The organism is Streptomyces sp. G-G2 (assembly GCF_030063135.1).
Classification (GTDB): Bacteria; Actinomycetota; Actinomycetes; order Streptomycetales; family Streptomycetaceae; genus Streptomyces.
The window spans coordinates 56,481-241,136 of record NZ_JASISO010000006.1 but is presented as its reverse complement, the minus strand read 5'-3'; the positions used below and the strand labels follow the sequence as shown (position 1 = coordinate 241,136).

Here is a 184,656-nt window from a genome sequence, read left to right as displayed (position 1 = left end):
AAGGCCTCACAGGTCTTTCTCAAAGGAACCTCATCCACCGAAATGGACGGGGTATCAACTTCTGGCGTTGATTTTTGGCACGCTGTTGAGTTCTCAAGGAACGGACGCTTCCTTTGTACTCACCCTCGCGGGTTTTCCTCCGGGCTTCGTTCTTCGTTTCCGACTCTATCAGACTCTCTCGTGTCCGATTCCCGGTCGAAGCGGGTTTCGCTTTCCAGGTATTCGCTTTCGCGTTTCCCTTTCCGGCGAGTCCGACTCTATCAGAAGTTTTCCACCGGTTTTTCCGGCGTTCATTTTCTGAAAATGAGCTGGCTGTGCCCCGAATATAGAAATTGAATTCCTAGAGGGGGGCGAGCAAGACTTTAAACCATCGCTGCCGAACTTGTCCAGTTCGAGGCAACCGTTCGAATCTACCTCCCCACAGCCACCGTGTCAACGGCGTTTGCGGGACAGACGAGGAGACTAGCAGCTCAGCCGACCGGCCCGCACATCAGGCGGCCGACGGGAGGGTCGCGCTCTGGTCGGCTGACTCCACGTCGCCCACCTCGCCCGCACGGGAGGCGCGGCCGCCCAGGACATAGACGTACAGCAGGAACAGCGCCTCGACCACGACACCGATGGCGATGCGTGCCCAGGTCGGCAGGCCGGAGGGGGTGACGAAGCCTTCCAGGGTGCCCGCGACGAACAGGACCACCGCGAGGCCGATCGCCATGCCGAGGGCGGCGCGGCCCTGTTCGGCCAGGGCCTCGCGGCGGCTGCGGGGGCCCGGGTCTATGACCGTCCAGCCGAGGCGCAGGCCCGTACCCGCGGCGACGAACACCGCCGTCAGTTCGAGGAGGCCGTGCGGGAGGATCAGGCCGAGGAAGACGTCGAGGCGCCCGGCCGAGGACATCAGGCCGATGCCGACCCCGAGGTTGAGCATGTTCTGGAAGAGGATCCACAGCACCGGGATGCCGAGGAAAGCGCCGAAGACCAGGCAGATCGCGACGGCCTGGGCGTTGTTCGTCCAGACCTGGGCGGCGAACGAGGCCGCGGGGTGGCTGGAATAGTACGTCTCGTACTGGCCGCCGGGGCGGGTCAGCTCCCGCAGGTGGTCCGGCGCTCCGATCGAGGCCCGCACCTCCGGGTGGACGGCTATCCACCAGCCGATGAGCGCGGCCAGCGCGGTCGAGAGCACCGCGACCGGTATCCACCAGCGACGGCTGCGGTAGACCGCGGCCGGGAAGCCGGCGGTGAAGAAGCGGGCCACGTCGCGCCATCCGGCCCGGCGCGCGCCGGTCACCGAGGCGCGGGCGCGGGCGACCAGCTGGGTGAGGCGGCCCGTGAGCATCGGGTCGGGCGCGCTCGACTGGATCAGCGAGAGATGGGTCGAGGTGCGCTGGTAGAGCGCGACGAGTTCGTCGGCCTCGGCTCCCGTGAGGCGGCGGCCGCGCCGCAGCAGGACCTCCAGCCGGTCCCATTCCGCACGGTGCGCGGCCACGAAGACATCGAGATCCATCCGGTAACCGCTCCCCTGCCCCAGGTTCCCTGCTCCTACTGTGGTCAGCTTGGCAGACTTGATGAACGAGGGGCGGGGCAGGTCACGTGAAGGGTGTGCGTCGGTGAGTGAACTGGTGACGGGGGACGCGGTCGTCCTGGGACTGAGGCCGGCGAGGCTGCCGAGCCGGGGGCTGGCCTTCGTGCTCGACCTCGTCGTGTATTTCACCGGTTATCAATTGATCAATATCGGGCTGATCTTCGCCATCTCCTCGCTGGACGAGGCGGCCTTCGCGGCCGTCGCGGTGGGCGGGTTCCTGTTGTTCATGGTCGGCATACCGATCGCGGTGGAGACGCTGAGCCACGGGCGGTCCCTCGGGAAGCTCGCCTGCGGACTGCGGGTGGTGCGGGACGACGGCGGGCCGATCCGGTTCCGGCACGCGCTGGTGCGCGGGGCGATGGGCGCGGTGGAGCTGCTTGGCACCTCCGGGATCGTGGCGTGCGTCGCCTCGCTGGTCTCGGAGCGGGGGCGGCGGCTCGGCGACGTCTTCGCGGGGACGCTGGTGGTCCGCGAGCGGGTGCCGGGGGCCCGGGTGGTACCGGTGCCGCCGCCTCCGCCGTGGCTGGCGGGGCGGTTCACGGGGCTCGACCTGTCGGGCGTACCGGACGGGCTGTGGCTGGCGGTGCGCCAGTACCTGACGCGGATGAACCAGCTGGACCCGCGCGTGGGTGCGGCGATGGCCGCCCGGCTGGCGGACGACCTGGTGGCGCGTACGGGGACGCCCCCGCCGCCGGGGGTGCCCGCGGCGGCGTACCTGGCGGCCGTGGTGCACGAACGGCAGTCGCGGGACGCGGCGCGGGCCTTCGGCCGCGGGCAGGCTCACGGGGGCGGTCGCCCGGCGGTCTTCGGTCCCGCGGCGCCGTACGCGGCCCCGGCCCCGACCCCTTCTCCGGCCCCGCATCCGCATCCGTATCCGGCGCCCGCGGTGCCTGCGGCGCCGGTCGCTCCCGTCGCGCCCGAGCAGCCGCGCTCCGGCGGGTTCGCGCCGCCCGCCTGAGTCGGCGGGGGTCAGTCCTGGAAGACCGAGGGCGGGGTCTCCAGGTGTTCCAGCTCGATGCCGGGGGCGGAGAGGACCACGTCCCCGGCCAGGTGGACCGTGTGCACCTCGCCCGTGTCGAGGGCGCTGATCCGGTACGTGTCCACCATCAGCGGGCCGCTGTCCGTGGCGTGTTCCGCGCGCTCGGTCAGCTCCCAGGCCTGGTCGACCGTACGGGGCGCGAGCACCGGGTCGGTGAGGGCGACCAGCCGGATCCGGGTGGCGGGGGCGCCCGGCGCGAGGCGCAGCAGGCGGGCCGTGGAGACCAGGAAGGCCGGGGAGCCGCCGGTGAAGCCGGAGGCGCGGACGTTGCCCTCGCTGGCCTCGGTGCCGGTGGGGTCGGTACGGACCCAGGTGACCCCGTCGATGGCGGCGCCGCGTACCTGCCAGCTGGACGCGTTCAGCTCCATCCGGATGGGGCGGCCCAGCTCGTCGACGGTCAGGTCGACGGAGCCGCGGTGGCCGCCGTCGGGGGTGGTGAGCTGAGCGACGTACCGCCAGCCGCTGGGGCCCGGGGCGCAGTGGAAGTGCTCCTCGCCGAGCGGGGTGTGGTCGTGCGTGTCGTGGAGCGAGTAGCGGCCGCGGGGCATGGTTCACCTTTCCGGGACGGGTACGGCGTGGGTACGGGGCAGGCCCCCGGCATCGCTGCCGGGGGCCTGTCTGACGTGCGGTGGTGCCGCGGATCCGGTGAGGATCAGTAGCGGTAGTGGTCCGGCTTGTAGGGGCCGTCGACGTCGACGCCGATGTAGGAGGCCTGCTCGGGGCGCAGGGTGGTGAGCTTGACGCCGAGGGCGTCGAGGTGGAGCCGGGCGACCTTCTCGTCGAGGTGCTTGGGGAGCACGTAGACGTCGGTCGGGTACTCGGACTGCTTCGTGAACAGCTCGATCTGGGCCAGGGTCTGGTCCGCGAAGGAGTTGGACATGACGAAGGACGGGTGACCGGTGGCGTTGCCGAGGTTCAGCAGACGGCCCTCGGAGAGGACGATCAGGACCTTGCCGTCGGGGAACTTCCAGGTGTGGACCTGGGGCTTGACCTCGTCCTTGACGATGCCGTCGATCTTCGCGAGACCGGCCATGTCGATCTCGTTGTCGAAGTGACCGATGTTGCCCACGATCGCCTGGTGCTTCATCTTGGCCATGTCGGCGGCCATGATGATGTCCTTGTTGCCGGTCGTGGTGATGAAGATGTCCGCGGTCTCCACGACGTCGTCGAGGGTCGCGACCTGGAATCCGTCCATCGCCGCCTGGAGCGCGCAGATCGGGTCGATCTCGGTGATGATGACGCGCGCGCCCTGGCCGCGGAGCGACTCGGCGCAGCCCTTGCCGACATCGCCGTAGCCGAAGACGACCGCGACCTTGCCGCCGATGAGGACGTCGGTGGCGCGGTTGATGCCGTCGATCAGGGAGTGGCGGCAGCCGTACTTGTTGTCGAACTTCGACTTGGTGACGGCGTCGTTCACGTTGATCGCCGGGAACAGCAGGGTGCCCTCGGACATCATCTCGTACAGGCGGTGGACACCGGTGGTGGTCTCCTCGGTGACGCCGCGGATCTCGGACGCGAGCTGCGTCCACTTCTGCGGGGCCTCGCCGAGGGTGCGGTTCAGCAGGGTGAGGATGTGCGCGTACTCCTCGGAGTCCGCCGTCGACGGGTCCGGGGCCGCGCCGGCCTTCTCGAACTCGACGCCCTTGTGGACGAGGAGGGTGGCGTCACCGCCGTCGTCGAGGATCATGTTCGGGCCGCCGGTGGGGGTGTTCGGCCAGGTCAGGGCCTGCTCCGTGCACCACCAGTACTCCTCCAACGTCTCGCCCTTCCAGGCGAAGACGGGGACGCCGGCCGGGGCCTCGGGGGTGCCGGTCGGGCCGACCGCGATGGCGGCGGCGGCGTGGTCCTGGGTGGAGAAGATGTTGCACGAGGCCCAGCGGACGTCGGCGCCGAGGGCGACGAGGGTCTCGATCAGCACGGCGGTCTGCACGGTCATGTGCAGGGAGCCGGTGACGCGGGCGCCCGCGAGGGGCTGGGTGGCGGCGTACTCGGCGCGGATCGACATCAGGCCGGGCATCTCGTGCTCGGCGAGGGTGATCTCCTTGCGGCCGAAGGCGGCGAGGGAGAGGTCGGCGACCTTGAAGTCGGTGAATGCTGCAGTCATGCGGGCTGCTCCTCGTGGGTCGAGAGGTGGGTACGGCTGAGCCGTGCACCGCTGAACGGCGCACCGAGCACAGTCCGTCGGAGGCCCTCTCTCCCCACGGCCGGTCACGAGGACCGCCCGACCGCCATCAGCGGCGACGCCTGACACTGATGACGAATCTACACCGATCGGCGGAGCGTGCCCCAGTCGGTTGCTGATCTGCTCGTGGCGGCGCGGATCCGGATGAGGGCCTTCCGCCGGAGCTGTCAGCCCGCGCTGGTGGGCGCGGGGGTGGGCGCCGGAACGGGCGCGGGCGCGGGTGCCGGGACGGCCGTACGGGCCTCCCGGGCGGTTCCCGCGGCCGCTGCTCCCTCCACTCCTCCCTCCACCACTCCCTCCGCCGCTCCCTCCCCGGCCGCCGACGGGAGGCCCGAGGTGCTCTCCGGCTATCTGACGGAGCGGACGGTGAGGACCGAATTGGCCGCGGACGGCAAGGAGGCCGCGATCCGCGAGATGGCGGCGATGCCGGCGACCACGGGCAACGTCCGGGACACCGAGGAGCTGGTCCGGGTCGCGCTGGCCCGTGAGGCGCAGGGCACCACGGGGCTCGGCGAGTCCATCGCCATCCCGCACGCCAAGACGGACGCGGTCAGCCGCCCCACCGTCGGCTTCGCCCGGTCCACGGAGGGCATCGAGTGGGGCGCCCCGGACGGGACGACGGCCCAGCTGGTCTTCATGATCTCGGTGCCGGAGGCCGCGGCGGGCGACGAGCACCTGCGGATCCTGGCCCTGCTCTCGCGCAAGCTGATGGACTCGGGCTTCCGGGACCGGCTCCGCTCGGCCCCCGACGAGGCGGCGATCCTGGACGTGCTGCGCGAGATCCAGTAGATCCAGTAGCCCCTGCACCCGCGCGCGAAGGCCCCCCGCACCGGACGGTGCGGGGGGCCTTCGCGCGTTCAGCGCCGTCAGTGGGTGTCGCCGCCCGGGGTTGTGGCCGGGTTGGCGCCGGAGGCCGCCGCCGCCGCGTTGTAGATGTCGGGCTCCAGATAGATCACGCGGGCGATCGGGACCGCCGCGCGGATCCGCTCCTCGGCCGCGTTGATGGCGTTCGCCACCTCGGTGGCGGTGTCGTCGTGCTGTACGGCGATCTTGGCCGCGACCAGGAGTTCCTCCGGGCCGAGGTGGAGCGTACGCATGTGGATGACGCCGGTGACGGTGTCCCCGTCGACCAGCGCGGCCTTGATCTGCTCGACCTGTTCGACGCCCGCGGCCTCGCCCAGCAGCAGGGACTTGGTCTCGGCGGCCAGGATGATCGCGATGGCGATGAGCAGGACGCCGATGCACAGGGTGCCGATGCCGTCCCAGACGCCGTCGCCGGTCGCCAGGGCGATGCCGACGCCGCCGAGGGCCAGGACCAGGCCGATCAGCGCGCCGAAGTCCTCCAGGAGGACCACGGGGAGTTCGGGGGCCTTGGCGCGCTTGATGAACTGGCCCCAGGACAGCGAGCCGCGGATCTCGTTCGACTCCTTGATCGCGGTGCGGAAGGAGAAGGATTCCGCGACGATCGCGAAGACCAGCACGCCCACCGGCCAGTACCAGTGCTCGATGGCGTGCGGTTCCTTGATCTTCGCGATGCCCTCGTAGATGGCGAACATGCCACCGACGGTGAAGAGCACGATGGAGACGAGGAAGGCGTAGATGTAGCGCTCGCGCCCGTAACCGAAGGGGTGTTGCGGGGTCGCCTCGCGCTGGGCCTTCTTCCCGCCCAGGAGCAGCAGCCCCTGGTTGCCGGAGTCCGCCAGCGAGTGGACGCTTTCCGCGAGCATCGACGACGAGCCGCTGAAGACGAAGGCCACGAACTTGGCTACAGCGATGGCGAGGTTGGCGGCGAGTGCCGCCACGATCGCCTTGGTACCGCCCGACGCGCTCATGGTTTTGGGAGTTCCCTTCCTCGGTGCGGCGGCCCTGGCCGGGGCGCCGCGCTACGGCGGCACATTGTCGCAGCCTCTGCGGCTGACGGTGCGGAGGGTCCGGACGGTCCGGGTCGTGCGTCAGACCGCCAGGGTGGCGCGGAAGACCGTACCGGCGCCCGACAACACGGCCCGCTCGCCCGCCGGGACGAAGACCGATTCGCCCGGCGCCAGGGTCAGTTCGCCCGCGCGCGGGGCGCCCGCCGTGCACAGCAGGATCTGCGGGGCGGTGTCCGGGAGGGCGCGCGGGGCGCCGCCGGGGGCGAGGGCGAAGCGGGAGAGCCGGAACTCGTCGATGGGGGCCGGGTAGACCTCTTCACCGTCGTCCCCGGCCTCGGGGCGCAGTGCGCCCGGGTCGCCGGACTCGAACCTGACGACCTTCAGCAGTTCGGGTACGTCCACGTGCTTGGGGGTGAGTCCGGCGCGCAGCACGTTGTCGGAGTTGGCGAGGAGTTCCACGCCGAGGCCGTCGAGGTAGGCGTGCGGGACTCCGGCGCCGAGGAACACGGCTTCACCGGGCTGGAGTCGGAAGTGGTTGAGCAGCATGGCCGCGATCACGCCGGGGTCGCCGGGGTACGCGTGGACCAGGGAGGCGTACGGCGTGTACGGGCCTCCCAGCCGCTCGGCGGCGGCGCCCGCCTCGGTGACCGTGCGGGCCATCTCGGTGCGGTCGGCGGCCAGTACGGCGGTGAGCACCTCGCGCAGGGCCGCTTCTTCCGGCTGGGCGCGCAGCAGGTCGACGTACGGCTTGAGGCTGTCGACGTCCAGGCCTTCGAGCAGGTCGGCGGCCTCCGTCGGCGGGCGGAAACCGCAGAGCCCGTCGAAGGGGGTGAGCGCGCAGAGCATCTCGGGCTTGTGGTTGGCGTCCTTGTAGTTGCGGTGTCCGGCGTCGATGGGGACCCCTCGGCGTTCCTCGTCGGCGAAGCCTTCCCGCGCCTGGGCCAGGTCGGGGTGGACCTGGAGGGAGAGCGGGGCGCCCGCGGCGAGGAGCTTGAGGAGGAAGGGCAGCCGGGGGCCGAACCGGGCGACGGCGGCCGCGCCCAGTTCGCCTTCGGGGTCGGCCTCGATGACCGCGGACAGGGTGGTCGCGCCCGCACCCCGGTCGAGCCGGGAGGGGGCGCCGGGGTGGGCGCCCATCCACATCTCGGCCTGGGGTTCACCGGTCGGGGCGACCCCGAGGAGGGCCGGGATGGCGGTGGCCGAGCCCCAGGCGTAGGGGCGGATCGTGTTCGTGAGGCGGTCCATCGGTGTTCGTCTTCCTGGGAGAGAGGGGCGGGCACAGGTGCGTGCCCTCAGGTACGTCCCCTTGTGGCCAGCGCGAGGTACGCGGTGGCGAAGTCCGTGACCGCGAGGAGCTCGGCGAGCTGTTCGAGGTCGCCGCCCTCCTCGGGTTCGATCTCGCTGATGGCCGTGTCGTGGCTGTGGGCGAGTTCGCGTGCGGCGGGCGCGGCGGTGAGTCCGCCGGCGGGCCGGTCACGCAGCAGGACGACCCGGGCGTGCAGAGCCTGTGGCTCGTCGACCCGGTCACGGAAGAATTCGTCGGGATCGGCGCCCGCGGCGAGGGCGCCCGCGAGCAGGGTCCCGTGGGCGGGCAGCGCCTCGGGCAGTTCGGCGGCGAGGGCGGGGCGGCCCGCGAGTTCGGCGAGGGTCGCGGCGAAGCGCCGTCCGGCGGGTCCCGCGCCGGGGCCCTCGCTCCAGATCAGGGCGAGGGAGTCGGCGAGTTCGGAGGCGAGGGTCTTGGCCGGGTTGCCGTACGTCGCGATGGCGGGCCCGCAGCGTTCGGCGGTGCGGTCGAGGCGGTCGGCGACGAGCTGGAGGGTGGCGGGGGCGGCGGGGACCAGGCCGAGCTTGTCGAGGAGGACGAGCAGCGGGGTCAGCAGGGCCCAGAGGGCGCCCGGTCCGGCGGCGGCGCTCTCGTCGTACTCCTGGTACGGGGCCTTGGCCATCGGTACGAAGAGCCCGTGCGCGCCGGCGACGGCCTCGCTGAGCGGGGACCGTTCGGGGGCGACCGCGACGACGGTGCAGCCGCGCCGGTAGGCCAGTTCGGCGAGGGCTTCGAGGCCGGGCTCGGTGCCGTCGGTGGTGGTGAGGAGCAGCAGGTCCACGGGGCCGGCCCAGCCGGGGAGGGTCCAGCGCATGGCTCCGGCTGCGGGGGCCACGCCCGTGGGGTGCAGCCGGGTGACCGGGGCCGAGGCGCCCACGAGGGCGCTGATCAGGTCGGCGACTCCGGCGGCGGCGGTGCCGGGGCCCGCGATCATGACGGCGCGGGGGCGGCCGTCGGGGCGCAGGTCGTCCAGCCCGGCCTCGGCGGCGTGCCGGACAGCGGTGCGGACCCTGGCTCCGGCGTCGGCGGCGCCGCGGAGCAGGCCGCGGCGGTCTGCGCGGGCCAGCTCCTCGGGTGCGTCGAGCAGCGAGTCGTCGAGCATGGCGGCCTCCGGTCGGCTGTTGAGCGTTTCGGGCCCAACGTAGTGCCCAGGGAGAACCTGGGCCGTCTCTTTCGGATCTGGGCGGTCGAGCCCACGTCGTCCGGTGCCGTGCCCCGCGTCGTCCGGTGCCGTGCCCCGCGAGGCGCGGGAGCGCCCGAGCACGGGACGTACTCGGGCGGTGCGACCCCGCTCGGCCTCCGGGGCCCTCGAAGGGGGTCCGGGGCGGAGCGGGCGAAGCCAACACATCGCGGCGAGGTGCGGTACCGGCGGCGCGGGCCGGGCACGATCCGAGGGACGGCCTAGGCGGGGCGGCGGGCCTCGTCCACGAGGAGGACCGGGATGCCGTCGCGCACGGGGTACGCGAGACCGCAGTCCTGGCCGGTGCAGATCAGCTCGGGCGCGTCCGCGTCGGCCGACCGGTCCCGGAGGGGAGCGTGGCAGACGGGGCAGGCGAGGATCTCCAGAAGGCCGGCTTCGAGCGGCATGGGGGCGTCCCTTCGAACATGTGGATTGGGCCCGGTCAGCGTACCGCCGGGCCGCGGCTCGCGCGGCCCGGCGGTGGGGTGCTCCTGGGGAGCGTCGTCGAGGAGCGTCGCCCGGCCGCCGGGCGGGGCTGGTGGTGCCGGACGCCACCAGCCGGACGGGACGGCGGCGACAGGGCCTACGCGCGGACGAGCGCGAGGACCTCGTCGCGCACCGTGTGCAGGGTCGCGCTGTCGCGGGCCTCCACGTTCAGGCGCAGCAGCGGCTCGGTGTTGGAGGGGCGCAGGTTGAACCACCAGTCGGCGCCGGTCACGGTGAGGCCGTCCAGTGCGTCGGTGCTCACGCCGTCCTGGCCGGCGTACGCCTCCTTGACGGCGGCCATCCGGCCGCTCTGGTCGGCGACGGTGGAGTTGATCTCGCCGGAGCCCTGGTAGCGGTCGTAGGCGGCGACGAGCCCGGAGAGCGGGCCGTCCTGGCCGCCGAGGGCCGCGAGGACGTGGAGCGCGGCGAGCATGCCGGTGTCCGCGTTCCAGAAGTCCTTGAAGTAGTAGTGCGCCGAGTGCTCGCCGCCGAAGATGGCGCCGGTCTTGGCCATCTCCTCCTTGATGAAGGAGTGGCCGACGCGGGTGCGGACGGGGGTGCCGCCGTTCTCGCGGACGACCTCGGGGACGGACCAGGAGGTGATCAGGTTGTGGATGACGATGCCGGAGCCGCCGTTGCGGGCCAGTTCGCGGGCCGCGACGAGGGCGGTGATCGCGGACGGGGAGACGCCCTCGCCGCGTTCGTCGACGACGAAGCAGCGGTCGGCGTCGCCGTCGAAGGCGAGGCCGAGGTCGGCGCCCTCGGCCAGGACGCGGGCCTGGAGGTCGATGATGTTCTTCGGGTCGAGGGGGTTGGCCTCGTGGTTGGGGAAGGTCCCGTCCAGTTCGAAGTACATCGGTACGAGGTCCAGCGGGAGCCCGGCGAAGACGGTGGGGACGGTGTGGCCGCCCATGCCGTTGCCCGCGTCGACGACGACCTTCAGGGGGCGGATCGCGGTGAGGTCGACCAGGCCCTTGAGGTACTCGGCGTAGCCGGTGAGGGTGTCGCGTTCGGTGACGGTGCCCGCGGCGACGGGGGCGGTCTCGGGGGCGCCCTCCTCGGACCACTTCTCGGCCAGTGCGCGGATCTGCGCGAGGCCGGTGTCCTGGCCGACGGGGGCGGCGCCCGCCCGGCACATCTTGATGCCGTTGTACTGGGCCGGGTTGTGCGAGGCCGTGAACATGGCGCCGGGCAGGTCGAGCAGGCCGGAGGCGTAGTAGAGCTGGTCGGTGGAGCACAGGCCGATCAGGGTGACGTCGACGCCGCGGGCCGCCGCGCCGCGGGCGAAGGCGTTGGAGAGGCCGGGCGAGGAGGGGCGCATGTCGTGGCCGACGACGATCGCCGAGGCGTTCGTGACCTCGACGAAGGCCGCGCCGAACAGCTCCGCCAAGGGCTCGTCCCATTCGTCCGGGACGATGCCCCGGACGTCGTACGCCTTGACGATGTTCGAAAGATCAGCAGCCACTGCCTGCCCTCCTGAGGGTTCTGTGCGGGGCACCAAACCTACCCTGCACGGCGGGCAGCTCTTCCGACGATCAGATGAAGGGCCGGGTACGGCCGGGTCTCAGGACTCCGGCGAGCGCAGGACCCGGAGGTGGCCGCGCCGGGCGGGGCCGTTGACCTGCCCGGTGGTACCGGAAGCGCCGGGTCCGCCGTTCTGGGCGACGCCGGGGCGGTCCGCGCGCTCGTGCGGGCGGGCGGCCTCGCGGACGGCGTTGGCGAGGGCTTCGAGATCGTCCCCGGTGGGGCGCGAGGGCGCGGAACCGTCCGACAGGCGTACGACGTCCCAGCCGCGGGGCGCGGTGAGGCGCTCCGAGTGCTCGGCGCACAGGTCGTAGCAGTGGGGTTCGGCGTAGGTGGCGAGCGGGCCGAGGACTGCGGTCGAATCGGCGTAGACGTACGTCAGCGTCGCGACGGCAGGGCGGCCGCACGCGGTGCGAGAACAGCGACGTACAGGGCTCACGACGTTGGACGGTACCGCACTCTTGACCGGGCCGCGACGACTCCCCCGGGGGCGGGTGCCGTGTCGTCACCCGATCCCGGGCGGTGGGCCGTTGCGGGTCGCCCCCGTCCCGGCGGCGAGGGCTACCCTGCGAGGGTGATGGACACCCCGCTGACTCCCCCTGCCGATGGACTTCCCCAGGAACCGCGGACGCGACGGCGCGACCGGCACGGCCGGGGGATGCGCGGACCGCTCGCTCCCCCGCAGGTGCCGCTGTCCGCCAGTCGCGGGGAGCTGTTCGGGGACCTGGTGCGGGACTCCGTGGAGCGGCTGGAGCGGCGCTGGCCGCAGCTGGCGGAGGTGGAGTTCATGGTGGGCGAGGTACCGAGTCCGCCCGGGGGCCCGGAGGGCGGCTGGAACGACGAGGCGGTACCGCTGGGCGGGATGATCGCGGCGGACGGCGACCGGGCCGCGCGGATCGTGGTGTACCGGCGGCCCGTGGAGATCAGGACGAAGTCACGGGACGAGCGGGCAGTGCTGGTGCACGAGATCGTGGTGGAGCAGGTGGCGGAGCTGCTGGGGCTGTCACCCGAGACGGTGGATCCCCGGTACGGGCAGGAGTAGGCCCCCTGCCCGTGGCGGAGGGGATCAGTCCGTCAGGACCGAGAGGTCCTGGACGGCCTTGGGGACGGCCACCGTGCCGCGGTCGTCCTGGAAGGTCTGGACCGTGAACATCGGGATGCCCTCGCGCGGCAGGGACAGCGTGCGGGCCGCGTGGACCGGGCCGCCCGAGAGGGTTTCCACGGTCAGCGCGTACTGCCCCTTGCCGCCGGCCGGGGCGGGGGGCTGCGGGACCGCCAGGGTGGTGCCCGCCTTGACGGTGAACTCCTTGACGGCCGCCTCGCCGCCCTGGGTGCCCGGGGAGGCCGTGACCCGGACCTTCGCGTCCGCCGCACCGGAGGGCACGGTCAGCGCGAGGGTGGTCGCGCCGTTGTCGGTGCGGTTGTCGGCGACGGTGGCGCGGGCGCCGACCGGGGCGGAGGCCGCGATGAAGCCGAGTTCCTGCTTGGCCCCGCTGCCCCGGACCACCCGCAGCGCGGCGACCACGGGGACCGCCTTGTGGCCGCCGGACGGGGTCAGGACGAGTGAACCGGCCTCGCCGCGGGTGACGTCCTTGAGGTCCAGGACCGCCGACATGCCGCCCTTGACGTGCAGTTGTTCATTGCCCGCCGGGGTGATCGAGCCGCCGGGCCCGGTGAGGCGCAGGCCGAGGTCCGCGTCCTCGTCGCCGGGTGCGTGGGCGATCAGCCGTACGGAGGTGGCGTCGGCCGGGATCCCGGGCAGCACCAGGGTGCCCGCCGGGTCGGTGGAGGCGGGCAGCCAGTCGGAGCCGACGCCGTCCTCGCTGACCTGGACCGAGGCGCCGATCCGGCCCGAACGGGTCGTCACGTGCGCGGTGAGGTCGGCGAGCTGGGCACTGGGCGCGATGGTGGACAGCAGGACGGGGACGCTGGACCTCGGCCCGATCTTGATGTTCTCGCCGCTGCCCGGGTCGGTCTTCAGGGCGCCGTCGGGGCCGAACAGCCGGATGTCGACCACCGCGGGGGTGTCGTCGGCGTTGGTGAGGTGCACGTAGTCCTGGCGGCCCTTGGCGGTGCTGGCGCCGGGGAACCAGAAGTCGGTGCCGGGGGCGGTGCAGGCCACCCCGAGCAGCCCGCGGGCCTGGCCGACGTCGACCTTGGTGGTCTGCTGGGCGGTCCAGCCGGGGGCGAGGACCCCGTCGGCGGTGCCGGTGAGGGCGGGGGCCTCGGCGCCGGTGGAGGCGGCGCCGACGGGGGCCCCGGGGGTCTTGGACTCCAGGACGGGCTTGGCGTCCTTGATCGCGCCCGCGAGTCCGGCCGTGCCCTTGGCCTGCGGCTTCGGCGAGCCCGGGGTGATCGACGTGTAGGTGGTGTCGGCGATGTCCGAGGTGCTGGGCGCGGGGCAGACCAGGGTGGTGCGTTCGACCGGGAGCCGGGCGGCGGACCGCTGGCGGGCCTTGGCGTCGGCGGTGGCCGGGGCGGCGGGCGCGGTGAGGACGGCGAGGCCGGTGACGGCGGCGAGCGCGGCGGTGACGGCCGCGAGGGTCAGGGGGGCGCGCTTCACTGCTGGGGGCTCCCGTCGGGACGCTGGAGGGGCTGTCCGTAGGCGTCGTACTGGCCGTACTCGTCGTACGGGTACGGGGGCTGCGGGGGGTAGGGCTGCTGCGCGTACGGGTCGTACGGCTGCGGGGGCTGCGGCTGCTGTTGCTGTTGCGGGTAGCCGTACTGGCCGTCGCCGTACTGGCCGTCGCCGTAACGGGGTTCGCCGTACTGGGGGTCGCCGTACTGGGGGTCGGGTGTCTGCTCGTAGCCGGGCGGGGGGCCCTGGTCGGCGTACACCGGGTCCGGCTGCTGGGGGTAGTACTCCTGCTGGGCCGGGATCTGGGCGTACGGATCGGCCACCGGGCCCTGGGGTTCCAGGGGCTCGGCGGGGGACTCGGCCTCGGCGCGCAGGCGGCGGGCGCGGCGGCCCTCGCCCGCTTCGGCGGGGCCGGGCTGGGCGGGTACGGCGCCCTCCTCGTCCGGCAGGTCGTCGTCCAGGCTGCGGCGGCGCCCGGGCAGGGCCATGACCAGCAGCAGGACGGCGAGGGCGCCCTGGGTCCAGTGCCAGGCGGTGCGGGCGAGGGAGTCGGCGTAGACGAGGTCGAGGCGGCCGCCCCGGGCGGGGAGTTCGAAGCCCTGGGCCCAGCCGTCGACGGTCTTCGCCTTCAGCGGCTTGCCGTCGAGGGTGGCCTGCCAGCCGGGGGCGGCCCGGTCGGCGATGCGCAGCACCCGGGCGGCGCCGCCGGCTTCGGCCGGGGGGATCTTCGTATGGGCCTCGACGGGTCCGGAGGCGACCGGGACGGGGTCCTCGCCGGGCTTCCCGGAGACGATCACGGCGCGGGCGACCTGGCGGTCCACCCGCCACAGCGCGTCGCCGTCCAGCTGGCTGAGGCGGCTGAGGCCCGGGGTGGCGTCGAGGACCCGGCGGAACTGCTGCGGGGCGTCGTCGCGGACCAGGACGTAGCGGATGGCGAAGCCGCCGAGCTGGCTGCTCTGGTCGGCGCCGGAGCCCGCGACCAGGCTGGAGACCACCTTGTCGAGGCGGGTGTCGCTGCCCGCGGCGGCGGCGAGTTCGGCGTCGCCGAGGCGGCCGCCGGAGCCCCGTACGAGGGTGTAGGCGACCTCGGCGGGCGAGCCGCCGCCGAGGACGAGGGTGCGGGCCTGGTCGCGGGTGCCGCTCTCCTCGGCGACGAAGGCGGGGACCTGGACGGGGTCGCGGCGCTCCAGCGGTCCGTCGGCGCCGCCGAGCATCCAGCCCGCCGCGACGAGCAGCGGGCCCGCGGCGGCGGCGAGGGCGACGAGGGCGGCGAGCGGCTGGCGCCAGCCGAAGCTGCGGGCGGCGACGCGTTCCTTGGCTCCGTCGGCGCCGATGGCGGCGGCGGCGAGCAGGGCCAGGCCGTAGACGAGGGTGGCGGGGCCGGCCCAGACGGTGCGGTTGACCAGGGTGGCGAGGAGCAGCGCGGCCAGCGCCGCGGCCCAGGCGGTGGTGACGGCGAGGCGGCGTTCGGCGCGCAGCAGGGCGGCCAGGGCGGCGAGGACGACGCCGAGGAGCAGCAGCCCGCCCGCGGCCCGGGGGCCGCCGGGGCTGAGGCCGAGCAGGTCGAGGGCGGAGGCGGTGCCGGGGCCCTGGGGCAGGCCCGCCTCGCGCAGGAGGGCGGCGGGGTGGCCGAACAGGCTCAGCGACCAGGGGGCCAGGACCAGCAGCGGTACGGCGAGGGTGGCGGCGAGCCGGGGGGCGTACGTCGTCCACGCGGCCCGGCGCACGGCGAGCGCGGCGACGCCGAGGAGCGCGGCGAGCGGCCAGACGACGGGGGTGAAGGCGGTGGCCGCGGTCAGCAGCAGGGTGTACGTCCACACCGCGCGCCAGCCGCCCTTGCCGTCGGCGGCTCCGGCGAACCCGAAGGCCCTGACGGCGGAGCGGGCGATGAGCGGCAGCAGGACGGCGAGGACGGCGGTGCCGAGGCGGCCGGTGGCCAGCGCTCCGGTGACGGCGGGCAGGAAGGCGTAGGCGACGGCGGCCCAGGCGCGCAGCAGCCGGGAGCCGACCAGGGGCCGGGAGGCGAAGTAGGCGGTGAGTCCGGCGAGCGGGACGGAGCAGACCAGCAGCAGGGTGAGCGCGGTCTGCGTGGAGCCGAACAGCAGGGCGGCGAGGGCGCCGAGGACGGCGAGGTAGGGGGGCGCGTCGGCGGTGGAGCCGGTGCCGACGGGGTGCCAGTCGTCGGCGTACCCGTGCCAGAGGGCGAGCGCGCCGTCGGGCGCGGGGAGCAGGGCGCCGCCCATCAGGGAGCCGCCGCCGAGGAGGCCGCGGCAGGCGATGAGGGAGGCGAGGAGCAGGAGGGCGAAGAGGACGGGGGCGGGCTTGCGGGCGATCCGCTTGAGCCGGGCGAACTGCTCGATGTCCAGGAAGTCGGCGTCGTCGCCGCCGGGGCCGGATTCGACGGCTCCGCCGTGCCTGCTGGCGCCGCCGGGTTCGGTGTCCTGGGCGGCGCCGAAGTACCCGGCGAGCTGTTCGACGTTGGCGCGCAGGGTGGCGCCGGGCGGCGGGAAGAGCGGGCGCAGTTCCTTGGCGGGGACGGCGGGGCGGCCGCGGCGTCTGCGGGCGCCGAGGACGCGGCCGGGCCGCAGCAGGGTGCCGAGCAGGCCGCCGATCTCGTCGACGGCCTGGCCGGGGGCCTTGCCGACGAGGTAGCCGAGGGTGCGCAGGACGGTGCCGAGGAGGATGCGGAGCATGACATAGGGCAGGGCGCCGGCGCTGGAGTTGGCGAGCACCGTGTAGGTGGCGCCCGCCTTGTCGACGCGGTGGGGGCTGACGCTGGAGCGGCCCGCGCAGTCGACGGTGCGGCGCTCGCGGGCGGAGGCCTCGGCGTGGCGCAGGACGGCGTCGGGGGCGACGAGGACGGTGTGCCCGGCGCTTAGGGCGCGCCAGCACAGGTCGACGTCGTCGCGCATCAGGGGCAGCCGGCGGTCGAAGCCGCCGAGCTCGTCGTAGACGTCACGGCGCACCAGCATGCCCGCGGTGGAGACGGAGAGCACGGGGCGGACCTGGTCGTGCTGGCCCTGGTCCTGTTCGCGGCGGTCCAGGCCGGTCCAGCGGCGGCCGCTGCGGGCGATGGTGACACCGGCTTCGAGGAGCTGCTTGCCGTCGTACCAGCCGCGCAGCTTGGGGCCGATGACGGCGGCCTCGGGGTTCTCCTCGGCGACGCGCAGGAGTTCGGTGAGGGCGTCGGGGGCGGGCGCGCAGTCGTCGTGGAGCAGCCAGAGCCACTGGACGGGTTCGCCGTGGGGCAGGTCGGGGAGGTCGTAGTTCTCGTCCTGCCAGGTGCGGCTGACGGGGTCCCAGCCGCTGGGGCGCTTGAGGTAGGGCAGGTCCTCGGGGGTGAGGACGCCCGCCGCGGCGGCGGCCTCGTCGACGGCCGCGCCGAATCCGGTGCGCCGGGCGAGGTGCAGGACCCGGTCGTCACCGAGGGCTTCGGCGAGCAGGCGCGCGGAGTCGTCGGCGCTGCCGTTGTCGGCGGCGACGTGGCTCTGCGCGGGGCGTTCCTGACCGAGGAGCCCGGCGAGCGTCTGGGGCAGCCAGCGGGCACCGTCGTGGGCGACGACGACCGCGGTGACGACGTGCCGGGGGAACTCGGGGACGGCCGGACCCTGGTGGGAGGCCGTCGAGTGGCTGTGCAGGGACATCGCGGTACGGGCCCTCCGGCCGGGGGTCCGGGGGTGGTGTGCCCTCGGAGGCTGCTGGACAGCGCCCCACACTAACGGCTGGAAACACAGCGGTCCGCCTCCTGCGGGGAAGGTGCAGGAGGCGGACCGTTTGCTCTGTTCCGGACGTATCGGCGCAATCAGACGGCTGCCTTTTTCAGGCGGCGGCGTTCACGCTCGGACAGTCCGCCCCAGATACCGAACCGCTCGTCGTTGGCAAGGGCGTACTCAAGGCATTCGGAGCGGACTTCACAGGCGAGGCAGACCTTCTTGGCCTCGCGGGTGGAGCCGCCCTTTTCGGGAAAGAAGGATTCGGGGTCGGTCTGGGCGCAGAGTGCGCGCTCCTGCCAGCCGAGCTCCTCGTCCGCCTCCTCGACCAGCAGTTCCTGAAACAGCTCGGTCATGTGCGCCCCTCGCTCTGTCTTCGCGTCCCCGTGGTGTGGCCGTCACCGATTGCTACGGAACGACACGAGTGAAATTACAAGGCGCTGCTCCTGTGCAGTCAAGCCGAGATCTGCTATTGGGCCCCTTATTCACTCTGCGGAACCAAGGGTATGCAGAAAGTGTTCAAATCGCCAAAAACCGTGACACATGCAACACGTACGGACGGACCACGACGGATCGCGGTCCCCGTCCATGGTCGACGCGGCGTCTTCGAGCGGGGTTGCGCTCCGGCGGGAGAAGCGGCCCAGATCACATTCCGGTCACGAGCCGACGTGATCCGGACGTGGTTGCACCGCCACATGCCCGGCCTCGGAGTGCACAAACCTTTCTCCGCACCCTGTAACCGGATGAGGTGAAACTTTTCGACCAAACTGGACATTGGGTTGACAGTCGCCCCGTCGAACCGGTCTCCTTGTTGCCATGTCAGCGCCCGCAGCCGCCACCTGGACCCCCATTCGTGGGTTCCTGCGCGCTGCCCAGGTTCGCTGTTGCTGTTGCAGCTGTTGATGCCTCCGGAGCTCCGGCTCCGCCGAGCACCGGCTTCACACCCCCAGCAACCGACCGCGCGACCGCGCCACTGACATCCGTCGAGGTACTTCCGCAATGAACGCGACGAACACCCCGAACGCCCCGCAGCTCCACGCCCCCCAGGTCCAGATCCGGGGCGCCGAGAGCGACCTCCAGATCGCGGGCGACATCCTCTCCGTCCAGCACCTCCTCCAGCCCGCCCGCGAGCACCCGGCCACCGTCGCCGAGTTCGCCGGGCTCGCCCGCTCCCTCGCCGAGGACCGCTCCCAGTGGGAGCACCTCGTCGAGTACGACGCCTCCTCCCGCTGGTACCACCGGCTGCGCACCGGCCCCGGCTACGAGGTCTGGCTCCTCAGCTGGGTCCCCGGCCAGGGCAGCGGGGTCCACGACCACGGCCCGTCCTCCGGAGTCCTCACCGTCCTGGAGGGCGAGCTCACCGAGCACACCGCCCGCGGCCCCCGCGCCCTCGCCGCGGGCAGCCAGCGCGTCTTCGCCCCCGGCTACGCCCACGAGGTCGTCAACGACTCCCTCGACGGCGCGGTCAGCCTGCACGTGTACTTCCCCGGCCTGACCGAGATGCCCCTGCACGACGAACCCCGGGACGCCGGGCGGAGTAACGCCGCTCACTCCTGCTCCCCGGCCCGCCAGAGCGCCGTATCCGCCTGACACACTGCGCTGCATGCGCATTGTTGTACTGGCCGGCGGCATCGGCGGCGCCCGGTTCCTCCGGGGACTCAGGTCGGCCGAGCCCGACGCGGACATCACGGTCATCGGCAACACCGGTGACGACATTCACCTGTTCGGGCTCAAGGTGTGCCCCGACTTGGACACGGTGATGTACACCCTCGGCGGTGGCATCAACGAGGACCAGGGCTGGGGCCGCACCGACGAATCCTTCAAGGTCAAGGAAGAACTCGCGGCCTACGGGGTCGGACCGGACTGGTTCGGCCTCGGCGACCGCGACTTCGCGACCCACATCGTCCGCACCCAGATGCTCGCCGCGGGCTACCCGCTCAGCGCCGTCACCGAGGCCCTGTGCGACCGCTGGCAGCCCGGAGTGCGGCTGCTGCCGATGTCCGACGACCGGGTCGAGACCCACATCGCCGTCACCGAGGCGGGTACCGGTGAGCGGAAGGTCATCCACTTCCAGGAGTACTGGGTGCGGCTGCGCGCCTCCGTGGACGCGGAGGCCGTCGTACCGGTCGGCGCCGAACAGGCCAAGCCCGCGCCCGGCGTGCTGGAGGCCATCGCGGCCGCCGACGTGATCATCTTCCCGCCGTCCAACCCAGTCGTCTCGATCGGCACCATCCTCGCCGTGCCCGGCATCCGCGAGGCCGTGGCCGACGCCGGGGCGCCGGTGATCGGCCTCTCCCCCATCGTCGGGGGCGCGCCCGTGCGCGGCATGGCCGACAAGGTGCTGGCCGCCGTCGGCGTCGAGTCCACGGCCGCCGCCGTCGCCCTCCACTACGGCACCGGACTGCTGGACGGCTGGCTCGTCGACACCTCCGACGCGGAGGCGACCGCCGAGGTGGAGGCCGTCGGGATCACCTGCCGCGCGGTGCCGCTGATGATGACCGACCTCGCCGCGACCGCGGCCATGGCCCGGGCCGCGCTGGACCTGGCGGAGGCCTCCCGGTGAGCGGGGACGTCCCCTCGTACGGAGTACGGGCCGTGGCCGGGCTCCCGGAGGTCCGCCCGGGCGACGACCTGGCGCGGCTGATCGCGGCCGCCGCCCCGGAGCTGCGCGACGGGGACGTCCTGCTCGTCACCTCGAAGATCGTCTCCAAGGCGGAGGGCCGGATCGTCACCGCCGACTCCCGCGAGGAGGCCATCGACGCCGAGACGGTACGGGTGGTCGCGCGCCGCGGTCCGCTGCGCATCGTGGAGAACCGGCAGGGCCTGGTCATGGCCGCCGCCGGGGTCGACGCCTCCAACACCGCCGCGGGCACGGTCCTGCTGCTGCCCGAGGATCCCGACGCCTCGGCGCGGGCGATCCGCGCGGGGCTGCGGGCCGCCCTGTCCGTGGATGTCGGCGTCCTCGTGACCGACACCTTCGGGCGACCCTGGCGCACCGGGCTGACGGATGTCGCGATCGGCGCGGCCGGGGTAAGGGTCCTGGAGGACCTGCGCGGCAACGCCGACGCCCACGGCAACCCGCTGAGCGCGACCGTGGTGGCCACCGCCGACGAACTGGCCGCGGCCGGTGACCTGGTCAAGGGCAAGGCGGACGGGCTGCCGGTGGCCGTCGTACGCGGGCTGGGCCACCTGGTGGCCGAGGGCGGATCGGCCCGTGAGCTGGTCCGTTCCCCCGCCGACGACATGTTCCGGCTGGGGACCTCGGAGGCGGTACGGGAGGCCGTGACCCAGCGCCGGACGGTACGGGCGTTCACCGCCGACCCCGTGGACCCGGGCGCCGTACGCCGGGCCGTCGCGGCGGCCGTCACCGCGCCCGCGCCGCACCACACCACACCGTGGCGGTTCGTCCTGCTGGAGTCGGCGTCGGCGCGGCTGGAGCTGCTGGACGCGATGCGGGACGCGTGGATCGCGGACCTGCGCCGCGACGGCAAGTCCGAGGAGTCCATCGCCAAGCGGGTGCGGCGCGGGGACGTGCTGCGCGCGGCGCCGTACCTGGTGGTGCCCTGCCTGGTGACGGACGGGGCGCACGACTACGGGCACGCCCGGCGCGACGCGGCCGAGCGGGAGATGTTCGTGGTCGCGATGGGCGCGGGCGTACAGAACTTCCTGGTCGCGCTGGCCGGGGAACGGCTCGGGTCGGCGTGGGTGTCCTCGACGATGTTCTGCCGGGACGTGGTGCGGGAGGTGCTGGCGCTGCCGGAGGACTGGGACCCGATGGGGGCGGTGGCGGTCGGCCACGCGGCCGGGGCGCCGCGGGAGCGGGCGGAGCGGGATCCGGCGGACTTCATCGAGGTCCGCTGAGGGCGGTCCCGTCCGGTCGGTTCCGGTCGGGTCCGGTCCCGTCCGGTTACAGCCTTCCGATGTCGGTGCGGGGCATCTTCGGGACGCGGCGGGGCGGGGTGCGGCCCGCGAGCAGGATCAGCCGGGCCGCCCGGTGGCGCTGTCCGGTGCCCTGGTCGGCGTACGGGGCGAGGAGTTCGAGCATCGCCGCGTCGTCGGCGTCGCGGTCGCCGATGAGGGCGTAGCCGATGGTGCCGGGCAGGTGCAGGTCGCCGGTGGTGACGGCGTCGGCGGCGCCATTGCTGCGCTGGAGGGTCTCGGCGGAGGTCCAGGGGCCGATGCCGGAGACCGCCTCCAGGCGGGCCATGGCGGCCGGGAGGTCCATCGCGGCGGCCTCCTCCAGGCGGGGCGCGACGCGGGCCGCCCGGACGATGGTGGCCGAGCGCTTCATGTCGACGCCCGCCTTGTGCCAGTCCCAGGAGGGGATCAGGGCCCAGGTGCGGGCGTCGGGCATCACGTACAGGTCCGGGTGCGGGCCGGGGGCGCGCTCGCCGTACTGGCGTACGAGGCGGCGCCAGGCGCGGTAGGCCTCGTCGGTGGTGACCTTCTGCTCCAGGACCGTGGGGATCAGCGCCTGGAGGACCAGGCCGGTCCGGGTGAGGCGCAGGCCGGGGCGGCGGCGGTGGCTGGCGTGCACGAGACGGTGGCGGGGGACGAAGTCGGCCGGGGCGTCCTGGGCTCCGAGCAGGGCGGGGAGGCCGTCGAGCGCCCAGTCCGCGCCGGGGCCCCAGGCGGTGGCGCCGCTCTGGGTGACGTGCAGGGTGGCGGGGCCGGCGGGGGTGCGCAGGCCGAGCCAGACGCCGTCCGGGGCGGCCCGGAAGGTCGGGTCGCCGGCGCCGCGGCGGAGCGGGCCGAGGACCAGCCCGAGGTCGAGGGGGGCGGGGCCGGGCAGGGGGCGGACCTTGGGCTGGGGCCCGGGGGCGGGGAGGTCGGTGCGGCCGCCGCGGATCGTGGTGCGGGTGGGGGGATCGAAGCGGCCGGCCATGCCTTGAGCGTAGCCCGCGGCGGCGGGTGGGCGCCCCTGCCTGCGGCGGTGCCGTTTCAGCTCGCCCGGCGAGAGCCCGGGCCTCCGGCGGCGCCCCCTTCAGCCTGCCCGGCGTTTGAGGGCCCGCCGGAGGCACACCCGGAACCAGCCGGCGAACGAGGGCCGCGCGGCAACCCCGGCCTCCGGCGGCGCCTCAAACGCCGGCGAGGCTGAGATGGGCCCGCCGCCGCCGGTGGGGTGGGGTCAGCGGCCCTGGAGGTGGGCCGAGGAGGTGCGGGTGGTGGGGAGTTTGCCGTACAGCTGGCGGCCCGGGCATTCCGTCGCGAACCCGTCCCGGTGCCCGGAGATCACGTTCATCCGGACGTTGCGGCCCTTCGCGTACAGGTTCCCCCCGCCCGACCGCAGCGTCGTCTTCGACAGCGGGTTCGCCCCGAACAGGCCGAGCTTCCACGCCGTCAGCCGCGCCACCGCGTTCACGGCGGCCGCGGGCGGCTGCGCGTTCGAGAAGGTGCCGATCACCGCGATGCCCATGCTGTCCGTGTTGAAGCCCATGGTGTGCGCCCCGAGCACCGGCTTGGCGACGCCGCCCGCCCGGCCCTCGTAGACGGTTCCGCACTTGTCGACGGCGAAGTTGTAGCCGATGTCCCGCCAGCCCTCGCTGACCACGTGGTAGCGGTACAGGCTGCGCAGGACCGCCGGGGCGTCCCCGCAGGCGTAGCCGTTGCCGGAGGCGGTGTGGTGCACGAAGGCCGCCTTGACGGTGTTCGTGTAGACGAAGCCCCGTTCGCGCAGGTTCTCGTCCGCGCCCCAGCCCCGCCGGGTGACGATGCGGGGCCGCGGCCCGATGTACGGGCGGGCGGCCGGGCTGAGCGAGCCCTCGCTCGCGAGGATCGCGTCTGCGGTGGAGTCGGCCTTGTTCAGCTCCGTGATCTCACTGGCGCCGAGCGGCGCGAGCGGGACGTTCGGCGCCGAGGACTCGGCCATCTCCATGCTCAGGCCGGGCGCGCCGACCGCCGTCTCCCCCTTGTCGTCCTCGGGCGGTCCGGCCGGGGCGCCGCCCGTCTCCGCGCCGTTCTTGGCGTCCACCGGGACGGTCCGCGGCGCGGCGCCGGGGTCGACCAGTTCGATCCGCATCCCGGTGGGGAGCCGGGTGGTGGCCGGGGTGCCGGGGGCCGCGCCCGTACGGTCGCGGGCGCCCGGTTCCGCCTGGACCCGGACCTCGACGCCGTCGGACGCGCCGACCCACAGGGGCGCGGTGCTGCCCCGGACCCGGCCGCCGGTGCGTTCGGCCGCGTCGGGGTCGGCGGCGTGCTCGCCGTTGTGGGTCTCGATGTCCTGCCAGCCGGACCACGTGGCCGTGGCGGCCGAGCGGGTACGGACCTGCACCCGCCCGGAGAGCGGGGCGGCCGCGTCGTCCCAGACGACGCCGACCATGGAGAAGGTCGCCACGTCGCGCGCGGGCAGGCCCTCGGTCTCGGGGAGCCGGGGGGAGGCGCTCATGCCGGGGACGTCGGAGTCCCGGTGGTCCGCGGACGTGAGCGGGACGAGGGGCAGCGACCGGGTGGACCCGGCCGGGGCGTCCGGAACCACCGGGGCGGCCGCGGCCGCCCCGGTCGCTGGGACGGCCGTGGTCACGGTCGAGGCCGTCGCCACCACGGGGAGGGCGACGGCGAGCGGGAGGGACAGTGCGGCCGCGGTCGCGACGCCGATCGAGGAAGCAAGGAATCCACGCATGAAACGGATGCTGAACGCGTTCACCGCCGGGCGCCATCGGAGAACTGACGGATCGTCGGGTAATTGCGCTCCGGCGTTCCTCCGTACGGGGGAGCGGTACGGCCCCCGTACGAGGGAGGCCCCCGCGTAGCCTGAGCCGGGTGAACACCACTGACCGCACCCCTGCCGACCTGCTGCGATCCGCGCTCGCCGCCGATCCGGGCCGCCCCCTCGTCACCTTCTACGACGACGCGACGGGCGAGCGCATCGAATTGTCCGTCACCACCTTCGCCAATTGGGTGGCCAAAACCGCCAACCTGCTCCAGGGCGACCTCGGCGCCGAGCCCGGCGACCGGCTCGCGCTGCTGCTGCCCGCCCACTGGCAGAGCGCCGTGTGGCTGATCGCCTGCGCCTCGGTCGGCGTGACGGTCGAGGTGGGCGGGGACCCGGCCGACGCGGACCTCGTGGTCAGCGGGCCGGACACGCTGGAGGAGGCGCGGGCCTGCTCCGGCGAGCGGGTCGCGCTGGCGCTGCGGCCGCTCGGCGGGCGCTTCCCGCAGCCCCCGGCCGGGTTCGCGGACTACGCGGTGGAGGTGCCGGGGCAGGGCGACCAGTTCGCGCCCTTCGTGCCGGTGGACCCCGAGGGGGCCGCGCTGCGGGTCGGGGGCCGCGCGCTGTCGTACGTACAGCTGGTGGACCGGGCGCGGGCGGACGCGGCGGAGCGGGGGCTGAGCGGGGGCTCCCGGGTGCTGTCGGGGCTGGGCTTCGACACCTGGGAGGGACTGTCGGCCGGACTGTTCGCACCGCTCGCGGCGGGCGGGTCGGCGGTGCTCTGCCGTCACCTGGACCAGCTGTCCGAGGCCGCCCTGGCCACCCGGGCCGAGAGCGAACGCGTGACCCACACCGCGTAGCGGCAGGCCACGGCGCGTAGCGACAGACCACGGCAGCGCGTAACGGCAGGCCACACCGCGTAGTGGCCGCGTCACCCACCGGACGCGGCCACCGCGTCGCTCGCGTCGTTCCCGGTACCCGGCGCCCGCGCCGCCCCCTGCGGGAACACGCTATTTGTCACCCACACGGCGTAGTAGGGACCCCTGCCCCGGGCCGCTCCGCCGACCCCGGGGCAGGATCGGCGTAGGCCGCGTACCCACCCGTACGGGGCTGTCACCTAGCGGTGAGGGACGGACGCGGACGTGACCGACAGCGCCGGCATACCCGAGCACCCCGGTGCGGGCACGGGCGGTACGCCGCCCCCGCGCCGACGGCGCCGGCCGCTGCGCTGGATCGGCCTCGGGGTGGTGCTGCTGGTCCTGGCGGGGGCGGCGACCGGCTGGTGGGTCTACCGCAAGCTCGAGGGCAACATCAAGGAGGACACCTCCGCCGCCGCCGAACTGCGGCGCTACGACCGCGAGCGCCCGGTGCACTTCGTGGACGGCGCCCAGAACGTGCTGCTGATCGGTTCGGACTCGCGCTCCGGCAAGGAGAACGCCAAGTACGGACGGGACGTCGGCACCCAGCGCTCGGACACCGCGATCCTGCTGCACCTGCCCGCGAACCGGCTGAGCGCGACCGCGGTGTCGATACCGCGAGACCTGATGACCGACGTACCGAGCTGCCTGAAGGCGGACGGGAGCCGGACCACCGCGCAGAACGCCCAGTTCAACTGGGCCTTCGAGTGGGGCGGCGCGGCCTGCACGGTCCGTACGGTCGAGAAGCTGACCGGGATCCGCGTCGATCACCACATGGTGATCGACTTCGGCGGGTTCAAGAGGGTGGTCGACGCCGTCGGCGGGGTCGAGGTCTGCCTCAAGCAGCCGATCGACGACACCGATGCGAAGCTGAAGCTGCCCGCCGGACGGCAGACCCTCCAGGGCGAGCAGGCCCTCGGCTTCGTCCGGGTCCGGCACAGCCTGGGCAACGGCAGCGACACCGAACGGATGGAACGCCAGCAGGAGTTCATGGGCTCGCTGGTGAAGAAGGTGCAGAGCGACGGGGTGCTGCTCAATCCGGCCCGGCTCTATCCCCTGCTGGACGCGGCGACTTCCTCGGTGACCGCGGACCCGGGGCTGGCCTCGCTGCGCGGGCTGTACGAACTGGTGCGCGGCATACGGAACATCCCGACCGATCGGATCAACTTCCTGACCGTACCGCGCAAGCCGTACGCCGCCGATCCGAACCGGGACGAACTGGCGGAGCCGGAAGCGGCCCGGCTCTTCCAGCAGCTGCGGATGGACGAGCCGGTGACGGTGGTCGCGCCCGCAGCCCTTGATCCGCAAGGACAGGCCACCCCCGAACAGCGGGCCGAGGCCGAGCACACCCCGGCGGCAGGCGCGGGAACCGCCCCCGCCCCCTCGCCCGTCCCCACTTTCACGGGCACCACGGCGGGTACCGCTACCTGCCGGTAAAACAATCCAAAAAGCCGGAGTCCGAACCGGGTGGGATGAGGGGTTTGCCCAGTTATAAGGTGAGTGGAATTTGTCACCAGCATGGTTTGGCGGTGAACTGGCCGGATAAGGTGAGCGATCCGGTGCGCAGGCAGGCCGTAGGCCGTGCACCAGCAGCCCGATCGTTGACCGAGCGCCTGGGGGGAGGCGCCTCGCGAGGCACCGACGGAGGACTCGAGCAACCGTGGATGCGCACAGCCGTGGGCGAGCAGAAGAAGCCGACCCCGCAGACCAATGGGTCCTCGACCCTCGCACAGGCGACTACGAGCTGCGACCGGACCGCTCCGCTGCGCAGCGGCCCTCGGTGACCTCCCCCCGAAGAGCCCGCGGCCGGCTCCCCTCGGCCTCCCCCTCCCCCTCCGGCACCGCCGCCAGGTCGGGCCGGGCCTCGAAGTCCTCCACGGCCCCCTCCCCCACGTCCCCCGCGGCTCCCGCGACTCCCTCTCCGGGGGTGCCCGGGCCGCGGCGCGGTGACGGGCCCGGCGGCGGGCGGCGCGGCGGGCGGCGGACCGCCGGAGGGCACGGACCGGGCGGAGAAGGCGGCCGGGGGCGCCGGAAGGGGCTGGCGATCGCGGGCGGCTCGCTGGCGTTCGTACTGGTGGGCGGCTCCCTCGCCGCGTACCTGTACTACGACCACCTCAACGGCAACATCAAGACCACGGACACCCTGGGCGCGGGCCGCAACGGCTTCCAGAAGGACCAGCCGATCAACATCCTGATCATCGGCACGGACAAGCGGACCGGTGACGGCAACGCGGGCTACGGCGACCCCGACAGCCCCGGCCACGCGGACACCACTTTCCTCTTCCACGTCTCCAAGGACCGGACGAACGCGACGGCGCTGTCCATCCCCCGCGACCTGATCACCGACATCCCGACCTGCCCGACGAAGCAGCCCGACGGCTCGACGAAGAACATCCCCGCGCAGCGCGGGGTGCGCTTCAACACGAGCCTCGGGCAGGAGGGCCGGGACCCGGGCTGCACGATGCGCACGGTGCAGGAACTGACCGGCATCCCCGTGGACCACTTCCTGATGGCGGACTTCAACGCGGTCAAGACCCTGAGCAAGGCCGTCGGCGGGGTCCCGGTGTGCCTGGACAAGGCCGTCAACGACCGCGACTCGAAGCTGAACCTGACGGCGGGCGAGCACCGGCTCGACGGGGAGCAGGCGCTGGCCTTCGTACGGACGCGGCACTCCTTCGGCAACGAGAGCGACCTCGACCGGATCAAGACCCAGCAGCAGTTCCTGAGTTCCATGATCCGTGAGATGAAGTCGCAGGACACGCTGACCAGCCCGAAGAAGGTGTTCGCGCTCGCGGAGGCGGCCACGAAGGCGCTGAGCGTGGACAAGGGCATGGGTTCCATCAGCCAACTCACCTCGCTGGCAGGTGAGTTGAAGGGGATCAACCCGAAGAACATCACCTTCACCACCCTGCCGGTGCTCGACAATCCGGCGGAGCGGGTCAAGGTGACCGTGGTGCTCAATCCCTCGCAGTCCGATCCGCTGCTCCAGATGATCCGCGAGGACGTCTCGCTGACGGCGGTGGAGCAGAAGGAGAAGGCCGCGGCGGCGGAGGCCAAGAGCAAGCAGGACGCGCTGCTCCAGGGCAACCGCGCGCCGGCCGCCGACGTACGGGTGGCCGTCTCCAACGGCGGCGGGCCGCAGGGCTCCGCCTCCACCACCCTGGCGTGGCTGCAGAATTCGAAGGGCGTGGAGAAGTCGAGCAACCTGGGCAACGCGCCCGCGAAGCTCGATCACACCACGCTGGAGTACGCGCCCAACCAGGCCGACCAGGCCCGGGCGCTCGCCGACATGATGGGCCTGCCCGCGTCGGCCCTGAAGGCCGGATCGGCGGACGCGCCGCCGAAGACACCGATGAAGCTCACGCTCGGCGCGGACTTCAAGGGGGCGGGGATCTCGCTCACGGCGCCGCAGCAGGCGCCCGAGGGCGTCCAGCGGGTCGAGGCGGACAAGGCGGTCTGCGCCAAATAGCAGGACGCGTCGGATCGCGGTCCGTGCCGGACAACCGGCCCTGGCGGCGGGCCGACACAGGAACGACCGGCACAATGCCTGACGAATCAGGATCTTGAGGGGGGTACGTGTGACGCGTAGCAGCGTGCGGGGGGAGGGTGCGCCCTCGGGGAGCACCGGTGGCATATCCGGCGACGGCGGCGGTGGCGCGTCCGGCGCGGTGCCCCGCCCACGGGGGGCCTCGGGCGACGGCGCGGCGACGGGACCGGGCGGTCCGTCCGGGCAACCGCGCCGGGGACGCAGACGGGTGCTGCGGTGGGTGTCGTCCGTGCTCGCCCTGCTCATACTCGGGACGGCCGGCGCCGGTTACCTGTACTACCGCTACATGAACGGCAACATCCACACGGACGTGCTGAACCTCGGTGACAGCAAGCTCGGCGGGTCCAAGCCCAACGCCTTCGGGCAGACCCCGCTGAACATCCTGCTCATCGGCTCCGACGCGCGCGACGGCAAGGAGAACCAGGCCCTCGGCGGGGCCCATGACACCTTCGACGGGCCGCCGCTGGCGGACGTACAGATGCTGCTGCACCTGTCCGCGGACCGCAGCAACATGTCGGTCGTGTCGATGCCGCGCGACACCTTGATCAAGATGCCCAAGTGCACCGACAAGGACGGCAAGGTCTACCAGGCCAGCAAGGGGCTCGTGCAGACCAACGAGTCGCTCGGCCGGGGCGGCCCGGGCTGCACGGTCGCGGCCTGGCAGGAGCTGACCGGCATCCCCGTCGACCACTTCATGCTCATCGACTTCAAGGGCGTGGTGAAGATGGCGGACGCCATCGGCGGCGTCCCGGTCTGCGTCCAGCAGAACGTGCTCTCGCGCACCAGCGAAGGCCACGGCTCGGGCCTCAAGCTGCCCAAGGGCGAGAACGTCATCCAGGGCGAGCAGGCGCTGCAGTGGCTGCGCACCCGCTACGGCTTCGAGGACGGCACCGACATCGGCCGTACGCACGCCCAGCACATGTACATGAACTCCATGGCCCGCGAGTTCCGCAAGAACGCCAAGCTCACCAACCCGGTGAAGCTCAACAGCCTGGCGCAGGCGGCCATCGACGCCATGGTCGTGGACACCAGCCTGAACAAGATCGACAAGCTCTTCGACCTCAGCATGGAGCTGAAGAAGGTCCCGACCGGCCGGATCACCATGACCACCATGCCGTGGGTGTACAGCACCCGCGAGGAGGGCCGCGTCGAGCCGAAGCCGGTCGAGGCCGAGGAGCTCTTCCAGATGGTGCGCGACGACATCGCGCTCGACGGCAAGGGACAGCCCTCGGGGGCCACGTCCGGCGCCCCCTCCGCCCCCGCGTCGGCCGCCCCCTCGCAGCCCGCCGCCGACCCGGCCGCGCCGCCCGCCAAGATCCCGGTCATGGTCCGCAACGCGACCGGCGGCAAGGCCGGCCCGGAGAGCAAGGTCAAGGGCCGCTCGACCGAGGTCGCCGCGCTGCTGGCGGACAAGGGCTTCACCAAGGCGGTCGTCGACAACCAGGCCGCGGCCGAGGACACCACGGTGATCCGCTACGCGGGCCTGGACCAGGCCGGCGACGCCCAGGCCGTGGCCACCGCCCTGGGCCTGCCCGCAAGCTCGGTGCAGCGCTCCACGGAGGTCACGGGCATCACCCTGTTCGTGGGCAAGGACTGGCGCACGGGCGCCGCCCCCGCCCCCGCGGCCCCGCCGCTGAACAAGGCCCCGGACTCGGCCCGCCCCCTGAACGGCGACAACGACAAGGAGTGCATGGCGATCCAGGAGGGCTTCACCTGGTAGCCGCGTCGAGAGACGTACGTACGAGACCGGGGCCCGGCGGATGAGAATCCGCCGGGCCCCGGTCCGCGTGGCGTGACTACGGGGCCGCCGGGCTGTCCTCGCGCAGCGACGGGCGGCGGCTGGCGATGACGCGGTTCGCCAGGGCCCGGGGGCTGGTCAGGAAGCCGAAGCCCCAGCACATGTGCATCGTGGCCAGGGCCACCGGGATCTGGGCGCGGGCCTTGAGGGAGAGGCCCCTGCCCGCGGGGACGGAGCCCGCGGTGATCGCGGCCAGGTACGCCGCCGGGACCGCGAAGGCCCACGGGGTCACCGTCGCGCCCGCCACCACTGCGGCGGCGATCGCGCAGAGCGCGGTCGGCGGAGCCAGGTAGCGGAGGTTGATCGAGCCGGCGTGGTAGCGGGCCACCACGTGGCGCCAGCGGCCGTAGTCCTTGTACTGCTTGGCCAGCGCCCGTACGGAGGGGCGCGGCCGGTACTGGACCTTCAGCTCGGGCGAGAACCAGATCAGCCCGCCCGCCTCGCGGATGCGGAAGTTCAGCTCCCAGTCCTGGGCGCGGATGAACTCCACGTTGTAGCCGCCCGCGCGTTCCAGCGCCTCGCGGCGGAAGACGCCGAGGTAGACGGTGTCGGCGGGGCCCGCCTCGCCGCCGGTGTGGAAGGCGGCGTTGCCGACGCCGATCTTCGACGTCATCGCGGCGGCGACGGCGTCCTCCCAGGCGTTCTCGCCCTCGGCGTGCATGATGCCGCCGACGTTCTGCGCGCCCGTCTCCTCCAGGAGGCGGACGGCGGTGGCGATGTAGTTCGGGGAGAGCATGCCGTGCCCGTCGACCCGCACCACGATCGGGTGGCGCGAGGCCTTGATGGCGGCGTTGAGGGCGGCCGGGGTGCGGCCGGTGGGGTTCGGGACGGTGTGGACGCGCGGGTCTTCACGTACGAGCTCGGCGGCGATCTCGTCGGTCCGGTCCGTGGACGGGCCGAGGGCGATCACCACCTCCATCTCGCCTGCGTAGTCCTGTCCCAGGATGTGCCGGACGGAGTCGCGCAGATGGCGCTCCTCGTTGAGCACCGGCATGATCACCGAGACTGCGGGCTGCTGGGTGGGCATGTGGTCCTTCAAGGTCGGGTATCGGTGTCACGTTACCGCGTACGGGGGAACCGGGTGCGCGCCGGACGATCGGTACGGTCAGTCGCTGATCGTATGGGCCTACTGTTCTGACGAATCTGCCCTGCTTGTGACTTACGCCGCGGAGGTGCCCCCCGTGTCCCCCGTGCCACACCCGCACCGCTCCCCCCGTCCCGCACCACCGCAGCGACCCCGGCGCGCGGGCGGTGCCAGTGCGGTAAAGCGCCCGAGCAGACCCCGCTGGGGGGTACGGCTGGCGGCGACCGTGTCGGTGGCGGTGCTGGGTTCCGGGGCGATCGGCCACGCGGTGATGACCGGTCTGGACACCGGGATCGAGCGGGTGGACCCGTTCAAGGACATGAAGAACCGCCCGCAGGCGGGCCACGGCATGAACTTCCTGCTGGTCGGCACCGACGGCCGGGACAAGATCAGCCCGGACGAGAAGCGCGACTACCGGCTCGGCGGGGCCCCCTGCCACTGCACCGACACGATCATGCTGGTGCACATCTCGGCGGACCGGGAGCGGGCGAGCGTGGTGAGCCTGCCCCGCGACAGTTACGCCGAGGTGCCCGAGCACACCGACGCCTCGACCGGGAAGGCCCACCACGCGCACCCGGTGAAGCTGAACGCCGCGTACGCCGAGGGCGGCCCGAACCTGACGGTGCGGACCGTGGAGAACATGACCCGGGTGAAGATCGACCACTACCTGGAGGTCGACTTCACCAGCTTCATGAAGACGGTCGACGCGATCGGCGGGGTGGAGATCTGCACGGCCAAGGCCATGCAGGACTCGTACACGGGCCTGGACCTCCAGCCCGGCACCCACCGGCTGGGCGGCGGCCAGGCCCTGCAGTACGTACGGTCGCGCCACGTCGACGGGGCCTCGGACCTCGGCCGGATGCAGCGCCAGCAGCGGTTCGTCGCGGCGCTGATCAAGCAGTCGACCAGTGGCGGGATACTGCTGAACCCGGTGAAGTTCAAGCAGGTCAGCTCGACCCTGCTGGGGTCGGTGCGGGCCGACCGGGGCTTCGGCTCGGAGCAGATGCTGGCGCTGGGGCAGGCGATGCGGGGGTTCACCCCGTCCTCGTCGGAGTTCGCGTCCGTACCGGTGGGCGACGCGTCGTTCCCGGTCAAGGGGCTGGGCGACACGGTGAAGTGGGACGCGCCGAAGGCCGCGAAGGTCTTCGCGGCGCTGCGCGACGACCGCCCGCTGGCTCCGGCCCGGCCGGCCGCGAAGGCCGGGGCCAAGGCTCCGCAGCCCGCCGTACCGGTGGACGTGGCGCCCCAGCAGATCCGGATCCAGGTGGAGAACGGCACCCGGATCGACGGGATGGGCGGCCGCGTCGACGAGGCGCTGCGGGCCACCGGCTTCGACACCACCCGCACGCCCGGGAACGCCGCGAGCCGCGAGGTCAAGCGCACGGTGGTGACGTACGACCCGCGCTGGGACCGTTCGGCGCGGACGATCGCGACGGCGCTGCCGGGCATCGAGCTGCGGGCGGTGGCCGGGCAGGGGCGGACCCTGATCGTGACGGCGGGCGCGGACTACAAGAAGGTGGTCCCGGTCCGCGCCGAGGACCCGTACCAGGGCGAGTTCGGCGTGGTGACCGGCGACCAGGTGGTGTGCGGGGGCTGAGCCGCTCGGCCCGCCCGCCCGCACCCCGAGGCCGCCGCGTCAGCGGTTGCCGGATCACCGGCCGCCGCATCACCGGCCGCCGGGTCAGCGGTTGCGCTCGACCAGGGTGACCTGGAGGTTGCCCGCCTTGGTGCTCCGGACCACCTTGTAGTGGTCCTTGAGCGCCTTCTCCTGCTGCTCGGGGAGCTTGTGGTACGGGTTGCTCGTACCGCTCCAGGTGACGACCCACACCCGCCGCGTCCCGTCCAGGCAGACGGCCGGCTTGTCGCACTCGACGGGAAAGAGGTCGTCGCTCGCGATCGCGGAGCGCTGGGCGAAGACGTCCTTGAGCTGGATCCGCGGGGGCAGGTAGTACTCGACCGTGAAGTCGATCATGTAGACGCGGTCGGAACCCCGGACCGGCGCGAAGCCGTCGCCGGGCTTGTAGTCCTTGCCGATGATGTCCGCCACGGCCCGGCCGTCGGTGCGGTCCTTCACGTACTTCGTCCGCAGCTGACGCTGGTCGGCGGCCCCGAGCAGGATCAGGAGGGCCAGGCCGGCCATGCCGACCACCCGCGGGCGCAGCGCCGCCAGACCGGCCGCGGCGAGCACCACCCAGCCGGGCAGCGTGAAGAGCAGGTAGCGGTCCAGGAAGTACGAGGTGCTGCCCTGCGAGATCACCCAGGCGACCGCGATCGGGACGGCGGCCACCAGCCCCACCTCGACGGCGGGGCGCCGTCCGCGGCTCCAGGCCAGCGGGAGCAACGCGGCCGCGACCATGCCGAGGGCGACCATCGGGGAGGCGAAGAGGTTGGTCCACAGGTCCGCGATGCCGCGCAGGTGCGGGACCTTGAGCCAGCTGATCTGGCGGCCCACCTGGCGCTGGCCGAGCAGGGCCAGCGGGATCACCGGCAGCAGGCCGACCACGACGGCGGCGGTGAAGGTGACGGGCAGCCGCCAGGCGCGGGCGCGCCACCAGCGCAGCACCACGATCATCGCGTGGGGCAGCAGGAAGAGCAGGGAGACCACGTGGAAGAGGCCCGCCGCGGCCACCGCGAGGGAGTACGGCAGCCAGCGCGGCGCCGTCGGCCGGTCCAGCGCCCGCAGCAGCAGCCAGGTGGCCGCGGCGACCGCGAGGACGACGAAGGCGTACGAGCGCGCTTCCTGGCCGTACTTGGAGACGGCGGGCAGCAGGGCGAAGAGCAGCCCGGCGAAGACGGCGGTGCGGCGGTCGAAGAGGTGACGGGCCGCCAGTACGACGAATGCCGCCGCTCCGGCCATGGCCAGGGCAGACGGCATCCGGAGCATGGCCTCGGAGTCGCCGACGACGCAGACCCAGCCGTGCAGGATCAGGTAGTACGCACCGGAGACGGCGTCGACGTGGCCGAGCATCGCGACGAGGTCGTCGGTGTCACGGAGGGCAGCGTTCCAGCTGGCGAACTCATCGCGCCAGGGCTGGGCGTTGCCGCTGCCTATGGTGGTGACCGCGAAGGTCAGCAGCGCTGCCCACACCCAGTCGAGGCGGGACGCGCGGGAGGCGCGCTGTGCGCGGGGCGCCCCTCCGCGTCCGGGGCCCGACGACTCCCGTCCGGAGCCGGCTTCGGGCACGACGGCCGTCCTGCTGGTGGTCATCTGCTCATGCCTTCCGGATCGGTCAATGATCCAGGGTAAATGAGCGGTGGAGCCGAAGCCCAATCCCGGGGGTGGGCGACGCCGCTCAGGGGCGGGCGCGTACGGGCGGGTCGGTCTTCGGCAGCGCTCCCCGGGGGCCCCGCGCCCCGTCCAGCAGCCGCTTGAGCAGCGCGGACAGCGGACGCTCGGCGTACCGGTGGACGAGCCAGGCCAGCGTGAGGATGGCGGCCAGGCACATCGCGAGCAGCGGGCAGGGGGCGATGCCGTGGTCGCGGCCCCAGCGGATCATGGCCCAGCCCAGCTCCTGGTGGAGCAGGTACACGGGGTACGTCAGCGCGCCCGCCACCGTCAGCCACTTCCAGCGGATCCAGTTGAGGGCGCCCATCGAAACGGCGAGCATGACCAGGAAGCTCGCGCCGGATATGACGGCCATGACCGGCCAGGACAGGGTGTGGTGGACCTCGTACTCGTAGGAGCCGACCGTGATGTGCAGCCGGTTCTGCGCGAACAGCCAGGAGAAGGCGACCACTCCGAGCAGCATCGGGTTCACACCGAAGCGGTAGATCAGGTACATGGCCACACCCGCGATGAAGTACGGGGCGTCCTGCGGCATGAAGACGGTGTCCATCAGCTTGCTGCCCGTACCCGGCGTGATGACGGCCAGGATCGTCCAGATGCCGCAGAAGGCGAGCACCCGCCGGTAGGTCAGGCCCATCACGGCGACGATGGCGAACAGCAGGTAGAACCGGAGCTCGATCCAGAGGGTCCAGTAGACGCCGTCCGCCTCGGTGACGCCGAGCGGGCGCTCCAGCATCGTGAGGTTGGTCAGCACGTCGCTGAGGCTCATCGGCTTGCGGGCGGCGCGGACCGTGGCCGCGAAGTTCACCACGAGGGTGGTGATGACGATGCCCACCCAGTAGGCGGGGTAGAGGCGCACCACGCGGGAGGTGAAGTAGTCCCGGGGCGACCGGCCCCAGCAGGACATGCAGATGACGAAGCCGCTGATGAGGAAGAACAGCTGGACGCCCATCCAGCCGTAGGCGCCGAACCGGTGGACCGTCGGCATCACCGTCTGGGCCCGCTGGCCCCAGACCTCGGGGTGGATGTTGACGCCGGTCCAGTGGAAGGCGACCACGGAGAGCGCCGCGATCAGGCGCAGTCCGTCGAGCACGTAGAGACGGGGACGCCTGGGTCCCCTCGTGCCGCGGTCCGGCTGGGCGTGGACGGCCTCCCGCAGGGGCGGGGGCGGTGTGACGGTCGACATGTGAGGACAACTCCGCGGCGAGGCCGACTGTAGGCAGGAGGGCAGGAGAGCCGAGTTCCGGTCCGCCGCGCGAGCCGCGGACGTCCGCGACACTTTACGGGGATCCCCCACGGACCCACAGGCCGTGCACGGCGGGAGTGACCGGGAACACCCAGTTCCGGTTCAGGCGTCGAAGCCTTGGGCCGCTCTTTCCTCGCGCAGGGCCATGATCGCGCGGCGGCGGGCCAGGCGGTGGGTGCGGCGGATCTCGGCCTCCTGGTAGCGGCGGCGGTCCTGGTCGGTCTCCGGGAGCACCGGGGGGACCGTGCGCGGCTTGCCCTCGGCGTCCACGCCGGTGAAGACGAGGTAGGCGCTGCCGACCTGGGTGGCGGGGGTGGACTCGTTCCACCGCTCGGCCAGGACCCGTACGCCGATCTCCATGGAGGAGCGGCCGGTCCAGTTGCACTGGGCCTTCACGTGGACCAGGTCGCCCACCCGGACCGGGGCGAGGAACGCCATCTCGTCCATGGAGGCGGTGACGGCGGGGCCGCCCGAGTGGCGTCCGGCAACGGCGCCCGCCGCGTCGTCCACCAGCTTCATGATCACACCGCCGTGGACCGTGCCGAGGAGATTGGTGTCGTTGGCCGTCATGATGTGGCTGAGGGTGGTCCGCGAGGCCGAGACGGGCTTGCCCGCCGTCTCCGCCGCCCGCACGTCCGGTGTGTCTGTCATACCGCCACCTTAAAGCTGTCGCGGATGCATCAGCTCTGCAACAGCACCGGAACGAAGCTCCACCCGCCCTGTCGGGCACCCCGTCCGGCCAGGCATCCTTGTCCACATGAATGACTGGCCTGATGGGCGGCGGAACGAGAACCGCGACGACCGGTACGGACGCGGCGGCGCCCAGGCGCGTCCCGAGGACGCACAGCGGATGCCGCACGTCCAGCGCCGGCAGCCGCCCCGGCCGCCGGTACGGCCGTCCGGGCAGCCTCCCGTGCCGCCGCAGGGCCGCCCCGCGCAGGCGCCGCCGGGCTACGGCGTACCGCCCCAGCAGCAGTCGTACGACTCCGGCTACAACACGGGCCAGGTCTACGGTTCCCCCGGCGCCCCGGGCGGCCCCGCGGGTCCCGGTGGCCCCGGGGACGGCCCGGGCCGTCCGGGGCGCGCCCCGGGCCCGGCCCCGGACTGGCGCAGACGGATCAAGATCGGATCGATCGTGCTGGTCTCGGCGCTGGTCGTGACCACCGTCGGCACCTACTTCTGGGCCGACTCCAAGGTGCGCCGCGAGGTCGACCTCTCCAAGGTGATCGAGCGCCCCAAGGAGGGCGACTGCACGACGTACCTCATCGTCGGCTCCGACAGCCGCGAGGGCATGACCGACGAGGACAAGAAGAAGCTGCACACCGGTTCGGCCGAGGGCAAGCGGACCGACTCGATGATGATCCTGGCGGCCTGCTCCAGCGGGAACACGATGGTCTCGCTGCCGCGCGACTCCGACGTGGAGATCCCGTCCTTCATCGGCTCCCAGTCCGGCAAGAAGTTCCCGGGCAAGGGCAAGCGGGAGAAGCTGAACGCGGCGTACGCCGACGACGGTCCGGAACTGCTGGTGCGCACCGTGGAGTTCAACACGGGCCTGCGCATCGACCACTACGCCGAGATCGGCTTCGCGGGCTTCGCGAACATCGTGGACGCGCTCGGCGGTGTGGACATGAACATCGAGAAGGGCTTCAAGGACGAGAAGTCGGGCGCCGACTTCAAGGCGGGCGAGCAGACCCTCAACGGTCAGCAGGCCCTGGCGTTCGTACGCACCCGCTACGCCTTCGCCGAGTCGGACCTGGCGCGGACCAAGAACCAGCAGAAGTTCCTGGCGACGCTGGCGCACCAGGCGGCCACCCCGGGCACGATCATGAACCCGTTCCGGCTCTACCCGACGCTGGGCGCGGGGCTGGACACGCTGATCGTGGACAAGGACATGGGGCTGTTCGACCTGGGCGAGATGTTCTTCGCGATGAAGGGCATCAGCGGCGGGGACGGCGTCTCGATGAACATGCCGATCTCGGGCGAGCGCGGCGGCAACCTGATCTGGGACAAGACGAAGATGCAGCAGCTGGTCAAGCAGATCCAGGGCGACCAGAAGGTGACCGTGACGGCCAACTAGTGCCGTGACCGGGGCGCACCGTACGCGAAGGGCCCACCGGACGACGTCCGGTGGGCCCTTCGCGTCATCCGGCCGTCAGGTCAGCGCTTGCCGGCGCGGGCGCGCAGCTTCCACGGCATGGCGATGGACTCCAGCTGAACCGCGAGGTTCATCTTGGACTCGCCGATGGTGCGGTCCTCGAAGTGGATCGGGACCTCCATGACCTGGAAGTCGCGGCGCAGCGCCTTGAACTTCATCTCCACCTGGAAGCTGTAGCCCGCGCTGCCGACCGACGCCAGGTCGATGGCGCGCAGCGCGTCGGCGCTCCACATGTTGAAGCCGCCGGTGATGTCCCGGACGCGGGTGCCCAGGATGGTGCTCGCGTAGGCGTTGGCCCAGCGGGAGAGCAGCTTGCGGTGGGCGCCCCAGGCGTCGGAGAGGGTGCCGCCGGGAACGTAGCGGCTGCCGACGACGAGACCGGCGCCGGTGGACATGGCCACGCCCAGCATCTCGGCGATCTTGGCCGCGGGGTGCGAGCCGTCGGCGTCCATCTGGAGGACGTAGTGGGCGCCGTCCTCGACGGCCTTGGCCATGCCCGCGGCGTAGGCGCGGCCGAGGCCGTCCTTCGTGGTGCGGTGCAGGACCGTCATGCGGGGGGTGCCGTCCTCGGCGAGGTGGCCCTCGGCGAGGTCCTCGGCGATCTGGCCGGTGCCGTCGGGCGAGGAGTCGTCGACGACCAGCAGGCGCAGGCCGGGCAGGTCGAGGGCCATCAGCAGCTCGGCCATGCCCGGCAGGTTGCCCGCCTCGTTGTACGTGGGCATGACCACGGTCAACGGGGTGTGCGCCCACGCGTCGGGGAGCTTGGTGGACGCGGTGGCGTCCTGGGCCGGGGTCTCGCCGGGGGTCTTCTGCTCGCTTATCACAGGGTTATGCCTCACTGAAGTCGGTCGGTACGCGTATCCACCGGCCCCGGAGTCACCGGTCCGAGGAGAAGCGCACGGCGGCGGGGGGCAGTTCAGCCCCGCACCACACCCGCACCCCCGCGCGAAGTTCGTTGTCGGCCCCCACCAGTGCGCCGTCCCCGATGACCGCGCCGTCCAGCACCGTGCGCGCGCCCACGGCGGCGCCGGCCCCGATCAGGCTGGCGGTCACGTGCGTGTCCGGACCGATGACGGCGCCGTCCAGCACGATGGAACCCAGGACGACGGCACCCGACTCGATCCGGGCGCCGACCCCTACAACGGTACCTCCCGAAACCTTCGCGTCGTCCGCCACCTGTGCACCGGGCAGAACGAGTGCCTCGCCGCGCGGGCCGGGAACGGCCGGGGAGCTCACGATGCCGCGGACCAGATCGGCGGAGGCCTGGACGAAGGACTCGGGCTTGCCGAGGTCCAGCCAGTAGGTGTCCTCGGTCTTGCCGTGGAGCTTGGCGCCCGAGGCGAGCAGTCCGGGGAACGTCTCGCGCTCGACGGAGACCGCGCGGCCGGCCGGGATCGAATCGATCACCGAGCGGCGGAAGACGTAGCAGCCCGCGTTGATCTGGTCGGTCACGATCTCCTCGGGCGTCTGCGGCTTCTCGGTGAAGGCCAGCACCCGCCCCTCGGAGTCGGTGGGCACGAGACCGAACGCGCGCGGGTCCTCGACACGCACCAGGTGCATGGAGACGTCGGCGTCGGCGGCCACGTGGGAATCGACCAGGCCGCGGATGTCCAGGCCGGTCAGGATGTCGCCGTTGAAGACGAGGACGGGCTCGTCGGGGCCGCCGGTGAGCAGTTCGGCCGCGTTGCGGATGGCGCCGCCGGTGCCGAGGGGCTCGTCCTCGACGACGTATTCGAGGTGGACTCCGAAGGCGGAGCCGTCACCGAAGTAGGGCTCGAAGACCTCGGCCAGGTAGCAGGTGGCCATCACGATGTGCGTGACGCCCGCGTCGGCGGCCCTGGCTATCTGATGGGCGAGGAACGGCACACCGGCGGCCGCGACCATCGGCTTCGGGGTGTTCACCGTGACAGGGCGCAGTCGCGTCCCCTGCCCACCGACCAGCAGGATCGCTTGCGTCATATCTTCTCCACAGCAGAATCGGGCGCACGAAGGACCAAATTTAGCCCACCCGGGGACATGCGAAGGCCGGAGGAGGTCCGTGACCCCCTCCGGCCGTGGCGCGCGTTACGGCAGGTTACGTGCCATGACGATGCGCTGGACCTGGTTGGTTCCCTCATAGATCTGGGTGATCTTGGCGTCGCGCATCATGCGCTCGACCGGGTAGTCGCGGGTGTAGCCGTAGCCGCCGAGCAGTTGGACGGCGTCCGTGGTGACCTCCATGGCCACGTCGGAGGCGAAGCACTTGGCGGCCGCGCCGAAGAACGTGAGGTCCTCGTGGGGGCCTCCGGCGGAGACGCGCTCGGAGCGGGCGGCGGCCGCGTACGTCAGCTGGCGGGCGGCCTCCAGCTTCATGGCCATGTCCGCGAGCATGAACTGCACGCCCTGGAAGTCGCCGATCGGCTTGCCGAACTGCTTGCGCTCCTGGACGTAGCCCTTGGCGTAGTCCAGGGCGCCCTGGGCGATGCCGATCGCCTGGGCCGCGATGGTGATGCGGGTGTGGTCCAGGGTCTTCATGGCGGTCGCGAAGCCGGTGCCCTCGGCGCCGATCATGCGGTCGGCCGGGATGCGCACGTTGTCGAGGTAGACCTCGCGGGTCGGCGAGCCCTTGATGCCGAGCTTCTTCTCCGGGGCGCCGAAGGAGACGCCCTCGTCGCTCTTCTCGACGACGAAGGCGCTGATGCCCTTGGAGCGCTTCTCCGGGTCGGTGACGGCCATCACGGTGTAGTACTCGGAGACGCCCGCGTTGGTGATCCAGCGCTTGACTCCGTTGAGCACCCAGAAGTCGCCGTCGCGCACCGCGCGGGTCTTCATGCCCGCCGCGTCCGAGCCCGCGTCGGGCTCGGAGAGGGCGTACGAGAACATCGCGTCGCCCTTGGCCAGCGGGCCGAGGTACTTCGCCTTCAGCTCCTCGGAGCCGGAGAGGATCACCGGGAGCGAACCGAGCTTGTTGACCGCCGGGATCAGCGAGGAGGAGGCGCAGACGCGGGCCACTTCCTCGATCACGATCACGGTGGCGAGGGCGTCGGCGCCCGCGCCGCCGTAGCTCTCCGGAACGTGGACGGCGTGCAGGTCGCTGGCGACGAGCGCGTCGAGGGCCTCCTGCGGGAAGCGGGACTCCTCGTCGACGGCGGCCGCGAACGGCAGGATCTTGGCCTCGGCGAGCGAGCGGACCGACTCGCGGAGCATGTCGTGCTCCTCGGCCGGGCGGTACAGGTCGAAGTCGGCAGAACCCGCCAAGACTCTCACTCCCCAAGGTGATGCGTGATGCTAACTACCGTTAAGTAACCCTGAGCTTAGTGTCCCGGCCCCTCCACGCATACGTGAGTCGCACGTGAGCTGCGTGACAGCAGGGGCGGGACACGGGGGAACGTCCCCCCGTCCGGGCCCGACTATGCTCGGTGGCCGCAATCGGCCCCGCACCTTTGGAGCACGTATGGCCCCCAAGATCACCGTGATCGGCACCGGGTATCTCGGCGCCACCCACGCCGCCGCCATGGCCGAACTGGGCTTCGAGGTGCTGGGGCTGGACATCGTCCCGGAGAAGATCGAGATGCTGGCCGCGGGCCGGGTCCCGATGTACGAACCCGGACTGGAGGAACTACTCGGCGCGCACGTCGCCGGCCTGCCGGGCTCCAGCGGCCGACTGCGCTTCACCACCTCCTGGGAGGAGGTCGGCGCCTTCGGCGACGTCCACTTCGTCTGTGTGAACACCCCGCAGAAGCACGGCGAGTACGCCTGCGACATGTCCTATGTCGACTCCGCGATGGAATCGCTGGCCCCGCACCTGACCCGGCCCGCGCTGGTGGTCGGCAAGTCCACCGTGCCGGTGGGCTCGGCCGAGCGGCTGGCGGCCCGGCTGGCCGAACTGGCCCCGGCGGGCGCCGACGTGGAGCTGGCCTGGAACCCGGAGTTCCTGCGGGAGGGCTTCGCGGTCCAGGACACCCTGCACCCGGACCGGATCGTGATCGGCGTCCAGGGCGAGTCCGCGGAGAAGGTGCTGCGCGAGGTGTACGCGGTCCCGCTCGGCGAGGGTTCGCCGCTGGTGGTCACCGACTTCCCGACGGCCGAACTGGTCAAGACCGCCGCGAACTCCTTCCTCGCCACGAAGATCTCCTTCATCAACGCGATGGCCGAGGTCTGCGAGGCGGCGGGCGGCGACGTGGCCAAGCTGGCCGAGGCGATCGGGCACGACGACCGGATCGGCGCGAAGTTCCTGCGCGCCGGGATCGGCTTCGGCGGCGGCTGCCTGCCCAAGGACATCCGGGCCTTCATGGCGCGGGCGGGCGAGCTGGGCGCCGACCAGGCGCTGACCTTCCTGCGCGAGGTCGACTCCATCAACATGCGGCGCCGCGGGCACATGGTCGAGCTGGCCCGGGACGCGGTCGGCGGCTCCTTCCTCGGCAAGCGCGTCGCCGTGCTCGGGGCCACCTTCAAGCCGGACTCGGACGACGTACGGGACTCGCCCGCGCTGAACGTGGCGGGTCAGATCCACCTCCAGGGCGGCCAGGTCACCGTGTACGACCCCAAGGGCATGGACAACGCCCGTCGGGTCTTCCCGACCCTGGCCTACGCCGACTCCGCGGTGGCGGCGGTCACGGGCGCGGACGTGGTCCTGCACCTCACCGAATGGCGCGAGTTCCGCGAGCTGGACCCGGCGGCGCTGGGCCCGCTGGTGTCGGACCGGCTGATCCTGGACGGGCGCAACGCGCTGGACTCCGCACGGTGGCGGGCGGCGGGCTGGACCTACCGCGCGATGGGGCGCCCGCGCGCCTGAGCCCGACCTCTCGTCCCGCGCGCCCGAGCCGACCCCTCGTCCCGCGCGGGGCGGGGACACGCCGTGGGCGGTACGGGCCCGCCCCGTACGGGCCAGCGCCGCGGGTCCGCACCGTGCGGGCCCACCTGCCGCGCGCCTACGCGGTGCGGGCCGCGCGGTAGGTGCGCATCTTGGCGCGGGAGCCGCAGACCGCCATCACGCACCAGCGGCCCCGGCCCGCCGGGCTGCGGTCGTAGTAGGCCCACTGGCAGTCCGGCGCCTCGCAGGCCTTGAGCCGGGTCCAGGTGCCGTCGGCCGCCGCCCGGGCGATCGCGTCCGCGACCCGGGCGGTCAGGCCGGACTCCCCCGTCGGTTCCCGCGCCGGGAGCACCCTCGCGGCGCCGTCCGGGCCGATCCGGACCAGCAGCGGGACCCCGGCCAGCAGCTCGTTCAGGGTGTCGAGGCGGCCCGGGGGCACGGCGTGGCCCGCGTGGGCCCGGCAGGCGGCGCGCAGGCACTCCCGCAGCGTGACCGCCCCGGCGAGGGCCCGCCCGGACAGCCCGAACTCCGCCGCGAGGCGGTCCTCGCCCGTGTCCACGCTCAGCGTGTTGACGAGGTCCTCCACCAGCGCGAGGCCCCCCGGTGCCGGTGCTCGTACGCCACTCATGTCTGCGACGTTACCCCTTGGACCAGCCAACGGGTAACGCGTAGAGTCGGGGTTACCGGTAGACCTCCGCTACCGGTAACCCTCCCGTTGTCAGGAGAGATCATGGCCCTCGCCACGCTCGGTGCCGTCGTACTCGACTGTCCCGACCCGCTCGCCCTCGCCGGTTTCTACGCCGCCCTGCTCGGCGGCACGCCCAGCCCGGACGACGACGCGTCCTGGGTGGACCTCACCGGCCACGAGGGCACGCCCCTCGCCTTCCAGCTGGCCCCGGGCCACGTCCGGCCGCAGTGGCCCTCGCCCGAGGCCCCCCAGCAGTTCCACCTGGACCTGACCGTGACCGACCTGGACGCGGCGGAGGCCGAGATCCTGGCCCTGGGCGCGACGCCGCTGGACCAGGGCGAGCCGGGCCGGACCTGGCGGGTCTACGCCGACCCGGCGGGCCACCCGGTGTGCCTCTGCGCCTGCTGACGGCGGGCGGACGCGCCGGACGCGCCGGGCCGGACCGTGCGGCGCCGCGGTGGCGTCAGGCGGAGCCGCCGCGGCGGTGCTGGGCCGCGCGCGCGGTGAACTCCGCGTCGCGCAGCACCCGTTGGGCGTTGCCCCAGGTCAGGAGCGCCAGCTCGGATTCCGGCCATCCCCGGTCGAGGAGTTCCGCGATCAGCCGAGGGTAGCCGGACGGGTCGGTCAGGCCCACCGGGCGGGGGGTGGGCGGTTCCCCGCCGAAGGCCGCGCCGAGGCCGACGCAGTGCGGGCCCGCCACCGCCCGTACGTGGTCCAGGTGGTCCGCCACCGCGTGCAGCGAGTCCCCGGTCCGGGCGGTCGCGAAGGTGACCATGCACAGCCCGTTGGCGGCCCGCAGGGCGCGCAGCACCTCGTCCGAGACGTTGCCCGGGTGCGGGGTCAGCGCGGCCGAGGCCGTGTGGGAGATCAGAACGGGCGCCTTCGAGGCACCCGTGATCTGCACCGCCACCGCGTCCTCGCACCCTGTCAGGTCGATCAGCACCGCGAGCCGGTTCAGCTCGCGCACCACCTCGTGCCCGAAAGCCGTCAGCCCCCGGTCCGCCCATTCGGCGCCCGCCGGGGCCATGCTCCGTACGCCCAGGGCGTGGAAGGCCCTCAGGGTGCCGAGCGAGTCGGTCAGCGCCCGCCCGGGCGCGGGGCCCAGGAACGAGGCGATCCGCCCCCGGTTGCGCGCGTCGGCCATGTCGTCGGCGGCCAGGGCGAGGCTCAGGCTGTCGGGGTAGCGGCGCAGCAGGCTGTGCGCGACGTCGAGCTGCTCCAGGGTCTCCTCGATCACCCGGTCCGGCCCCGGGGTCAGCAGCGACCAGAACTGGGCCCCCACCACACCGGCCCGCAGCCGGGGGATGTCGGTGTCCACACCGCCCTCGGGGGTGTCGATGTTGTCGTGGTACGGGCTCTGGCGCAGCGTCCACAGCAGGGTGTTGCACCCGTCCGCGACGGGGTGGACGGCCAGCAGCGCGGCGGCGCGGTCCAGGGCACCGGCGAGCACCGCGGCGGGAGCGGCCTCGGATCCGGGGTCGGCTCCGAGGGAGCCGGGGGCGGCGGGGGCTGAACCCACGTGTGCGGGATCGTCCTGCAGGTCGGCCATGGCGTTCGCTCCGGTCTCGGCGGCAGCGGGGAGGGAGAAGTGTTGCCACCGTGACATGAGGGGCGCGCGGGTTCGCGGCGGATGTGGCGTTCGGGTGGCGCGGAGCCCCGGCCCCCGCGCCACCCGCCCTCCGGCCCGCCGCACCGGAGGGGCGCCGACCGCTACGGCACCGCTACAGCACCGCGTTCGACGGACCCCGGCTCGCCGAGAGGTCCGCCGCCACCGCCTCCGCGTCGCGCAGCGCCCGTACCGCGTTCGACCACGTCAGCTTCGCCAGGTCGGCCGACGACCAGCCGCGCGTCAGCAGCTCGGCGATCAGGTTCGGGTAACCGGACACGTCGTCCAGCCCGGACGGGGTGAAGGCCGTGCCGTCGAAGTCCCCGCCGATGCCGATGTGGTCCACGCCCGCGACCTCGCGCATGTGGTCCAGGTGGTCGGCCACCGTGGCGGCCGTGGCGACCGGCCGCGGGTTCGCCGCCTCGAAGGCCCGGTGCAGGGCCATCGCCTCGGCCCCGGTGTCCAGGTGGTGCAGCCCGTGCGCGCGCAGGTTCTCGTCGGCGGACGCCGTCCAGGCCACCGCCTCCGGGAGGATGAACTTCGGCACGAAGGTGGCCATGGCCACGCCCCCGTTGGCCGGGAGCAGCGCGAGCACGTCGTCCGGGATGTTGCGCGGGTGGTCGCAGACCGCCAGCGCGGACGAGTGCGAGAAGATCACCGGCGCCACCGAGACGGCGAGCGCGTCGCGCATCGTCGTGGCGGCCACGTGCGAGAGGTCCACCAGCATGCCGACGCGGTTCATCTCGCGCACGACCTCGCGGCCGAACTCGGTGAGCCCGCCGTGGCGCGGCTCGTCGGTCGCCGAGTCCGCCCAGTCGATCGTGTCGTTGTGCGTGAGCGTCATGTACCGCACGCCGAGGCGGTGCAGGGAGCGCAGGGTGGCGAGCGAGTTATTGATGGAGTGGCCGCCCTCGGCGCCCATCAGCGAGGCGATCCGGCCCTGCGCGCGCGCCGCCTCCATGTCGTCCGCCGTCAGCGCCCGCACCAGGTCGTGCGGGTAGCGCTCGATCAGCTGGCCGACCGCGTCCATCTGCTCCAGGGTGGCGCTGACCGCCTCGTCGCCCGCGAAGTCGGAGCGGACGTAGACGGACCAGAACTGCGCCCCGACCCCGCCGGCGCGCAGCCGGGGGATGTCGGTGTGCAGGTGGGCCGACTGGTCGGCGGCGATGTCCCGGCGGGCGAAGTCGTAGCGGACCTGGTTGCGCAGCGCCCACGGGAGGTCGTTGTGGCCGTCGACGACCGGGTGCTCGGCGAGCAGCTCCCGCGCCTCGGCGAGCCGGTCCCCGGCGGCCCCCGCGCTCCCCGCGCTCACGCGCCGAACCCGAAGGAGCCGGCGCCCGCGATCTTGGTCCGCAGCCGCTTGCCCTTCTCGGTGGCCTGGTCGTTCAGCTCCTGCTGGAACTCCCGCATCCGGGTCATCAGTTCCGCGTCCTGGGTGGCGAGGATCCGTACGGCCAGCAGCCCGGCGTTGCGCGCGCCGCCGACCGAGACGGTGGCGACGGGAACCCCGGCGGGCATCTGGACGATCGACAGCAGCGAGTCCATGCCGTCGAGGTACTTGAGCGGAACCGGTACGCCGATCACGGGCAGCGGGGTCACCGAAGCGAGCATCCCGGGCAGGTGCGCGGCCCCGCCCGCGCCCGCGATGACCGCCTTCAGCCCGCGCCCGGCGGCCTGCTCGCCGTACGCGATCATCTCGCGCGGCATCCGGTGCGCCGAGACCACGTCGACCTCGTACGGGACCTCGAACTCGTCCAGCGCCTTGGCCGCGGCCTCCATGACCGGCCAGTCGGAGTCCGAGCCCATGACGATGCCGACGACGGGCCCTGCGGAAGAGGTACCAGTGGTGCTCATTCGGTGATCGTTCCTCTGAGGTATCCGGCAGCGTGGCGTGCGCGCTCCAGCACGTCGTCCAGGTCGTCGCCGTAGGTGTTGACGTGGCCCACCTTGCGTCCGGGCTTCACGTCCTTGCCGTACATGTGGATCTTCAGCTGCGGATCGTGCGCCATGCAGTGCAGGTACGCCGCGTACATGTCGGGGTAGTCGCCGCCCAGGACGTTGGCCATGACCGTCCAGCGGGCGCGCGGGCGCGGGTCGCCGAGCGGGAGGTCCAGGACCGCCCGTACGTGGTTGGCGAACTGCGAGGTCATCGCGCCGTCCTGGGTCCAGTGCCCGGAGTTGTGCGGGCGCATGGCCAGTTCGTTGACCAGGATCCGGCCGTCGGTGGTCTCGAACAGCTCGACCGCCAGGTGGCCGGTCACGTCGAGTTCCTTGGCGATCCGCAGGGCGAGGGCCTGGGCCTCGCCCGCGAGGGCCTCCGAGAGGTTCGGGGCCGGGGCGATCACCGTGTCGCAGACCCCGTCGACCTGGACGGACTCGACGACCGGGTACGCCACGGCCTGGCCGTGCGGGGAGCGGACGATGTTGGCCGCCAGCTCCCGTACGTACTCCACCTTCTCCTCGGCCAGTACGGGCACGCCCGCCTTGAAGGGCGCGTGCGCGTCCTCCTCGGTGCGCACGAACCACACGCCCTTGCCGTCGTACCCGCCGCGCACGGTCTTGAGGATCACGGGGAACCCGCCGACCTCGGCCGCGAAGGCCACCGCGTCCGCCGGATCGCTCACGATCCGGTGGCGGGGGCTGGGTGCGCCGATCTCGTCGAGTTTGGCGCGCATCACCCCTTTGTCTTGTGCGTGCACCAACGCGCCGGGCCCCGGGCGGACGGGAACGCCGTCCGCTTCCAGGGCCCGCAGGTGCTCGGTGGGTACGTGCTCGTGATCGAAGGTGATCACGTCGCAGCCGCGCGCGAAGGCGCGCAGCGTCGCCAGATCGCGATAGTCGCCGATGACGACATCGCGCACGACCTGGGCCGCCGAGTCCTGTGGGGTGTCACTGAGGATCTTGAATTTGATGCCGAGGGGGATACCCGCCTCGTGGGTCATGCGGGCGAGCTGTCCGCCGCCGACCATGCCGACTACCGGGAACGTCACTCCTCCAGGGTATCGGCCTGATTCCGCCATTCGGACTCCGGCCGGTCCCCGCCGGGTGGCCCGAAGAGGTCTACGCGCGTCCGGCCCGCTGCTCCGCGCGAGTGTCGGAAGGCACACGCGTTTCATGGGGCCGACACTTAACATGGACAGGTTCGAACCGTCGACCGTCAGGGACTGAGCCGCCACATGAGTACGCCGAAACACATCACGCCGTCCGGACGCTTCCGCGCCATCGGCCGGGAAGTCCTGAAATTCGGCGCGGTCGGCGGCCTCGGCGTCCTGGTCAATTTCGGCGTCTTCAACCTGCTCCGGCACACCACCGATCTGGCGGTCGTGCGCGCGAGCGTCATAGCCATCATCGTGGCGATCATCAGCAATTACATCGGGTTCCGGTATTTCACCTACCGCGACCGCGACCGCGGCGGCCGACGCCGCGAAATGACGCTCTTCGTGGCGTTCAGCCTGATCGGCATGATCATCGAGAGTGGCGTGCTCTATGCGGCCACCTACGGCTTCGGCTGGGACAGCAACCTGCAGAGCAACCTGTTCAAGTTCCTCGGCATGGGCGTCGCGACCGTGTTCCGCTTCTGGTCCTACCGCACCTGGGTGTTCCGGGCGCTGCCGGAGGCCGCTCCCGCCCCCGCGTCGACCGTGGTCGCCGCGCAGCGCGAGGGCAACGACGACACCCTCGCCCCCGAGCCCGCCAGCCCCGCCACGCGGCACTAGTCCGGGACTGCCCGCCCCCCCGGCCCGCGCCCTTCGCGGCCCGCTAGCGGACCGTGTGTTCCAGTTCGGCCCGCTCCGGCGCCGTCCGGCTCAGGAACAGGGCGAACACCGGCGGCTGCGCCTGGAGCAGCTCCAGTCGCCCGCCGTCCGCCTCCGCCAGGTCACGGGCCACGGCGAGGCCGATGCCCGTGGAGTTCCGTCCGCTGATCGCCCGCTCGAAGATCCGGTTGCCGAGGTCCGGGGGCACGCCGGGGCCGTCGTCCGTCACCTCGATGACCGCCTGGTTCCCGGTGACCCGGGTGCGCAGGGCGACCGTACCGCCGCCGTGCATCAGGGCGTTCTCGATCAGCGTGGCCAGCACCTGGGAGACCGCGCCCGGCGTGCCCACGGCCCGCATCCCCTGCTTCCCGGAGCGCACCACGGCCCGTCCGGCGCTGCGGTAGGCCGGGCGCCACTCCTCGACCTGCTGCTTGACGACCTCGTCCAGGTCGAAGGGGACCGCCGAGCCCGTGCGCGGGTCGCGGGAGTTGGTCAGCAGCCGCTCCACCACGTCCGTGAGCCGCTCCACCTGGGTCAGGGCGATGCTCGCCTCCTCCCGTACGGTCTCCAGGTCGTCCGTGACCGTGATCTCCTCCAGCCGCATCGACAGCGCGGTCAGCGGGGTCCGCAGCTGGTGCGAGGCGTCGGCGGCGAGGCGCCGCTCGGCGGTCAGCATCCGCCCGATGCGCTCCGCGCTGGCGTCCAGGACGTCCGCGACCCGGTCCAGCTCGGGGACCCCGTACCGCTTGTGCCGGGGGCGCGGGTCCCCGGAGCCCAGGCGCTCGGCCGTCTCGGCGAGGTCGGTGAGCGGTGAGGCCAGCCGGTTGGCCTGGCGTACGGCGAGGAGTACGGCCGCCACGACGGCCAGCAGCGCGACCGCGCCGACCACCGCCAGGGTGCGGCCGACCTCCTTGGTGACCGTGGAGCGGGACTCCTCGACGACGACGCTCTCGCCCTGTTCGCCCTTGGCGGTGCCGCGCAGGGAGCTGCCGTCGATGGGCACGCCGATCTCGACCGGCATCTCGCCGGGGACCATGATGCGGGCGTGACGGCCCGCGGCGAGCTGTTCGCCGAGCGACCGGGCGTCGACCGCCTTCTTCTCCAGCACGTTCGACTCGACGATGCCGACGAGACGCAGGGCCTCGGATTCGACGCTCTCCTGGGCGCTGCTGGTGATCGTCCGGGTCTCCACGATCACCAGGGAGATCCCGAACACGGCGATCACTACGAGCACCACGGCGAGCGTGGAGTTGATCAGGCGGCGGCGCATGCCCTAGAGGATGCCCTAAGGACGCCCTGCTCCGCGGCTCAGCTCTTCTCGAAGCGGAAGCCGACGCCCCGGACCGTGGCGATGTAGCGCGGGTTCGCGGCGTCGTCGCCCAGCTTCTTGCGCAGCCAGGAGATGTGCATGTCCAGGGTCTTGGTGGAGGACCACCAGGTGGTGTCCCAGACCTCGCGCATGAGCTGGTCGCGGGTGACGACCCGGCCCGCGTCGCGGACCAGGACGCGCAGCAGGTCGAACTCCTTGGCCGTCAGCTGGAGCTCCTCCTCCCCCATCCAGGCGCGGTGCGACTCGACGTCGATCCGCACCCCGTGGGTGGCGGGGGGCTGGGCCGGTTCGGCGGCGCCGCGCCGGAGCAGGGCCCGGACCCGGGCGAGCAGTTCGGCGAGCCGGAAGGGCTTGGTCACATAGTCGTCGGCTCCGGCATCCAGTCCGACCACGGTGTCGACCTCGTCCGCCCGGGCGGTCAGCACCAGGATCGGGAAGCCGTGACCCTCGGCACGCAGCCGTCGGGCGACCTCCAGCCCGTCCATCCCGGGCAGGCCCAGGTCCAGGACGACAAGATCGACGCCGCCCTGCAGTCCCGCGTCCAGCGCGGTCGGTCCGTCCTCGCGGACCTCGACCTCGTAGCCCTCCCTGCGCAGGGCGCGGGCCAGGGGTTCCGAGATGGATGCGTCGTCCTCGGCGAGCAGTACACGCGTCATGGGGGTGATGGTAGTCCGCGGCGGGCAGGCTCAGGGCTGCACCTGGACACCCCTGTGGATCTCGTGCGTTGAGGGGTACGACACCTTCGAATATGCTCAATCGGTTCCCTGCTCACCTGTGATCCATATCTCAAGTACTTTCATATGCCGCAGTGTCGTGTCGTATGGTGTCGAGACGCCTGATGCACTACCTCAGTGACCTTTGTGCCGAAAAGCGAGCCAAAGGTCGCTATTTCTGTCCTGACCGGCGAGGCAGTCTGTACGGACTGCCCTTTCCGGGCTTGATGACAGTGAATGACCTGTGGGCCGGGCCCTGCGCGCGAAGATGCGCGACAGGGCGTGGATCCCGGTTACGGATGTCCCTTCGCCGCCGCGCAGGCTGCGAGACCCCCGGGCGTGGGGTGGGACGCACGTCGCCGGTGCCGGCCACCCCCCACCGGGCGCTGTACCGCTCACGAAGCGAAGCGTCCCGATCAAGCAAGGATCGACCATGGCTTCCAGCCTGACGAAGGAGCCGGTGGACCCGTCCACCGATAAGACCTTCTTCGGCCACCCCCGTGGCCTGGCCACTCTGTTCATGACCGAGATGTGGGAGCGTTTCTCCTACTACGGCATGCGCGCCCTTCTCGTGTACTACCTGGTCTCGGGTGGCGCCGACGCGGCAACGGGAAGCCAGGGTGGCGGCCTGGCGATGACCGCGGCCACCACCACGGCCATCTACTCCGTCTACGTCTCCATGGTCTACCTCATGGCCATGCCGGGCGGCTGGTTCGGTGACCGCGTCTGGGGTGCCCGCAAGACGGTCGCCATCGCCGGTTTCGTGATCATGGCTGGTCACCTCTCGCTGGCGGTGCCGGGCCAGGCGATGTTCTTCGTCGGTCTGGTCCTGGTCGCGGTCGGCTCGGGTCTGCTGAAGGCCAACATCTCCACGATGGTCGGCCACCTCTACGAGGGTCCCGAGGACAAGCGCCGTGACGGTGGCTTCACCCTCTTCTACATCGGCATCAACCTCGGTGCCTTCATCGCCCCGTTCGCCGTCGGCACGCTGGGCAAGGAATACAACTGGCACCTGGGCTTCGCCCTCGCCGCGGTCGGCATGGGCCTGGGTCTGACCCAGTTCCTGCTCGGCACCAAGCACCTCAGCCCGAAGAGCAGCCTGGTCCCGAACCCGCTGTCGGCCGAGGAGCGCAAGGTCGTCCTCACCAAGGTCGCCGTCGTGGTCCTGGGCATCGCCGTCTTCTACGGCGCGGTGATCGCCCTCGGTGCCTACACGCTGAACTGGGCGCTGGTCCCGCTGACGCTGGCCGGTCTGATCATCCCGATCGCGGTGCTGACGCGCATCAAGCGCGACAAGGACCTGTCGTCGGCCGAACAGTCGAAGATGTCGGCCTACATCTGGTTCTTCGTGGCCGCCGCGGTCTTCTGGATGATCTACGACCAGGGTGGCTCCACGCTCTCCCTGTTCGCCGATGACAAGACCGCCAGCAGCATGTTCGGCTTCGGCTTCTCGGCCACCTGGTACCAGTCGCTGAACCCGCTCTTCGTGATGGCGCTGGCTCCGGTCTTCGCCTGGCTGTGGCTGTGGCTGGCGCGCAAGAACCAGGAACCGAACACCATCGTGAAGTTCTCGATGGGTCTGGTCCTGATCGGTGCCTCGTTCTTCGTCTTCATCGTCCCGATGAACATGGCGGGCGACGGCACGAAGGTCTCCCCGATGTGGCTGGTCTCGATCTACATGATCCAGACCATCGGTGAGCTGTGCCTCTCCCCGGTCGGCCTCTCGGTCACCACGAAGATGGCGCCGCAGAAGTACGCCTCCCAGATGATGGGTGTCTGGTTCCTCGCCGTCACCGCCGGTGACTGCACCACCAGCCTCCTGTCCATCGCCGGGGTGGACCTGAACGGCCTGAGCATCATCGCCCTCCAGGCGGCCGCCGCCGTCCTGGCCGGCATCGCGGTCCACTCGTACCGCAAGAAGGTCCAGGCACTGATGGGCACCGTGCACTGACGCACGCCCCCCACGCGCACGGAACGGCCCGGCACACCGGAAGGTGTGCCGGGCCGTTCGCCGTTCTTGGCCTACGAGCCTCCTCGTGGCGCTCCTTCGCGCCGCTGCCCCGGGTGGCTGCCTCGGGCCGCTACCTCGTGCCGCGCAGGCGGCGCCACGGGGTGAAGGTGAAGACCGCGCCGCCGAGCAGCACCACGGTCCCGGCGACCAGCGCCAGGGCCTTGATGCCGCCGTCGTCGGAGGAGCCGGTCTGGGCCAGGCCGCCCGCGGCCGCGGCCGCGCCGCCGTTGGCCGAACCCGAGGTGCCGGAGCCACCCGGCTGGGCCGCGGTGTCCAGCTCCAGCGAGACACCGCTGCTGGTCGCCTTGCAGGGCACGTTGATGGGCGTCGCGCCGGGGGCCATCGTCACGTCGATGGTCAGCTGGTCGGGGCTGAGCGTCACCTTGCCGGTCTTGCCGGGGGTGTAGGTGCCGGTCATGTCGCTCAGGCTGACCGGGGCCTTGTCCGGGATCGGCTCGGCGTTGGCCGGGCCCGCGACCTTGACCGTCCCGCTGTCGGCGCCGCCGAGCTTGATGTTCATCGAGGGCTTGAGGGCCCCGGCGGGCAGGGCCATGGGGCTGGCCATGGCGCCCTTGGCCGTCTTGACGGTGAGGTCGTAGGCGCCGCCGTTCTTCTTGGCGCTGATGGTGACCGGGGTCTTGATGCCGCCGGGGACCACCGCGCCGCAGTCGTAGGCGACCTCGATGGGCTTGCCCGGGAAGTCGGTCTGGCCGCCGCTGCCGCCCGTGGTGGCGCCGCCGCCCGTGGTGGCGCCGCCGGTCGTGGTCGCGCCGCCGGTGGTCGTGGCGCCCCCGGTGGTCGTACCGCCCGTGGTGGTCGCGCCGCCGGTGGTCGTCGTACCGCCCGTCGTCGTACCGCCCGTGGTGCCGCCACCGCCGACCTTGATCGTCGCCCCGGTCTTCACCGTCTCCTTGGGCGAGCACTTGGTCTCGGTCGTCATGATCTGGTTGACGTTGATCGTGTACTTGTCGGGCGTGAGCGTGATGTCGCCCGCCTTCTCTATCGTGAGCTTGCCCTTCATCTCCGGCAGCACCATCGCGCCGCCCTTGGGGATGGGCGGGTTCTGGCGCGGGCCCTGCATCGCGACGGCGCCGCTCTGCGCCCCGCCCACGGTGAGGTTCCCGCTGGGCTGGACGACGTCCTTGTTCAGGTCCAGCAGGTCCGGGTTCTTCGAGGCCGCCTTCACCGTCTTCCAGGTGATGTCGACGGTGTCGCCGACCTTGGCCGTCGCGGGCGCCGTGATCTCCACGGTCGTCTCGCCCTGGATGGGCGGGAGATTGGCGATCGCGGGCGGGATGCACTCGGTCTTGAAGGTGACCTCGGCGGCCTGGGCGGGGGTCGCCGCCAGCAGGATCCCCGCTCCGCCGAGCATCAGCGCGACCCCGGCCGCGCTCATCCTCCGTTGGGTCTTCACGACTGTCCCTTCGTTGTCGGATGGTCTTCTGACGGTGCGGATGTCTGTGCGGGTGGTGCTGCCCCCGGCGCGGCCGTGCCGTCCGGGGTGAACCACGGCAGTACGGCCGTGGTGGTCTCGGGTGGTTCGGCCGCCCGCGGCCGGAGCGGGCCGCCGCCCGGGCGGCGTACGGCGGGGCGGCGTACGGCCGGGATCCGCGGCAGCCGCGCGGTGACGGCGTTCGCCGGGTCCCGGTCCGCCTCGGCTCCGGCGGTCGCGGCGCCGCGGTGGCGCCCGGCGGTACCGGGCACGCGCGGGCGGACCCGGTCGACGACGGCCATGCCGATCCGGAAGATCCCGGCGGGGATCACCACGCAGAGCAGGACCCAGAACAGCAGGACGCCGTACGGCCGGTCCACCCCCCAGGGCTGGGTGGCCAGGACCTTCTCGCCGTACTTGAGGGAGAGCGCGTAGTCGCCGTAGTCGCCCGCGCCCAGCGAGACGTCGATCGCGACCCGCGCCTTCTGGCCGGGCGCGATCGTGCCCTTCCACTGGTGCTCCTCCCAGGTCGGCGCGAACACCCCGTGGGCGGTGCCGATCTGGAAGACGGGGTCGGTGACCGGGGCCGAGCCGAGGTTGCCGACGGTGACGACGAAGGTCCGTGCGGGCGGAGCGCCGAACCAGGTCAGTACGCCGTCGTCGCCCTCCAGCCGCACCCCGGTGAGGACGGCGAGGCGGCCCGTGCCGGACTCGGCGGGCAGTTCCGCCACCGGGTGGTCGGTGATCTTGACGGGGAGGGCCACATTGGACTGGTCCCCGTTGACGGAGGCCACGTCGACCACACAGGGACAGGGCTTGGGCGGTCCCACCACCGGCAACTGGGCGGCGAAACGGCCCGACGCGTCGACGGAGACGGCGGTGCCGTCGGCGTTGGCGCAGCTGTTGGTGCCGCCGATCATGTTCTGGCCGCAGACCAGCACCATCACCAGGGTCTTGGGCCGCCAGCCGGTACCGGTGACGGTGACCTCGGTGCCCTTGGCGACCTCCTGGAGGGAGAGCGCGGCGACGGGCTTGCCGTCGTCCCGCGCCGCCGACCAGGCCGGTACGGGCGCCAGGGCCAGCAGCACGAGTACGGCTCCCAGCGCGGCGGCGGCGAGCCCGAGCAGCCCGGCGGGCAGCCGCCCGCGCCGGGCCCGGGCGGACGCGGGGTGCGGATCGTAGTGCGCGCTCACCTGGACGCTCCCGTCAACTCGTCTTCCGTCGGGGCTGGTTCGGCCGCTCCGGTGGGCTCCGCCCGGTCGGTGGGCGACGGTGCGCGGGAGGCCCGCCGGGCCCGTACGCGCGGCCGGGCCACCAGGGCGGCGGCGCCGAGGCCGAGCAGCCCGGCGCCCGCCCAGCCGGCGGGGCCCCACGGGACGAGCCGCGCGGAGGCGGTGGCCGTCGCGTGCGCGCCGCCGGGGGCGGTGACCGTGAGGGTGAGGCCGACGTCGTCGGCGTCCGGGGCGCCGGGCCAGGGTTCGTTCAGCTCGACGCGCTGACCGGGCAGCAGTTCCACCGGCAGGGGGTGCTTCGCCGGGACGGGCAGCGCACCGAACAGGCCCTCGGCGCCCACCGACAGGTCGGGCGCGAGGGCCACGTTGCCCCGGTTGACCAGGGTGTAGTGGATGACGGCGGCCCGGCCCCGGCCGCTGACCGAGGCACGCTCGACGGTGAGGGCGGCCAGCATGGGACCGCTGACCCGCAAGTGGACCCGTACGCCCGCCTCGTGACCGGATTCGGTGGCGACGACGGCGACGGGGTGGTCGCCGGGAACCGCGGCGGGCGGCACGGTGACGGTGAAGGGGACCACGGCGCGGGTGTGCGGCGGGACCTTCACCGTGGCGCCCGCGCCGAAGCTGATCCAGGACCCGGCCGCGGTGGACTCCGCGGCCGGGCGGACCGCGAGGGCGCCGCCGTCCGCGTTGTAGGCGTCGGCCCCGCGCAGGGTCACGGTGTGCTCCCGGTCGGTGGGGTTGGCCAGGGCCAGCCGGTCCTCCAGCACGGTGCCGGGGATCCCTTCCAGGTAGAAGTACGGGCGGGCGCCACCGGGGCGGACGCCCGCTCCGGTGGCGGGTTCGGCGGTCCAGCCGGGGTCCGCCGCCCGCGCCGCGGCGGCGCGGGGCGGGGCCGCGGCGAGCAGGACCGCGCCGAGGAGGGCCCCGAACAGCGCGGCCGCGCGCGGGCCGCAGGGCGGGCGGTGGCCCCGGGGCGGGCGGTGGCCCCGGGGGGTGTGGTCACGGTCACGGAGCACGGGCATCGCCGGGGCCGCTCCGTTCAGGACCGGGCCCGCTGGCCGCGCCGGGTCAGCCAGAGCACTCCGGCGGCCCCGGAGAGCAGCACGGTCGCGCCCAGGGTGCCGAGGGCGATCGCGGAGTCGGCGGGACCGGTCTGCGGCAGGGTGTCGCCGCCGGTGGAACCGCCCGTGGCGGGGGCCTTGGGGGCGCCCGCGGCGGCGGCCACGTCCATCTCCAGGGCCGGCTTGGGGCTGTTGCCGGTCTCGCAGGTGGTCGTGGTGCCCATCGCCTTGATGGTCAGGACGCCCGCGGTGAAGGTGACCTTGCCGCTCTTCTTCGGGGTGTAGGTGCCCGAGAGGTCGGAGATCTTGATCGGGGTGTTGGCGGGGGCCGCCGCGGCGTTGGGCGGCCCCGAGACGGGCACGCTGGCCGTCTCGGCCCCGGCGACCACGATGACGGCGCTGGGCACCATGGCGCCCGGGCCGAGTTCGATGGGGCTGGAGGAGACGCCCTTTTGGAAGGACATCGTGAGTTTGTAGCCGTCGCCCTCCTTGACGGCCTTGATGTCGATGGGCGAGACCGCCGATTTGGGACCGATCGGGGTCTGGCAGTCGTACTTGACGTCGACCACATCGGCCTGCGCGGCCGGGGCGGCCAGCAGGACCGCCGATCCGGCCAGCGCGGTGGCGAGCGCGAGCGCGGTGGAGCGTTTCCGGTGGGACACCTTCGTCTTCCCCTCGACCGTGGAACCACAAGTTACTGACGGCACATCAGATTGGTGGCTCAAAGTACGCCGGGGGGCGTACGGAGGGAAGAGACAAGGGCCCCCCGGTATCAGGAGGCCCGGACACCCCGCTGCCACACGGCCGAAACGAGGGGAACACCGGGCCGGTAGGCCAGGTGGACGTGGCTCGGGGCGTCCAGGACGGCCAGATCGGCGCGCGCGCCGGGCGTGAGCGTGCCGATGTCGGTGCGCCGCAGGGCGCGGGCACCGCCCGCGGTGGCGGACCACAGGGCCTCGTCGGGGGTCATGCCCATGTCCCGGACGGCGAGGGCGATGCAGAAGGGCATCGAACTCGTGTAGGAGGAACCGGGGTTGCAGTCGGTGGAGAGCGCGACCGTGGCGCCCGCGTTCAACAGCCGCCGGGCGTCGGGCCACTGGGCACGGGTGGAGAACTCGGCGCCCGGCAGCAGGGTCGCGACCGTGGTCGCGGCGGCCTGGCCGAGCGCGTCCACGTCGGCGTCCGTGAGGTGGGTGCAGTGGTCGGCGGAGGCCGCCTCCAGCTCCACGGCGAGCTGGACGCCGGGACCGTGGGAGAGCTGGTTGGCGTGGACGCGCGGGATCAGCCCGGCGGCGGCGCCCGCCGTGAGGACGGCGCGGGCCTGGTCCCCGTCGAAGGCGCCCTTCTCGCAGAAGACGTCCACCCAGCGGGCGTACGGGGCGCAGGCGGCCAGCATCTCGCCGGTGACCAGGGACACGTAGGCGGCCGGGTCATCCGCGTAGTCCGGGGAGACGATGTGCGCGCCGAGGTAGGTGACCTCCTCGGTGTGCGCGGCGGCGATGCGCAGGGCGCGGGCCTCGTCCTCGACGGTGAGGCCGTAGCCGGACTTGGTCTCGAAGGTGGTGGTGCCCTGACGGCGGGCCTCGTCGAGGTGGCGCACCAGGTTCGCCTCCAGCTCGGCGTCGGAGGCGGCGCGGGTGGCGGCGACGGTGGTGCGGATGCCTCCGGCGGAGTAGCCGCGGCCGGACATCCGGGCGTTGAACTCGGCGGTGCGGTCGCCCGCGAAGACCAGGTGCGAGTGGGAGTCGACGAAGCCGGGGATCACGGCGCGGCCGGTCGCGTCGAACGCGGTGTCGGCGGCGGGGGCGTCGGCGGCGGGGCCGACCCAGGCGACCTTGTCGTCCTCGATGACGACGGCGGCGTTCTCGATCAGGCCGAGGGGGGTGCCGTCGCCCTGTGCGGGGTCGTTGGTGACGAGGCTGCCGATGTGGGTGATGACGGTGGTGGTCACGGGTTCCTCTCGGAGAGCACGGGGCGGAGCCGCGGTGTGATTAGGCGCGCAGGGCCGCGATGGACTCGGCCAGGGCGGACGGGACGTCCCCGACCAAGGCGTGGGCACCGTCGCGGACGATGTGGCGACCGCCCACCACCGTATGGCGGACGTCGGCGGCGGAGGCCGCGAACACGGCCGTCTCGGCGCCGAGCCGCGGCAGCGTCCCCGCCGTCCGTACGGAGTCCAGCGCGACCGTGGTGAAGTCCGCGAGCGCGCCCCGCTCCAGCCGGCCCGCCTCGCTCCAGCCGAGGGCGGCGTGGCCGTCCCCGGTGGCGGCGGTCAGCAGCGCGTTCGCCGTCCAGTGGCCCCGGGTCCGGCTGCGCAGGCGCTCGTTCAGCTCCATCGCGCGGGCCTCTTCGAGCAGGTCGATGACGGCGTGGCTGTCGCTGCCCAGGGACAGCGGGCTGCCCGCGTGCTGGAGCCGGGTGGCCGGGCCGATGCCGTCGGCGAGGTCGCGTTCGGTGGTGGGGCACATGCAGGTGCCGGTGGAGGTGCCGCCGAGGAGGGCGATGTCCCCGTCGGTGAGGTGCGTGTTGTGGACCCCGGTGGTGCGCGGGCCCAGGACGCCGTGGTCGGCGAGCAGCTGGGTGGGCGTGCGCCCGTGCGCCGCCCGGCAGGCGTCGTTCTCGGCGGTCTGCTCGGAGAGGTGCACGTGCAGCGGGGCCCGGCGCTCGGCGGCCCAGGCGGCGACGGTGGCCAGCTGGTCGGCGGGAACGGCGCGCACGGAGTGCACCGCCGCTCCGATCAGGGCGTGTTCGCGGGGCTTGAGGGCGGCGGCCCGTTCGGCCCAGGCGTCGGCGGCGCCGTCGGAGAAGCGCAGCTGGTGCGGTTCGGGAGCCTTGCCGAAGCCGGAGGAGAGGTAGGCCGTGTCGAGCAGGGTGATGCGGATGCCCGCCGCGGCGGCGGCCTCGATGAGGGCCTCTCCCATGGCGTTGGGGTCCGCGTAGGGCGTGCCGCCGGGCGCGTGGTGGACGTAGTGGAACTCCCCCACGGCGGTGATCCCGGCCAGCGCCATCTCCGCGTACACGGCGCGGGCGAGGGCGAAGTAGGAGTCGGGGGTGAGGTTCTGGGCGACCTTGTACATGAAGTCGCGCCAGGTCCAGAAGGTGCCGCTGCCGACCTGGACGGTGCCGCGCAGGGCCCGGTGGAAGGCGTGGCTGTGCGCGTTGGCGAGGCCCGGCAGGGTCAGGCCGCGCAGTACTTCGGCGCCGGGGGGCGGGGCGGGCACCTCGGTGCGCAGGGCGGCGATCCGGCCGTCCCGGACGTCCAGGGCGACGCCCGGCTCGACGTGGGTGCCGAGCCAGGCGTGTTCCAGCCAGTACGTCGTCTGCTGCGCGGTCAGCACGTGCCCCTTCAACTGCATGCGAGGCCTTCCAGGACGTCGGCGAGGGCGAGGACTCCGGCGACGCAGTCGTCCTCGGCGGCGTACTCGGCCGGGGAGTGGGAGACGCCGGTGGGATTGCGTACGAACAGCATCGCGGTCGGGACCGATCCGGAGAGGATTCCGGCGTCGTGTCCCGCACCCGTACCGAGGACGGGGAGGGCCCCGCCCAGGATCCGGTTCAGCTCGTCACGCAGGGCGTGCTCGAACTCGATGACCGGGGTGAAGGACTCCCGGACCACGCTCAGGTCGATGCCCTCGATGTCGGCGCGCTCCCGGGCGGCCTTCTCGATGGCCGTGACCACGGTGTCGAGAGCGGCCTGGTCGGGGGCGCGGGAGTCGAGCCAGCCGCGGACCAGCGAGGGGATGGCGTTGACCCCGTTGGGCTCGACCGCGATCTTGCCGAAGGTGGCGACGGCCCCGGCGAGGGCGGCCTCGGTGCGGGCGGCCAGTACGGTCGCCGCGTAGGTGAGCATCGGGTCGCGCCGGTCCACCAGGCGGGTGGTGCCCGCGTGGTTGGCCTCGCCGCGGAAGTCGAAGCGCCAGCGGCCGTGCGGCCAGATCGCGGAGGCGAGGCCGACCCGGTCGCCGGACAGGTCCAGGGCGCGGCCCTGCTCGACGTGGAGTTCGACGAAGGCGCCGATCCGGGCGAGGCGTTCGGGGTCGGCCCCGATGGTCTCGGGGTCGTATCCGGCGTTCTCCATGGCGCGGGGCAGGCTGATGCCGTCCGCGTCGCGGAGTGCGTACGCCTTCTCCTTGGTCAGCTGTCCGGCGGTGAGCCGGGAGCCGACGCAGGCCAGCCCGAAGCGGGCGCCCTCCTCGTCACCGAAGTTGGTGATGGCCAGCGGCCTGGTGAACTCCGCTCCCCGGGCCCGGAGTTCGTCCAGGGCCGCGAAGGAGGACACCACCCCGAGGGGGCCGTCGAAGGCCCCGCCGTCGGGTACGGAGTCCAGGTGGGAGCCGGTGACGACGGCGTCCCCCGCGAGGGGGTCGCCGAGCCAGGCCCACTGGTTGCCGTTGCGGTCGGTCTCGTACGCCAGGCCGCGGGCCTGCGCCTGCTCCTGGAACCAGGTCCGGCAGTCGGCGTCGGCACCGGTCCAGGCGTAGCGGCGGTAGCCGCCGCTCCCCTGGTCCCGGCCGACGGGCGCCAGCTCGTTCCACAGGGTGTGGAAGGAGGCGGCGCCCGCGGCCCGGGCGGCGGGCGCCCCGGGAGCCGGTGCCCCCGGAGCCTGCGCCTCGGGAGCCTGGCTCACGCGGAGCCCTCCCGCATGGGGATGCGGACGTCGCGCTCCTCGGCGACCGTCTCGGCGATGTCGTAGCCCGCGTCGACGTGGCGGATGACGCCCATGCCGGGGTCGTTGGTGAGCACGCGGCGGATCTTCTCGCCCGCGAGCTTGGTGCCGTCGGCGACCGTGACCTGGCCCGCGTGGATGGAGCGGCCCATGCCGACGCCGCCGCCGTGGTGGATGGAGACCCAGGATGCGCCGGAGGCGACGTTGACCATGGCGTTGAGCAGCGGCCAGTCGGCGATCGCGTCGGAGCCGTCGAGCATCGCCTCGGTCTCGCGGTACGGGGAGGCCACCGAGCCGCAGTCGAGGTGGTCGCGGCCGATGACCAGCGGGGCGGCGAGGGTGCCGTCGGCGACCATCTCGTTGAAGCGCTCGCCCGCCTTGTCGCGCTCGCCGTAGCCGAGCCAGCAGATGCGCGCGGGCAGGCCCTGGAAGTGGACGCGCTCGCCCGCCATCTTGATCCAGCGGTGCAGGGACTCGTTCTCCGGGAAGAGGTCGAGCATCGCCTTGTCGGTCTTGTGGATGTCCGAGGCCTCGCCGGACAGGGCCGCCCAGCGGAAGGGGCCCTTGCCCTCGCAGAAGAGCGGGCGGATGTAGGCGGGGACGAAGCCGGGGAAGGCGAAGGCGCGGTCGTAACCGGCCAGCTGGGCCTCGCCGCGGATGGAGTTGCCGTAGTCGAAGACCTCGGAGCCCGCGTCCATGAAGCCGACCATGGCCTCGACGTGCTTGGCCATGGACTCGCGGGCGCGGGTGGTGAAGCCCGCCGGGTCCTTGGCGGCGTAGGCGGCCATGTCGTCGAAGTCGACGCCGGTCGGCAGGTAGGCGAGCGGGTCGTGCGCGGAGGTCTGGTCCGTCACGATGTCGATCGGCGCGCCTTCCGCGAGCATCTGCGGGAGGAGGTCGGCGGCGTTGCCGAGCAGGCCGATGGAGAGCGGCTTGCGGGCGTCGCGCGCCTCGACGGCGAGCGCGAGGGCGTGCTGGAGGCTGTCGGCCTTGACGTCGAGGAAGCGGTGCTCGATGCGGCGGTCGATGGCCCGCGGGTCGACGTCGATGCAGATCGCGACGCCGTCGTTCATAGTCACGGCGAGCGGCTGGGCGCCGCCCATGCCGCCGAGCCCGGCGGTCAGGGTGATCGTCCCGGCCAGGGTGCCCCCGAACTTCTTCGCGGCGACGGCGGCGAAGGTCTCGTAGGTGCCCTGGAGGATGCCCTGGGTGCCGATGTAGATCCAGGAACCGGCGGTCATCTGCCCGTACATGGTCAGGCCGAGGTTCTCCAGGCGCCGGAACTCCTCCCAGTTGGCCCAGTCGCCGACCAGGTTGGAGTTGGCGAGCAGAACGCGCGGGGCCCACTCGTGGGTCTGCATCACGCCGACCGGGCGGCCGGACTGGACCAGCATGGTCTCGTCCTGCTTGAGGGTCTGGAGCGTGCGGACCATGGCGTCGTACGAGCGCCAGTCGCGGGCCGCCTTGCCGGTGCCGCCGTAGACGACGAGCTTGTCGGGGTGTTCGGCGACCTCGGGGTCGAGGTTGTTCTGCAGCATCCGCAGCGCGGCCTCCTGCTGCCATCCCAGGGTGCTGAGTCCGGTGCCTCGCGCGGCCCGTACGGGGCGGGGTCCTGACATGGCGGTGCCTCCTCCGATGTTGGTCAATCCATTCACATACTTGCGCGCTGAATAGGTTCAGTCAACAGCTGCGGGCGAGTCGTGGTGATGGTTGGCTGACGAACATGACGGCGGACAGGACGACGGGCGGTACCGCGCGGGGCCCGGCGGGCGGTACGGCGCGGGATCCAGCGGGCGGTACGGCGCGGGGCCCGGCGGGCGGTACGGCGGCGGTGGTGGCCGCCGAGGCGGCCGCGGAAGGCGCCCGTACCCGCCGCGACCAGGCCGTACGGGCCGCGGTCGAGCAGGGGCTGGTGGGACCGGGCGAGGCGGACGAGCCCCTGGTCTGCCTGCTGGACACCGCCGGGATCCGGGCCTCCGCCGCCGCCCTGACCAGCGCCTTCGCGCACGCCCTGCCCCCGGGGACCCCGGTGCTGCACGCCTTCGCCGTCAAGGCCTGCCCACTGGTCCCGGTGCTGCGGCTGCTCGCGGACGCGGGCCTCGGCTGCGAGGTGGCCAGCCCCGGGGAACTGGCCCTGGGCCGGGCCGCCGGAGTCGGCCCCGGCCGGACCGTGCTGGACTCCCCCGCCAAGACCACCGCCGAGCTGCGCGAGGCGCTGGCCCACGGCGTCGCCCTCAACGCCGACAACCCCCAGGAGCTGGCCCGCCTCGACGCCCTGATCGCCGCGGCCCCGGGCCCGGCCCGCTCCCCGGTGGGCCTGCGGGTGAACCCGCAGACCGGCGCGGGCTCCATCGAGGCCCTCTCCACCGCCACCGCCACCTCGAAGTTCGGGTTCGCGCTGCGCGACGAGGGAGCGCGCGCGTGGCTGGTGCGCGCCTGCGTCGAGCGCCCCTGGATCACCCGCCTGCACACCCACTCCGGCTCGCAGGGCGTCCCCCTGCCGCTGATCGCGGACGGGGTGCGCGCGGTGCACGCGCTGGCCGAGGAGATCAACGCGGCGGCCGGGCGGCGGCAGATCGACACCCTCGACATCGGCGGCGGCCTGCCGGTGAACTTCGCCTCCGACGCCGAGGTCCCGACGTACGCCGAGTACGCGGCCGCCCTGCGCGCCGCCGTCCCGGCCCTCTTCGACGGCTCCTACGGCCTGGTCACCGAGTTCGGCCGGTCGCTGCTGGCCAAGCACGGGCTGGTGGTGGCCCGGGTCGAGTACACGAAGAGCGCCGGCTCCCGCCCCATCGCGCTGACCCACGCGGGGGTCCAGCTGGCCACCCGTACCGTCTACGCGCCCGCCGCCTGGCCGGTACGGATCCTCGCCTACGACGGCCGCGGCGTCCCCAAGCGCGGGGCGCCCGTGGCCCAGGACGTCGCGGGGCCCGCCTGCTTCGCGGGCGACCTGCTGGCCGTGGCGCGGCCGCTGCCGCCGCTCGGTCCCGGGGACCTGATCGCCGTACCGGACACGGGCGCGTACTTCTTCACGGCCCACTACGGCTACAACAGCCTGCCCCGCCCCGCCGTCCACGGCTTCGCGGTGCGCGGCGGCACGGTCCGCTTCGCCCTGGCCCGCCCCGCGCAGACGCTCGCGTCGATCGCCGAGGAGGCGGGCGCGGGCCACCGGGACGCCCTGCTGTGAGCCGCCGTCCGGCCGCTCGGCCCGCTCGGCCTACTCGACGAAGAGGGAACGGGCGGCCGCCTTGGCGTCGAAGGCCTCCAGACGGGCCTGCGCGTCCGGCAGCGCGTCCGCCATCGCCTCCAGCAGCACCCGCCCCAGCAGCATCGGCGCACACGCCGTGTCGAAGGCCAGCCCGGTGCCGACCGGCGCCGGGATCAGCAGGTCCGAGTGGCGGGCCACCGGCGCGAAGGCCGAGTCGGCGACGGTGACGACGGTCAGCCCCGCCGTACGGGCGTACTCCAGGGCCGCCACCACCTCGCGCGGATGCCGGGGCAGCGCGAAGCAGAGCAGCGCCGAGGCCCCGGAGGCGACGGCCGCGTCGATCCGGTCGGCCAGCATCGAACCGCCCTCGTCGAGGAGCCGCACGTCGGGGTGGAGCTTCATCGCGAAGTACGCGAAGCCGCGGGCCTGCGAGGACGCGGCCCGCAGCCCGAGCACGGGCAGCGGGGCCGAACCGGCGAGCAGCCGGCCCGCCTCCTGCACCGGCGCCGGGTCGGCGAGCATCGCCGAGAGGCGGCGCAGGTTCTCGATCTCGCCCTGGACCGCCTGCTGGTACTCGTTGTACGCGTCCTCGTGCGGGCCGCCCGACCGGTCGGCGGGTGCCACCTCGCGCAGGTGTCGGCGCAGCGCGGGATAGCCGTCGAAGCCGAGCGCCACCGCGAAGCGGGTCACCGAGGGCTGGCTGACCCCCGCCAGTTCGGCCAGCTCGACGCTGGACAGGAACGGCACCTCGGCCGCCCCGCGCACCATGCAGTGCGCGATCCGGCGCTGGGTCGGTGTCAGCCTGTGCCCCTCGAACAGCTTCTGCAGCCGTGCGGCCGGACTGTCGCTCATCCCGCCCCCCTCCGTCCCGTGGACCCCTGGATTATTCAGCCTGCAAGCACTTTGCATGCAGTTATGCAGCACAGCAAGCCTGGTCCGCCGGCCGGAACGGGATACGGGGGCTAGCCCCAGTGCCCGGGGCGGTCGGCCTTCCTAGCCTGGTGGGCATGGAACCCCACACCCACCTGCACGCCCAAGAGCTGAAGAAGGATCTCGACGCCACCTTGAGGGCCCGCGGGGAGCTGGGGCCCGAGTACGAGTCGGCGCTCGTGGATTCCTTCGTCGAGAAGGTCGACACGCAGGTCAGGCGGCGCCTGGCCGAACAACGCCTGGCGGAGGCCCGCGGGCCGGGGGCGGTGCCGGGCGCCGGTAGTTTCGGAGAACGGTTCGGCTTCGCCATCGTGACGCTGGTGCTGGCGATCCCGTTGTCGGCCGTCGCGGTGGTCAACGCGGGCCTGACAGGCCTCCTGATCTCCTGGGCCGGCATCCTCGGCGTCACCTTCGCCCACACCAGACCCCGCCCCACGACCCCCTGACCAAAACCCCCGCGGCGCCATCAGCCCCGCCGAGACACGAAGCCCCGCCGGGGCGAATCAGCCCCGCCGGCGTTTTGAGGCGCCGCCGGAGGCGACACGCGTCCGCGGGCGACGGAACCCTGAGGCCACCCGGCCGCCGCCCCGCGCTTCGCCTCCGGCGGCGCATCGAACGCCGGGCAGGCTGGTCTCGCACCGGCAGGGGAGACGCGCGCCCACGGGGCAGGGGCGACAGGCAGGCGGACAGGCGGCCAGGCGGACCGGCGGACAGCCCGACAAGCCGACAAGCCGACAGGCAGACGTCGTCACCGCACGCCCAGGTCCAGCGCCCCCCGCGAGGGGACGGATTTGGCGGGGACCGCCGCACCCCCGGTTACCCGGGGGGGCGGGACGACGGCGGCCCCCGCGAAGGACACGGCCGGGTCAGGGCCGTCCGCGTCCGTGACGCCCCGCGGTCCGGGAGCCGCTCCGGAGTCGCGCAACGCCGCTCGTGGCGCCGGTGGAACCGGTCCGGGTTCCGCTCCCGGTTCCTTCCGACGACCACCACTGTGCCGGAGCAGTGTTAAGCCGGTGCTGCCGCCACATGTCGGGCCCGTACCGGTTCCGCGAAGAGCGACCGGCCGACTACTTCGCGCCCCGCGCGAGGAACGCCAGCAGGTCCTGACGGCTCACCACACCGGTCGGCTTGCCCTCGACGAGGACGATCGCCGCGTCCGCCGTACCGAGCACCGCCATCAGCTCGGAGACCGGCTCGCCGGACCCGACCTGCGGCAGCGGCGCGCTCATGTGCTTCTCCAGCGGGTCGCTCAGCGAGGCCCGCTGCGCGAACAGCGCCGACAGCAGCTCCTTCTCCACCACCGACCCGATGACCTCTGCGGCCATCACGTCCGGGTGACCGGCGCCCGGCTTGACGATCGGCATCTGCGAGACGCCGTACTCGCGCAGCACCTCGATCGCCTCGCCGACGGTCTCCTCCGGGTGCATGTGGACGAGGGACGGAATGCCGCCCTCCTTGTCCGCGAGCACCTGGCCGATGCGGGCGGCCGTACCCGCCTCCTCAAGGAAGCCGTGCCCGGCCATCCACTCGTCACTGAAGATCTTGCTGAGGTAGCCGCGCCCGCTGTCCGGAAGCAGTACGACGACCACGTCGTCCGGCCCGAGACCCTCGGCGGCCTTGAGCGCGGCCACCACGGCCATCCCGCAGGAGCCGCCGACGAGCAGGCCCTCCTCCTTGGCGAGGCGGCGGGTCATCTGGAAGGAGTCCTTGTCGGACACCGCGATGATCTCGTCCGTCACGTTGCGGTCGTAGGCGCTCGGCCAGAAGTCCTCGCCGACGCCCTCGACGAGGTACGGGCGGCCCGAGCCGCCGGAGTACACGGAGCCCTCGGGGTCGGCGCCGATGACCTTGACGCTGCCCCCGGACACCTCCTTGAGGTACCCGCCGGTGCCGGAGATCGTGCCGCCGGTGCCGACGCCCGCGACGAAGTGGGTGATCTTCCCGTCCGTCTGCTCCCACAGCTCGGGGCCGGTGGTCTCGTAGTGCGAGCGCGGGTTGTTCGGGTTGCTGTACTGGTCGGGCTTCCAGGCGCCGGGCTCTCGCGCGAGGCGGTCGGACACGTTGTAGTACGAGTCCGGGTGGTCCGGGTCGACGGCGGTCGGGCAGACCACGACCTCGGCGCCGTACGCGCGCATCACGTTGATCTTGTCCATCGACACCTTGTCAGGACAGACGAAGACGCACTTGTAGCCCTTCTGCTGGGCCACGATGGCGAGTCCTACACCGGTGTTGCCGCTGGTCGGCTCCACGATGGTGCCACCGGGCTTGAGCGCTCCGCTCTGCTCGGCCGCCTCGATCATGCGCACGGCGATGCGGTCCTTCACGGATCCGCCCGGATTGAAGTACTCGACCTTGGCCAGGACGGTGGCCTGGATGCCCTCGGTCACGCGGTTGAGCTTCACCAGCGGGGTGTTGCCGATGAGGCTGATCATCGAGTCGTGGAATTGCACCATGTTCTCCAAGGAGGGGACTCCACGGGTTCTCCGGGAGGTGCCGCCAGACTAAGCGGAAAGAGATTGGACAAGCGGCACTACGGGGCAGGTAAGCCAGCAGAGGCAAGGAGGGTGACCTGAAGTGTCGAGGGCGAGAACAGCCCGCCGGATCGCGGCGGGCGCGGCGTACGGCGGCGGCGGGCTCGGCCTGCTCGGGGCCGCGGCGGTCGGACTGGTGGTGGCCGAGGTCCAGCTCGCGAAGCGGACGGTGGGCACCGGGCTGACCGATCCACCGCGTGCGGACGGGCTGTACGGGAGCGAGTTCGGCGGCCCGGAGATGAGCCCCGGCCCCCTGCGCCTCGCCATGCTGGGCGACTCCACGGCCGCGGGCCTCGGCGTGCGGCGGGCCCGGCAGACCCCGGCGGCGCTGCTCGCCTCGGGTCTGGCGGCGATCGCGGAGCGGCCGGTCCAGCTGCGGAACGTGGCGCTGTCCGGGGCCATGTCCGACGACCTCGACCGGCAGGTGTCCCTGCTGCTGGACCACGGCGAGAAGGCCCCCGACGTGGCCGTGGTGATGATCGGGGCCAATGACGTGACCCGCAGGATGCCGCCCACCCAGTCGGTGCGGCTGCTGACGGCGGCGGTGAAGCGGCTGCGCCTGGCGGGCACGGAGGTGGTGGTGGGGACCTGCCCCGACCTCGGCACGATCGAGCCGGTGTACCAGCCGCTGCGCTGGGTGGCCCGCCGGGTGTCCCGGCAGCTGGCCGCCGCGCAGACCATCGGGGTGGTGGCCCAGGGCGGCCGTACCGTCTCGATGGGCGACCTGCTGGGCCCGGAGTTCGCCGCGAATCCGCGCGAGATGTTCGGCCCGGACGCCTACCACCCGTCCGCCGAGGGGTACGCGACCGCCGCCATGGCCGTCCTGCCCACCTTGTGCGCGACCCTCGCGCTGTGGCCGGAATCCGACCGGCTCGACGTATCCCGCGACGAGGACATGCTCCCGGTGGCCAAGGCCGCCTCGGCCGCCGCGAACCAGGCGGGCACCGAGGTCACGGCGGCCCGCGCGCCCTGGGCCCTGCTCAAGCACCGGCGGCGTCGGCGGTTGCCGGGCGCCGACCCGGCGGACACCACCCAGCCGGGCCCCGGCACCCGGCCCGGACCGGGCACCCGGACCCTCCCGGACACGCCCGTCGGCTGACCCGGCCGCCCGGTCGCGCCCGGGTGCGGCGCTCGTCACACGGCGAGGGCGGTGACCTCGACGGTACGGGCCGGTAACTTCACATGCGGTCCCGGCACCACCGCAACCCACCCCCTTGGAGTCCCGATGCCCGAAGCCGTCATCGTTTCCACCGCCCGCTCCCCCATCGGCCGGGCCTTCAAGGGGTCCCTCAAGGACGTCCGCCCGGACGATCTGACCGCCACGATCATCCAGGCCGCCCTCGCGAAGATCCCCGGGCTGGACCCGCGCGAGATCGACGACCTGATGCTCGGCTGCGGTCTGCCGGGCGGCGAGCAGGGCCACAACCTGGGCCGGATCGTGGCCGTGCAGATGGGCATGGACCACCTGCCGGGCTGCACGATCACCCGTTACTGTTCCAGCTCGCTCCAGACCTCGCGGATGGCCCTGCACGCCATCAAGGCGGGCGAGGGCGACGTCTTCATCTCGGCGGGCGTCGAGATGGTCTCCCGCTCCGTGAAGGGCTCCTCGGACGGTCTGCCGGACACGCACAACCCGCTGTTCGCCAACGCGGAGGCCCGTACGGCCGCCGTGGCCGCCAGCGAGGGCGCCTCCTGGCACGACCCGCGCGAGGACGGCCTGATCCCCGACGCGTACATCGCGATGGGCCAGACCGCCGAGAACCTGGCCCGGATCAAGGGCGTGACCCGCGCGGACATGGACGAGTTCGGCGTCCGCTCGCAGAACCTCGCCGAGGCCGCCATCAAGAACGGCTTCTGGGAGCGGGAGATCACCCCGGTCACCACCCCCGACGGTACGGTCGTCAGCGCCGACGACGGCCCGCGCGCCGGGGTCACCCTGGAGGGCGTGCAGGGCCTCAAGCCCGTCTTCCGCCCCGACGGCCTGATCACGGCCGCCAACTGCTGCCCGCTCAACGACGGCGCCGCGGCGCTGGTCATCATGAGCGACACCAAGGCGCGCGAGCTGGGCCTGACCCCGCTGGCCCGGATCGTCTCCACCGGTGTCACCGGCCTGTCCCCCGAGATCATGGGCCTCGGCCCGGTCGAGGCGTCGAAGCAGGCCCTCAAGCGGGCGGGCCTGACCATCGGCGACATCGACCTCGTCGAGATCAACGAGGCCTTCGCGGCCCAGGTCATCCCGTCCTACCGCGACCTCGGCGTGGACCTGGACAAGCTGAACGTCAACGGCGGCGGCATCGCCGTCGGTCACCCGTTCGGGATGACCGGCGCCCGCATCACCGGCACCCTGATCAACAGCCTCCAGTTCCACGACAAGCAGTTCGGTCTCGAAACGATGTGCGTGGGCGGCGGCCAGGGCATGGCGATGGTGATCGAGCGGCTCAGCTGAGCCGTAGCGGAGGGTAGGGGTCGTCCGAGGAACGAGGACGGCACCTGCCCGCAGCGGTGGCGAAGCCGAGCGCGACATGAAGAAGGCGAGCGGCTCAGCTGAGCCGTAGCGGAGGGTAGGGGTCGTCCGAGGAACGAGGACGGCACCTGCCCGCAGCGGTGGCGAAGCCGAGCGCGACATGAAGAAGGCGAGCGGCTCAGCCGGCGGACTCCCCAGACCCCGCAAGGAAAACCGGGACATCGGTACGTCGTACTGACGCCAGGTCTAACCCCGTCGCGGCCGACCTGTGACCGAATCTCCCCCAGGATGTGACCTATGTCCTGGGGGTTTGGCATTTCCGCAGGTCAGGGGGCATCACCCGAACGGCGGCGGGCCGAAAGACCTGTCCAATTCATGACGTAATGCACTGCAAGGGATTCCCAGGGCGGGACAAGCTGATGTAGGAAGTCGGGGGATCGAATACATCAGGAGTTAGTCAGTGAGCGCCATGTCTCTTGCCCTGCTGCTGACCACGGCCGCTGCCACGGCCGTGGGCACTGCTGCGCTGCACGCCGTCCACGGCCTGCGCAAGCAGGTCACGGCCCTGCGCGGTGAGCTGGTCGTTTCGGCTCACCCCCGGGCCGCGACCGTGCCGCACGCCCGCAGCGCCGTCGAGTCCCCCGCCGCGGAGATACGCGCCGCCGTCGCCGAGGCCCTGGCCGAGGAGCGCGAGCGCGAGCTCGCCGAGGCGCGCGCCTTCTGGGCCGCGCAGGAGGCCCGTGACGCCGCCGACGCCCCTTCGCTGCTGGGCGGTCTGCCCGGGCTCGGCGAGGACGCCGTACCCGTCTTCCTGCCCCGGCAGGCCGACATGGTGGGCCTGGAGTCCGTCCTGGGCGAGGACACCGACGACTACGGGTACCCCGAGGACTCCGCCGAGCTGGCCGCGGCCCGTCGGCGCCACCCCTCGCACCCGGACTTCGTACCGGTCCAGGCGTCCGCGCCCGGCGCCGACCACGAGCGCACCGTCAACCGGCTGGAAGAGCTGGCGGAGGCCCGTACGGCCCTGGCGGACGTCCGCCCCGGGCCGCTGGGCACCCTCGACGTGTACGTCTTCACCGACGGCACCACGCTGTGCATGACCCCGGGGCACCGGGAGACCGCGGAGCGCCTCGCCGAGGCCCTGCGTTCGGGCACCGCGCCGGTCCTGCTGGGCGGCTCGGGCATCTCCGGCGCCTACGCGCTCACCTTCTCCTGCGGTGACGCGGGCGATCCCGACGACAACGTCTACATCCTCGCGGACCGCGTCATCGCATCGCTCTGACTTCCGCCCGCTCCACCAGCCGTACGGCCTCGTCCAGCACCTCGGACGGGGCCTCCGCGCCGTCCCGGGCCCCGTCCCCGGCGGCGCGCAGCGCTTCGGCCAGGTCCAGCCCGGCCACGACCAGCTGATCGCCGACGACGAAGATCCCGGCGTCCGGCATCTCGCGCGGCGGGGCTCCGCCGGACGGGCCCTCCAGGCGCTGCGCCCGTACGGACAGCTCCCGGGCCAGTTCCAGCGCCTCGGCGGCGGCGCCGCGCTGGAGGCGGCTCTGCGGAGCGGAACGGAGCCGGTCGGCGAAGCGTTCCACGACGGCGGTCAGGAGCGACGTATCAAGCACCCGGCGACCCTACGCGCCGCCCGGGCACCATTGCCAACGGGCGAACGGTCAGGCACGGTGACATGAAGAGAACAGCACGGCGATACCTCCGGAGGCGCCCATGTCAGTAGAGTTCTCCGAGCCCACCCACCGGAACATGATCTCCAGAATTCCGCAGACCACCGGTCGTGAACTCCCCGACTGGCTCCGCACCGTCGACGAGGGCCCCTCCCTCGTCCGGTTCGAGGAGCGGGTCAGCTGGCTGCTCGGCGCGCACGAGCTGTCGTACGGCCAGGCAAAGGCGATCATCCACGAGTACGACCTGCGCCGGGCCGCCAGAAAATTCGGCTGAGCCCTCCCCTCCCCCTCGTCCCCGACTTCTGCACGCCCCCGACATGCGGGAAGGCCCCGCGAGCACTGCTCGCGGGGCCTTCATGCGTCGTGCCGCGGACGTACTAGTCGCCCTTGAGGATCGACAGCAGGCGCAGCATCTCCAGGTAGATCCACACCAGGGTCATGGTGAGGCCGAAGGCCGCCAGCCAGGACTCCTCGCGGGGAGCGCCGTACTGCACGCCGTCCTCGACCTGCTTGAAGTCGAGGGCGAGGAAGCAGGCGCCGAGGATGATGCCGATGACACCGAAGAGGATGCCGAGGCCGCCGCTGCGGAAGCCGAGGCCGTCACCGCCCGAGAAGAGCGAGAACAGCAGGTTGGTGACCATGAGGAGCACGAAGCCCATCGCGGCGGCCATCACGAACCCGTAGAAGCGGCGGGTGACGCGGATCCAGCGCATCTTGTACGCGAACAGCACACCGGCGAAGACGCACATGGTGCCGAGCACGGCCTGGACGACCACCCCGTCGCCGATGTAGGTGCTGGTGGCCGAGCTGATCACGCCGAGGAAAACGCCCTCGAACGCGGCGTACGCCAGGATCACCGCGGGGACCGGCTTGCGCTTGAACGACTGCACCATCGCCAGGACGAAGGCGATGAGCGCGGCGCCGATGGCGATGCCGTACGACTTGTTGATGTTCGCGGGGTCGACCGGAAGGGCGATCCAGGCGATGACCGCCGTCACGACGACGGTGCCGAGCGTCATGGCCGTACGGCTCACGACGTCGTCGATCGTCATCGCGTTGCGGTGGGCCGCCTGATCGACGGGCATGCCGCTCTGCGGGTCGGTCGCGTACGGGTTCGTCGCGTACGGGTTCGTCGCGGTCCCGGCCTGCTGCGCGTCAAAGCCCGCGTAGCCGCCGTTGTCGCGGCTGAACCCCCGTCGCGAGAAGACCGGGTTGCTGCTCCTCATTTCACTCCTCCATGGCCACGCTGCGCGGCCTACGCGTCAAGGGTAATGCGTTCGCAAAAAAATCACCCTACTGCTGAAGGAGGATCTTAGAAGAAGGCATGACGAAGCGCATAAGAGGAAAACGACGGAGACGGGAGTGCCCGGAGCCGGACTTGAACCGGCACGGCCCTAAGGCCAGCGAGGTTTAAGCTCGCCGTGTCTGCATTCCACCATCCGGGCAGGTCGTGCCGTGCGGCCTCCCGTGGAAAGCACGTGGGCGCAGTGGCGAGCGTAACCCGGAACGACCTTGCGGCCGGATGGCCTTCTATCCGATGTTGTCTGATTTTATTGGCGCTTGAGGGGTCGTCAGACCCAAGAACACGGGGTCGCCGCCCTGCGGACAACGATCACGCACGCCGAGGGAATGACGGGATTTCGACGGCCCGCGCCACCCCCCGCGCCACCCCGGACCACCCCGCCCCGGCGCCCGCCCTCGCCCCGCCCTCGCGCCGCCCGTATCCCGCCCGGGCCTCGGCGGGGTCCTGGCGGGGCCGCCCGGCGGCCGCCCGCGGGCCCGGCCACCCCGCCCTCGGGTCAGGGGCACTGTCATACCAGAGGAGGACACGGGCGGTCCGGCGGTCAGCCTCCGGTGGCCCCAGGAACAAGCTCGGCGGCTGATCCGGAGCGGGGGTGCGCGCCGAGAGGATGGGAGAAGTCCCGCCAGTCCGTCAGATCGCCCCTCGGAGGAGCCCCCCGTGACCACCATGAACTACGCCCCGCACACCACCCAGGCCGTGGCCGCCCGCGCCACTCAGCTCTCCAAGGTGTACGGCCAGGGCGAGACGCAGGTGGTCGCCCTCGACAACGTCTCCGTGGACTTCGGCCAGGGCCAGTTCACCGCGATCATGGGCCCCTCCGGTTCCGGCAAGTCCACGCTGATGCACTGCGTCGCGGGCCTGGACACCTTCTCCGGCGGCTCCGTGCGGATCGGCGAGACCGAGCTGGGCAGCCTCAAGGACAAGCAGCTCACCCAGCTCCGCCGGGACAAGATCGGCTTCATCTTCCAGGCGTTCAACCTGCTGCCGACGCTGACGGCGCTGGAGAACATCACCCTCCCCATGGACATCGCGGGCCGCAAGCCCGACAAGCAGTGGCTCGACGCCGTCATCAGCATGGTCGGCCTCGCCGACCGCCTGAGCCACCGCCCCACCCAACTCTCCGGCGGCCAGCAGCAGCGCGTGGCCGTGGCCCGCGCCCTGGCCTGCCGCCCCGAGATCATCTTCGGTGACGAGCCGACCGGAAACCTGGACTCCCGCTCGGGCGCCGAGGTCCTCGGCTTCCTGCGCAACTCCGTCCGCGAACTCGGCCAGACCGTCGTCATGGTCACCCACGACCCGGTCGCCGCCTCCTACGCGGACCGCGTCATCTTCCTCGCCGACGGCCGGATCGTCGACGAGATGGTCAGCCCCTCCGCCGACGGCGTGCTGGACCGCATGAAGGCCTTCGACGCCAAGGGCCGTACGAGCTGACCCGGTCGCGGGCCCCCCGGCGGGCCTCCCGAAGCCACCTCCCAGACTTCCAGCACCAGGACTGACACACCCATGTTCCGTACCGCCCTGCGCAACGTCCTCGCGCACAAGGCCAGGCTGTTGATGACGGTGCTCGCCGTCACCCTCGGCGTCGCGTTCGTCTCCGGCACCCTCGTCTTCACCGACACCCTCAAGAAGTCCCTGAGCGGCCAGGCCGCGAAGAGCTACGACGGCGTCGCCGTCTCCGTCGAGTCCTACGGCCAGACGCGCAACGACGACGGCCAGAAGGAGGGCGACCCCGGCATCAGCCAGCAGACCCTCGACAAGGTCGGCGGGACCGCGGGCGTCGCCTCGGTCGCGGGCCGGGTCTCCGGCTTCGCCGGAGTCGGTGACGAGAACGGCAAGCTGCTCGGCCAGGGCTGGTCGAACAAGGGCTCCAACTTCGCCCCCGGCAAGGACGGCAAGGACCCGCGCACCACCTTCACCGACGGCGTCGGCCCGGCCGGGGCCGACCAGATCGCCCTCGACAAGGAGACCGCGGCCGCGGGCGCGTACCGGGTCGGCGACAAGGTCCGGGTGGCCACCAACGGCCCGGTGAAGGAGTACACCCTCAGCGGTGTCTTCACCACCGAGGACGGCGAGGTCAAGGCGGGCGGCAGCCTCGTACTGTTCACCACCCCCGCCGCGCAGGCGATGTACCTCAAGCCCGGCTTCTACCAGGAGCTGTCCGTCGCCGCGAAGGCGGGCACCTCGGCCGACAAGCTGCTCAGCGACATCACGCCGCTCCTCGGCAAGAACGCCCACGCCCAGACCGGCGCCGCGCTCGCCGACCAGCAGGCCAAGGACATCCAGACGCAGCTCGGCGGCATGAGCAACATGCTGCTGACCTTCGCCGGCATCTCCCTCTTCGTCGGCGTCTTCCTGATCTACAACACCTTCACCATGCTGGTCAGCCAGCGCACCAGGGAACTGGCCCTGCTGCGCGCCATCGGCGCCGCCCGCGGCCAGGTCATGCGCTCCGTGCTCGCCGAGGCCCTCGTCATCGGCGTGATCTCGGCCGTCATCGGCCTGGTCACCGGCATCGGCCTGGCGATCGGCATGCGCTCCACGATGAACGCCTTCGACGCCAAGCTGCCCGGCGGCGACCTCGTGATCGCCCCGGCCACCATCGTCGCGGCCCTGGTCATCGGCGTCGTGGTCACCGTGGTCGCCGCGGTGCTCCCCGCCTGGCGCACCGGCCGGATCGCCCCGGTCGCGGCCATGGGCAGCGCCCATCTCCCGGCCTCCTCCAAGTCCCTGATGCTGCGCAACACCTTCGGAGGCATCCTCGGCGCCCTCGGCTTCGGTCTCGTCTTCCTCGGCGTCTCCCAGGGCGGCGGCGACGGCCGCTGGAGCATCGGCGGGGGCGCGTTCTTCCTGCTCCTCGGCCTGATCGTGCTGCTCCCGCTGCTGTCCCGGCCGGTCATCGGCGCCCTGCGGCCGCCGCTGGAGAAGGTCTTCGGGGTCCCCGGCAAGCTGGCCGCGCAGAACGCCGTGCGCAACCCGCGCCGCACCGCCGTCACCGCCGCCTCCCTGGCCATCGGCCTGACCCTGGTCACCTCGCTCTCGGTCCTCGGCATCACCATGGGCAAGGCCATCGACCGGCTGAGCACGGACAAGATCAAGGCCGACTACCGGGTCTCCATGTCCGAGGGCGTGCGTGCGGGCGGCCTGGACAAGTCCGTGGCCGAGGCCCTCTCCAAGGCCCCCGGCATCAAGGACGTCACCCCGGTCGCGGACGGCTCCTTCCGGGTCGGGGACGACTTCCGCAGCGCTTCCGGCGTCAACTCGGCGACCCTCGCGAACGTGCTCCGCATCGAGACCGTCAGCGGTTCGCTGAACGGCCTCGGCACGGGTGAGATCGCGGTCGCCGAGAAGGAGGCCGAGCAGCGGAACCTCTCGGTCGGCTCCACCCTCGACGCCCGGTTCGACGACGGCCAGAAGGCCTCGCTCAAGGTCGGCGCGGTCTACAAGGACGCCGAGGGCCTGGTCTCCTCGTACCTGATCGACAACAAGGTGCTGAGCGCCCACACCGAAGCGCCGTACGTCCGCTACGTCTACGTCAACACCGACGGCGGCGCGTCCGCGGCGGGCGAGAAGAAGGTCGTCGAGGCGCTCGGCAAGAACCCGGCCATGACCGTCGCCACCCAGCAGGACATGCGCGACGAACTGGGCGGCATGATCAACATCGCCCTGAACATCATGTACGGCCTGCTCGGCATGGCGCTCATCATCTCGGTGCTCGGTGTCGTCAACACCCTCGCGATGTCCGTCTTCGAGCGGACCCAGGAGATCGGGATGCTGCGGGCGATCGGCCTGGACCGCGGCCGGGTCAAGAACATGATCCGCCTGGAGGCCGTGGTGATCTCGCTCTTCGGCGCGATCCTCGGCGTCGGCATCGGTGTCTTCCTCGCCTGGGCGGTCGGCAGCACGCTCACCGACACCATCCCCGGGTACGCGCTGGTCCTGCCCTGGGACCGGATCGGGATCTTCCTCCTGCTGGCCGCCGTGGTCGGCGTCCTGGCCGCCATGTGGCCCGCGCGCAGCGCGGCCCGGCTGAACATGCTGACCGCCATCAAGACCGAGTAGCCCGGCCGGCTCCGGCAGGGACCGAGCCGAGGGGCCCCGCGACCACCCGGTCGCGGGGCCCTTCGGCGTACGGCCCACGGGCTGGCGCCGCGTCAGGCGGCGTTCGCCCCTCGCGACGCCCCGCACGCACCCTCGCCGCACCGGACGCCGCTCCTCAACGGGCAGACATGGCCCGACGCGGCACTAGGCCAGCCACTCCCGGGTGCGCGGCGCCAGCCCCGCGCTCCCGTTCGCGGGGATCCGCACCGCCAGCACCTGGTTCACGCCGAGCCGGTTCTGCTCGAAGCCCAGGGCGGACGCCGCCATGTACAGGAGCCAGACCCGGGCCCGGCCGGGCGAGGTCAGCCGGACCGCCTCGTCCCAGTTCCCCTCCAGCCGGGTGACCCAGGCCCGCAGGGTCAGCGCGTAGTGCTCGCGCAGCGCCTCGACGTCGCGGACCTCGAAGCCGGCCCGCTCCAGCTCGGCCACGGTGGCGGCGATCGGGGACAACTCCCCGTCGGGGAAGACGTACGCGTCGATGAACGGGTCGATCCGGTACGCCGCCTCCGCCGCCGCGTCGGCTTCGGGGCGCCGCGCGATCTGGTGGTTCAGCAGCCTTCCGCCGGGGCGCAGCAGGGCGTAGAGGTCGCGGGCGTACTCCCCGTACCGCTCGGAGCCGACGTGTTCGGCCATGCCGATGGAGGAGATGGCGTCGTACGGGCCGTCGGCGACGTCCCGGTAGTCCTGGACCCGGATCTCCACCCGGTCGGCCAGGCCCTCCTCCGCGATCCGCTTGCGGGCGAAGACGGCCTGTTCGCGGGAGAGGGTGATGCCGGTGACCTGCGCCCCGTACTCACGGGCCGCGTGCAGGGCCATGGAGCCCCAGCCGCAGCCCACGTCGAGGAGCCGGTCCCCGGGGCGCAGACCGAGCTTGCGGCAGACCAGGTCGAGCTTGTCGTGCTGGGCCTGTTCCAGGGTGCCGCCGGGGCTCCAGTAGGCGCAGGAGTAGACCATGGAGGGCCCGAGCACCAGGGCGTAGAAGTCGTTGCCGACGTCGTAGTGGTGGCTGATGGCCCGCCGGTCCCGGACCTTGGTGTGGCGGCGTCCCGAGCGGTGGGGCACCTCCTCGCCGGGCGGCGCGGGCGGCGGCAGCGGACCGGCGAGCGCCGCCAGCTCCCGCAGTGCTCCGCGCCGGGCCGGATCGCGTACGAGCCCCAGCGCGGCGGCGGCCGCGGAAGGCGCCGACCCGGCTCTCGGCGGCGGCACGGCGGGGCGTTGCCAGAGCAGCCCGGAGATCCGGTCCAGCAGCTGGTACAGGTCACCCTCGACGCTGATGTCGCCGGCGACCCAGGCCCGGGCCAGGCCCACCTCCCCCGGCCGCCACAGCATCCGGCGCAGGGCGCGCCGGTGGTGGATCACCAGGGTGGGACCGGCGGGCGGGCCCGCCTCGCTGCCGTCCCAGGCACGGATCTTGACGGGCAGGGGATCTCCCAGCAGGGTCTCGGCGAGAACGGCCAGCCGCGGCGCGGCGTCGGTCATGGCGCACACCTCCAGTAGGGCTCCGACCTTTGCCTCTACCCAGTCCGTACAGCGAGTAAGCGGCCGGACACGCCGAAGGGGCCGCCCGCACCACGGATGGCGGGAGGCCCCTTCGGGGTCGTGCTGGGGTACTACCGGTCAGGCCCGGGTCAGGAGGCCTTGGCCTTCTCGGCCGGAGCGGCCACGGCGGCGGGAGCCGGGGCGGGCTTGGCCGCCTCGTAGAACTCCTCGCGCGGGGTCTCCAGCGCACCGAGGGAGACGACCTCGCGCTTGAGGAACATCGCGAGGGTCCAGTCGGCGAAGACGCGGATCTTGCGGTTCCAGGTCGGCATGGCCATGCCGTGGTAGCCGCGGTGCATGTACCAGGCCAGACGGCCCTTGAGCTTGATCTTCATCTTGCCCATGACGATCATCGCGACGCCCTTGTGGAGGCCGAGGCCCGCCACCGCACCCTTGTTGGCGTGCGAGTACTCGCCCTGCGGGAAGCCCCGCATGCCCGAGATGACGTTGTCCGCGAGGACCTTGGACTGGCGCAGCGCGTGCTGGGCGTTCGGCGGGCACCAGGCGTTCTCGACGCCGGCCTTGCGGGCCGCCATGTCCGGGACCTGGGCGTTGTCGCCCGCGGCCCAGATGTAGTCGGTGCCGGTGACCTGGAGGTTTGCGCCGGCGTCCACGTGGCCGCGCGGGCCCAGCGGCAGGCCGTAGCGGGCCAGCACCGGGTTGGGCTTGACGCCCGCGGTCCACACCAGGGTGCTGGAGTCGACCTCGAGGCCGTTCTTCAGCACGACGTGGCCGTCCACGCAGGAGTCCATGGAGGTGTTCAGGTAGATCTCGATGCCGCGCGACTCGAGGTGCTCCTTGCCCCAGGTGCCGAGCTTGGGACCGACCTCGGGAAGGATCTTGTCGGCCGCGTCCACCAGGATGAAGCGCATGTCCTCGCGCTTGATGGTGGTGTAGTACTTCGCGGCGTCGCGGGCCATGTCCTCGACCTCGCCTATGGTCTCCGCGCCGGCGAAGCCGCCGCCGACGAAGACGAAGGTGAGGGCCTTGCGGCGGACGTCCTCGTCCGTCGTGGACTCGGCCTTGTCGAGCTGCTCGAGGACGTGGTTGCGCAGGCCGATGCCTTCTTCGACGCCCTTCATACCGATGCCCTGTTCGGCCAGGCCGGGGATCGGGAAGGTGCGGGAAACGGCGCCGAGCGCGACCACCAGGTAGTCGAAGGGCAGCTCGTACGCCTCGCCGACGAGCGGCGTGACGACGGCGACCTTGCGGTCCTGGTCGATGCTGGTGACCCGGCCGGTGAGAACCTCTGCCTTGGGCAGCACGCGTCGCAGTGGTACGACGACGTGCCGAGGCGAGATGCTGCCTGCGGCCACTTCGGGGAGGAAGGGCTGGTAGGTCATGTACGAGCGCGGGTCGACGACCGTGACGGTCGCCTCGCCGTAGCGCATCTTCTTCAGAATGCGCTTGGCCGCGTACAGCCCTACGTACCCACCGCCTACAACGAGGATCCTGGGACGCTCCGTGGTGCTCATGAGAACGAGTATCCAGCACCTGAAGGGGGGGCGCTCGTGAGCCCCTTCACAAGCAGCATGCACCCCTCTGTTACACTGCGCGGCTCACGTGACCGAGGTCATGGTGCGCGGGGGGAACCACCGCATGACGGCGGACGTTGTTCACCCGCCCTGAACTGGCCCGACGGCCTATCGACCGGGTAGACCACGCCTCTCGTGGATACCTACGGTCAGGACGTGCGGATGCCTTCGAATCACACGAACATGTCCACGAAACAAGGCTGAAGTCCTCAAGAAGTCCACCAGAGGGCATCAGGTTGGCCCGTCGAGCGCCTTTTCCTTGTGAAGAACTTCACGAACCTCGTGTGGACGAGGGGTCTTTCAGCCCCCCGGCGGCCCTCCATTGGCCCTCCAGGGACCCCGGCGGGACCCGGCCGGGACCCTCCGCAGGGCCCCCGGCGGGTCCTCCGGTCAGGCCGCCGACCAGCAGATCCCGTCGAGGATGTCGTGCTCGGAGACGACGACCTCCGTGGCGCCCGTACGCTCCATCACGGCCAGCAGGACCAGCGCGCCCGCGCCGATCACGTCGACCCGGCCGGGGTGCATGACGCCGATCGCCGAGCGCTCCGCGTGCGTCTGCGTCAGCATCCGCTCGCTGATCTCACGGACCGCGGCGTACGGGATCCGGCTGTGGTGGATCGCCTGCGAGTCGTACTCCGCCAGGCCCAGCGCGATGCCCGCGACCGTGGTCACGGAGCCCGCCAGGCCCACCAGGGTGCGCGCCTCACCCAGCGGCACCGTCCCGGCCGCCAGGTCCAGGGCCGCCTCGATGTCGGCCCTCATCGCCGCGACCTGCGCCCCGGTCGGCGGGTCGGTGACGACCCCGTCCACGACCAGGTGGCGTTCGGTCATCCGGACGCAGCCCACGTCCACCGAGCGCGCGGCGCGCACCCGGTCGTCGCCGACCACGAACTCGGTCGAGCCGCCGCCGATGTCCACCACGAGGTAGGGCTTCGCCAGGTCGTCGCGGCCCTTCAGCTCCTTGGTGGCGCCGTTGAAGGAGAACTCCGCCTCCTGGTCCCCGCTGATCACCTCGGGCTCGACGCCCAGGATGTCCAGGACCCCCTGGACGAACTCGTCCCGGTTCTCCGCGTCGCGCGAGGCGGAGGTGGCCACGAAGCGGACCCGCTCGGCGCCCAGCTCCTTGATCACGACGGCGTACTCACGGCAGGCCGCGAAGGTGCGCTCCAGGGCCTCCGGGGCCAGCCTGCCGGTCCGGTCCACGCCCTGGCCGAGGCGGACGATGGCCATCCGCCGGTCCAGCTCGATCAGCTCTCCGGTCGCCGGGTCGCAATCGGCGACCAGCAGGCGGATGGAGTTCGTACCGCAGTCGATGCCCGCGACCCGGGTCACGCGACCGGCTCCTGCCGCGCCGGGGTGGCGCAGGGGGTGACGCAGGCGCCCTTGGCCCACCACTCGGGGAGCATCGCGAGCGCCTCGTCGCCGAACGGGTTCACGCCCGGTCCGGCGGCCAGCGAGTGGCCCACCAGCACGTGCAGGCACTTCACGCGGTCGGGCATGCCGCCCGCGCTCGGGAAGTTCTCCAGGACCTCGATCGCGTCGCGCCGGGTGATGTAGTCCTCGTGCGCGGCCCGGTAGGCGGCGGCGAGTTCCGGGTCCGTGGCGAGCCGGGCCTGCATCTCCCTCATCACGCCGTTGGCCTCCAGCGTGCCGATGGCACCGGCGGCCCGCGGGCAGGTCAGGTAGTACAGCGTGGGGAACGGCGTCCCGTCGGGCAGCCGCGGGGCGGTCTCGACCACGTCCGGCTGACCGCAGGGGCAGCGGTGCGCGATGGCGCGCAGTCCGCGCGGCGGGCGGCCGAGCTGCTGCTCGAACGCGGCGATGTCCGCGTCGGTCGGCTCGGTCCGTTCGGTCTGGGGCGGGGGCGTCTGCATGCCTGGAGGAAGTCTTTCAGTCAGAGGTCGGTCGGTGAACGTCAGTCGGCGGGGCGGTCGGCCTTGTCGACGCCGTCCCAGACGTTCGAGTACCAGGGCCGGTCGGTGGTCGCCGTCGCGGTGCGGCGGCGCTCCTCGGCCTCGGAGTCGACCATGGTGTAGCCGATCTCCCCCGGTCGGACGTAGTGCAGGTGCTTGCGCGCCTGCTGTTCCGCGTACGCCGGGTCCTGCCAACGGGCCTTCTCGTCGCGGAGTTCGTCCAGTCGCTTGCCCGCCCGGTCGGCGGCCCGCTGCTGGTCCGCGATCTCCGAGCGCTGGGAGACGTACTGGCGCATCGGATAGGCGAGGGCGACGACCAGGGTACAGAGGACGAGGACGAGCAGCGCGGCCCGGCCGGTCAGCCTGCTGCGGCGCACCTGGCGGCGCGACTGCGAGCGGTAGACGTGGGCGGCGGTCCGCTCACCGAGCTGCTTGAGCCTGGTCGCGGTCGAGAAGGTGGAGAACCGATCCCGGTTCCCGGCCATTGACCCGCCTCCCCTCTGTACGCGTACCGGTCCACTCACACAGCAATACGTCCCCGCACACGGTACGGGACCGAGCGCGGGGACGTACGGAGGCTGTCAGGCCCTGCGGGGATTAACCCTTGAAACGCGGGAAGGCGGAACGGCCCGCGTACACGGCGGCGTCGTCGAGGATCTCCTCGATGCGCAGCAGCTGGTTGTACTTGGCGACGCGGTCCGAGCGGGCCGGGGCGCCGGTCTTGATCTGACCGCAGTTCACGGCGACGGCGAGGTCGGCGATGGTGACGTCCTCGGTCTCACCGGAACGGTGCGACATCATGCACTTGAAGCCGTTGCGCTGGGCCATCTCGACGGCGTCCAGGGTCTCGGTCAGCGAACCGATCTGGTTCACCTTGACGAGCAGGGCGTTCGCCGAGCCCTCCTCGATGCCGCGGGCGAGGCGCTCCGGGTTGGTGACGAAGAGGTCGTCGCCGACGATCTGGACCTTGGCGCCCAGCTTGTCGGTGAGGACCTTCCAGCCCGCCCAGTCGTCCTCGTACAGCGGGTCCTCGATGGAGACCATCGGGTACGCGGAGACGAGCTCCTCGTAGTACTCGGTCATCTCGGCGGCCGAGCGGGACTGGCCCTCGAACTCGTACTTGCCGTCCTTGTAGAACTCGGACGCGGCGACGTCGAGCGCGAGCGCGATGTCCTTGCCCGGGACGTAACCGGCCTGCTTGATGGCCTCGACGATGAGGTCGAGCGCGGCGCGGTTGGACTCCAGGTTCGGCGCGAAGCCGCCCTCGTCGCCCAGACCCGTGGAGAGGCCCTTGGTGTGCAGGACCTTCTTGAGGGTGTGGTAGACCTCGGCACCCCAGCGAAGGGCTTCGGAGAAGGACTCCGCGCCGATCGGGGCGATCATGAACTCCTGGATGTCGACGTTGGAGTCGGCGTGCGACCCGCCGTTGAGGATGTTCATCATCGGAACGGGCAGCAGGTGCGCGTTCGGGCCGCCGAGGTAGCGGAAGAGCGGGAGGTCCGAGGCCTCGGACGCGGCGTGGGCCACGGCCAGGGAGACACCGAGGATCGCGTTGGCGCCGAGCGAACCCTTGTTGTCGGTGCCGTCCAGGTCGAACATCGCCTGGTCGATCAGGCGCTGCTCGGTGGCGTCGTAGCCGACGAGCTCCGGCCCGATCTGCTCGATGACGGCGAGGACGGCCTTCTCCACGCCCTTGCCCATGTAACGGTTGGGGTCACCGTCACGGAGCTCGATGGCCTCGAAGGCACCGGTGGAGGCGCCGGACGGAACAGCAGCACGGCCGGTGCTGCCGTCGTCGAGGCCAACCTCGACCTCGACCGTGGGATTGCCTCGGGAGTCCAGGATTTCCCGGGCTACGACGACGTCGATGGACGGCACGAGCATCTCCTTCTGGGATGTGACGCTGGGTGTGCGGTGGCGTCAGGCCGTGGGATGGCCTTGCCGCCTAGAGCCTAACCGGCTCCGGGCACTCGGCCAGCCGACCACCCGGTCCGTGGGACGAAAAAGGGTCTGAATACCCCCCTTCCGGGACATACGGCAAGACGGAAGGAGCCCCCTGCGGGATGCCGTTCGCCCCGCGCACACACCATCGCCCGGCGCGTCGGGGGAGACGCGCCGGGCGATGGGATCAAGCGGTGGGGGTCGAGCGGTGCGCGAACGGGTCCGTTCGCGGAAGGTTCAGCTGACCTTCAGCTTCTGACCCGGGAAGATCATGTCGGCGTCCTGGACGATGTCCTTGTTCAGCTCGAACAGGTGCTGCCAGCCGCCCTTGACGCCCTGCGCCTGGGCGATGGTGCCGAGGGTGTCGCCCGACGCGACCTCGTAGGAGCCGTTGCCCGTCTTGGGGGCCTCGGTCTTCGGAGCGGTCTTGGTCGGGGCCGGGGTCTCGGCGCGCTCGGAGCGGGTGACCGGGGCCTCGGGGCGCTTGGTCTCCGACTTCGACTCGGCCTTCTTCTCGACCTTCTTCTCCGGCTTGGACTGCGGCTTGGAGGTCTCGGTCGAACCGCCGCTGTAGGCGGAGTTCGACAGGCCCACGCCACAGCTCGGCCACGCGCCCTTGCCCTGGCCCTTGAGGACCTTCTCGGCGATGGCTATCTGCTGGGACTTGCTGGCCTGGTTCGCCTGCGCGGCGTACGCCTTGCCGCCGTAGGCGGCCCAGGTGGAGGACGAGAACTGGACGCCGCCGTAGTAGCCGTTGCCCGTGTTGATGGACCAGTTGCCGCCGGACTCGCAGGCGGCGACGGCGTCCCACTGGGAGGCGGTCGCGGCGCTCGCGGCGCCCGCGGTCATCAGCGGAGCCGCCACGGCGACACCGGCGACACCGACGAGGGTGACGACACGGGTGGCCTTGGAGGCGCGGCGGTGCTTGCCCTTGCCGGAAAGCAGCATGGTTTTCTCCTCACCGACGCCTGCGAAGTGAGCTGTCGGGTTCGGGCGGATGAGTTGCCCGGTCGCGCACCGAGGTGCGCGGCTTAACCCCAAGCCGGTTCCGTGACCATCTCTCAATGGCCGGTTCCGGCACTTACTTGGTTCCCCCGCTCCTGCCTTCGGCGCTTGCGCGACGACTTCCCTCCGTCCGCCGGCAGGATTCGGCGATGCGGTCGAAGGAGCCCGCGGTGGCGAGCGATTCAGAAGGTAGACAGGTCTTTCCCCGATGTTCAACGAGGGACATCGGGGAGAAACGGCCCCTGCTTGCCCTCCCGAGACGGGTGTTTGCGCAGGTGAGGGCGGGGTTTACGGCAGTCGCCGAACAGGACACGCCAGTTGAACCGAAGAGATGCATGTCTCACTTGCACGAATGGGACATACGAGGCGCACGCCTGCCCGAAGTGCCCCTATTTCTGGCTTAGATCGAGATTCTGACCCGGCGTGATGAGGTCGGCGTCATGCCCGATGACCTGCTCATTCGCCTCGTAAAGGGCATTCCAGCCACCCTTGACTCCCCGAGCGTGCGCGATGGCCGTCAGGTTGTCGCCCGCCTTCACCGTGTACGTCGGATCGGACGCGGCGTCAGGTGTGACGGGAGCCTCTTCGGCGGGCGTTCCACGGTGCTTTCCGGCGCTTGCGCCCGTTTCGCCACCGGGGAGGGTCAGGGCCGACGGGCCTCCGGCGGTCGGAGCGGGCGCGGGTGACGTCGGGTCGGACGTGGGCACGGGGCTGCCCGGTACGGACGGCGTGGGCGATCCCGTGGTCCCCGTCGGGCCGCCCGGGGTGCTGCCGGCGTCGGCGCCCGGGGCGGTGGTCTGCGGCGGGGCCGGAATCGGCTCGGGCATGACGGGCAGTCCGGAGGTGAGCGGGCTGCCGGGCGTCGACGGGTACGACCCGGGCGGGGTGGTGGCCCCGGGGATGCGGCCGGTCGAGGGCGACGGGGTCACGGGCGCGGGGGCCTGCGCACCGGCGGCCGGGGCCGGGGACTCCTCGGGCCGCACCGGGGTCGGCGCGATGGAACCGGATCCTCCGGGCGTCCCCGGATCCACCGAGGCGGCGGGGCCCTGCCGGGTGAGCCCGGAGGACTCCCCGCACAGCGGCCAGGCCTGCGGACCCTGCGAGGCGAGCACGCGCTCGGCGATGGTGATCTGCTGCGAGCGGCTGGCCAGGTCGGGCCGTGCGGCGAACTCCAGACCGCCCGCACTCCGCCACTGCGCCAGGGTGAACTGGAGCCCGCCGTAGGACCCGCTGCCGAAGTCGGCGCTCCAGGTGCCGCCGCTCTCGCACTCGGCCACCTTGTCCCAGGTGGTGGTCTCCGCCGCGCTCGCGCCAGTGGCGGCGAACAGCGGCAGGGCGAGTGCGGAGCCCGCGACTCCGGCGGTGACGACAAGTGCGGGGACCTGACGGGGGCGTCTGTGGCGGCCGTTCCCGGAGCGCATGAGCGTGGACCTTTCGCGTGGCGGCGGGGCGACGCGAACCTAGCCGGGTTCGAACGCTTGTCACAAGTCGATGATGCGCAGATCACGTCGAGGTCACAAATGTGACGGTGTATCAGCTGGGGCCCCCGGCAGACCCGTCGGAGAGCCTCAGCCCGCGTCCGAAACGTTTGGGGGTGTGAAGCGGACGGGAAGCGTGCGCAGGCCACGCATGATCAGTCCGCCGCGCCAGCGCAGCTCCTCGGGGGGAATGGCGAGTTCCAGATCGGGCAGACGCGTCAGCAAAGTCGCGAGCGCCGTCTGACCCTCCAGCCGGGCAAGCGGAGCGCCCAGACAGTAGTGGATGCCGTGCCCGTATCCGAGGTGCTGGTTGTCACCGCGCGAGAGGTCCAGGGTGTCGGGCTCGGCGAACCGCTCGGGGTCGCGGTCGGCCGCCGCGAGGACCACGAGCACCGGATCGCCCGCCGTGATGTCCTGGCCGCCCAGGGTCAGGTCCTCGGTGGCGAAGCGCCAGGTGGCCAGCTCGACCGGGCCGTCGTAGCGGAGCAGTTCCTCGACCCCGGTGGCGAGCAGGCCGCTCTCGCCCGCCGCGAGGGAGTCCTGGAGGCGGGCGCGCTGGTCCGGATTCATGAAGAGGGAGTGGACCCCGTTGCCGATGAGGTTCACCGTGGTCTCGAACCCGGCGAACAACAGGATGAAGGCCATGGCGGCGGCCTCGTTCTCCGTCAGGTGCTCGCCGTGGTCGCTGGCCCGGATCAGACCCGAGATCAGGTCGTCGCCGGGTTCGTCCCTTTTACGGTGGATCAGCTCGACCAGATAGTTCCGCATCTTCTTCACGGAGCGCGCGACCCCGCCGCGCGGGCCGCCGCCGTGCCGGATCATCATCCCGGCCCAGTCCCGGAAGTCGTCCTGGTCCTCGCGCGGTACGCCGAGCAGCTCGCAGATGGCGTAGATGGGGAGCGGGAACGCGAAGTCGTGGATGAGGTCCGCCTCCCCCTTCTCCGCCTCCCCCTTCTCCGCGGTCCTCGCCTTTTCGATGAACGCGTCGATGAGCTGGTCGGTCAGCTCCTGCACCCGCGGGGCGAACTCGGCGACCCGGGCCGGGGTGAAGGCCTTCGAGACCAGTCGGCGCAGCCGGGTGTGGTCCGGCGGGTCGATGTTGAGCAGGTGCGTCATCAGCTCGGCCTTGCGCTCCCCCGGGATCCCCGTCCTGCCCTTGGCGTGCGCGGACCCCGCGTGGTTCGCCGGGTTCTTGCTCAGCCGCTGGTCCGCGAGGGCCTGACGGGCATCGGCGTACCGGGTGACCAGCCAGGCCTGGACCCCGCTGGGAAGCTCGGTGCGGTGCACGGGCGCGTGCTCGCGCAGCCAGGCGTACGCCGGGTAGGGGTCGGTCGCGAACTCCCAGGTGAAGAGGGGAGGAGCGGCCCCGGCGGAGGCCGCTGCGGGCTCTTCGGCGGGGGCTGCCGCGGGGGTCTCGGCGGGGATCTGCTGGTGCACCACGTGACCGTACCCCGGCAACCGGCCGCTCATCCCATATGACTGCTATTCCGCGGCTGTCCGCAGATCGCCCTTCCCTTGACCCCGGGTTCCCCGCCGTTCCTACTGTCGGTCTTGTGGATGTGACGATCTTGAAGAGCAGCTTCGCGGTGGTGGAGAGACGGGCCGAGCACGCGGCCAAGTTCTTCTACACCCACCTCTTCTGGCACAACCCCGGCATCCGCGAACTGTTCCCGCCCGCCACCGAGGACATGGAACGCCAGCGGGACCGGCTCTTCGCCGCCCTCACCCACGTCATCGCCCGCCTCGACGACGAGGCCCTCCTCCCCTATCTCCGCGACCTCGGCCGCGACCACCGCAAGTTCCTCGCGGGACCCGAGCACTACGCCGCCGTCGGCACCAGCCTGCTCGCCGCCCTCGCCGCGGCCTCCGGACCCGCCTGGACGCCGCCCGTCGAGCGGGCCTGGGCCGAGGCCTACCGGTTCATCGCCGACGTGATGACCTCGGGCGCCGCCGCGAGCGAGGACCCGCCCTGGTGGGACGCGGAAGTAGTGCGCCACCTGCGCTACGGACAGGACATCGGCGTCCTGACCCTGCGCCCGCACATCCCGCTCCCCTATCTGCCGGGCCAGTACGTCAGCGTGAGCAGCGCCCGGGTGCCCGCCACCTGGCGCACGTACTCCCTCGGCAACGCGCCCCGCGCCGACCACACCCTCGACCTCCACGTCAGCCGGATCGAGGGCGGCAGGCTCAGCGGCGTCCTGGTCCGGGACACCGGGCCCGGCGAGAGCCTGCGGCTCGGCGCGGCGGGCGGCCGGGTCGCGCTGCGCCGCGCGGACCGGCCCGCCACCTTCATCGCGGCCGGCACCGGCTGGGCCCCGGTGCGCGCCATGCTGGAGCAGCTGCTGGCGCACCCCCCGGATCAGGGCGTACGGCTCTTCGTCGTCGCGCGCGACGCGGCGCACCTGTACGACCGGCCGCTGATCGACGCCTGCGCGGCCGCGCACCGCTGGCTCGCCGTCACCTACATCACGCCCGCGCCCGGGCGCCGCCGCGAGGAGGCCACCGACCGGCTCGCGACCGCGCTCGGCACCCGCGGGCTCTGGCCCGACCAGGACGTGTACCTGAGCGGGCCGCCGCCGTTCGTCGAGCGGACCGCGGCGCTGCTGGCGGAGCTGGGCGCCGTCCCGGACCGGGTCCACCACGACGCGGTGCCCGCGCCCCCCGGACCGGGCACACCCCGCCCGCTGGGTTTCGGCGAGTGGTTCCTGAACCGTCCCGCACCGCACTGGCACAACCCCGGCGGCCGGGCCCCCCGCCCCTGAGGCAGGGCCAGCGGGACGGCCGGAGGGAGGCGCCGGAGGGAGGCGCCGAAGAGGGGTGTCAGACGGGGCGGACGCCCTCGGCGGCGCGGATCGCGTCCCGGTAGACGCGGGCCGCCGCGCGCAGCGCGGTCTCGGGATCGGTCCCCGCCGCCTCGGCGCGCACCGCCAGGGCCAGCAGCTCGTACCCGATGCCCTCGCCGCCCGGCAGCGGCACGTCCAGCGCGCCCGTACGGACCCGGCCCGCGAGCTTCGCCGCGAGCGCCAGGCCGGGCTGGGCCAGCGGGACCCCGTCGGTCACCGATGCGCGCCGCTTCTCCTCGGCCTTGGTGCGCTGCCAGATCGCGTGGACGTCCTCGGGCGTGTCCGCGCGTTCGTCGCCGAAGACGTGCGGGTGGCGGTGGATCAGCTTCTCGACGATGCTTCCGGCCACGTCGTCGATGGAGAAGGGCTCGTCCTCTTCTCCCGCTCCGCCCTCTTCGGCGATCCGCGCGTGGAAGACGACCTGGAGGAGTACGTCGCCCAGCTCCTCCCGCAGATCGTCGCGGTCGCCGTCCTCGATCGCCTCGACGAGTTCGTACGCTTCCTCGATGCCGTACGCCGCGAGGCCCTCGTGGGTCTGGCGGGAGGTCCAGGGGCACTCGCGGCGGACCCGGTCCATGACCTGGACCAGGTCGAGCAGCCGGGCGCCGGGCAGGTCGTAGGAGCCGGGCAGCAGTTCCAGGTCGGGCATGGAGACCCGGCCGGAGCCGGCCAGCCGGGCCAGCCCGTCGGTGAGCCGCTGGTCGCCCTCGCCGCCGGGCAGGATCACCACGGTGCGGCCGCCCGCGCAGGCCTCGACCAGCTCGGGCGCGTCCGGCACGGCCCCCTCGACCTCGACGCCCGCCTCGCGCAGGTACGGCAGCTGCGGATGGCCGGGGTCGGCGCACAGCACCCGGTCGGCGGCGTGCAGGGTCTGCCACGCGGGCCAGGACAGCAGGCCGGGGGCGACCCGGTGGCTGGCGGTCAGCAGGACGATGCGGCCCGTGGGCTCGGGGGCGGCTGCGGAGGCGGGTGCGAAAGCGTGGTCGGTCACGCTTCGAACCTACCTCCGGCGGCGGCTCAGGCTCCCGCGGGGGCCTGCTCGGGGGCGGTCTTCTGGTTCACCCAGGGGGTCCGGTAGCCGCCGAGCGCGATGTTCTTGGTGTCCCACGAGCCGTAGCGCGGGTTCACCTCGATCTTCAGCTCCTCGGCGGCCTTGCCCAGGGGTTCGAGGATCTTGTCGTCGCCGAAGCGCTGGCTGAGCAGGCCGAGGAGCAGCTGGAAGCGCAGCTCGCCGTCGATCTGGTCGGGCGCGAGCGGGACGCGGGCCTGCAGGGCCAGCTGTTCCAGCTGGTCCGCGCCCTTGGCCTGCTCGGTCTGCGCCTTGCGGGCGTCCTCGATGTCCCGGGTGCTGACCGACAGTCCGGCGTCGTCGGCGGCCTTCTCCAGGATGCGGAGCTGGATCATCTTTCCGAGCTTGACCCGTTCCAGGCCCGCACTGCCCTCGATCAGCCGGTCCGACTGCTCCGCGCGGCTCTGGGCCGTGCGGACGTCCTTGACCTGCGCCTGGAGCGCTGCGGTGGTGATCCGTTCGCCGCCGACCACGGCCGCCGTGCCGGGGCGGACCGGGGAGGAGGAGCAGGCGGAGAGGAGGGGGGCCGCCACGAGGAGGGCGGCTGAAACGGAGAGCGCTGTGCGACGGTGCAAAGGAGCCTCCCGGGCCGGGCTGGATTGTGCTTTGGTGCACAAGGGCCTTGCGGTGATCGATAGTATGCAGTCCGGGTCGTCCCAGCTACCGCTTCGACCAACGATTCCAAGGGTGTTGGGGTGCGCGTTCACTCCTCGGCCATCCGGTGGTCTCCCGTCGCTGCGAGGGTCGGCCCACCATGCCGACACCGCACTCCCCCGGCCGCCCGTCGCGGCGCGCCGCGTACCGCTCCCGCAGCCTGGCCGGTTCGGCGCTGGCGGCGCTGGTCACCGCGGTGGCCGTGTGCGCCGGAGACGCCGCCGCGCGGGTCTTCCCGTACGGGCACCGTCACCGCAGCGTCAACGACCTGGGCAACCAGTTCGTCCCCTTCCACGCCCACCTGTGGGACCTGCTGCACGGGCGGGACCCGGGTGACCTGCTGTTCAACTGGCGCTCCGGGTACGGGACGGGCTTCCTGCCCGACTTCGGGACCTATCTGAGCAGTCCCTTCGCCCCGCTGGTCGCGCTGTTCCCGCGCGCGGACATCGACCTCGCCGTGTACGTGGTCACGGTGCTCAAGATGACGGCCGCGGCGGCGGCCATGGCCTGGCTGCTGCGGACGCGGCGGCCCGGGCCGTGGTGGGGGGCCGGGCTGCTGGGGGCCTCGTACGCGCTGTGCGGCTGGTCCGTCATCGAGGCCTCCTACAACACCATGTGGCTGGACGGGCTGATCGCGTTCCCGCTCCTGTGTCTGACGGGTGAATGGGCGCTGCGCGGGCGCAGGCCGGTCGCCGCCCCGCTGGTCGTGGCGCTGTGCTGGACGGCGAACTTCTACACCGGATACATGGCGACGATCGGCGCGGCGCTGGTGCTGGTGTCGCGGGTGGTGCTGACCCGCGAGGGCGTACGGGCCCGCGCGCGCGTGCTGCTGCGGGCGGCCGGGAGCGCCGCGCTGGGTCTGGCGCTGGCGCTGCCGGTGCTGCTGCCCGTCTTCCTCAGCTCGCGGCGGGCCCACCCGGGGTGGACCCGGCAGTTCGCTCCCGTGCCGTGGCCGGACCTGTTCGCCAGGCTGCTGCCCGCGACGTACGGCTTCGCCTCCCCCGCCCTGTTCGTGGGCACCGGGACCCTGCTGCTGGCGGCGGCGCTGCCGCTGCACCGGGGGGTGCCGGGGCGGGAGCGGTGGTGGGCGGGCGGGCTGGTGGTGGCAGTGCTGCTGTCCTTCCAGTGGACCCCCACGCATCTGGCCTGGCACGTCTTCGCCACCCCCAACGGCAGCCCGTACCGGCAGACCTTCGTGCTGGCCGGGCTCCTGGTGCTGGCCGCCTGGACGGCGCTGGCGGCGGGCCCTGCGGCGCCGCGGGCCCTGGCGGGGGGCGCGGCGGTCCTCGTCGCGCTGCTGGCGGCGTCCGCCGGGAGCGCGCTGGCGGGCCCGGTGGCCTACGGGCTCGGCGCGGCCGGGATCCTGGCGGCCGGGGCGGGGTGGTGGGCGCTCGCCCGGCACCGGCGGTACGCGCCGGCCGCGGGGGCCCTGCTCATCCTGACCCTGGTCGTGCAGGCGGCGGCCACCACCGCGTGGGGGCACAAGGGCACGCTCGGGGGGCTGGACGACTACCCCTCCTGGGGCGCGGCGCACACCGCGCGGGCCGGGGCCCTCGCCGCGGCCGACGGCTGGCCCGCGTACCGCACGGACCCGGGGCGGCCCGCGCTGACCGGCAACGATCCGCTGCTGCTGGGCGGGGAGGGCGGCTCGTACTACAGCAGTCACACCCCGGACGTGCTGACCCGCACGATGGCCACGCTCGGCGCGGGCTGGACCTCGCGGGGGCGCAGCGTGCAGAGCCTGGACAGCCCGGTGACGGACGCGGTGTTCGCGGTGGGCGCGCGGTTGCGGCCGGACGGCACGGTCGCGCGCGCCGAGGCGGCTCCGCTGGTGACCGTCCGCCCGGCGCGACCGCCCGCGGCCTACGGGCCCTCGCCGTTCCGGAACCAGGAACTCCTGCTGGGGGCCCGGGTCTACGAGGACCCGGTGGCGCCCGGGGTGTGCCGGGCGGGCACCGGGGCGTTCCTGTGGGCGCCCGCCTACCACGGCACGGCCCGCCTCGCCGACGGCGCCCCCTTCCGGCTGAACGGGAACGCCCCGCGCAACCGGGCCGCCGTGCAGCCGCTGGGGGTGTCCCGGGGCGCCGCCTCCGCCCTGGCCTTCGATCAGGGCGCGCCGGCCGCCTGGACCCTGGCCTGCCTGGACCGGCCGCTGCTGGCCGCCGCCACCGGGCGGCTGCGGGCCGAGGGGGCGGTCTCGGTGACGGTGGGCTCCCACTCGGTCCGGGCCGCCCTGGCGCCGGGCAGCGCCGGCACGGCCGTCCTGTCGGTCCCGGCCGTCGCGGGCTGGACCTGCGACGGCCGCCCCGCGGGGGCGTACCTGGGCCTGCTCGCGGCCCCGGTGCCCGGGGGCGGGCGCCCGCTCGTGTGCGTGTTCCGCCCGCCGGGCCTCACCGCGGGCCTGGCGGTCGCCGCCCCCGCGGCCCTGCTCCTGCTGGCGGTCCTGGGGCGTGCGGCGTTCGCGCGGCGCCGCGGGGGGCACGAGGGGGCCCGGTAGGGCTCAGCCCCGGACCTGGGTGAGCCAGTGCAGGGTGCGGCGGACCTCGGCGGGGAAGGGGTGGGCCGGTCCGTGCAGGTTCTCCGCGTCGAACAGGAGCCGGGCCAGGGTGTCGTGGGCCGCCGCGCGGTCACCGAGGGACAGCTGCAGGTGCGCCATGCGGCGGCGTACCTCCAGCGGCAGGCCCGGGTCCGGGTTCGCGTAGTGGTTCTCGAACAGGGGCAGCAGCGAGCGGTACTCGGCGAGCGCGGCGGCCGGTTCCCCGAGCTGCTCCAGGCACTGGGCGGCGTCATAGCGCAGGCGCGGGGACTGCGGATCCCCCGCGGGGAACTCGTCGGCCAGACGGCGCAGTTCGGGCAGGGCGCGGCGGTACTGGCCGTCGTCCATCAGCGTGGCGGCGTACTGCTTGCGCAGCGAGCGGACGATCGGCGAGCGCTCCCCGTGCTCGGCGACGGCGGCCGGGAGGATGTCCCCGAGGATGTCCCCGGCCTGGGTCAGGCGGCCCTCGTCCAGGAGCTTGCGGGCCTCGTCGACGGCCGCCGGGATGTCGGGGCGCGCCGGGGCGGGCGGGGTCTGCGGCGCGGGCGGGGTGGTGACCCGGTCCGGCCAGGGCGCCTGCGGGCGCAGGAAGGGGCGGGTGGGGTCCAGGGGGCCGGTGGGGACGCCGTGCGAGGGCAGCAGCGGCACCAGCGCCTCGTACACCTCCTGCGCGGAACCGGGCCGGTCCTGCGGGTCCTTGGCGAGCAGGTGCATCAGGACCGCTTCGAGCTGGTGGGGGACCTCGGGGCGCAGCTGGCGGACCGGGAGCGGGGGCTCGTACAGGTGCCGGTGGAGCACGCCGAGGGCGGTGGATCCGGCGAAGGGGACGTTGCCGCTGAGGAGTTCGTAGAGCAGCACGCCCAGGGCGTACAGGTCGGTGTACGGGCCGACCGCGCCGCCCATGGCCTGCTCGGGGGCCATGTAGGCGGGGCTCCCGATCGGCGAACCGGTGTGGGTGAGACGGGTGGTGTCGGTGTCCATGACGGAGGCGACGCCGAGGTCGAGGACGGTGAGGGTGCCGTCGGGGCGCACCATCACATTGCGCGGCTTGAGGTCGCGGTGCACGATCGGCACCGCGTGCACGGCGGACAGCACCGAGCACAGCTGCGCGACCACCGAGACCGCCCACGGCCAGGGGTAGGGGTCGTGCTCGGCCAGGTGGTCGGCGAGGTCGGCGCCCTCGACGTACTGCATGACGAGGTACAGCTCGTCGCCGTCGTTGCCCGCGTCGTGGACCGTGACCAGGCCGGGGTGGTCGACCTGCGCGGTGACCCGGCACTCGCGCACGAAGCGGCGGCGCAGTTCCTCGGCGACGGTGCCGGGGCCCGCCACCTTGTCGGGGCGCAGCAGTTTGACGGCGACCCGCCGGTCGAGGCGCCGGTCGTACGCCGTCCAGACCTGGCCCATGCCGCCCTGGCCCAGGACGGTGGCGAGCTGGTAGCGCTCGCCGAGGATGCGCTCGGTCACCGGCCGGACTCCCGGCCGTGTTCCTGGCCGTGTCCCTGGCCGTCGTTCTTCTGCTGCCGCAACAGCTCGCTCAGCTCGTCGAGTTCGGCGCGGACCTGGCCGATGCGCGGGGGCGACGGGGGCGCCGCGGGCTGCTGGGACTGCGGGAGGGGCCGGGTCTGCCGCGGCGGTGCCGGGGCGGGTGTAGCGGACTGCGGGGGGTAGCCGTATCCGTACGGCTGGTGTCGCGGCTGTTGCGGCATCGGCGGCGGGTACCAGTCGGTGGCCGCGGGCCGCTGCTGGCGACGCAGGTCGGCGTAGAGGAAGTAGGACAGGCTGGCCACGCCGGTCGCGAGCGACAGCAACATCCCGATGTCGGTCTGGGTGCCGCGGCCGTTAGGAACCGGGTCGGCGCCGACCAACCCGAAGCCGAGGATGCCGCAGGCCGCGGAGAGCACGAACAGCACCCAGTCCCGGCGTGCTCGGGTGACGATCGCGAGCCGCAGCATGGTGACCCAGGCCAGGAATCCGAAGCTGAGCAGCGGCACCAGCGTGAAGATCACGCGCAGGGTGACCGCGTAGACCTGGCTGCGCTGATTGCCGTGACTCTGACGCGGCGGCGGGAGGCCGGGGCCGTGCATCGCTGCTCCTGACGGGCGAATTCGGATGTGCTCGGGTGCGAGCGTATACACCGGCCCGGCCGACCGTTCAGGGGATGTACCCAACCGTTGCCGTCCGGCTCACTCCGCCGTGACCGTACCGTCCGCCAGAGCGTCGTAGAGCCCCTGCACCAGCTGTTCGCCGAGCCGCCCGGCGAGCCGCATCGCCTCCTCGAACTCGGCGAGCGCGCGGAAGCGTTCCCCGTACCGGCGCTGGTCGGCGAGCGGCAGCCGGGGCAGCTGGAGACGGCGTACGTCGAGCCGGGTGGCGGTGGAGGCGTAGCTGGAGGCCTGCCGGTTGTTGGCGGTGCCGCGCAGGAACCCGGCCAGGAACCAGGGGTCGACGGCCGCCGGGTCCGGGCGCAGCAGCTGGAGGTTGCGGCCCAGCGCGGCGCCCGCGTCGGCCGGGCCGACCACCCGGGCGACGGCGGCGGCGCCGACGACGGGGACGACGATGTCTCCGGACTCGGTCAGCACGGGCTCGTCGGGCGAGTCGGCGAGGGTGCCGGAGGGGGCGGTGCCCGCGTACACGTCGTGTTCGGTGAGGACGGGGGCGGATCCGGTCCCGCTGCCGGTGCCGGAGCGCAGCACCAGGGCGCCCGCGCGGGCGAGTTCGCCGATGGTGGTGCTGGGCGGCCGGCCGGCCTCGGCGGCGGGTCCGGCGGGGGGCGGGGTGAGCCGGGCGACGCGCTGGAGGGTCTCGTCGAGGCGTTCGCGTACGGCGCTCAGCGCGGCCGGGCCGCCGCCCGCCGCCGCGGGGGGCAGGTGGCGTGCGGGGGTGAGGTCCACGTCGTCGTCGAGGAGTTCGATGACGGGCACGCAGCGGCTCAGGCCGGGGGTGCCGGGCATGTCCTGCGGGCCCGCGGCGCCGTCGTACGCCGTCCAGGCGGCCAGTACCGCGTCGTGCACGGCGGGCCACGCGGCCCGGTCGCGGCCCTCGCCGCCGCCGAGGTCGGCGGTGTCGACGAGCAGCAGGCCGGGCGGGGCGGGGGCGTGCGCGGCGGGCTTGCGCAGCACCCACAGGTGCAGGGGGATCCCGTACGGCGGCGCGGCGCCCGCCGGGAGGGCGACGACGGCCCGCAGCGCGCCGCGGCGCAGCAGGTCGGCGCGGATGCGGCGGCCGGAGCGGCGGGCGGCGACGGCCGGGGGCATCAGCAGGACGGCGGTGCCGCCCTCGCGCAGATGGGCCAGGGCGTGCTGGACCCAGGCGAGTTCGGACTCGGTGCGGGCGGGGAAGCCGTACTCCCAGCGTGGGTCGTAGGCGAGGTCCTCGTGGCCCCAGCCCCGTTCGTTGAAGGGCGGGTGGCAGAGCACGGCGTCGACGGAGGGCCGCGGGAAGGCGTCGGCCCGCAGGCTGTCGCCCGCCGCGGCGCGCACCTCGGCGCTGCCGTGCAGGGCGAGCCGGAGGGCGGTGAGGGCGGCGAGTTCGGGCGCGGAGTCCTGGCCGTACAGGGCGGCGGCCGCGGCGACGGCGCGCAGCAGGGTGCCGGTGCCGCAGGCCGGGTCGAGGACGGTGCGCGCGCCGGGCCCGGCCAGGGCGGCCATCAGCTCGGCGGGTCCGGGCGGGGTGAGCGTGTACTGGCGGGGGTTCGCGTCGAGGTGGCGGCCCAGCAGGAACTCGAAGGCGTTGCGGGCCCCGAGGCCCGCGGCGAGTTCGGCGGCGGCGCGCAGCAGCGGCACGGACGCGGGCGCGGGCGCGGCGAGCGCGTGGCCGGGGCCGAGGCGGGCGGTGAGCACCTGGGCCAGGACGGGGCGCAGCAGCGCGGCCATCCGCTCGTCGGAGACGGCGCTCAGCTCCAGCCAGTCGGTGGGCCGGTCGTGCACGACGAGCAGGGCGCAGCCCGCTTCGACGAGCGCGGCGACGGCTCCGGCGGGGTGCCCGGCGATCTGCTGCCAGACGCGTTCGCGCAGCGGGACCTCGGCGAGCTTGCCCTGGGCGCGCAGCCAGTCCTCGACCTCGGGGAGGGCGAAGGAGGGGCTGGTCTCGGTGCCGCCGACCGGCCTAGGGAAGTCGGCGTGGCGGCGCCGCCAGTTGCTCACGGCGGCACGGCCGACCCCGGCGAGGCGGGCGATCTCGGCTGCGGTCACCTCTGTGGGGTTCTCCGGCATGCGCAGAGCATACCCGTACACGTACACAGGCGAGAGATCCCTTCACAGTGTGAACGGAGTCGTCTTTCTGCTTCATGTTGACTCGGTTCACACCATCTGCTGTGATGACACACGTCGCACCAAGCAGGCCGGAAAAGCGCTTGCCCGCGGCCCGCCGCACCACCACCCGCCACCGCTCCCGCGCACCACCGCCCCACCCCTCACCCGTGCCCCTCCCCTGTAAAGAGAGCCCCCGTGCGACCTGCCCGCATGACCGCTTCCGCGATCGCCGTCTCCGCCACCGCCCTGTTCACGCTCACCGGGTGCTTCCCCTTCGGCGGGAGCGACGAGGGCGGCCCCTTCCCCGGCCGGTCCGGCTCCCAGGTGGCCAACACGTCCATCGAGACCCTGCGCGGCGCCTCCTCGCTGACCATCACCGGCACGGTCCGGGACCAGGGCAAGCCGATCAAGATGGACATGGCGATCAGCAGGAGCGGGGACTGCCGGGGCACGATGACGGTCGACGGCGAGGGCTCGTTCGAGCTGATCCGCAACTCCCAGTACGTCTTCCTCAAGGCCGACGCCGCCTTCTACCGGACCCAGATGAAGGACCTCCCCAAGGAGCAGGCCGACGCGGCGCTCGCGCAGCTGCCCGGCCACTGGGTGAAGTCCAAGGCGAACGCCCAGGATTCCAAGGACCTGGCGCAGCTGTGCGACCTGGGCGAACTGCTCAAGCAGTTCGAGAAGAGCGCGGGGGCACGAAAGGAAGGGGTGGTGCCGCTGGGCGGCCAGCAGGCGGCCAAGCTCTCCACGAAGACCACCGACGGGACCGAGGACCTGTACGTCGCCACCACCGGCAAGCCGTACCTCCTCAAGGCCGTCGAGACGGGCAAGGAGCCCTCGGAGGTCTCCTTCTCCGGCTTCGACCAGCCGGTCCGGGCCGAGTCCCCGACCGGCGACGTCATCGACTCCGACGGCTGAACCCGACCCCCGCACGCCCGCCGCGTCCGGAAGCCGCCTCGCAGGGGAGGGCGGCTCCCGGGCGCGCCGGGTCACCGCACGCTCCCGCCCGCCCCGGCGAGCGATCCGGATCAAACGCGCGTACCGTCGCAAACGGGATGACGGAAGGAGCCCCGCATGGGAATTTTCGACAGGTTCAAGGACCAGGCCAAGACCAAGGGCAAGGACATCTCCGACAACCTCGAACAAGAGGCCAACGAGAGGTCCGGCAACAAGCACGCGGATCAGATCGACAAGGCCCAGCAGCAGGCGGAACAGCGCCTGGGCATTGACGACGACCCGAACAAGTAGGCAGCGTCCAGCCGCGACGGGAGGACCACCAGGTCCCCCACCGCGGCCGTCCTACGCCCCGGCGACTCCGCCGAGAAACGCGGCCCATGCGCGGGGCGCGACGGCCAGCCGGGGCCCGGCCGGGATCTTGGAGTCCCGGATGTGCACGGCCGTCTCACAGTCGGCGACCTCGACACACTGGCCGCCTTCGCCGTCGCTGTAGCTCGACTTCCGCCAGTCGAAGGCGACTTCGAGGCACTGGCCGCCCTCGCCACTGCTGTAGCTGCTCTTGAACCAGGCCAGGTCCGTGCTGTTCATGCCTCTCCCAGCCTCTTCTCGATCAAGGTCAGGGACTCGTCCGGCGTGAGCGCCTGTGCCCGGATGATGCCATAGCGCTCGGCGTAGATCCGCACCTGTTCCAGATCGGTGACGAGGTTGGGTCGGCCCTAGTTCTCGGTGTAGGCGATCTGCTGGCGACCTTTGGGGTGCAGGAGGCTGAACGAACCACCCATCGCCGCGTGTTCACCCCTGCGAGCAGACCCTTTCGGGTTCGGGCCGTGTGGACGAGGCCGACCGCCTCCTCCAGCACCGCACCTACGCCTACCGCGAGGACGGCTACCTGGCCGAGATCCGCGAACTGACCTCAGGCACCCGTCGGTTCGACCTCGACCGACTGGGCGGGGTCGCCGGGGTCCGGGCCCACGGCTGGACCGAGACGTACGCCTACGACGCGGCAGGCAACCTCATCCATGCCACCGCCCCCGCGCACGAAACCTCCGGCGACCGCGCATTCAACGGCACCCTCATCCGCGGCGCCCGCCGTACCTCGTACGAACACGACGCCCAGGGCCGCCTGATCCGCAAGACCCGCAAGCTCCTCAACGGTCAGCAGCTGACGTGGACGTACACCTGGAACGCGGAAGACCGCCTGACGGAGGCCGTGACACCTGCCGGCGAACACTGGCAGTACACGTACGACCCACTGGGCCGCCGAATATCAAAGCGGCGCTTGGCAGAAGACGGCTCGACCGCCGACCGCACGGACTTCACCTGGGACGACACCCGCCTGGCCGAACAGAACACGTCCGACGGCCAGGTCACCACCTGGGACTACGCCCCGGGCACCCACCGCCCCCTCACCCAGACCGACCACAGACCACTGGTCCGGGAGCAAGGCGCATCACTGCTGGCCCAACTGGCCCAGGACACCTCGGCGGACTACGCCACCCGCTTCCACGCCGTCATCACGGACACGGTCGGCACGCCGACCGAGCTGGCCACACCCGAAGGGGAACCGACCTGGCAGCGCCGCACCACGCTGTGGGGCACGAGTTTTCCGGCTGCGACGGATGTCACGTTCGCGGATTGTCCGCTCCGCTTTCCCGGCCAGTACGCCGACTCGGAAACCGGTCTGCACTACAACTACTTCCGGTACTACGATCCCGAAACCACCCGGTACATCAGCCCGGACCCACTGGGACTTACGCCAGCAGATAACCATCACGCATATGTACATGCTCCCCAGTCGTGGACTGACCCACTGGGCCTCTCACCCTGCAACTACGGCACAGACGACCTGTACAAGTCAGCCGCCGATATAAAGAAGGGCCAGTTGTCGCCCGCCGGCAGAGCGCTGCAAAAGCACGGCGATCCGAGTCCGGGGAACATCAAGAAGCGAGGACAGGCCCATGTGGACAATTACGATTTCGGTAAGGTGACAAATACCGAGAGGACTGAGATCGCGAACGAGATGATCCGCGACATCCTGACGGATCCCAACGTCGTGGAAACGGTGAACACCTCGGCCATCGCGCAGTATGGTGGGATCACTCGCGATTTCCGGGTGCCAGGTGGATGGGGCGCCCGATGGAGCTGGCGGAATGGCCAGCTCACATTTGAAGGGTTCCGGTGATGGGCGGATTGGACGGCGTTGACATGCGGTATCGCAGCGAGGACTTCGAGGCTGACGGGGCGCTTCGCGACGTGTGCGTCTTGGACGCCTCAATCAATGACTGGCAGAACCTCCTTGAGGGGCTGACACTTGCGGATTGGCCCGCCCAGTTCTCTTGGACCCTTTTCGAATCGACCGATGGGACGATTCCTGATGCCCGCAGTTTGTTTGACCGACTGGAGAGCGAGCCGGAGGAATCGGCTAGCTTGGCTGTGCAGGTAGGCGATATCTGGTTCACCTGCTATTTCTTCGATATCGATGAGATCGAGTTCACGTTTGACCCCGCCGACGTCGAGGACCCTGAGTCTTTCGCCCACCTGGAAGCGTTTGTCCGACGGCTCGGAGATTCGACTCACAAGAATGTCGTGGTGACGATGGAGGGAACTGATCACCGCACTATGCCTGCGTTGATCGAATATTCTCCGACGTAATTTATTCTCATGGGAGACTCGGGGAGGGCGATGTCCGCTATGAGGGGCCGGTGTGCCCATTGCAGTCAGGATTGGGTGCGCTGTTACAAGCGCAAGGATTCCGGCCAGATCTTCTTCATGTGTCCGGAGTGTGAATCCCTGTGGCTGAACGAAGAGGATGTGCACGACGAGACGGACATGTACCTGAGTGAATTCCTCCTCACGGGAGACTCCGCGAAGGACTGGGAAGCAATCGTTCCTTGTACCGAACCCACGGCCAACTTCAGCCTGCCCGGCGTTTGAGGGCCCGCCGGAGGCAAGACCGGCCGCGCTCGGCCCTCATCGTTCACCCGTTCGGCCCGGTTCGGGGTGTTCGGGCCGGGTAGGGGACGGCCCGTCCATCCCCAGCACCCACCCCGGAGCCACCCGTGCCCGACATGAACGGCCCCTACAAGCCCGGCACCCCCTGTTGGATCGACCTGATGGTGCCCGACCAGCAGGCGGCCCTCGACTTCTACCGCGACCTGTTCGGCTGGCAGGGCGAGATCGGCCCGGCCGAGACGGGCGGGTACTCCGTCTGCACCCTCAAGGGCAAGCCGGTCGCCGGGATCATGAAGGCGATGAACCCCGACGGGACGGTGCCGGACCCGATGCCGCCGACCGTGTGGACGACGTACCTGTCCACCGACGCCATCGACGCCACCCTCAAGTCGGTCACCGACGCGGGCGGCACCGTCATGATGGGCCCGATGGACGTCATGGACATCGGGCGGATGGCCGTCATCACCGACCCGACGGGCGCCGTCGTCGGCCTGTGGCAGCCCGGCACCTTCGACGGCGCGGGCATCGTCAACGAGCACGGCGCGCTCATCTGGAACGAGCTGAACACCGGCGACACGGCCGCCGCCTCCGCGTTCTACTCGGCCGTCCTGCCGATCACCACGGCCCCGACGGAAATGCCGGGCGCCGAGGGGTACATCGAGTTCAAGGTGGGCGGCCGCTCGGTCGGCGGCATGATGAGCCTGTCCGCGCTGCCGGAGGGGGTCCCGCCGCACTGGCTGGCGTACTTCAGCGTCGACGACGTCGACGAGATCCAGGCGGCGACGACGCGGGCCGGTGGCAATGTCATGGCTCCGGCCTTCGACATGCCTGCGGGCCGGATGGCCGTCCTCTCCGACCCGCAGGGCGGCAGCTTCGCCGTGATCAAGGCGAAGGCCCCGGAGCAGCCCGCCTGATAGCGCGGCTGGTTCCCCGGCCGGGAAGGTCCGCCGCGGCGGTGGGCCTTCCCGGCCTGGGCTCGGGCGCCCGCGACGCCGAGCACACCCCGGAATGGTTGCTGGGCATGCTCAGGGAGGCGCGCGGCTTGAGCCCGTCAGCGCCCCGGTCGGCCGAGCAGAATCCGTAACAGCGCCCGCCGCACACTCCCGTCCGAACGCTGGACGGCACTCCTCTTCTTTTTGATCACACCATGGACGGCCCCGCTCGTGAAAGCGCGAGGCCAAGCGGCCTCGGGCCGTCAGGAGCCCAGGATCGTGGTGAGGAACTCCCCGGTCCAGGCCAGCAGTTCCCGCCCGATCAGCGGCTTGCCGCCGACCCGGGCCGTCTTCGGGCGCGGTACCAGCACCTGCGAGGTGGCCGGCTTGAGCACCGTCCCCGGGTAGAGCCGCTTGAGGCGCAGCTCCTGCGATTCGCGCAACTCCACCGGTCCGAAACGAATGTTGACGCCCGCGAGGGTGACGTCGCCGACCCCACAGGACCGCGCCAGCATCCGCAGCCCCGCCACCAGCAGCAGGTTCTCCACCGGCTCGGGCAACTTGCCGTAGCGGTCGGTCAGTTCCTCCCGCACCGCCTTGATGTCCGCCTCGGAGCTGGCCGCGGCGATCGACCGGTAGGCCTGCAGGCGCAGCCCCTCGCCCGGCGCGTAGTCGTGCGGGACGTGCGCGTCCACCGGCAGCTCGATCTTGACGTCCAGCGGGGCCTCTTCCTGCTCGCCGCCGTCGACCGCGGACCGGAAGTCGGCCACCGCCTCGCCGACCATCCGGATGTACAGGTCGAAGCCGACGCCCGCGATGTGACCGGACTGCTCGCCGCCGAGCAGGTTGCCCGCGCCGCGGATCTCCAGGTCCTTCATGGCGACGTACATGCCCGCGCCCATCTCGGTGTGCTGGGCGATCGTCGCGAGCCGCTCGTGCGCGGTCTCGGTCAGCGGCTTCTCCGGCGGGTACAGGAAGTAGGCGTAACCGCGCTCGCGCCCGCGCCCGACCCGGCCGCGCAGCTGGTGGAGCTGCGAGAGGCCGAAGTTGTCGCCGCGCTCCACGATCAGGGTGTTGGCGTTGGAAATGTCGATGCCGGACTCGACGATCGTCGTCGAGACGAGCACGTCGAACTTCTTCTCCCAGAAGTCGACGACGACCTGCTCCAGCTGGCTCTCGCCCATCTGCCCGTGCGCCGTCGCGATCCGCGCCTCGGGCACGATCTCGCGCAGCTTGGCGGTGGCCCGGTCGATGGACTCGACCCGGTTGTGGATGTAGAAGACCTGGCCCTCGCGCAGCAGTTCGCGGCGGATCGCGGCCCCGATCTGCTTCTGCTCGTACGGTCCGACGAAGGTCAGCACCGGGTGCCGCTCCTCGGGCGGGGTGGTGATCGTCGACATCTCGCGGATGCCGGTGACCGCCATCTCCAGGGTGCGCGGGATCGGGGTGGCGGACATCGTCAGCACGTCGACGTTCGCGCGCAGCTTCTTCAGCTGCTCCTTGTGCTCGACGCCGAAGCGCTGCTCCTCGTCGACGATGACCAGGCCCAGGTCCTTGAACTTGGTCTCCTGCGAGAACAGCCGGTGGGTACCGATGACGATGTCCACCGAGCCCTCCTTCAGGCCCTCCAGGGTGGCCTTCGCCTCGGTGTCCGACTGGAACCGGGACAGCGCCCGCACCTTGACCGGGAACTGCGAGTAGCGCTCGGAGAAGGTGCCGAAGTGCTGCTGCACCAGCAGCGTGGTCGGGACCAGGACCGCGACCTGCTTGCCGTCCTGCACCGCCTTGAAGGCGGCGCGCACCGCGATCTCCGTCTTGCCGTACCCGACGTCGCCGCAGATGAGCCGGTCCATCGGGACCGACTTCTCCATGTCCTCCTTGACCTCGGCGATCGTGGTCAGCTGGTCGGGGGTCTCGACGTACGGGAAGGCGTCCTCCAGCTCCCGCTGCCAGGGGGTGTCGGGGCCGAAGGTGTGGCCGGGGGCCGCCATCCGCGCGCTGTACAGCTTGATCAGGTCGGCGGCGATCTCCTTGACCGCCTTCTTCGCCTTCGCCTTGGTCTTGGTCCAGTCGGCGCCGCCGAGCCGGTGCAGGGTCGGGGCCTCGCCGCCGACGTACTTGGTGACCTGCTCCAACTGGTCGGTCGGGATGTAGAGCCGGTCGCCGGGCTGGCCGCGCTTGGCGGGGGCGTACTCGACGAGCAGGTACTCGCGGGTGGCGCCCTGCACGGTGCGCTGGACCATCTCGACGTAACGGCCGACGCCGTGCTGCTCGTGGACGATGTAGTCCCCGGCCCGCAGGGTCAGCGGGTCGATGGTCTTGCGGCGCCGGGTCGGCATCCGGCCGAGGTCCTTGGTGGCGGTGCGCTGGCCGGTCAGGTCGGTCTCGGTGAGGACCGCGATCTTGAGCCCGGCGTCGATGAACCCGTTGTCGAGGGAGCCGCAGGCCACGTGCACCAGGGAGGGCTGCAGGGACGCGAGGTCGGCCTCCAGCCGGGCCGCGATGCCCTCGCCGCCGAGCACCTCGACGGTACGGGCGGCCGGGCCGTGGCCCTCGGTGACGTAGACGGTGTGCCAGCCGTCGGCGATCCAGCCCTTGGTGTCGGCGAGCGCGCGGGCGGTGTCGCCGCGGTAGGCCTCGGGGGCGTGCATGCCGAGCGTGAGGGTGTCCTCGCCGCCCGCCGCGTCAGCGGCGTCGGTCAGCTCGGCGTCGGCCGCGAAGGGGGACACGGACCACCACATGGTGCCCAGCTCGCGGGCCCGGTCGCGGACGTCCGCGATCCCCCACAGGGAGGCCGCGCCGAGGTCGATCGGCGCCTCGCCGCCGCCCGCGGTGGCCGCCCAGGAGGCCTGGAGGAACTCCTGCGAGGTCGCGACCAGGTCGGCGGCCCGGGTGCGGACCCGCTCCGGGTCGCACACGACGGCCATCGAGCCCTCGGGCAGCACGTCGAGCAGCAGTTCCATGTCGTCGACCAGGACCGGGGCGAGGGATTCCATGCCCTCGACGGCGATCCCCTCGGCGATCTTGTCCAGCAGTTCGGCCAGCTCGGGGTGCTCGACCGCCAGCGCCGCGGCGCGCTCGCGCACCTCGTCGGTGAGCAGCAGCTCCCGGCAGGGCGGTGCCCACAGACCGTGTTCGGCGATCTCCAGGGACCGCTGGTCGGCGACCTTGAAGTAACGGATCTCCTCGACGTCGTCGCCCCAGAACTCCACACGCAGCGGGTGCTCCTCGGTGGGCGGGAACACGTCGAGGATGCCGCCGCGCACCGCGAACTCGCCGCGCTTCTCCACCAGCTCCACCCGGGCGTACGCGGCCGCCGCGAGCGCCGCCGTCACCTCGCCGAGGTCGGCGCTCTGGCCGCCGCGCAGGGCCACCGGAACCAGCTCCCCGAGCCCCTTGACCTGGGGCTGGAGCACGGACCGGATGGGCGCGACGACGATCGAGACGGGCCCGGCGGCCGGGTCGTCCTTGCTCGGGTGGGTGAGCCTGCGCAGGACGGCGAGGCGGCGGCCGACGGTGTCGCTGCGGGGCGAGAGCCGCTCGTGCGGCAGGGTCTCCCAGGACGGGTAGTCCACGACGGTGCTCGCCTGCTCCGGCGGCATCAGCGAGCGCAGCGCGGCGGCCAGGTCCTCGGCCTCCCGCCCGGTCGCGGTGACCGCGAGCACGGTCCGCCCGGTCCGCCGGGCCAGCGCGGCGATCACGAAGGGCCGCGCGGCGGCCGGACCGACGAGGTCCACGTGCATCCGGTTCCCGTCGCCGGCCGCCTCGACCGCCTCGGTCAGCGCGGGATCCCGGGTGACGGCGTCGAGCAGTCCGTACAGGCTCATGAAGCGGCTTTCCGTCCGGTGAGGGGGCAACGCGAAGGACCCGACACGTCGTACGGGCCGGGGTTTCCACCTTACGGCGCGGGTCCGACACCCGCGCGTGGGATTGCTGTCGCCCAGGGGGGCGAACAGGCTTCCACCCTTCCCGCCTCCCGGAAGGGCGGAAAAAGTTCTTGGGGCGGGATGTCAACCTGGGGCGGCGCCGCAGGCGTATACACGTCGAAATCTGTCCAGCACCGGGAGCCGCATGACCGTCGAGGAGTTCGAGGAGTTCTACGCGCACTCCGTGAAACACCTGGTGGGACAGGTCTATCTGATGACCGGCGACCTGCACGAGGCGCAGGACGTGGTGCAGGAGGCCTTCGTACGGGCCTGGACCCGCCGGGCGCGGCTCTCGGCGGACGCCGGGCCCGAGGCATGGATCCGCACGGTGGCCTGGCGGCTCGCCGTCAGCCGGTGGCGGCGGCGCGGGCGGGCCGCCGAGGCCTGGCGGCGCCACGGCGCGCCGGAGGCCTCCTCCGCCGGGGATCCCGGCCCGGACACCGCGGCCCTGGTCGGCGTCCTGCGCACGCTGCCCGAGCGGCAGCGCCGGGTGGCCGTCCTCTTCTACGTCTGCGACCTGTCCGTGGAGCAGGTGGCCGCGGAGACCGGTATATCGGCGGGCACCGTCAAGACCCACCTGTCCCGGGCGCGGGCCGCGCTCCGGCCGTACTTCGAGGAGGCGCACGGTGAGTGACTCGCCCGACTTCCCCGGTTCCGCCGGTTCCGCCGGCTCCCCCGGTTCTCCCGGTTCTCCCGGTTCTCCCGGCTCCCCCGCGTACGACGAGCTGCTCGGCGCCGCCCTCAAGCGCGCCGCGGGTGACGGCGGGCGGCGGGCGGCGGCCGCGCCGGTGGCGGTCGTCGCCGAGCGCGGCGCCCGGCGCCACCGCCGCCGGCTGGCCGCCGCGGCCGCCTGCGCGGTGTGCGTGCTGGGCGCGGGCGGCGCCCTCGCGGCCGTCGACCTCGGCTCCGGCCCGGGCCGGCGCGACACGCCCCCCGCCGCGCCCTCCGCGCCCCGGGGCGACGTGACCCCCTCCCGCGGTTCCGGGTCCTCGGGGGCTCGGACGGGACCGCCGGTGAGCCCGTCCACGGTCCCGGCGCCGGGCTCCGGCGTCTCGTCCGGGTCGGTCTTCCCGAGCGACGGCGGAGCGGGCGTCACCCCGACCCCGTCGCCGCCCCGTCCGGGGGTGAGCGGGTCCTGGGGCGTGGACGGGTCCCCGGACGGCTCCTTCTCCGGGGCCTCCGCCCCTCGGCGCTCGGGGTCCCCCGCGGGATCCGGCGGCCCGGTCTCCGAGAGCCCGCTGCGGTGACCGCCCTCCAGGCGCCGCCCCGGCCGCGCACCGCCGTACGGGCGCCCGCCCCGCCCGGTCCCGGGGGCGGGGCGCGGCGGGTGGAGCGCTGGGCTCCGTACCTGCTGGCCGGGGTCCTCTTCACCGGCTACGCCCTGATCTCGGTCCTGCGCTACCGCCGCCTGGAAACCATGTCCTGGGACCTGGGCATATTCGAGCAGGCGGTCCGGGCCTACGCGCACCTGCGGGCGCCCGTGGTCGACCTCAAGGGCCCCGGCGCCAACGTCCTGGGCGACCACTTCAGCCCGGTCACCGCACTCCTCGCGCCCTTCTACCGGCTCTTCCCGACCCCGGTCACCCTGCTCGTCGCCCAGGCCGCGCTGTTCGCGCTCTCCGCCGTCCCGGTCACCCGGGCCGGGATCCGGCTGCTGGGGCGGGCGCGCGGGTTCGCGGTCGGGGCGGGGTACGGCCTGTCGTGGGGGGTCCAGCGGGCCGTCGAGTTCGACTTCCACGAGATCTGCTTCGCGGTCCCGCTGATCGCCTTCGCCCTGGAGGCGCTGCTGCGGGGGCGCGGGCGGGCCGCGCTGCTGTGGGCGCTGCCGCTGGTCCTGGTCAAGGAGGACCTCGGGCTCACCCTGGCCGCGCTGGCCTGCCTGAGCGCCTGGCGGGCCGGGCGTGACGGCGATCGGCGCACGGCCCGGCTCGCCGTCGGGGCCGCCGTCCTCGGGGCCGCCGTGACCGCCCTGGTCTTCAGCGTCGTCATCCCCTCCTTCAACACGGGCGGCGGTTACGACTACTGGGACAAGGTGACGGGCGAGAGCCCGGCGGCGGCCCTGACCGGCGGCCTCGACGTCAAGCTCGCCACCCTCGGCTGGCTGCTGATCCCCACCACCGGCCTGCTGGCCCTGCGCTCACCGCTGCTGCTGGTGGCCGTGCCCACCCTCGGCTGGCGGTTCCTGTCCGGGGACCCGCACTACTGGTCCGCCGACTGGCACTACAGCGCGGTTCTGATGCCGGTCCTCGCGCTGGCGCTCGTGGACGCGGTGGACCGCAGCCGCCGCGACCGGCGTCCGTGGCTGCGCGCGTACGCCCTCCAACTGCCCGCCGCCACCCTGGCGAGCGCGCTCACGCTGGGCGCGACCACGCTGCCGTCGGCCCGGCTGGCCGAGCCGGACACCTACCGGATCCCCGAGCGGGCCGTCCTCGCCGAGCGGCTCTTCGCCCGTGTCCCTGACGGGGCGAGCGTGGAGGCGGACATGGCGCCGATCGCCCGGCTGACCTCGCGCTGCCGGGTCTTGTGGATCGGCGGCACCCGGGGGCTGGTGCCCGACTGGATCGTCTTCGACAACTCCTCCGGCTGGGTGGGCGACCCGCGCGACTACGCCCGGCAGCTGCACCCGGGCGCGGAGTTCGTGCGGGCGGACGAGGCCGCCGGGTTCGTGCTGATGCGCCGCGTGCCGTAACGCGGCGGGTGGCGGGTGGCGGGCGTTCCGCGGCCCCACTGGCGTGCCGCGGCCCCCAGGGACGGCGGCCCCCGGGACGGGGGCCCCCGGGACGGGGGCCCCGCCCCGGCCTCACCTCACTCGCTGCCGATCGCGTTCAGGATGTTCATCCGGCCCGCCCGGAAGGCCGGGACCAGGGCGGCGAACAGGCCCACGAACGCCGATCCGGCGAAGACGCCCAGGATCGTCGGCCACGGGATCTCCAGCACCTTCAGCCCCTGGAGGGCCAGCAGTTGCTGTCCGGCGACGCCCCAGCCCATGCCCAGGCCGAGGCCGAGCAGCGCGCCGAAGAGGGCGATGACCACCGACTCCAGGCGGATCATGCGGCGCAGCTGGCGGCGGGAGAGGCCGATGGCGCGCATCAGGCCGATCTCGCGGGTCCGCTCGACCACCGAGAGGGCGAGGGTGTTCACGACGCCCAGGACCGCGACGACGATCGCGAGGGCGAGCAGGCCGTAGACCATGTTGAGCAGTTGGCCGACCTGGTCCTTGAGGTTCTTCTTGAAGTCGCTCTGGTTGCGCACCTGGTACTGCGGGTACGCGGCCATCGCGTCCTTCATGGCGCTGTAGGCGGCTTGCTGCTTGCCGTCCTTGGCCTTGGCGAACATGATCGCGTTCTGCGGCATCCTGTCCGCCGGGACGTACTGGGCGGCCGTCGCGACGTTCGTGTACATCACGCCCGTGTCGATGCTGCCCTCGTCCGAGGTGATGGCCGCGATCCTCAGCTTGGCGCTGCCGCCCAGGGTGAAGGCCACCGTCAGCTCGTCGCCGGTCTTCAGGCCGTGCTCGGTCGCGAAGGCCCGGCCGACCGACATGGCGTTCTTCCCGTACGCGGCCGACAGTTCACCGGCGACGGTCTTCTTGCGCAGGTCCTGCGCGTACGTCGGGTCGGCGGCGGCCAGTTCCCCGTCCCCGGTCCTGCCGTCGGGGGTGGTCAGCCTGGCGCCGAGGATCTTGTACGAGGTGACGTGGTCGATGTCGGGGACCGATCGCAGCGCCTTCTCGGCCTGGGGCAGCACCGGCTGGCCGGTCTCCGACTGGATGATGAAGTCGGCGCCGACCGAGCGGTCGAGTTCGCCGGTGGCGGAGGCCACCATCGAGGAGCCGACCACCGACAGGCAGGCGACCAGGGCCAGTCCGATCATCAGCGCGGCGGCGGTGGCGCCCGTACGCCGCGGATTGCGCAGCGCGTTGCGCTCGGCGAGGCGGCCGACGGAACCGAAGGGCCGCAGGACCGCGCCGGAGAGCACCTTGACCACGGCGCCCGCCAGCAGCGGGCCGATCACGATGAACCCGATCAGGGAGAGGACCACGCCGAGCCCGAGCCACAGCGAGCCGGTGGCCGCCTTGTCGGCGGCCGCGGCGGCGAACAGGGCGGCGGCGCCGACACCGGTCAGGACCAGGCCCAGTACGGCGCGGACCCGGCCCGCCTTGCGGTCGCCGGGGGTACCGGCGTCGCGCAGGGCGGCCATCGGGGAGACCCTGCCCGCCCGGCGGGCCGGGAGGTAGGCGGCGACGACGGTGACGAGGACACCGAGGGCGACACCGAGGACCGGGGTGGTCCACAGCACCGTCAGGTCGTCGGTGGACAGGTGCATGCCCATCTGGCCCATGAGCTTCATCAGGCCGACGGCCAGGCCCACGCCCGCGCCGACCCCGAGGACCGAGCCGACGACACCCAGCAGGAAGGCCTCGATGAGCACGGACCGGTTGAGCTGCTTGCGGTCGGCCCCGATGGCGCGCATCAGGCCGATCTCGCGGGTGCGCTGGGCGACCAGCATCGAGAAGGTGTTGAAGATCAGGAAGATGCCGACGAGGAACGCGATCCCGGCGAAGCCGAGCATCACGTACTTCATGACGTCGAGGAAGGAACCGACGTCCTTGCGGCCGGAGTCCGCGGCCTCCTTGGCGGTCCGCAGCGTGTACGTGCCCGCGCCGACCGCGGTGGCGATGTTCGCCTTGAGCTGCTCGTCGCTGACCCCCTCCTCGGCGGCCACGTTGATGTGGGTGAAGGCACCGGGGGTGCCGATCAGGCCCTGCTGGGCGGTGGCGGTGTCGAAGTAGACGATCGCCGCGCCCGGGTTGGTGACCGTGAAGGAGGCGATGCCGGTGATCTTCGCGCGGATGTCGCCGGTGATGGCGATGGTGCGCAGCTCGTCACCGAGGGCCAAGTGGTGCTTCTTCGCCGTGTCGGCGTCGACCATCACCTCGGCGGGTCCGCGCGGCGCGTGGCCCGAGGTGATCTTCATGGACGTGAGTTCGCTGTCGTTCCAGCTGCCCGCGATGGTCGGGGCGCCGGTCGTCGAGCCCATGTTCTCGTTCTTGGCGTCGACCACCGTGACGGCCGTCGATAGGACGCCGCCCTCGGCGGACCGGACGCCCTCGACCTTCTTGACCTGCTCGACGGCGGAGCCGGGCAGCGCGTCGGGGCGGCCGCTCTGCCGGCTGCCGCCGTCGTCGGCCTCCTTGGGGCTGACGGTGACGTCCGCGCTGGTGACCGCGAAGAGCTTGTCGAAGGTGGTGTTCATGGTGTCGGTGAACACGAGGGTGCCGCAGACGAAGGCGACGGAGAGCAGGACGGCGATCGCGGAGAGCGCCATCCGCCCCTTGTGCGCGGCGAAGTTGCGCAGCGAGGTCTTGAGGACGGTCATGACGTCCGCCCGCGCGCGTCGAAGTCGGGACTCTGGGGGTGTCCCCCGGCGAAGCCCAGCATCCGGTCGAGGACCCGCTCGGCGGTCGGGTCGAACATCTCGTCCACGATCCGGCCGTCGGCGAGGTAGAGCACCCGGTCCGCGTAGGAGGCGGCGACCGGGTCGTGGGTGACCATCACGATGGTCTGGCCCAGCTCGTCGACCGAGCGGCGCAGGAAGCCGAGCACCTCGGCGCCGGCCCGCGAGTCCAGGTTCCCGGTCGGCTCGTCGCCGAAGATGATCTCGGGGCGCGCGGCCAGGGCGCGGGCGACCGCCACGCGCTGCTGCTGGCCGCCGGAGAGCTGGGTCGGACGGTGGCCGAGGCGGTCCGAGAGGCCGACCGTCTCCACGACCTGGTCCAGCCACTGCGCGTCGGGCCTGCGGCCCGCGATGTCCATGGGGAGCGTGATGTTCTCCAGCGCGTTCAGGGTGGGCAGCAGGTTGAACGCCTGGAAGATGAAGCCGATCCGGTCGCGGCGCAGCTGGGTGAGCTTCTTGTCCTTGAGGCCGGTGATCTCGGTCTCGTCCAGGAAGATCCGGCCGCTGCTGACCGTGTCGAGGCCCGCGAGGCAGTGCATGAGCGTGGACTTGCCGGACCCCGAGGGGCCCATGATCGCGGTGAACCGGCCCCGGTGGATGTCCACGTCGACCCCGTCGAGGGCGACCACGCGGGTCTCGCCCGTGCCGTAGGCCTTCACGACCTGCCGAGCTCGCGCCGCGACGGCCACATGCCCTCCAGCGCCCCCGTGCCGGGTATCGGTCATTGCGGTTGTCACGGCGTTCTCCTCGGTTGGTGTGCGCACCGCGTGTCGCCGCGGCGCGCGACGTGTCCACGGGGAGGGGCTGCCCCACCCCCGTGGGAGCCGCCCCCCGCGGCCCGTAAGAATCAGTTAAGAAGCCGGGGAGGGCCCCGGCCTCCTCCGTCGGGACGAAAGGCCCCTGCGCCTTCCTGAGGAGCGACCCCTAGGGGATGTCCGCCCTTTGGGCGAGACGCTCTGGGGGATACCGCCGGCAGGGCCGCGGTGAGATGGTGTTTCCCGCCGATCGATGCACAGTGAAAGGGTCTTCGTGGGTACGGGGGACGTGGGAACGGGCGCCGGTACGGCCCCCGACGCGGCGGGGGCCGGCGGCCCCGAGCGGGACGACGGAGGCGCGGCGGCGGACGGCGCCGGGGCGGCCGACGGCGGCGGGGCCGCGGGCGGCGGCGGGGCCGCGGCGGCCGGAGCGGCGCGTGCCCGGCCGCGTACCGCCGTGGTCGCCGCGCTGATGCTCACCATGGGCCTGGTCGCCCTCGACAGCACCATCGTCGCCACCGCCGTCCCGCAGATCGTCGGTGACCTCGGCGGCTTCTCCGTCTTCTCCTGGCTCTTCTCCGGCTACCTGCTCGCCGTCACCGTCTCCCTCCCCGTGTACGGGAAGCTCTCCGACACCTTCGGCCGCAAGCCCGTACTCCTCTTCGGCGTCGCCCTCTTCCTGGTCGGCTCGCTGCTGTGCGCGGCCGCCTGGAACATGGCCGCCCTGATCGCCTTCCGCATCGTGCAGGGCCTCGGCGGCGGCGCCCTCCAGGGCACGGTGCAGACCCTGGCCGCCGATCTGTACCCGCTGAAGGAACGGCCGAGGATCCAGGCCCGGATGTCCACGGTGTGGGCCACCTCCTCCGTCGCGGGGCCCGCGATCGGCGGGCTGCTCGCCGCCTACGCCGACTGGCGCTGGATCTTCCTGATCAACCTGCCGCTGGGCGGGCTCGCGCTGCTGCTGATCGTCCGGCACCTGACCGAGCCGGTACGGGCCCCCGCCGCCCGGGGCCGGACCGACTGGGCGGGCGCCCTCGCCGTGTTCGCCTGCGGTGGGCTGCTGCTGTTCGCCCTGGTGCAGGGCGGGGTCGCCTGGCCCTGGCTGTCCGCGCCCTCGCTGGGGCTGTTCGCCGGGAGCGCCGCCCTGGCCGCGGTGGTGGTCCGGGTCGAACGCCGGGCCGAGGAACCGATCCTGCCGGGCTGGGTCTGGCGCAGGCGCACCATCGCCGCCGTCAACCTCGCGATGGCCGCGCTGGGCCTGCTGATGGTGGCCCCGATGGTGTTCATGCCGACCTACGCCCAGGCCGTCCTCGGGCTCGGCCCGGTCGGCGCCGGGTTCGTCATGTCCGCCATGACCCTGAGCTGGCCCATATCCGCCGCGTTCAGCCAGCACGTCTACCGCCGCATCGGCTTCCGCGACAGCGCCGTCATCGGCATGTCCCTCGCCGCCGCGATCCTCTTCTCCTTCACCCTGCTCCCCCGGCACGCCGAGCCCTGGCAGCCCGCACTGGTCATGCTGCTGCTCGGCTGCGCGCTCGGGCTGTTCCAGCTGCCGCTGATGATCGGCGTCCAGGCCACCGTGGGCTGGGCCGAGCGCGGCACCACCACCGCCTCGGTGCTCTTCTCCCGGCAGGTCGGGCAGAGCGTCGGCGCCGCCCTGCTGGGGGCCGTCGCCAACGCCACCATCGCGGCCCGGCTGGCCGACGCGCCGATGGACGGGCTGCCGGGCCACCTGGACGACGTATCCCGGGCCCTGCGGGATCCGGGGTCGCTGCCGGCTGCGGCCGTCGACTACCTGCGGGGCGCGGTGGCGGCGGCCGTGGACCACATCTACCTGGGGGCGAGCGCGGCGGCGGTGGCGGCGGTGCTGGTGCTGCTGCTCCTCGCGCCGCGCCGGTTCCCGGTGCTGACGGAGGCCCAGGACCGGGCGGACCGGGCGGAACCGCGGGAGCGGGAGGAGCGGGCGGGCCGGGAGGAGCGGGAGGGCCGGCGGGCTTCGTAGGCGCCCGCGCGGTCTTTCGTCGGCGGATCGATGGCTCCGGCCGCCCCGGCGCGTCACACTTGTCATGAACCCGGCCGCGCGGTACACCACGGTAGGGGGACCGGAACGGGGGGAACGATCATGGCCTGGCTGCCCGCTGTGCTGACGCTCGTGGCCGCGCTGGCCGTGGGGTACTGGGCGCTGCGCGCCCGTCCCGGACTGGTGACCGGCCGCGACGGCCGGCTGTCCACGTCCAAGACCCTGGCCACCGCCTGGACCGGCCTGCTCCTGTGGATGCTGCTGGTGCTGCTCGTCTACGGACTGACCCAGGGCATCGGCTGGTTCCGCGGGCCGCGCGACCCCTTCCAGTCCCTGACCAGCGTCTACCTGCCGCTGCTCGGCGGCCCGTACCTGGCGCTGATCGGGGCCAAGGGCGTGGTCGGGGTGCGCGTGCAGAACGGCCACCTGTTCAAGCCGGAGAAGAAGCCGGAGCCCGGCGCCCCGCCCGCGGGCGCCCCCCAGAAGCTGCCGATGAACGAACTCATCGCCAACGACTCCGGCCAGACCGACCTGATGGACCTCCAGTACGTCGCCTTCAGCGTCGTCACGATGCTCTACGTCGCCGCCTTCTTCGTGGCCGACGTCGGCGCGGGCCTGCCGAAGCTGCCCACCGGGATCTGGGCGCTGACCGGCGCCCCGGCCGGGGTCTACCTGGTCAACAAACTGGCGACCCGCCCCAACCCCGTCATCACCCGGGTCACCCGCGAGGGCGGCCTGCTGCGCGTCGAGGGCGGCGGCTTCGGCCCGGACGCCACCCACGGCAAGGCCCAGGTCAGCATCGACGGCGAAACCCGGCCGGACGCCGAACTCGGCCCCGACGGGGCGCTGACCCTGCCCCTCCCGGTCCCCGTGACCACTCCCGGAACGCCGGTCACCGTGCACGTGACGGCGCGCGGCCTGCGCAGCGATCCGTACGTCTACCGGCCCGCGGCGACGGTCGTGGCACAGCGCCCCGCGCCCGAGCCCGCGCCCCGACTCGACTTGGACCTCGACCTCGCCCCCGCGCCCGCCCCCGCCGACGGGTCCCATTCCGCTGCCCCGCCCGCCCCCGGGCCCGGCGACCGGCCGGTCGCGCGGCCGTAGGGCCCCGGCCCGGACCCGGCAGGAAGAGCAGGGCGCACTCCACACCCTCGCACCCGCGCACGTCCGTCACCCGGAGGCCGGACAGCAGGTCCGCCACCGCCTCGGCCGGCTCCGCCGCGAGCCGCCGGGCCGGGTCGGCCGCCCGCCGGTGCGCGGTCGCGTTCCTGACCACCCTGCCGCCGGACGGCCCCCACCCGGGCTGACACCGGCCGGGCTGACACCGGCCGGGCCCAGGCGGGCTCAGCCCTCCGCCGGGGCCCGGCCCGTGAGCGCCGCCAAGCTGGAGCGGACGTGGTTCATGTGCGCCCGCATCTCGTCCCGCGCCGCCTCGTGCTCCCGCAGGATCCGCTCCGTCTCGCGCACCGTGCGCTCCTCCCGCACCCCGGCCTCCGACAGCAGCTCCGCCGCCCGCGCCTCCGCGTCCTCCTGGCCGTGCCGGGCCGCCTCCTCCTGCTCCGCGGACGCCCGGCGGGCCTCCGCCAGCCCCGCCTCCGCGTGCCGTTCCAGCTCCGCGTACCGGGCCGCCCACTCGGCCTCGCGGGCCGCCAGCTCCCGCTCCGCCGTGTCCCGGCGCTCCGCGTGCTCCTGGTCGCGGTCCGCCAGCAGCGCCTCGGCCCGGCGGCGCGTCTGCGTCAGCGCCGCCTGGGCGTCGCCGCGCCAGGCCGCCGCGTCGTCCCGGGCCTCCGCCCGGGCCTCGTCCGCCTCGTGCTGGGCCCGGGCCAGCCCCTGCACGGCCCGGACCTCCGTCTGGTCCCGCACCGCGTCCGCGTCCTGCCGGGCCAGGTCCGCGGCCCGCTCGGCGTGGGCCTCGGCCGCGCCCAGGACGTCCGACGCCTCCGCCCGGGCCTGCGCCCGTACGCTGTCCGCCTCCTCCTCCACCAGCCCGAGGATCCGGCGCGCGCGCTCGCCCAGCTCGTCGTACGTCTGGGGCGCCAGCGCGCCCACCACCTCGCCCAGGCGCCGCGACTCCTCCTCCAGCCGCCGCTCCAGCGCCGTCAGCCGGGCCACCCGCTCCCAGGCCTCGTCACGGCTCCCGGAGAGCCGGTCGAGATAGCGGTCCACCTCGTCCGCCCGGTAGGCCCGGCCGCGCACGGTCGCGAAACCCTGAGGTCGCGGTGACATGGGTGCACTCATCCTGGAAGCGCCTCTCTCGCGTGGCGTGCGGCGTGTGGCCGATGCGCGTGGATTCCCGTCAAGGATGCGTCATTTGCGTACAGAAGCGGCAATGGCCGGGCCAGGACCCCGTTCGGGGGTCCCGGCCCGGCCATGAGCAAGAGATGCCCAGCCGATCAGCGGGTCAACCGGTGATCAGATGAGTCCGTCCCACATCTGCTCCAGCAGCACCGACCACCAGTTCTCCGGCGACGCCAGCGCCGCACCGTCCAGCCCCGCCAGCTTCGCCTGGAAATCGGCCGTCCAGCGCCCCGCCTGCTCGGGCGTCAGATGCATCCGCAGCCGCCACATGTACCCCAGCATCGCCAGGCAGCGCGCGAACTGCGGCAGGCTCGAATTCACGAACTGCGGCGGCACCGGAGCACCCCCCGGACCCGCCTCCACCGGAACCGCGACGATGTGCGCCGTCCCGTACTGGACACAGATCGCCTTGCCGAAGTCACTGCCCACGACCAGGTACGAACCCGCGTCCGGCGCGGGCTGCACCTGCCGCTGCGCCGCCATCTCCGCCAGCGTCGGCACCGGCTGACCCGGCACCGCCTGCGCCCAGAAGAACGGCCCGAAGTCCACGGGCAGGCCCGACCACACCAGCGTCTGCGCCACGATCTCCGGCACGCCCTGCCGGGACACCGCGCGCTGCTCGAACCGGAACACGCCCTGCGGACCGAAGGCCTGCGTCAGCTCCGCCGCGATCGCCTCCAGCGGGATCGCGGGCTCCAGCGGTACCTGCGCGAGCGGCGCCCGTACCGGCGCGGGACGCGCCGGTCCGTCCGCCACCTGGTGCAGCTCGCCCTGGTGGGTGAGCAGGTGGCGCATGCCCTGCTGACGGCCCGCGTGGTCCTTGCCGTACGGCGCCACGCTGGTGATCCGCACCTGGGGCCAGGTCTCCCGGATCATCCGGGCGCAGTAACCCCCGGGCAGCTCACAGGACTCCAGCTCGGTGTGGAGTTCGAGGACCTGCTGCGGGGGCACGCCCATGGCGCGCAGCTCGTGCAGGATCTGCCACTCCGGGTGCGGGGTGCCGGGGGCCGAGCGGCGGATGAGCTGCTGCTCGGAACCGTCCTGGCCGCGATAGCGCAGGACGGCCTGGTAGCCCGGGCCGACCATGGGCACCCCGGGCTGCTGCGGCTGCCGCGGTGCCTGCGGTGCGGTTCCGGGGGGCGCGGCCGGCTGACCCATGGCCGGACCGGCCAGCATCGTCGCGGCGTGCGGAGCCCCGGCCCCGGGCGCGCCGGGCGGACCGGGAGGCGCGGGCGGCTGACCCACGGCCGGACCGGCCAGCATCGTCGCGGCATGCTGCACCCCGCCACCGGGAGTCCCCGGCGCACCAGGAGCACCCGGCGGACCGGGAGGCGCGGGCGGCTGACCCACGGCCGGGCCCGCGAGCATCGTCGCGGCATGCTGCACCCCGCCACCGGGAGTCCCCGGCGCACCAGGAGCCCCAGGAGCACCCGGCGGACCAGGAGGCGCGGGCGGCTGACCCACGGCCGGACCGGCCAGCATCGTCGCGGCGTACTGCGCCGACCCGCCGCCGGGCGCACCCGGAGGCGCGGGAGGCGCGGGCGGCCGGCCCGCGTGGGCGCCAGGCCCCGCGCCCGGCGCGCGGCCGGCCCCCGGGACACCGGGCGGACCCGGCGGCACCGACGGCGAGGACGGCCGGTTCACCCGGGCCTTGCTGGTGGGCGCGTCGGCGATGTCGCTCCCGGGCACCGGCCGGGCCACCGGAGCCGCGGGCGCACCCGCGGCCGGCCCCGCGGCCGGCCCCGCGCTCGGCCCCGCGCTCGGCCCCGCGCCGAGCGCCGGAGCGATCGCGGTCGCGGGCAGCCGGCTACCCCCGGCCATCAGCGTGGTCTTGGCCTCCGCCGACGCCCCGGACGACGGCGCGTCCTCCAGGTCCATCCCGGACAGCGGCGGCGCGAACACCGTCGCGGGCAGCGGTACGGACACGTCGTCCGCCCCCGCGTTCACATCGGTCCCGGCCCACGGCGTCGCACCCACCGGAGCGGGCGGCGCGGGCCGCACCGGAGCCGCCGGTACGGAGGGCACCGGCGGCGCGGGCGACACCGGCGGCGCGGGCGGTACCGGCGCGGCCCGCACCTCCGCCGGTACGCCGTCCGACGCGGTCGGCTCGTACTCCGGCTCCGCCCCGCCCGCGCGGGCCACCGGCGGGATCCCCGCCCGGTCCGCCGCCTCCTGGAGCCACTCCGGCGGGCTCAGCATGAACGACGTCTGCTCCGCGTCGATCCGCTGCGGCGGAACCGACGCCTCGGGCGCCGTCGCCGACACCCCGTACTCCTCCTCGTACCGCCGGATCACCTCACCCACCGGCAGCCCCGGCCACAAGGTCGCCTCACCGCTGTCGCGCGCGATCACCAGCCGCTGCCTGCCACCGGCCGACACCGGACCGGCCGCCCGGTCCTCGGCCCACACCACGAAACCGAGGCCGAACTCCCGTACCCGCACCTCCCGGTGCTGATATCCGGGCACGTCCCCGTTGATCCATTCCTCGGCGCGCTCCTGCGCCTGCGCAAACGTCACCACCGCGCGATCACCCCTCCACCGCTACCGGAACCGAACGAGCGAATCCGCCGTCCACCATCAGACCGGCCACCGTCTCCAGCTCCGGCGGATTACCCGCCAACCGTTCGAGAAAGGCGTCGAAATCGGTACCGCACGGCAGCAACAGCCGCTCCACGCGCTCCTGCACCGACCAGCCGTCCCGGTCGCGCGCGTCGTCGTACGGAGAGAACCACACCGAACCGAGCGCCTCACCCTTGACCTTCACCGCGAGCAGGCCGCCCTGCGCGAAGGCCACACACAGGTAGTCCTTCGTCAGGTGGTCCCGCAGACACTTGTTCACGTAGACCAGGTCGTTGACCGCCGCCTCCTCACGCACCGTGAAGAACGGCTGGTCCACCAGCACACCCAGCTCCACGTCCAGCCCCGCCCCGGCCGGCGCGCAGCCGCCCGCCGCCTTCAGGAAGGAGCGGTACGCCTCCGGCAGCCGGTACCCGAGGTCCTCCTCGACCCCCTGGACCTGCGACTCCGTCACCGAGACCACCGACTTCGGCAGCCCCAGGTGCACCGGCCGCACCTCCTGCAACGCCCGCGTCCCGCGCTTCTCGTGATCCACCGGAGCCGTCACCAGCCCCGCGTGATGCCGCAGCAGCGCCTTCACCTCGACCGGGACCAGCTCCAGGCGCCGCGAGGCCGCCACGTGGTGCCAGGTCCAGCCGTGCGGGGTCGCCACCGGCCCGACCGTGTCCCACAGCTCGTGCCCGGCCGCGTGCATGGCGGCGTTCGCGGACACGTAGTCCGTCAACCGCAGCTCGTCGACGCCGAAGCCCTCCGGGGGTTCGGCGATCTCCACCGCCGCCCGCGCGTACCGCGAGAAATCGGGATGCCCGTCCCCGCCGATCCGCACCCCATGAGGATGGCGCGCGGCCCGGACCGGGTCCGGGAAATGCACGACCTGCCCCGAGTACGCGGCGTTGGGTGGCGCGGCCTGCTGCCCGAGCCGACCTGTCGTCATGGCGGTAGCCCCCTGCTGGATCTGGCTGGTTCCGCACAGCCTATGCGGTTCGGCAAGGACGGCAGCCGTACCCGGCCACCCCCCGTGCGCAGGCCCGTACCCCCCGGCCGGGAACACCCGAATTGATACGAATATTCGACCCCGCTTCCGCACCACAGGAGACATTTGACAGGCTGTCCCCGCAGCACGGGGGCGTGCGCGACAGCGGTCCGACTACGGACAGTGCCGCGGCCACGGGAGGGAAAGCGCCACATGCAGAACACGACGACCCGCACGGAGCCCCAGACGGACCCCCGCACGGAAGCCCGGACCGAACCGCCGCCGAACGACACACCCGACGGCGCCACCACCCACGCCAGCGGCACCTCGGGCGACCCCCGACTGCGCTGGAGCAGCGCCGGCGGACCCACCGTCCCCGTCCTGCGCTTCCGCCGCGACGGCATCCTGCCCACCATCGCCGCCGCCCTCTCCGTACGCGGCGAGACCCTCACCGGCACCGCGGGCAAAGCCGACCAGCCGCCCGTCCTGCACCCGCTCGTCCAGGACTTCCTCGACACCCTCACCAGCGGCCAGCGCGAACGCTTCACCGGCCGCTGCCCCGAGGCCATCCTGCTCTCGCGCCACCTCACCACCGTCGAGGACGGCCGCAGCCGACGCGCCTCCCGCAAACCCCTCACCCCGAACGAAGCACGCCGCTCCCTCAAGCACGCCAAGATCACCGCCAGCCGCATCCGCGAAGCGGGCGACCCCCTCCACGGCAGCTACGCACCCCCCTGCCGCTCCTGCGACGCCCTGCTCGCCCACTTCGGAGTCCGGGCCGTCGACCTCACGGTCCCCGCCACCACCCCCGCCACCGAGAAGGCCTGACCCACCCAGATGACCGCCTCAGCCTCCTACGACCGCTCCTCGGCCACCCGCTTCCCCCAGGCCGTCGACACTGCGCTGCGCACCGCCGGGTGGCAGCCCGGCCGCTGGGACATCAAGCAGGCCGAATACTGGGCCGACGCCCTGCGCGACCACACCACCCCCGCCGGACACCGGCACACCGTCTTCCCCGCCGCCGTCGAGGCCTGGGCCGAATTCGGCGGCCTCACCGTCACCGCCCCCGGCCCGGGCCGCCAGATAGCCCCCACGCCGGTCCGCGTCGACCCCCTCACCGGCCTCCACCTCGCGCGCACCTTCGCCGACCTCGGCCGCGCCCTCTCCACCCGGCTCTGCCCCCTCGGCACCGACACCGACGGCTCCGCACACCTGGCCCTGGACGCCGAGGGCCGCGTCTACTCCATCGACCACACGGGCGACTGGTACCTCGGCGCGAGCATCGACGAAGCCCTGACCACCCTCCTCACCGGCCTCCAGCCCACCCGCCTCACCACCGGCTAGCCGAGCCCCGGAACCCGCTCCCCCGGCAGTACCGCCGACACCTTGAAGCCGCCCCCGTCCGTCGGGCCCGACACGAACACCCCGCCGAGACCCAGCACCCGCTCGCGCATCCCCAGGAGCCCGTTGCCCCCACTGGGCAGCCCCGGCTCGACGCCGTCCGCGCCGCACGGGCCGTTCTCCACCTGCGCCGCCACCTCACCGCTCCGGTGCGCGAGGCGTACGACGACCCGCGCGCCCGGCGCGTGCTTGTGGCAGTTGGTCAGCGCCTCCTGCACCACCCGGTACGCCGTCTGCTCCACCTCCGCCGGATACCCCGCCGGGTCCCCGTGCACCTCGAACTCCACCACCATCCCGGCCGCGCGGGACTGCCCGACCAGCGCCTCCAGCTCACCGAGCGAGGGCCCCTCCTCCAACGTCCCCACCAGCGCCACCAGGGCCGGGGCGGGCGCCGGAGCCTGGGACGAGGCCCGCAGCACCCCGAGCATCTCGCGCAGCTCCGTCAGCGCCTGACGGCCCATGTCACCCACCAGCACGGCGTTCCGTACCGCCTTCGCGGGGTCCTTCACGGCCACCACCTCCAGCGCCGCCGCGTGCACCACCATCAGCGACACCCGGTGGGCCACCACATCGTGCATCTCGCGCGCGATCCGGGTGCGCTCCTCCGTACGGGCCCACTCGGCCCGTTCCTCGGCCCGGTCGGCCAGCAGCGACAGCTCCCGCTCCAGCGAGTCCGCGCGCTCCTGGAGGCTCTCCATCAGCCTGCGCCGGGCCCCGACGTACAGGCCGAACAGCACCGGCGGCACGGTCAGCGCCACCGCCATGAACACCGACAGGACGATGACGAGGAAGTGCTCGCCCTCGATGTCCCCGCGCGTGCGGAAGTAGGTGACGACGAAGGTCCCGGCCAGGGACATCGAGCCCAGGACCGCGGTGATCCGCTTCGGCGCCTCGGAGGCGGCCAGCGTGTACAGGCCCACCACGCCGAGCAGGAACCCCATGGCCGCGGGCGTGATCGCGATCCCGAGCAGCACCACGGCGATGGGCCAGCGTCGCCGCGCCACCAGCGCGGAGCCGACGAGCACTCCGACCAGCACCCCGACGGCCGTCGGCAGCCCGGCGTCGTGCGCGAAGGCGACCCCCTCGAACCCGCACTCGGCGGCGGACACGACGCCGAGCCCCACATCCAGCGCGGCCCCCCGCCGCTGCCCCCACCACAGCGGCCCGTCCCGCCCGGCGCCGCCCCGCTCTTCCCCCGTCATGGTCATACGGCCAGCCTACGCAGGGCCCGTCAGCACACACCCGCGGTTAATTCCCCCGAACCATCGGTAATCGCACGTACGACTGAACCATCCGGTGGATGAGACCTGAATCCCACATTCCGGACAAGACTTTCCCTATGAGCAAATACGCCGACTTCGAATCCCTGCGCGAACAGGCCGTGACCCTCCGCCGCGAGGGCCTCAGCCGCCGCCAGATCCGCGACCGCCTGCACGTCGACAACCACGACATCCTGAACCGCCTGCTCCAGGGCGAGCCCCCGCCGGAGTGGACGAAGCGCCCCAACGCGAAGGACGACCTCCGCGACAAGGCCCGCGAACTCCGCCTCCAGGGCCTGACCTACGACCAGATACAGCTGGAACTGGGCTGCTCGAAGAGCTCGATCTCCCTCTGGGTGCGCGACCTCCCGAAGCCGCCGCGGCGGCGCACTCCAGAAGAGTCCTCCACGATCGCCCGCCGCGGCTGGGAGCGCACACTCCAGATACGAGAAGAAGAAAGACTCCAGGTCAAACGAGCAGCGAGCGACGAAATCGGGACACTCTCGGACCGCGAGCTGTTCCTCGCGGGCGTCGCCCTCTACTGGGCCGAGGGCAGCAAGGACAAGCCGCACGCCCGCCGCGAACGCGTGGTCCTCATCAACAGCGACCCCGACGTGATCCGCCTCCACTTGGCATGGCTCCGCCTACTGGGCGTCCAGGACGAGCAGCTTCGCTACTCCATCACGATCCACGAATCAGCCGATATCACCGGCGCGGAACAGTTCTGGGCGGAGTGCGTCGGCAGCGGCACTGAGCACTTCGGCAAGACCACCCTCAAGAGGCACAACCCGGCGACGGTCCGTAAGAACACGGGGGACAATTACCACGGCTGCCTCACCATTCGAGTTCTCCAGAGCGCGGCTCTGTACCGTCGCATCGAAGGCTGGTGGTACGGCATAGTGGGTGCTGCATCAAAGCCCGATCACCTAAATCGGGCATAAACGGTGAACCATCCCGGATCGTCTAAGGGCAGGACAAATGGTTTTGGTCCATTGAATGAGGGTTCGAATCCTTCTCCGGGAGCACGCAGAACACGTTTGCTCACCTTCGGGTCCCGACCGCCGCGGTCGGGACCCGCGCTCGTTTACGGCACCCCACCCCCCGGTATCCTTCGTGCGTCCAGCACCCGAAGCCGAAGGGCCCACCCGTGAGCGCCAATCGCCCGGCAGCCGTCGTCGTACTCGCAGCGGGGGAAGGCACCCGCATGAAGTCCGCGACACCCAAGGTTCTCCACGAGATCTGCGGGCGCACGCTCGTGGGCCACGTCGTCGCCGCCTCGCGCGAGCTGGACCCCGCGCACCTCGTCGTGGTCGTCGGGCACGCCCGTGAGCAGGTCGCCGCGCACCTCGCCGAGGTCGACGCGAACGTCCGTACCGCCGTCCAGTACGAGCAGAACGGCACCGGGCACGCCGTACGGATGGCCCTGGAGGAGCTGGGCGGCGAGCTGACCGGCACCGTGGTCGTCGTCTGCGGCGACACTCCGCTGCTGACCGGCGCGACCCTGGCGCAGCTCACCGCCGCTCACGAGGCCGACGGCAACGCCGTCACCGTGCTGACCGCCGAGGTCCCCGACTCCACCGGCTACGGGCGGATCATCCGCGACGCGGCCACCGGCGCCGTCACCGCGATCGTCGAGCACAAGGACGCGACCGACGCCCAGCGGGCGATCCTGGAGATCAACTCCGGGGTCTTCGCCTTCGACGGGGCGCTGCTGAGCGAGGCGCTCGGCAAGGTCCGTACCGACAACAGCCAGGGCGAGGAGTACCTCACCGATGTGCTGGAGATCCTGCGCGAGGGCGGCCACCGCGTGGGCGCGGCGGTCGGCGGGGATCACCGCGAGATCCTCGGCATCAACAACCGGGTGCAGCTGGCGCAGGCCCGCGCCCTGCTGAACGCGCGGCTGCTGGAGCGGGCGATGCTCGCGGGCGTGACGGTGGTCGACCCGGCCAGTACGTTCGTCGACGTGTCCGTGACCTTCGGTCAGGACGCGATCGTGCACCCGGGTACCCAGTTGCTCGGTGCCACGCACCTCGCGGAGAACGCGGAGGTCGGCCCGAACACCCGGCTGAAGGACACGCGGGTGGGCGCGGGTGCCCGGGTGGACAACACGGTGGCGGACACGGCCGTGATCGGGGCGGCGGCGACGGTGGGTCCGTTCGCGTACCTGCGTCCGGGCACGAACCTCGGCGCCAAGGCCAAGGCCGGTACGTACGTGGAGATGAAGAACGCCACGATCGGCGAGGGCACCAAGGTGCCGCACCTGTCGTACGTCGGCGACGCGACGATCGGCGAGTACACGAACATCGGTGCCGCGAGCGTCTTCGTGAACTACGACGGTGAGCACAAGCACCACACGGTCGTCGGTTCACACTGCAAGACGGGCTCCGACAACATGTTTGTGGCGCCCGTCACGATCGGGGACGGCGCCTACACGGCGGCGGGTTCGGTGATCACCAAGGACGTGCCGCCCGGTGCGCTGGCCGTGGCCCGTGGCCAGCAGCGGAATATCGAGGGCTGGGTGGCCCGCAAGCGTCCGGGAAGCGCCGCCGCTCAGGCCGCTCTGTCGGGGGCCCCGGAGCGCCCTGACGAGGCCTGAAGGTGAACTGACCGGAAACAGGTGCGCCCGTGACGGCGTACCGTGATAGCGCACGCAATTCGGCTGGCTCACCGTGTGCGGGACGGACGCACATGGGGGCGAGCAGCTTTCAACACGTCTGAGGAGACTGTGCTGTGACCGGGATCAAGACGACCGGCGAGAAGAAGCTGATGCTCTTCTCCGGCCGCGCCCACCCCGAGCTGGCCGAGGAGGTCGCGCACCAGCTCGGTGTCGGCCTCGTGCCGACCAAGGCTTTCGACTTCGCGAACGGCGAGATCTACGTCCGCTTCCAGGAGTCGGCTCGTGGCGCGGATTGCTTCCTGATCCAGAGCCACACGGCTCCGATCAACAAGTGGATCATGGAGCAGCTGATCATGATCGACGCGCTGAAGCGCGCGTCGGCCCGCTCCATCACCGTGATCGTGCCGTCCTACGGGTACGCCCGCCAGGACAAGAAGCACAAGGGCCGCGAGCCGATCTCGGCCCGCCTGGTCGCGGACCTGCTGAAGACCGCGGGTGCGGACCGCATCCTGACGGTCGATCTGCACACGGACCAGATCCAGGGCTTCTTCGACGGCCCGGTCGACCACCTCTCGGCCCTGTCGGTCCTCGCGGACTACGTCGGCGCCAAGGTGGACCGCTCGAAGCTGACGATCGTCTCCCCGGACGCCGGCCGCGTGCGCGTCGCCGACCGCTGGTGCGACCGGCTGGACGCGCCGCTGGCGATCGTCCACAAGCGCCGGGACAAGGACGTCGCGAACCAGGTGACCGTCCACGAGGTCGTCGGTGAGGTCAAGGGCCGCGTCTGCGTCCTGGTCGACGACATGATCGACACGGGTGGCACCATCTGCGCCGCCGCCGACGCGCTCTTCGCGCACGGCGCGGAGGACGTCATCGTGACGGCCACGCACGGCATCCTGTCGGGCCCGGCCGCCGACCGGCTGAAGAATTCGAAGGTCAGCGAGTTCGTGTTCACGAACACCCTGCCGGACCCCTCCGACCTGGAGCTGGACAAGATCACGGTGCTCTCGATCGCGCCGATGATCGCCCGCGCGGTGCGCGAGGTCTTCGAGGACGGCTCGGTCACCAGCCTCTTCGAAGAGCAGCAGTAGAAGCAGCGGTAGAAGCAGTAGTAGTAGTCACAGCGGTACGGCGCTAGATCCTTTTTGGGTACGGCCTCCCCGCCGGGTACACTCCACGAGTTGCTCGGCGAGGGAGGCCGTGCCCGTTTCCGGACGGGTTCTGGTGCTCCGTTATCGACGCGCTCTTCGTAGCAGGCCGTGTTCCGGCCGGGTGACGTATGAGTCCAATTCCGTCACCCCACGAGGAGTGAGCATGTCCGAGATCAAGCTTTCCGCCAAGACCCGCACCAGCTTCGGCAAGGGCGCTGCCCGCCAGGCCCGTCGCGACGGCATGGTTCCCGGCGTGATCTACGGCCACGGCACCGAGCCGAAGCACGTCGACGTCGAGGGTCACGGCCTGCAGCTGGCGCTGCGTACCGCCAACGTCCTGCTCTCCCTGCAGATCGCCGACGGCGGCACCGAGCTGGTCATCCCGAAGGCCGTGCAGAAGCACCCGCTGAAGCGCTCGATCTCCCACGTCGACTACCTGATCGTCAAGAAGGGCGAGAAGGTCACCGTCGACGTCGCGATCGTCACCGAGGGCGACCTGGCCGCGGGCAACAACATGCTGGAGACCCTCCAGAACACGATCTCCGTCGAGGCGGAGGCCACCAACATCCCGACCGAGGTCACCGTCTCCATCGCGGGCCTCGAGGCCGGCGCCACCATCCACGCCAAGGACCTGGTCCTCCCGACCGGTACCACCCTGGCCGTCGACGGCGACCTCGCCGTCCTGCAGGTCGTCGCCCCGCAGGGCGAGGAGCCGGCCGCCGAGAGCACCGAGGCCTGAGCCTCCCCGCTCGTCAGTTGCTGACCGACCGCCGTCCTGCTCCCATGGAGCGGGACGGCGGTCGTCTTCGCTTAAGGAGCTTTTGATGTCGGACGACACGGCACCCTGGCTGATCGTGGGTCTGGGCAATCCGGGCGCCGAGTACGCGGGCAACCGTCACAACATCGGTTTCATGGTTGTGGACCTGCTCGCGGAGCGGATGCGCGGCAAGTTCAAGGCGCACAAGGCGTCGCGGGCGCAGGTCGTGGAGGGTCGGATGGGTCCGCCCGGGCCGCTGAACCGTCGGGTGGTGCTGGCCAAGCCGATGTCGTTCATGAACCTGTCGGGCGGCCCGGTGACGGCGCTGCGCGACTTCTACAAGGTGCCGCTCGATCGGATCGTGGCGGTCCACGACGAGCTGGACATCGACTACCCGACGCTGCGCCTCAAGCTGGGCGGTGGGGACAACGGGCACAACGGCCTGAAGTCGATGACGAAGTCGATGGGCCCGGACTACCACCGGGTGCGCTGCGGCATCGGGCGTCCGCCGGGCCGGATGCAGGTGGCGGACTTCGTGCTGAAGGACTTCTCCTCCACCGAGCGCAAGGAGCTGGACTGGTTCGTGGACCGGTCGGCGGACGCGGTGGAGTGCCTGCTCCAGGAGGGCCTGGAGCGCGCGCAGTCGACGTACAACTCCTGAGCCGCGGGCTCCGTCGTGCTCAGGGGCGTGCTCAGCCGGTGTTGCGCAGTCCGGCCGCGACCCCGTTGACGGTGAGCAGGAGGGCGCGGGCCAGCAGCGGGTCGGCGGGTTCGCCGCGCTCGGCGGCGGCGCGCTGGCGGGCCAGCAGGGAGACCTGGAGGTAGGAGATGGGGTCCAGGTAGGCGTCGCGGACGGCGAAGGTCTGCTGGAGGACGGGGTGGGAGGCGAGGAGCTTGTCGCCGCCGGTGACTCGCAGGACCTCGCGGACGGTCAGCTCGTGCTCGGCCTCGATCCGGTCGAAGACGTGCTTGAGGTGGTCGGGGACGAGGGTGTCGACGTAGTGCCGGGCGATCCGCAGGTCCGTCTTGGCGAGGGTCATCTCGACGTTGGAGAGGAAGTTGCGGAAGAAGTGCCAGCGCTCGCCCATTTCCACCAGGGCGTCTCCGTGACCGGCTTCGCGCAGGGCCTTGAGGCCGGAGCCGACGCCGTACCAGCCGGGGACGATCTGGCGGGACTGGGTCCAGCCGAAGACCCAGGGGATGGCGCGGAGTCCGTCGAGGCCCGCCCCGGAGTCGGGGCGGCGGGAGGGGCGGCTGCCGAGGTGGAGGTCGGCGAGCTGGTCGACGGGGGTGGCGGCGAAGAAGTACGAGGGGAGGTCGGGGTCCTCGACCAGGGCGCGGTAGGCGCCGTGGGCGGCGTCGGAGACGATGTCCATGGCCGCGTCCCAGCGGGCGAGGGCCTCGTCGGACTGGCGGGGCGCGGTGTGCAGGGCGGAGGCCTGCAGGGTCGCGGCGACGGTCAGTTCGAGGTTCTCGCGGGCGAGGGAGGGGACGAGGTACTTGTCGGAGATGACCTCGCCCTGCTCGGTGACCTTGATCTCGCCTTCGAGGGTGCCCCAGGGCTGGGCGAGGATCGCGTCGTGGGAGGGGCCGCCGCCGCGGCCGACGGTGCCGCCGCGGCCGTGGAAGAGGCGCAGCCGGACGCCGTAGCGGTGCGCGACGTCGCGCAGGCGGCGCTGGGCGCGGTGGATCTCCCACTGGCTGGTGGTGATGCCGCCGAACTTGCTGGAGTCGGAGTAGCCGAGCATGACCTCCTGGACCTCGCCGCGCAGCGAGACGAGGCGGCGGTAGGAGGGGTCGGCGAGCATCTCGTCGAGGATGACGTCGGCCGCGCGCAGTTCGTCGGTGGTTTCCAGGAGCGGGACGATGCCGATCTTGGCCCAGCCCGCGTGGAGGTCGACGAGTCCGGCTTCGCGGGCGAGGACGGCGGCGGCGAAGACGTCGTCGGCGCCCTGGCACATCGAGATGATGTAGGACTCGATGACCTCGGGGCCGAACTTCTCGAAGGCGTCCTTGATGGCGCCGAAGACGCCGAGGGTCTTGTGCCCGGCGGCGTCGAGGGGCGCGGGGGTGGGGGCCAGGGGGCGCCGGGAGCGCAGTTCCTTGGCGAGGAGCTTCTGGCGGTAGTCGCGCGGCATGTCGGCGTAGCGCCAGGATTCCTCGCCGAGGCGGTCGAAGAGCTGACCGAGGGCGTGGTGGTGGGCGTCGGCGTGTTCGCGTACGTCCATGGTGGCGAGCTGGAGGCCGAAGGCGGCCAGCGTGCGGATCGTGCGGTCCATGCGGCCGTCGGCGAAGAGCGCGCCGCGGTGTTCGCGCAGCGAGGTCTGGATGAGGGTGAGGTCGGTGAGCAGCTCGGCGGTGCCGAGGTAGTCGCGGCCTTGTTCGTGGGGGGTGCCCTTGGCGAGGCGCTCGCGGGTGTTGACGAGCTTCTGCCGGATGCAGGTGGCCTTGAGCCGGTAGGGCTCTTCGGCGTTGAGGCGCTTGTAGCGGGGGCTGATCTCGGGGAGGCGTTCGAGGTCGCCCTGGAGGGAGGTGAGGAGTTCCTCGGTGGCTCCGGTGTAGCGGATGGAGTTGGAGAGGAGTCCGCGCAGGAAGTCGATGAGTTCGAGGGCGTCGGTGATGCCGTGTTCGTGCTGGAGGATCAGGACGTCGCGGGTGACGTCGGGGGTGACGTTGGGGTTGCCGTCGCGGTCGCCGCCGATCCAGGTGCCGAAGGTGAGGGGGCGGGTTCCGGCGGGGATCTCGATGCCGACGCGCTGGAGTTCGGCGGCGAGGTCCTCCAGTACGTCGCCGACGGCTCCGGCGTGGAGTTCGTCGAGGTAGTAGATGGCGTTGCGGGCCTCGTCGGCGGGCTCGGGGCGCACGACGCGCAGCTCGTCGGTCTGCCACACGAGGTCGATGTTCTCGGCGAGGCGCAGGTCGTGGCGGCGGCGTTCGCCGGCTCCGGTGACGGGCTCTTCGAGGAGGGCGGCGATGCGGCGCAGCTTGTTGAGGACGCTGCGGCGGGCGGCCTCGGTGGGGTGCGCGGTGAAGACGGGCCGGACGTTGAGGTTCTTGACCGTTTCGCGCAGGTGTTCGGGGTCGGCGTCCTTGAGCATGTCGGCGGTGCGCGCGAGGAGGCTGCCTTCGGCGGCGCGGTGGGCGCGCAGTTCCTTGCCGCGGTGCACCTGTTCGGTGACGTTGGCGAGGTGGAAGTACGTGGAGAAGGCGCGTACGAGCTTGGCGGCGGTCTCCAGGTCGGTGTCGCCGAGGAGGGTGGCGGCGGCTTCGCCGTCGGTGCGGGTGAGGGCGCGGACGCGTTCGACGAGGTCGAGGAGGTCCTGGCCCTCCTGGCGGACGAGGGTCTCGCCGAGGAGGTCGCCGAGGCGGCGGATGTCCGCGCGCAGCTCCGCGTTGGCCATGTCTGCTGATGTAACCGTGGCCGGGGTGACGGGGGCCTGGTCGGCACTGCTCACAGGTGCGGCTCCTTGCAGTGTTTCGAGCGCTACTGGGGCGTGGCCTCCGGGGTGCGCGCGGCGGTGCCTGCCCGGATGACGTCCGGTCCGTCTCCGCCTGGTGCGCAGCTCGGCTGCCCGTGCGGACCGCGCTGTCCGACGACACCAGGATAGGTGTCCTGGCCCGGTGCCCGGTGCGACGGCTCGGGTCCGTCTCGGGATGCGGTCGGTGGGCGGGCGGAGGGCGGGGTGCCGCTCTTGCCGCGGCGCTCACCTTTGCCATACTTACGATGCCGTAGGTTACGGGACCGTAGCCGGGCTCCTGCCGACTCCCTCACCCCCCAGGGGACCCCATGACCGTAAGCCCCGATCTGATCGAGGACGCCTCGGCGTCCTCCGGAGCATCCGCGCCGTCCGCGACGCTGGGCGGTGAGAGCAAGAGGTCGGTCGAGCAGATCGCGCTCCTGCTGTTCATCGCCGTGCCGTTCCTGGCGGTGCTCGCCGCGATTCCGCTGGCCTTCGCCTGGGGCGGGGTGAGCTGGCTGGACCTGGGCCTGATGGTGTTCATGTACTTCCTGGCCTGCCACGGCATCACCATCGGGTTCCACCGCTACTTCACGCACGGTTCCTTCAAGGCGAAGCGGCCGCTGCGGATCGTGCTGGCCGTGATGGGTTCGATGGCGGTGGAGGGTCCCCTGGTGCGCTGGGTGGCGGACCACCGCAAGCACCACAAGTACTCGGACCACGAGGGCGACCCGCATTCGCCGTGGCGGTTCGGCGAGACCCTGCCCGCCCTGATGAAGGGCCTGTGGTGGGCGCACATCGGCTGGCTGTTCGACGAGGAGCAGACGAACCAGGAGAAGTACGCGCCCGACCTGATCAAGGACCCGGCGATCCGGCGGATCTCGCGCGACTTCATCTACTGGACGATCTTCTCGCTGGCGATCCCGCCGCTGGTGGGCGGCCTGGTGACGATGTCCTGGTGGGGCGCTTTCACCGCGTTCTTCTGGGGCTCCCTGGTCCGCGTGGCGCTGCTGCACCACGTGACCTGGTCCATCAACTCGATCTGTCACGCGGTGGGCAAGCGTCCCTTCAAGTCGCGCGACCGTTCGGGCAACGTGTGGTGGCTGGCCGTGCTCTCCTGCGGCGAGTCCTGGCACAACCTGCACCACGCGGATCCGACCTCGGCCCGGCACGGCGTGCTGCGCGGCCAGGTCGACTCCAGCGCGCGGCTGATCCGCTGGTTCGAGCTGGCCGGCTGGGCGAGCGAGGTGCGCTGGCCGTCGGCGTCCAGGATCGACGCCCGGCGCAAGGAAAAGGCCACGAACCCGGCATGATGGGTGACGTGGCGATCGACGGCGGTACCCCCAGCAGCGACAAGCCGCGGCGCAGCCGCCGGGTCAGGATGACCGGCGCCGAGCGGCGTCAGCAGCTGCTGGACGTCGGTCGCACCCTGTTCGCGGAGAAGGGCTTCGAGGGCACCTCGGTGGAGGAGATCGCGGCGAAGGCCGGGGTGTCCAAGCCGGTGGTGTACGAGCACTTCGGGGGCAAGGAAGGCCTGTACGCGGTCGTCGTGGACCGGGAGATGCGCCAGCTGCTGGACGGGGTGACGGGCGCGTTGACGGCCGGGCACCCGCGCGAGTTGCTGGAGCAGGCGGCGTTCGCGCTGCTGGACTACATCGAGTCGTACACGGACGGTTTCCGGATCCTGGTCCGTGACTCGCCGGTGGCCCAGTCGACGGGCACGTTCGCCTCGCTGATCAGCGATATCGCCACGCAGGTCGAGGACATCCTGGGCCTGGAGTTCAAGGCGCGCGGTTTCGACCCGAAGCTGGCGCCGCTGTACGCGCAGGCGCTGGTCGGGATGGTCGCGCTGACCGGGCAGTGGTGGCTGGACGTCCGCAAGCCGAAGAAGGCGGAGGTCGCCGCGCACCTGGTGAACCTGGCCTGGCACGGCCTGGACCGCCTGGAATCGAAGCCCCGCCTGGTGGGCCACCGCAAGAGCTGAGCGAGCGACGGACTCCGGACCGAAAGGTTGTACGAAAAAGCACTTCTACCTCGGGAAACCCACCAGTAGCCTGGTGTCACTTCCCGGGGGGGAACATACGGTCGAGGCGCCGCGCCGCAGTTCTGCGCGCGCCTCGATCGTCGTGTGGTCCACCCGGTTTCACCTGCAATCCAGGGGGAACCCTCTTGTCTTCGTCGCGCACTCAGCGCCTCGGCCGCCTCGCGGCCTGCACCGCACTCGCACTCTCCGCGAGTTCTCTGATCGTCGCCGGCCAGGCATCCGCCGCCGGCAAGGCGACGGACCGCCCCACGGGCTCGTCCGCCGCGCCCTCCGCCGCCGCGCCGAAGGCCCGCGTCCCGCACCCCGCCGCTCCGGCGGCGGGTGTGGTGACCGCCCCGAAGCCCGCGGCCAAGGGCCTGCGTGCCGCCCCGCCGCAGACGCTCGCCGCGTCCAGCGTCCCGCAGCCGCGTCTCGACCTGAACGGTGACGGCTTCAGCGAGCTGGTCTTCCGTACGACCCGCGGTTACACGGGGGCGTTCGAGAGCAACGGCTCCACCCGCGTGGACGTTCACATCGACGGCGAGAACGATGAGACGGTCAAGGACATCATCGCCCTCGGCAACGCGGGCGGCGGCTGGAACCCCGAGGTCCTCACCTGGACCTTCGACGGCAAGCTCCAGCTGCGCGAGACCTCCGGCAGCTCGGTGGGCGCCCCGGTCTGGACCGGCACCGGCTGGCAGATCTACAACCGCGTGATCGCGGCGGCCGACCTGAACAGGGACGGCCGTCCGGACCTGCTCGCGCGCACCCCGTCCGGCGACCTGTACCTGTACAAGGGCACCGGCGACCTCACCAAGCCCTTCACCGACCGGGTCAAGGTCAGCAGCGGCTGGGAGCAGTACGACCAGATCCTCGGCGTCAACGACGTCGACGGTGACGGCGCGGCGGACGTCATCGGCCGCACGGGCACTGGTGACCTGTACTTCCACAAGGGCACCGGCAACGCGGCCGCCCCGTTCGCGGCGCGGACCCAGATCGCCACCGGCTGGACCTTCTACAGCCAGCTCATCGCGGGCGACGACATCGACGGCGACGGCAAGGCCGACCTGCTGGGCGTGACCGAGAGCGGCGACCTGTTCTGCCACTTCTCCGAGGGCAACGGCAAGTTCACCTGGCAGACGAACTGCGGGTCGAACTGGACCAACCTCGAGATGTTCGCCGGCGCGAGCATCACGCCGGTCTACGGGAAGCACAGCCTCGGCGCGCTCGACACCAACGGTCAGGCCTGGTCGTACGACAACCTGTCCAACGGCGGCTTCTACGAGCCGCGCACGTCGGGCAGCTTCGTGTGGCCGACCGACGGCTCGAAGCTGGTGCTGGCCTCCGGCATGGACAAGGTCAACTGGGGTCACCAGTTCCAGTTCAACCAGTGGGGCCTGACCAACCGGACCACCGGTCAGAACATCGCCGGTGACTGGTGGGGCGTCACCAACCTGATCGTCGGCGGCGGCGACGTCTCGGGCGACGGCAAGGGCGACCTGCTGACCCGTGACGTCTGGGGCAACCTGTACGTCCACCAGGGCGACGGCACCGGCAACAAGTTCGCGGCTCCGGTCAACGTCGGCAGCGGCTGGGACCAGTACAACGCCATCGCGGCCGGCGACTTCAACGGCGACGGCATCGCGGACGTGGTCGGCAACTCCAACGTCAACGGCGCCGGCCACCTGTACTTCCACCAGGGCACCGGCAAGGCCTCCGCGCCGTTCTCGGCGCGCCGTGAGGTCAGCGGCGGCAGTGAGATCACCCAGCTCACCTCGCCCGGTGACCTGAACGCCGACGGCAAGGCCGACCTGGTCATGGTCGACGCCTCCGGCCACGTCAGCCAGCGGACGGCGGGCAACGCCTCCAGCGCCGCGCTCTTCAACGGCGCGCGCGCCCTGTACGACAACTGGACGTACCGCAACGTCAGCTGATCACCGCACCGCCCGCACGGCGAGCGGCACGCGGCACGGCGCCCCGTCACCGGACCTCCGGTGGCGGGGCGCCGTGCTGTGTCCGGTCCCGGGGGTCAGTGGGCGGGGCGGGGTGCGTCGGGTTCCAGGAACTCCAGCCGGTTGCCGACGGGGTCCTCGGAGTAGAAGCGGCGGTGGCCCGGGAGGTGGTCGTCCCAGACGACGGTGGCGCCGCGGGCGCTCAGGCGGGCGGCGTAGGCCTCGATCCCGGTGACCCGCAGGCCCGGGTGGGCCTTGCGGGCGGGGCGGAAGTCCTCCTCCACGCCCAGGTGCAGCTGTACGGGCCCGGCGGCGAACCAGCAGCCGCCGCGGGCGGCCAGGACGGGCGGCTTGGGGATCTCCGTCATGCCGAGGACGTGCCCGTAGTACGCGCGCAGGGCGCCCTCGGAGCCGGGCGGGGCGGCCAGCTGGACGTGGTCGACGGCGCTGAGCACGCTCAGCCCTCCTTCCGGGCGACGGCGAAGACGCGGCGGAAGGGGAACACCGTCCCGCGCGGGCCGGCCGGGTAGGCGGCGCGCAGCAGGTCGCGGTATGCGGCGAGGAACTCGTCCACGGCCGCCCGGTCGTCGCCGAGGGCGGTCAGGACGGGGCGCAGGGCGGTGCCCTTGACCCAGTCGAGGACCGGATCGGGGCCGGTGAGCAGCTGGTGGTACGTGCTCTCCCAGACGTCGGCCGTGCAGCCGAGCTGGGTGAGCCGGTCCAGGTAGTCGCCGGGTTCGAGGACGTGGATGTATCGGGCGCCGTGTCCGGCGAGCCGCTCCCGCCAGCGCGGGGTGTCGCAGAGCGCGTGGAGCAGGGCGTGGCTGGGGGCGGTGAAGTTGCCGGGGATCTGGAAGGCGAAGGTGCCGCCGGGGCGCAGGCCGTTGATCCAGGGGGCGAAGGAGCCGGGGTGGCCGGGGACCCATTGCAGGGCGGCGTTGGAGACGATCAGGTCGTACGTGCCCTCGGGGAGCCAGCTGCCGAGGTCTCCGTGGGCGAAGGCGAGGGAGCCGCCGCCGGGGGTGGGGCCCGCGTACTCCTCGGTGGCGCGCCGGAGCATCTCCGGGGAGAGGTCGAAGCCGGTGATGTCCGCGTCGGGCCAGCGCTCGGCGAGGAGGGCGGTGACGTTGCCGGGGCCGCAGCCGAGGTCGGCGATGCGGGCGGGGCGGCCGGGGCCGGTGGGCAGGTCGGGGATCCGGCCGATGAGGTCCCGGAAGGGGCGGGCGCGGTGGCTCGCGTGCCGCAGGTACTGCTGCGGATCCCAGGTGGGTGCGGGTCGGGCGGCGCCCTTGGCATGGGCCCCGGAGCTGTCCTCGTCGTGCGGCGGCCGGACTGCCGGAGCGGTATCGGAATGCATGTTCGAGCCTCCCTTTGGGCGGGACGGGCGGAAGCGGAATCAGTCCCGGCCCCTGCCTGCCCATGGTCACCCCATATATATCTTGACGTCAAGAGACTTCATATCGACATACCCCTTACACTGATCGACATGGAGGACGAGGTCGACCGATTGGTCGCGGCATGGCGGCGCGAACGCCCTGACCTCGACGTGGAACCGCTCGAAGTGCTCAGCCGCGTCAGCAGGCTCGCACGCCACCTGGACCGGGCACGCAGGCTCGCATTCGCCGAGCACAGCCTGGAGCCGTGGGAGTTCGACGTCCTGACCTCGCTGCGCCGCGCCGGAGCCCCGTACCAGCTCTCCCCCGGGCAGCTCCTCACCCAGACCCTGGTCACCTCCGGCACCATGACCAACCGCATCGACCGGCTCGCGAAGAAGGGCCTGGTCGAGCGGCTGCCCGACCCCAGCGACCGGCGCGGGGTGCTGGTCCGGCTCACGCCGGAGGGGCGCGACCGCGCCGACCAGGCGCTCGCCGGGCTGCTCGCGCAGGAGCGGGCGATCCTCGCCCAGCTGTCCCGCTCCGAGCGCGGCGACCTGGCCTCGCTGCTACGCCAGCTGACCGCTCCGTTCGACAACATCCCCGGCTAGGTCCGCCGGGCGTACTCCCGCCCGCCGGGCCAGCGCCACCGCCGCCAGGGTGGAGTGCACCCCGAGCTTGCCCAGCACGTTCTGCATGTGGGTCCGCACGGTGTGCGGGGACAGGAACAGCCGGGCCGCCACGTCCTTGCGGCCCAAGCCCGCCACCATGCAGCGCAGCACCTCGTGCTCGCGCGGGGTCAGGGACTCCACCAGCCGCTCGCTGTCCGTACGGTGCTTGCGCGCCTGGGTCAGCTCCCGCAGCACCCCGGTGAGCAGGGCGGGCGGCAGGTGCGTCTCCTCGCGCAGCACGCCCCGGACCACCGCGAGCAGCCGGGACAGGGAGCAGTCCTTCGCCACCCACCCGGAGGCCCCGGCCTGCAGGGCGAGGGCGGCCCGGCGCGGCTCGTCACGCTCGGCCAGGACGACCGTACGGACGCCGGGATGGGCCGTCCGTACGCCCGCGACCAGCGCGATCCCGTCGCCCGGAGGACCGGCCCCGGCCTCCCGCTGCGCGGGCACCGGACCGGCCGGAGCGCCGGTCAGGTCGGCGTCGACGAGCAGCACGTCGAAGCGGCGCCCCTCGGCGGCGCCCCGTTCGAGACAGCGCAGCGCGGCGGGGCCGCTCCCGGCCGCGGACACGTCCACGTCCGGCTCGGCCGCGAGCGCGGCCGCCAGCGACTCGGCGAAGATGCGGTGATCGTCCACCACGAGAACCCGGATACGAACCACAGAACCCCCAAGGGTCGGGGAACGGACAGCTGCGGGCACGGCGCCCGGACGGGGTGATCCGCAGCTGCCGCGGCCGCCGCCGTGGCACCTCGGCACTACCCCGGACCGGACGCCGCACCCGACACGTCTCGACCCCTGAATCAACACCGGCCCCCACCGGTGTCACGCATCAGCGTAGGCCCGGGGCGGTGCGCGGTTGGCCGAATTGCAGAAGTTTTCCGAGCCATTTTCCGGTGCGTCGGCCTGTAGAACAGCTGTGCGTGGCTTGATCTCACCGATCCCCCGGGGCCCGGACCCCGCCCCCGCGACGGGGTGTGCCACCGGCAGATGCACGGGGGCATTCCACGCAGCGCGCGCACGCCGGGCGCCCGCGCGCGAAGCCCCGAACCAGCGCGCGAACCCCGCTCGCGCGCTCCCCTCAGCGCTGGGCGAAGGCCCAGGCGTCGCCGACGATCCCCGCGAGGTCCGCACGCGAGGGGGTCCAGCCGAGCCGGTCGCGGGCGGTGGCCGCCGAGGCGACCAGGACGGCCGGGTCACCGGCCCGGCGCGGGGCCACGACCTCCGGGATCGGGTGCCCGGTCACCTTGCGGACCGTCTCGATGACCTCGCGCACCGAGAACCCGCTGCCGTTGCCGAGGTTGCAGATCAGGTGCTCCCCGGACGCCGGGGTCGCGAGCGCGGCCAGGTGCGCCTCGGCCAGGTCCGCGACGTGGATGTAGTCGCGCACGCAGGTGCCGTCCGGGGTCGGGTAGTCCTCGCCGAAGACGGAGATCGACTCGCGCTGCCCCAGCGCGACCTGGAGCACCAGCGGGATGAGGTGGGTCTCGGGGTCGTGCCGCTCCCCGAACTCCTTGTACGCGCCGGCCACGTTGAAGTACCGCAGCGAGACCGCCGTCAGCCCGTGGGCCGCGCACTCACCGGTGATCATGTGGTCGACGGCCAGCTTCGACGCCCCGTACGGATTGGTCGGCCTGGTCACCGACTCCTCCGTCAGCAGCCCCTCGGTGGGCTCCCCGTAGGTCGCGGCGGTGGAGGAGAACACCAGCTTCTTCACCCCGGCCTCCCGCATCGCGGTGAGCAGCGCCAAGGTGCCGCCGACGTTGTTGTCCCAGTACTTGCCGGGGTTCACCACGGACTCGCCGACCTGCGAGAAGGCCGCGAAGTGCAGCACCGCGTCGAAGGAGGCGTCGAGGTGGCGGGCGGCGTCCTGGATCCGGCCGTGCACGAGGGTGGCGCCCTGCGGGACGCCCGCCTCGAAACCGGTGGAGAGGTCGTCGAGGACGGTGACCTCGTGTCCGGCCTCCAGCAGATGGGCCGCGACGACGCTGCCCACGTATCCCGCGCCACCGGTGACCAGGTACTTGCTCACTCGCCCACTACCTCTCGAAGTCGCCCGGCCGCGCACACGCGCGGCCCGTTCCCCCCTGGCTTACCCGATTCCGGGCCCACGGCGAAATCGGCGGGGTGTGCGAGAGGTGCGACAGGTGCGATACGGGCGCTACGGGCGGGACGCGCGGTCGAGCAGGCCGGTGCGCGCGGCCAGCGCGGCCGCCTCCAGCCGGGAGCCGACGCCGAGTTTCATCAGGACCCGCTGGACGTGGGTGCGCGCGGTGCTCGGGGCGATCGCCATGCCCGCCGCGATGAGCCGGGTGTCCTCGCCCTCGGCGACCCGGACCAGGACCTCCACCTCGCGCGGGGTGAGCAGGCGCAGCAGTCTGCTGCCCTCGTCGTCGGGCTGGGTGGTGGGGTTGAGGAGTTCGGCGAAGGCGCCCTGGAGCAACTGCGGTGACACGGCGGCCTCTCCGGCCCGCGCCTTGGCCAGGGCCCGCTCCACTCCCTCGATCCGCTCGTCCTGGCGCACGTACCCGCAGGCGCCCGCGGCGAAGGCGGCCGCGATCCCGCGCGGGCTGGGCACGGGGCCCAGGACGACCACGGCGATCTGCGGGCGCTCGCGGCGGATCCGCACGATGGGTTCGAAGATCCCCGGCTCGGCGGGGGTGGCGGTGCCCAGCAGGCAGACCTCGGGGGCGCGGCTGATCACCAGCTCCGCGGCCCCGGCGGTCGGGGCGGCCGCGGCCAGCACCCGGTGCCCGCGCAGCTTCAGCGCCGAGGCGAGCGCCTCGGCCAGTAGCCGGTGATCGTCAACGACCATGACCCGTACGCCCATGACGGCATGCACCCCCCCGACCCTTCTGACCCGGCAAGCTACACGCTTGTTCGACGCCGCGTGCCGGTTCCCGCGCAGAAGCCCCCGGAAGGACTGACCTTCCGGGGGCTCCTCTGTCGGCGCGCGGCCGGACGGCCGTCAGTTCGCTGTGAAGGAGACGAACAGGTACGACGGGTCGGTCGTCGCCGAGTACGGCTTGCTGATCAGCGTCTGGGCGATGAAGAACCGCCCGTTCTGGTAGCGGTATTCGGCTCCGAGCGAGGAGAACGCGGTCTCGGGGCGCCGGATGTTCTTGTCCGAGGGCATCTCCATGAGGAGGGTCTGCTTCATCGTCGTGCCGTCGATGCTGACGATCTGGCCGCCCTTCTCGTACGGGGGCAGCTTGTAGGCGATGACGTTCGGCCCGTCCATGCGCAGCGGCATCAGCGTGAACTGCTCGCCCGCGTCGGAGCGGTCGGTGGTCTGCTTGCCGGTGCTCAGGTCGAAGGACAGCAGCTCGTTGGTGCGCCCGTAGGAGTCCGAGCCCTTGTGTTCCGCGGCCGGGACGTAGATCTTGCCGTTGCCGACGACCATCTTCCGGCAGCCCTCGACCTCGGTGGGCTCGCAGCGGACGTCGTAGTTGCCGGAGGAGACCGGGATACGGGTCTTCAGCGCGCCCGCGTCGTCGAGGACGAAGAGGTCGCTGACCGCGCTGCCGCCCTTGGCGGCGTCACCGACGTCGGCGCCGACGATGAGCGGCTTGGTGGAGACGATGCTGGCGTACTCGATGCCCTGGGACATCTTGTACGAGGACTTGGGGGCGCCGGTCGTCGGGTCCAGGCTCTGCGCGAGCAGGTACTGGCTGCCGTACGGGCCGCACTTGCGGATGACGGCGAGGGCGTCGCCGCCGCCGTAGCCGAGGTCGTAGCAGCCGTCGGCGTCGACCTTGGCGGGCCACAGGTTCTTGCCGTCGGCGAGATTCCAGCCCGCGCCGCCCTGGAGTCCGCCCGCGGCCACGGTCTGGCCGCTGATGGTGATCTCCTTGAACTCCACCGGCTTGTCACCGCTGGTGGCGGCCTTGATGTTGCCGGACCAGGCCAGCTTGCCCGCGTTCAGGTCGATGACGCCGACCTGGTTGCAGCGCGGGTACTTGTTGGCGTCGCTGGGCAGCGCCTCCTTGAAGAGGATCGCGGTCTTGCCCTCGCTGATGTGCTTGGTGGCGCCGCAGAGCTGCGCCGGGAGCGGGACGGACCACTTCTCCGCGCCGGTGCCCAGGTCATAGCCGACGACCTTGGCCACGTCGGACTTCACGTAGGCGGTGTCCGTGATCCAGGAGCCCTCGACGTTGACGAGGTCGTCGACCTTCGGCTGCGTGACGTTGACGAGGGTCTTCGCCTTGGTCTTGGCGGGGACCTTCTCCGTGGCGCCCGCGCCCGGGGGCTTGTCGCCGCCGCCGTTGGCCCCGGGGCTCTTGCCGTCGGTGGGGCCCTGTGCGGTGGCCTTCGTGCCGCCGTCGTCGGAGACGTACCAGTAGCCGCCGCCGGCGATGAGGACGATGGCCACGACCGCCGCCGCGACGATGAGCAGCTGGTTGCGCAGGTCGTTGCCGCCGCCCCCGCCGCCGTTGCCGTTGCCGCCGCCCGCGGGCGGTGCGTACGCGGGCTGCTCGGCCTGCGGGTAGCCGTAGCCCGGACCCGGCTGCTGCTGCTGCGGGTAGCCGTAGGCGGCGTTCGGCTGCTGCGGGGGCATCGGCGGTACGGGCGGTGCGGCCGGCGGGGGCGCGAAGCCGCCCTGCGGCGGGTCCTGGGGCGCGCCGAAGCCGCCGGACGGGGGCTGGTTCGGGGGCGGCGGGGTACTCATCGGGTGCTTCTGCCTCTCGTGGACTGCCTGGGGAACGACGCTGCGGACACGGTCACTTGCCGAAGACCATGAGGAACTTCTCGTCCTTGCCCGCGCCGGTGAGGTGCGTGGAGGACATGAAGAGCCTGCCGCCCGCGTAGGCGATCTGCGGGGTGGAGAAGGAGTTCTCCAGCGGTGCGGCGGGGCCGGACGGATTGCGCAGCACCGGGGTGGGCTTGCCGCCGGTGAGGGGGACGGAGACGACTTGGCCGCCCGCGTCGTGGTCCTGCGACTGGCTGTACGCGTAGAGCGTGCCGTTCTCGGCCGTCAGCGGGACCAGGGTGCGCATGTCCCCGGCCGGGGTGCGCCACTTGGTCTTCCCGGTGCCGAGGTCGAAGGCGACCAGTTCGTTGGAGGCGCCCTCGGTGGGCAGCACGATGGTGTTGGCGGCGGCGTCCACGACGACGCCCCAGCAGCTCTGGAGGGACGTGTCGAGCAGGGTGGTGTCGCAACGGGGCGTGAACTGGCCGTCGCCGCTGAGCTGGGAGCGCTGCTTGCCGTCGGGGCCCAGAACCATGATGGAACGCTGGTTCTTGTCGCGCTGCTTGACGTCGACGACGAGCGGGTCCACGGAGTAGACCTTGCTGACCTTCCAGCCCTCGGGGAAGCGGTAGGTCCAGCTCTTCTTGCCGGTGGCCGGGTCGGCGCCCTGGAGTTCCTCGATCCCGTCGGCGCAGGTCGCGAGCGCGACGAGCTTGCCGTTGCCCCCGGCGTACGAGCCGGGCTGGCAGCCTTCGGCGACGCTGCCGCCGAACAGCCGGTCGCCGGTGCTCACCTTGAAGGCGCTGGCCATGCCGATGCGGCTGACGGTGACGGTGTCACCGGTGAGGGAGAGGCCGGGGGTGACCATGATGTCGAAGAGGCCCTCCTTGGGGACCTCCTTCGTCCATCCCTCCTTGCCCGCCTTCAGGTCGACCATCTTCAGCTGGTTGCAGCTGGCTTGGTCGGACTCACCGCTCATGAAGGCCACCACGACCTTGCCGTCGGCGGTGGTCTGGAAGGGGGTGCTGCAGATCTTCGCCGGGAAGGCGAGCGTCCACTTCTCCTTGCCGTCGTTCACGTTGTAGGCGACGAGGGACTTGTAGAGGGACTTGACGACGGTGTCGCCCACGATCCACTGGCCCGTGGCGTCGCCGCCGCCGCCCGGCAGGTCGGTGGAGTTGGTCTTGAGCCACAGGACCTTGTCCTCGCCGGGCTTGCGGCCGGAGTTGAGGTCGGCGTCGGCGTCGCCGTTGCCCTTGCCGTCGCCCTTGTCGACCGGGGCCGAGGCCGAGGGGCCGCCGTCGGCGGGCGGGGAGCTCTGGGCCACGACGGGCTTCTTGTCGCCGCCGCCGTCGGAGAAGGCGACGTACGCCCCGGTGCCGAGGACCAGGACCGCGGCCACGGAGGCGGCGATCACGGCGGTCTTCCGGCCGGGTCCCGCGGGTCCCCCGGAGCCGCCGGGCGGTCCGGGCGGGGTGGCCGGGCCGGGCGGCGGCGGGTAGCCGTATCCCTGCTGCGGGTAGCCGTATCCCTGCTGCGGCTGCTGCCCGTACGGGGCCTGGGGGGCCTGCGGCTGCGTCGCGTACGGGTTGTCGCCCTGCGGCGGGAATCCGTAGCCGGAGGGCGGCGGCGGGCCGGGCAGGTGCCCGTAACCGGGAGGTACAGGCGGCTGGTTCGGCGGCTGCGGCGGCTCGGTCATCAGCTGTACCTTCGGCGTCGGTCGGGCGTGGGGGATGACCTTTGTATCACTGCGGGCGCACGCGGGACGGGCCGGTCCAGCCCCTGTGCCCAAGGGAGGACCGGCCCGTGACTGCGCCGTTATCCGGCCAGTTGGCGCGCGCGGCGCCGGAACCTACGCGTCCTCCGCCAGCTCCAGCCAGCGCATCTCCAACTCGTCCCGTTCCGAGATGAGTTCGCGCAGCTCCGCGTCCAGCTTGGCGACCCTGTCGAAATCGGTGGCGTTCTCGGCGATCTGCGCGTGCAGGTTCGTCTCGCGGTCCGACATCTTGTTGAGCTGGCGCTCGATCTTCTGGAGCTCCTTCTTCGCGGCACGCGCGTCGCCCGAGGAGGTCTTCTCCTTGGTGGCGGCCGGGGCGGGCGCGGGCGAGGCCTCGGCGATCATCCGCCGCCTGCGCTCCAGGTACTCGTCGAGGCCGCGCGGCAGCATCCGCAGGCTCTTGTCGCCGAGCAGCGCCATCACGGTGTCGGTGGTGCGCTCGATGAAGAACCGGTCGTGGGAGATCACGATCATCGATCCGGGCCAGCCGTCGAGGAGGTCTTCCAGCTGGGTGAGGGTCTCGATGTCGAGGTCGTTGGTGGGCTCGTCGAGGAAGAGGACGTTGGGCTCGTCCATCAGCAGGCGCAGGATCTGGAGCCTGCGGCGCTCACCGCCGGAGAGGTCGCCGACCGGCGTCCACTGCTTCTCCTTGGTGAAGCCGAACTGCTCGCACAGCTGGCCCGCGGTCATCTCGCGGCCGTTGCCGAGGTCCACCCGGTCACGGACTCGCTGTACGGCTTCCAGGACGCGCAGGGACGGGTCGAGTTCGCCGACCTCCTGCGAGAGGTAGGCGAGCCGGACTGTCTTGCCGACGGTGACCTTGCCCGCCGCGGGCTGTACGTCGCCCTGGGTGCGGGCGGCCTCGCCGAGCGCACGCAGCAACGAGGTCTTGCCCGCGCCGTTGACGCCGACCAGGCCGACCCGGTCGCCGGGGCCGAGGTGCCAGGTCAGGTGCTGGAGCAGGGTCTTGGGGCCGGCCTGGACGGTGACGTCCTCCAGGTCGAAGACCGTCTTGCCGAGACGCGCGTTGGCGAACTTCATCAGCGCACTGGTGTCGCGCGGCGGCGGCACGTCGGCGATCAGCTCGTTGGCCGCCTCGATGCGGTAGCGCGGCTTGGAGGTGCGCGCGGGGGCGCCGCGGCGCAGCCAGGCCAGCTCCTTGCGCATCAGGTTCTGCCGCTTGGACTCCTCGGTGGAGGCGATCCGGTCGCGCTCGGCGCGGGCGAAGACGTAGTCGCTGTAGCCGCCCTCGTACTCGTGGACGTCACCGCGCTGCACGTCCCACATGCGGGTGCAGACCTGGTCGAGGAACCAGCGGTCGTGGGTGACGCAGACGAGCGCGGAACGGCGCTCCTGGAGGTGCTTGGCCAGCCAGGAGATGCCCTCGACGTCGAGGTGGTTGGTGGGCTCGTCGAGGATGAGCAGGTCCTGGTCGGCGATCAGCAGCTGGGCGAGCGCGATCCGGCGGCGCTCGCCACCGGAGAGCGGGCCGATGACGGTGTCCAGGCCCTGTTCGAAGCCGGGCAGGTGCAGGCCGCCGAAGAGGCCGGTCAGCACGTCGCGGATCTTCGCGTTGCCCGCCCACTCGTGGTCGGCCATGTCGCCGATGATCTCGTGGCGGACGGTGGCGGTGGGGTCGAGGGAGTCGTGCTGGGTGAGCACGCCCATCTGCAGACCGCCGTTCTGGGTGACCCGGCCGATGTCCGGATCCTCCAGCTTCGCGAGCATCCGGATGAGGGTGGTCTTGCCGTCTCCGTTACGTCCTACGACGCCGATCCGGTCCCCCTCGGATACGCCGAGGGAGATGCCGTCGAGCAGGGTACGGGTGCCGTACACCTTGCTGACTGCCTCGACATTGACCAGGTTGACGGCCATCAGACGCGCTCCAGAGAAAGGGGTGGATCAGCCCCTTACCCTAACCTTCCCGGCCGGGCCCGACCGCTGCGCGAACGCCGGGCGGGCCCGTGCGCGGGCGGCCCGGGCTCAGTGGCGGGTGGCGCCCGGGGCCGGGGAGGTGGCCACGCTGGTGGCGCGGCAGGTCCCGGAGGCGGTCAGGGCCCCGGCGACCTTCGCCGCGGACTCGGGGTCCCGGACCAGGAAGGCGGTGGTCGGCCCGGAGCCCGAGACCAGGGCGGCCAGCGCTCCCGCGTCCAGGCCCGCGTCCAGGGTCCGCGCCAGCTCCGGGCGCAGCGAGAGCGCCGCCGCCTGGAGGTCGTTGAGCAGGGTCGCGGCCAGCGCGTCCGGGTCTCCGGCGGCCAGCGCGGCCAGCAGGTCCGGGGCGGCCAGCGGCGCGGGGATCTCCGTACCGGCCGCGGCGGCGAGCCGGTCGAACTCGCGGAAGACGGCCGGGGTCGACAGTCCCCCGTCGGCGACGGCGAACACCCAGTGGAAGATCCCGGACTCCAGCGGGGCGAGCTGCTCCCCGCGTCCCGTGCCGAGGGCCGCGCCGCCGACCAGGCTGAAGGGGACGTCGCTGCCGAGTTCGGCGCAGATCTCCAGCAGCTCGGCCGGGCTGCTGCCCAGGCCCCACAGCAGGTCGCAGGCGAGGAGTGCGCCCGCGCCGTCCGCGCTGCCGCCCGCCATGCCGCCCGCGACGGGGATGTTCTTCGCGATGTGGAGGTGGACGGCCGGGTCCAGGCCGTGCCGGGCGGCGAGCAGTTCGGCGGCCCGCGCCGCGAGGTTCGTACGGTCGAGGGGGACCTGGTCGGCGTCGGGGCCGGAGCAGGTCACCGTCAGGGTGTCGGCGGGGGTGGCGGTGACCTCGTCGTAGAGGGAGACGGCGAGGAAGACGTTGGCCAGGTCGTGGAAGCCGTCGGGGCGGGCCGCGCCCACCGCCAGTCCGGCGTTGACCTTGGCGGGCACCCGTACGGTGACGGCTGTGACGGCTGGAGCGGCTCCGGCGGCTGCGGCTCCGGCCCCGGCGGCGCTCACAGGGCCGCCCGCTCCGCCACCGGCTTGTTCTCGGCGATCCGCGCGAACTCCTCGACCGTCAGGGCCTCGCCGCGGGCCTGCGGGGAGATCCCGGCGGCGACCAGCGCGCTCTCGGCGCCCGCCGCCGAGCCCGCCCAGCCGGCGAGGGCGGCGCGCAGCGTCTTGCGGCGCTGGGCGAAGGCGGCGTCGACGACGGCGAAGACCTCGCGCTTGGTGGCGGTGGTCTTGACGGGCTCGGCCCGGCGGACCAGGGCGACGAGCCCGGAGTCGACGTTCGGCGCGGGCCAGAAGACGTTGCGGCCGATGGATCCGGCGCGCTTGACGTCGGCGTACCAGGCGGCCTTGACCGAGGGCACGCCGTAGACCTTGTTGCCGGGCTTGGCGGCGAGCCGGTCGGCGACCTCCGCCTGGACCATGACCAGGGTCCGCTCGATGCTGGGGAAGCGGCCGAGCATGGTCAGCAGGACGGGCACGGCCACGTTGTAGGGCAGATTGGCGACCAGGGCGGTGGGCGCCGGGCCGGGCAGTTCCGTCACGAGCATCGCGTCGGAGTGCACGAGCGCGAACCGGTCGGCGCGGGCGGGCATCCGGGCCTCGATGGTGGCGGGCAGCGCGGCGGCGAGCACGTCGTCGATCTCGACGGCGACGACGCGGTCGGCGGCCTCCAGCAGGGCCAGGGTCAGCGAGCCGAGGCCCGGGCCGACCTCGACGACGACGTCGTCGGGGCGCACCCCGGCGGTGCGCACGATCCGGCGGACCGTGTTGGCGTCGATGACGAAGTTCTGGCCCTTCTGCTTCGTCGGGCGCACGCCGAGTACGGCCGCCAGTTCCCGGATGTCGGCGGCGCCGAACAGCGCGTCGGGGCTCTGCGCGGGGGCCTCGTTCCCGGCGCTGTGCTCTGCGGTGCCGTGCTCTGCGGTGCCGTGCTCTGCGTTGTCCTGCTCTGCGGTGCTCACCGGTAAAGCCTACGGCCGCAATGGGGCCACGGACTCGCCCCCCGCTGCACGTAGAGCTTCTTGGCCCGGTACGTCTGCTCCGTGCCGGACGCCGCCTGGGGGCTGCCGCTGCCGCCGAGGCTCTGCCAGGTCTGCACGTCGAACTGGTAGAGGCCGCCGTACGTTCCCGACGCGTCGGTGGCCGAGGCCCGGCCTCCCGATTCGCAGTGGGCCAGTGCCCCCCAGTCCAGGCCGTCCGCCCCGGCGACCGAGTCGGGCAGCGGCCGGGTGCCGACCCTGACCAGCTGGGACACGGGCTCGCGCAGGGTCTCCTCGGCGATCCGGCGGGGCTTTTGCCGGACGCCGTTGACGGAACGGAGGCTGTAGGTGACCCGGCGTGCGCCGGGGCGGCCGACGCGTTCGACCACCTCGGTCCCGGCGAACAGGGCGTCGTCCCGGACCTTCTCGGTCTCGTACGGGATGCGCTCCTCGCGGACCTCGCGGGTGCCGGTGATGCGCAGCACGGTGACGGTCTGGCCGTCGCGGGGGAAGGAGCCCGGCGGCACGGAGGTGGTGTCCTGGGCGTGCAGGGAGATCCCGGCCTGGTCGAGGGCCTCCTGGACGGTGGCGGCGTTGGTGCGGATGGTGCGTTCGCGGCCGTCGGCCATGAAGGTGACGCTGCGTTCGGTGCGGACGTTGAGGGTCAGCCCGCCGCGCGGTACGGGGGCGGTCCGGGGGGCGGAGAGGTAGGCGCCCTCGGCGCGGACGCCGAGCTGGCGCAGGGCGCCCTCGACGGTGTCGGCGGTGGTCCACAGCTGGCGTCGCTGACCGTCGAGGGTGAGCTGGAGCGGGCGGCCGTAGCGGACGACGATCTCGTCGCCGTCGTCGAGGTCGGCGGCCCGGGCGGGGGCGACGAGGTCGTGGGGGCCGACGCCGAGCCCCTCGGCCCGGAGCAGTTCGTCGACGTCGTCGGCGAAGGTGTGCAGGGTGCGGGGTTCGCCGTCCACGGTGAGCCGGACCGCCTTGTCGGCGGCGACGAAGGCGGAGGTGCCGCCCGCGAGGAAGGCGACGACGAGGGCCTGCGGGACGATCCGGCGCCAGCTGGCGGTGCCGCGCCCGGCCTTGTTGCCGCGCCGGGTCCGGGTGGCGGTGGCGGCGGGCCCGCCGTCGTGTCTGCCGCGGCGTGGCGGGGGCACCTCGGCCGCCGTGGCCGCGCCACCGGCCGTACCGGGGTCCGCAGCGGGATCGGACGTGGGACCGGGCAGGGGACCGGGCGTGGGACCGGGCGTGGGACCGGGCGTGGGACCGGGCGTGGGACCGGGCGTGGGACCGGGCGTGGGACCGGGCGTGGGACCGGGCGTGGGACCGGGCGTGGGACCGGGTCCGGCGCCCGGGGCGCCGACCGCGACGGCGACGGCGACCCACGGGTCCCCTTCGTCGTCCGGCGGCCCGGGCCAGGCGGTGCCGAGCGGGTCGGCGTCGGCCGCTTCGCGGCGCGCGGCCTCCAGCCAGTCCGCCCCGTTCGCGGGCCCGGGGGCCTCGGGCGCCTCGGGGGCGGGCCAGGCGGTCACGGGAGCGGGGGGCCAAGCGGTCACGGCGGCCGGGGCGGCCGGGAGAGGGACGCGGCCGCGGGCGCGGCGGACGGTGGGGGTGGACTCCGCCTTGCGGCGGCGCGCGGCCCGGCGTTCGCCGCTGCGGGGCGCGGGGACGCCCGCCTCCGGTTCCTCCGGGGCCGGGGCGGCCGCCGGGGCCGCCGCCGGGGCCGCCCCGTCGGGCTGGTCCCGGACGGACCGGCGGCCCGGGCCACGGCGGTGGCTGCCCTGGGTATCGCTCACGACGCTCGCTCCACTGGTCCGGTCCCGTTGGTTCGGGCACGGCACCCTAGCGGAGCGTTCGTCACGCATCAAAGCCGAGGCACTACACAGCGTGTCGTCGCTGGGCGGCCGCGGGCGCCCGTCAGTAGTCGAACGCGCGTGCGGTATTGGCGGCCAGGGCGGTGGCCATCGCGTCCTCGCCGATGCCGCGGGCGGCGGCCATCGCACGGACGGTGAGCGGAATGAGGTACGGCGCGTTGGGCCGCCCGCGGTACGGCGCCGGGGTCAGGTACGGCGCGTCCGTCTCGACGAGCAGCAGCTCCGCCGGGGCCACCGCGACCGCTTCGCGCAGCTGCGCGGCGTTCTTGAAGGTGACCGTCCCCGCGAAGGACAGGTAGTACCCGGCGGCCGCGCACTCCCGGGCCATCTCCGCGTCGCCGGAGTAGCAGTGGAAGACGGTCCGCTCGGGCGCCCCCTCCTCCCGCAGGACGCGCAGCACGTCGGCGTGGGCCTCGCGGTCGTGGATGACCAGGGCCTTGCCGGTGCGCTTGGCGATCTCGATGTGGGCGCGGAAGGAGCGTTCCTGCGCGGCCACGCCCTCCGGTCCGGTGCGGAAGTAGTCCAGACCCGTTTCACCGACCGCCTTGACGTGGGCGAGGGCGGCCAGCGCCTCGATCTCGGCGAGGGCCTCGTCCAGGGCCGCCTCGCCGCCGCCGGGCCGGCCGCCCTGGCCGGGCCGTCCTCCCCCGGTCCCAGGGGGCTGGGAGGTGCTCCCCGGGTCCCCGTGGACGATGCGGGGAGCTTCGTTCGGGTGGAGGGCGACGGCCGCGTGGACGTTGTCGTAGGCGGCGGCGGTCTCGGCCGCCCAACGCGCACCCGACACGTCGCAGCCGACCTGGACGACGGTGGTCACGCCCACCGAGGCGGCCTTGCGCAGGGCCTCCTCGACGGTGCCGCTCTGCATGTCGAGATGGGTGTGGGAGTCCGCCACCGGCACCCGCAGGGGTTCGGGCAGCGGCGGCGGGGTGTCGCGGTCGGCGTCTTTGCGGCGGGGGCCGGAAGGGCTGGCACTCATACGGGCGATCTTATGACCGGCCGCGAGGACAGCGCCCCCGGCTCATGGCCGCACGGGGCCGCACCGGGCGCTCAGGGCCGCGGGGCCGGCTCGGGTCCCGCGGCTCAGACCGGCTCAGCCCCTGCGGATCCGGCGCCACAGGCGCCCCAGCAGCCCCTTGCCCCCTCCGGCGTCCCGCGCGTCGGGGTCGATCGCGACCGGTCCGGGTGCGTCGTGCAGCCGGGAGGCCTTGCGCGGCCGCGCCGCCTTCGGCGCCTTGGGGCGGCGCGGGGTGTCCGCCCCGGCCGGGACGGGACCGGCGATCCCGGGCGCGACCCGGTGGTGGTAGAGCTGGTCGAGCATGCCGAGTACCGAGGAGACCTGCCCCTCCCGCATGATCCGTACGACGTGGCCACCGCAGTTCAGGCAGGTGGGGTTCGACAGCGGGGAGGGGACCCGGTCGCCGCCCTTGACCGTGTAGACGATGAACGGGTGGCCGAGCCCGTCCACGTGGTGTTCTATCTCGTACGCCTGCTCCCAGCCGTACCCGCACTTCATGCACGCGAAGGCATAGGCCTCGCGCACGGTCCGTACGGCTGCGGTGGTCCTGACGGGCGCGACGGTCGGTGCGGTCGCGACCGGCGGGGCCGCGGGAACCGGGGTGTCTGCGATCTCACTCATGCCAGCTCCTCTTGTCCGCTGGTATTTCACTAGCCAGTGGACGCCTGTTCCGGCGGGAGCGCATCAGGCCCTGTCCAGTGTTGGACGGCCTTTGGGCCAAGCATGCCCAAAGCGCCCTGTGCGCGGTCTGAGCTTTGCTTTTCAGCCTAGCTCTTTACCGACCTGCGGCACCTTTTGTGCCGCATTCTTTGCCGCCACCACCGCGTCGAAGACCTCGCGCTTGGGTACGCCGACCTCGGCGGCGACCGCCGCGATGGCCTCCTTGCGCCGCTCCCCCGCCTCCTCCCTCACCCGCACCCTGCGCACCAGCTCCTCGGCGTCCACGTCGCCGGGCACCGGATCGGGCGCGCCCTCGACGACCACCGTGATTTCGCCACGTACGCCCTCGGCGGCCCACTCGGCGAGGGCGCCGAGACCGCCCCGCTTGACCTCCTCGTAGGTCTTGGTCAGCTCACGGCACACGGCGGCCCGCCGCTCGGGCCCGAAGACCTCGGCCATCGCGGCCAAGGTGTCGTCGAGGCGGTGCGGGGCCTCGAAGTAGACGAGCGTGCGGCGTTCCCCCTCGACCTCGCGCAGGCGGCTCAGGCGCTCGCCCGCCTTGCGCGGCAGGAACCCCTCGAAGCAGAACCGGTCCACCGGCAGCCCGGACATGGCGAGCGCGGTGAGGACGGCGGACGGGCCGGGCACGGCCGTCACCTTGATGTCCTTCTCCACGGCCGCGGCGACCAGCCGGTAGCCGGGGTCGGACACCGAGGGCATGCCCGCGTCGGTCACCAGCAGCACCCGGGATCCGGCGAGGAGGGCCTCGACCAGTTCGGGGGTGCGGGCGGACTCGTTGCCCTCGAAGTACGACAGGACCCGGCCCGTGGTGTGCACGCCGATCCCCTGGGTCAGGCGGCGCAGCCGCCGGGTGTCCTCGGCGGCGATCACGTCCGCCCGTTCCAGCTCGGTGGCGAGCCGGGGCGGCGCGTCCGCGAGGTCCCCGATCGGGGTCCCGGCGAGGACGAGCACACCCGCCGGGTCGGTGGTCGGGTGGGCGGCTTCGGTACCTCGGGGCTGCGCAGTGGTCACCCCCACATCCTCTCAGCCCCCCGCGGCCCCGCGGCCCGGCCACTCCTCTTGATCAGCCCGGTCGGCCCCCGGTACTGGGGTTCGCACAGCCCTGTTCCCTACGATGACCCGGTGACCAGTACCGCGACGCCGCAACCCAGCCCCGCGGGGGCCCCGCCCGCGCCGCCCGGCGACGGCGAGAACGAGCCGCCGACCTGGCTGCGCCGCCTGCGCGGCTTCGGCTACGTGCCGCCGGGCGGGGGGCCGCGGACCGATGTCCGCGCCCGGCTCGTGCCGCCGTACGCGCAGCCCTCGGTGACCCTGTGGACGGCGCTCGGCGTGCCCTCCTCGGCGACCGCGACGGTGCTGCGGGTGCTGGCGTGGGCCGGTCCGCTGCTGGTGGCGCTGGTCGCCGGGGTGCTGAGGTTCGTCCACCTCGCCAGCCCGAAGGCGGTGATATTCGACGAGACGTACTACGCGAAGGACGCCTGGGCCACGATCCAGCAGGGCTACGAGGCGAGTTGGCCCAAGGACATCGACAAGTCGATCCTGTCGAACCCCGACGGGGTGGTGCTGCCCACGGACCCGGGGTACGTCGTGCACCCGCCGGTCGGCAAGTGGGTGATCGGGCTCGGCGAGTGGATGTTCGGCTTCGACCCCTTCGGCTGGCGGTTCATGACCGCGCTGCTCGGCACCCTGTCGGTGCTGATGCTGTGCCGGATCGGGCGGCGGCTGTTCCGCTCCACCTTCCTCGGCTGCCTGGCGGGCGGCCTGATGGCGGTGGACGGCCTGCACCTGGTGATGAGCCGGACCGCGCTCCTCGACCTGGTGCTGATGTTCTTCGTGCTCGGCGCGTTCGGGGCGCTGCTGATCGACCGGGACAAGGCCCGGGCCAGACTCGCGGCGGCGCTGCCGGTGGACGCGGAGGGCCGCACCCGGCCCGACCCGGTGATCGCCGAGACGCTGCGGCTGGGCTGGCGCCCGTACCGGATCCTCGCCGGGATCTCGCTGGGCCTGGCCTTCGGCACCAAGTGGAACGGTCTGATCGTCCTCGCCTTCTTCGGCGTGCTGACCGTGCTGTGGGACGCCTCGGCGCGCCGGGTCGCGGGCGCGGGCACGCCGTACGCGGCGATGTTCCGCCGGGACGCGCTGCCCGGGTTCCTCTCCACCGTGCCGGTGGCGATCGCGGTGTACGTCGCCTCGTGGACGGGCTGGATCCTCAGCCCGGACAACGGCAAGGGCGGCTACTTCCGCGACTGGGCCGCCACGCAGGACCAGGGCAGCGCCTTGTCGTTCCTGCCGGAGTGGGTGCGGAGCCTGTGGCACTACGAGACGGAGGTCTACAAGTTCCACGTGGGACTGACCTCGGGGCACACCTACCAGTCGAACCCGTGGAGCTGGCTGGTCCTGGGCCGTCCCGTCTCCTACGACTACCAGTCCCCCGCGCCCGGCACCGACGGCTGCCCCGCGACGGAGGTGGGCAAGTGCGCCCGCGAGGTGCTGGCCCTGGGCACGCCGCTGCTGTGGTGGGCGGGCGTCTTCGCGCTCCTGTACGTGCTGTGGCGGTGGTTCTTCCGCCGCGACTGGCGGGCGGGCGCCATCGCGTGCGCACTGGCCGCGGGCCTGCTCCCCTGGTTCAACTACCAGGAGCGGACGATCTTCTACTTCTACGCCGTGGTCTTCATCCCGTACCTGTGTCTGGCGGTGGCCATGATGATCGGCGCGCTGCTGGGCCCGGCGGGATCATCGGAACGGCGGCGGGCGGTGGGGGCGATCGGGGCTGGGGTGCTGGTCCTGCTGATCGTGTGGAACTTCATCTACTTCTGGCCCATCTATACCGGCCAACCCATCCCCATGGACTCCTGGAGAGGCCGGATGTGGCTGGACACCTGGGTGTGAGCCCCTGAACATGTTCAGACAGATGTGGCTCCTGGGGAGGGGACTGTATGAACGGGGCAGCGAGGGGTGCCGTCGTCGGCGGGGTGTTCCTGACGATGGTGGGCGCGACCGGCTACGGGGTGTACGCGCTGGTGGGGGACGGTTCCGGCGGGGGCGGGACGCGGCCCGTGGCGGAGCAGCGGTCCGGGCCGCCGAGCGAGCGGGAGACGGCCCGGACCGCGAAGGAGTTCCTCGCGGCCTGGGCCGCCGGGGACGAACGGGCCGCGGCCGACCTGACGAACAACGCGGCGCTCGCGCAGTCGGCGGTGGGCGAGTTCAGGACCGCGGCGTACGTGTCGAAGGCCGTGATCACCCCCGGCACGCCGACCGGGGGCACCGTGCCCTTCACGGTGGCGGCGGACGTGACGTACGAGGGGGTCACCAAGCCCCTGACGTACGAGTCCAAGCTGACCGTGGTGCGCGGGGCGACCGGCGGGAAACCGCTGGTCGACTGGAAGAGCTCGATCCTGCACCCGCAGCTCCAGAGCGACGAGAAGCTGCGCGCGGGCGCGGCGCCGACCCCGCCGGTCAAGGCGGTGGACCGCGACGGGGCGGAGCTGACGGCGCAGAAGTACCCCTCGCTCAAGCCGGTCCTGGACCAGTTGCGCAAGACGTACGGGACGGCGGCGGGCGGCACCCCCGGTGTCGAGCTGTGGATCGAGCCCGCCGCGCGGGACGCTCCCCGGCGGGTGCTGCTGACGCTGTCGCAGGGCACGCCGGGCCTGCTGAAGACCGTGCTCGACGCCGATGTGCAGGCGGCGGCCGAGAAGGCGGTGGCGGCGTACCCCGAGTCCTCGGTGGTGGCCGTCCAGCCGAGCACCGGGCACATCCTGGCCGTGGCCAACCACCGCGCGGACGGCTTCGACGCGGCGATGCGGGGCACCCGGGCGCCGGGCTCCACGATGAAGATCGTGACGGCGTCGATGCTGATCAACCGGGGGGTGGTGAGCGCGGACAAGGCGGTGGACTGCCCGAAGACGGTGTCGGGGGGCGGGCGTTCCTTCCACAACCTGGAGAACATGGAACTGAAGGGCGCGAGCTTCGCGACGGACTTCGCCAGGTCCTGCAACACGGCGTTCATCGGCCAGATGAAGGCGGTCGGCGACGAGTCCGCGATGGCGGCCGAGGCGCGGGGGGTCTTCGGGCTGGGGCTGGAGTGGAGCACGGGTGTGCCGTCCTTCGACGGTGACGTCCCGGCGGCGTCGGGGCCGGAGGCGGCGGCGGAGTACATCGGCCAGGGCCGGATCCGCACCAGCCCGCTGAACATCGCCTCCGTCACGGCGACGGCGAAGACGGGGGTGTTCCGCCAGCCAGTGATCATCGAGGCGGGGCAGGGGGCGCGGGTGCTGGCGCGGGCGGAGCGGCAGATGAAGCCGGGCACCTCGCGGCAGCTCGTCCAGATGATGCGGCAGACCGCGACCAGCGGTACGGCGGCCGAGGTGATGGCCTCGGTCGGCGGGGACAAGGGGGCGAAGACGGGCTCGGCGGAGGTCGACGGCGCGGGCAGCCCGGACAGCTGGTTCACGGGCTTCAGCGGCGACGTGGCGGCCGCCGCCATGGTCCAGGCCGGTGGCCACGGCGTCGACGCGGCGGGCCCCCTGGTAGCCCAGATCCTGACCGCCTCCTGACCCCACCGAACCCGGGCGGGGCCCGAAACCCAGCCCCGCCGGGCCCCGGCGGAGCCCGGCGGCGCCCCCGGACGCCGGGCAGGCTGAAACGGCCCGCCCCGGCGGGATCAGAGGGTGGTGCGCAGGGCCCGGATCAAGGACTGGGCTCGGGGGTCCGCCGTGACCGACGGGGTCAGGGCGTTGGTGACGTACCCGAAGGCCACCCCGGCCTCGGGGTCCGCGAAGGCCAGGGACCCCCCGCGCCCAGGATGTCCGTACGACGCCGGGGACAGCATCGGGGACGCCGCCCCGTGCAGCATGTACCCGGGCCCGAAGCGGGTGTTCACGACCAGCACCCGGTCCGGCCCGGCCGACAGCTCCCGCCCGGCCAGGGCGGTGGTCGCGGGGCTGAACAGCCGCCGCCCGCCCCCCGCCGTTCCCCCGAAGGTGGCCGCGTAGAACCGGGCCAGCGCCCGCGCGGTGCCGATCCCCGCGGAGGCGGCCAGCTCGGCGGCCCGGTACCCGGGGCCGTTCTCGTCCGGCAGCGGAGTGATCGCCGCGAACGCCCGCCGCGTGAGGGAGCCCGGATCGGCGTAGGCCTCGGACACGTTCCGCTTGGGCCGGACCCTGAGCCCCGCACCCCCCGCCGGCTCTGGTGGCTCCACCGCAGCCACCTGCCCCACCCGGCCCGCGCGGGCCTCCGCTTCCGGCAGTCCGATCCAGAAGTCCAGCCCCAGCGGCCCGGTGACCTCCTCGGCCAGCCACCGCCCCAGCGAGGCCCCGGTGACCCGCAGGACCAGCTCGCCCAGCAGCCAGCTGTAGGTCTGCGCGTGGTAGCCGTGCGCGCTCCCCGGCTCCCAGAAGGCACGCTGTCCGGCGACCGCCCGCGCGCCGGACACCCCGTCGGCGGCCTGCTCCGGGGTCAGCGGCCGGTCCAGCGCCGGTACCCCGGCCCGGTGCGCGAGCAGGTCCCGGACCAGGGCCCCTTCCTTGCCGCCCGCCTTGAACTCGGGCCAGTACGCGGCCACCGGAGCGTCCAGGTCGAGCAGCCCGCGCTGGTGGAGCAGCAGCGGCACCGCCGCGGCGACGCCCTTGGTGGCGGACCGGACGATCTGCGCGGTGTCCGCCGCCCAGGGCGCGGAGCCCTCGGCGTCCCGGGCGCCGCCCCACAGGTCGACGACCTTGCGGCCGTCTCGGTAGACGGCGACGGCCGCGCCCCGGTCCCCGAGCACCTCGAAGTTCCGTACGAACGCGTCCCGGACGGGCTCGTAGCCCTCCGCCACCTCACCCTGAATGTTCACGAGCGGTCCAACGCACGCCGGTCCGCGCTTATGCCGATCCGTGGTGGTGCCAATCGGTGCTCAGGCCACGGACACCGAGCGCGGGTCGAAGCCGAAGGGCAGCTCCAGCCGGTGCGCCCGCATCAGCTCCTCGTCGCACAAGAGGTCCTGGGTGCGCCCGTCGGCGGCGATGACCCCGTCGCTGAGGATCACGGACCGGGAGCAGAGTTCGAGGGCGTACGGCAGATCGTGGGTGACCATCAGCACGGTGACGTCCAGCGAGCGCAGTACGTCCGCCAGCTCGCGCCGCGAGGCCGGGTCCAGGTTGGAGGAGGGTTCGTCGAGGACGAGGATCTCCGGCTCCATGGCCAGTACGGTCGCCACGGCCACCCGACGGCGCTGCCCGAAGGAGAGGTGGTGCGGGGGCCGGTCGGCGAAGTCCGCCATGCCGACCCGCTCCAGCGCCTCCCGCACCCGGTTCTCCAGCGCGGCGCCGCGCAGTCCGGCGGCGGCCGGGCCGAAGGCGACGTCCTCGCGGACGGTCGGCATGAAGAGCTGGTCGTCGGGGTCCTGGAAGACGATGCCGACCCGGCGCCGGATCTCGGCGTAGTGCCGCTTCTCGACGGGCAGCCCGGCGACGGTGACGGAGCCGACCCCGCCGGTCAGGATGCCGTTGAGGTGCAGGACGAGGGTGGTCTTGCCCGCGCCGTTGGGGCCGAGCAGGGCGACGCGTTCGCCGCGCGCGACGGTCAGGTCGACGCCGAAGAGGGCCTGGTGGCCGTCGGGGTAGGCGTAGGCGAGTCCGGAGACTTCCAGGGAGGGCGCGTGGGCGGGGGCGGTAGCGGTCACAGGGTCCATCCCATCAGACAGACGGCGAGGGCCGTCACCGGGAGCACGGCCGCGTACGCCCACTGGGTGCGGGTCGCGGCCACCTCGTCGATCACCGGCATGGAACCGGTGTATCCGCGGCTGACCATCGCCAGGTACACGCGTTCGCCGCGCTCGTAGGAGCGGATGAAGAGCGCGCCCGCCGTCTTGGCGAGCACCCCCCAGTGCCGGACGCCGCTGGCCTCGAAGCCGCGCGAGCGGCGGGCGATGCTCATGCGGCGCAGCTCGTCGCTGATCACATCGCCGTAGCGGATCATGAAAGAGGCGATCTGGACGAGCAGGGGCGGCAGCTTGAGCCGTTGCAGGCCCAGCAGCAGCGCCCGCAGTTCGGTGGTGGAGGCGAGCAGCACGGAGACGGCGACACCGAGGGTGCCCTTGGCGAGTACGTTCCACGCTCCCCACAGGCCCGAGACGCTGAGGGACATGCCGAGTACGTCGACCCGCTCGCCCTGGGCCACGAAGGGCATGAGGACGGCGAACGCGACGAAGGGGACCTCGATCAGCATCCGCTTGAGCAGGAAGCCGGCCGGGATCCGGGCGGCCGCGGCCACGGTCGCGAGCAGCACGGCGTAGAGGGCGAAGGCCCACACCGCCTCGCGCGGGGTGGAGACGACGATCACCACGAAGCAGAACGCGGCGGCGAGCTTGCAGTGCGGGGGCAGCGCGTGGACGGAGGTGTGCCCGTGCCGGAACAGCTTGTGGGCGTGGCCCGCGCCCATGTCAGAGCGCCGCGCTGGCGGTGGCGGCCGTACGGTCGTCCGTGCGGCGGCGGCGGACCGCCCAGAAGATCCCCGAGCCGACCGCGATGGTCGCGCCGACGCCGATGACCCCGGCCAGGCCGCCGGAGAGGCGGGCGTCGGTGATGTCCTTGACGCCGTAGTCGGCGAGCGGGGAGTCGGCGGCGGCGTGCGGCGTGGCCCGCTGGTCGATGCCCTGGTCGGCGGCGACCTTCTCCAGGCCGTCGGGGCTGGCGGAGGCGTAGAAGGAGACGAAACCGGCCAGCAGCAGGGCGGTGACCAGGCCGGCGGCCCACATCGTGCGGGTGGAGCGGGCGGCGAGCGGGACGGCGGCCGGGGCTGCGGCGGGCGCGGCGGCGGGCGCGTCGATCAGCTTGCCGTCGACGCGCAGCTTGAGCGGGGTGGCGAGCCCGCGCGCGCCGTGGACCAGGTCGGGGCGGACCGCGAGTACGGCGCCCACGGTGAGGGCGGTGATCACGGCCTCGCCGATGCCGATGAGGACGTGGACGCCGACCATCGCGGTGAGGACCTTGCCGAGGGGGACGTCGGTGGTCCCGCCGAGGGCGTAGAGCAGGGTGAACATGCAGGCGGCGGCGGGCACCGAGAGCAGCGCGCCGGTGAAGGCGGCGGCGGTGACGGAGCGGCGGGTGTCCGGGAGGACCTTGAGCAGGCCGCGGAAGAGGGCGTAGGCGACGACCACGGTGACCACGGCCATGTTCATGACGTTGACGCCGAGTGCGGTCAGCCCGCCGTCGGCGAACAGCAGGCCCTGCATGAGCAGGACGACGGAGACGCAGAGCACCCCGGTGTAGGGGCCGACGAGGATCGCGGCGAGCGCTCCGCCCAGGAGGTGGCCGCTGGTACCGGCGGCGACCGGGAAGTTGAGCATCTGGACGGAGAAGATGAAGGCGGCGACGAGTCCGGCGAGCGGCGCGGTCCGCTCGTCCAGCTCCCGGCGGGCGCCGCGCAGGCTGACGGCCACCGCGCCCGCGGCGGCCACTCCGGCGGCCATCGAGACGGGGGCGTTGATGAAGCCGTCGGGCACATGCATGGGCGTTGCTCCGCTTCCTGCGGGGGAACCGGCGGACCGGCCGGACTAACACGGTGTTTGACCGTTTAAGAATAATGCTCAGTTGCGAATGCTTGGCAAGAGCGTCCACAGCACGGAAAGCGCCTCGCACGTTCGTCGGAATATGCGATTCTGGGGGTGATACGGACGCATATGTTCCGATTACGAGGAGACCGGTCGATGTCAGCCCCCGCCGAGAATCCCCCCGCGACCGCGGTCGCCACCGCCGTCGAGGAACGGGTCACCGCCCGCGTGATCAGCGACGATCCCCTCTACCGCAAGATCCCGGTCAACCTGCGCTTCGCCCCCGACGAACCCCTGGCCGTACGGATCGTCTTCCCCGCGGACCTCTCCCCCGAGGGCACCGACAACGAGTGGGTCTTCCCCCGCGCCCTGCTGGAGGCGGGCCTCCAGGCCCCGACCGGGACCGGTGACGTCCGCGTGTGGCCCTGCGGACGGGTGCAGGCGGTCGTGGAGTTCCACTCGCCCGAGGGCGTGGCCGTAATCCAGTTCGACATCGCGGCGCTGCGCCGCTTCCTGCGCCGTACGAACGCCGCCCTCACCCGTCAGGCGTAGCCGGGCGGGCACGGAAAAGCCCGGCCCCGCACCCGTGATCGGGGTGCGGGGCCGGGCTTTCGCGTGCCTGCGCTCAGACCTTGACCAGCTCGCGGTCGGCGTCCGGGCCCTGCGCGGCGGCGGACCCGGCGAGGTGCTTGCGCAGGCTCTCACCCTCCACGTCCACGTTGGGCAGGAGCCGGTCCAGCCAGCCCGGCAGCCACCAGGCCTTGTGGCCGAGCAGGGCCAGTACCGCCGGAACGATGGCCATGCGGACCACGAACGCGTCGAAGAACACCGCGATCGCGAGGCCGAAGCCGATCATCTTGATCATCTGCTCGCTGGCCCCGATGAAGCCGGAGAACACCGCGATCATGATGACGGCGGCGGCCACGACGACCCGCGCGCTGTACTGGAAGCCGGTCACGACGGCCTGTCCCGGGCGCTCGCCGTGGACGTACGCCTCACGCATGCGGGTGACCAGGAAGACCTCGTAGTCCATGGCGAGGCCGAAGACCACGCCCACCATGAAGATCGGCATCATCGACATGATCGGACCGGTCTGCTCCACCCCGAAGAGCGAGCCGAGCCAGCCCCACTGGAAGACCGCGACGACCGCGCCCAGGGCCGCGACGACCGAGAGCAGGAAGCCGAGGGCCGCCTTGAGCGGGACCAGGACCGAGCGGAAGACCAGCATCAGCAGCAGGAAGGCGAGCCCGACGACGAGTGCCAGGTACGGCAGCAGCGCGTCGTTCATCTTCTGCGAGAAGTCGATGTTCATCGCGGTCGCGCCGGTGACGAAGACGTCGTCGCCGCTGCCGGCGCGGATCTCGTGGACCAGGTCCTCGGTCTGCGCGGAGGACGGGCGGTCCTTGGGGACCACCGTGATCACGGCGGCGTCCCCGGCCTTGTTGAGCGTCGGCGGCATGACCGCGACGACCCCGTCCAGCTTCTTGATCCGCTCGACCGTGGCGTCCGCTAGGGTCCTGCCGCCGTCCACCACGACCATCAGCGGGCCGTTGAAGCCCGGGCCGAAGCCCTCGGAGAGCAGGTCGTACGCCTGGCGCTGGGTGGTGGAGACCGGCTGGGCGCCGTCGTCCGGCAGGCCCATCTCCAGCTTGCTCGCCGGGATCGCGATCACGCCGAGGCCGATCACACCGGCCAGCAGGACCATGACCGGGCGGCGCAGCACGAAGCGGGCCCAGCGGGTGCCGCCGTTCGGCTTGGCTTCCTTGCCCTCCGCCGGGGCCGGGCGCCCCTTGCCGAAGAGCTTGCTCTTCGTACCGGCGGGCAGCACCTTCTTGCCCGCGAAGCCGAGGATGGCCGGGACCAGGGTCAGGGCCACGAAGACCGCGATGACCACGGTGCCCGCGGCGGCGAAGCCCATCTTGGTGAGCATCGGGATGTTGACGACGGCCAGGCCGACGAGGGCGATGACCACGGTCAGACCGGCGAAGACGACTGCGGAGCCCGCGGTTCCGACGGCCCGTCCGGCTGCCTCGTCCCGCTCCTGGCCCTCGGCGAGTTCCGCCCGGTAGCGGGAGACGATGAAGAGCGCGTAGTCGATGCCGACCGCGAGGCCGATCATCATCGCGAGGGTGGAGGTGGTGGAGCCGAGGTCGAGCACGTTGGCGAGCGCGGTGATCGAGGAGACGCCGATGCCCACGCCGATCAGCGCGGTCAGCAGCGGCAGCCCGGCCGCGATCAGCGAGCCGAAGGTGACGACCAGGACGATCGCCGCGATGGCGATGCCGATGATCTCGCCGGAACCCGTCTCGGGCGCCGTCATCAGCGCGTCGCCGCCGATCTCGACGGTCAGCCCGCGCGCCTGGGCCTCCTTGCCGGAGCCCTTCAGCGCGTCACGGGTCTGGTCGGTCAGCTCCATGCCGCTGACCTTGTACTTGTTGCTGATGTAGGCGGTGGAGCCGTTCTCGCTGACGGCCTTGGCCTCGTACGGGTCGGTGACCGAGGCGATCTGGTCGCGGCCGGGGCCGCTCCTCAGATCGGAGACGATCTTCTGGACCTCGGTCTTGATGCCGGGGTCGGTGACCTTCTGGCCCGCCGGGGCCTTGATCACGATGCGGGCGGTGGCGCCGTCGGCGGCCATGCCCGGGAAGCGCTGGTCGAGGAGGTCGAAGGCCTTCTGGGCCTCCGTACCGGGTATCGAGAAGGATCCGGAGGTGGGCGCGGAGGCGGAGGCCGCGCCGAAGCCGGCCAGGAACAGCAGCGCCACCCAGACGGGGGCGACGAAGCGGCGGCGCCGGAAGGCGCCCCGGCCGAGCCGGTAGAGGAAGGTGGCCACGTCGGCGGTTCTCCCGTTCAGGTCGTGGGATGGATCCGGGATGGATCAGGGCGTGATGAGCCGGCCCGACGACGAGAGCGGCGTGTCAGGAGCAGCAGGACAGGGGTGGAACGGGTCGGAACCGGTGACTCAGACGCCGAGGGCGGGGAAGACCACGGCATCGATGAAGTCGGCGAGGAAGGCCCGGTCCACCGACCGGTCCTCGATCAGCGGGAGCGCGATGAACGCCCCGATGAGCATGTGGGGTACGAAGTCGAGCGCCGGACAGCCAGGGGCGATCTCGCCCCGGTCCACCGCCCGCTGGAGCATCACCTGGAGCCCGTTCAGCTCCGGGTCGACCAGCAGGTCGCGCAGCGCCTTGTGGAGTTCGGGGCTCTCGTGGACGGCGTGGGCCAGACCCCGCATCAGCGCGGTGTCCTTGGCCATCTGGGCGTCGTCGGAGTTCTCGACCATGATCGCGAAATCCCCGCGCAGGCTGCCCGTGTCGATGTCCCGCAGCGAAACCGGCTGGGTACACCGCAGGGCCTTGGCGACCAGCTCCGGCTTGCTCCCCCACTGGCGGTAGAGGGTGGCCTTGCTGGACTTGGTGCGGGCGGCGACCGCGTCCATCGTGAGCGCCTCGTAGCCGACCTCGCGCAGCAGGTCCAGGACCGCCCCGTGGAGTTCGGCTTCCCGCTCGGGGGTGATCCGGCTGCGTCGCGACGACAGGACCTCTTCGGCCATCTCCACGTCCCTCCCACCGGTTGCGGCCCGAGCGGCCGTGTCGCGTGCGGTCGTACGGCTCGTACGACGCGTTCGGCCCGTACGACGTGTGCGACTCGTACGACCAGTACTCCACCGAAGATACCCGGACGGCTAGCGAAACGAAACCGTTCCGTTTCGTTTGTGGCAGTGGCGTGCGTCACGCGCGGATCACGCGCGGATCACGTGTACGAGTTGCCAGCCCCCCCTCGGCACGGAAACCATTGGGGGGTGAGTCACGACGTCGCGTACCTCCGGTTCCCGCACCTGCACGACGACATGCTGTGTTTCGCCACTGAGGACGATCTTTGGGTGGCGCCCTTGGTTCCTCCTGGAGGCCCGGTGGGCCGGGCCTGGCGGATCACCGTCGACCGGACCCGGGTCGGCCATCCCCGCTTCTCCCCGGACGGCCGCCACATCGCCTTCACCACCTGGCGCAGCCTCGACCCCGAGATCCACCTCGCCCCCGTCGAGGGGGGTCCGGCCCGGCGGCTGACCCACTGGGGTTCCACCGACACCCGGGTCTGCGGCTGGACCCCGCCCGACAAGGACGGCCGCAGCGACATCCTGGCCGTCTCCTCGCACGGCCAGCCCTTCTCCTACTTCTCCTGGGCCTACAGCCTGCCCACCGACGGCAGCCCCGGCGGGCGCCTGCCCTGGGGGACGGTCTCCGACATCGCCGTCCACGAGGAAGGGGCCGCCGGCGAGGGCGGCTCCGGCGAGCGGCGGACCCTGCTGCTGACCGGCAAGCCCCCGCACGAGCCCGCCGCCTGGAAGCGCTACCGCGGCGGCGCCACCGGCCGGCTGTGGCTGCACGGCGAGCGGCTGCTGGAGGGCATCGAGGGCCACCTCGACTCCCCGATGTTCGTGGACGGCCGGATCGCGTTCCTCTCCGACCACGAGGGCATCGGCAACCTGTACTCCTGCCTGCCCGACGGCACCGGCCTGCGCCGCCACACCGACCACGCGGAGTTCTACGCCCGCCACGCGTCCAGCGACGGGACCCGCGTCGTCTACCAGTGCGCGGGCGACCTGTGGCTCGTCGACTCCCTCGCGCCCGGCGCGGTCCCGCGCAAGCTGGAGGTGCGCCTGGGCGGGCCGCGCGCGGGACGGCGTACGTACCAGGTCCCGGCGGCCAGTCACGTGGACTCCCTCTCCGTGGACGCCACCGGGCGGGCCAGCGCGGTCGTGGTGCGCGGCAGTCTGTACTGGCTCACCCACCGCGACGGGCCCGCGCGGACCATCGCCGACACCCCGGGCGTGCGGGTGCGGCTGCCGGAGATGCTGGGCAGCGGCGGCCAGGTCGCCTACGTGACGGACGCGGAGGGCGAGGACGCGGTGGAGATCGCCTACCTGCCGCGGGCCAGCGGGGAGCGCGAGCCGCGAAGGCTGGCCTCGGGCGGACTGGGGCGCGTACTGGAGCTGCTCGCGGACCCGGACGGGGAGCGGCTCGCGATCGCCTCCAACGACGGGCGGCTGCTGCTGATCGACGCCGCCGAGGAGTCCGACGGTGAGGTGACCGAGCTGATCAGGTCCGTCAACGGGCCGGTGACCGACCTCGCGTTCTCGCCCGACGGATGCTGGCTGACCTGGTCGCACCCGGGGATCGGCCGTTCACTGCGGCAGATCAAGATGGCGCGGATCTCCGGACCGGGCGGGCGGACGATCGTCGACGTCACCAACGGCCGCTTCGAGGACGAGAACCCGGTGTTCACCCGGGACGGGCGCTATCTGGCGTTCCTGTCGTGGCGCGGGTTCGACCCGGTCTACGACGTGCACACCGGGGACCTGTCCTTCCCGCTGGGCTGCCGCCCCTATCTGGTGCCGCTGTCCTCGGCGACCCCCTCGCCCTTCGCGTTCTCGGCGGACGGGCGCCCGGCGGCGGGCGGGCTCGACCCGGTGGAGGGTGACTCCGAGAGCGGTGACGGCGCGGTGATGGTCGAGGTGGAAGGCTTGGAGAGCCGGGTCACGCCCTTTCCGGTGACCGCTTCCAAGTACTCCGCCCTGTACCCGGTGAGCGGTGGCGGGCTGGTGTGGCTGCGCTGGCCCATCTCCGGCGCGCTCGGCGAGACCTTCGCCAACCCGGCCGACACCAGCGGGAAACCGACGCTGGAGTACTTCGACATCACCAAGGCGCGCAAGACCGAACTGGCCTCCGGGCTGGACTGGTTCGCGGTCAGCGGCGACGGGACCCGCCTCGTCGTCAACGACGACGGGGAGCTGCGCGCCGTACCGGCGACCGAGTCGGGTGACAGCGACTCGACCGTCTACCTCGACCTGCGGCGGATCCTGCACGAGGTGGATCCGGCGGCCGAGTGGCGCCAGGCCTTCGAGGAGGCCGGGCGGATCATCCGCGCCTACTTCTGGGAACCGAAGATGTGCGGGATCGACTGGAACGGGATCCTGCGCCAGTACCGCTCCCTGGTCGAACGGGTCGCGTCCCCCGACGAGTTCGCCGACCTGATGCGCGAGGTGCTGGGCGAGCTGGGGACCTCGCACGCCTACGTCTCCTCCGCCCGCCGCAACGAGGGCCCGCCGCACTACCAGCGGGCGATCGGGCTGCTCGGCGCCAACCTCGTGTGCCGCGACGGCGCCTGGGTGATCGCCCGGATCCTGCCCGGCGACTCCTCCGACTCCAAGGCGCGTTCGCCGCTGGCCGGTACCGGGATCCGCGAGGGCGCCGTGCTCACCCACGTGGACGGGCGGCCCGTGGATCCGGTCACCGGGCCCTACCCGCTGCTGGCGGCGGCGGGCGGGACCACGGTGGAGCTGACCGTCCAGCCCGCCGAGGGCGAGGGCCGGGCCCGCCGGGTGGCGGTCGTACCGCTCATCGACGAACGGCCCCTGCGCTACCAGGACTGGGTGGCCAAGCGGCGTGCGGTGGTCCGCGAGCTAAGCGGCGGCAAGTGCGGGTACCTGCACATCCCCGACATGGGCGGCTCCGGCTGGGCCCAGTTCAACCGGGACCTGCGCCTGGAGGTCTCGCGGCCCGCCCTGCTCGTCGACGTGCGCGGCAACGCGGGCGGGCACATCAGCGAGCTGGTGGTGGAGAAGCTGACCCGGTCGATCCTGGGCTGGGACCTGCCCCGCAACGCCCAGCCGGTCTCGTACGCCTCCAACGCGCCGCGCGGTCCGATCGTGGCGCTCGCCGACGAGGCGACCTCCTCGGACGGGGACATGATCACCGCGGCCTTCAAGCTGCTGGGCCTGGGCCCGGTGGTCGGCCAGCGCACCTGGGGCGGGGTGGTCGGGATGACAGGCCGGCACACCCTGGGGGACGGCACGGTGATCACGGTGCCGATGAACGCGGCGTGGTTCCCGGAGTACGGCTGGTCGGTGGAGAACCACGGCGTCGAGCCGGACCTGGCGATGCTGCGCACCCCGCTGGACTGGGCGGAGGGCCGGCACGCGCAGCTCGACGACGCGGTGCACCTGGCGCTGGAACTGCTGGAACAGGACCCGGCGGCGGTACCGCCCGGCTACGCGGACGTACCGGACCGGCGCCGTCCGAAGCTGCCACCCCGGAACTGAGCGGAAACCTGACCGAAATGCGAGGTATATACGGTCGTGGAATTCTAGGCGCATGGGTATCAGAGAGCAGTTCCAGGACAAGGCGAAGGAATTGGCGGCACGAGCCGAGGCGGCCGCGCGGGGCCAGCGGGACGCGGCCCCCGAGCGTCCGTCACAGGCCGGTGACCAGGTGAAAGAGCGGGCTCGCGACACCTTCGACGAGCCGTTCGCGAAGTAGCGGAGCGGGTGCGCGACCCAGCAGCCGAGCAGCGGAGCGGCGGAGCAGCGAGGGGCGCGATCCGTGCCGTTCCACGGATCACGCCCCTTTCGTGCGCCCGCCCCCGGTCAGGGGCGCCGGGTGCGCTCCTGCTCGTCGGCGGCCCCGCCCGCGCCCACGAGCCCCTTGGACACCCCGGCCAGCCGCGGCTCGAACCGCTTCATCTCGCGCTGCCCGACCGCCGCGATCATCCCCGGCAGGTAGCCGCGCACGCCCTGCATGCCGCGCAGCCACCACTGCGCGTACACGTGCGCGGAGCGCCGCTCGATCCCGGCGACGATCCGGTCCACGGCGGGCCCGAGCGGGTACGTACGGTTCGACGGCCACGGCAGCCGCTGGCGCAGCTCCCGCATGACCTCGTCCTGGTCGGCCCCGCGCACCATGTCGGTGTCGGTCCAGGACAGGTAGCCGACGCCGACCTTGACGCCCTTGTAGCCGACCTCGGCACGCAGGCAGTGCGCGAAGGCCTCGACCCCGGACTTGGAGGCGCAGTACGCCGTCATCATCGGCGCCGGGGTGATCGCGGCGAGCGAGGCGATCTGCAGGAAGTAGCCGCGGCTCTCCATCAGGACGGGCAGGAACGCGCGGGCGGTGACGGCCCCGCCGATCAGGTTGACCTCGATCACCCGGCGCCAGGCGTCGGGGTCGGAGTCGCCGAAGGGCCCGCCCGAGGCGACCCCGGCGTTGGCGACGACGATGTCCACCTTCCCGAAGCGCTCCTTGACCTCCTGGGCGACCCGGGCCATGGCCTCGTGGTCGGTGACGTCGGCGTACCAGTGGTCGCTGTCGGTGTGCAGCCGCTCGGAGACCTCCTTGAGGGCCTCCGGCTCCAGGCCCACCAAGGCGACCTTGGCTCCGCGCGCCGACAGCTTGCGGGCGAGCAGTTCGCCGACGCCGCGGGCGGCGCCGGTCACCACGGCGACCTGGCCTTCCAGACTCTTGTGCTCGCTCACGCCGTCTTCTCCTTCGTGGGCACGGTGGGGTCGGCCGCCGGGGTGCCGGTCGGCCCGAGGTGGCGCGCGGCGAGTTCCCGCAGGACACCGGTGACGGCCTCGGGGGCCTCGATCGGGGTCATGTGGCCCACGCCGGTCAGTTCGGTGAGCCCGACGCAGTTCGGCAGGGCGGCGGCGAGCCCGCGGGCGTGCGCCACCGGGGTGAGCCGGTCGGCCGTGCCGCCGATGACGGCGGTGGGCACGGTGAGCAGGGCGAGCCGGTCGTCCAGGTCGAGCCCGGCCAGCACCTTGGACCACGCGCGCCGCACCGGGGTGGGGCACGCGTGCACGATACGGGCGCAGGCGTCGACCCGGTCGGGGGCCGAACCCGGGGCCATCGTGGCGTACTTGAGCACCATCCGCGCCACCGGCGTGACCGGTCCCAGGGGGGCGCGCGAGCCGAGGACCGCGCCGGTCATCCGGGTCCGGACGCGCCCGGCGCGCAGGGGCAGCACCAGCGCCTGCGCGACCAGCCCCGAGCTGCCGGTGCTGCACAGCAGCGCGGCGGCGACCCGCTCGTCGAAGCCGGGGCGCCCGGCGGCGGCCATCACCGTCATCCCGCCCATGGAGTGCCCGGCGACCACCGCGCGTTCCCCGGGGGCGAGGGTGGCGTCCATGACCGCGATCAGGTCGTCGGCGAGGGCCTCGGTGCTGTGCGCCCGGGCGGCCGGGCTGCGGCCGTGGCCCCGCTGGTCGTAGGCGATCACCCGGTGGGTGGCGGCCAGGTCCCGGATCTGGGCGGCCCAGAAGAGGGTGGAGCAGGTCCAGCCGTGGGCCAGGACCACCGCGGGGGCGCCGTCCTCGCCGTGCACCTCCACGTGCAGCCGGGAGCCGTCGGCGGAGACGGCCTCCAGCGTGCGCCCGGCGTTCACGCGGCACCGTCCGCGGCGCCCGCGGGCACGCTCTCGGCGTCGGACGCCGCTGCCGCGCCGGCCGGGACGTCCGCCCGGACCGCCGCGGGCGCGGGGAGCCGCCCCGGCCGCCCGTCCCGGCCGCGCACGACCTCGTACTCGGCGAGGTCCACCCCCCGGGTCTCGCGCCGGAACTCCGCGGTCGTCCCGGGCCACACCGTGGTGTTGCGGCCGTTCGCGTCGAGGTACCAGCTGGTGCAGCCGCCGGTGTTCCACACGGTGCGCTTCATCCGTTCCTGCACGCGCCGGTTCCAGGCCTGCACGGCGGAGGGGCGCGCGGCGAGCGCGGCGCGCCCGCCGAGTACGCCGAGCTGGCGGACGTAATCGGCCATGTAGTTCAGCTGCGACTCGATCATCAGGATCATCGAGCTGTTCCCGAGCCCGGTGTTGGGCCCGATGATCGTCATCCAGTTCGGGAAGCCCGCCGCGGTGGCCCCGCGCAGCGACCGCATCCCGTCCTTCCACTCGTCCGCGAGCGTGCGGCCCTCGGCGCCGACCACCCGGTCCGCGATCGGCATGTCCGTGACGTGGAAGCCCGTACCGAAGACGATGGCGTCCACCTCGGTCTCCGTGCCGTCGGCCGCGACCAGCACCGAACCGCGGATCTCCTTCAGCCCGGAGGCCACGAGGTCCACGTTGGGCCGGGCGAGCGCCGGGTAGTACTCGCTCGACAGCAGGATCCGCTTGCAGCCGATCCGGTACGAGGGCGTCAGCTTGGCCCGCAGCTGCGGGTCCTTGATCGAGCGGGCCATGTTGGCCTTGGCCAGGGATTCGATCAGGCCGAGCCGGTTCGGGTGCTTGGTGAAGGCGCCGACCTGGAGTTCCCGGATCCCCCACAGCAGGCCGCGGCGCGCGGCGCGGGTGAAGGGCAGCTGGCGGTGCAGCCAGCGCTCGCCCGCGCTGATGGCGCGGTCGGTGCGGGGCATCACCCACGGCGGGGTGCGCTGGAAGAGGGTCAGCCGCTCCACGTCGGGGGCGATCGCGGGCACGATCTGGATCGCCGAGGCGCCCGTGCCGATCATGGCGACGCGCTTGCCGCGCACGTCGTAGTCGTGGTCCCAGCGCGCCGAGTGGAAGACCTTGCCGGGGAACTCGGCGAGCCCCGGGATCTCCGGCATCCTGGGATCGGAGAGCGGCCCGGTCGCGGAGACGACGACGTCGGCGGTGAAGGAGCCCCGCGAGGTCTCGATCTCCCAGCGCAGCTCGTCCGCGTCCCAGCGCATCAGCTCGACTTCGGTGTTCAGCCGCAGGTGCGGGCGCAGCCCGAAGGTGTCGGCGACGTGCTCCAGGTAGGCGCGGATGTGCGGCTGCCCGGAGAACGTGCGCGGCCAGTCGGGATTGGGCGCGAAGGAGAAGGAATAGAGGTGCGAGGGCACGTCGCACGCGCACCCCGGGTAGTTGTTGTCGCGCCAGGTCCCGCCCACCGAGTCCGCGCGCTCCAGGACGACGAAGTCCGTGATCCCCTCGCGCCGCAGCCGTACGGCGGCGCCGAGCCCGCCGAACCCGGACCCGACCACCGCCACCCGTACGTGCTCACGCTCATCCGCGCGTCCACCCATGCCCGCCGCCTCCGCTTCCGCTTCCGCTTCATTCACAGCCTGCACCCCGCAATCGCGCCAGCAATCACTGGCACGGTTGGAGCGTAGAGCAGCTCCGTACCCATGGGTAGGGGTCGCGGCGGGAAAGTTACCCGCGGTACGCCATAGGGTGCGCCTGTGGTGGACAACGAGACGGAAGAGGCGGGTCCGACCCGGTCGGCGGAGCCGGTGCGCGAGTACCGCACGGAGGAGCTGGCCGAGGCCGCGGGCATCACCGTGCGCACCCTGCGCTTCTACCGCGAGCGCAAACTGCTCCCACCACCGCGCCGCGAGGGCCGCATCGCCTGGTACGACGGCCACCACCTGGCCCGGCTGCGCACCATCGCCGCGCTGCTGGACCGCGGCCACACCCTCGGCGGCATCGCCGAACTGACCGCAGCCTTCGAGAACGGCCGCGACGTCGGCCAGCTCGGCGAGCTGCTCGGCATCGGCTGGTCCCAGGAGACCCCGGTCCGGCTCACCCCGCAGGCACTCGCCGACTACTTCGAGGGCGAGGTCACCCCGGAGAACCTGGCGGCCTCCCTCGACCTCGGCTACCTCGCCACCGACGGCGACGAGATCGTGCACGTCAGCCGCCGCCTGCTCGACGTGTCCTCGGCGCTGGTCCGCGAGGGGGTCCCGCTGTCGGCCGTCCTGGAGACGGGCCGCCGGGTGCGCGCCCACGCGGACGCCCTGGCCGTGCTGTTCGCCGAGCTGATGGCGGCCCACCTGTCCGAGGACGCGCTGCCGCGGCTGCGCCCGCTCGCGAAGAGCGTGGTGGAGGCGGAGCTGACGATGGCGATGGACCGCCTGCTGACCGCCCGGGACCGGACCCCGACGGCCCTTCCCGGTCAGCCCAGTTCGTAGACGACGGTCACCGGAGCGTGGTCCGACCACCGCTCCGGGTGGGTCTCGGCGCGCTCGACGAACGCCTTGACGGCCTTGCCCGCCAGTCCCGGCGAGGCCACGTGCAGGTCGATCCGCCAGCCCGCGTCGTTGTCGAAGGCCCGCCCCCGGTAGGACCACCAGGAGTACGGGCCCTCGCCCTCGGGCTGCAGTGCGCGCACCACGTCCACGTATCCGGCCCGGTCATAGACCTGCCCGAGCCACTCGCGCTCCTCGGGGAGGAAGCCCGCGTTCTTCCGGTTGGTCTTCCAGTTCTTCAGGTCGGCTTCGCGGTGGCAGATGTTCCAGTCCCCGCAGACCAGCACCTCGCGCCCGTCGGCCGCGGCGCGCGCCCTGAGCGCGACGAGGTAGGCGCTGAACTCCTCCATGAAGCGGTACTTCTCGTCCTGCTTCTCGGTCCCCGCCTCACCGGAGGGCAGGTAGAGGCTGGCGACGGTCACCCCGGGGAGGTCGATCTCCAGGTACCGCCCGGCGGCGTCGAACTCCGCGCTCCCGAAGCCGACCCGCACCCGCTCGGGCGCCCGCCGCGTGTACAGCGCGACCCCGGCCCGGCCCTTGGCGGCGGCGGGCGCGAAGACGGTGTGCCAGCCCTCGGGCCGCCGGACCTCCTCGGGAATCTGCCCCTCCTCGGCCCTGACCTCCTGGAGGCAGACCACGTCGGCATCGGACCCGGCGAGCCACTCGCCGAAACCCTTCTTCGCGGCGGCGCGGATTCCGTTCACATTCACGGACGTCACAGTGATCAAGACTTGCTCCCCAGCATCGCGCCCCCACGTCACCCAAAACGGTCACCAGCGTACCTGCGCGCACGACGGCCGTACGATGTTCGAATGCCTCACGGGATCCAGCTCCGCGCCGTACCGTACGACCACCCGGACGCGGTCAAGCTCAACGACCAGGTCCAGCTCGAGTACCAGGCGCGCTATCAGGGCGACGGCGACGTCACCCCCCTCGACCCGGCCATGTTCGCCCCGCCGAACGGCCTGTACCTCCTCGCCTACGACGCCCACGACACCCCCGTCGCGAGCGGGGGCTGGCGCGCCATGGACGCGAACGGGGAGGGCTACGAGGACGGCGACGCCGAACTGAAGCGCATGTACGTCATACCCGAGGCCCGGGGCCTGGGCCTGGCCCGCCGCATCCTGGCGGACCTGGAGGCGGACGCCCGCCGCGCGGGCCGCACCCGCATGGTCCTGGAAACGGGCGACCAGCAGCCGGAAGCCCTGGCGTTGTACGCCTCGGAGAACTACACCCCGGCCCCGAACAAGTTCGGCCACTACCGCGACTACGACTCCAGCCGCTGCATGACGAAACCCCTGACCCCGTAACGGGCCCCGCCGCCGGCCGCCTCCCGGCCGCGCCCCGGCGCCCCCGGGGCTCCGCCCCGGACCCCGCTGTCCGGGGCCTGCGGCATGATCACCCCATGACGCATGGATCCACCGCCGCCTTCCGCCGCCTCGCCCACCAGCACCTGCCCGCCGACGCGGCCGAGCGCTGGGTCGGGTTGCTGCGCCCCGGGGTACGCCTCGAAGTGGGCGTCGGCACCGGCGGAGCGGTCGGGAGGCTCGGCGGCCTGCCGCGCCTGCCGGCCGGGGTGGAGTGGCCCGTCTGGGAAGGCCACGGCCCCCTCTCCCTCGTCGCCTCCGTCGACTGCGCGGCGCTGCCGGCCGACGCCCTCGACATCGCGTTCCCCGCCGACGGCACCCTGCTCTTCTTCTACTTCGACGGCCGGCTCGACGACGGCGACGACGCCCTGGTCCTGGCCGCGGACCCGGACAGCCGGGCCGGTGCGCGCGTACTCCACGTCCCCGTCGGCGCCGACCCCGTGGAGCGAGAGGCCCCGCCGGGCCTGGCCCCGTACCCCGTCGCGTACCTGACGGCCCGCCCGACGATGACCTCCACCGAACCCTGGCACCCCCACGTCCAGCGGACCTTCGCCCCGCAGGCCGCCTTCGGCAGCCGCTACGACCACCCCGTGTGCGGGCAGGAGTTCCTCGACGCGGTCTGGGACTTCGACGGCGACGTGGGCCACCAGCTCGGCGGCCACGCGCACGCCATCCACAACCCCGTGGAACTGGAGATCGCCGACGCGGCCCTGGGCGGCGCGACGTCCTGGGACGACCCGCTGATCCGTGACGAGGTCGACCGGTGGGTCCTGCTGGCCCAGTTCGACAGTGAGAACGCCGCCGACATGATGTGGGGCGACTGCGGGGCCCTGTACTGGCTGATCCGCCCCGAGGACCTGGCCGCCCTGCGCTTCGACCGCGCCCTGTTCACCTGGCAGTGCGGCTAGTGCCGTGACCGGAAGCACGAGGTCCTACCGAGGAGGGCCGACCGGGTTCCCGGCCGCACGGAGCAGAGGGGCTCGCACCGCACCAGTCCCCGCGATGCCCATGCCGACGACACTCACCGCCGACAGCAGCCCGGCCGCTGAAGGCTGAACCATGAGATTGAGGGCGAGCGGCCCGACCGTACCGGCGACGACGGCCCCCACCATCGCGACTCCCCATCGGAGAACTCGGGGGACACCCGAACCGACCACGATGAGGACGCCCGAGACCGCGGTCACCACGAGCGCCGCCACCAACACGGCGCCCCAGGGCACACCGGGAATCTCCGGCCCGAATGCCGTACCGCGTACGGTCTCCCGACTGGAGATCCACAGGTAGAGAGTGGCACCGGTACAGACTTCGGCTATCGCACTCCACGCAAGGTAGTAGCTCCTCGTATGGCGGCCCGCGGCGCTTCGTCCCATGATCCGTGACCCTAATCGGTCATGGGACGGGCGCCGTATCGGTGGTGCGGGGCGCTCATGGACCTCGTACGCGGCTGGCCCTGGTCAACTCGGCCGCCAGGACCACGTAGAGTGGCACTACCGACGCGGGGTGGAGCAGCTCGGTAGCTCGCTGGGCTCATAACCCAGAGGTCGCAGGTTCAAATCCTGTCCCCGCTACACATGCGAAGGGGCCCGGCATCAGCCGGGCCCCTTCGGCGTTCCCCGCGACGCCGCACGCGTGCGTGCCCGCGCGGCTACGCGGCGCCTCGCGGTGACGGCGGTACACATCAAGGTGCACGTCAAGGTCCTTGTACGGACACCACCTCGGACACACCCCGCAAACGCCGAGATCCCGCCCGGTCTTTCGACCGGACGGGATCTCGGGACGTCCTCGGGAGCAACCCGCGAACTGTCGTTTGTGGACCTGTGGGGATTTGAACCCCAGACCCCCTCGATGCGAACGAGGTGCGCTACCAGACTGCGCCACAGGCCCTTGCGACGTGTGAAACATTAGCATCCCATCCGGGGTGCACGGAAATCCGTTGCTCCGCAGGTCACGTCACTCGCGCGTCACCCGTGTCACTCGTTCGCCGCGCGCGGGCGGTCGTCGCCCTCGTACTGGTCGAACAGCGGGGTGCGGCCCCGGTCGCGGCTGCGGCGGGGGGTGGGCGGGGCGGGCTTCTGCTCCGCGCGCGCCTCCGGCCTCGGCTGCTGCGCGCGCAGTCGGGGTTCCGTCGGCTCCGCCGTGCTGGAGCGGGCCGAGCTCCAGGAGTCGGGGGCCGCCGGACCCGTGGCGCGGGGGGCGACGGGCGCCGTCACGTACGTCGGCAGCGGGACCGGCACCGGCTCCCAGCTGTCACCGCGCGCCGGGCCCCGCTCGCGCTCGCGCTGCTGGTCCACCCACTCCGCGTGGTCGGTCTGCTCGACCAGGGCCCGTCGGCCCGCCTCCTGCGGGGAGACCGGTGGCGCAGGGTCCGGTTCGGAGCCCGCGGCGGCGGTGTCCTCGGCCTCGCGGCGGCGCGGGCGGTTCTCGCGCAGTCGCCGGGCAGCGGTCTCGGCGCGGCGCCGGTCCATGGTGAACACGAACCGCCGGCGCTCCCGGACCCGCAGGTGCACGATGTACGCGCTGAGCAAGGCGGCGGGCAGGGCGGGCGCCCACAGGTACCGCAGGCCGCCGACCGCGGCGACGACCGCGCCGAGCGTGAAGACGAGGAAGAGCATCGCGATGGTGCGCCGTCGGCGCGCGAGGACCTGGAGGCGCTGCTCGCGCCGGGCGCGCTCGGCGCGGTCCGCGCGCTCGGAGCTCGCGCCCCGCGGTTCCGCCCTGGTTCTGGGCACACCGATGAACCGGGCGTCGGCGTCGACGGAATTCACTTTCTCCGTCGCGGCGTCCGGGTTCACGTGGGGCTGGGGTTCCGCCTCCTCGTCACCGCGCTCACGCAGTTCCCTGGCGTAACGGCGCTCCATTCCCGCCCGGCCGGAAAGCAGCCGGATGGCGGTGGAGAAGCGTTCCGTCGGACGGGCTTCGTTCAGCTCGTCCTGCCTCCGGAGCCACATGGGCACCAAGTAGGCGGCCCAGGCCCCGACAATGACTGCGTAGATGAGGCCGCTGCTGCTCACACCCCACACCGTAGAGGGGGACGGCCGGGCGAATCCGCCAATTGAGCCGGTGTGTCGCACGATCCGGCTGATATCACGGACTTTTTTTGTGATTCTTCGGATCAGGTTATGGACGGCGCCCGATCGGAGCCCGATCGGGGCCCTTTATTCGAACTTTTATTCGAATAAAGGGAAAAGGGGCACTCCCTATTTCCTCGGGTGGTCCTGACCGTGCCCGTGCCGTTCCCGCCGCCACCGGCTGAGAAGTCCTTCCCGCGCCTCCTCCGCCGTCAGCGCGAAGACGAGGTGGTCCCGCCAGGCGCCGTCGATGTGGAGGTAGCGCGGACGCATCCCCTCCTCGCGGAACCCCAGCTTCTCCACGACCCGGCGGCTCGGCCCGTTCTCCGGCCGGATGCACACCTCGATCCGGTGCAGCCCGACCTGGCGGAAGCAGTGGTCCACGGCCAGCGCCACCGCCGTCGGCATCACGCCCCGCCCGGCGACGTCCCGGTCCACCCAGTACCCGACGTGGCCCGCGCACATGGAGCCCCAGGTGATCCCGGCGACCGTCAACTGTCCGACGAGCCCGCCCTGGTACTCGATGACGAACGGCAGCATCCGGCCCCCGTTGGCCTCGGCCCGCAGATGGCGGACCATCTGGCGGTACGTCGGCCGCTGCACGACCGGCCCCCAGGGCGCGGCGGGCGGGATCGTCGCCTCCCACGGCCGCAGCCAGTCGCGGTTGCGCCGGTTCACCTCGCGCCAGGCGCGCTGGTCACGGACTCTTATCGGCCGGAGCGTGACATCGCCGTCCGTCAGCACCACCGGCCAGGTGGGTCCGTTCAGCTCGGGCTCCCGGGTCTGGGATGGTCGCCGCCCCGGATCTGGTCGACGGCGTGGAGCAGGATGCGGTCCAGGACGGTCAGGCCGTCCCGTACGCCGCCGGTCGAACCCGGCAGGTTGACGATCAGCGTGTGCCCGGCCACCCCCGCCAGGCCCCGGGACAGGGCGGCGGTCGGTACCTTCGCCAGGCCCTCGGCGCGGATGGCCTGCGGGATGCCGGGGACCTCGTAGTCCAGGACCCGCGCGGTGGCGTCCGGGGTCCGGTCGGTGGGCGAGATCCCGGTACCGCCGGTCGTGAGGATGACGTCGTACCCGGCGGCCACCCCTTCGCGCAGGGCCTGCTCGACGGGGTCCCCGTCCGGCACCACGCGCGGGCCGTCCACCGCGAAGCCGAGACCGGCCAGGGCGTCCGCGAGCAGCGGGCCGCCCTTGTCGGCGTACACGCCCCGCGCGGCGCGGTTGGAGGCGGTGACGACCAGGGCGCGCAGCGGGGCGGCGGCCTCGGCGGCGGCCGGGGCGTGGCTCCAGGCCTCGCCGCCCACGGGGGTGTGGCTGTGGCTGTGGACCTCGCCGCCCCGCGGGGCGTTCACGCGCGGTTCCAGTCGCCGGACGTGCCGCCGGTCTTCTCCTCCACCCGGACGTCGGTGATGACCGCGCCCTTGTCCACGGCCTTGACCATGTCGATCACGGTGAGTCCGGCGACCGCGACGGCGGTCAGCGCCTCCATCTCGACGCCCGTACGGTCGGTGGTCTTGACGGTGGCGAGGATCTCCACGGCGTCGTCCGTCACCGACAGGTCGACCTTGACGCCCGAGACGGCCAGCGGGTGGCACAGCGGGATCAGGTCGGGGGTCCGCTTCGCGCCCATGATCCCGGCGATCCGCGCGGTGGCGAGGGCGTCGCCCTTGGGCACGCCCTCGCCCCGCAGCAGTTCGATCACCCGGGGCGACACGAGGACGCGGCCGCTCGCGCGGGCCGTCCGGGTCGTGACGTCCTTCTCGGACACGTCGACCATCCGGGCCGCGCCGGCCTCGTCGATGTGCGTCAGCCTGCTGTGCGTGCTCATAAGTGCGTGCCGCTCCCGTCCGGGCCCCGCAAGGGCCTGTGTGGTGCAACACGCTACCCGCACCGGGCGGGGTTCAGCCGAGCAGGACCACTTCCAGCTCGGTCCCGGGCTCGACCGAGGTGACGTCCTCCGGTACGACCATCAGCGAGTCCGCGTGCGCCAGGGCGGCGATCAGGTGCGAACCCGATCCGCCGACCGGGGAGACCGTGCCGGCCGCCGGGTCGTACGCGCCGCGCAGGAACTGGCGGCGCCCGGCCGGGGAGCGCAGCGCCTTGTCGGCCCGGAGCGCGGCCCGGAGCACCGGACGGTGCGGATCCGCGGCGGGCAGGCCCATCAGGGCCCGGATCGCGGGGCGGACGAAGAGTTCGAAGGAGACGTACGACGACACCGGGTTGCCGGGCAGGGCGAGCAGCGGGGTGTGGTCGGGGCCGACCGTGCCGAAGCCCTGCGGCTTGCCGGGCTGCATGGCGAGCTTGCGGAAGTCCACCCCCGCGGCGTCGACGTCGTCCTCACCGCGGGACACGCTGGTCAGCGCCTCCTTGACCACGTCGTACGCGCCGACGCTGACGCCGCCCGTCGTCACGACCAGGTCGGCCCGGATCAGTTGGTCCTCGATGGTGGAGCGCAGCGTGTCGGCGTCGTCGGCGACCGCGCCGACGCGGTAGGCGATGGCTCCGGCGTCGCGGGCCGCGGCGGCCAGCGCGAAGCTGTTGGAGTCGTAGATCCGGCCGTCGGTCAACGGTTCGCCGGGCTGGACCAGTTCACTGCCGGTGGACATGACGACCACCCGGGCGCGCGGGCGCACCCGGACGGTGGCGCGTCCGATGGCGGCGAGCAGCGCGATCTGCGGGGGGCCGAGCACGGTGCCCGCGCTCAGCGCGAGGTCCCCGGCCTGTACGTCGCTGCCGCGCGGGCGGACGTGCGCGCGGGCCTCGGCGGCCCGGTGCACCCGGACCTCGCCGCCCGCGCCGTCGGGATCCGCACTGGCCGGGGTCATCCCCGAGGCCGCGCCGCCGCCCGTACCGCCGTCGGTCCATTCGACCGGTACGACGGCTTCCGCGCCGGGGGGCAGCGGGGCTCCGGTCATGATGCGGGCGGCTTCGCCGGGGCCGACGGTGGGCAGGTCTCCGCTGCCCGCCGCGACGTCCCCGATGACCGTCAGCACCGCGGGGAACTCCTCGCTCGCACCCTGGACATCGGCGACGCGGACGGCGTACCCGTCCATGGAGCTGTTGTCGAAGGGCGGCAGGGCGACGGGCACGGTGACGTCCTCGACCAGGACACAGCCCTGGGCGTCCAGCAGCTGGAGCTCGATCGGCTCCAGCGGCCGGACCGTGGCGAGGACGTCCGCGAGGTGCTCGTCGACCGACCACAGGCGCTGGTGGCCGGTTTCCCCCGGTGCGGAACTGGTCAAGGTGCTACATCTCCTCCGTGACGTAACTGTGAAGCCAGGTGCGGAACTCCGGGCCCAGGTCCTCGCGCTCGCACGCGAGGCGGACGATGGCCCGCAGGTAGTCCCCGCGGTCCCCGGTGTCGTAGCGACGGCCCCGGAAGACCACGCCGTGCACCGGGCCGCCGATGGATTCGTCGGCGGCCAGCTTCTGCAGGGCGTCGGTGAGCTGGATCTCCCCACCGCGGCCCGGCTCGGTCTCCCGCAGTATGTCGAAGATCGTGGGGCTGAGGACGTAGCGTCCGATGATCGCGTAGTTGCTGGGTGCCTCGTCCGCGTCCGGCTTCTCGACCAGACCGGTGATCCGGACGATCCCGTCCTCGTCGGTGTTCTCGACGGCGGCGCAGCCGTAGAGGTGGATGGACTTGGGGTCCACCTCCATCAGCGCGATGACGGTTCCGCCGGTGCGCTGCTGCAGCTCGACCATCTGCTGGAGCAGCGGGTCGCGCGGGTCGATCAGGTCGTCGCCGAGGAGGACGGCGAAGGGCTCGTCGCCCACGTGCGGGGCGGCGCAGAGGACGGCGTGGCCGAGGCCGCGCGGGTCGCCCTGGCGGACGTAGTGCATGGTGGCCAGGTCGCTGGATTCCTGGACCTTCTTCAGCCGGTCGTCGTCGCCCTTGGCGATGAGGGCCGACTCCAGCTCGTAGTTCCGGTCGAAGTGGTCTTCCAGGGGACGCTTGTTACGCCCAGTGATCATGAGTACGTCGTCGAGTCCGGCCGCGACGGCCTCCTCGACCACGTACTGGATGGCCGGCTTGTCCACGACCGGGAGCATTTCCTTCGGGGTGGCCTTCGTCGCCGGAAGGAAGCGAGTGCCGAGGCCCGCGGCCGGGATGACGGCCTTCTTGATCACGGGGTGCAACTGAGTCATGGGCGAAACGATAGTCGGTGGCCCGGACTGCTATGCGAGAACCCGGTGAATTTTTCCCCTGTCTGTCCTGAATTAGAAGGGTTTTCGAGCCAGCTGTGGTACAGAACCGTTCCAACAAAGCGGAATTGCGCCGCTCACTTCTCGCCAGTCGCCGCGCCCTGACCGACGCCTCGGTGCGTACGTCGGCCCGCGCGCTCGCCCACCGCGCCCTCGGCCTGCCCGAGCTGTCCGACGCGGGCACCGTCGCGGCGTACGTCTCCGTCGGCGCCGAACCCGGCACCCGCGACCTGCTCGACGCGCTGCGCGAGCGCGGGGTCCGCGTCCTGCTGCCCGTCCTGCTCCCCGACAACGACCTCGACTGGGCCGCGTACGACGGGCCCGCGAGCCTGGCCGGCACGGCGCACGCCGGGAAGATGGCCCTGCTGGAACCCGCCGGTCCGCGGCTCGGGCCGGACGCGGTGACCGGCGCCGGGGCGGTCCTGCTGCCCGGGCTGGCGGTGGACGGGCGCGGGATGCGGCTGGGGCGCGGCGGGGGCTCGTACGACCGGGTGCTCGCGCGCCTGGAGCGCGCGGGCGCGCATCCGGCGCTGGTGGTGCTCCTCTACGACGAAGAGGTGGTCGCGCGGGTCCCGGAGGAACCGCACGACCACCCCGTGCACGCCGTGGTCACCCCGTCGGGGGTGCGCCGTTTCGGACCCTAGGGCTTGAGGGTCAGGGTCTCGACCGTCGCCTTGGCGACCGCGTCCTTGCCGAACGCCCAGTCCAGCAGCTCGCCCTTGGCCCACATGTCCGTCTGGTCGGTGTAGTGGTCGGCGTAGGCGTGGCCCGAGGCCCCGGTCAGGTTGATCCAGCGGGACTTGTCGAGGTCGTTGAGGTTGACGACCATGCGCATCGACGGGACCCAGGTGACCGCGTAGCCGCTGGAGGCGTTCCAGCCGGTGGCGTTGACCGTGGCCTCGCCGCCGCCCAGGTTCCAGGGACCGCGGTTGAGCAGCCACTTCAGTGCGCCGGGACCCTCGGTGCCGATGGTCTGGTTCTTCAGCGTCAGCTGGTGCAGGCGGCCCCAGCTCCAGCTCGACTGGTCCTTGCCGAGCTTGGCCGTCAGCTCCCAGCGGGCGTCCTTCATGGCCCGCGCGAACAGCTCGTCGCGGGTGGAGGTCGCCTGGTCCGAGTACAGGGCGGGCGACTGCCACCAGGCCGACTTCTCGTCCTTGACCAGCTTGCGGACCACCTCGAACCAGCGGTCACCGCCGTCCGGTTGAGCCGAGTCCGGGCCGCGCTCGCCGCATTCGCGGACCACCACGGCCAGGTCGTCGGCCGGGCCGGTGCCATTGCCCTTGACGTTCATGCAGCTGTCCCTGACCCGGAGTTCCTTGGGCATCTTGTCGCCGAAGGACAGCTTGAGGATGTTGCGCCAGACCGCGTTGAAGTAGGCGGCCGCCGCCGAGTCGGGCTCCTGGGTGTAGTTCCAGCCCTCCAGCAGCTTCTGGGCGGAGCGCACGTCCGGGTCCGAGACGGAGATCTTGGTCAGCATGGGCGCCAACAGCGCGGCGATCTCGCTGCTGTTGTCCATCTGCATGGTCCGCATGTCGTCGGTGGAGATCTTCCCGCTGTCCTTGATCTTCGCCTCGATGAGGTCGTTGATCCGCTGGCTGCGGGCGCCGTAGCCCCAGTCGGTGGTCAGCGTGTACGGGTACTTGCCGGAGCCGGTGCCGCTCTCCACGACCGCCTGGTTGGCGGTGACGACGTAACCGCGCTGCGGGTTGAACTCGGAGGGCAGCTCCGCCTGGGGGATGAAGCCCTTCCAGGCGTACTTCGAGTCCCAGCCCGGGGCGGGCATCCGGCCGTCGCCCGTGGTGCGGAGCGGGATCCTGCCCGGGGCCTGGTAGCCGATGTTGCCCGTGGCGCCCTTGTTGTCGGCGTAGATCAGGTTCTGCGAGGGGACCTCGAACTCGGCGGCTGCGGCCCGGAAGCCCGGCCAGTCCTTCGCCCGGTTGATCTTGAAGACCGCGTCCATCGACTTGCCCGGGTCCAGGGCGGTCCAGCGCAGGGCGACGCCGTAGCCGTTGCCGCGGTCGGGGGCCGCGCCGCCGACCGGGGCGCGGTTGCCGACGGTGCCCAGCTCGTCGCTGCGGTCGGAGACCAGCGGACCGTTGTTGGTGGTCCGCACGGTGATCTTCTTCGAGGGGCCGCCCGCGACCTTGATGACCTCTTCACGGGTGGTGAAGGGGAGCACCTTGCCGTCGTAGACGTAGCCCTCGGGCTTGATCTGCTCAAGGTAGAGGTCGGTGACGTCGGCGCCGAGGTTGGTCATGCCCCAGGCGATGTCGGCGTTGTGTCCGATGACCACACCGGGCATGCCCGAGAAGGTGAACCCGGCGACGTCGTACTGGCAGGACGCGGAGACCGCGCGGCAGTGCAGGCCCATCTGGTACCAGACGGAGGGCAGCTGCGGGGCGAGGTGCGGGTCGTTCGCGAGCAGCGGCTTGCCGGTGGTCGTGTACTTGCCCGCGACGACCCAGGAGTTCGAGCCGATGCCGCTGCCGTTGGGACCGAGCAGCGCCGGGATCTGGTCCAGGGTGGCGGCCAGCGAGGTCAGCCGGGTGCGCAGGCCCGCGCTGGCGCCCTGGACGGTGGTGTTGTCCACGGCGCTGGTGTTCGCGGAGGCGCCGGTGCTCGCGGAGGTGCCAGTGTTCGCGGAGGCGCCGGTGCTCGCCGACGTGCTGGTGTTCGCGCCCGATCCGCTCGACGAACCGGAGGCCGTGCTGCCCTGGGCGACGTACTTGCCGCCCTCGACCTTGCCGCCGTCGACGATCGCCTTGTTCCGGTCGAACGGGTACGGCGGGTACAGCTCGTCGATCTGGGCCTGCGTGAGCTTTCCGGTCATCAGCGAGCGGTCGATCTCGTCCTGCATGTTGCCGCGCAGGTCCCAGGCCATAGCCTTGAGCCAGGCCACCGAGTCGACCGGGGTCCACTGCTCGGGCTGGTAGTCCTCGCTGAGCTTGAGGGCCGCGTGCTCCACCGAGAGGTCCTTGCCGGACTTGCCCTTGAGGTACGCGTTGACCCCATCGGCGTAGGCTTGGAGGTACTTCTTCGTCTCGGGTGAGAGCTTGGTGTCGTACTCGGTCTGCGCGACCTGACGCCAGCCCAGCGTGCGCAGGAAGGCGTCCGTCTCGACCTGACCGGATCCGAACATCTCGGAGAGCCTGCCGGAGGTCATGTGGCGTCGTACGTCCATCTCCCAGAACCGGTCCTGCGCCTGCACGAAGCCCTGCGCTCGGAAGAGGTCCTGATCGGTGTCGGCGTACAGCTGCGGAATGCCGTTGGCATCGCGCTTGACCTCGACGGGCGCGGTGAGCCCGGCGAGCTTGAGGGTGCCGGTCGTCTGCGGGTAGGAGGCGCGCACACTGTCCACGCTCCAGTACGCCCCGTAGCCAAGGCCCGCGACGAGCGCCAGCACCAGCGTGAGCACGATCAGACGGGCGCGTCGTCCCTTCTTCTTGACGGAAGGGGCGGATTCGTTGGCGGGCATCGCTGTCCTTCGCGGGGCAGGGTGGTCCTGGAGTGCTGGAGCAACCATAGGCGCAGGGCGCCTCGCGGTGATCCGCGAGGGGTCCCGGCGGCCGGCAGCGGAACCGCCGGGCGTTTCACAATGGGATCGACCGTCAAGAAATCGTCAAAGATTAGGTAAGGTAACGAAGTACTTGCCGCCGGAGGAACGTTCCGGCAGGCGCTCCGAGGGAAGGATCGCCCGCTGACTGTTCACCAGCTCAATGAGCTTCTGCTGGTCTGCTCGCTCGTGCTGCTCATCGCCGTCGCGGCGGTGCGCGTCTCCTCGCGCAGCGGGCTCCCCAGTCTGCTCATCTACCTCGGCATAGGTATCGCGATAGGCCAGGACGG

Annotated in this window: 151 protein-coding genes, 4 tRNA genes, 2 pseudogenes and 1 riboswitch (1 of these 158 cut by a window edge); of the genes and pseudogenes, 61 read left to right on the top strand and 96 right to left on the bottom strand. The window is 72.4% G+C overall.

All coding sequences use genetic code 11. The features are described from left to right. A partial coding sequence (locus QMF80_RS07585; RefSeq protein ID WP_283450774.1) for a hypothetical protein occupies positions 1-301 on the top strand: 301 nt, incomplete at its 5' end. A 189-nt stretch (positions 302-490) separates the two neighbouring features. On the opposite strand, the gene QMF80_RS07580 is transcribed toward QMF80_RS07585, so the two are convergent. After that, complete coding sequence (locus tag QMF80_RS07580) at positions 491-1,498, bottom strand: stage II sporulation protein M (protein ID WP_283450772.1); 1,008 nt, start codon at positions 1,496-1,498, stop codon at positions 491-493. A 103-nt stretch (positions 1,499-1,601) separates the two neighbouring features. On the opposite strand from QMF80_RS07580, the gene QMF80_RS07575 reads away from it, so the two are divergent. Further along, positions 1,602-2,534, top strand: a complete 933-nt coding sequence (locus QMF80_RS07575; RefSeq protein ID WP_283450771.1) for an RDD family protein — start codon at positions 1,602-1,604, stop codon at positions 2,532-2,534. Positions 2,535-2,545: 11 nt separating this feature from the next. Here the strand turns inward: QMF80_RS07575 and QMF80_RS07570 are convergent, their stop codons facing one another. Both QMF80_RS07570 and ahcY read right to left on the bottom strand, forming a co-directional pair. Continuing rightward, a complete protein-coding gene (locus QMF80_RS07570; RefSeq protein ID WP_283450770.1) occupies positions 2,546-3,163 on the bottom strand; it encodes a hypothetical protein in 618 nt (205 codons plus the stop codon). A 104-nt stretch (positions 3,164-3,267) separates the two neighbouring features. After that, the gene (gene ahcY / locus QMF80_RS07565; protein WP_283450769.1) at positions 3,268-4,719 is read right to left on the bottom strand and encodes an adenosylhomocysteinase; all 1,452 of its coding nucleotides are present in this window, start codon (positions 4,717-4,719) and stop codon (positions 3,268-3,270) included. A 306-nt stretch (positions 4,720-5,025) separates the two neighbouring features. On the opposite strand from ahcY, the pseudogene QMF80_RS07560 reads away from it, so the two are divergent. Beyond that, positions 5,026-5,586: pseudogene (locus tag QMF80_RS07560) on the top strand (PTS sugar transporter subunit IIA); the annotation flags it as partial. Between the two features lie 77 nt (positions 5,587-5,663). On the opposite strand, the gene QMF80_RS07555 reads toward QMF80_RS07560, so the two are convergent. The 6 genes from QMF80_RS07555 to QMF80_RS07530 form a co-directional block, all read right to left on the bottom strand. Further along, positions 5,664-6,629: a cation diffusion facilitator family transporter gene (locus QMF80_RS07555; RefSeq protein WP_283450768.1), complete on the bottom strand. Its 966-nt coding sequence runs from the start codon at positions 6,627-6,629 to the stop codon at positions 5,664-5,666. A 120-nt stretch (positions 6,630-6,749) separates the two neighbouring features. After that, the gene (gene manA, locus QMF80_RS07550; protein ID WP_283450767.1) at positions 6,750-7,913 is read right to left on the bottom strand and encodes a mannose-6-phosphate isomerase, class I; all 1,164 of its coding nucleotides are present in this window, start codon (positions 7,911-7,913) and stop codon (positions 6,750-6,752) included. 47 nt (positions 7,914-7,960) lie between these two features. Beyond that, the gene (locus tag QMF80_RS07545; RefSeq protein ID WP_283450766.1) at positions 7,961-9,094 is read right to left on the bottom strand and encodes an SIS domain-containing protein; all 1,134 of its coding nucleotides are present in this window, start codon (positions 9,092-9,094) and stop codon (positions 7,961-7,963) included. Positions 9,095-9,393: 299 nt separating this feature from the next. Continuing rightward, positions 9,394-9,579, bottom strand: a complete 186-nt coding sequence (locus QMF80_RS07540) for a Trm112 family protein (RefSeq protein WP_283450765.1) — start codon at positions 9,577-9,579, stop codon at positions 9,394-9,396. Between the two features lie 176 nt (positions 9,580-9,755). Then, entirely contained in the window at positions 9,756-11,123 is a 1,368-nt protein-coding gene (locus tag QMF80_RS07535; RefSeq protein ID WP_283450764.1) for a phosphomannomutase/phosphoglucomutase, read from the bottom strand. Between the two features lie 99 nt (positions 11,124-11,222). Beyond that, on the bottom strand, positions 11,223-11,621 hold the full coding sequence (locus QMF80_RS07530) for a DUF3499 domain-containing protein (RefSeq protein WP_283450763.1): 399 nt from the start codon (positions 11,619-11,621) through the stop codon (positions 11,223-11,225). A gap of 138 nt (positions 11,622-11,759) precedes the next feature. Here QMF80_RS07530 and QMF80_RS07525 point away from each other — a divergent pair, with 138 nt between their 5' ends. Next, positions 11,760-12,224: a metallopeptidase family protein gene (locus QMF80_RS07525; RefSeq protein WP_283450762.1), complete on the top strand. Its 465-nt coding sequence runs from the start codon at positions 11,760-11,762 to the stop codon at positions 12,222-12,224. Between the two features lie 24 nt (positions 12,225-12,248). Here the strand turns inward: QMF80_RS07525 and QMF80_RS07520 are convergent, their stop codons facing one another. The 3 genes from QMF80_RS07520 to QMF80_RS07510 all read right to left on the bottom strand — a co-directional run bounded on the left by QMF80_RS07520 (position 12,249) and on the right by QMF80_RS07510 (position 17,826). Beyond that, on the bottom strand, positions 12,249-13,745 hold the full coding sequence (locus tag QMF80_RS07520; RefSeq protein WP_283450761.1) for a DUF5719 family protein: 1,497 nt from the start codon (positions 13,743-13,745) through the stop codon (positions 12,249-12,251). Next, on the bottom strand, positions 13,742-17,404 hold the full coding sequence (locus tag QMF80_RS07515; protein ID WP_283450758.1) for a glycosyltransferase family 2 protein: 3,663 nt from the start codon (positions 17,402-17,404) through the stop codon (positions 13,742-13,744). Before QMF80_RS07515 ends, QMF80_RS07520 begins: the two co-directional genes overlap by 4 nt. Positions 17,405-17,562: 158 nt before the next feature. Then, positions 17,563-17,826 carry a WhiB family transcriptional regulator gene (locus QMF80_RS07510; protein ID WP_003983763.1) on the bottom strand — a complete coding sequence of 88 codons (264 nt, stop codon included), beginning with the start codon at positions 17,824-17,826 and terminating at the stop codon, positions 17,563-17,565. Between the two features lie 643 nt (positions 17,827-18,469). Between QMF80_RS07510 and QMF80_RS07505 the strand changes: the two genes are divergently transcribed. From QMF80_RS07505 to QMF80_RS07495, 3 genes are read left to right on the top strand one after another with little or no spacing between them, the layout of a single operon-like run. After that, positions 18,470-19,060, top strand: a complete 591-nt coding sequence (locus QMF80_RS07505; RefSeq protein WP_283450695.1) for a cysteine dioxygenase — start codon at positions 18,470-18,472, stop codon at positions 19,058-19,060. Positions 19,061-19,073: 13 nt separating this feature from the next. Next, positions 19,074-20,033 carry a 2-phospho-L-lactate transferase gene (cofD, locus tag QMF80_RS07500; RefSeq protein ID WP_283450693.1) on the top strand — a complete coding sequence of 320 codons (960 nt, stop codon included), beginning with the start codon at positions 19,074-19,076 and terminating at the stop codon, positions 20,031-20,033. Next, positions 20,030-21,331 (top strand): coenzyme F420-0:L-glutamate ligase, encoded by a 1,302-nt coding sequence (locus QMF80_RS07495; protein ID WP_283450691.1) that lies wholly within the window; start codon positions 20,030-20,032, stop codon positions 21,329-21,331. The genes cofD and QMF80_RS07495 overlap by 4 nt, the downstream gene beginning before the upstream one ends. Before the next feature lie 46 nt (positions 21,332-21,377). Here the strand turns inward: QMF80_RS07495 and QMF80_RS07490 are convergent, their stop codons facing one another. Next, positions 21,378-22,355, bottom strand: coding sequence for a DNA-3-methyladenine glycosylase family protein (locus tag QMF80_RS07490; RefSeq protein WP_283450689.1), 978 nt, complete (start codon positions 22,353-22,355; stop codon positions 21,378-21,380). Between the two features lie 243 nt (positions 22,356-22,598). Continuing rightward, on the bottom strand, positions 22,599-24,089 hold the full coding sequence (locus QMF80_RS07485; protein ID WP_283450687.1) for a peptidoglycan recognition protein family protein: 1,491 nt from the start codon (positions 24,087-24,089) through the stop codon (positions 22,599-22,601). 140 nt (positions 24,090-24,229) lie between these two features. Between QMF80_RS07485 and QMF80_RS07480 the strand changes: the two genes are divergently transcribed. From QMF80_RS07480 to QMF80_RS07465, 4 genes are all read left to right on the top strand, one after another. Then, the gene (locus tag QMF80_RS07480; protein ID WP_283450685.1) at positions 24,230-24,979 is read left to right on the top strand and encodes a TIGR03089 family protein; all 750 of its coding nucleotides are present in this window, start codon (positions 24,230-24,232) and stop codon (positions 24,977-24,979) included. 282 nt (positions 24,980-25,261) lie between these two features. Further along, positions 25,262-26,473 (top strand): LCP family protein, encoded by a 1,212-nt coding sequence (locus QMF80_RS07475; protein WP_283450683.1) that lies wholly within the window; start codon positions 25,262-25,264, stop codon positions 26,471-26,473. Between the two features lie 223 nt (positions 26,474-26,696). Continuing rightward, positions 26,697-28,505, top strand: a complete 1,809-nt coding sequence (locus tag QMF80_RS07470) for an LCP family protein (RefSeq protein WP_502962792.1) — start codon at positions 26,697-26,699, stop codon at positions 28,503-28,505. A gap of 298 nt (positions 28,506-28,803) precedes the next feature. After that, positions 28,804-30,303 (top strand): LCP family protein, encoded by a 1,500-nt coding sequence (locus tag QMF80_RS07465; protein ID WP_502962791.1) that lies wholly within the window; start codon positions 28,804-28,806, stop codon positions 30,301-30,303. 76 nt (positions 30,304-30,379) lie between these two features. Here QMF80_RS07465 and QMF80_RS07460 read toward each other — a convergent pair whose 3' ends face one another. Next, a complete protein-coding gene (locus QMF80_RS07460; RefSeq protein WP_283450681.1) occupies positions 30,380-31,408 on the bottom strand; it encodes a glycosyltransferase family 2 protein in 1,029 nt (342 codons plus the stop codon). A 163-nt stretch (positions 31,409-31,571) separates the two neighbouring features. On the opposite strand from QMF80_RS07460, the gene QMF80_RS07455 reads away from it, so the two are divergent. Then, complete coding sequence (locus QMF80_RS07455) at positions 31,572-33,062, top strand: LCP family protein (protein WP_502962796.1); 1,491 nt, start codon at positions 31,572-31,574, stop codon at positions 33,060-33,062. Between the two features lie 84 nt (positions 33,063-33,146). On the opposite strand, the gene QMF80_RS07450 is transcribed toward QMF80_RS07455, so the two are convergent. From QMF80_RS07450 to QMF80_RS07440, 3 genes are all read right to left on the bottom strand, one after another. Then, positions 33,147-34,673: a glycosyltransferase family 39 protein gene (locus QMF80_RS07450; RefSeq protein ID WP_283450679.1), complete on the bottom strand. Its 1,527-nt coding sequence runs from the start codon at positions 34,671-34,673 to the stop codon at positions 33,147-33,149. 85 nt (positions 34,674-34,758) lie between these two features. Continuing rightward, positions 34,759-35,937: an acyltransferase family protein gene (locus QMF80_RS07445; RefSeq protein WP_283450678.1), complete on the bottom strand. Its 1,179-nt coding sequence runs from the start codon at positions 35,935-35,937 to the stop codon at positions 34,759-34,761. Between the two features lie 162 nt (positions 35,938-36,099). Next, positions 36,100-36,648, bottom strand: a complete 549-nt coding sequence (locus tag QMF80_RS07440; protein WP_283450677.1) for an acyl-CoA thioesterase — start codon at positions 36,646-36,648, stop codon at positions 36,100-36,102. A gap of 106 nt (positions 36,649-36,754) precedes the next feature. Between QMF80_RS07440 and QMF80_RS07435 the strand changes: the two genes are divergently transcribed. Further along, entirely contained in the window at positions 36,755-38,074 is a 1,320-nt protein-coding gene (locus tag QMF80_RS07435; RefSeq protein WP_283450675.1) for an LCP family protein, read from the top strand. Between the two features lie 80 nt (positions 38,075-38,154). Here the strand turns inward: QMF80_RS07435 and QMF80_RS07430 are convergent, their stop codons facing one another. From QMF80_RS07430 to QMF80_RS07420, 3 genes are all read right to left on the bottom strand, one after another. After that, positions 38,155-38,976, bottom strand: a complete 822-nt coding sequence (locus QMF80_RS07430) for a polyprenol monophosphomannose synthase (RefSeq protein WP_502962790.1) — start codon at positions 38,974-38,976, stop codon at positions 38,155-38,157. Positions 38,977-39,028: 52 nt separating this feature from the next. Further along, the gene (manB, locus tag QMF80_RS07425; protein ID WP_283450673.1) at positions 39,029-40,111 is read right to left on the bottom strand and encodes a mannose-1-phosphate guanylyltransferase; all 1,083 of its coding nucleotides are present in this window, start codon (positions 40,109-40,111) and stop codon (positions 39,029-39,031) included. 105 nt (positions 40,112-40,216) lie between these two features. Beyond that, on the bottom strand, positions 40,217-41,389 hold the full coding sequence (locus QMF80_RS07420; protein WP_283450671.1) for an acyl-CoA dehydrogenase family protein: 1,173 nt from the start codon (positions 41,387-41,389) through the stop codon (positions 40,217-40,219). 196 nt (positions 41,390-41,585) lie between these two features. On the opposite strand from QMF80_RS07420, the gene QMF80_RS07415 reads away from it, so the two are divergent. Next, positions 41,586-42,926, top strand: coding sequence for a UDP-glucose dehydrogenase family protein (locus tag QMF80_RS07415; RefSeq protein ID WP_283450669.1), 1,341 nt, complete (start codon positions 41,586-41,588; stop codon positions 42,924-42,926). Between the two features lie 136 nt (positions 42,927-43,062). Here QMF80_RS07415 and QMF80_RS07410 read toward each other — a convergent pair whose 3' ends face one another. Next, the gene (locus QMF80_RS07410; RefSeq protein ID WP_283450668.1) at positions 43,063-43,572 is read right to left on the bottom strand and encodes a CGNR zinc finger domain-containing protein; all 510 of its coding nucleotides are present in this window, start codon (positions 43,570-43,572) and stop codon (positions 43,063-43,065) included. Positions 43,573-43,674: 102 nt separating this feature from the next. On the opposite strand from QMF80_RS07410, the gene QMF80_RS07405 reads away from it, so the two are divergent. Then, positions 43,675-44,040, top strand: a complete 366-nt coding sequence (locus tag QMF80_RS07405; protein WP_283450666.1) for a VOC family protein — start codon at positions 43,675-43,677, stop codon at positions 44,038-44,040. A 55-nt stretch (positions 44,041-44,095) separates the two neighbouring features. On the opposite strand, the gene QMF80_RS07400 is transcribed toward QMF80_RS07405, so the two are convergent. The 4 genes from QMF80_RS07400 to QMF80_RS07385 form a co-directional block, all read right to left on the bottom strand. After that, complete coding sequence (locus QMF80_RS07400) at positions 44,096-45,181, bottom strand: membrane dipeptidase (protein ID WP_283450664.1); 1,086 nt, start codon at positions 45,179-45,181, stop codon at positions 44,096-44,098. 172 nt (positions 45,182-45,353) lie between these two features. Next, positions 45,354-46,550 carry a dipeptidase gene (locus QMF80_RS07395; protein WP_283450662.1) on the bottom strand — a complete coding sequence of 399 codons (1,197 nt, stop codon included), beginning with the start codon at positions 46,548-46,550 and terminating at the stop codon, positions 45,354-45,356. Further along, positions 46,547-47,092, bottom strand: a complete 546-nt coding sequence (gene purE, locus QMF80_RS07390) for a 5-(carboxyamino)imidazole ribonucleotide mutase (protein ID WP_283450660.1) — start codon at positions 47,090-47,092, stop codon at positions 46,547-46,549. The genes QMF80_RS07395 and purE overlap by 4 nt, the downstream gene beginning before the upstream one ends. Further along, positions 47,089-48,258 (bottom strand): 5-(carboxyamino)imidazole ribonucleotide synthase, encoded by a 1,170-nt coding sequence (locus QMF80_RS07385; RefSeq protein WP_283450659.1) that lies wholly within the window; start codon positions 48,256-48,258, stop codon positions 47,089-47,091. Before QMF80_RS07385 ends, purE begins: the two co-directional genes overlap by 4 nt. A 156-nt stretch (positions 48,259-48,414) precedes the next feature. On the opposite strand from QMF80_RS07385, the gene QMF80_RS07380 reads away from it, so the two are divergent. Next, on the top strand, positions 48,415-48,954 hold the full coding sequence (locus tag QMF80_RS07380) for a GtrA family protein (protein WP_283450658.1): 540 nt from the start codon (positions 48,415-48,417) through the stop codon (positions 48,952-48,954). Positions 48,955-48,997: 43 nt separating this feature from the next. On the opposite strand, the gene QMF80_RS07375 is transcribed toward QMF80_RS07380, so the two are convergent. Together QMF80_RS07375 and QMF80_RS07370 are read right to left on the bottom strand one after the other, a co-directional pair. Beyond that, positions 48,998-50,263 carry a sensor histidine kinase gene (locus QMF80_RS07375; protein WP_283450656.1) on the bottom strand — a complete coding sequence of 422 codons (1,266 nt, stop codon included), beginning with the start codon at positions 50,261-50,263 and terminating at the stop codon, positions 48,998-49,000. Between the two features lie 38 nt (positions 50,264-50,301). Continuing rightward, positions 50,302-50,979: a response regulator transcription factor gene (locus QMF80_RS07370; RefSeq protein ID WP_283450654.1), complete on the bottom strand. Its 678-nt coding sequence runs from the start codon at positions 50,977-50,979 to the stop codon at positions 50,302-50,304. 490 nt (positions 50,980-51,469) lie between these two features. Between QMF80_RS07370 and QMF80_RS07365 the strand changes: the two genes are divergently transcribed. After that, positions 51,470-52,987, top strand: a complete 1,518-nt coding sequence (locus QMF80_RS07365; RefSeq protein ID WP_283450652.1) for a peptide MFS transporter — start codon at positions 51,470-51,472, stop codon at positions 52,985-52,987. 130 nt (positions 52,988-53,117) lie between these two features. Here the strand turns inward: QMF80_RS07365 and QMF80_RS07360 are convergent, their stop codons facing one another. From QMF80_RS07360 to hutU, 8 genes are all read right to left on the bottom strand, one after another. Continuing rightward, positions 53,118-54,443: a hypothetical protein gene (locus tag QMF80_RS07360; RefSeq protein ID WP_283450808.1), complete on the bottom strand. Its 1,326-nt coding sequence runs from the start codon at positions 54,441-54,443 to the stop codon at positions 53,118-53,120. Positions 54,444-54,457: 14 nt separating this feature from the next. Continuing rightward, the gene (locus tag QMF80_RS07355) at positions 54,458-55,672 is read right to left on the bottom strand and encodes a neocarzinostatin apoprotein domain-containing protein (protein ID WP_283450650.1); all 1,215 of its coding nucleotides are present in this window, start codon (positions 55,670-55,672) and stop codon (positions 54,458-54,460) included. Next, positions 55,669-56,736, bottom strand: a complete 1,068-nt coding sequence (locus tag QMF80_RS07350) for a COG1470 family protein (protein ID WP_283450648.1) — start codon at positions 56,734-56,736, stop codon at positions 55,669-55,671. Before QMF80_RS07350 ends, QMF80_RS07355 begins: the two co-directional genes overlap by 4 nt. A gap of 17 nt (positions 56,737-56,753) precedes the next feature. After that, complete coding sequence (locus tag QMF80_RS07345; RefSeq protein ID WP_283450646.1) at positions 56,754-57,437, bottom strand: LPXTG cell wall anchor domain-containing protein; 684 nt, start codon at positions 57,435-57,437, stop codon at positions 56,754-56,756. A gap of 110 nt (positions 57,438-57,547) precedes the next feature. Then, the gene (gene hutI, locus QMF80_RS07340; RefSeq protein ID WP_283450644.1) at positions 57,548-58,726 is read right to left on the bottom strand and encodes an imidazolonepropionase; all 1,179 of its coding nucleotides are present in this window, start codon (positions 58,724-58,726) and stop codon (positions 57,548-57,550) included. Positions 58,727-58,766: 40 nt separating this feature from the next. Then, complete coding sequence (locus QMF80_RS07335; RefSeq protein WP_283450642.1) at positions 58,767-60,131, bottom strand: formimidoylglutamate deiminase; 1,365 nt, start codon at positions 60,129-60,131, stop codon at positions 58,767-58,769. Beyond that, positions 60,122-61,402: an allantoate amidohydrolase gene (locus QMF80_RS07330; RefSeq protein ID WP_502962789.1), complete on the bottom strand. Its 1,281-nt coding sequence runs from the start codon at positions 61,400-61,402 to the stop codon at positions 60,122-60,124. The genes QMF80_RS07335 and QMF80_RS07330 overlap by 10 nt, the downstream gene beginning before the upstream one ends. After that, a complete protein-coding gene (gene hutU / locus QMF80_RS07325; RefSeq protein ID WP_283450640.1) occupies positions 61,399-63,060 on the bottom strand; it encodes a urocanate hydratase in 1,662 nt (553 codons plus the stop codon). Before hutU ends, QMF80_RS07330 begins: the two co-directional genes overlap by 4 nt. Before the next feature lie 104 nt (positions 63,061-63,164). Between hutU and QMF80_RS07320 the strand changes: the two genes are divergently transcribed. Next, positions 63,165-64,631: a type III PLP-dependent enzyme domain-containing protein gene (locus tag QMF80_RS07320; RefSeq protein WP_283450638.1), complete on the top strand. Its 1,467-nt coding sequence runs from the start codon at positions 63,165-63,167 to the stop codon at positions 64,629-64,631. 30 nt (positions 64,632-64,661) lie between these two features. On the opposite strand, the gene QMF80_RS07315 is transcribed toward QMF80_RS07320, so the two are convergent. Beyond that, positions 64,662-65,504 (bottom strand): MurR/RpiR family transcriptional regulator, encoded by an 843-nt coding sequence (locus QMF80_RS07315; RefSeq protein WP_283450637.1) that lies wholly within the window; start codon positions 65,502-65,504, stop codon positions 64,662-64,664. 155 nt (positions 65,505-65,659) lie between these two features. Between QMF80_RS07315 and QMF80_RS07310 the strand changes: the two genes are divergently transcribed. Beyond that, entirely contained in the window at positions 65,660-66,028 is a 369-nt protein-coding gene (locus QMF80_RS07310) for a hypothetical protein (protein WP_283450635.1), read from the top strand. Between the two features lie 621 nt (positions 66,029-66,649). Here QMF80_RS07310 and QMF80_RS07305 read toward each other — a convergent pair. Beyond that, complete coding sequence (locus tag QMF80_RS07305; RefSeq protein ID WP_283450805.1) at positions 66,650-68,032, bottom strand: cystathionine beta-synthase; 1,383 nt, start codon at positions 68,030-68,032, stop codon at positions 66,650-66,652. A gap of 124 nt (positions 68,033-68,156) precedes the next feature. On the opposite strand from QMF80_RS07305, the gene QMF80_RS07300 reads away from it, so the two are divergent. The 3 genes from QMF80_RS07300 to QMF80_RS07290 all read left to right on the top strand — a co-directional run bounded on the left by QMF80_RS07300 (position 68,157) and on the right by QMF80_RS07290 (position 71,859). Beyond that, positions 68,157-69,212 carry an SGNH/GDSL hydrolase family protein gene (locus QMF80_RS07300; RefSeq protein ID WP_283450633.1) on the top strand — a complete coding sequence of 352 codons (1,056 nt, stop codon included), beginning with the start codon at positions 68,157-68,159 and terminating at the stop codon, positions 69,210-69,212. Positions 69,213-69,338: 126 nt separating this feature from the next. Next, positions 69,339-70,559 (top strand): acetyl-CoA C-acetyltransferase, encoded by a 1,221-nt coding sequence (locus tag QMF80_RS07295; RefSeq protein ID WP_283450631.1) that lies wholly within the window; start codon positions 69,339-69,341, stop codon positions 70,557-70,559. Between the two features lie 487 nt (positions 70,560-71,046). Further along, on the top strand, positions 71,047-71,859 hold the full coding sequence (locus tag QMF80_RS07290; RefSeq protein WP_283450803.1) for a hypothetical protein: 813 nt from the start codon (positions 71,047-71,049) through the stop codon (positions 71,857-71,859). On the opposite strand, the gene QMF80_RS07285 is transcribed toward QMF80_RS07290, so the two are convergent. Continuing rightward, complete coding sequence (locus QMF80_RS07285; protein ID WP_283450629.1) at positions 71,843-72,196, bottom strand: hypothetical protein; 354 nt, start codon at positions 72,194-72,196, stop codon at positions 71,843-71,845. The two genes, QMF80_RS07290 and QMF80_RS07285, sit on opposite strands and share 17 nt — an antisense overlap. A 100-nt stretch (positions 72,197-72,296) precedes the next feature. Between QMF80_RS07285 and QMF80_RS07280 the strand changes: the two genes are divergently transcribed. After that, complete coding sequence (locus QMF80_RS07280; RefSeq protein ID WP_283450627.1) at positions 72,297-72,527, top strand: DUF4287 domain-containing protein; 231 nt, start codon at positions 72,297-72,299, stop codon at positions 72,525-72,527. Between the two features lie 103 nt (positions 72,528-72,630). Here QMF80_RS07280 and QMF80_RS07275 read toward each other — a convergent pair whose 3' ends face one another. Both QMF80_RS07275 and QMF80_RS07270 read right to left on the bottom strand, forming a co-directional pair. After that, the gene (locus tag QMF80_RS07275) at positions 72,631-73,479 is read right to left on the bottom strand and encodes a Bax inhibitor-1/YccA family protein (protein WP_283450625.1); all 849 of its coding nucleotides are present in this window, start codon (positions 73,477-73,479) and stop codon (positions 72,631-72,633) included. A gap of 137 nt (positions 73,480-73,616) precedes the next feature. Then, positions 73,617-73,698: transfer RNA gene (locus QMF80_RS07270), tRNA-Leu, on the bottom strand. Between the two features lie 524 nt (positions 73,699-74,222). Between QMF80_RS07270 and QMF80_RS07265 the strand changes: the two genes are divergently transcribed. Both QMF80_RS07265 and QMF80_RS07260 read left to right on the top strand, forming a co-directional pair. Continuing rightward, on the top strand, positions 74,223-74,987 hold the full coding sequence (locus QMF80_RS07265) for an ABC transporter ATP-binding protein (RefSeq protein ID WP_283450801.1): 765 nt from the start codon (positions 74,223-74,225) through the stop codon (positions 74,985-74,987). A gap of 72 nt (positions 74,988-75,059) precedes the next feature. Further along, complete coding sequence (locus QMF80_RS07260) at positions 75,060-77,615, top strand: ABC transporter permease (protein WP_283450623.1); 2,556 nt, start codon at positions 75,060-75,062, stop codon at positions 77,613-77,615. Positions 77,616-77,798: 183 nt separating this feature from the next. Here the strand turns inward: QMF80_RS07260 and QMF80_RS07255 are convergent, their stop codons facing one another. The 9 genes from QMF80_RS07255 to QMF80_RS07215 form a co-directional block, all read right to left on the bottom strand. Continuing rightward, on the bottom strand, positions 77,799-79,133 hold the full coding sequence (locus QMF80_RS07255) for a class I SAM-dependent methyltransferase (RefSeq protein ID WP_283450621.1): 1,335 nt from the start codon (positions 79,131-79,133) through the stop codon (positions 77,799-77,801). A gap of 149 nt (positions 79,134-79,282) precedes the next feature. After that, positions 79,283-80,668, bottom strand: a complete 1,386-nt coding sequence (locus QMF80_RS07250) for an NAD(P)/FAD-dependent oxidoreductase (RefSeq protein WP_283450619.1) — start codon at positions 80,666-80,668, stop codon at positions 79,283-79,285. Positions 80,669-81,118: 450 nt separating this feature from the next. Next, positions 81,119-82,060, bottom strand: a complete 942-nt coding sequence (locus QMF80_RS07245) for a Ppx/GppA phosphatase family protein (RefSeq protein ID WP_283450618.1) — start codon at positions 82,058-82,060, stop codon at positions 81,119-81,121. Next, positions 82,057-82,602, bottom strand: a complete 546-nt coding sequence (locus QMF80_RS07240; protein ID WP_283450617.1) for a DUF501 domain-containing protein — start codon at positions 82,600-82,602, stop codon at positions 82,057-82,059. Before QMF80_RS07240 ends, QMF80_RS07245 begins: the two co-directional genes overlap by 4 nt. A gap of 41 nt (positions 82,603-82,643) precedes the next feature. Next, positions 82,644-83,126, bottom strand: a complete 483-nt coding sequence (locus QMF80_RS07235; protein WP_283450615.1) for an FtsB family cell division protein — start codon at positions 83,124-83,126, stop codon at positions 82,644-82,646. A gap of 112 nt (positions 83,127-83,238) precedes the next feature. Beyond that, positions 83,239-84,525: a phosphopyruvate hydratase gene (gene eno, locus QMF80_RS07230; RefSeq protein WP_283450613.1), complete on the bottom strand. Its 1,287-nt coding sequence runs from the start codon at positions 84,523-84,525 to the stop codon at positions 83,239-83,241. Between the two features lie 294 nt (positions 84,526-84,819). Continuing rightward, the gene (locus tag QMF80_RS07225) at positions 84,820-85,530 is read right to left on the bottom strand and encodes a transglycosylase family protein (protein WP_283450612.1); all 711 of its coding nucleotides are present in this window, start codon (positions 85,528-85,530) and stop codon (positions 84,820-84,822) included. 2 nt (positions 85,531-85,532) lie between these two features. Further along, positions 85,533-85,704, bottom strand: a riboswitch (cyclic di-AMP (ydaO/yuaA leader). A 272-nt stretch (positions 85,705-85,976) separates the two neighbouring features. Continuing rightward, a complete protein-coding gene (locus tag QMF80_RS07220; RefSeq protein ID WP_283450610.1) occupies positions 85,977-87,008 on the bottom strand; it encodes a transglycosylase family protein in 1,032 nt (343 codons plus the stop codon). A gap of 147 nt (positions 87,009-87,155) precedes the next feature. Beyond that, the gene (locus QMF80_RS07215) at positions 87,156-88,490 is read right to left on the bottom strand and encodes a cytochrome P450 family protein (RefSeq protein ID WP_502962795.1); all 1,335 of its coding nucleotides are present in this window, start codon (positions 88,488-88,490) and stop codon (positions 87,156-87,158) included. Between the two features lie 128 nt (positions 88,491-88,618). Between QMF80_RS07215 and QMF80_RS07210 the strand changes: the two genes are divergently transcribed. Continuing rightward, positions 88,619-89,827 carry a globin domain-containing protein gene (locus tag QMF80_RS07210; protein ID WP_283450607.1) on the top strand — a complete coding sequence of 403 codons (1,209 nt, stop codon included), beginning with the start codon at positions 88,619-88,621 and terminating at the stop codon, positions 89,825-89,827. Positions 89,828-89,885: 58 nt separating this feature from the next. Here QMF80_RS07210 and QMF80_RS07205 read toward each other — a convergent pair whose 3' ends face one another. Both QMF80_RS07205 and QMF80_RS07200 read right to left on the bottom strand, forming a co-directional pair. Further along, positions 89,886-90,899, bottom strand: a complete 1,014-nt coding sequence (locus QMF80_RS07205; RefSeq protein WP_283450606.1) for a nucleoside triphosphate pyrophosphohydrolase — start codon at positions 90,897-90,899, stop codon at positions 89,886-89,888. A gap of 26 nt (positions 90,900-90,925) precedes the next feature. After that, positions 90,926-91,552 carry a SurA N-terminal domain-containing protein gene (locus QMF80_RS07200; protein WP_283450604.1) on the bottom strand — a complete coding sequence of 209 codons (627 nt, stop codon included), beginning with the start codon at positions 91,550-91,552 and terminating at the stop codon, positions 90,926-90,928. A 179-nt stretch (positions 91,553-91,731) separates the two neighbouring features. Between QMF80_RS07200 and QMF80_RS07195 the strand changes: the two genes are divergently transcribed. After that, positions 91,732-94,128 carry a YfhO family protein gene (locus QMF80_RS07195; protein ID WP_283450603.1) on the top strand — a complete coding sequence of 799 codons (2,397 nt, stop codon included), beginning with the start codon at positions 91,732-91,734 and terminating at the stop codon, positions 94,126-94,128. A gap of 3 nt (positions 94,129-94,131) precedes the next feature. Here QMF80_RS07195 and QMF80_RS07190 read toward each other — a convergent pair whose 3' ends face one another. From QMF80_RS07190 to QMF80_RS07180, 3 genes are all read right to left on the bottom strand, one after another. Continuing rightward, positions 94,132-95,634, bottom strand: a complete 1,503-nt coding sequence (locus QMF80_RS07190; protein WP_283450601.1) for a serine/threonine-protein kinase — start codon at positions 95,632-95,634, stop codon at positions 94,132-94,134. Next, positions 95,631-96,254, bottom strand: a complete 624-nt coding sequence (locus QMF80_RS07185) for a hypothetical protein (protein ID WP_283450600.1) — start codon at positions 96,252-96,254, stop codon at positions 95,631-95,633. Before QMF80_RS07185 ends, QMF80_RS07190 begins: the two co-directional genes overlap by 4 nt. Positions 96,255-96,353: 99 nt before the next feature. Next, complete coding sequence (locus QMF80_RS07180; RefSeq protein WP_283450599.1) at positions 96,354-98,381, bottom strand: N-6 DNA methylase; 2,028 nt, start codon at positions 98,379-98,381, stop codon at positions 96,354-96,356. Positions 98,382-98,630: 249 nt separating this feature from the next. Here QMF80_RS07180 and QMF80_RS07175 point away from each other — a divergent pair, with 249 nt between their 5' ends. Together QMF80_RS07175 and QMF80_RS07170 are read left to right on the top strand one after the other, a co-directional pair. Beyond that, positions 98,631-99,341: a hypothetical protein gene (locus QMF80_RS07175; RefSeq protein WP_283450597.1), complete on the top strand. Its 711-nt coding sequence runs from the start codon at positions 98,631-98,633 to the stop codon at positions 99,339-99,341. Between the two features lie 156 nt (positions 99,342-99,497). After that, positions 99,498-99,671: an antitoxin gene (locus QMF80_RS07170; protein ID WP_283450595.1), complete on the top strand. Its 174-nt coding sequence runs from the start codon at positions 99,498-99,500 to the stop codon at positions 99,669-99,671. Between the two features lie 51 nt (positions 99,672-99,722). Here QMF80_RS07170 and QMF80_RS07165 read toward each other — a convergent pair whose 3' ends face one another. Further along, positions 99,723-99,968: a DUF397 domain-containing protein gene (locus QMF80_RS07165; RefSeq protein ID WP_283450593.1), complete on the bottom strand. Its 246-nt coding sequence runs from the start codon at positions 99,966-99,968 to the stop codon at positions 99,723-99,725. Between the two features lie 259 nt (positions 99,969-100,227). Here QMF80_RS07165 and QMF80_RS07160 point away from each other — a divergent pair. The 4 genes and pseudogenes from QMF80_RS07160 to QMF80_RS07145 all read left to right on the top strand — a co-directional run. Then, a pseudogene (locus tag QMF80_RS07160) lies at positions 100,228-101,208 on the top strand (RHS repeat-associated core domain-containing protein); the annotation flags it as partial. Positions 101,209-101,561: 353 nt separating this feature from the next. After that, complete coding sequence (locus tag QMF80_RS07155) at positions 101,562-102,032, top strand: hypothetical protein (RefSeq protein WP_283450591.1); 471 nt, start codon at positions 101,562-101,564, stop codon at positions 102,030-102,032. Positions 102,033-102,107: 75 nt separating this feature from the next. Continuing rightward, a complete protein-coding gene (locus tag QMF80_RS07150; RefSeq protein WP_283450589.1) occupies positions 102,108-102,314 on the top strand; it encodes a hypothetical protein in 207 nt (68 codons plus the stop codon). Positions 102,315-102,448: 134 nt separating this feature from the next. Next, positions 102,449-103,246: a VOC family protein gene (locus tag QMF80_RS07145; protein WP_283450799.1), complete on the top strand. Its 798-nt coding sequence runs from the start codon at positions 102,449-102,451 to the stop codon at positions 103,244-103,246. 281 nt (positions 103,247-103,527) lie between these two features. On the opposite strand, the gene mfd is transcribed toward QMF80_RS07145, so the two are convergent. Continuing rightward, the gene (mfd, locus tag QMF80_RS07140) at positions 103,528-107,091 is read right to left on the bottom strand and encodes a transcription-repair coupling factor (protein WP_283450587.1); all 3,564 of its coding nucleotides are present in this window, start codon (positions 107,089-107,091) and stop codon (positions 103,528-103,530) included. Positions 107,092-107,335: 244 nt separating this feature from the next. On the opposite strand from mfd, the gene QMF80_RS07135 reads away from it, so the two are divergent. Genes QMF80_RS07135 through QMF80_RS07125 form a run of 3 tightly spaced genes read left to right on the top strand, consistent with a single transcriptional unit; the run spans position 107,336 to position 109,879 of the window. Then, on the top strand, positions 107,336-107,824 hold the full coding sequence (locus QMF80_RS07135) for a SigE family RNA polymerase sigma factor (RefSeq protein WP_283450585.1): 489 nt from the start codon (positions 107,336-107,338) through the stop codon (positions 107,822-107,824). Beyond that, the gene (locus QMF80_RS07130; RefSeq protein WP_283450584.1) at positions 107,817-108,437 is read left to right on the top strand and encodes a hypothetical protein; all 621 of its coding nucleotides are present in this window, start codon (positions 107,817-107,819) and stop codon (positions 108,435-108,437) included. Before QMF80_RS07135 ends, QMF80_RS07130 begins: the two co-directional genes overlap by 8 nt. Next, positions 108,434-109,879, top strand: coding sequence for a DUF2079 domain-containing protein (locus QMF80_RS07125; protein ID WP_502962788.1), 1,446 nt, complete (start codon positions 108,434-108,436; stop codon positions 109,877-109,879). The genes QMF80_RS07130 and QMF80_RS07125 overlap by 4 nt, the downstream gene beginning before the upstream one ends. Positions 109,880-109,995: 116 nt before the next feature. Here QMF80_RS07125 and QMF80_RS07120 read toward each other — a convergent pair whose 3' ends face one another. Then, entirely contained in the window at positions 109,996-112,569 is a 2,574-nt protein-coding gene (locus QMF80_RS07120) for an ABC transporter permease (protein ID WP_283450582.1), read from the bottom strand. Then, positions 112,566-113,372 carry an ABC transporter ATP-binding protein gene (locus tag QMF80_RS07115; protein WP_502962794.1) on the bottom strand — a complete coding sequence of 269 codons (807 nt, stop codon included), beginning with the start codon at positions 113,370-113,372 and terminating at the stop codon, positions 112,566-112,568. The genes QMF80_RS07120 and QMF80_RS07115 overlap by 4 nt, the downstream gene beginning before the upstream one ends. A gap of 283 nt (positions 113,373-113,655) precedes the next feature. On the opposite strand from QMF80_RS07115, the gene QMF80_RS07110 reads away from it, so the two are divergent. Beyond that, the gene (locus QMF80_RS07110; RefSeq protein WP_502962787.1) at positions 113,656-115,404 is read left to right on the top strand and encodes an MFS transporter; all 1,749 of its coding nucleotides are present in this window, start codon (positions 113,656-113,658) and stop codon (positions 115,402-115,404) included. 120 nt (positions 115,405-115,524) lie between these two features. Continuing rightward, positions 115,525-116,526 carry a hypothetical protein gene (locus QMF80_RS07105; RefSeq protein ID WP_283450578.1) on the top strand — a complete coding sequence of 334 codons (1,002 nt, stop codon included), beginning with the start codon at positions 115,525-115,527 and terminating at the stop codon, positions 116,524-116,526. 240 nt (positions 116,527-116,766) lie between these two features. Here the strand turns inward: QMF80_RS07105 and QMF80_RS07100 are convergent, their stop codons facing one another. From QMF80_RS07100 to QMF80_RS07090, 3 genes are all read right to left on the bottom strand, one after another. Continuing rightward, a complete protein-coding gene (locus tag QMF80_RS07100) occupies positions 116,767-117,648 on the bottom strand; it encodes a coiled-coil domain-containing protein (RefSeq protein ID WP_283450576.1) in 882 nt (293 codons plus the stop codon). Between the two features lie 186 nt (positions 117,649-117,834). Further along, on the bottom strand, positions 117,835-120,240 hold the full coding sequence (locus QMF80_RS07095; protein WP_283450574.1) for an SUKH-4 family immunity protein: 2,406 nt from the start codon (positions 120,238-120,240) through the stop codon (positions 117,835-117,837). 7 nt (positions 120,241-120,247) lie between these two features. Beyond that, the gene (locus QMF80_RS07090; RefSeq protein WP_283450572.1) at positions 120,248-121,231 is read right to left on the bottom strand and encodes an SMI1/KNR4 family protein; all 984 of its coding nucleotides are present in this window, start codon (positions 121,229-121,231) and stop codon (positions 120,248-120,250) included. Positions 121,232-121,483: 252 nt separating this feature from the next. On the opposite strand from QMF80_RS07090, the gene QMF80_RS07085 reads away from it, so the two are divergent. Beyond that, positions 121,484-122,098 carry a YwqJ-related putative deaminase gene (locus tag QMF80_RS07085; protein ID WP_283450570.1) on the top strand — a complete coding sequence of 205 codons (615 nt, stop codon included), beginning with the start codon at positions 121,484-121,486 and terminating at the stop codon, positions 122,096-122,098. A gap of 9 nt (positions 122,099-122,107) precedes the next feature. Further along, positions 122,108-122,614 (top strand): SUKH-3 domain-containing protein, encoded by a 507-nt coding sequence (locus QMF80_RS07080; protein ID WP_283450568.1) that lies wholly within the window; start codon positions 122,108-122,110, stop codon positions 122,612-122,614. On the opposite strand, the gene QMF80_RS07075 is transcribed toward QMF80_RS07080, so the two are convergent. Next, on the bottom strand, positions 122,611-123,879 hold the full coding sequence (locus tag QMF80_RS07075) for a sensor histidine kinase (protein WP_283450566.1): 1,269 nt from the start codon (positions 123,877-123,879) through the stop codon (positions 122,611-122,613). The genes QMF80_RS07080 and QMF80_RS07075 overlap by 4 nt on opposite strands. Positions 123,880-124,010: 131 nt before the next feature. On the opposite strand from QMF80_RS07075, the gene QMF80_RS07070 reads away from it, so the two are divergent. The 6 genes from QMF80_RS07070 to pth all read left to right on the top strand — a co-directional run bounded on the left by QMF80_RS07070 (position 124,011) and on the right by pth (position 129,116). After that, positions 124,011-124,871 carry a hypothetical protein gene (locus tag QMF80_RS07070; protein WP_283450564.1) on the top strand — a complete coding sequence of 287 codons (861 nt, stop codon included), beginning with the start codon at positions 124,011-124,013 and terminating at the stop codon, positions 124,869-124,871. Positions 124,872-124,882: 11 nt separating this feature from the next. Then, positions 124,883-124,953: transfer RNA gene (locus tag QMF80_RS07065), tRNA-Gln, on the top strand. Between the two features lie 124 nt (positions 124,954-125,077). Next, entirely contained in the window at positions 125,078-126,526 is a 1,449-nt protein-coding gene (gene glmU, locus QMF80_RS07060; RefSeq protein WP_283450562.1) for a bifunctional UDP-N-acetylglucosamine diphosphorylase/glucosamine-1-phosphate N-acetyltransferase GlmU, read from the top strand. A gap of 134 nt (positions 126,527-126,660) precedes the next feature. Then, positions 126,661-127,638 (top strand): ribose-phosphate diphosphokinase, encoded by a 978-nt coding sequence (locus QMF80_RS07055; protein WP_112451977.1) that lies wholly within the window; start codon positions 126,661-126,663, stop codon positions 127,636-127,638. A 223-nt stretch (positions 127,639-127,861) separates the two neighbouring features. After that, complete coding sequence (locus tag QMF80_RS07050; RefSeq protein ID WP_283450558.1) at positions 127,862-128,437, top strand: 50S ribosomal protein L25/general stress protein Ctc; 576 nt, start codon at positions 127,862-127,864, stop codon at positions 128,435-128,437. Positions 128,438-128,522: 85 nt separating this feature from the next. Continuing rightward, positions 128,523-129,116 (top strand): aminoacyl-tRNA hydrolase, encoded by a 594-nt coding sequence (gene pth / locus QMF80_RS07045; protein ID WP_283450557.1) that lies wholly within the window; start codon positions 128,523-128,525, stop codon positions 129,114-129,116. 31 nt (positions 129,117-129,147) lie between these two features. On the opposite strand, the gene ppc is transcribed toward pth, so the two are convergent. Continuing rightward, positions 129,148-131,910, bottom strand: a complete 2,763-nt coding sequence (gene ppc / locus QMF80_RS07040; protein WP_502962786.1) for a phosphoenolpyruvate carboxylase — start codon at positions 131,908-131,910, stop codon at positions 129,148-129,150. A gap of 332 nt (positions 131,911-132,242) precedes the next feature. On the opposite strand from ppc, the gene QMF80_RS07035 reads away from it, so the two are divergent. The 3 genes from QMF80_RS07035 (at position 132,243) to QMF80_RS07025 (ending at position 135,870) form a co-directional block, all read left to right on the top strand. Beyond that, positions 132,243-133,226 carry an acyl-CoA desaturase gene (locus QMF80_RS07035; RefSeq protein ID WP_283450555.1) on the top strand — a complete coding sequence of 328 codons (984 nt, stop codon included), beginning with the start codon at positions 132,243-132,245 and terminating at the stop codon, positions 133,224-133,226. Next, positions 133,226-133,897, top strand: a complete 672-nt coding sequence (locus tag QMF80_RS07030; RefSeq protein ID WP_502962793.1) for a TetR family transcriptional regulator — start codon at positions 133,226-133,228, stop codon at positions 133,895-133,897. Before QMF80_RS07035 ends, QMF80_RS07030 begins: the two co-directional genes overlap by 1 nt. A 185-nt stretch (positions 133,898-134,082) precedes the next feature. Next, positions 134,083-135,870, top strand: a complete 1,788-nt coding sequence (locus QMF80_RS07025; RefSeq protein WP_283450551.1) for an FG-GAP repeat domain-containing protein — start codon at positions 134,083-134,085, stop codon at positions 135,868-135,870. Between the two features lie 95 nt (positions 135,871-135,965). On the opposite strand, the gene QMF80_RS07020 is transcribed toward QMF80_RS07025, so the two are convergent. After that, the gene (locus QMF80_RS07020; protein ID WP_283450549.1) at positions 135,966-136,343 is read right to left on the bottom strand and encodes a VOC family protein; all 378 of its coding nucleotides are present in this window, start codon (positions 136,341-136,343) and stop codon (positions 135,966-135,968) included. Positions 136,344-136,345: 2 nt separating this feature from the next. Beyond that, positions 136,346-137,245 carry a trans-aconitate 2-methyltransferase gene (locus QMF80_RS07015; protein WP_283450547.1) on the bottom strand — a complete coding sequence of 300 codons (900 nt, stop codon included), beginning with the start codon at positions 137,243-137,245 and terminating at the stop codon, positions 136,346-136,348. A gap of 129 nt (positions 137,246-137,374) precedes the next feature. Between QMF80_RS07015 and QMF80_RS07010 the strand changes: the two genes are divergently transcribed. Continuing rightward, complete coding sequence (locus QMF80_RS07010) at positions 137,375-137,872, top strand: MarR family winged helix-turn-helix transcriptional regulator (protein ID WP_283450545.1); 498 nt, start codon at positions 137,375-137,377, stop codon at positions 137,870-137,872. On the opposite strand, the gene QMF80_RS07005 is transcribed toward QMF80_RS07010, so the two are convergent. The 12 genes from QMF80_RS07005 to rsmI all read right to left on the bottom strand — a co-directional run bounded on the left by QMF80_RS07005 (position 137,831) and on the right by rsmI (position 152,882). Continuing rightward, positions 137,831-138,592, bottom strand: coding sequence for a LuxR C-terminal-related transcriptional regulator (locus tag QMF80_RS07005; RefSeq protein WP_283450544.1), 762 nt, complete (start codon positions 138,590-138,592; stop codon positions 137,831-137,833). The genes QMF80_RS07010 and QMF80_RS07005 overlap by 42 nt on opposite strands. Before the next feature lie 418 nt (positions 138,593-139,010). Continuing rightward, a complete protein-coding gene (gene galE, locus QMF80_RS07000; RefSeq protein WP_283450543.1) occupies positions 139,011-139,961 on the bottom strand; it encodes a UDP-glucose 4-epimerase GalE in 951 nt (316 codons plus the stop codon). A 129-nt stretch (positions 139,962-140,090) separates the two neighbouring features. After that, the gene (locus QMF80_RS06995; RefSeq protein WP_283450792.1) at positions 140,091-140,759 is read right to left on the bottom strand and encodes a response regulator transcription factor; all 669 of its coding nucleotides are present in this window, start codon (positions 140,757-140,759) and stop codon (positions 140,091-140,093) included. Between the two features lie 138 nt (positions 140,760-140,897). Continuing rightward, positions 140,898-142,598 (bottom strand): outer membrane protein assembly factor BamB family protein, encoded by a 1,701-nt coding sequence (locus QMF80_RS06990; protein WP_283450542.1) that lies wholly within the window; start codon positions 142,596-142,598, stop codon positions 140,898-140,900. 52 nt (positions 142,599-142,650) lie between these two features. Beyond that, positions 142,651-144,318, bottom strand: coding sequence for an outer membrane protein assembly factor BamB family protein (locus QMF80_RS06985; RefSeq protein WP_283450541.1), 1,668 nt, complete (start codon positions 144,316-144,318; stop codon positions 142,651-142,653). Positions 144,319-144,471: 153 nt separating this feature from the next. Next, on the bottom strand, positions 144,472-146,271 hold the full coding sequence (locus tag QMF80_RS06980) for an ABC-F family ATP-binding cassette domain-containing protein (protein ID WP_283450540.1): 1,800 nt from the start codon (positions 146,269-146,271) through the stop codon (positions 144,472-144,474). A gap of 108 nt (positions 146,272-146,379) precedes the next feature. Beyond that, positions 146,380-147,327, bottom strand: coding sequence for a 4-(cytidine 5'-diphospho)-2-C-methyl-D-erythritol kinase (locus tag QMF80_RS06975; protein ID WP_283450539.1), 948 nt, complete (start codon positions 147,325-147,327; stop codon positions 146,380-146,382). Further along, positions 147,324-148,181 carry a 16S rRNA (adenine(1518)-N(6)/adenine(1519)-N(6))-dimethyltransferase RsmA gene (gene rsmA, locus QMF80_RS06970; protein ID WP_283450790.1) on the bottom strand — a complete coding sequence of 286 codons (858 nt, stop codon included), beginning with the start codon at positions 148,179-148,181 and terminating at the stop codon, positions 147,324-147,326. The genes QMF80_RS06975 and rsmA overlap by 4 nt, the downstream gene beginning before the upstream one ends. 98 nt (positions 148,182-148,279) lie before the next feature. Next, positions 148,280-149,527 (bottom strand): resuscitation-promoting factor, encoded by a 1,248-nt coding sequence (locus QMF80_RS06965; RefSeq protein ID WP_283450788.1) that lies wholly within the window; start codon positions 149,525-149,527, stop codon positions 148,280-148,282. Between the two features lie 691 nt (positions 149,528-150,218). Further along, entirely contained in the window at positions 150,219-151,151 is a 933-nt protein-coding gene (locus QMF80_RS06960; protein WP_283450538.1) for a TatD family hydrolase, read from the bottom strand. Positions 151,152-151,265: 114 nt separating this feature from the next. Then, on the bottom strand, positions 151,266-151,811 hold the full coding sequence (locus QMF80_RS06955) for a hypothetical protein (RefSeq protein ID WP_502962785.1): 546 nt from the start codon (positions 151,809-151,811) through the stop codon (positions 151,266-151,268). A gap of 141 nt (positions 151,812-151,952) precedes the next feature. Then, positions 151,953-152,882 carry a 16S rRNA (cytidine(1402)-2'-O)-methyltransferase gene (gene rsmI, locus QMF80_RS06950; RefSeq protein ID WP_502962784.1) on the bottom strand — a complete coding sequence of 310 codons (930 nt, stop codon included), beginning with the start codon at positions 152,880-152,882 and terminating at the stop codon, positions 151,953-151,955. Between the two features lie 111 nt (positions 152,883-152,993). Here rsmI and QMF80_RS06945 point away from each other — a divergent pair, with 111 nt between their 5' ends. Both QMF80_RS06945 and QMF80_RS06940 read left to right on the top strand, forming a co-directional pair. After that, entirely contained in the window at positions 152,994-154,760 is a 1,767-nt protein-coding gene (locus QMF80_RS06945) for a dolichyl-phosphate-mannose--protein mannosyltransferase (RefSeq protein WP_283450536.1), read from the top strand. A 47-nt stretch (positions 154,761-154,807) separates the two neighbouring features. Next, complete coding sequence (locus QMF80_RS06940; RefSeq protein ID WP_283450534.1) at positions 154,808-156,427, top strand: penicillin-binding transpeptidase domain-containing protein; 1,620 nt, start codon at positions 154,808-154,810, stop codon at positions 156,425-156,427. A 107-nt stretch (positions 156,428-156,534) separates the two neighbouring features. On the opposite strand, the gene QMF80_RS06935 is transcribed toward QMF80_RS06940, so the two are convergent. From QMF80_RS06935 to QMF80_RS06920, 4 genes are read right to left on the bottom strand one after another with little or no spacing between them, the layout of a single operon-like run. Further along, the gene (locus QMF80_RS06935; RefSeq protein WP_283450532.1) at positions 156,535-157,707 is read right to left on the bottom strand and encodes a serine hydrolase domain-containing protein; all 1,173 of its coding nucleotides are present in this window, start codon (positions 157,705-157,707) and stop codon (positions 156,535-156,537) included. A gap of 60 nt (positions 157,708-157,767) precedes the next feature. Next, the gene (locus QMF80_RS06930) at positions 157,768-158,544 is read right to left on the bottom strand and encodes an energy-coupling factor ABC transporter ATP-binding protein (RefSeq protein ID WP_283450530.1); all 777 of its coding nucleotides are present in this window, start codon (positions 158,542-158,544) and stop codon (positions 157,768-157,770) included. Further along, positions 158,532-159,293: a cobalt ECF transporter T component CbiQ gene (gene cbiQ / locus QMF80_RS06925; RefSeq protein WP_283450528.1), complete on the bottom strand. Its 762-nt coding sequence runs from the start codon at positions 159,291-159,293 to the stop codon at positions 158,532-158,534. Before cbiQ ends, QMF80_RS06930 begins: the two co-directional genes overlap by 13 nt. A gap of 1 nt (position 159,294) precedes the next feature. Next, positions 159,295-160,362 carry an energy-coupling factor ABC transporter permease gene (locus QMF80_RS06920; protein WP_283450526.1) on the bottom strand — a complete coding sequence of 356 codons (1,068 nt, stop codon included), beginning with the start codon at positions 160,360-160,362 and terminating at the stop codon, positions 159,295-159,297. A 198-nt stretch (positions 160,363-160,560) separates the two neighbouring features. On the opposite strand from QMF80_RS06920, the gene QMF80_RS06915 reads away from it, so the two are divergent. Then, complete coding sequence (locus QMF80_RS06915; RefSeq protein ID WP_283450525.1) at positions 160,561-160,956, top strand: SsgA family sporulation/cell division regulator; 396 nt, start codon at positions 160,561-160,563, stop codon at positions 160,954-160,956. A gap of 73 nt (positions 160,957-161,029) precedes the next feature. Here QMF80_RS06915 and QMF80_RS06910 read toward each other — a convergent pair whose 3' ends face one another. Both QMF80_RS06910 and QMF80_RS06905 read right to left on the bottom strand, forming a co-directional pair. Beyond that, positions 161,030-163,237 (bottom strand): MMPL family transporter, encoded by a 2,208-nt coding sequence (locus QMF80_RS06910; protein ID WP_283450523.1) that lies wholly within the window; start codon positions 163,235-163,237, stop codon positions 161,030-161,032. A gap of 129 nt (positions 163,238-163,366) precedes the next feature. Then, complete coding sequence (locus QMF80_RS06905) at positions 163,367-163,960, bottom strand: TetR/AcrR family transcriptional regulator (RefSeq protein ID WP_283450521.1); 594 nt, start codon at positions 163,958-163,960, stop codon at positions 163,367-163,369. 249 nt (positions 163,961-164,209) lie between these two features. Here QMF80_RS06905 and QMF80_RS06900 point away from each other — a divergent pair, with 249 nt between their 5' ends. Beyond that, positions 164,210-167,509 (top strand): S41 family peptidase, encoded by a 3,300-nt coding sequence (locus QMF80_RS06900; RefSeq protein WP_283450520.1) that lies wholly within the window; start codon positions 164,210-164,212, stop codon positions 167,507-167,509. A 52-nt stretch (positions 167,510-167,561) separates the two neighbouring features. Then, entirely contained in the window at positions 167,562-167,726 is a 165-nt protein-coding gene (locus tag QMF80_RS06895) for a hypothetical protein (RefSeq protein WP_283450519.1), read from the top strand. A 107-nt stretch (positions 167,727-167,833) separates the two neighbouring features. Here QMF80_RS06895 and QMF80_RS06890 read toward each other — a convergent pair whose 3' ends face one another. From QMF80_RS06890 to QMF80_RS06880, 3 genes are read right to left on the bottom strand one after another with little or no spacing between them, the layout of a single operon-like run. After that, on the bottom strand, positions 167,834-168,718 hold the full coding sequence (locus tag QMF80_RS06890; RefSeq protein WP_283450518.1) for an SDR family oxidoreductase: 885 nt from the start codon (positions 168,716-168,718) through the stop codon (positions 167,834-167,836). Continuing rightward, positions 168,715-169,629, bottom strand: a complete 915-nt coding sequence (locus tag QMF80_RS06885) for an alpha/beta fold hydrolase (RefSeq protein ID WP_283450516.1) — start codon at positions 169,627-169,629, stop codon at positions 168,715-168,717. The genes QMF80_RS06890 and QMF80_RS06885 overlap by 4 nt, the downstream gene beginning before the upstream one ends. After that, positions 169,626-171,227 (bottom strand): flavin-containing monooxygenase, encoded by a 1,602-nt coding sequence (locus tag QMF80_RS06880; RefSeq protein WP_283450782.1) that lies wholly within the window; start codon positions 171,225-171,227, stop codon positions 169,626-169,628. The genes QMF80_RS06885 and QMF80_RS06880 overlap by 4 nt, the downstream gene beginning before the upstream one ends. Before the next feature lie 159 nt (positions 171,228-171,386). Between QMF80_RS06880 and QMF80_RS06875 the strand changes: the two genes are divergently transcribed. Beyond that, positions 171,387-172,112, top strand: a complete 726-nt coding sequence (locus QMF80_RS06875) for a MerR family transcriptional regulator (RefSeq protein ID WP_283450514.1) — start codon at positions 171,387-171,389, stop codon at positions 172,110-172,112. On the opposite strand, the gene QMF80_RS06870 is transcribed toward QMF80_RS06875, so the two are convergent. Then, positions 172,097-172,897, bottom strand: coding sequence for an exodeoxyribonuclease III (locus QMF80_RS06870; RefSeq protein ID WP_283450513.1), 801 nt, complete (start codon positions 172,895-172,897; stop codon positions 172,097-172,099). The genes QMF80_RS06875 and QMF80_RS06870 overlap by 16 nt on opposite strands. A gap of 84 nt (positions 172,898-172,981) precedes the next feature. Between QMF80_RS06870 and QMF80_RS06865 the strand changes: the two genes are divergently transcribed. From QMF80_RS06865 to QMF80_RS06855, 3 genes are all read left to right on the top strand, one after another. Continuing rightward, positions 172,982-173,479, top strand: coding sequence for a GNAT family N-acetyltransferase (locus tag QMF80_RS06865; protein WP_283450512.1), 498 nt, complete (start codon positions 172,982-172,984; stop codon positions 173,477-173,479). A gap of 95 nt (positions 173,480-173,574) precedes the next feature. After that, positions 173,575-174,444 carry a YwqG family protein gene (locus QMF80_RS06860; RefSeq protein WP_283450509.1) on the top strand — a complete coding sequence of 290 codons (870 nt, stop codon included), beginning with the start codon at positions 173,575-173,577 and terminating at the stop codon, positions 174,442-174,444. Between the two features lie 586 nt (positions 174,445-175,030). After that, positions 175,031-175,104, top strand: a tRNA-Met gene (locus QMF80_RS06855). Between the two features lie 242 nt (positions 175,105-175,346). Here the strand turns inward: QMF80_RS06855 and QMF80_RS06850 are convergent. The 7 genes from QMF80_RS06850 to galU all read right to left on the bottom strand — a co-directional run bounded on the left by QMF80_RS06850 (position 175,347) and on the right by galU (position 180,756). Beyond that, positions 175,347-175,420: transfer RNA gene (locus QMF80_RS06850), tRNA-Ala, on the bottom strand. Between the two features lie 86 nt (positions 175,421-175,506). Then, on the bottom strand, positions 175,507-176,547 hold the full coding sequence (gene sepX / locus QMF80_RS06845) for a divisome protein SepX/GlpR (protein WP_283450507.1): 1,041 nt from the start codon (positions 176,545-176,547) through the stop codon (positions 175,507-175,509). A gap of 186 nt (positions 176,548-176,733) precedes the next feature. Next, positions 176,734-177,351, bottom strand: coding sequence for a GNAT family N-acetyltransferase (locus tag QMF80_RS06840; protein WP_283450505.1), 618 nt, complete (start codon positions 177,349-177,351; stop codon positions 176,734-176,736). A 17-nt stretch (positions 177,352-177,368) separates the two neighbouring features. After that, positions 177,369-177,911: a MogA/MoaB family molybdenum cofactor biosynthesis protein gene (locus QMF80_RS06835; protein ID WP_283450779.1), complete on the bottom strand. Its 543-nt coding sequence runs from the start codon at positions 177,909-177,911 to the stop codon at positions 177,369-177,371. 44 nt (positions 177,912-177,955) lie between these two features. Then, the gene (moaC, locus tag QMF80_RS06830; RefSeq protein WP_283450503.1) at positions 177,956-178,435 is read right to left on the bottom strand and encodes a cyclic pyranopterin monophosphate synthase MoaC; all 480 of its coding nucleotides are present in this window, start codon (positions 178,433-178,435) and stop codon (positions 177,956-177,958) included. A 73-nt stretch (positions 178,436-178,508) separates the two neighbouring features. Next, on the bottom strand, positions 178,509-179,849 hold the full coding sequence (glp, locus tag QMF80_RS06825; RefSeq protein ID WP_283450501.1) for a molybdotransferase-like divisome protein Glp: 1,341 nt from the start codon (positions 179,847-179,849) through the stop codon (positions 178,509-178,511). Between the two features lie 4 nt (positions 179,850-179,853). Further along, positions 179,854-180,756: a UTP--glucose-1-phosphate uridylyltransferase GalU gene (gene galU, locus QMF80_RS06820; protein WP_283450499.1), complete on the bottom strand. Its 903-nt coding sequence runs from the start codon at positions 180,754-180,756 to the stop codon at positions 179,854-179,856. 95 nt (positions 180,757-180,851) lie between these two features. Here galU and QMF80_RS06815 point away from each other — a divergent pair, with 95 nt between their 5' ends. After that, the gene (locus QMF80_RS06815) at positions 180,852-181,457 is read left to right on the top strand and encodes a 5-formyltetrahydrofolate cyclo-ligase (protein ID WP_502962783.1); all 606 of its coding nucleotides are present in this window, start codon (positions 180,852-180,854) and stop codon (positions 181,455-181,457) included. On the opposite strand, the gene QMF80_RS06810 is transcribed toward QMF80_RS06815, so the two are convergent. Next, positions 181,454-184,288 carry a penicillin acylase family protein gene (locus tag QMF80_RS06810; RefSeq protein ID WP_283450497.1) on the bottom strand — a complete coding sequence of 945 codons (2,835 nt, stop codon included), beginning with the start codon at positions 184,286-184,288 and terminating at the stop codon, positions 181,454-181,456. The genes QMF80_RS06815 and QMF80_RS06810 overlap by 4 nt on opposite strands. Positions 184,289-184,510: 222 nt before the next feature. On the opposite strand from QMF80_RS06810, the gene QMF80_RS06805 reads away from it, so the two are divergent. Further along, positions 184,511-184,656, top strand: the 5' portion of a protein-coding gene (locus QMF80_RS06805; RefSeq protein ID WP_349372189.1) for a potassium/proton antiporter. Its footprint extends 1,408 nt past the window's final position; the window shows 146 of its 1,554 coding nt (coding positions 1-146); the start codon lies at positions 184,511-184,513; the stop codon falls past the right edge of the window.

Coding starts and splice junctions, on each gene's coding strand:
- QMF80_RS07580 (WP_283450772.1), bottom strand. CDS start 1,498: ATGGATCTCGATGTCTTCGTGGCCGCGCACCGTGCGGAATGGGACCGG.
- QMF80_RS07570 (WP_283450770.1), bottom strand. CDS start 3,163: ATGCCCCGCGGCCGCTACTCGCTCCACGACACGCACGACCACACCCCG.
- ahcY (WP_283450769.1), bottom strand. CDS start 4,719: ATGACTGCAGCATTCACCGACTTCAAGGTCGCCGACCTCTCCCTCGCC.
- QMF80_RS07555 (WP_283450768.1), bottom strand. CDS start 6,629: ATGAGCGCGTCGGGCGGTACCAAGGCGATCGTGGCGGCACTCGCCGCC.
- manA (WP_283450767.1), bottom strand. CDS start 7,913: ATGGACCGCCTCACGAACACGATCCGCCCCTACGCCTGGGGCTCGGCC.
- QMF80_RS07545 (WP_283450766.1), bottom strand. CDS start 9,094: ATGCTCGACGACTCGCTGCTCGACGCACCCGAGGAGCTGGCCCGCGCA.
- QMF80_RS07540 (WP_283450765.1), bottom strand. CDS start 9,579: ATGCCGCTCGAAGCCGGCCTTCTGGAGATCCTCGCCTGCCCCGTCTGC.
- QMF80_RS07525 (WP_283450762.1), top strand. CDS start 11,760: ATGGACACCCCGCTGACTCCCCCTGCCGATGGACTTCCCCAGGAACCG.
- QMF80_RS07515 (WP_283450758.1), bottom strand. CDS start 17,404: ATGTCCCTGCACAGCCACTCGACGGCCTCCCACCAGGGTCCGGCCGTC.
- QMF80_RS07510 (WP_003983763.1), bottom strand. CDS start 17,826: ATGACCGAGCTGTTTCAGGAACTGCTGGTCGAGGAGGCGGACGAGGAG.
- QMF80_RS07505 (WP_283450695.1), top strand. CDS start 18,470: ATGAACGCGACGAACACCCCGAACGCCCCGCAGCTCCACGCCCCCCAG.
- cofD (WP_283450693.1), top strand. CDS start 19,074: ATGCGCATTGTTGTACTGGCCGGCGGCATCGGCGGCGCCCGGTTCCTC.
- QMF80_RS07490 (WP_283450689.1), bottom strand. CDS start 22,355: ATGGCCGGCCGCTTCGATCCCCCCACCCGCACCACGATCCGCGGCGGC.
- QMF80_RS07485 (WP_283450687.1), bottom strand. CDS start 24,089: ATGCGTGGATTCCTTGCTTCCTCGATCGGCGTCGCGACCGCGGCCGCA.
- QMF80_RS07460 (WP_283450681.1), bottom strand. CDS start 31,408: ATGCCCACCCAGCAGCCCGCAGTCTCGGTGATCATGCCGGTGCTCAAC.
- QMF80_RS07450 (WP_283450679.1), bottom strand. CDS start 34,673: ATGACCACCAGCAGGACGGCCGTCGTGCCCGAAGCCGGCTCCGGACGG.
- QMF80_RS07445 (WP_283450678.1), bottom strand. CDS start 35,937: ATGTCGACCGTCACACCGCCCCCGCCCCTGCGGGAGGCCGTCCACGCC.
- QMF80_RS07440 (WP_283450677.1), bottom strand. CDS start 36,648: ATGACAGACACACCGGACGTGCGGGCGGCGGAGACGGCGGGCAAGCCC.
- QMF80_RS07435 (WP_283450675.1), top strand. CDS start 36,755: ATGAATGACTGGCCTGATGGGCGGCGGAACGAGAACCGCGACGACCGG.
- manB (WP_283450673.1), bottom strand. CDS start 40,111: ATGACGCAAGCGATCCTGCTGGTCGGTGGGCAGGGGACGCGACTGCGC.
- QMF80_RS07415 (WP_283450669.1), top strand. CDS start 41,586: ATGGCCCCCAAGATCACCGTGATCGGCACCGGGTATCTCGGCGCCACC.
- QMF80_RS07410 (WP_283450668.1), bottom strand. CDS start 43,572: ATGAGTGGCGTACGAGCACCGGCACCGGGGGGCCTCGCGCTGGTGGAG.
- QMF80_RS07405 (WP_283450666.1), top strand. CDS start 43,675: ATGGCCCTCGCCACGCTCGGTGCCGTCGTACTCGACTGTCCCGACCCG.
- QMF80_RS07400 (WP_283450664.1), bottom strand. CDS start 45,181: ATGGCCGACCTGCAGGACGATCCCGCACACGTGGGTTCAGCCCCCGCC.
- purE (WP_283450660.1), bottom strand. CDS start 47,092: ATGAGCACCACTGGTACCTCTTCCGCAGGGCCCGTCGTCGGCATCGTC.
- QMF80_RS07385 (WP_283450659.1), bottom strand. CDS start 48,258: ATGGCGGAATCAGGCCGATACCCTGGAGGAGTGACGTTCCCGGTAGTC.
- QMF80_RS07380 (WP_283450658.1), top strand. CDS start 48,415: ATGAGTACGCCGAAACACATCACGCCGTCCGGACGCTTCCGCGCCATC.
- QMF80_RS07375 (WP_283450656.1), bottom strand. CDS start 50,263: ATGCGCCGCCGCCTGATCAACTCCACGCTCGCCGTGGTGCTCGTAGTG.
- QMF80_RS07370 (WP_283450654.1), bottom strand. CDS start 50,979: ATGACGCGTGTACTGCTCGCCGAGGACGACGCATCCATCTCGGAACCC.
- QMF80_RS07365 (WP_283450652.1), top strand. CDS start 51,470: ATGGCTTCCAGCCTGACGAAGGAGCCGGTGGACCCGTCCACCGATAAG.
- QMF80_RS07360 (WP_283450808.1), bottom strand. CDS start 54,443: ATGAGCGCGGCCGGGGTCGCGCTGATGCTCGGCGGAGCGGGGATCCTG.
- QMF80_RS07350 (WP_283450648.1), bottom strand. CDS start 56,736: ATGCCCGTGCTCCGTGACCGTGACCACACCCCCCGGGGCCACCGCCCG.
- QMF80_RS07335 (WP_283450642.1), bottom strand. CDS start 60,131: ATGCAGTTGAAGGGGCACGTGCTGACCGCGCAGCAGACGACGTACTGG.
- hutU (WP_283450640.1), bottom strand. CDS start 63,060: ATGTCAGGACCCCGCCCCGTACGGGCCGCGCGAGGCACCGGACTCAGC.
- QMF80_RS07320 (WP_283450638.1), top strand. CDS start 63,165: ATGACGGCGGACAGGACGACGGGCGGTACCGCGCGGGGCCCGGCGGGC.
- QMF80_RS07315 (WP_283450637.1), bottom strand. CDS start 65,504: ATGAGCGACAGTCCGGCCGCACGGCTGCAGAAGCTGTTCGAGGGGCAC.
- QMF80_RS07310 (WP_283450635.1), top strand. CDS start 65,660: ATGGAACCCCACACCCACCTGCACGCCCAAGAGCTGAAGAAGGATCTC.
- QMF80_RS07295 (WP_283450631.1), top strand. CDS start 69,339: ATGCCCGAAGCCGTCATCGTTTCCACCGCCCGCTCCCCCATCGGCCGG.
- QMF80_RS07290 (WP_283450803.1), top strand. CDS start 71,047: ATGTCTCTTGCCCTGCTGCTGACCACGGCCGCTGCCACGGCCGTGGGC.
- QMF80_RS07280 (WP_283450627.1), top strand. CDS start 72,297: ATGTCAGTAGAGTTCTCCGAGCCCACCCACCGGAACATGATCTCCAGA.
- QMF80_RS07275 (WP_283450625.1), bottom strand. CDS start 73,479: ATGAGGAGCAGCAACCCGGTCTTCTCGCGACGGGGGTTCAGCCGCGAC.
- QMF80_RS07265 (WP_283450801.1), top strand. CDS start 74,223: ATGAACTACGCCCCGCACACCACCCAGGCCGTGGCCGCCCGCGCCACT.
- QMF80_RS07260 (WP_283450623.1), top strand. CDS start 75,060: ATGTTCCGTACCGCCCTGCGCAACGTCCTCGCGCACAAGGCCAGGCTG.
- QMF80_RS07255 (WP_283450621.1), bottom strand. CDS start 79,133: ATGACCGACGCCGCGCCGCGGCTGGCCGTTCTCGCCGAGACCCTGCTG.
- QMF80_RS07250 (WP_283450619.1), bottom strand. CDS start 80,668: ATGAGCACCACGGAGCGTCCCAGGATCCTCGTTGTAGGCGGTGGGTAC.
- QMF80_RS07240 (WP_283450617.1), bottom strand. CDS start 82,602: ATGCAGACGCCCCCGCCCCAGACCGAACGGACCGAGCCGACCGACGCG.
- QMF80_RS07235 (WP_283450615.1), bottom strand. CDS start 83,126: ATGGCCGGGAACCGGGATCGGTTCTCCACCTTCTCGACCGCGACCAGG.
- eno (WP_283450613.1), bottom strand. CDS start 84,525: ATGCTCGTGCCGTCCATCGACGTCGTCGTAGCCCGGGAAATCCTGGAC.
- QMF80_RS07225 (WP_283450612.1), bottom strand. CDS start 85,530: ATGCTGCTTTCCGGCAAGGGCAAGCACCGCCGCGCCTCCAAGGCCACC.
- QMF80_RS07220 (WP_283450610.1), bottom strand. CDS start 87,008: ATGCGCTCCGGGAACGGCCGCCACAGACGCCCCCGTCAGGTCCCCGCA.
- QMF80_RS07195 (WP_283450603.1), top strand. CDS start 91,732: ATGCCGACACCGCACTCCCCCGGCCGCCCGTCGCGGCGCGCCGCGTAC.
- QMF80_RS07185 (WP_283450600.1), bottom strand. CDS start 96,254: ATGCACGGCCCCGGCCTCCCGCCGCCGCGTCAGAGTCACGGCAATCAG.
- QMF80_RS07180 (WP_283450599.1), bottom strand. CDS start 98,381: ATGCCGGAGAACCCCACAGAGGTGACCGCAGCCGAGATCGCCCGCCTC.
- QMF80_RS07175 (WP_283450597.1), top strand. CDS start 98,631: ATGACCGCTTCCGCGATCGCCGTCTCCGCCACCGCCCTGTTCACGCTC.
- QMF80_RS07170 (WP_283450595.1), top strand. CDS start 99,498: ATGGGAATTTTCGACAGGTTCAAGGACCAGGCCAAGACCAAGGGCAAG.
- QMF80_RS07165 (WP_283450593.1), bottom strand. CDS start 99,968: ATGAACAGCACGGACCTGGCCTGGTTCAAGAGCAGCTACAGCAGTGGC.
- QMF80_RS07155 (WP_283450591.1), top strand. CDS start 101,562: ATGGGCGGATTGGACGGCGTTGACATGCGGTATCGCAGCGAGGACTTC.
- QMF80_RS07145 (WP_283450799.1), top strand. CDS start 102,449: ATGAACGGCCCCTACAAGCCCGGCACCCCCTGTTGGATCGACCTGATG.
- mfd (WP_283450587.1), bottom strand. CDS start 107,091: ATGAGCCTGTACGGACTGCTCGACGCCGTCACCCGGGATCCCGCGCTG.
- QMF80_RS07135 (WP_283450585.1), top strand. CDS start 107,336: ATGACCGTCGAGGAGTTCGAGGAGTTCTACGCGCACTCCGTGAAACAC.
- QMF80_RS07120 (WP_283450582.1), bottom strand. CDS start 112,569: ATGACCGTCCTCAAGACCTCGCTGCGCAACTTCGCCGCGCACAAGGGG.
- QMF80_RS07115 (WP_502962794.1), bottom strand. CDS start 113,372: ATGACCGATACCCGGCACGGGGGCGCTGGAGGGCATGTGGCCGTCGCG.
- QMF80_RS07110 (WP_502962787.1), top strand. CDS start 113,656: ATGCACAGTGAAAGGGTCTTCGTGGGTACGGGGGACGTGGGAACGGGC.
- QMF80_RS07105 (WP_283450578.1), top strand. CDS start 115,525: ATGGCCTGGCTGCCCGCTGTGCTGACGCTCGTGGCCGCGCTGGCCGTG.
- QMF80_RS07100 (WP_283450576.1), bottom strand. CDS start 117,648: ATGTCACCGCGACCTCAGGGTTTCGCGACCGTGCGCGGCCGGGCCTAC.
- QMF80_RS07090 (WP_283450572.1), bottom strand. CDS start 121,231: ATGACGACAGGTCGGCTCGGGCAGCAGGCCGCGCCACCCAACGCCGCG.
- QMF80_RS07085 (WP_283450570.1), top strand. CDS start 121,484: ATGCAGAACACGACGACCCGCACGGAGCCCCAGACGGACCCCCGCACG.
- QMF80_RS07080 (WP_283450568.1), top strand. CDS start 122,108: ATGACCGCCTCAGCCTCCTACGACCGCTCCTCGGCCACCCGCTTCCCC.
- QMF80_RS07075 (WP_283450566.1), bottom strand. CDS start 123,879: ATGACCATGACGGGGGAAGAGCGGGGCGGCGCCGGGCGGGACGGGCCG.
- QMF80_RS07070 (WP_283450564.1), top strand. CDS start 124,011: ATGAGCAAATACGCCGACTTCGAATCCCTGCGCGAACAGGCCGTGACC.
- QMF80_RS07050 (WP_283450558.1), top strand. CDS start 127,862: ATGTCCGAGATCAAGCTTTCCGCCAAGACCCGCACCAGCTTCGGCAAG.
- pth (WP_283450557.1), top strand. CDS start 128,523: ATGTCGGACGACACGGCACCCTGGCTGATCGTGGGTCTGGGCAATCCG.
- QMF80_RS07035 (WP_283450555.1), top strand. CDS start 132,243: ATGACCGTAAGCCCCGATCTGATCGAGGACGCCTCGGCGTCCTCCGGA.
- QMF80_RS07030 (WP_502962793.1), top strand. CDS start 133,226: ATGGGTGACGTGGCGATCGACGGCGGTACCCCCAGCAGCGACAAGCCG.
- QMF80_RS07015 (WP_283450547.1), bottom strand. CDS start 137,245: ATGCATTCCGATACCGCTCCGGCAGTCCGGCCGCCGCACGACGAGGAC.
- QMF80_RS07010 (WP_283450545.1), top strand. CDS start 137,375: ATGGAGGACGAGGTCGACCGATTGGTCGCGGCATGGCGGCGCGAACGC.
- QMF80_RS06995 (WP_283450792.1), bottom strand. CDS start 140,759: ATGGGCGTACGGGTCATGGTCGTTGACGATCACCGGCTACTGGCCGAG.
- QMF80_RS06990 (WP_283450542.1), bottom strand. CDS start 142,598: ATGAGTACCCCGCCGCCCCCGAACCAGCCCCCGTCCGGCGGCTTCGGC.
- QMF80_RS06985 (WP_283450541.1), bottom strand. CDS start 144,318: ATGACCGAGCCGCCGCAGCCGCCGAACCAGCCGCCTGTACCTCCCGGT.
- QMF80_RS06980 (WP_283450540.1), bottom strand. CDS start 146,271: ATGGCCGTCAACCTGGTCAATGTCGAGGCAGTCAGCAAGGTGTACGGC.
- QMF80_RS06960 (WP_283450538.1), bottom strand. CDS start 151,151: ATGAGTGCCAGCCCTTCCGGCCCCCGCCGCAAAGACGCCGACCGCGAC.
- QMF80_RS06955 (WP_502962785.1), bottom strand. CDS start 151,811: ATGAGTGAGATCGCAGACACCCCGGTTCCCGCGGCCCCGCCGGTCGCG.
- QMF80_RS06940 (WP_283450534.1), top strand. CDS start 154,808: ATGAACGGGGCAGCGAGGGGTGCCGTCGTCGGCGGGGTGTTCCTGACG.
- QMF80_RS06930 (WP_283450530.1), bottom strand. CDS start 158,544: ATGGACCCTGTGACCGCTACCGCCCCCGCCCACGCGCCCTCCCTGGAA.
- cbiQ (WP_283450528.1), bottom strand. CDS start 159,293: ATGGGCGCGGGCCACGCCCACAAGCTGTTCCGGCACGGGCACACCTCC.
- QMF80_RS06920 (WP_283450526.1), bottom strand. CDS start 160,362: ATGCATGTGCCCGACGGCTTCATCAACGCCCCCGTCTCGATGGCCGCC.
- QMF80_RS06915 (WP_283450525.1), top strand. CDS start 160,561: ATGTCAGCCCCCGCCGAGAATCCCCCCGCGACCGCGGTCGCCACCGCC.
- QMF80_RS06905 (WP_283450521.1), bottom strand. CDS start 163,960: ATGGCCGAAGAGGTCCTGTCGTCGCGACGCAGCCGGATCACCCCCGAG.
- QMF80_RS06895 (WP_283450519.1), top strand. CDS start 167,562: ATGGGTATCAGAGAGCAGTTCCAGGACAAGGCGAAGGAATTGGCGGCA.
- QMF80_RS06880 (WP_283450782.1), bottom strand. CDS start 171,227: ATGGGTGGACGCGCGGATGAGCGTGAGCACGTACGGGTGGCGGTGGTC.
- QMF80_RS06865 (WP_283450512.1), top strand. CDS start 172,982: ATGCCTCACGGGATCCAGCTCCGCGCCGTACCGTACGACCACCCGGAC.
- QMF80_RS06860 (WP_283450509.1), top strand. CDS start 173,575: ATGACGCATGGATCCACCGCCGCCTTCCGCCGCCTCGCCCACCAGCAC.
- moaC (WP_283450503.1), bottom strand. CDS start 178,435: ATGAGCACGCACAGCAGGCTGACGCACATCGACGAGGCCGGCGCGGCC.
- galU (WP_283450499.1), bottom strand. CDS start 180,756: ATGACTCAGTTGCACCCCGTGATCAAGAAGGCCGTCATCCCGGCCGCG.
- QMF80_RS06810 (WP_283450497.1), bottom strand. CDS start 184,288: ATGCCCGCCAACGAATCCGCCCCTTCCGTCAAGAAGAAGGGACGACGC.